At 42.4% G+C, this 230,686-nt stretch carries 192 protein-coding genes, 3 tRNA genes and 1 pseudogene (1 of these 196 cut by a window edge); 89 read left to right on the top strand and 107 right to left on the bottom strand.

Annotation, left to right across the window (positions count from 1 at the left end):
* From FQ608_RS14050 to FQ608_RS14035, 4 genes are all read right to left on the bottom strand, one after another.
* Positions 1 to 221: the 5' portion of a hypothetical protein gene (locus FQ608_RS14050; protein WP_158858867.1), read on the bottom strand. It extends 4 nt beyond the left edge of the window; the window shows 221 of its 225 coding nt (coding positions 1–221); it begins with the start codon at positions 219 to 221; its stop codon lies beyond the left edge, outside the window.
* A 114-nt stretch (positions 222 to 335) separates the two neighbouring features.
* Positions 336 to 1,304 carry a hypothetical protein gene (locus FQ608_RS14045; RefSeq protein ID WP_158858866.1) on the bottom strand — a complete coding sequence of 323 codons (969 nt, stop codon included), beginning with the start codon at positions 1,302 to 1,304 and terminating at the stop codon, positions 336 to 338.
* 2 nt (positions 1,305 to 1,306) lie between these two features.
* Complete coding sequence (locus FQ608_RS14040; protein WP_158858865.1) at positions 1,307 to 2,707, bottom strand: vWA domain-containing protein; 1,401 nt, start codon at positions 2,705 to 2,707, stop codon at positions 1,307 to 1,309.
* A 267-nt stretch (positions 2,708 to 2,974) separates the two neighbouring features.
* Positions 2,975 to 3,397: a DUF6567 family protein gene (locus tag FQ608_RS14035; RefSeq protein WP_158858864.1), complete on the bottom strand. Its 423-nt coding sequence runs from the start codon at positions 3,395 to 3,397 to the stop codon at positions 2,975 to 2,977.
* A 175-nt stretch (positions 3,398 to 3,572) separates the two neighbouring features.
* On the opposite strand from FQ608_RS14035, the gene FQ608_RS14030 reads away from it, so the two are divergent.
* From FQ608_RS14030 to FQ608_RS13995, 8 genes are all read left to right on the top strand, one after another.
* On the top strand, positions 3,573 to 4,076 hold the full coding sequence (locus FQ608_RS14030) for a hypothetical protein (protein ID WP_158858863.1): 504 nt from the start codon (positions 3,573 to 3,575) through the stop codon (positions 4,074 to 4,076).
* Positions 4,077 to 4,080: 4 nt separating this feature from the next.
* Entirely contained in the window at positions 4,081 to 4,449 is a 369-nt protein-coding gene (locus FQ608_RS14025; protein ID WP_158858862.1) for a GerW family sporulation protein, read from the top strand.
* Positions 4,450 to 4,899: 450 nt separating this feature from the next.
* Positions 4,900 to 5,652, top strand: a complete 753-nt coding sequence (locus FQ608_RS14020; protein ID WP_158858861.1) for an outer membrane lipoprotein-sorting protein — start codon at positions 4,900 to 4,902, stop codon at positions 5,650 to 5,652.
* The gene (locus FQ608_RS14015; protein ID WP_158858860.1) at positions 5,652 to 6,878 is read left to right on the top strand and encodes an ABC transporter permease; all 1,227 of its coding nucleotides are present in this window, start codon (positions 5,652 to 5,654) and stop codon (positions 6,876 to 6,878) included. The genes FQ608_RS14020 and FQ608_RS14015 overlap by 1 nt, the downstream gene beginning before the upstream one ends.
* 10 nt (positions 6,879 to 6,888) lie before the next feature.
* Entirely contained in the window at positions 6,889 to 8,106 is a 1,218-nt protein-coding gene (locus tag FQ608_RS14010; protein WP_234364203.1) for an ABC transporter permease, read from the top strand.
* A gap of 11 nt (positions 8,107 to 8,117) precedes the next feature.
* Positions 8,118 to 8,807 carry an ABC transporter ATP-binding protein gene (locus FQ608_RS14005; protein ID WP_158858858.1) on the top strand — a complete coding sequence of 230 codons (690 nt, stop codon included), beginning with the start codon at positions 8,118 to 8,120 and terminating at the stop codon, positions 8,805 to 8,807.
* A 328-nt stretch (positions 8,808 to 9,135) separates the two neighbouring features.
* Positions 9,136 to 10,185, top strand: a complete 1,050-nt coding sequence (locus tag FQ608_RS14000) for a hypothetical protein (protein WP_158858857.1) — start codon at positions 9,136 to 9,138, stop codon at positions 10,183 to 10,185.
* A 166-nt stretch (positions 10,186 to 10,351) separates the two neighbouring features.
* Positions 10,352 to 11,605, top strand: coding sequence for a mandelate racemase/muconate lactonizing enzyme family protein (locus FQ608_RS13995; RefSeq protein WP_158858856.1), 1,254 nt, complete (start codon positions 10,352 to 10,354; stop codon positions 11,603 to 11,605).
* A 3-nt stretch (positions 11,606 to 11,608) separates the two neighbouring features.
* On the opposite strand, the gene FQ608_RS13990 is transcribed toward FQ608_RS13995, so the two are convergent.
* The 7 genes from FQ608_RS13990 to FQ608_RS13955 all read right to left on the bottom strand — a co-directional run bounded on the left by FQ608_RS13990 (position 11,609) and on the right by FQ608_RS13955 (position 18,042).
* Positions 11,609 to 12,709: a DUF6544 family protein gene (locus FQ608_RS13990; RefSeq protein WP_158858855.1), complete on the bottom strand. Its 1,101-nt coding sequence runs from the start codon at positions 12,707 to 12,709 to the stop codon at positions 11,609 to 11,611.
* Positions 12,710 to 12,829: 120 nt separating this feature from the next.
* On the bottom strand, positions 12,830 to 13,615 hold the full coding sequence (locus FQ608_RS13985) for a 2-oxo acid dehydrogenase subunit E2 (RefSeq protein ID WP_158858854.1): 786 nt from the start codon (positions 13,613 to 13,615) through the stop codon (positions 12,830 to 12,832).
* 184 nt (positions 13,616 to 13,799) lie between these two features.
* Positions 13,800 to 15,104 (bottom strand): DUF2254 domain-containing protein, encoded by a 1,305-nt coding sequence (locus FQ608_RS13980; RefSeq protein ID WP_158858853.1) that lies wholly within the window; start codon positions 15,102 to 15,104, stop codon positions 13,800 to 13,802.
* Positions 15,105 to 15,849: 745 nt separating this feature from the next.
* Positions 15,850 to 16,302, bottom strand: coding sequence for a KilA-N domain-containing protein (locus tag FQ608_RS13970; RefSeq protein ID WP_234364202.1), 453 nt, complete (start codon positions 16,300 to 16,302; stop codon positions 15,850 to 15,852).
* 199 nt (positions 16,303 to 16,501) lie between these two features.
* On the bottom strand, positions 16,502 to 17,344 hold the full coding sequence (locus FQ608_RS13965) for a DUF5694 domain-containing protein (protein WP_158858852.1): 843 nt from the start codon (positions 17,342 to 17,344) through the stop codon (positions 16,502 to 16,504).
* Between the two features lie 183 nt (positions 17,345 to 17,527).
* On the bottom strand, positions 17,528 to 17,824 hold the full coding sequence (locus FQ608_RS13960; protein WP_158858851.1) for a type II toxin-antitoxin system RelE/ParE family toxin: 297 nt from the start codon (positions 17,822 to 17,824) through the stop codon (positions 17,528 to 17,530).
* Positions 17,809 to 18,042: a hypothetical protein gene (locus tag FQ608_RS13955; RefSeq protein WP_158858850.1), complete on the bottom strand. Its 234-nt coding sequence runs from the start codon at positions 18,040 to 18,042 to the stop codon at positions 17,809 to 17,811. The genes FQ608_RS13960 and FQ608_RS13955 overlap by 16 nt, the downstream gene beginning before the upstream one ends.
* A gap of 286 nt (positions 18,043 to 18,328) precedes the next feature.
* On the opposite strand from FQ608_RS13955, the gene FQ608_RS13950 reads away from it, so the two are divergent.
* On the top strand, positions 18,329 to 18,766 hold the full coding sequence (locus FQ608_RS13950; RefSeq protein WP_158858849.1) for a hypothetical protein: 438 nt from the start codon (positions 18,329 to 18,331) through the stop codon (positions 18,764 to 18,766).
* Positions 18,767 to 19,014: 248 nt separating this feature from the next.
* Here the strand turns inward: FQ608_RS13950 and FQ608_RS27505 are convergent, their stop codons facing one another.
* The 25 genes from FQ608_RS27505 to FQ608_RS13840 all read right to left on the bottom strand — a co-directional run bounded on the left by FQ608_RS27505 (position 19,015) and on the right by FQ608_RS13840 (position 38,696).
* Positions 19,015 to 19,278 carry a Fic family protein gene (locus FQ608_RS27505; RefSeq protein ID WP_234364209.1) on the bottom strand — a complete coding sequence of 88 codons (264 nt, stop codon included), beginning with the start codon at positions 19,276 to 19,278 and terminating at the stop codon, positions 19,015 to 19,017.
* A gap of 86 nt (positions 19,279 to 19,364) precedes the next feature.
* Positions 19,365 to 19,619, bottom strand: a complete 255-nt coding sequence (locus tag FQ608_RS27500) for a hypothetical protein (protein ID WP_234364201.1) — start codon at positions 19,617 to 19,619, stop codon at positions 19,365 to 19,367.
* Entirely contained in the window at positions 19,612 to 19,833 is a 222-nt protein-coding gene (locus tag FQ608_RS13940; protein WP_158858848.1) for an antitoxin VbhA family protein, read from the bottom strand. The genes FQ608_RS27500 and FQ608_RS13940 overlap by 8 nt, the downstream gene beginning before the upstream one ends.
* 208 nt (positions 19,834 to 20,041) lie before the next feature.
* Positions 20,042 to 21,016 carry an SRPBCC family protein gene (locus tag FQ608_RS13935; protein WP_158858847.1) on the bottom strand — a complete coding sequence of 325 codons (975 nt, stop codon included), beginning with the start codon at positions 21,014 to 21,016 and terminating at the stop codon, positions 20,042 to 20,044.
* A 38-nt stretch (positions 21,017 to 21,054) separates the two neighbouring features.
* Positions 21,055 to 21,309 carry a hypothetical protein gene (locus FQ608_RS13930; RefSeq protein ID WP_158858846.1) on the bottom strand — a complete coding sequence of 85 codons (255 nt, stop codon included), beginning with the start codon at positions 21,307 to 21,309 and terminating at the stop codon, positions 21,055 to 21,057.
* Positions 21,294 to 23,729, bottom strand: a complete 2,436-nt coding sequence (locus tag FQ608_RS13925) for an AAA family ATPase (RefSeq protein ID WP_158858845.1) — start codon at positions 23,727 to 23,729, stop codon at positions 21,294 to 21,296. The genes FQ608_RS13930 and FQ608_RS13925 overlap by 16 nt, the downstream gene beginning before the upstream one ends.
* The gene (locus tag FQ608_RS13920; protein WP_158858844.1) at positions 23,713 to 23,895 is read right to left on the bottom strand and encodes a hypothetical protein; all 183 of its coding nucleotides are present in this window, start codon (positions 23,893 to 23,895) and stop codon (positions 23,713 to 23,715) included. The genes FQ608_RS13925 and FQ608_RS13920 overlap by 17 nt, the downstream gene beginning before the upstream one ends.
* Positions 23,896 to 23,902: 7 nt before the next feature.
* On the bottom strand, positions 23,903 to 24,358 hold the full coding sequence (locus FQ608_RS13915; protein WP_158858843.1) for a hypothetical protein: 456 nt from the start codon (positions 24,356 to 24,358) through the stop codon (positions 23,903 to 23,905).
* Between the two features lie 46 nt (positions 24,359 to 24,404).
* Positions 24,405 to 28,364 (bottom strand): Eco57I restriction-modification methylase domain-containing protein, encoded by a 3,960-nt coding sequence (locus FQ608_RS13910; protein ID WP_158858842.1) that lies wholly within the window; start codon positions 28,362 to 28,364, stop codon positions 24,405 to 24,407.
* Between the two features lie 3 nt (positions 28,365 to 28,367).
* Positions 28,368 to 29,348, bottom strand: a complete 981-nt coding sequence (locus FQ608_RS13905) for a restriction endonuclease subunit M (RefSeq protein WP_158858841.1) — start codon at positions 29,346 to 29,348, stop codon at positions 28,368 to 28,370.
* A complete protein-coding gene (locus FQ608_RS13900; protein ID WP_072885721.1) occupies positions 29,339 to 29,548 on the bottom strand; it encodes a helix-turn-helix domain-containing protein in 210 nt (69 codons plus the stop codon). The genes FQ608_RS13905 and FQ608_RS13900 overlap by 10 nt, the downstream gene beginning before the upstream one ends.
* Positions 29,549 to 30,213: 665 nt before the next feature.
* A complete protein-coding gene (locus tag FQ608_RS13895; protein WP_158858840.1) occupies positions 30,214 to 30,690 on the bottom strand; it encodes a DUF1801 domain-containing protein in 477 nt (158 codons plus the stop codon).
* Positions 30,691 to 30,826: 136 nt separating this feature from the next.
* The gene (locus FQ608_RS13890; RefSeq protein ID WP_234364200.1) at positions 30,827 to 31,039 is read right to left on the bottom strand and encodes a hypothetical protein; all 213 of its coding nucleotides are present in this window, start codon (positions 31,037 to 31,039) and stop codon (positions 30,827 to 30,829) included.
* A gap of 217 nt (positions 31,040 to 31,256) precedes the next feature.
* A complete protein-coding gene (locus FQ608_RS27495) occupies positions 31,257 to 31,469 on the bottom strand; it encodes a DUF6364 family protein (RefSeq protein ID WP_262885503.1) in 213 nt (70 codons plus the stop codon).
* Positions 31,470 to 31,479: 10 nt separating this feature from the next.
* The gene (locus FQ608_RS13885; protein WP_158858839.1) at positions 31,480 to 31,764 is read right to left on the bottom strand and encodes a DUF6958 family protein; all 285 of its coding nucleotides are present in this window, start codon (positions 31,762 to 31,764) and stop codon (positions 31,480 to 31,482) included.
* 548 nt (positions 31,765 to 32,312) lie between these two features.
* Positions 32,313 to 32,486, bottom strand: coding sequence for a hypothetical protein (locus FQ608_RS27240; RefSeq protein WP_199856378.1), 174 nt, complete (start codon positions 32,484 to 32,486; stop codon positions 32,313 to 32,315).
* Positions 32,487 to 32,595: 109 nt separating this feature from the next.
* Entirely contained in the window at positions 32,596 to 33,168 is a 573-nt protein-coding gene (locus tag FQ608_RS13880; protein WP_158858838.1) for a porin family protein, read from the bottom strand.
* Between the two features lie 422 nt (positions 33,169 to 33,590).
* Positions 33,591 to 34,394 (bottom strand): TPM domain-containing protein, encoded by an 804-nt coding sequence (locus FQ608_RS13875; protein WP_158858837.1) that lies wholly within the window; start codon positions 34,392 to 34,394, stop codon positions 33,591 to 33,593.
* 6 nt (positions 34,395 to 34,400) lie between these two features.
* Positions 34,401 to 34,835, bottom strand: coding sequence for a TPM domain-containing protein (locus tag FQ608_RS13870; protein ID WP_158858836.1), 435 nt, complete (start codon positions 34,833 to 34,835; stop codon positions 34,401 to 34,403).
* A gap of 11 nt (positions 34,836 to 34,846) precedes the next feature.
* Positions 34,847 to 35,437, bottom strand: coding sequence for a LemA family protein (locus FQ608_RS13865; protein WP_158858835.1), 591 nt, complete (start codon positions 35,435 to 35,437; stop codon positions 34,847 to 34,849).
* 353 nt (positions 35,438 to 35,790) lie between these two features.
* A complete protein-coding gene (locus tag FQ608_RS13860; protein WP_158858834.1) occupies positions 35,791 to 36,207 on the bottom strand; it encodes a putative toxin-antitoxin system toxin component, PIN family in 417 nt (138 codons plus the stop codon).
* Positions 36,188 to 36,415, bottom strand: a complete 228-nt coding sequence (locus tag FQ608_RS13855; RefSeq protein WP_158858833.1) for a hypothetical protein — start codon at positions 36,413 to 36,415, stop codon at positions 36,188 to 36,190. The genes FQ608_RS13860 and FQ608_RS13855 overlap by 20 nt, the downstream gene beginning before the upstream one ends.
* Before the next feature lie 516 nt (positions 36,416 to 36,931).
* Positions 36,932 to 37,135: a nucleotidyltransferase family protein gene (locus tag FQ608_RS13850; RefSeq protein ID WP_158858832.1), complete on the bottom strand. Its 204-nt coding sequence runs from the start codon at positions 37,133 to 37,135 to the stop codon at positions 36,932 to 36,934.
* Positions 37,136 to 37,354: 219 nt separating this feature from the next.
* On the bottom strand, positions 37,355 to 37,936 hold the full coding sequence (locus FQ608_RS13845; protein ID WP_158858831.1) for a hypothetical protein: 582 nt from the start codon (positions 37,934 to 37,936) through the stop codon (positions 37,355 to 37,357).
* Positions 37,937 to 37,994: 58 nt separating this feature from the next.
* Positions 37,995 to 38,696, bottom strand: a complete 702-nt coding sequence (locus FQ608_RS13840; RefSeq protein ID WP_158858830.1) for an aspartate/glutamate racemase family protein — start codon at positions 38,694 to 38,696, stop codon at positions 37,995 to 37,997.
* Positions 38,697 to 38,869: 173 nt separating this feature from the next.
* Between FQ608_RS13840 and FQ608_RS13835 the strand changes: the two genes are divergently transcribed.
* The 11 genes from FQ608_RS13835 to FQ608_RS13785 all read left to right on the top strand — a co-directional run bounded on the left by FQ608_RS13835 (position 38,870) and on the right by FQ608_RS13785 (position 57,255).
* Positions 38,870 to 39,949: a hypothetical protein gene (locus tag FQ608_RS13835; protein ID WP_158858829.1), complete on the top strand. Its 1,080-nt coding sequence runs from the start codon at positions 38,870 to 38,872 to the stop codon at positions 39,947 to 39,949.
* Positions 39,950 to 40,140: 191 nt separating this feature from the next.
* Entirely contained in the window at positions 40,141 to 40,593 is a 453-nt protein-coding gene (locus FQ608_RS13830) for a (2Fe-2S)-binding protein (protein WP_158858828.1), read from the top strand.
* Between the two features lie 26 nt (positions 40,594 to 40,619).
* On the top strand, positions 40,620 to 42,896 hold the full coding sequence (locus tag FQ608_RS13825; protein WP_158858827.1) for a xanthine dehydrogenase family protein molybdopterin-binding subunit: 2,277 nt from the start codon (positions 40,620 to 40,622) through the stop codon (positions 42,894 to 42,896).
* Between the two features lie 1,025 nt (positions 42,897 to 43,921).
* On the top strand, positions 43,922 to 44,629 hold the full coding sequence (locus FQ608_RS13820; protein WP_158858826.1) for an LOG family protein: 708 nt from the start codon (positions 43,922 to 43,924) through the stop codon (positions 44,627 to 44,629).
* Positions 44,630 to 44,633: 4 nt separating this feature from the next.
* Positions 44,634 to 45,581 carry a lytic transglycosylase domain-containing protein gene (locus FQ608_RS13815; RefSeq protein WP_158858825.1) on the top strand — a complete coding sequence of 316 codons (948 nt, stop codon included), beginning with the start codon at positions 44,634 to 44,636 and terminating at the stop codon, positions 45,579 to 45,581.
* A gap of 201 nt (positions 45,582 to 45,782) precedes the next feature.
* Entirely contained in the window at positions 45,783 to 47,417 is a 1,635-nt protein-coding gene (locus FQ608_RS13810; RefSeq protein WP_234364199.1) for a hypothetical protein, read from the top strand.
* A 124-nt stretch (positions 47,418 to 47,541) separates the two neighbouring features.
* Complete coding sequence (gene uvrA / locus FQ608_RS13805; RefSeq protein WP_158858823.1) at positions 47,542 to 50,388, top strand: excinuclease ABC subunit UvrA; 2,847 nt, start codon at positions 47,542 to 47,544, stop codon at positions 50,386 to 50,388.
* Positions 50,389 to 50,697: 309 nt separating this feature from the next.
* A complete protein-coding gene (locus FQ608_RS13800) occupies positions 50,698 to 52,200 on the top strand; it encodes a hypothetical protein (protein WP_158858822.1) in 1,503 nt (500 codons plus the stop codon).
* Positions 52,201 to 52,300: 100 nt separating this feature from the next.
* Complete coding sequence (locus FQ608_RS13795; RefSeq protein WP_158858821.1) at positions 52,301 to 55,177, top strand: TonB-dependent receptor; 2,877 nt, start codon at positions 52,301 to 52,303, stop codon at positions 55,175 to 55,177.
* A 112-nt stretch (positions 55,178 to 55,289) separates the two neighbouring features.
* A complete protein-coding gene (locus FQ608_RS13790) occupies positions 55,290 to 56,048 on the top strand; it encodes a hypothetical protein (RefSeq protein WP_158858820.1) in 759 nt (252 codons plus the stop codon).
* A 139-nt stretch (positions 56,049 to 56,187) separates the two neighbouring features.
* Positions 56,188 to 57,255, top strand: a complete 1,068-nt coding sequence (locus FQ608_RS13785) for a zinc-binding metallopeptidase family protein (protein ID WP_158858819.1) — start codon at positions 56,188 to 56,190, stop codon at positions 57,253 to 57,255.
* Between the two features lie 14 nt (positions 57,256 to 57,269).
* Here the strand turns inward: FQ608_RS13785 and FQ608_RS13780 are convergent, their stop codons facing one another.
* From FQ608_RS13780 to FQ608_RS13755, 6 genes are read right to left on the bottom strand one after another with little or no spacing between them, the layout of a single operon-like run.
* Positions 57,270 to 57,596: a nucleotide pyrophosphohydrolase gene (locus tag FQ608_RS13780; protein ID WP_158858818.1), complete on the bottom strand. Its 327-nt coding sequence runs from the start codon at positions 57,594 to 57,596 to the stop codon at positions 57,270 to 57,272.
* Between the two features lie 36 nt (positions 57,597 to 57,632).
* Complete coding sequence (locus FQ608_RS13775; protein WP_158858817.1) at positions 57,633 to 59,126, bottom strand: ATP-binding cassette domain-containing protein; 1,494 nt, start codon at positions 59,124 to 59,126, stop codon at positions 57,633 to 57,635.
* Between the two features lie 55 nt (positions 59,127 to 59,181).
* Positions 59,182 to 59,634 carry a D-aminoacyl-tRNA deacylase gene (gene dtd, locus FQ608_RS13770; RefSeq protein WP_158858816.1) on the bottom strand — a complete coding sequence of 151 codons (453 nt, stop codon included), beginning with the start codon at positions 59,632 to 59,634 and terminating at the stop codon, positions 59,182 to 59,184.
* A gap of 9 nt (positions 59,635 to 59,643) precedes the next feature.
* Entirely contained in the window at positions 59,644 to 60,357 is a 714-nt protein-coding gene (locus FQ608_RS13765) for a Rossmann-fold NAD(P)-binding domain-containing protein (RefSeq protein WP_158858815.1), read from the bottom strand.
* Positions 60,354 to 60,779, bottom strand: a complete 426-nt coding sequence (locus tag FQ608_RS13760; RefSeq protein ID WP_158858814.1) for a YkvA family protein — start codon at positions 60,777 to 60,779, stop codon at positions 60,354 to 60,356. Before FQ608_RS13760 ends, FQ608_RS13765 begins: the two co-directional genes overlap by 4 nt.
* Before the next feature lie 10 nt (positions 60,780 to 60,789).
* Positions 60,790 to 61,311 carry a DUF7935 family protein gene (locus FQ608_RS13755; protein ID WP_158858813.1) on the bottom strand — a complete coding sequence of 174 codons (522 nt, stop codon included), beginning with the start codon at positions 61,309 to 61,311 and terminating at the stop codon, positions 60,790 to 60,792.
* A gap of 113 nt (positions 61,312 to 61,424) precedes the next feature.
* On the opposite strand from FQ608_RS13755, the gene FQ608_RS13750 reads away from it, so the two are divergent.
* Positions 61,425 to 61,739, top strand: a complete 315-nt coding sequence (locus FQ608_RS13750) for a HesB/IscA family protein (protein WP_158858812.1) — start codon at positions 61,425 to 61,427, stop codon at positions 61,737 to 61,739.
* A 180-nt stretch (positions 61,740 to 61,919) separates the two neighbouring features.
* On the opposite strand, the gene FQ608_RS13745 is transcribed toward FQ608_RS13750, so the two are convergent.
* The 4 genes from FQ608_RS13745 to FQ608_RS13730 all read right to left on the bottom strand — a co-directional run bounded on the left by FQ608_RS13745 (position 61,920) and on the right by FQ608_RS13730 (position 64,563).
* Positions 61,920 to 62,381, bottom strand: coding sequence for a DUF4268 domain-containing protein (locus tag FQ608_RS13745; RefSeq protein WP_158858811.1), 462 nt, complete (start codon positions 62,379 to 62,381; stop codon positions 61,920 to 61,922).
* Between the two features lie 2 nt (positions 62,382 to 62,383).
* Positions 62,384 to 62,761: a dihydroneopterin aldolase gene (gene folB, locus FQ608_RS13740; protein WP_158858810.1), complete on the bottom strand. Its 378-nt coding sequence runs from the start codon at positions 62,759 to 62,761 to the stop codon at positions 62,384 to 62,386.
* Positions 62,761 to 63,558 (bottom strand): DivIVA domain-containing protein, encoded by a 798-nt coding sequence (locus FQ608_RS13735; protein ID WP_158858809.1) that lies wholly within the window; start codon positions 63,556 to 63,558, stop codon positions 62,761 to 62,763. Before FQ608_RS13735 ends, folB begins: the two co-directional genes overlap by 1 nt.
* 96 nt (positions 63,559 to 63,654) lie before the next feature.
* A complete protein-coding gene (locus tag FQ608_RS13730) occupies positions 63,655 to 64,563 on the bottom strand; it encodes a WD40 repeat domain-containing protein (RefSeq protein WP_158858808.1) in 909 nt (302 codons plus the stop codon).
* 41 nt (positions 64,564 to 64,604) lie between these two features.
* Between FQ608_RS13730 and FQ608_RS13725 the strand changes: the two genes are divergently transcribed.
* Positions 64,605 to 65,234, top strand: a complete 630-nt coding sequence (locus tag FQ608_RS13725) for a 4'-phosphopantetheinyl transferase family protein (protein ID WP_158858807.1) — start codon at positions 64,605 to 64,607, stop codon at positions 65,232 to 65,234.
* Between the two features lie 87 nt (positions 65,235 to 65,321).
* On the top strand, positions 65,322 to 65,918 hold the full coding sequence (locus FQ608_RS13720) for a redoxin domain-containing protein (RefSeq protein ID WP_234364198.1): 597 nt from the start codon (positions 65,322 to 65,324) through the stop codon (positions 65,916 to 65,918).
* 48 nt (positions 65,919 to 65,966) lie between these two features.
* On the opposite strand, the gene FQ608_RS13715 is transcribed toward FQ608_RS13720, so the two are convergent.
* Positions 65,967 to 66,806 carry a transglutaminase-like domain-containing protein gene (locus tag FQ608_RS13715; RefSeq protein WP_158858806.1) on the bottom strand — a complete coding sequence of 280 codons (840 nt, stop codon included), beginning with the start codon at positions 66,804 to 66,806 and terminating at the stop codon, positions 65,967 to 65,969.
* A gap of 18 nt (positions 66,807 to 66,824) precedes the next feature.
* Positions 66,825 to 67,625 (bottom strand): N-acetylmuramoyl-L-alanine amidase family protein, encoded by an 801-nt coding sequence (locus tag FQ608_RS13710; RefSeq protein ID WP_158858805.1) that lies wholly within the window; start codon positions 67,623 to 67,625, stop codon positions 66,825 to 66,827.
* A gap of 64 nt (positions 67,626 to 67,689) precedes the next feature.
* On the opposite strand from FQ608_RS13710, the gene FQ608_RS13705 reads away from it, so the two are divergent.
* On the top strand, positions 67,690 to 70,464 hold the full coding sequence (locus FQ608_RS13705; RefSeq protein WP_394351661.1) for a putative LPS assembly protein LptD: 2,775 nt from the start codon (positions 67,690 to 67,692) through the stop codon (positions 70,462 to 70,464).
* A 30-nt stretch (positions 70,465 to 70,494) separates the two neighbouring features.
* Here the strand turns inward: FQ608_RS13705 and FQ608_RS13700 are convergent, their stop codons facing one another.
* Complete coding sequence (locus FQ608_RS13700; protein ID WP_158858804.1) at positions 70,495 to 71,712, bottom strand: arginine deiminase; 1,218 nt, start codon at positions 71,710 to 71,712, stop codon at positions 70,495 to 70,497.
* A gap of 271 nt (positions 71,713 to 71,983) precedes the next feature.
* Here FQ608_RS13700 and FQ608_RS13695 point away from each other — a divergent pair, with 271 nt between their 5' ends.
* Positions 71,984 to 73,816: a hypothetical protein gene (locus FQ608_RS13695; RefSeq protein WP_158858803.1), complete on the top strand. Its 1,833-nt coding sequence runs from the start codon at positions 71,984 to 71,986 to the stop codon at positions 73,814 to 73,816.
* A complete protein-coding gene (locus FQ608_RS13690) occupies positions 73,813 to 75,735 on the top strand; it encodes a receptor L domain-containing protein (protein ID WP_158858802.1) in 1,923 nt (640 codons plus the stop codon). Before FQ608_RS13695 ends, FQ608_RS13690 begins: the two co-directional genes overlap by 4 nt.
* Positions 75,736 to 75,870: 135 nt before the next feature.
* Here the strand turns inward: FQ608_RS13690 and FQ608_RS13685 are convergent, their stop codons facing one another.
* The 7 genes from FQ608_RS13685 to FQ608_RS28050 all read right to left on the bottom strand — a co-directional run bounded on the left by FQ608_RS13685 (position 75,871) and on the right by FQ608_RS28050 (position 82,824).
* Complete coding sequence (locus FQ608_RS13685) at positions 75,871 to 76,725, bottom strand: prephenate dehydrogenase (protein ID WP_158858801.1); 855 nt, start codon at positions 76,723 to 76,725, stop codon at positions 75,871 to 75,873.
* Positions 76,726 to 76,966: 241 nt separating this feature from the next.
* Complete coding sequence (locus FQ608_RS13680; protein WP_158858800.1) at positions 76,967 to 78,115, bottom strand: pyridoxal phosphate-dependent aminotransferase; 1,149 nt, start codon at positions 78,113 to 78,115, stop codon at positions 76,967 to 76,969.
* Complete coding sequence (locus FQ608_RS13675) at positions 78,112 to 78,951, bottom strand: prephenate dehydratase (protein WP_158858799.1); 840 nt, start codon at positions 78,949 to 78,951, stop codon at positions 78,112 to 78,114. The genes FQ608_RS13680 and FQ608_RS13675 overlap by 4 nt, the downstream gene beginning before the upstream one ends.
* Positions 78,952 to 78,983: 32 nt before the next feature.
* Entirely contained in the window at positions 78,984 to 80,207 is a 1,224-nt protein-coding gene (locus FQ608_RS13670; protein WP_158858798.1) for a 3-phosphoshikimate 1-carboxyvinyltransferase, read from the bottom strand.
* Entirely contained in the window at positions 80,204 to 81,241 is a 1,038-nt protein-coding gene (gene aroB, locus FQ608_RS13665; RefSeq protein WP_158858797.1) for a 3-dehydroquinate synthase, read from the bottom strand. The genes FQ608_RS13670 and aroB overlap by 4 nt, the downstream gene beginning before the upstream one ends.
* Positions 81,242 to 81,278: 37 nt before the next feature.
* Positions 81,279 to 82,385, bottom strand: a complete 1,107-nt coding sequence (locus FQ608_RS13660) for a chorismate mutase (RefSeq protein ID WP_158858796.1) — start codon at positions 82,383 to 82,385, stop codon at positions 81,279 to 81,281.
* A gap of 190 nt (positions 82,386 to 82,575) precedes the next feature.
* Positions 82,576 to 82,824 carry a helix-turn-helix domain-containing protein gene (locus tag FQ608_RS28050; RefSeq protein ID WP_158858795.1) on the bottom strand — a complete coding sequence of 83 codons (249 nt, stop codon included), beginning with the start codon at positions 82,822 to 82,824 and terminating at the stop codon, positions 82,576 to 82,578.
* Between the two features lie 161 nt (positions 82,825 to 82,985).
* Between FQ608_RS28050 and FQ608_RS13650 the strand changes: the two genes are divergently transcribed.
* The 8 genes from FQ608_RS13650 to FQ608_RS13615 all read left to right on the top strand — a co-directional run bounded on the left by FQ608_RS13650 (position 82,986) and on the right by FQ608_RS13615 (position 94,861).
* Positions 82,986 to 83,504, top strand: coding sequence for a hypothetical protein (locus FQ608_RS13650; protein ID WP_199856377.1), 519 nt, complete (start codon positions 82,986 to 82,988; stop codon positions 83,502 to 83,504).
* Positions 83,505 to 83,771: 267 nt separating this feature from the next.
* The gene (locus FQ608_RS13645; protein WP_158858794.1) at positions 83,772 to 84,440 is read left to right on the top strand and encodes a response regulator transcription factor; all 669 of its coding nucleotides are present in this window, start codon (positions 83,772 to 83,774) and stop codon (positions 84,438 to 84,440) included.
* A complete protein-coding gene (locus FQ608_RS13640) occupies positions 84,437 to 85,822 on the top strand; it encodes a sensor histidine kinase (RefSeq protein ID WP_158858793.1) in 1,386 nt (461 codons plus the stop codon). Before FQ608_RS13645 ends, FQ608_RS13640 begins: the two co-directional genes overlap by 4 nt.
* A gap of 130 nt (positions 85,823 to 85,952) precedes the next feature.
* Positions 85,953 to 86,510, top strand: coding sequence for a hypothetical protein (locus FQ608_RS13635; protein WP_158858792.1), 558 nt, complete (start codon positions 85,953 to 85,955; stop codon positions 86,508 to 86,510).
* A 121-nt stretch (positions 86,511 to 86,631) separates the two neighbouring features.
* Positions 86,632 to 89,769, top strand: a complete 3,138-nt coding sequence (locus tag FQ608_RS13630; RefSeq protein ID WP_158858791.1) for an efflux RND transporter permease subunit — start codon at positions 86,632 to 86,634, stop codon at positions 89,767 to 89,769.
* Positions 89,753 to 90,964 (top strand): TolC family protein, encoded by a 1,212-nt coding sequence (locus FQ608_RS13625; protein ID WP_158858790.1) that lies wholly within the window; start codon positions 89,753 to 89,755, stop codon positions 90,962 to 90,964. Before FQ608_RS13630 ends, FQ608_RS13625 begins: the two co-directional genes overlap by 17 nt.
* A gap of 3 nt (positions 90,965 to 90,967) precedes the next feature.
* The gene (locus tag FQ608_RS13620; protein WP_158858789.1) at positions 90,968 to 92,107 is read left to right on the top strand and encodes an efflux RND transporter periplasmic adaptor subunit; all 1,140 of its coding nucleotides are present in this window, start codon (positions 90,968 to 90,970) and stop codon (positions 92,105 to 92,107) included.
* Between the two features lie 261 nt (positions 92,108 to 92,368).
* The gene (locus FQ608_RS13615; protein WP_158858788.1) at positions 92,369 to 94,861 is read left to right on the top strand and encodes a cation-translocating P-type ATPase; all 2,493 of its coding nucleotides are present in this window, start codon (positions 92,369 to 92,371) and stop codon (positions 94,859 to 94,861) included.
* 610 nt (positions 94,862 to 95,471) lie between these two features.
* Here the strand turns inward: FQ608_RS13615 and FQ608_RS13610 are convergent.
* The 3 genes from FQ608_RS13610 to FQ608_RS13600 form a co-directional block, all read right to left on the bottom strand.
* Entirely contained in the window at positions 95,472 to 96,083 is a 612-nt protein-coding gene (locus FQ608_RS13610) for a TIGR04282 family arsenosugar biosynthesis glycosyltransferase (RefSeq protein ID WP_158858787.1), read from the bottom strand.
* Between the two features lie 90 nt (positions 96,084 to 96,173).
* Entirely contained in the window at positions 96,174 to 96,614 is a 441-nt protein-coding gene (locus tag FQ608_RS13605; RefSeq protein ID WP_158858786.1) for a Spy/CpxP family protein refolding chaperone, read from the bottom strand.
* Positions 96,615 to 96,971: 357 nt separating this feature from the next.
* Positions 96,972 to 98,300, bottom strand: coding sequence for an NAD(P)/FAD-dependent oxidoreductase (locus FQ608_RS13600; RefSeq protein WP_158858785.1), 1,329 nt, complete (start codon positions 98,298 to 98,300; stop codon positions 96,972 to 96,974).
* 174 nt (positions 98,301 to 98,474) lie between these two features.
* On the opposite strand from FQ608_RS13600, the gene FQ608_RS13595 reads away from it, so the two are divergent.
* Together FQ608_RS13595 and yjjX are read left to right on the top strand one after the other, a co-directional pair.
* Positions 98,475 to 99,182, top strand: coding sequence for a YebC/PmpR family DNA-binding transcriptional regulator (locus FQ608_RS13595; RefSeq protein ID WP_158858784.1), 708 nt, complete (start codon positions 98,475 to 98,477; stop codon positions 99,180 to 99,182).
* A gap of 31 nt (positions 99,183 to 99,213) precedes the next feature.
* Positions 99,214 to 99,783 carry an inosine/xanthosine triphosphatase gene (gene yjjX, locus FQ608_RS13590; RefSeq protein WP_158858783.1) on the top strand — a complete coding sequence of 190 codons (570 nt, stop codon included), beginning with the start codon at positions 99,214 to 99,216 and terminating at the stop codon, positions 99,781 to 99,783.
* A gap of 292 nt (positions 99,784 to 100,075) precedes the next feature.
* Here the strand turns inward: yjjX and FQ608_RS13585 are convergent, their stop codons facing one another.
* Positions 100,076 to 101,062 (bottom strand): NTPase, encoded by a 987-nt coding sequence (locus FQ608_RS13585; protein WP_158858782.1) that lies wholly within the window; start codon positions 101,060 to 101,062, stop codon positions 100,076 to 100,078.
* Positions 101,063 to 101,137: 75 nt separating this feature from the next.
* On the opposite strand from FQ608_RS13585, the gene FQ608_RS13580 reads away from it, so the two are divergent.
* Positions 101,138 to 102,040, top strand: a complete 903-nt coding sequence (locus tag FQ608_RS13580; RefSeq protein WP_158858781.1) for a M28 family peptidase — start codon at positions 101,138 to 101,140, stop codon at positions 102,038 to 102,040.
* 1 nt (position 102,041) lies between these two features.
* Here FQ608_RS13580 and FQ608_RS13575 read toward each other — a convergent pair whose 3' ends face one another.
* The 3 genes from FQ608_RS13575 to FQ608_RS13565 form a co-directional block, all read right to left on the bottom strand.
* The gene (locus FQ608_RS13575; RefSeq protein ID WP_158858780.1) at positions 102,042 to 103,739 is read right to left on the bottom strand and encodes a capsule assembly Wzi family protein; all 1,698 of its coding nucleotides are present in this window, start codon (positions 103,737 to 103,739) and stop codon (positions 102,042 to 102,044) included.
* A 19-nt stretch (positions 103,740 to 103,758) separates the two neighbouring features.
* Positions 103,759 to 104,412: a hypothetical protein gene (locus tag FQ608_RS13570; RefSeq protein ID WP_158858779.1), complete on the bottom strand. Its 654-nt coding sequence runs from the start codon at positions 104,410 to 104,412 to the stop codon at positions 103,759 to 103,761.
* Positions 104,413 to 104,573: 161 nt separating this feature from the next.
* Positions 104,574 to 107,048, bottom strand: a complete 2,475-nt coding sequence (locus tag FQ608_RS13565; protein WP_158858778.1) for a bifunctional UDP-N-acetylmuramoyl-tripeptide:D-alanyl-D-alanine ligase/alanine racemase — start codon at positions 107,046 to 107,048, stop codon at positions 104,574 to 104,576.
* Between the two features lie 202 nt (positions 107,049 to 107,250).
* Between FQ608_RS13565 and FQ608_RS13560 the strand changes: the two genes are divergently transcribed.
* The 5 genes from FQ608_RS13560 to FQ608_RS13540 all read left to right on the top strand — a co-directional run bounded on the left by FQ608_RS13560 (position 107,251) and on the right by FQ608_RS13540 (position 110,741).
* A complete protein-coding gene (locus FQ608_RS13560) occupies positions 107,251 to 107,598 on the top strand; it encodes a hypothetical protein (protein WP_158858777.1) in 348 nt (115 codons plus the stop codon).
* Positions 107,599 to 107,846: 248 nt separating this feature from the next.
* Positions 107,847 to 108,695 carry a sugar phosphate isomerase/epimerase family protein gene (locus FQ608_RS13555; RefSeq protein WP_234364197.1) on the top strand — a complete coding sequence of 283 codons (849 nt, stop codon included), beginning with the start codon at positions 107,847 to 107,849 and terminating at the stop codon, positions 108,693 to 108,695.
* 145 nt (positions 108,696 to 108,840) lie between these two features.
* On the top strand, positions 108,841 to 109,320 hold the full coding sequence (locus FQ608_RS13550; RefSeq protein ID WP_158858776.1) for a TlpA family protein disulfide reductase: 480 nt from the start codon (positions 108,841 to 108,843) through the stop codon (positions 109,318 to 109,320).
* A gap of 7 nt (positions 109,321 to 109,327) precedes the next feature.
* Complete coding sequence (locus tag FQ608_RS13545) at positions 109,328 to 109,951, top strand: thioredoxin family protein (RefSeq protein ID WP_158858775.1); 624 nt, start codon at positions 109,328 to 109,330, stop codon at positions 109,949 to 109,951.
* Positions 109,952 to 110,168: 217 nt separating this feature from the next.
* The gene (locus tag FQ608_RS13540; RefSeq protein ID WP_158858774.1) at positions 110,169 to 110,741 is read left to right on the top strand and encodes a pyridoxamine 5'-phosphate oxidase family protein; all 573 of its coding nucleotides are present in this window, start codon (positions 110,169 to 110,171) and stop codon (positions 110,739 to 110,741) included.
* Between the two features lie 18 nt (positions 110,742 to 110,759).
* Here the strand turns inward: FQ608_RS13540 and FQ608_RS13535 are convergent, their stop codons facing one another.
* From FQ608_RS13535 to FQ608_RS13510, 6 genes are all read right to left on the bottom strand, one after another.
* Positions 110,760 to 112,094 (bottom strand): neutral/alkaline non-lysosomal ceramidase N-terminal domain-containing protein, encoded by a 1,335-nt coding sequence (locus FQ608_RS13535; protein ID WP_158858773.1) that lies wholly within the window; start codon positions 112,092 to 112,094, stop codon positions 110,760 to 110,762.
* Between the two features lie 29 nt (positions 112,095 to 112,123).
* On the bottom strand, positions 112,124 to 113,293 hold the full coding sequence (locus tag FQ608_RS13530) for an AIR synthase related protein (RefSeq protein WP_158858772.1): 1,170 nt from the start codon (positions 113,291 to 113,293) through the stop codon (positions 112,124 to 112,126).
* Between the two features lie 41 nt (positions 113,294 to 113,334).
* A complete protein-coding gene (locus FQ608_RS13525) occupies positions 113,335 to 115,260 on the bottom strand; it encodes an OmpA family protein (protein WP_158858895.1) in 1,926 nt (641 codons plus the stop codon).
* 44 nt (positions 115,261 to 115,304) lie between these two features.
* Complete coding sequence (locus FQ608_RS13520) at positions 115,305 to 115,793, bottom strand: hypothetical protein (protein WP_158858771.1); 489 nt, start codon at positions 115,791 to 115,793, stop codon at positions 115,305 to 115,307.
* A gap of 175 nt (positions 115,794 to 115,968) precedes the next feature.
* On the bottom strand, positions 115,969 to 116,769 hold the full coding sequence (locus tag FQ608_RS13515; RefSeq protein WP_199856376.1) for a (Fe-S)-binding protein: 801 nt from the start codon (positions 116,767 to 116,769) through the stop codon (positions 115,969 to 115,971).
* An 8-nt stretch (positions 116,770 to 116,777) separates the two neighbouring features.
* Positions 116,778 to 118,115 (bottom strand): 4Fe-4S dicluster domain-containing protein, encoded by a 1,338-nt coding sequence (locus FQ608_RS13510; RefSeq protein ID WP_158858769.1) that lies wholly within the window; start codon positions 118,113 to 118,115, stop codon positions 116,778 to 116,780.
* A gap of 89 nt (positions 118,116 to 118,204) precedes the next feature.
* On the opposite strand from FQ608_RS13510, the gene FQ608_RS13505 reads away from it, so the two are divergent.
* Positions 118,205 to 118,277, top strand: a tRNA-Phe gene (locus FQ608_RS13505).
* 312 nt (positions 118,278 to 118,589) lie between these two features.
* Positions 118,590 to 119,177: a DUF6134 family protein gene (locus FQ608_RS13500; protein ID WP_234364196.1), complete on the top strand. Its 588-nt coding sequence runs from the start codon at positions 118,590 to 118,592 to the stop codon at positions 119,175 to 119,177.
* Positions 119,178 to 119,235: 58 nt separating this feature from the next.
* Here FQ608_RS13500 and FQ608_RS13495 read toward each other — a convergent pair whose 3' ends face one another.
* From FQ608_RS13495 to FQ608_RS27490, 4 genes are all read right to left on the bottom strand, one after another.
* Positions 119,236 to 121,404: a PAS domain-containing protein gene (locus FQ608_RS13495; protein WP_158858768.1), complete on the bottom strand. Its 2,169-nt coding sequence runs from the start codon at positions 121,402 to 121,404 to the stop codon at positions 119,236 to 119,238.
* Positions 121,405 to 121,738: 334 nt separating this feature from the next.
* A complete protein-coding gene (locus tag FQ608_RS13490; RefSeq protein WP_158858767.1) occupies positions 121,739 to 123,418 on the bottom strand; it encodes a RagB/SusD family nutrient uptake outer membrane protein in 1,680 nt (559 codons plus the stop codon).
* A 20-nt stretch (positions 123,419 to 123,438) separates the two neighbouring features.
* Entirely contained in the window at positions 123,439 to 125,667 is a 2,229-nt protein-coding gene (locus tag FQ608_RS13485; protein ID WP_234364195.1) for a SusC/RagA family TonB-linked outer membrane protein, read from the bottom strand.
* A gap of 46 nt (positions 125,668 to 125,713) precedes the next feature.
* A complete protein-coding gene (locus FQ608_RS27490) occupies positions 125,714 to 126,469 on the bottom strand; it encodes a carboxypeptidase-like regulatory domain-containing protein (protein ID WP_234364194.1) in 756 nt (251 codons plus the stop codon).
* A gap of 376 nt (positions 126,470 to 126,845) precedes the next feature.
* Here FQ608_RS27490 and FQ608_RS13480 point away from each other — a divergent pair, with 376 nt between their 5' ends.
* On the top strand, positions 126,846 to 127,277 hold the full coding sequence (locus FQ608_RS13480; protein WP_158858766.1) for a metallophosphoesterase family protein: 432 nt from the start codon (positions 126,846 to 126,848) through the stop codon (positions 127,275 to 127,277).
* Positions 127,278 to 127,389: 112 nt separating this feature from the next.
* On the opposite strand, the gene FQ608_RS13475 is transcribed toward FQ608_RS13480, so the two are convergent.
* The 3 genes from FQ608_RS13475 to FQ608_RS13465 all read right to left on the bottom strand — a co-directional run bounded on the left by FQ608_RS13475 (position 127,390) and on the right by FQ608_RS13465 (position 129,506).
* Positions 127,390 to 127,632 (bottom strand): hypothetical protein, encoded by a 243-nt coding sequence (locus FQ608_RS13475; RefSeq protein ID WP_158858765.1) that lies wholly within the window; start codon positions 127,630 to 127,632, stop codon positions 127,390 to 127,392.
* Positions 127,633 to 127,773: 141 nt separating this feature from the next.
* The gene (locus FQ608_RS13470) at positions 127,774 to 127,950 is read right to left on the bottom strand and encodes a histone H1 (RefSeq protein WP_158858764.1); all 177 of its coding nucleotides are present in this window, start codon (positions 127,948 to 127,950) and stop codon (positions 127,774 to 127,776) included.
* 1,106 nt (positions 127,951 to 129,056) lie between these two features.
* Entirely contained in the window at positions 129,057 to 129,506 is a 450-nt protein-coding gene (locus FQ608_RS13465) for a hypothetical protein (RefSeq protein ID WP_158858763.1), read from the bottom strand.
* 146 nt (positions 129,507 to 129,652) lie between these two features.
* Here FQ608_RS13465 and FQ608_RS13460 point away from each other — a divergent pair, with 146 nt between their 5' ends.
* The 3 genes from FQ608_RS13460 to fdhA all read left to right on the top strand — a co-directional run bounded on the left by FQ608_RS13460 (position 129,653) and on the right by fdhA (position 134,129).
* Positions 129,653 to 130,846: a proline dehydrogenase family protein gene (locus FQ608_RS13460; protein WP_158858762.1), complete on the top strand. Its 1,194-nt coding sequence runs from the start codon at positions 129,653 to 129,655 to the stop codon at positions 130,844 to 130,846.
* A gap of 12 nt (positions 130,847 to 130,858) precedes the next feature.
* Positions 130,859 to 132,580 carry a lysine--tRNA ligase gene (gene lysS / locus FQ608_RS13455; protein ID WP_158858761.1) on the top strand — a complete coding sequence of 574 codons (1,722 nt, stop codon included), beginning with the start codon at positions 130,859 to 130,861 and terminating at the stop codon, positions 132,578 to 132,580.
* A gap of 358 nt (positions 132,581 to 132,938) precedes the next feature.
* Complete coding sequence (gene fdhA / locus FQ608_RS13450) at positions 132,939 to 134,129, top strand: formaldehyde dehydrogenase, glutathione-independent (protein WP_158858760.1); 1,191 nt, start codon at positions 132,939 to 132,941, stop codon at positions 134,127 to 134,129.
* Positions 134,130 to 134,199: 70 nt separating this feature from the next.
* Here the strand turns inward: fdhA and FQ608_RS13445 are convergent, their stop codons facing one another.
* Genes FQ608_RS13445 through FQ608_RS13435 form a run of 3 tightly spaced genes read right to left on the bottom strand, consistent with a single transcriptional unit; the run spans position 134,200 to position 139,472 of the window.
* Positions 134,200 to 135,777, bottom strand: a complete 1,578-nt coding sequence (locus FQ608_RS13445) for a SusD/RagB family nutrient-binding outer membrane lipoprotein (protein WP_158858759.1) — start codon at positions 135,775 to 135,777, stop codon at positions 134,200 to 134,202.
* A gap of 25 nt (positions 135,778 to 135,802) precedes the next feature.
* The gene (locus FQ608_RS13440) at positions 135,803 to 139,249 is read right to left on the bottom strand and encodes a SusC/RagA family TonB-linked outer membrane protein (RefSeq protein WP_158858758.1); all 3,447 of its coding nucleotides are present in this window, start codon (positions 139,247 to 139,249) and stop codon (positions 135,803 to 135,805) included.
* A gap of 25 nt (positions 139,250 to 139,274) precedes the next feature.
* Positions 139,275 to 139,472, bottom strand: a complete 198-nt coding sequence (locus FQ608_RS13435; RefSeq protein ID WP_158858757.1) for a hypothetical protein — start codon at positions 139,470 to 139,472, stop codon at positions 139,275 to 139,277.
* 17 nt (positions 139,473 to 139,489) lie between these two features.
* On the opposite strand from FQ608_RS13435, the pseudogene FQ608_RS28045 reads away from it, so the two are divergent.
* Positions 139,490 to 139,654: pseudogene (locus FQ608_RS28045) on the top strand (RNA polymerase sigma factor); the annotation flags it as partial.
* Between the two features lie 185 nt (positions 139,655 to 139,839).
* On the opposite strand, the gene FQ608_RS13425 reads toward FQ608_RS28045, so the two are convergent.
* The 4 genes from FQ608_RS13425 to FQ608_RS13410 form a co-directional block, all read right to left on the bottom strand.
* Positions 139,840 to 140,469 carry a hypothetical protein gene (locus FQ608_RS13425; protein WP_158858756.1) on the bottom strand — a complete coding sequence of 210 codons (630 nt, stop codon included), beginning with the start codon at positions 140,467 to 140,469 and terminating at the stop codon, positions 139,840 to 139,842.
* Positions 140,470 to 140,550: 81 nt separating this feature from the next.
* A complete protein-coding gene (locus FQ608_RS13420; RefSeq protein ID WP_158858755.1) occupies positions 140,551 to 141,801 on the bottom strand; it encodes a serpin family protein in 1,251 nt (416 codons plus the stop codon).
* A 231-nt stretch (positions 141,802 to 142,032) separates the two neighbouring features.
* Positions 142,033 to 142,407 (bottom strand): nucleotidyltransferase, encoded by a 375-nt coding sequence (locus FQ608_RS13415; protein ID WP_158858754.1) that lies wholly within the window; start codon positions 142,405 to 142,407, stop codon positions 142,033 to 142,035.
* Positions 142,404 to 142,736 (bottom strand): hypothetical protein, encoded by a 333-nt coding sequence (locus FQ608_RS13410; RefSeq protein ID WP_158858753.1) that lies wholly within the window; start codon positions 142,734 to 142,736, stop codon positions 142,404 to 142,406. Before FQ608_RS13410 ends, FQ608_RS13415 begins: the two co-directional genes overlap by 4 nt.
* A 559-nt stretch (positions 142,737 to 143,295) precedes the next feature.
* On the opposite strand from FQ608_RS13410, the gene FQ608_RS13405 reads away from it, so the two are divergent.
* The 12 genes from FQ608_RS13405 (at position 143,296) to FQ608_RS13350 (ending at position 158,942) form a co-directional block, all read left to right on the top strand.
* Positions 143,296 to 143,766 (top strand): antitoxin Xre/MbcA/ParS toxin-binding domain-containing protein, encoded by a 471-nt coding sequence (locus tag FQ608_RS13405; protein WP_158858752.1) that lies wholly within the window; start codon positions 143,296 to 143,298, stop codon positions 143,764 to 143,766.
* A 14-nt stretch (positions 143,767 to 143,780) separates the two neighbouring features.
* Entirely contained in the window at positions 143,781 to 144,239 is a 459-nt protein-coding gene (locus FQ608_RS13400; RefSeq protein ID WP_158858751.1) for an RES family NAD+ phosphorylase, read from the top strand.
* A gap of 117 nt (positions 144,240 to 144,356) precedes the next feature.
* Positions 144,357 to 144,590: a four helix bundle protein gene (locus FQ608_RS13395; protein ID WP_158858750.1), complete on the top strand. Its 234-nt coding sequence runs from the start codon at positions 144,357 to 144,359 to the stop codon at positions 144,588 to 144,590.
* A gap of 197 nt (positions 144,591 to 144,787) precedes the next feature.
* Positions 144,788 to 146,032 carry a mandelate racemase/muconate lactonizing enzyme family protein gene (locus FQ608_RS13390; protein ID WP_158858749.1) on the top strand — a complete coding sequence of 415 codons (1,245 nt, stop codon included), beginning with the start codon at positions 144,788 to 144,790 and terminating at the stop codon, positions 146,030 to 146,032.
* A 607-nt stretch (positions 146,033 to 146,639) separates the two neighbouring features.
* Entirely contained in the window at positions 146,640 to 149,771 is a 3,132-nt protein-coding gene (locus FQ608_RS13385; RefSeq protein WP_158858748.1) for a SusC/RagA family TonB-linked outer membrane protein, read from the top strand.
* Between the two features lie 4 nt (positions 149,772 to 149,775).
* Positions 149,776 to 151,314, top strand: a complete 1,539-nt coding sequence (locus FQ608_RS13380) for a SusD/RagB family nutrient-binding outer membrane lipoprotein (protein ID WP_158858747.1) — start codon at positions 149,776 to 149,778, stop codon at positions 151,312 to 151,314.
* 284 nt (positions 151,315 to 151,598) lie between these two features.
* A complete protein-coding gene (locus FQ608_RS13375) occupies positions 151,599 to 152,648 on the top strand; it encodes a LacI family DNA-binding transcriptional regulator (protein WP_158858746.1) in 1,050 nt (349 codons plus the stop codon).
* 19 nt (positions 152,649 to 152,667) lie between these two features.
* Positions 152,668 to 153,936 carry a galactonate dehydratase gene (gene dgoD, locus FQ608_RS13370; RefSeq protein WP_158858745.1) on the top strand — a complete coding sequence of 423 codons (1,269 nt, stop codon included), beginning with the start codon at positions 152,668 to 152,670 and terminating at the stop codon, positions 153,934 to 153,936.
* A gap of 42 nt (positions 153,937 to 153,978) precedes the next feature.
* Positions 153,979 to 155,331 (top strand): enolase C-terminal domain-like protein, encoded by a 1,353-nt coding sequence (locus FQ608_RS13365; RefSeq protein ID WP_158858744.1) that lies wholly within the window; start codon positions 153,979 to 153,981, stop codon positions 155,329 to 155,331.
* Positions 155,332 to 155,492: 161 nt separating this feature from the next.
* Positions 155,493 to 156,281: a tRNA pseudouridine(38-40) synthase TruA gene (truA, locus tag FQ608_RS13360; protein WP_158858743.1), complete on the top strand. Its 789-nt coding sequence runs from the start codon at positions 155,493 to 155,495 to the stop codon at positions 156,279 to 156,281.
* Positions 156,282 to 156,434: 153 nt separating this feature from the next.
* Complete coding sequence (locus tag FQ608_RS13355; RefSeq protein WP_158858742.1) at positions 156,435 to 157,136, top strand: SIMPL domain-containing protein; 702 nt, start codon at positions 156,435 to 156,437, stop codon at positions 157,134 to 157,136.
* 84 nt (positions 157,137 to 157,220) lie between these two features.
* A complete protein-coding gene (locus FQ608_RS13350; protein ID WP_158858741.1) occupies positions 157,221 to 158,942 on the top strand; it encodes a cellulase family glycosylhydrolase in 1,722 nt (573 codons plus the stop codon).
* An 18-nt stretch (positions 158,943 to 158,960) separates the two neighbouring features.
* On the opposite strand, the gene FQ608_RS13345 is transcribed toward FQ608_RS13350, so the two are convergent.
* From FQ608_RS13345 to FQ608_RS13335, 3 genes are all read right to left on the bottom strand, one after another.
* The gene (locus tag FQ608_RS13345; protein WP_158858740.1) at positions 158,961 to 160,538 is read right to left on the bottom strand and encodes an Rne/Rng family ribonuclease; all 1,578 of its coding nucleotides are present in this window, start codon (positions 160,536 to 160,538) and stop codon (positions 158,961 to 158,963) included.
* 189 nt (positions 160,539 to 160,727) lie between these two features.
* Positions 160,728 to 161,546 carry a tetratricopeptide repeat protein gene (locus tag FQ608_RS13340; RefSeq protein WP_158858739.1) on the bottom strand — a complete coding sequence of 273 codons (819 nt, stop codon included), beginning with the start codon at positions 161,544 to 161,546 and terminating at the stop codon, positions 160,728 to 160,730.
* A 21-nt stretch (positions 161,547 to 161,567) separates the two neighbouring features.
* Positions 161,568 to 161,876, bottom strand: a complete 309-nt coding sequence (locus tag FQ608_RS13335; protein WP_158858738.1) for an HU family DNA-binding protein — start codon at positions 161,874 to 161,876, stop codon at positions 161,568 to 161,570.
* A gap of 161 nt (positions 161,877 to 162,037) precedes the next feature.
* Between FQ608_RS13335 and mutY the strand changes: the two genes are divergently transcribed.
* The 5 genes from mutY (at position 162,038) to FQ608_RS13310 (ending at position 171,436) form a co-directional block, all read left to right on the top strand.
* Complete coding sequence (mutY, locus tag FQ608_RS13330) at positions 162,038 to 163,111, top strand: A/G-specific adenine glycosylase (protein ID WP_158858737.1); 1,074 nt, start codon at positions 162,038 to 162,040, stop codon at positions 163,109 to 163,111.
* A 55-nt stretch (positions 163,112 to 163,166) separates the two neighbouring features.
* Complete coding sequence (locus FQ608_RS13325) at positions 163,167 to 163,622, top strand: single-stranded DNA-binding protein (RefSeq protein WP_158858736.1); 456 nt, start codon at positions 163,167 to 163,169, stop codon at positions 163,620 to 163,622.
* Positions 163,623 to 163,751: 129 nt separating this feature from the next.
* On the top strand, positions 163,752 to 165,095 hold the full coding sequence (gene gldE / locus FQ608_RS13320; protein ID WP_158858735.1) for a gliding motility-associated protein GldE: 1,344 nt from the start codon (positions 163,752 to 163,754) through the stop codon (positions 165,093 to 165,095).
* Between the two features lie 370 nt (positions 165,096 to 165,465).
* Positions 165,466 to 169,956: a glutamate synthase large subunit gene (gltB, locus tag FQ608_RS13315; RefSeq protein WP_158858734.1), complete on the top strand. Its 4,491-nt coding sequence runs from the start codon at positions 165,466 to 165,468 to the stop codon at positions 169,954 to 169,956.
* 1 nt (position 169,957) lies between these two features.
* A complete protein-coding gene (locus FQ608_RS13310) occupies positions 169,958 to 171,436 on the top strand; it encodes a glutamate synthase subunit beta (protein ID WP_158858733.1) in 1,479 nt (492 codons plus the stop codon).
* A gap of 58 nt (positions 171,437 to 171,494) precedes the next feature.
* Here FQ608_RS13310 and FQ608_RS13305 read toward each other — a convergent pair whose 3' ends face one another.
* The 6 genes from FQ608_RS13305 to FQ608_RS13280 form a co-directional block, all read right to left on the bottom strand.
* A complete protein-coding gene (locus tag FQ608_RS13305) occupies positions 171,495 to 173,087 on the bottom strand; it encodes a DUF5060 domain-containing protein (protein WP_158858732.1) in 1,593 nt (530 codons plus the stop codon).
* A 200-nt stretch (positions 173,088 to 173,287) separates the two neighbouring features.
* The gene (locus FQ608_RS13300) at positions 173,288 to 173,743 is read right to left on the bottom strand and encodes an Hsp20/alpha crystallin family protein (RefSeq protein ID WP_158858731.1); all 456 of its coding nucleotides are present in this window, start codon (positions 173,741 to 173,743) and stop codon (positions 173,288 to 173,290) included.
* Between the two features lie 197 nt (positions 173,744 to 173,940).
* A complete protein-coding gene (locus FQ608_RS13295) occupies positions 173,941 to 175,215 on the bottom strand; it encodes a TRAP transporter large permease (RefSeq protein ID WP_158858730.1) in 1,275 nt (424 codons plus the stop codon).
* A complete protein-coding gene (locus tag FQ608_RS13290; RefSeq protein WP_158858729.1) occupies positions 175,216 to 175,683 on the bottom strand; it encodes a TRAP transporter small permease in 468 nt (155 codons plus the stop codon). It abuts the gene before it with no gap.
* Positions 175,680 to 176,669 carry a TRAP transporter substrate-binding protein gene (locus tag FQ608_RS13285; RefSeq protein ID WP_158858728.1) on the bottom strand — a complete coding sequence of 330 codons (990 nt, stop codon included), beginning with the start codon at positions 176,667 to 176,669 and terminating at the stop codon, positions 175,680 to 175,682. The genes FQ608_RS13290 and FQ608_RS13285 overlap by 4 nt, the downstream gene beginning before the upstream one ends.
* A 64-nt stretch (positions 176,670 to 176,733) precedes the next feature.
* A complete protein-coding gene (locus tag FQ608_RS13280; protein WP_158858727.1) occupies positions 176,734 to 182,028 on the bottom strand; it encodes a lamin tail domain-containing protein in 5,295 nt (1,764 codons plus the stop codon).
* Between the two features lie 433 nt (positions 182,029 to 182,461).
* Here FQ608_RS13280 and FQ608_RS13275 point away from each other — a divergent pair, with 433 nt between their 5' ends.
* From FQ608_RS13275 to FQ608_RS13265, 3 genes are all read left to right on the top strand, one after another.
* Positions 182,462 to 183,451, top strand: coding sequence for an aspartate-semialdehyde dehydrogenase (locus FQ608_RS13275; protein ID WP_158858726.1), 990 nt, complete (start codon positions 182,462 to 182,464; stop codon positions 183,449 to 183,451).
* Positions 183,452 to 183,458: 7 nt separating this feature from the next.
* Positions 183,459 to 184,643, top strand: a complete 1,185-nt coding sequence (locus FQ608_RS13270) for a class I SAM-dependent methyltransferase (protein WP_317168926.1) — start codon at positions 183,459 to 183,461, stop codon at positions 184,641 to 184,643.
* Positions 184,644 to 184,756: 113 nt separating this feature from the next.
* Positions 184,757 to 185,977, top strand: a complete 1,221-nt coding sequence (locus tag FQ608_RS13265; protein ID WP_158858724.1) for a DSD1 family PLP-dependent enzyme — start codon at positions 184,757 to 184,759, stop codon at positions 185,975 to 185,977.
* 74 nt (positions 185,978 to 186,051) lie between these two features.
* Here the strand turns inward: FQ608_RS13265 and FQ608_RS13260 are convergent, their stop codons facing one another.
* The 5 genes from FQ608_RS13260 to FQ608_RS13240 all read right to left on the bottom strand — a co-directional run bounded on the left by FQ608_RS13260 (position 186,052) and on the right by FQ608_RS13240 (position 193,522).
* Entirely contained in the window at positions 186,052 to 186,936 is an 885-nt protein-coding gene (locus FQ608_RS13260) for a bestrophin family protein (protein ID WP_158858723.1), read from the bottom strand.
* Positions 186,937 to 187,135: 199 nt separating this feature from the next.
* Positions 187,136 to 187,747, bottom strand: coding sequence for a hypothetical protein (locus tag FQ608_RS13255; protein ID WP_158858722.1), 612 nt, complete (start codon positions 187,745 to 187,747; stop codon positions 187,136 to 187,138).
* Positions 187,748 to 187,964: 217 nt separating this feature from the next.
* Positions 187,965 to 190,007: an alginate lyase family protein gene (locus FQ608_RS13250; RefSeq protein WP_158858721.1), complete on the bottom strand. Its 2,043-nt coding sequence runs from the start codon at positions 190,005 to 190,007 to the stop codon at positions 187,965 to 187,967.
* Positions 190,008 to 190,060: 53 nt separating this feature from the next.
* Positions 190,061 to 191,209: a PDDEXK nuclease domain-containing protein gene (locus FQ608_RS13245; RefSeq protein ID WP_158858720.1), complete on the bottom strand. Its 1,149-nt coding sequence runs from the start codon at positions 191,207 to 191,209 to the stop codon at positions 190,061 to 190,063.
* 99 nt (positions 191,210 to 191,308) lie between these two features.
* Positions 191,309 to 193,522, bottom strand: a complete 2,214-nt coding sequence (locus tag FQ608_RS13240) for a S9 family peptidase (RefSeq protein WP_234364193.1) — start codon at positions 193,520 to 193,522, stop codon at positions 191,309 to 191,311.
* Between the two features lie 168 nt (positions 193,523 to 193,690).
* Between FQ608_RS13240 and FQ608_RS13235 the strand changes: the two genes are divergently transcribed.
* A complete protein-coding gene (locus FQ608_RS13235) occupies positions 193,691 to 195,478 on the top strand; it encodes a DUF885 family protein (protein WP_158858718.1) in 1,788 nt (595 codons plus the stop codon).
* Between the two features lie 150 nt (positions 195,479 to 195,628).
* Here the strand turns inward: FQ608_RS13235 and selD are convergent, their stop codons facing one another.
* Both selD and mnmH read right to left on the bottom strand, forming a co-directional pair.
* Positions 195,629 to 196,663, bottom strand: coding sequence for a selenide, water dikinase SelD (gene selD / locus FQ608_RS13230; RefSeq protein WP_158858717.1), 1,035 nt, complete (start codon positions 196,661 to 196,663; stop codon positions 195,629 to 195,631).
* A gap of 1 nt (position 196,664) precedes the next feature.
* Positions 196,665 to 197,693 (bottom strand): tRNA 2-selenouridine(34) synthase MnmH, encoded by a 1,029-nt coding sequence (gene mnmH, locus FQ608_RS13225; RefSeq protein ID WP_158858716.1) that lies wholly within the window; start codon positions 197,691 to 197,693, stop codon positions 196,665 to 196,667.
* A gap of 220 nt (positions 197,694 to 197,913) precedes the next feature.
* Here mnmH and FQ608_RS13220 point away from each other — a divergent pair, with 220 nt between their 5' ends.
* From FQ608_RS13220 to FQ608_RS13175, 10 genes are all read left to right on the top strand, one after another.
* Positions 197,914 to 202,713, top strand: coding sequence for a RecQ family ATP-dependent DNA helicase (locus tag FQ608_RS13220; protein ID WP_158858715.1), 4,800 nt, complete (start codon positions 197,914 to 197,916; stop codon positions 202,711 to 202,713).
* Between the two features lie 1,357 nt (positions 202,714 to 204,070).
* Entirely contained in the window at positions 204,071 to 204,325 is a 255-nt protein-coding gene (locus FQ608_RS13215; protein ID WP_158858714.1) for a hypothetical protein, read from the top strand.
* A 100-nt stretch (positions 204,326 to 204,425) separates the two neighbouring features.
* Entirely contained in the window at positions 204,426 to 204,620 is a 195-nt protein-coding gene (locus FQ608_RS13210; RefSeq protein ID WP_158858713.1) for a type II toxin-antitoxin system VapB family antitoxin, read from the top strand.
* Positions 204,617 to 205,012, top strand: coding sequence for a type II toxin-antitoxin system VapC family toxin (gene vapC, locus FQ608_RS13205; protein WP_158858712.1), 396 nt, complete (start codon positions 204,617 to 204,619; stop codon positions 205,010 to 205,012). Before FQ608_RS13210 ends, vapC begins: the two co-directional genes overlap by 4 nt.
* Positions 205,013 to 205,946: 934 nt before the next feature.
* Positions 205,947 to 206,303 (top strand): hypothetical protein, encoded by a 357-nt coding sequence (locus FQ608_RS13200; protein WP_158858711.1) that lies wholly within the window; start codon positions 205,947 to 205,949, stop codon positions 206,301 to 206,303.
* Between the two features lie 188 nt (positions 206,304 to 206,491).
* A complete protein-coding gene (locus FQ608_RS13195) occupies positions 206,492 to 206,788 on the top strand; it encodes a hypothetical protein (RefSeq protein ID WP_158858710.1) in 297 nt (98 codons plus the stop codon).
* A 250-nt stretch (positions 206,789 to 207,038) separates the two neighbouring features.
* Positions 207,039 to 207,206, top strand: coding sequence for a hypothetical protein (locus FQ608_RS13190; protein WP_158858709.1), 168 nt, complete (start codon positions 207,039 to 207,041; stop codon positions 207,204 to 207,206).
* Positions 207,196 to 207,561 (top strand): type II toxin-antitoxin system VapC family toxin, encoded by a 366-nt coding sequence (locus tag FQ608_RS13185; protein WP_158858708.1) that lies wholly within the window; start codon positions 207,196 to 207,198, stop codon positions 207,559 to 207,561. Before FQ608_RS13190 ends, FQ608_RS13185 begins: the two co-directional genes overlap by 11 nt.
* Positions 207,562 to 208,590: 1,029 nt before the next feature.
* Positions 208,591 to 208,827, top strand: a complete 237-nt coding sequence (locus tag FQ608_RS13180) for a hypothetical protein (RefSeq protein WP_158858707.1) — start codon at positions 208,591 to 208,593, stop codon at positions 208,825 to 208,827.
* A 93-nt stretch (positions 208,828 to 208,920) separates the two neighbouring features.
* Entirely contained in the window at positions 208,921 to 209,103 is a 183-nt protein-coding gene (locus FQ608_RS13175; RefSeq protein WP_158858706.1) for a hypothetical protein, read from the top strand.
* Positions 209,104 to 209,366: 263 nt separating this feature from the next.
* Here the strand turns inward: FQ608_RS13175 and FQ608_RS13170 are convergent, their stop codons facing one another.
* The 4 genes from FQ608_RS13170 to FQ608_RS13155 all read right to left on the bottom strand — a co-directional run bounded on the left by FQ608_RS13170 (position 209,367) and on the right by FQ608_RS13155 (position 212,656).
* Positions 209,367 to 209,906: an RNA methyltransferase gene (locus tag FQ608_RS13170; RefSeq protein WP_158858705.1), complete on the bottom strand. Its 540-nt coding sequence runs from the start codon at positions 209,904 to 209,906 to the stop codon at positions 209,367 to 209,369.
* 77 nt (positions 209,907 to 209,983) lie between these two features.
* Positions 209,984 to 211,219: a hypothetical protein gene (locus FQ608_RS13165; protein WP_158858704.1), complete on the bottom strand. Its 1,236-nt coding sequence runs from the start codon at positions 211,217 to 211,219 to the stop codon at positions 209,984 to 209,986.
* Positions 211,216 to 212,058, bottom strand: coding sequence for an anti-sigma factor family protein (locus FQ608_RS13160; RefSeq protein ID WP_158858703.1), 843 nt, complete (start codon positions 212,056 to 212,058; stop codon positions 211,216 to 211,218). Before FQ608_RS13160 ends, FQ608_RS13165 begins: the two co-directional genes overlap by 4 nt.
* Complete coding sequence (locus FQ608_RS13155; protein ID WP_158858702.1) at positions 212,048 to 212,656, bottom strand: RNA polymerase sigma factor; 609 nt, start codon at positions 212,654 to 212,656, stop codon at positions 212,048 to 212,050. The genes FQ608_RS13160 and FQ608_RS13155 overlap by 11 nt, the downstream gene beginning before the upstream one ends.
* 158 nt (positions 212,657 to 212,814) lie before the next feature.
* Between FQ608_RS13155 and mutS the strand changes: the two genes are divergently transcribed.
* The 4 genes from mutS to FQ608_RS13135 all read left to right on the top strand — a co-directional run bounded on the left by mutS (position 212,815) and on the right by FQ608_RS13135 (position 216,260).
* Positions 212,815 to 215,415 carry a DNA mismatch repair protein MutS gene (mutS, locus tag FQ608_RS13150; RefSeq protein ID WP_234364192.1) on the top strand — a complete coding sequence of 867 codons (2,601 nt, stop codon included), beginning with the start codon at positions 212,815 to 212,817 and terminating at the stop codon, positions 215,413 to 215,415.
* Positions 215,416 to 215,551: 136 nt separating this feature from the next.
* A tRNA-Gly gene (locus FQ608_RS13145) sits at positions 215,552 to 215,627 on the top strand.
* 89 nt (positions 215,628 to 215,716) lie between these two features.
* Positions 215,717 to 215,800: transfer RNA gene (locus tag FQ608_RS13140), tRNA-Leu, on the top strand.
* A gap of 241 nt (positions 215,801 to 216,041) precedes the next feature.
* On the top strand, positions 216,042 to 216,260 hold the full coding sequence (locus tag FQ608_RS13135) for a ribbon-helix-helix domain-containing protein (RefSeq protein ID WP_199856375.1): 219 nt from the start codon (positions 216,042 to 216,044) through the stop codon (positions 216,258 to 216,260).
* A gap of 446 nt (positions 216,261 to 216,706) precedes the next feature.
* On the opposite strand, the gene FQ608_RS13130 is transcribed toward FQ608_RS13135, so the two are convergent.
* Complete coding sequence (locus FQ608_RS13130) at positions 216,707 to 217,618, bottom strand: pirin family protein (protein WP_158858701.1); 912 nt, start codon at positions 217,616 to 217,618, stop codon at positions 216,707 to 216,709.
* Positions 217,619 to 217,820: 202 nt separating this feature from the next.
* Between FQ608_RS13130 and FQ608_RS13125 the strand changes: the two genes are divergently transcribed.
* Positions 217,821 to 218,849 carry a sugar phosphate isomerase/epimerase family protein gene (locus FQ608_RS13125; protein ID WP_158858700.1) on the top strand — a complete coding sequence of 343 codons (1,029 nt, stop codon included), beginning with the start codon at positions 217,821 to 217,823 and terminating at the stop codon, positions 218,847 to 218,849.
* 126 nt (positions 218,850 to 218,975) lie between these two features.
* On the opposite strand, the gene FQ608_RS13120 is transcribed toward FQ608_RS13125, so the two are convergent.
* On the bottom strand, positions 218,976 to 220,562 hold the full coding sequence (locus tag FQ608_RS13120) for a SusD/RagB family nutrient-binding outer membrane lipoprotein (RefSeq protein ID WP_158858699.1): 1,587 nt from the start codon (positions 220,560 to 220,562) through the stop codon (positions 218,976 to 218,978).
* A gap of 33 nt (positions 220,563 to 220,595) precedes the next feature.
* Complete coding sequence (locus tag FQ608_RS13115; protein ID WP_234364191.1) at positions 220,596 to 224,000, bottom strand: SusC/RagA family TonB-linked outer membrane protein; 3,405 nt, start codon at positions 223,998 to 224,000, stop codon at positions 220,596 to 220,598.
* Positions 224,001 to 224,687: 687 nt separating this feature from the next.
* Here FQ608_RS13115 and FQ608_RS13110 point away from each other — a divergent pair.
* Positions 224,688 to 225,620 carry an RraA family protein gene (locus FQ608_RS13110; protein WP_158858698.1) on the top strand — a complete coding sequence of 311 codons (933 nt, stop codon included), beginning with the start codon at positions 224,688 to 224,690 and terminating at the stop codon, positions 225,618 to 225,620.
* Between the two features lie 261 nt (positions 225,621 to 225,881).
* On the opposite strand, the gene FQ608_RS13105 is transcribed toward FQ608_RS13110, so the two are convergent.
* Positions 225,882 to 227,300: a sulfatase gene (locus FQ608_RS13105; protein ID WP_317168925.1), complete on the bottom strand. Its 1,419-nt coding sequence runs from the start codon at positions 227,298 to 227,300 to the stop codon at positions 225,882 to 225,884.
* A 156-nt stretch (positions 227,301 to 227,456) separates the two neighbouring features.
* Between FQ608_RS13105 and FQ608_RS13100 the strand changes: the two genes are divergently transcribed.
* From FQ608_RS13100 to FQ608_RS13090, 3 genes are all read left to right on the top strand, one after another.
* The gene (locus FQ608_RS13100) at positions 227,457 to 227,810 is read left to right on the top strand and encodes a GNAT family N-acetyltransferase (RefSeq protein WP_234364190.1); all 354 of its coding nucleotides are present in this window, start codon (positions 227,457 to 227,459) and stop codon (positions 227,808 to 227,810) included.
* A gap of 289 nt (positions 227,811 to 228,099) precedes the next feature.
* Positions 228,100 to 229,932, top strand: coding sequence for an ABC transporter ATP-binding protein (locus FQ608_RS13095; protein ID WP_158858697.1), 1,833 nt, complete (start codon positions 228,100 to 228,102; stop codon positions 229,930 to 229,932).
* Between the two features lie 66 nt (positions 229,933 to 229,998).
* Entirely contained in the window at positions 229,999 to 230,553 is a 555-nt protein-coding gene (locus FQ608_RS13090) for an acyl-CoA thioesterase (RefSeq protein WP_158858696.1), read from the top strand.
* Positions 230,554 to 230,686: the final 133 nt, after the last annotated feature.

Raw genomic sequence — 230,686 nt, 5'->3', positions numbered from 1 at the left:
TCTTTGTTTTTATCCTTCTCCTCGTTGTCGACCTTTTCGGTTTTGGGATTAGACTTGCCTTTGTCCTTTTTTATTTTATCATACTCCTCTTCCTTTGGCGGTCGCGATCCGCGGGAATCTCCTGGAGTTTCGCGGGTGGTTCCTTTGTCAACCCCCCCGTTCTTTTTGCCTAGCGAAGCAAGAGGTAGATTATGAGAATAATTATTGATTATGATCACCATGGTAAATTGGTTTAGTTGTACCTAATCAAATTCAAGAATCATTCCAGATTGAAGCATGGAAGTATATTAGGCATTTTGAATAATATTAATTCGCGTAATTAGCTAGTTTGTCAATTAACTGAAAAATGAATAGCTAATTAGCAGTTCCCCATTTTCCTTCCATTTAACCCACCCTTTTCCGACCGGCTCAAAATTATCATTTAATAAGGTTACATACATCCAGTCTTGTCTAACTAACAACGGTTTCATAAAGGAGTAGGACTGTATGACTTTTCCAGCATGATCTAATGGTTTCACATAAATAGTTTGGGTGTTGGAATTTAAAAACTCAACGCTATTTATACTTAAGAAAAAATCTGGCCAGAACGACAGCATTCCGCTCGATTTGCTTACAAAAGCTGTTTGCTTGCTATGACCGTTGACTTCGATTTCAACAAAATCCTCCGTGACGGAAAGTGCTTTAAAATAAAGGACATCATAATCCAATTTTAGATGCTCTGGCACTAAATAAGGTGGCGCAGTTGCAATATCAAACCCGCCATATTCTGATTTTTTAAAGGTAATACTGTCTACAGGCGGATGCTCCATTAGGGCTTTATCCAAATTGGGATTGTTATAGAAATACAATGGGTTGGATTCAGATAAAAACGGTGAGAACATGCCAAGGCCGAATGAGCTATCTTCTAGGGCGGGCAAATCATCATACCGAATCATCGCAGTCCCAATTGCCGGCACTGTTGGCTTTCTCGGCACGTCTTGTGTTTGGTCTTCTTGATTCTTTTCCTTTTGCCGTTCCAGAAATCTAACATGAAAATAACCGTAAAATCCGGCAATGCATAATGCCAAAATAATATTAAGCCGTAGAATGATCTTTCGGTTAGATTTGTTAGAAACAATAAATGATATAATCAGCCCAATTACAGCTGCTATAACTCCGTAACCAAAAACTATAGCACCACCTGCCAACCCCTGATTTTTCCCGGCTTCTATTATTCCGGCGTAGGACATTCCCAGAAAAAAGGATGTAATAAATGACAGTAGGTATAATAGAAAACTATAAGGTTTTAACATTTGATGTGCCATAGCTAAAAGGAGATTATTTTTTCGACGGTTTTTCCTTCCTCGATCGTAACAGAAAGTTTACTTGTATTTCCCTTGTGGTGTCCCAATGTGACAATCGTTACCTCATAAACTCCCGGATTTAAAACAAACTTCCGTGGGTTGCTACTTTCCGACGTATAGGTTCTACTTCCGGCTACCGCTTTGCCAGTGCTTGTTTCACGAAAATTAACGGCTGCGTCTATAAGCTCCCCACTCTTTGTTTCGACCCCAATCAAGGCAATCCCACTTTTAAATTCATGTGAAATTGAGGTTGTTGTAATGGCTTTTACCTCTACATCATTAACTTCTGCATTTATTGAGATACCCTCTAAATTTAAAGCTAAATAAGAGACTTTGTAACTCCCCGCAGCAACTTCCATTTGTTTTGGCCTGGCATAAGTCCTTACGTTAGAGATTACTTTTCCTGTTTCTTTGTCATACATTTTTACCATGGCATCCCAAGGGTCGCCATTATTGGTTGTGGTAACTTCAAGAATACCGCCATCAAAATAAATGTCCTGATGCCCTGCTTCACCTTCTTTCATTTCAATAGAAATGGTGGTTCCCGGAATATCTGAATTCTCCAATGGTCTAATTTCTATATCATATTTCCCTGAAGGTAAATATACCCAAGCAGTATCTCGGTAGGTTCTAGCACCCTTCAACTCCTCTCCTGTTATTGAATTTTGCGGTTTTACCCAAGCGTCTACGGGTTCCCCATTTTTGACCGCATACACGGAAAAGTTCCCGTTTGGTTTATCAACAGTTGCGTTAGTGGCCTCAGTTAATACGTCGCCTAGGCCCGCTGAATCGCCTGCATCATAATAGTTACCATTACCTGCATTTGCTGCACAAATTAACTGTTCTTTCTCTCCCTCTTTTAGCCCGAATCCTACAATATGCAATTTGAAATCGATTCCCTCAGCCTTAGCGTCTGTGACTACTTGACAAATATCCCCATCGCATGACTCTATACCATCGGTGATTAATATGATGGTTGCTTTGGTATTGGTTTCCAGAAGTGAATTAATAGCTAAAATGGCACTTCTTGCCAGTGGAGTTTTTCCTGTCGGATTAAGGCCATTGACAGCATTGGTAATTGTACCTTTTGAGCTATTAGCCAGACCGACCATAAATTCAATATCGTCGCAGTCACCTAGATTGCGGTGCCCGTAAGCAATTAAACCTATGTTTTGATTATTTGGTAACTTACTGACAGTTACACCCAATACTTCCGATGCAATGGCCTTTTTAGTCTTATTTTCCATCTGCCCCCACATCGAACCACTGGCATCGTAAATAAACAAAATCGGAGACGGTTGTTCCTGAGCGCTTAAGTTAAATAAAAGGAACAGTGTTGCGAGTGACGAAAATAGACTTTTCATTTCGGCTTGGTTTATTTATTAATTAATGTTTCAATGACTTCATCGAATGATACCTCTGCAAAAAGCCATTCGACCTGAATGGTTTCAGATAACATGCCTATTCAAACACCGACTAAGATATTTATTGTATTTGCTTTCCAAGCAGCACTTTCAGAAAATTAAAGTGTAGTCAAATTATAAGTTTGGGATAGTTAATATAGGTTAAAAAATTGACAGATCCAAAGCCGAAAAACCAGCATAAACCGACAGCTTTGTTGTCGTTTTTGGCTAATCCAAAAATTCAATTATATCTGCCTGTATGGTCAATATAGGTTGGGTATAGACAAATAGGTTAAGCGCATCAACATCATACCGGACATTGACCAAAGCAAGGTTTCTGCCCTCTACACTTCCATGGTTTGCCTCGAAATTACTCCAGAGGTTATCCATAGCGGTTTTATAGAGTGCTTTATCTCCACTTACACGAGCCACACCCATGACCTGACTATACATGCCCACACCAAAAGAAAACCCCAATATATATCCTGCTTTCGACTCACCGGAAACAGACCTGGCCACGATTTGGTAATTGGCTTCCGACAATTGCACATTGGTCAGGGAAGAGGACATATGCATGCCTGATGAGGCACATCCTGAAAGTAAAATGGTCGATACAACCACTCCCAATAAATTTTGAAACAGCTTTTTCATGACAAATGTTTTTGATGGTTTAATTTCTAATTCTTACAAATATATGTATTTGATAATTAGTTATATATGACTTAAATCATATTTTTTTTATTGTAAAAATCTTTTTATTTTTATAATTTTTACACGACCTTTCGAATCGATAAAAGCAAAAGTCATTATATCAAACACCAAGAAAATGGAAATCATTGGAGGGATATTGTTGCTAATATTAGGGCTGATTATCTGGATCATTTTTAAGCCAATCTATCTAATAGTAGATACCCAAAACAACAAATATACATTCTCTCAGGTTGGAACATTCCACCTTTCTTATTCTCCCGTACAAAGGCCTCGTTTTAAAGTAAAGTTTTTTGGGATAACAATCCCAAATTCAGAAAAATCCGAAAAAAAACCAGTGAGAAAAAAGAACAGAAAGCCTTTCATCAAAAGATCTCTCTCTTCTTGGATATTTCTCATAAAGGGTTTGTTGAAAAGTTTTAGGGTGAAGAAACTTGTGGGTACAGCTGATTTGGATGATGTAGTGCTCAATTCACAGCTTTTTGCCATATATCCATTTGTCAACCAAGGTCCAGTTCAGTTGACCACAAATTTCAACAATACCTATTTCCTAGACCTAATCATCGAAGCAAGACTAAATAAGATGCTATATACATTTATCATATTCTTAACTAAAAAATAAAATCATGGAAGCGAACTTTAGTACTGTTATTGAAAAGCTAACCGAATTCCTCAACCGGGAGGCCAAAACTGAAACCGTAGTAGGTGAACAATTTATTCTGGGAGAATTTACCTGCGTGCCAGTGGTGCGTGTAGGCATGGGCCTCGGAAGTGGAGGAGGCGAAGGTGATTCCTCCAAAAACGGAAAAGGGCATGGCTTAGGAGCCGGTGTTGGAATGGGTATTGAACCTATAGGATTTTTGGTAACTAAGGGATCCGAGATTTCCTTTATCTCCACCCATCAGGAAAAAGGGATTTCAAAGATGTTCGATAAAGTGCCGGATCTCCTTATGTCTTTGATACAAAAGAAGGATTCCGAACAGGCGAAGAATTGAAAATGAATCGGTGATTATTGTGAAAAAGGGCTCAAATTCAACTTGGGCCCTTTCTAGTTTGGTAGTGAATAAATGTAAATTGCGATAAACAGTTCATGCTAACCATGGAAACCATCCAACCTTACCTGCTACCGTATATTATTTCCAACCTTGCGGCCATTATTTTCCTAATATCTTCTATCTAAAAGTGAATCAATCATGACCCCACACCCGGCATGAGGTCATTTATTCCATTCCAAACCAGTACGTGGCTGAACTCGGTCAGCATGGGCTACCCTGCCTTTGGAATAATAAACTATTTAAATTATATTTACTATAGCTAGAAAATTTAAGCAGTTCATTTACTGCAACCTACCAAATACTAACACTTTAATTTTGAATTAACATATACCTTGGCTAAACACAAGGAAATTGGAATTAGCACCATTGTGAATAAATGATCCCCTCATCATGCAAAGGCGTTTTTCATTATTATTGATTTTTGTTCCCCTATTACTCAAAGCCCAAACCACTCCGGATGCCAGTGAAATAATCCGCAAGGCAGAGGACCAGCTCAGGGGCAATTCCAGTGAGGCAAGCATCAGCATGTCGGTCATCCGTCCTGACTACACCAGAAATGTGTCTTTCAAAAGTTGGTCGCTTGGAGACGAATATGGCTTGACGCTCATTACTTCTCCTGCACGTGACCGGGGAATGGCCTTTCTGAAAAGGGGTCGGGAAGTGTGGAACTGGCAACCCAGCATAGATCGATCCATAAAAATGCCCCCGTCCATGATGTTGCAGGGATGGATGGGTTCAGATCTCACAACTGAAGACCTGGTCAGGCAGAATTCCATTTTAAATGATTACGATCACAAGCTCCTAGCAGATGCCAATGTGGATGGGAATCTTTGCTACACCATAGCATTGACGCCTAAAGAACAGGCTGCGGTAGTTTGGGGGAAGCTTATCATGTATATCGGGAAATCGGATTATCTGCAATACAAAACGGAATTTTTCGACGAGGATATGGAACTGGTTAATACCATTACCGGAAAGGTCCCCAAAAAATTCGGCTCACGTACAGTCCTCACACACCTTGAGGTAATTCCTGAGGGGAAACCCGGCCACAAGACCATTTTTAAGTATGATGAGCTGGAATTTGACGTAGAGCTCCGAGAGAGCTTTTTCAGCCTCCAAAACCTCAAAAGACTGCGCCCCTGATGTATCTTTTCAAAATGGCATTTCGGAATATCTGGCGAAACAAGAGGCGCACGCTGATAACGGCTACCTCCATCATGTTTGCAGCCCTGCTCACGATAAGCCTCACTTCCATTGAAACGGGAATGTGGGAGAAAATGCTCAATAGCATGGTGGAGCAAACTACTGGACATATACAATTACAGACCGAGGACTATTTTGACGAACCGGTACTGGACCATGCTTTCAGCCTTTCTAAAGAGACGACTCAAAAGTTACTCGAGGATCCTGCGGTGCTGCAAGTGAATCCCCGTCTTCAAAATTTCGTACTGTCTTCCTTTGAGGAGCGAACCCGCCCTGTTTTGATTACCGGTGTATATCCCCAACGTGAAGCGGCTATGACGGGATTGGATGAAAAAATAATTGCAGGCGAATATTTGACAGATGAGCCTTGCAGTGGCATTTTGGTGGGAGAAGGCATATTTAACCGAATGGGGTTGAATCTAGGGGATTCCTTAGTATTTATTGGCCAGGGTTACAGAGGAGCCTTTGCGGTGGGGATGATGCCCGTAAAAGGCGTTTTAAAGTTTCCACTTTCGGAAATGAACAATCAGTTAGTCTTTACAAATATGGCGGATGCCAGTGAATTGTTTCAAGCTTATGGTCAATACACCGGAGTATTGCTGATGTTGGGATCTATGCGTGGAATGAAGGCAGCCACACCTCGAATCAATCAATTATTGCAAGACTACCAGGGGTTAAGGGCTTATGAATGGCCTGAACTCATGCCTGAGTTGATACAGGCTAAGGAAGTGGACGAGGCGTCTACGCTCCTTACTATGTACATCCTGTACCTAGTGGTTAGTTTTGGTATATTTGGAACCTTGTTGATGCTCCTGAACGAAAGAAAAAGGGAAATGGGGGTCCTGCTTTCTATTGGAATGAAGCGGGCCCACATTATGCTGATGGTATGGATGGAATTTATGCTTATGGCTGTGCTGGGCCTTGTAGTCGCCATGGCATTGTCTTATATCCTGCTTAGCTACCTTACAAACAATCCCATATCTCTTGGCGAAAGTATGCAGGAAGCGTTTGATCAATTTGGCATGGAAGCAGTATTAACAGCTACCCTCAATCCATACATCTTTTTAAGGGAATTAATGACGGTGAGTGTCATAGTAACGCTTTTGTCCTTATATTCCCTATGGAAGATTTTACGAATGAATCCTTTACAGGCAATGAGATCCTAAGTCTATGAAGATGATCATTAAACTGGCTTGGTTGAATATTTGGAGGAATCCAGTCCGAACAGGAGTGGTCATGGCAGCTGTGGTAATAGGTATATGGGCACTTGTGTTCCTGCTGGGGTTTTTCAATGGCATGGTTGATTCCTACATCAATGCAACCATTGAAAGTAGGACTTCCCATTTACAAATCCATCACCCTGAATTTGTGGAAGATCCCGAAGTGATTTTTTATTTAGATCCCGCTGAACTGTTTCGGGAAAAACTTCACGCTGACAACCGGGTGAAAACAACAGCAGAAAGGCTGGTGCTGCAGGGCTTGCTATCATCCGCTTCAGGCAGCCGAGGTGTGATGGTAAAAGGCGTTAAGCCGGAACAAGAAAAAGAAATCTCCGCCCTCGACAGAAAACTGGCAGAAGGTGAATATCTCGATGTGGATAGGCGTAATCCAATATTGGTCAGTAAAGGAATGGGTCGAAGACTTGGCGTCTCCTTGAATCAACATCTGGTGTTGAGCTTTCAAAATGTGGATGGTGAATTTGCAAGCGGACGCTTTCGCGTAGTAGGGTGGTATGACACAGGAAATACGCAGGAGGACGATATGATGGCTTTTGCACGCTACGATGACCTGCTGGCTTTGAGTCTTATGGAGGAGTCTGCTTTTCATGAGATGGCAGTAATATTACATGATATCAAAGATGTACCCGCTTTTCAGTCGGAGTTTTCCGAAGTGTTTGATGACGCTCGTATTCGTTCCTACACTGAAATTTCTCCGGATATGGTCTTATACAATGAACAAATTAAAACCATGTTAAGCATTGTAATAATCGTGGTGATGATTGCCCTACTATTTGGAATAATAAACACCATGCTAATGGCTGTATTAGAAAGACAAAGAGAACTTGGTATGCTATTGGCCATCGGAATGAACCAAAGAAAAATATTCTCCATGATTACCTTAGAATCCATTATTATGTGTGTGATTGCAGCCCCGATTGGAGTCCTAATTGGCTACGGTACCATTGGTTTTTTGGGAAAAGCGGGAATTGATCTGAGAACCTGGTCCGATGGACTGGAGCAATTTGGCATCGGGACGCTGATTTATCCAAATCTTGGATGGGCCACCTATGTTGAAATCGTATTTGCATTAGTCATCACAGCCATTGTAGCAGGCATCTATCCATCGATAAAGGCAATTTCACTCAAACCTGTGGAAGCCATTCGGAAATTATAAATTCACGAGCCATGTCAGAAATAGTCATCAAAACAGCAGGATTGTATAAAATATACAATGAAAACACCATACCTGTGTACGCTTTGCGCGACGTCAGCGTGGAAATAGAAAAAGGTGCTTTTGTGGCTGTGGTAGGGCCGTCAGGCTCAGGAAAAACGACTTTGCTTAATATTGTTGGAGGCCTGGATCAACCTACCCGTGGTAGTGTGACGGTGGATGATAGAGAGCTGGCTGGAATGAGCGAGAATGAACTAATCAATTTCAGAAGAGACCACATCGGATTTGTCTTTCAGGCCTTCAACTTAATCCCGGTACTGACAGCCAGAGAGAATGCCGAGTTTGTAATGCTATTACAAGGTATCCCCGATCCTGAGAGAACCGAAAGGGTGGATAGTCTTCTCGAAGCCGTCGGAATTGCTGACAAAGCCGAAAACAAACCAAGTGAACTTTCCGGTGGACAACAGCAGCGGGTAGCCGTAGCACGAGCCCTAGCCCCGAAACCCGCATTTATTCTAGCAGATGAGCCCACGGCAAATCTTGATACAAAGTCTGCATACAACCTGCTCGACATGATGGAAAAATTGAATAAAGAGGAGCACATCACCTTCGTTTTTTCTACCCATGATCCACGGGTAATGGAAAGAGCCAGAAGAATTATCACCCTCGAAGACGGGGCTGTGGTTAGCGATGTGGTAAAATAATTTCTCTGGATGTCAAGTTCCTGTTTTTCGAACTACGGCAGAGATGGAAGTCGGTAGACGGGAGCCTTCCTGTCCGGTAGGCAGGTTGGCTTAAATTTACTTTCAGACATCTTTTCATTGGTTAACGGTACCTACTGGCAATAAGCTGATATACAAAAAAAAGTAAATAGCTGGGTTAAAACCAAACTCTTATCTTAAAATGTGCTGCAACATAGGTTCGAAAATAGCATTAATAATCCTCCTGAGTCATAGCGGTATTCTACAGACTCATCCTACCTTTTGTCAGACTGACTCCATCAGATACCATGTATCTGGATATTTGAAAAACATGCAAACTGCCGTGTTTCCCGGAGATGATATGTTATTGATGGAAAACCTCATCCACCACCGATTGAACCTTCGAGTAGATGTTGATGATAAGTGGAGTTTTCATGCCGGGCTACGAAACAGGATTTTTGCCGGTAATCTCACCGGCATGAATGAGAATTTTGGCCAACAATTGGACGCTATTTCCGATGATTGGATTCCTTTGTCGGTACTATGGGTGGAGCGCTCCCAATATGCCATTCATTCCACCCTTGATAGGTTTTACACGGAGTGGAATCACAAGAACTGGAATATCCGGGCAGGGCGTCAACGGGTAAACTGGGGGCAAAATATCGCCTTTAATCCTAATGATCTTTTTAATGTTTATAATTTTCTCGATTTTGATTATGAGGAGAGGCCAGGAACTGATGCCATCCGGGTTCAATACTATACGGGCTTTGCATCAGGTCTGGATTTAGTCGTAAAAGGGGGAAAAGACAGGGAAAGCATAGGGCTGGGTGGAAGGTGGTTTTTTAATAGGAATGAATACGATATGCAGTTGATTGGGGGATTGACCAATGGTGATATAGCAATAGGTGGAGGATGGTCGGGGTATTTGAAAGACATTGGCTGGAAAGGTGAACTGACTTGGTTTCATCCGCTCTGGGACCAGGATAAAAAGCAAGCGATCAGTGCCAGTACGGGTATAGACCACAGCTTGGGTAAGGGCTGGTTTATGTACCTGAGTTATTTATTCAACAGTGATGTACCGGAAGGCAACTTATTGCTCCTGGATCCCAACCGAGTACTCACTGCCAGAACAATTTTCCCATTTAAACACAGTTTATTGACACAAATTAGTTATCCTATCACTCCCCTAGTTTCCGCCTCGGGTGCTTTCATTTACTCTATAAACGAAAATCATCCACTGATTCTCAACCCCAGTTTACAGCTAAACCTAGCCGAAAATTGGGACATCGATATTATTGGACAAGTATTCAGGCCTATGGCAAAGGATAGTGAATTATCACCAGTAGGTTTGTGGTTTCTAAGGGTGCGCTGGAGCTATTGAGCTTATCTGCAAAAGAGCCAAATCAGGACCCAATTGCTCACTAACATTTACAGAAAATTACACTATTTTCCCCCAACAAAGATGAAAAGAGTTGACATTTTCCTACCCAAACTTTTGGATAATTTGCTAACTTAGTACCGTACCAAATATTCCCAAGACAATAACCATGGATCGAAGAATCTTTTTGAAGCAAATGGCCAAAACACTGCCCATTGCCACCCTGTTGCCCCATTTCCCGCTATTGGCAGATAACTGGCTGGATCGGGTGAAAATCACGGATGTCAAATGCCTGAGGACACAACTTGGACTTAGGGTAAGCCCGCTGGTGAAAATAGAAACCGACCAAGGGGTAATTGGGATTGGCGAATGCCACCACGACGAAAACGGCTTTGGCGCCAAGGACATTATAGAAAATGCCCTTAAGCCAATCTTATTGGGGCAGGATCCTTTTGATTTGGAAAGGCTACTTTTTAAAATGGGTACCCGCACCTCTTATTATGGCGGAAACCACGGAATCGCTACCCATGCAATTACAGGAGTAGAAATGGCACTTTGGGACATAATCGGCAAAATCACAGGGCAGCCTGTTCACAAAATTTTAGGCGGGGGATCGCATGTCAATCAGGTACGAGCATACCTCAATTCGGGGCCAAAGGATAGGATGAATAAAGATTCCTGCGCTGAATATGCGGAAACCCTGAAATCACAAAAATACACTGCCGTAAAAATCAACGTACACCGAGATCAGAAATGGTTTGAAATAGATAACCGGAGAATCTCAAATGTAGAAGTCGATCAAAATGAACAGGGATATGGCAATATCCGGGAGGCGTTGGGAAATGAAATAGATATTGTAGTACACTGTCATTGGGAGTTTGACTTTGACAGTGCATTAAGGCTGTGCAGGGCCGTAGCCCCTATGCGCCCCTGGTGGATAGAAGACCCCTTGCCGATTGCCTATAATGAGCAGTGGGTAAAGCTGACCGAACAGTCACCTGCTCCTATCCTTTGCGGGGAAAACTTATACACCAGAGATGACTTCAGACCTTTTATCGTCAATCAGGGCGCACATATGATTGAGATAGATGTATCTATGGCTGGCGGATTATTGGAAGCGAAAAAGATTGCGGACTTGGCTGAACTTTATTATATGCCTGTGGCAACGCACAATGTGGCGGGCACTATAGCTACAGTTGCCTCCGCACATTTGGCGGCTTCGGTTCGGGAATTTTTGGGGCATGAAATGTTTCCATTGATGGAAGGGGGAAAAGGACTACACGGCGATCCCGAAATTTTGGGGTACGACCGACCCCTGGTAACCGATGGCCATATTCAACTTTCCGACAAACCCGGCTTCGGCATCGAGTTAAATGAAACCTTACTTAAAAACTATCTCGCTGAAGGGGAAAAGATGTGGTAAAATTTAGACAGTGGCATTAACATTATAGTTAATGTCCTCGATTTCAAGTTTCAACCATGTCCAATCTTCCTTTTCCAATTTCCATGTAGCAGTCATTTTCGAAGGAACATTTATTCCTTCGAAAGTCTTACGCTCATCCACTAAAAGTATCCATTCGTATCGTTGGGCATCCGGTTCGTTACCCTTGTAGCGCATGGCGGAAAACTTTACAAAATCTCCTTCTGAGTTAAAATAAAACGTGCCGCTACCGCTAGTTCCATTATAATCCATAGTGGCCGTTGCTGTGAATTCGTCTATTTCTTGCCAAGTTATGTAGGGACTTAACGCCAAGGATGGAAACCAGACCATTTCTCCCAAATAGCGCTGAATTGATCCTTCATCCAATTTTGGCCCCTTCTCATCTACAATGTTTATAACAGAATTTAGTTTAATAAGCATTTCACCTTTCCCGTCATCGAATTTGTCTCTGCCTTGGAAATTTACCAGTCCGTTCATTTCAACATCTACCGTCCAGATAAAGGAAGGATCATCAATGAAGGTATATTGAATTGCATTTGCATTCAACCATTTATCCTGGTCAGGTTTCCATTTCATTGATGCTTTTTGAGTCACCTTTCCCAAATAAATGTAAGGCTTACCAACAGCTCCAGTTCGGTAAAGCCATTTTTTTACGGACTGGGGCAAAACTTTGAGATCATTTTCAGAAAGGACTCGATTGTCTGTCGTGGTCAATTGGGCAAGCAGGTTTCCTGTTTCCTTCTGGATTAACTCTTGAAAATTGAAATGTCCATGGGCAATAATGGACACCATTAGAATGGCGATATTTGGCAAGGTTCCAAATTTGGCGTCTTTCCAAAATAAAATTATGAGACATTGGGATACTATCACCGCTACATACCCAATAAGCCATGATTGCTTGAAATTTGAGAAATAAAAAATTCCGTAGCTAATAATAAGGGCTGCGGCTATCAACCAAAATACTCCCATTGTCCTGGATATGGGCTGTGTCAGTTCTTTCACCTCCATAAGTCCAACACCTTTTACAAATCCGAGTATATGGATCAGTCCGTGCAGGAAAACTATTGCTCCAAAAACGTATCTCATTTTACCAATATTATTTTAGGACTTACTTATTTCCCAGTAATGATATTGAATAGTTTTATCAGTATTTACAACATCTCTTAAACTCCTAATAACCAAGTATAAATATACGATTTCGAGTCCTTAAAGTCCAATTCCCTTTTCAAGATTTTCTGACAATTTACTGATAAACCTAGCCATATGTGCCCCATCAATTACATCATGGTCCAGTAAGACGGTCATATTTAGAACTTCCCTGATCTCAATTTTATCATTAACCACGAGTGGCTTTTTTACTATTTTACCTATTCCAAAGCAAATAGGATGTATAGATATGGGGATAAACCAACCGTTTGCCGCTCCTATCATCCCAATGGATGTAATTGCGACATTTCCCATTTTTTTAAAAGCAAAATGGGGGTATTTTATCAGATATCGCCAAAAATATCTTCTGGTAAATCCGGGCAAATAATAGTAAAATCGCTCGAGCCTCTTCGACTTACTTTCCAGGACTATGTCCCTATCTGTTAGGGTTTGATCTTTTGCATCATTTATTTGCCGGGTAATTGACGCTATACTGCGCTCACTAGCTTTTTCAATCAGCAAGGGTATTGGGACTTTTTCCCCGTTTAGGTCCTTTTCTACGACAATAGATACGTTTATATCATTAAACACCAAGACCGAGCGTTTTCCTTGGAGGTACCCGGCTGTTTGTTTAAAATCCGCAATCGTGTTACTTATAGCCTTTATCAACCAAGCTGTTACGGAAATCGCAATCTTATTTGCCTTATGCTGTCTTATTTTTTCTCTACTTTCAGACACATCAATTTCTACTAAGGCAGTAATATGGTGCTTTTGAAGTCCTACGGAACAGACATCTATTGTTGCAATTCTTGATTTTGGGAAACTATGTACGCTGAATTCTGTCATTTGCGGCCTATTTAATGGGCGATCCAAATCCGAAATTATAAAGCGAATATACCAGTTTGATAAACACTAATATTAAACCCGATATCCACAAAAACATATCACATTACAGTCTACCTTTTTTCTTATTAATTCAGCCCAACGAAATCGATGGAAAGGTAGATGTGTAGGCCTTGGTGTTTCTTTGCTATAACAATTGTTCCGATCGTGCCTTCAGGTCCTTAAGATCATTTTTTTCACTCATCGTTTCCTTTCCTACACGCAAAACCATTTCAGCATGTTTGATTAATGCTTGTTTGTAGCGTTCCTTTGTTGCAAAGCCATCTATGGTAATCATGGCTTCCATCAACCTGATAATTACGGCGGGACTTCCGCCAGAAAATTGCCTGATTTGGTTAAATGCCGCATCCATCACCCCCTCAAAATCCAACGTATCAACAATCAATCTGAGATTGTCATTTTCATCAAACCGATAGTTTGAGGGAAAATCAATCTGTGCTAAATAGCACATGCAGGTAGTCAGATTATCGATGCATGACATAGCCGTGTATGGATCATTGACTCCGGGAGAGAGGGCGCGTGCCGCTATTTCGACCATCTGATCGATGGAGTACTCAAGGTCCTGTTGGGCGGTCTTGGCTTTCCCAACTACAAACTGACTAGAAATTTTTTCAATTTCCTTTTCTTCCCAGGTAGAGTTTGTAAAAAGCACCCCCATTTTAATCCCCTCCACCAAGTGCGCTCCGGGTCTGAAATATAATTCAAAAAGTGCATCCTTCTTCGTTATAACTTCCATGAGAGCTTCACTATCCACATATTGGAAATAGCCGCTTTTAGGAGATTTTATAGTAATTTGGTTTTTATAACGTGAAATAACAGCAGCAGGATCAATGTTATCGCAATTGTCTTTTTCCTCCCCCATTTTTGCGGGAAACAGCGATTTCACTTGTTTTGAAAGAAAGTCTGCGATATCAGACACTACATTATCCGCCTGAATGCTTATGGCTATTTTGTGGATAAAAACGATCAACAGCAAAATATTAACTATGGCAGCTACAATTGCCACAAGGATCGATATGGAAGGGATGAACGAATAGTCGTCTCCTTCTCTAACAGCATTTAAAACAAGTAAGCAATAGAGATAGGTGGAAATGTAGGCACCCAACACGACCTGATTGAGGCGGACATACATGAAGTTTTTAATAAGCCTGGGCCCAAATTGGGATGAGGCAAGTGTCAAAGCTACCAGGGTGATGGAAAAAACAGTTCCGGCCACACCCATCATGGCTGCGGAAATTGTGGATAATATACTTCGGGCGGAATCCGCACTTTTCACGAAAAAGAACCGGACCAATCCATCTTGCGGAGTTTCAAGGCTGCCGTCTACAGACACAAGCCCAATGGATAGCAGAATTGAAAAGATGATAATGACTACCGGGACAAACCAAAAAGTAGCTTTTAATTCCCTCCAGTTAAACAATAATTTTTCCATTTTTAAATTTATGGTTTTTAAGCCAAATCACGAAATGTATAGCTAACGGCTTGTCGCCATTAAACCCACATTTTCACCGAACTTAGGGTATGCATTCGGCATATTGAAATTATATCACGTTTTTGTTATTCAGCTCTACATTGAAGTTTACTTTCGCACCCAAAGCGTCAAATACTTTCAATATAGTTGCTTTCTTATCTCCTCGGCTTCTATAATTTCTTTTGGCTGTGCTTGCTGAGTTTTCTTCAAATTCCATGTGGTTGCTACAATCAACGTATCCTTTTCATCTGATTTGTCCCAAAATGAAAAAAAGATTCTTAAGTGTCTTAAATACCCAAATGGTCACACATATCATGGTGCTATCATTTGCATGGGTCATAATCCGGTCAGGCAGGGGAATCTCACCCCCACCTTCCCACAGAACTCCCGTAAAAACGGGACAGGCAGTGCTTGAGACTCTCACCTTACACGGCTCCTCATGCCAATAACCACTTAATTGTAATACGTAAATTTAATCAATTAACGGTGGTTCTGTTTCTTTTCCATAAATCCTCCCCTGAACGAAAAGGGTTGTAAATGAAGGCGAAACATGGTATGCTTCCTACCCGCATACCTCGCTCAAATGTCCTTCCGGACATTTGCCGTGCTCCACTCCCATTTACTCACAATGTAATTATTCTCATCGGTGTTCGTAAATGCTGACGCATTTCAGAAGCTTCAACACTACTACGAATGAGTCTGCCCCCTACACCTCTTCCACAACTTGTCCCGATTTTCCATCGGGATTCCCTGAAAGTCCGCTTTCTCTTTCGATTTTACAGAGCGATGTAGAGTTCACCCTTGAGCCAAACTCAAAAGCGATGTCTTTGTGGGCATAAGTACCTCCATATCTGCCAGATTTTGAAAAAATCCCTATTGCGCTTGTTGCTTCAATCCACTTTCTCGGTGTCAGGTTAAAATTGTTAAGTCCTGCTTGTTTTCTAAAGGTGTCGAATTCGACAGGTTTAAAATCGGGGTTATGAAGGGTTTTCCAAAGTCCGATAAACTCAACCGTATTTCTGTTCAGCATCCAGTTTCTAATATGGTCTTCACCTTCTTCACCCCTTACCATATCAGTTAGGCAGATATAATCTTCACTATTCTGCTCAATAATGGAAATTGATTTTTTATCTACTTCAATTTTAGAGGTCTTTGCCATAACAAATCTTTTTTCTAAAAATAACGATATTTTTGATGGATGGACTTTTCCACAATTAACGCTAACGTTTCGCGTATTTAATTAGTTGGCGATTTTAATGCACAAATCTGTCAATAAGTGAAAAGCTGTCTGTAATACACTTCTCTGTCGAAAGGTGACTGACCGCCACTTGATTAAATACGCTGTTGAAGCTAGTTTTTTATTTCAAATAATCAAAAGTATTTAACATTTCATATTTCGGACTTCTACTTATAAAGTCTCTAAAAAATGCTGTATGACTAGCTCCCATTAGAATAAATACACGGTCTGTGGGCTTTATGTCCAATCTGTTCATTTCAGTATACATTCTTAAATTTCTTTGATAATATTTTGCCGCTTCATCTGCCCCTTCAAAATTTCCATCTGTTCCTGCGTGTGTCAACATATCAGCATTCTCTGCAATCATCCAGTCCAAATAAATGTTATTATTCATTATCTTTAATCTTTCAAAAAGAGACAAATCTTCTAAATTTACATTTAATTCTGGATAAAACTTGTCAGGGTCTGTGAAATAAGAGTCATACCAAATTTTGTCAACTGAATTATCTATATGTTCGCCTATATTATATTTATAAGCCATTTGGTGGTCAATTCCATAGATTTTCTTTGTTCCTGATAATCTGCCAATTTCAAATGCCAATAACTCAACTTCGGTCGGATTTTCAAATTTCATTTTAGGATTTTCAAGATATTTAGAATAAAGATTAGCAGTCTCTTCATTAAGCTTTGGCTCACATTCAACTAATATGATTGTAGGCTTAAATTCGGCTATCTTTATAGCAATTTCGTGTGCCTGTCTTTTATTTTCATCATTATGTTCGTCAAATTCAACTGTTGTGGCATCAGGTGTATAACCAAAATGAAAAGTTCCAAAATTTAAAATTTGTATTTTTTCAGAATTGCTAATTGGGAAAGTTTTTTGGTTTAACGTTTCTTTTTTATTTTCTTGCGAACAGGAAATTGCAAAAAAAACAACTATAAAAAAGGAAATTAAATTTTTCATACTCTGTTATTTTAAGTGTCTATGTTTTAAAATTAGCTACAACGGGATTCAGCTTGGAGACGGCGGGCATTCAGGGTCGTTCTCTTCATCACCTCACTTATCTTTCTAATGACACTGATTTTCATAGTTAATCAGAACCGCCCGCTGGATCCAAGGTGATGTTATGAGCTGGCCCGGCACAATTCACCGTAGCTCTAATTTTTCAGGATCTTGTCTTGGATCCCAAACTGTTAGTATATTAATTACTTCTCCGTCTACCTCGTAGAAAATTAAATAATCTCGGACTAATTTCTGACGAACATTTTCAATGTCTGTTGATCGACCCATTTCTGGAAAATTGGCAATCAGCTCTGTGGCGTCCTCAAACAAATCAATTAATTTTTCACTAAAGGATTCAGATTTGTTTCGGTTAGTCCAATACTCTAGAATTTCATCGAATTTTCTTTCGGCTAGAGGAGACCATTTTATTTTTTTGGCCATTTACGCACTTTTTTGAAAACTTCTTCTGAATCAATTCCCTCTCCGTTTTCGATTTGTTTTCTGGCTTCAGCTATTTCAGCTTTTTGTTTTTTATTTGTCACATAAACCGTATCGTCAAAGTCAACATCAAGAAGCCTATAAATTTCATCAATGATATCCTTGTCATCAATTGATTTGATTTTTTCGATAAGTCTATTTTTGTGTTCGTCAGTTACCATATTCTAAGATACTGTAATTTTTGAAATTAGTTCGAGAATCTTCACTTGTACGGGGCTTGCTCATAATCGGGTCAGGCGGGGGAATTGCACCCCCACCTTCCCACAGAACCGTGCGTGAGACTCTCACCTCACACGGCTCTTCATACCAATAACCACTTAAAGGTAATGCACTAATTTGATCAATTAGCGGTGGTCTTGATTCTATTCCATAAATCCTCCCTTGAATGAACAAGGTTGTAAATGAAGGCGAAACATGGTATGCTCCCTCCCCGCACACCTCGCTCAAATGTCCTCCCGGACATTTGACGTGCTCCACTCCCATTACAGAAGCTTCAACACTACTACGAATGAGTCTGCCCCCTGCACCTCTTCCACATTCCCTGAAAGTCCGCTTTCTCTTTCGATTTTACAGAGCGGTGTAGAGTTCACTTGTTCCTTGAAATGGCCTGTACAGCGTTCCTGCCAACTTTACCCCGGATGCGGTGTGGCCAATATATTCCGGACGCCCGCCACACTTATCACAGATACTCACGTAATTACCTGTTTATCACATCATGATTTGCTTTCTCGAGACTTCATCGTTGGTTCATTTTCATTCAGCTCCAAAGTACATACCTACAGGGATCATTGTCCCCGTTTTTCCTTAACCGTTCACCACACCGGAGTTTCCGCCAGATGCAGCGTCTTTGATGGCTGCTCCCTGAGGTCTCAGGACAGGCCCTGAATAATCAGGACAGGCCCGCAAGCCGCGATCGGAGGGCCTCTCTATTGGTTATCCAATAGTCCTCCATCCATTTCAAAATATTCAGCCCCTTGGGGCTGATTCAAGTCACACACGTGATTCAGCTTGGAGACGGCGGGCATTCGGAGACGTTCCCTTCATGCCTACTCCTAACTCCTTAAAGGTACTGATTTCATTTATACTCGGTTCCGTCCGCTGGATCCAAGGTGATGTTATGCATCGTTCGTTTTTCAGCTTTTGGGTTCAATTAATTCAAAAATCAGCTCAGTCAAAGTTGTTAAATCACTCTCAACGGTCCCTTTCATATATCTTTCAAAAACACTTTTATTGTCGGGAGGGTTGAGGTTTAAATTCAATCCTTTTTCTAACGCTATTAATCTTAAAAACTCTCTTTGTGTTCGTCCATTTCCTTCTCTAAATGGATGTAAGTAGTTAACATTGTCTAAAATTTCCGCCAATTTTTCAGCTAATTGTTTTTTGTTGTCTTTTGGGATTTTCTTGAAATCAACTATTAAGCTGTTAATGAATCTAGAGGCATTGTCGAAATGTGTCGTTGGAAAAAATTGCTTACCGTCTTTACTTATCTCAACAATCCTTTTTTACCTGCCCAATCGTAAATGTCTTGAAATAAGTGCTTATGAATTTCAAAAAGACTTTCAATGGTTTTAATTTTTATCGGATTTTCGTAAATCTGTTGCAGTCGTTTTGTGACGGCACCACTTTCAACAAAAAGTAATACGTCGGATTCAGTAATATCTTGGAGATTTCTTAAAATTCCTGTTTTTGGGTCTGTGTAAGTGTAGTCAGGGTCTAAATATTTATAGGAATTAGACATATGCCTTTTCTTTTCCAAATTTCACTAACTCGCTCAATGAAATTTTTCCCATTACATAGTCTCTTATTATTTCAATTCCTTTCGGTGTTGGTTTAAAACCTTCAAACATATTACTTCCTAAGGCATTCGCAGTGCTTTCTAATGTTTTCAAATCTGAAAATTTCACTCCCATTATGGTCAGATTATTTCTGTCAATTTCGATTGTGTTAAACATATAATTTGGTCTTAAACTTCTACGAATTTACAACATTTCTTGCATTTTTTTTTTCGCCTATGTCACTCTTTTCTAGAATGGTGCATAACGTTTCGCAGCTACCCGAAGGGCGGGACTTTTAGCACAAAACTTGATTTGAAAAACTAATGTTTGATTAACCACAAAACTGTCTTTGGAACACGAAACCCCGCCTTTTGGGTAGGTGCTGTTATATGCCGCTTTTCTCTTCATTCTCAGCGTTTTTCTTTATATGTGTCAATACTCGTTGGTGTATTTTGTGAATGATATGGTCACTCCATAATTGCCAATAAAATGTCGGTCGTATATTGTGATAATACCAAGTCGTTCCTTCTAAAAGTGTGTTTCCATTTGGTAATTCTGTCAATTTGAATTGTCCTTGTTTAGAAACAAAATAGTCGTGTAAATGCGGTGCGTCAATGTCCCAAAAACTTAATTCTTTCATTGGTTCAGGTTGCTCAACAACGTCAAATTTTAAAAGATGTGGTTCGTCCCAAACTGTGATTGGTTCTACAAAACTGCCTGTCGTAAAATTGCAGTGTCTAACTGCACCAACTCCTGTTCCTTCAATTTTTGCGTCTATCGGATATGCAATTCCTGTCTTAAAAATAAATTCGGTCGGCTCGTCAAGTTGCGGAAACTCAACAACGTTTTTCCAAACTGTCTGTGGGTCTGCGTTAATTTCTATTGAAGTTACAACTGAAGTCAAGGTTGGCTCATTATCTTTTTCTATGAACGCCATTGTCGGAATGATACCAATTAAAATCAGCATTGTTGTTGGTGCGTTGTCTGGTGTCTTGTTGATTATTGCATAACCAATTAAACTACCAACCCAAGTCAACAAAAGTCCGATTGGTGCTGCCATTGCAATGCATATTACACCTTCAATTGCAAAAACTAAAAGTCCTGCCGTAAAAACTCCAAGTGTCAAAAAACCAATTTGCCACGCTTCTTTTTTTGTTATTTCTTTTTTTAGTCCATATAAAATTGTCGAACCCGCACCAATGAAAAGAGGTGTCAAAATGAACAAGGCAATTCCATATTGTCCAATTCCGTAAATGCCCCAAAGTGTCAAAAGTCCTGAAATGATAACAGTCAGTCCGACCGAAATCCCTTTCCGTTTTTTGTCGTCAGTTGGCAATATTTTTTCTATCTGTTCTTTCATTGTCGTGTCGTCCTAAAGTGGCATATAACGGTTCTCAGCTATACGCAGGCAGGGATTTTAACCACTAAACTTCCTACGAAGAACTGAACTTTAAATTTAGCACTTTCCTGTCCTAAGAAGCACGAAACCCCTGCTTGCGTATAGGTGATGTTATCGCTTCGGTGTTCTTTTTCGTCCTGTTTGTCGGTCAGCGTTGGCAAAGACATACTCTTTTGCAATTTTTGGCGGTGCGTTGGCTGGTGCGAATTGCAAATGTGTATGGCTTTTAGCGTGGGTGTTATTTCTTGCTCCATTCGTATTTTGTTTTGTCACAACCACATCTAATTTTCTTTGCAACTGTGTCATAATTCCTAAGTGATACCATTGGTCTTTTACATTCAATATCTCCACAAATAAATATTCCTTCTAGTTCTTTAATGTCTTTCCAAAATGCTCTTAAATCCCCAATTTTAGGATTGAATGTACTTGCGTGAGATAAGTTATTTAAGATGGGGGATGCAAGAATATTATCTATTAGCGTAAACTTGTCTTTTAACTCTGGACTGCAAATTTTAATTTCTGATTTTATGCGAGTAATTAATTCGTGTGGCATTCTGTGTTCATTTGTGCTGTTATAATTAAATGCCACTTTTGCTTCAATATTAAACGCAATTTCCTTTAAGGAAAACTCTAAATACCTACGGATTGGATTTCCTAAATCATCTATTTTGCTTTCTGCAATACATTTTTCAATCCTCTCTTTAAGGTCATTTGGCTCTTCATCAAAATGAGTTCCCTTATCCTCTGACCATTTAATTTCATTTATAATCCAATTTTTAGTTTTTGCTAACGGGCTTACAAAGTTTGTAAACCAATCTTCCTCGTGAGTAAGCAATATGATTTGATATTTGGAAAACTTTTCAAATATTAATTCTGCAAATTTCTTTCTATGGTTGGAGTCAAAACTTGAAATTACGTCATCTAAAACAATGAACTTATTTTTGGTGTTAAAAGCATCTACAGAAGCTAAAAAGAATGAAATTCCAAAGCAATTCAAATGAGATTCACTAAAGTATTTTTGTGGAGGAAAAACCCAATTTCCGTTGTATTTGTATTTAATCGTTATTCCTATTAATTCGTCTTCTTCTCCAATAGTTTCAATTGCAATGTCCTGAAAAGGTTCGCCAGGATTCATATATTGGTAGTACTCATTTATTTTGCCAGAAAAAGTTGAAATGAAATTTTCAAGTCCTTCTTTTTGCTTTTTTACAAATTCATTATAAATAATCTCTAACGATTTTTGTTGTTTTTCAAGTATTATTTTCTGCTTATCAAATTGCTGAATTTTCAAAAAAGCATCCTTAGAAGCAGAAATATTTGAATAAAGAACTGCTGAATTGTCCTTTTTGAAAATGTCTTGTATTTGCTTGATTCTTATGGTTATTTTTTCTTGAAAGTCAAAATCAGTTAATTCTAATTTGATGGTATCGATTTTAGGTGTTTTATTTCCAGAAGTAACTTTTTCTAAACTTGATTTTTGAAACTCATTTACTTTTTTCTTTAAGTCTTCAAACCCTGTTTTGATGTATTTATAATCTTCCGATTCGATTAGTGTCTCTGAAAAAATGGTATCTAATCTTTTTATGCGTTCAACAGTTATAGATTGGATTAATTGCTTCGCTTTATCAAAAGATGCTTTCTTCTTTGTCGATTCTTCAATTTCTTTTAACCTTTCAGCTATTTCTAAGCGAAGTTCATCAATACTTTTCGGTTGTAAACAAAGCGGGCAACTTTCGTCTTTATGATATTTTTTAGATAAAACTGCATCTCCAGTTTTCAGTAATTCGCCTAAAAATGTTTGCATAATGCTTTCAACATCATTGGCAATTATCTCAAACTCATGATAGTATTTTTCGTATTCTGTATTTATAAATTCTATTTCAGCTTTGAGCGTACTGATAACTGAATTTGACTTTTCTAAAAACGCCAACTCTTTATTCAGTTTATTATTTGTAGCATTTTTTAAGTGAGTTAAAACTTTATCAATGTCCTTTATTTCTTTAACCACAATGCCTGTTTTTAAAGGCTTTATTTTTTCATTGATAACCTCAATTAAGTTTTCTTCTTGGCTAATTGCTGCTCCTAATTTTTCAATTAAAACTCCTTTTTGAGTATTTATTTGAGCTTCAAAATTTTGGTTTTTAATTTCCGTTTTTATCGAATTCCAACTTTTTTTCAGAACCTCTTTTTTCTTTGTTACTTCTCCAAAACCAATAATATCAGATAAATATTTTAGCTTGTCGCTTTTAGTGTTGTCAATAAAATTGGTTAGGTATTGATAGCGTAATAAAAGATTCTCTTCTTTTGATTCCTCTAAGTAATTTTTAAAATCATCACTAACATTTGAAAATTCAGTTATCAATTTATCTCGTTTGTTGAAAAGTGATTTAGAACAATCTAAGGCAGTTTCTTTTACAAACGATACGGCTACTTCCGAAACATCATCAGTTTTAAGAGATGAGTTTCGTAAAGCATCTTTTAAATCAATTTCGCTATTGCTTGATAAATGTTCTACACGATTAGTATAAAACCATTCAATCGCATCAGATATACTGCTTTTTCCTGTTCCATTGTCTCCATATAAAACAATTGACCTACCATTTAGGGGTAATTCTAAAACGTTTTTAGCACCTCTTATTCCTTTGATGGAAATTGTATTAATTTTTGTTTCCATCTCTTAGTTTTTGAAGTTCATTTTTAACATTGGTGTCCGTCAATTTATCCTCTTGATACAGTTTCGACAACATCTTTGCAATGTCTTTATCAACATTTTCGATTTCCTCAATGCCATCAAAAAAATCATCTAATATTTCTTTACCGGATTTTACTTTATCTTCCATAGTGCCATTATTTAAAATATTTCCAGTCAATTTTAAAACTAGATGTTAATGTTTGGTTTTGAATTTCAAATCCCGATTTGTTATTGCAAATAGGGTAAACTCCAAATTGTTCAACAAAATCTAAAATGAAATAACTTTCTAAATCTTCAATTCTGAATTGCCATAAACTTTTAAGCATTTCAAAATTGATGTATGTAAAAAATAAAGGTTCAACTTTTCTGTAATTAACTAAACCAAGATTTTTTGATTTACCATCAAAATGACCCAACAAACGATTTCCAATGCTATTGGTTCTTCTTTCACTCATACCGATATACAAAAGTTTAGACTTTTGAAAAGGATATTGAATTTCAATAGATTGGCTAAAAATGAAGTATAAACCTGCAATTCCATTTAAGGGCTTTATGTTGTTTGATTCAAACAATTTTGGACTATCAAAATATATGGTTACTTCATTTGCCATTCTTCTAAAACGCTTTAAAAATTATTATTCATTATCCCTTAATTTACTAAGCCATTGGTTTTATCATACTTTCAATAAACTCAATTTCTTCATTGGTCAGTTTATACTTTGCATATAATTGCCTGTCAATTTCATTTGTCGATTTAGTCCAGTCTATATCTGAATTTTTAGTGAAATTTTGAAGTGGCACAAATTGATATGTTTTAGATGTGCCGTGTTGGCTTATTTTTGCCAAGCTATGCATAAATCTAGCAAAACTTGTTCGCAAGTAATTTGATAGATTTTTACTTGATATTTTATCTAAGGATAATTCAGCACCAATTACCAAATAAGTTTCCGTGCAAATTGTCCCAGGTTCACCAACAAATGAATTTTGGTTGTCATCATTTAATTCAGTCCCGATATTATTCGACTCTGGAACATAAACTTTCCAAACATCAATCCAGTTTTTATTAGATAAAACTTCTGATTTTTCAACATAGCCAACTGATTTCGCTCTTCCGTAGCAAGTTATGGGATATTTAAGATTCTTTGAACTTGCCCTGAATTTTTCATCTTTTATAAAGTATGTTCTAAATCCGAAAGCTTTTGCAGCAGATACATAAGTTGATAAAGTTTCAAAATTTTTGTTTTTGCTCACTTTTTCGATTATAGAAACACCAATATTATGACGGATTAATATATCTGAATTTTGAGTTTTCAAGCTTCTTTTTTTAATGCTAGGCGTTAAGTCTTCATTATAAGTAAAGACCTTTGTTAAATCCTTTGTGTTGTCATAATCCTTTTCCCATAAGAAATGACAAATACCACCTCTATTGTTAATGTTTTGAAAAAGTAATTCAGGATTAAGAAAATCGTGTAATTCAGAAATATGAATGTCATTCAACATTTCATCTCTAAAATCGTCTAATCCCCTTCCTCCAGCATACCATCTAGTTGGCATAATTAAAGATATGTATTCAGGATTTTGCTTTTTAGCGATTTCCACAAAGAGGTTGTAAATAGGTAAAGCTGTATTACTATTTGCACCCCCTTCTTTTTGTTGATAAGGCGGATTGCCAACGATTACATTAAACTTCATTTTCTTGTTGTTTATTTTAATGGTTTCATCTTCAATCAAAGTGTTTTCTTTGATTAAATCTAAAGATGTATAATTGTGTTCAATTAGATTAATATCTAATTCTAGCAGTTTGTAAACTTTTCTTGTGAATTCATAAGTAAGTTTAGAAGTGGGAATAGAATAAAAATTACTTGCTATATTTTTTCCGAATTTTCTATAAACAGCATATACAAATTCACCCTGTTTAGAAGCAATGTCAATGATTAATGTAGATTCTGAAATAGCATTATTTGGCATTGAATCAAGAATCCTATCGGTAACACTTTCAGGAGTTACTACTTCCCATTCTGAAAGACGACCGAATTTTTTCATTGCATTACTTGCTCTTTCCACTGGAGAAATTGCCGTGTCGTTTGCCAATGAATTAATATTATGAATCTTATAATCCAACTCACTTAATACAAATGGGTTGATATGTTTTTGAAACAATTCAAGTATTATGGTTTCAAGGCTTAAATTTGAAGCTATTCGCAAATTATCAGCATTATCCTTGATATGGTTAATGATTTCTTGTAAGGATTTAACTCTTGAATCTGTCAAAAATGCAAAGAATAAAATTCTTGCATAATACATAGCAAATTGACCTTTGTAATCATTTACAGCTTCATCATCTTTTGCTTTTGATTTAGAATTTTCTTCATTTTCATCCTCCTCATTATCGAAAGTATCATCTACATCAATTTCGTCTCCCTCGCCTTTTGCTGGCGGAATTTCTAATCCTTGACGAGAACCAATTTTATTTTGTTTTTCAATTTCGGCTTTGATTGCTTCAATATCCAACAAAGAATAATCAATTGAAATAGTTGTAGCTTCATCAAATACGCTTCTACTACTCGAATATTTACGAATAGCATCCAAAATATCAGCTGGCTGTATTTGAACAATTTTGTTATTGTTTAACACTACAATTGGAGATATTTCAAGTTCTTTTCGGATTCGTTCCTCTAATTTGCTGTTTCCGTTAGATTCAGTATTTACATTGTAAATCTGTGATTTATGTTCCTGCATTTGGAACATTCTATTAGGGTTAAAGTCAACCAACAAAGTTTGTGGTTTCATATTGAATTTGACCACATCACCATTCGGCTCTTTAAAAATTTTTATGAACTGATTTTGTAAACGAAAAATTGCCTGGTCGTATTCTTGTGGTGAAGCCGTGTCTTTTAGGTAAAGCATAGTATCCCATTCAGGAACAGTACTACCAGTAAGCATTCTATTTACTGTTAAAGTGATTGTTTTTACATTCTCACTTTCACATTTTTTTATTTTGGCTTGCACTGCTTGTGTGTCTTTGAAGTTTTTTTCGTTCTCAACTCCTGAGATATTTATGATTTCGTAATTGCTAAGATGTTTAAATTTGTTGTTCTTGATTAATTCCTCCAATGCGTCACAAGATGCTCTGTAAGGCAAAACACAAACGATATGACGGCACATTTTGCCCTCTTTTATTTTGTCGTAATCTAAGAAACTCAATAAATTGGCATCTTCTTCTGAACCATCAATGACTTTTAGCAAGTCAAGAATTTCCTTTTCGTACTTGAATTTTTTATGTAGTTTATTTTCCTTGTCTATGGTTATTGATTGCGGTCTAAAAAGTTCTGAAAAAGCATAGGTTACACCTTTCTTTTTCATTTCTTCCATTTTTTTTCGGGAAGATTCATTGGGATTAAAAGCAAAACGAATCATTTGAGGAAAACCATAATAGGGGTTATCCCATTCTTTAACTTCGTCTTTATTTATATTTTCTAAATCCCATTGTGCTTGGTCTTCTGCAATATTTGTGAATTGATAGAATGCAATAATATCATCATTGGTGAACTCACTATTCATCAAAATACGATAAGGAGTTCCCGAAAGATGAATGCGAATTTTCGCATTAAAAACTTTATTGGTAATTTCTAAATCGTCTAAAGTATTGTCATTTAGTTTTAATTCACTTTTTATTTCTTTGGCACTTAAATTTTCCTCTTTTAGGACTTTTCCGTACTCGGTTGCTCTTGCTCCAAAATGGGTTTCATCAATAAGCAATAAGTCAATTTGATTTTCAAAAACTTCTTTATGCTTGGTTTTGATTTCTTCACCTTGCAAGTCTTGTAAGGTTAGAAATAAAACGATTTTTTCATTTGCATTCTGCTTTTCGGTAATGATACTGTCACTTGATAAGAGAGCGTTACTATCTAAAAAACAATAGCCATCAAATTTAATATGGCTTTCAACCGTTTTTTTCCATTCTTCTTTTACATCAGCTTTCGCAGAAACCACAACTACCAAATTAGCTCCCATTGCAACTGCACAAGACATTGAGGTAAATGATTTACCAAAACGCATTACTGCATACATCAGCAAGTTGGTTCTGCCTTTATTTATAGCTACACGAAAATTATCTACTGTCTTTTTTTGATTGGGTCGTAGTGGATATTCTTCTATTCTTGTGTATGTATGAGTAATTGGAATATGGCTTTCATCAAAGCGATAATATTGATATTTTGATTCGTTGTTTTGATGTCCGCTTTTTATATCTTCTATAGCTTCTTGCAGGTCTTCCTCAGTTGCGTTTTCAAAAAACTCATTTGAGTAGTATGGGATTCCTTTTAAAGCGTTAGGCTTTAATCGACTTCTTTTTAATTCGTTTTCAAGAAAAAAATGAACTGCATAATCTCTGAAAAAAGTTTCGTCATCAACTTTTGCAACATCTCCAAATTTCTTTTCAAGGTTAGGGAAGTATTTACGCCATTCATTCAATCGCATTTCAATTGGTCGGTAGGTATCGCCAACTTTTAGATAATTCGGTATTGTTTCGGTTGTAAAAGCATAGATTTGGGGTTCTACTCTTCCAATGATTAAGTCATCAAGTATATCTACATTTATATTGTTTGTTTCTGGCATAGTTTACTTTTCTAAAAGAGATATAAATTTTATCGGCTTTTCTATATCCCAATCCATAATGTTGCAATAAATACCATTGTGTGATTTTATATTTTGAGTTTCACAACCTTTGCATTTCTTTATTTCTGTTCTAGTTTCAAAAAAATCTGGAATTTCTATTGTTTCATCTTTACAACTGTTCGGAATAACACCTTTTAGACCGTCCATTTGCCAAATATTCCAAGAAATAATTTGTGCAATATTTTGGATGGTTTTTAGTGTTGGTTCAGTCTCAAATTTATGTGTAAAGTTTTCAATGAATGTTATTAGCAATGCTTCACGAGCCAAAAGCAAACTATCTCCTTGCCATTCAAAACCGTATGTGTTTTTATATGCGGTTTCAACCGCTTTTAACCATTCATTTATTGAGTCCAAATTTTCATTTACTACTCTTAATTTTCTGTCTAAAATCCCGATTCTGTTCTCGATTTTAATAAACTCTCCTGTTGTCGTGTCATATCTGCTAACAAGATACGGTGCTTCTCCGCAAGAAATCTCTAGACGTGTATCACGAACATAGTCTTGCCAAGTTTTGTCTTTTGGAAAAACTATTTTTTCTTTTGTTGTTTCCCAAGATTTAGTTCCATTCTTCAACAAGATTTCTTTATTGAAAACATCATCTTTTCCAAACCAAGAATTGTCAACTAAATTATTTTGTGCGTTACATATCCAAGAAGGCGTAAAAACTTCTGCCATTTCTTTGGAGCGAGATAATTGTAAGATTTTATCCTTGTGAACCCTTGGCATTATTACATTGCCTTTTTCACCAGTAATTAAATCAGGTAAAATTTCAGAGTTGAATTTGTATGAATCTCCTAAGTGTTCGTAATTGTCTGTCGACCAAAAAATATTTTTCTGAGTGGTCTGATCACGCAGTAGTATTCCAAGAACTACAGGGTACTTCTCGATTAATTCATTTTCTAATATGTCGATAACTACTTGCACTTGTATACTTCTTCGTTAGTTTTTAAAAGTTCTTTTACATCAATATTTAGAATGTTCGCTATCTCATAGAGTACTTCAAGTCTTGGTTGTTGTCGATTTTGCACATAACCGTTTACCATATTGTAGCTTTTGCCTAGCTGTTCGGCTAACCAAGTTTGCTTAATTCCTTTTTCTTCAAGTACTTCTTTAATTCTGTTCATTGTTGTCTAAAGATGTCAAGTCACAAATTTAGTTTTTATTTTTTAATATCTCGTTTTTCAAGATAAAAAATGTTTGAATAATTGTCTAGTTGTCCTGTCTGTGCGTTGGCAAAAAATGGCTCTTTTGGTTTTTTGAGCGTTGGCTTTTGTGTCGGGAAAAACCAAATGTGCCATTTGCGGGTCGGCTTTTTACACTGAGCGATAACTCGTTTATATCCGCACTTTGCCGCACTTTAAGTTCGGATTATCTCCTTATTTTGTTGACTTGGTGAACTTTTTTCCTCCTCTTATTTTAAAGAAACCCTATAATAAAATCCAATTGAATCCAAAATATCCACGCTCAGATTCCTTTTTTGAATCTTATTCTCGCCCAATTTCAGTACAGAAGGCCCCTTAGGAATCCGGTGGAAATATAAACAATTTTTGCAAAAAATTCCGGGATACAGTTCGAAAGGTAATTCTCAAGCCAAAGGGTCCCACTTTTATACATTACAATGAAATACTACTCGCTTCATTCAATTTTCTTTGGTTAAACCTAATTAGAAATTGAAGCGCAAATAAACAACCGCTCCACGTTGCAGCACTGTCGAATGACTGACCCTGTATTAATTTTCAAGAGTTCCCGCCCATAATCGTCTGGTAGCTTAAACAATTCAAATCAAAGATCATTTAATAGCTGTTTTTGGCTTTGGCTTTCGTTCCGCTTCATATTTTTCGATCCAGTCTTCTACGGATATTTTTTTCATTAATTCGCCAATTAGTGCATAGGGAATCTCATCAAACTTCTTGAACCGCACACAACTTTTTCCCATATCCAGTTTCTGCTTACTGTGTTTGGGATATTCTGTTACAAACCACTCCAACAATTTGGGATCGGAGTAAATACCCATATGGTAAAAATTTATCGAACCCTTTTGCGAAGCTATTCCCGCAAATGGAAGCGGCTCGCTCGGTTTGCAATGGTAACCGTCAGGATAGACTGAATGCGGTACAATATAACCCAATCCACCATAACTTATGGCAGCTTCAAACCCCTTGGGGAGGTTCTTTACAATAACCTCGTGCAGCCTGTTAAAAGGCTCTGCCCTGTCGGCAGGAAGGTTATTTAGAATTTCATCAACTGTTTTTCCGTTAGCTTTCATATAGTATAGATTTTGACCGTTCAGCCCGCATCATGTTTATCCAAAGTAACAAAATTATTTACCTCGTTTGTTAGCTTCAATCGCAATAAACTCCGGCAAATAATCGGGAGTACACCCTTTTGAGACCATATCGTTTTTATAAAGACCCGTTTTCTCTCCGATGTGAAAGGAGTTTGTTGTCCATTATCAAAATGGCCAGCTGTCTGGGCAGGAACTTTCCGGTAGACCATAGTTCCATAGTCAGGGCATGGTCCTTTTTAATTTCCTTCGCAATTTTCCTCAGATCGCCAAGTTTAGTTTTACCATTGATCTGGCCTAGGATGTTTTCCGCTTTTGAAGAGGGTTTCATATTATATTAATGTACTGTTTACCTTTTCACCGCAATGGCAATACCCGTTGCCCAATTCAAGTCAGCATATCAGAAGCCATTGTAAAGCCACTTTCCTTTGTTGCGTTATGTATATCGTGGTAAAACGTCGGTATGGGCTGGTTGATTTGTTCAGTCATATTGTTATGAAATCTTGTCGGCCATTTTAAAAAACCTTAAACTCATTGACAAAGTTGGCTCAAATAATAAAAGTGGAATATTTCCTGCCAATCTTCTCGCTGTGGTCCCTTTTCTCATCATAATCGTTTGGAATAATACCAGTCAAACTCTCCTCAAGAGGACTTACGGATGATTTTTTCTTTGATTCCCGAGTTAATGAATTGAGATAATTTTCTATAAGCTTGGATAGGCTTACTTGATGGCTCTTAGCATATATCTTAGCGGCCTCAATTAGATCCAGATTACTTTTTAATTCTCAGTTTATGTGGACTTGTCTTTGGTATGCGCTCAATCATCCCACGTGCTTCTAAGTCAAGCTTGACGGTAACTACATACCAAATGACTTTCCCATCAAATGATTTTGTAAGATTATCAACCGCCAAATCCGTTAATTCTTCAAAACTGATTTCATCCTTTTCAGAAATAGTTTGAAGAATAAAATCCTTGATGATTTCGTATCTTCTTTTCAAAATGTTTACTCCCTTCTTTCCCTCGGGGTGTAATGTCAAAATTTTTTCTTCTTCCATTTTTTTGTTTTTTAAAATTGTAGTAGCTGTAAAGCAATCCTACCAACAAAAAGATGCTATATAGTCAAAGTTTTTGACTCCCCTCTAGTCTATTGGAATACACCAATTCATCTGAGGAAAATCACTTGCAAATCCGATAAAAGCCAACCCTAAGGCGCTGTTAATAATCTTTTTATTATCTAGTCTTTCATTTGATTGACAACAATAAATTTGGTTTTCATTTCAACTAATCTAGGAAAAAAAACAATGATTTGACAAATAATATCTAAGTTTATGAAGATAATCCTTTAGTCCTCATACGTCTAAGACCGGAAAGATGGATTCTACAATATGCCGAAAATTATCAAAGTAAAATAAGTCCGCAGGCCAAATTTATTAGTTCGAAAAAACCCACAGCAGTTTCTTTTAACCAGGTGATCCCTACAAAGAAAAAAACCTTCCTGGTTTCACCCGGTTAGTCTGAACTACTAGAATATCAACAAAACCTGGAAGTTTAGCGGATTAACGGGTACTTAAATTTAAAAATATTGGAAATGGATGATATCAAATTATATATCCCGGAAAGTGGAGCCAGCTGCAAGCACCAAAAATCCAACAAGCAACAGGGTATAGCTATGTTCACTTAGTATTTCAACCTGTGCATAGTTACCTATTATTCCCAACAGACCGGCGACAAGACCGATGATCCAGGTTATTTTCTTGGGGGAAGAGGGTGTTTTCATAGCTTACTTTGTGACGGTAAAAGATTGTAGATAATTTGATATAAAGTAAAAAAAAGAGGCCTAGTGAAAGCCTCTTTTTTTTGTTAATCATGTTTTATGTTACCCAAGACTAATGGTTGAAAAGGTAAAATACCCCTGCCTGTAGCCCTCTGTTGTAATAATTTGTATTTCCGTTTTTATTGATGTTACTCAGACCAAGATTGTAGCGAACGTCTACCCCAAAGTTTGTTGCCGGATTTACATAACTTGCGCCTAGACCCAACCCAAGATCAATATTTTCAAAATTGTCCTTCACATCAGTTCGATTATTATTTACGTTCGACTTAGCACTTGCCAAAATACCAAGTTGTGGTCCTGCCTGAAGTCTGAAACCATTGTCAAACATGTACTGTAGCAACACAGGTACATTTACATAGTTAAGGTTCACATTAACGTCTTGTCCAGCTACGTCGTATTTTGCGCCTTGCGCAGAATAAACAAGCTCAGGCTGTAATGCAAATTGACCTGTCAGATGGATGTGCCCAAGGAGACCTAAATTAAAACCTATTTTGGTATCAAAGTTTTCGTTTCCATTAATTGTAAAAGAATTTACGCCCGCTTTGACACCGATGGCTGCATGTTGTGCGTAAGCGGCACCCGAAATAAGAAGCACCGCAAAAAGGGTAGAGATAATGTTTTTCATAAATTTTGTTAAGATGTAACCTGTTATTTGTTTTTATAAGAAAAGTAAAAAACAAAGATCGCCCCTTTTAAATCGATTTGGATTACACAAAAATTTCAAGATTTTACATATATCTCACCTTCCAACATGTGTATGTTGTATGCGTATTTTATGTCCATGAACTGCTTCTATGGCTTTTTTAAACCAAATCCGCCATCATAGCTCTTGTTATACTAGTTCACAGTTTCAATTACCAGCTATAGTTTCTACGATCACATCCTTACATTCGAATAGTCCACTCCTAAATTTCAATCCAATGTTAAATTTTTCAATGGCTTGTAGTTCCAGGTGGCCGTAAAGTTTCCAAATCTTCGACCGCTGCCCTGTTTCCATGATAAGAACCAAGTCGGACCAATTCAGGTCATTTTCTGAAATTTACCCCTTTACCAACTTCCTCCTGCTCCGCCACCGCCGAAGCTGCCGCCACCGAAGCCACCGAAAGATCCGCCGCCACCGCCGCCAAAGCCTCCTCTGCCAGAGGAAAAGTCTCCAAATTTGCCTCTGTTGCCGCCTCCCAGCATGCCGGCAAGCATCATTGTGGTGAGGAGATCTACTCCGCCACGTTTTCCACCCATATGGTTGTTGTTGTCTTTTCGGTTTCTGATCAGGGAAAAAACACCAAGAACCATGATAATAATAAACAGCAGTGGCAACGCTTTACCAGGTCTGTCAGAGGAACTAAGGCCCTCCCCGTCGTACTCTCCTGATGCAAGCTTAAAGATCATGTCTGTGGCTTCATCCAAACCTGCATAATAGTCTTCCGTTCGGAAGTTGGGCACGATAAGCTGATCAACGATCCGCTTGGCCAATGCATCAGGAATCGCCCCTTCCATGCCATACCCCGTTGCAATAAATACCTTGCGGTCTTTCATCGCTGCAAGGATAAGTATGCCATTGTCCCTGTCTTTTCTCCCTATTCCCCATTTGTCACCTAGTTGAAACGCATAGTCGCTGATATCATAAGGCCCTACGGAATTGATCAAAACAATGCTGACTTGGGAAGAAGTACTGTCATTATAAGCTACAAGCTTACTTTCCAGCTGTCTGACTTCTGTATCTGAAAGCGTCTTCGAAAAGTCATTCACCAAGCGGGGTGGGTTGGGTTTTTCGGGAAAATCCCCCTGAGCCCAGCCCGTGAATGACAGTGCCAATAAAAGCAACGAAGTGAAAAGGATTCTATAGATCATGATGACTTATTCAAAGGATATTTCGTTGGGAAGTTCGTTGATATCCCCTTTTTGTTCGTATGGAAAATGTTGTTGAAGTTGCTGCCCGGACATTTCTATTCCCTTTCTAAGACCTTCAGTGAAGGCTCTTGTCTTAAAATGAATAAGCATTTCTTCTTTGATATTTTCCCAGAAGTGATCTGGAACTACGCTGTTGATGCCGACATCTCCAAGAATGGCAAACTTATGTTCTTCCACCGCAAGATAGAAAAGCACCGCATTGCGGTGCTTTGTCTTGTGCATCTTAAGTTTCTCAAATACAACGGCAGCACGGTCAAGCACATCTTCCTTACAGTGGCTTTCGATGTGAACTTGGATTTCTCCCGAAGTTTCCTTTTCCGCATTCTTGATTGCCTCAATGATGATGGCACGGTCTGCGGTACTGAATAATTTTTCGGCCATGATAATTTTCTTTAGAATTCTACAGTTGGTGCTGTTTCGGAACCTGCCGCGGCTTCGAAATAGCCCTTAGTCTCAAATCCATACCAACCGGCGAAGATATTGTTTGGGAAAGTTCTGAGGTTGGAATTGTAACCCTGTACGGATTGGTTGAAGTTTCTTCTTGCTACGGCGATTCTGTTTTCCGTACCTTCGAGTTGCGCCTGTAGTTCCAGAAAGTTTTGATTGGCTTTCAGGTCCGGGTATCGCTCTACTGCTACAAGGAGTCTGCTTAGCGATCCGCTCAATTGGTCCTGTGCCTCTTGGAATCTTGCCATATTTTCAGGAGTAAGGTCATCGGCTTGTAAAGTGATGGATGTGGCTTTTGCGCGGGCTTCGATCACTCCCGTCAGGGTCTCCTGTTCGAAGTCAGCATATCCCTTTACCGTATTGACCAGATTGGGAATCAGGTCAGCTCTTCTTTGGTATTGGGTTTCTACTTCAGCCCATTGACCGTTGATGGTTTCTTCGGTTTGCACGAAGGTATTGTACACGCCTACGGATTTTGTGTAAACAAATATCCCGATCAGGACAATGATACCAATAGGAATTAATGCTTTTTTCATAGTTGGATGTTTTTTAAAAACAATGCAGGTATTTGACGTAAAATTGAGCAGGAGGGTTGTTGGAAACGATTTTTTTCCAAGAAATTTAAATAGATGTAGTGGTACTGGATATTTGTGAATAACACCAATCGGCGGATATTTTGTTCCAGCGGATTGAGATTAACGCAGAAGGGCATTATCGAGAATCAGCGGTATCCCGAAAGTCGGGACAAGTTCCGCGGGAAATTAATCGACTGCGAATTTTCCTGAAGGTGTTAAGTCCTTTAGGTGACAAAAAAACTTTATAATAGTTTAGCGGAATTGTAATTTACGCCTGGCGAGGGAGGCGCAGCATACGGGAGAATTTGATATGTTTACTTTGCGAAGTCATCCCAATATTCTCTTGGTGTTACAATTCTCGTATATTCAAATTCGGTTATCGTAAAGTCAAGCGTATTACCTGTTACCAAATAGTCTGCCGAACTTACTGCCGCCAATTCCAAAAATTTATTGTCGCTTGTGTCAGTTAAAACTTCTACCTTCCTGTTTATCCGATAAAATGATGAGATTTCACGCATCTTGTTCAATACTACTTCTGCCTTCGTTTTGAAGTTGACGAAGTTCGCAAACTTGTCCCTATTCAACACTTCCACATACTCGGCAAAGACTTCTTCCGAGAGACAAACATCAACTTTTTTGGTTAGCACCAGTTCATATAATATCTTCGTCGGAATAGAACTTGAAATTAGAGCCGAGACAATGACATTCGTATCAAGAATCAGTTTTTGCATCCCTTACGGCCCTTATTTCTGCATTTATCTCTTCCATTGTCATTTTGGAAAGACCAACCTGTTTGGCTATTTCATTACAATCTAGTAGCGATTTTCGTGCATACTCACGACTTATCAGTTCCACTAAATCGGTAAATTTAATTTCCTCACTTCCCAAATTATACTTTTTGAAGTCAGATTCACTTACTTTTATCTGTACGGTTCGCATTCTACTCGCTTCATTTAGATTTTAGGTATTTACAAATTCAACAAACACGTTTCACAAACAAATGACATTTTGGTATTTCCTTAACATCCTCATTTTCCACATTGTTCCCTACTCCAAGTTAAGAATGTCGTCGATCATGTCACACAATAACTAAATATCTTTGTTGAAAATCTGATCGGATTGGGTATTTTACCTGGTAATATATTCAGATCTAAATCAAGATCCTTTTGAAAGTACGGCTCAATTTCAAAATTATACCGATCGCAGGATATTTGTTCCCCCTGATTGAGCGGAACTTGTCCCTGTTCTTCGGGGTGAACACAGAAAGAAATCAGCGCTATTCTTTTTCTATATACTATATCACATACCTCTCAATCTTTTCAATACATTCCAAAATGTCTTCAAGAAAAACCAGAGCGTCCCTTTTCTCTTTCTTAGCCATAAATTCTAATTTCCTCGGCCATAATCCCACTTCGAAGTCTTGGTTTTATAGCCTGGTATTCAACTAGGTCCACCTTACTTTCCCAAAAGGTCTTCCAATTCAAATTTAATGCCGACGAATTCCAGTAAGCTAATCTTGTCCTCCAGTTCGACCAAAATATCGATGTCACTTTGGCCAGTTGAATCTCCCGTTGCTAACGATCCGAATATTCCAGCCCGTTTTATTCGGTGTCGAATCAATACAGGAACGATCTTTTCTTTTATTTCCTCTATTTCCATTTTCTCCTATTTAATTGCTAGGAATACTTTTGTACCCACTACTCCAGCTACCCTAAAGCATACGTCTACTCCATACCCACAGCGGATTTGTGTTTTACTTTTGCCAAGTTACCGATTTCGTCGGTGACATATAGCAGTCGGCAATTATTTTTGTAGGAAATTGGAGCAGATCGAGTAATTTCCGATGTTAATATTTTTTGACTGATAATTGATATTGTTTCATACTTGTAAAGACAATACCAGAACAAAAAAAACCAGAATTAAAGCTACCATTCCCGCACATCCGGAGCTGGATTCTTTCTTTGAAGTTACTGTTGGATCAATTCTTTCAATCAACTGAAATATGGATTCATCAATCTCAGGTTCGCCAAACTCAAACTCTTTTTCCTTAAGCTCTTGGTAATCATCTCCAATTGCAAATCCAAGTTTAGCCGATTTATCTCCTCCTTCAAATAATGCATAAACATTGTCGCCCTCGGTATCATTTTCGGATACATATAACAACGCCCGTTTATTTAAGTGCTGTTTAATATTATCGGTATCGGAAATTGTCCAATAACCAAATACCTTGGCTTCATAAGATTGGACCTCTGGATAATGTAGATAATTTACGAAATATTTAAATCTCTCAAAATCCGGATTATTTCGAAAATTGATAACAAATTCGTTTTTATCAGACTTGAAAATGGAAATACCCTTGGTGAATTCAGTATCTGAATATAGGTTTACCAAAGATAGGACGGCTTCTTTTAACTTTTTTTCTTCCGGTCCAATTATGTAAATGTATTTGTTCTTGTCCATATTTGGGAAATTTTTATTATCCTCATATGCTCTCATATTTCTTATATGGTTCAAAAATTCACGTACTCTCCCCCAACGCCACCTCCACTGCCTTCTCGGCATGAATTCGTGTCGTCTGAAAAAGGGGAACTTCTGTGTCGAAAGGTCGAACCAACAGCTCAATCTCCGTACAGCCCAGAATAATGCCCGTCGCTCCCTCAAGGACAAGCCGGTCTATAATGCGCAGAAAGCTTCGTCTGGAACTTTCATGAATGATACCCTTGACCAGTTCCTCATAGATTACTTCGTGTACCAGATCACGTTCATGGGAGGGTGGGATAAGGATATCTATGCCGAAATGATCGCGGTATCGGTCTTTGATAAAAGCTTCTTCCATGGTAAACCGGGTACCCAACAATCCCACCCGCGTCATGGATTTTTTCTGGATCTGCTCGGCTACGGCATCCACGATATGTAAAAAGGGAATTCCAATGCTACGCTCAATTTCCGGAGCGACCTTGTGCATGGTATTGGAACAAAGAATAATTAGCTGGGCCCCGGCCGTTTCGAGTTTTTTGGCCGCCTGCACCATCTTAACGGCGAGAAATTTCCAGTTTCCATCGTGTTGCAGGTTGGCGATATCATCGAAGTCTACGGAATGCAGCAAGCATTTGCTGGAATGCACCCCTCCCAGGATTTCCTTTGTCTTTTGATTTAGGATCTGATAATATAGAGCGGAACTTTCCCATGACATCCCTCCGATTAATCCGATGGTTTTCATACAGTAGTAGGCTGATATGGTTAAAGCTAAACAAAATTTCAACCAGTTCAAAGTCAACACCTATGTTTTCATTTTTATAGAACAAATCTCAAATTTTTCGGTTTTTGTGTCACATTTCCCCCCATTTTTTCGTCTCATGTCCGTAATCCTATTTTTAATAAACGATAAAAACCATGAAATACCACTTGTTTTCTTCCGTCTATAAATTAATGGCCGCATTTCTGTTCGGTCTGACCCTATTATCCTGCGAATCGGATGATCAAGTGCCCGAACCTGATGATTTTGAAATAAAATCCATGGGACTTTCGGGCGTCCGGGTGAATGAATTGAGGCTAATGGGTGATGACCTCTACGCCATCACTGGAGATGGAATCTACAAATCAAACATCACATCATCTGCCCCCATGGAATTAGTGGGGCTAAAAGGTAAAAATATCCTCAGTGCCGCTTTGCTTTCAGATACCGAATTGTTGGCTTCCTTCAGGGATGCCGAGAACAGTGTAGGAGCAGAACCCGAACTGTATCACAGTACGGACGGTGGTGCAACTTGGGAAACCTTGGATAATAATTTTGGAGGAGAAACACCGGAACCCATTTTCCACTTCGAATGGAACTCCTCCCAGCCTGGGGTCTTGCTCGGCACCGGCTATCAGGTTGTTGCCAAATCGACGGACAAAGGAGTTACCTGGGAACCTGTTTGGGGAGATTTTGACATGTTCGCCAACCGCATGCGATCCTTTATCAACCCGGCCAAACCCAACGATATCTGGGCCGGGGGTCAGGGAGGCATCGAAAACGGGTACCTCATCCATCTCCGGGACGAAGAGGAAGTTAACTTCTGGAATGACCTGGTGCCTAATCCCACAACCGTCAAAAAAGTAGCCTTTGACACTAAAACACCCCAGGGAATTTATGTAGGCTGGGAGGGGGAGCTTTCCAGAACTACCAACGAAGGCCAAACATGGGAAACCTTAATCGACCGTCACGAAGAATCCCACTTTTTCTTTGGCATCGGGTTTAGTACAGCAGATCCGAATCTAATTTTTACAGGTAAGTGGGAGAAGACGGACGAGCCGCAGCCACTGGAGCTGTTTTATTCTCTTGATAAGGGTAATACCTGGGAAGTGAAAAATTTTCCTCAGGTCTCCTATGGCGGCATTCATGATCTGTTAGTCAAGACCGAAGCTGGCAAGGAACGGATATTTGTGGGATTGGACAAAGGCGGGGTATATGAAATTGTGATGAACAGATAGTCCTTTTCCCATCAACTTCATTCAGGCCTTCGACATTCTAAACGAAGGCCTGATCACCAAATATTTTGTTTTCCTTATTAAATAAGCTTTTTCTAAGAAGATAATATTTTTTTTTCAAAACTTTTTAAATGTAATAGCCTCACTATCCTAAATTTTTTATATTTAGGCAATACAAAACCACCTACACTTCTATGGCAACATATTCACTTACGATCAATGGAAAGCAACAACAGGTAGAAGCTACTGAAGATATGCCCCTCCTATGGGTGCTACGGGACCTGTTAGACATGAAGGGAACAAAGTTTGGCTGCGGTCAGGCACTTTGCGGAGCCTGTACCGTGTTGTTGGGAGACAGTGCGGTGAGATCTTGTACTTTGCCAATTTCGGCTGTGGGTGAAGATTCTGTCACTACCATAGAAGGGCTATCAGAAAACGGGGATCATCCCCTTCAAAAAGCCTGGATTGAGCATATTGTCCCCCAATGTGGCTATTGCCAGACTGGACAGATCATGAATGCAGCCGCCTTGCTAAATAGCAACCCAAAACCCTCCGAGGAAGAAATCGAACAGGCCATGGCTGGTAACCTGTGTCGTTGCGGCACCTACAACCGCATTAAAGAAGCCATCCTCACCGCAGCTAAGTAATCTTTTCGCTTTAATTCCACACCACCATGATACCTTCATTTCCATTTCTGAAAAGACAATCCGTTGAAAATACAAGCAAAGTTTTTATACCTTCAAGACGGGACTTTCTTAAAATAGGCTCCCTTGCCGGAGGGGGGTTGCTTCTTGGGGTAAGTTTTCAATGTACCTCCAAGGATCAATCTCAAACTTTTTCGCCGAATGTTTATCTTAGTATTACCCCTGACAATACCGTCACTATAATCGCCCATCGATCAGAAATGGGTCAGGGCATCCGTACTTCCCTGCCCATGATCGTAGCTGACGAAATGGGCGCCGATTGGAGTCAGGTCAAGGTTGTTCAGGCAGAAGGAGACGAATCCAAGTACGGCAACCAAAATACAGACGGATCCTTTTCCGTCCGCATGTTTTACGAACCCATGAGAAAAGCAGGAGCAACGGCTAGGCACTTGTTGATTAAAGCCGCAGCCCAAGAATGGGATGTAGATGCGTCTACCTGCACGGCTGAAAACAGTACAATTACCCATTCCGAAAGCGGCAAATCCCTAACTTTTGGCGAGTTGGCCTCTGCAGCCCAGCAGCTTGAACTTCCAGATCAAGATACCTTGGAGCTAAAGGATTTCTCTGCCTATAAATTGGTCGGCAAGGACACGCCAATTATTGACCTAAAGGATTTTGTTACGGGAAAGGCAGTTTTTGGCGCGGATGTTAACCTTCCCGGCATGAAGGTAGCCGTTATCCAACGTACCCCAGTGGTAGGTGCTACGATTACCGAATATAAAGCTGATGCTGCACTCGCTATTCCGGGGGTACAGCAGGTGGTAAAAATAAACGGATCCGGCAATCCTCCCGGTCTAAACAAAGCTTTGGAAGGATTGGCCGTAATTGCGGACCACACTTGGGCAGCCATCAAGGGCAGGGAGGTCCTGGACATCACATGGAATCTAGGCGATAATGCTTCCTATGATTCCAAGTCCCAACTGGAAAGCATGAAGCAAAGCACCCTAGAAGAAGGAATGGTTCGCCGGGAAAAGGGTGATTTTAATCAGGCAAGGCAAGGTGCGGCTCAGGTAATTGATCGAACATATGAGGCACCCTTTTATGCCCACGGCACTATAGAGCCTCCTGCTGCGATCGCCCAGTTCAAAGATGGAAAAATGGAGGTTTGGGCACCTACACAGCATCCACAGTGGGCAAGGGATTCAGTTGCCGAGGCCTGTGGACTGTCGGCAGATGATGTTCGCGTTAATGTCACCTTGCTCGGCGGTGGTTTTGGCCGAAAGTCCAAGCCGGATTATGTCGTGGAAGCGGCACTTCTTGCGAAGGAGACTGGCATTCCGATCAGGGTTCAATGGACTCGGGAGGACGATTTGCATCATGATTTTTTCCATTCCCACAGCCTACAGCGCATACGGGCGACTATAGATTCGAACAAAAACTTGACAGGGTGGAATCACCATACAGTATTTCCGGCAATTGGAGCAACTTCCGATGCCAACGAGCTGCATCCTTCGGATGGAGAACTAGGGTTGGGTTGTATCGACTTTCCTTATGAAGTACCCCATATCCGCATAGAAACCCATGAATCCAAAGCCCATACCCGGATCGGATGGTTGCGATCTGTAAGTAATATCCAGCATGCATTTGCCACTTGTTGCATGATGGATGAGGTTGCGGAGGCCGTCGGAAAGGATCCGGTACAATTTGCGCTTGATATGCTTGCCGATGACAAAAAGTTGGATTTTTCGGGAGAAATCAAAGGTGATTTTGGCAACTACGGGGAAAGCTTGGAAGATTTCCCTTGGGAAACCGCACGGCTAAAAAATGTCATAAACAAAGTAGCACAGGAATCCGGCTGGGGGAAAACGTTACCTGCCGGAAGTGCCATGGGTTTTGCTGTCCACAAAAGCTTCCTGACCTATGTGGCCTGTGTCGTTGAATTAACGAGAGACAGTAGTGGTAAAATTATCATTCCTGTAGTCCACTATGCCGTGGACTGTGGCATAGCTGTGAATACGGACCGGGTGCGGTCGCAGTTTGAAGGGGGAGCCATCTTTGGCACCAGTTTAGCCAATTCCTCCGCCATTACCCTGAAGGAAGGAAAAGTGGAGCAAAACAACTTTGACGGCTACCAATTGGTTCGCATGCCCCAATCGCCCAAAAAGATCAATGTACATATCATAGAGAGCAGCAGAAAACCTACAGGGGTCGGGGAACCTCCCGTACCACCATTGGCACCGGCCTTGGCCAATGCGTATTATAAATTGACCGGCAGTCGGGTGTATGCCTTACCTTTTGAATTATAACTTGATAGTCAACAGATAAAACCCCAGATTGGGTGACCGATATAATAGCCCGTGGTTTCAACCACGGGTCATCCCCCCGTTTTTGCCGCTTGAACGTCAATTCCATCCACCAAATCCCATGCTTGGTTGATACAGGTTGTCTTTTGGATCCGACTATTCTCACCCCCCGGACAAATTCGGACAATCTTGGGATTGATCAGGGATTCATCCTAACGACGGGAAGGCAAAGATTTACAGGTAGGGGGTTTTGGCGGGAAGGGAATGACACTTCAACCATCACCGCTGCCAAAACAAAATCCAATAAATATCTCCCAAACCACGGGTTTCACCCATGGCTATTGAGAAGTTCAACCCCATTTGGGATTGGTACAAATGATATTTGGGAAATTGAAGGTAATCATCCTAACTAAAGATGTATTAATGTTGAGCTAGAAATTGTCCTCTGTTCCAAAAAAATCCGCTCAAATCCGCTTAATCCGCCAAATCAGCGTTCCATTTAGACATAAGGAAGCAATGATTAATACACTCGGGTTTTGGCGGGAAAAGGATGACACCTCAACCATCGCCGCTGCCAAAACGGACTCATAATAATTGTAATCCATTCTACCCACATCTGACCCCTAACGGGGCCAACATCGCAAAAAATCAAATCTTAAAGCATTCAATTCCATTAAATACCACGCTCACCGGAGGCTCCGTTACATTTTCATTTCCACACCATCCCGCAACCTCTAGGATTTCCGAAGTCTAAGCTTCGCCCCGATGTCAATTATATTTCAACCATATTTCGGCCAACAGGCCCTATTTCCACTGTATATCGGCCGTAGCCATATATCCATTGTATTTCGGCCGATAGGACTTATATCCAATATATAACCATCATATTTCTATCCTAGCTAATATCCATTCAGCACTATTTCGGCCGTAGGCCGTATATCCACTATATTTCAACCATATTTCCCTTATCAATATAACATTCAGAGATTAATTTTTCATATTTACGGAGTTTTTTAATTTTAACAGCAATGGAAGAAGACGAGCGGGTAAGGAAAGCATTTATTGAGAAAGATTGGTCAGAAATTAAAAGTGCTGATTCATTGGTACTATTCAAAGTGATATCAGAGTTTGTAGAAGGATTTGAAAAATTGGCAAAGATAGGTCCCTGTGTGTCAATCTTTGGTTCGGCGAGAACCCTGGAGGATAACAGCTACTATAAAATTGCGGAAGAAATTGCAGCCCAACTAGCGAGACATGGGTACGGAGTCATTACAGGAGGGGGACCCGGAATAATGGAAGCTGGCAATAAAGGTGCGCGGTCAGAAAGGGGTAAATCAGTGGGGTTAAATATCCGACTTCCGTTTGAACAGTTCAACAATGTATATGTAGATACAGATACATTGATCAATTTTGATTATTTTTTTGTGCGAAAAGTAATGCTTGTTAAATATGCCCAGGGATTTGTCGTCATGCCGGGAGGATTGGGGACACTAGATGAACTTTTTGAGACCATGACGCTTATTCAAACAAATAAAATCGGAAGATTCCCCGTCGTATTGGTGGGAAAGAAATATTGGTCCGGATTGATGGATTGGATCACGCAAACTGTGTTGGAAGAGCATCGCAACATTAACCCTGAAGACCTTAATATATTTGCTGTGGTCGATGCGGCCTCAGAGGCTGTCGAAGTAATTGATAATTTTTACACTAATTACGTATTGACTCCAAATTTTTAAAAATATGCCAAAAGACCACTCTAAAATCCTATATGCCTTGATTAGCTTTCTATTCCTAGCGATAGTTTATCTCTGGAATAGGGATAGTTATTCACCTCCACCCTTCACGCTGGATCCCGAGGAAAGGGAGCAAGCTTTTATCGGAAAAGCCCAAGAACCAACCCCGCCTAGGGTTAAAATATTTGAAATACCGGAGAAAATTGAATTTGCGGGAGAACCTGTACCCTTGCATCAACCTGATGTCTTGGAGCGGCTTGAAAGGGAAATTTATGTAAACGCCTATTGGGAATCCAATGCACTACTGATGATGAAGCGTGCCGGAAAGTATTTTCCAACTATCGAGAAAATGCTTGAAGAGAACGGAATTCCTGAAGACTTCAAATATATCGCATTGATTGAATCAGGCCTGCTCAATGTCGTCTCGCCTGCAGGTGCAAGAGGTTTTTGGCAATTTATGCCAGGCACCGCCAAAGATTTTGGCTTAGAGGTAAGTAATGATGTGGATGAAAGGTATCATTGGGAGAAAGCAACCTTAGCGGCCTGCAAATACCTCCGCTCGGCGTATGGCAAATTCGGAAACTGGACCTCGGTGGCAGCTAGCTACAACATTGGCATAGCCGGCCTCACACGTAGGATTAATGATCAACAAGTTCCCAACTATTACGATTTATACCTCAACGAAGAAACCAGCCGATATATGTTTCGGGCCCTGGCATTTAAGGAGCTATTTGAACATCCGTTGAAATATGGGTTTGAACTCCAAGCCAGCGATCTGTACGAGTTGCCATTACTTCGCGAGCATGTAGTGGATACCTCTATCCCCAGCTTGGCTACTTGGGCCATACAACGTGGAAGCAACTATAAACAATTAAAACTTAGTAATCCTTGGTTGAGGAGTGATAAACTAGTTGTTGCCCGAGGGAAGAGCTATACAATTCTACTGCCGGTATGACGCCTAAAAATGTGTGGAAAAATGGAGGTATTGTTCAAATATTTTATCAGCCTCGTAGCCGTAGTACGGTTATTTTTTTTAAATATCCGAACATTAAGTATAAATTAGCTGTATATTGATAGAGATAATATACTCAACGGAATTCAATTTTCAGTTTTGCCGATGCTAAAGAAAATTTTGCGCTTATTTTTAATCCTTCTAGTGCTTATAGGTATTGTTTATTTGAGTTTGCCCTCCTTGGTGAACATTTATTTGAATAGAAATGCAGAACGAATTGTCAGTGACATGATCACCCGCACTGGGGAATTCGCTGGCCATGAAGTTCATTTCGGTGACATCTCACTGGATTACGATTTTACGGGAACATTTTTACGGTTGAAGGATGTGGGAATTTCCCCCGGTGAATCCATTAGCGGAAAAGATAAAATAAGATTTCAGCTTACTATTAGCGAAGCCACTCTCACAGGCTTTTTATGGACTGACTTTCTATTTTCAAATACTATCCGGCTGGACACAGCCTATTTGGAAAACATGACGCTTGAGAGTATCACTCCTCCCCTTGATTCCTTAGATCTAGCCCAGGATGGACAACCGAAAAGTGAAGGAAAGGACTACGATTTGATTTCTGTCAAACATATTCGGATGAACCAGCTTTCCTTCGACAACAAGGACAGCTATACAGACTCCATCCGAATGTCCATGAAAGACCTTTTTGTGTTTGCGGATAATTTTGAACTGAGCAAAGAAATGCTGGATGATCCGGATGGGCTTTTTAAAATCGATCAGATTCAAGGCTATATGGCAGAGGCTGCTATACATTTTAACGAATATCGGAATTCGATTACTGCCGAAAATCTGGCTTTTGATACAAAAGATGAAAACTTGTCAGTTGAAAATGTGGTGTTTAAGAATAAGCTTGAAAAATACGAATATATCCGGCAATTCAGCGTGGAAACTAATTGGATGGAAGTTCATCAGGGAAAGCTTGAAGTGAGAGGGATGGATTTTCAGGAATATTTTCAGGCGGGTGTAATTGAAGCTGAGCATGTGCTGGTCAAAGGGCTCGACCTGGAGGTGTTTCGGGATAAACGAATGCCTGATGATACGGAAAGCCGACCAAAAATGATACGCGAAATAATTGACGGACTTCCTACCAGGATCTTGATCGATACCATAACAGTGGAGGAGATGAAAGTGAAATATGAGGAAAGGCCGGACAATGATGCGCCGCGCGCAGGGTCAATTTTTATAGAACAAATAAATGCCACCATTACACGGTTTACAAATTTTGAAGAAAAGTTGGCCGAAAATGACGAATTAAAAATAAAGGCGGAAGGACTTTTTATGGGAACTGGCAAAATTTCACTGGACGCGGCATATTTCATAACCGACCCGGACGGAAAATTTACCCTCAGGGGCAACATAGGGCCAATGGATCTTACCCTCGCCAATCAAATGATAGAACCTGCAACACAAGTTGCACTCAAACAGGGGAAAATTAACGAGGTCTTTTTTAACATTACGGCCAATGATTTTGATGGAACAGGAGAAGTAATAGCCAAGTATGAAAATCTGGAAATTGAGATCCTCGATAAAAACTTCGAACATAATCAGAATGTTTTCAGGAGAATAGGTGCTTTTCTCGCCAATAAGCTGGTAATAAAATCTCAAAACCCGAATAATAGAGGGGAACTAATAAAAGGCCCCGTTTACCAGCAGCGGGATAAGACAAAGTTTATTTTTCATTATTGGTTTCAACTCTTACTGAGCGGACTCAAGTCAACTATCACGGGGGAAACCGAGGAGGAAATGCGGGAAAAAGCGAAAGATAATTAAATCATATTCTTTGTGTCAAACCAATTCAACCATCTGGATGTTTATCTAAGGTTACTGGGGTATTCCCCTATAATTCTCTAATTTTGCGAAATTGCCTTTTCGAAGGGAGAAGAGTAAGCCAATTATGACTGATACGAATCAAAGTGCTCAAGAAATTATAGAGATTTTTGGGGCTAGGGAGCACAATCTCAAAAATATAGATATTACCATACCGAGGAATAAACTTGTTGTCATTACTGGAATCAGTGGTAGTGGCAAAAGTTCTCTCGCCTTTGACACCATATATGCGGAGGGACAACGGCGTTATATGGAGAGCTTCTCGGCCTATGCCAGGTCATTTTTGGGAGGCATGGAGCGGCCTGATGTGGACAAGATCAATGGCCTATCACCAGTAATTTCCATCGAGCAAAAAACGACTTCCAAGAATCCACGGTCAACGGTTGGTACAGTTACCGAAATTTATGATTTTATGCGGCTTCTTTTTGCTAGGGCTGGGGAGGCTTATTCATACCTATCCGGAGAACGGATGGTTAGGCAGACTGAGGACCAGATTATTGAGCAGTTGTTTCAGCAGTTTGCCGGGAAGAAAATTTATCTGTTAGCTCCGGTAGTAAAAGGCAGAAAGGGCCATTACAGGGAACTGTTTGAGCAGGTCCGTAAAATGGGTTACTCAAAGGTTCGAGTAGATGGTGTCGTGATGGATGTTGTACCCAAGATGCAGCTGGATCGGTACAAAATCCACGATATTGAAATCGTTGTAGATAGAATCGTAGCGGAGGAAGGAGACCGGTATCGCATCGTGCAGTCTCTAAAAACTGCCCTTCAATTGGGAAAAGGAATTATCATGCTGCGGGATGAACAGGGAGAGGTGTCCCATTTCTCCAAATACCTGATGGACCCAACTACCGGGCTCAGCTATGACGAACCTGCCCCAAATACCTTTTCCTTCAACAGTCCCTATGGCGCCTGCCCCACTTGTAACGGACTGGGAGTCATCGAAGAAATTACGAAAGAGAACATCATACCGGATCCGAATTTAAGCGTCAGCCGTGGGGGAATTGCTCCTTTGGGTGAATTCCGGGATATTTGGATTTTCAAAAAAATTGATGCGATCCTCAAGCATCATAAAGCCAGCATTTCCACCCCTATCAAAAACCTTAGCAACGAGGTCATTCAAATACTTCTTTTTGGCGATAAGGTAGAGGTGGCCGTTAATTCTGTCAAACACCCCGGTACCCAATGGAATACTACATTTGAAGGGATAATCAACTTTTTACAAAAGCAGCAAGAGGGAGGATCAGACAAAATCCAAAAATGGGTGTCTGATTACACCACATCCCGTACCTGCCCGGATTGCGAGGGATATCGTCTGAAAAAAGAATCACTCCATATCAAGATTGCTGAAACCCATATCGGACAACTGGCCCAAATGGGAATTCAGCAGTTGGCAGAATGGTTTGAGGACATTGAGTCCCGCATGACGGAGAAGCAGCGCCTCATTGGTACAGAAGTATTGAAAGAGATCCGAAAGCGGATAGGATTTTTGCTTGATATAGGATTGAGTTACCTCACCTTGGACAGGCCTTTGCGGACACTTTCTGGAGGAGAAGCCCAGCGGATTCGTTTGGCAACGCAAATAGGCACCCAATTGGTCGGGGTATTGTACATCTTGGATGAACCCAGCATTGGACTCCACCAGCGTGACAACGTCAAGTTGATCAAAGCACTTCAGGAATTGCGGGATTTGGGCAACTCCGTAATTGTGGTCGAGCATGACAAGGACATGATGATGGATTCCGACTTTGTGATAGATATTGGACCAGGTGCCGGAAGACACGGGGGGCAGATCGTCGCCAGTGGTACTCCAGCAGAGATTTTGCAGCTTAACAGCCTAACTGCACAATACCTTAATGGCATAAAGCAGATTGAAATTCCGGCGGAACGCCGAAAGGGAAACGGGAATAAACTCATTTTAAAGGGAGCGTCCGGTCACAACCTAAAAAATGTGACAGCAGAATTCCCCTTGGGAACAATGATATGTGTGACCGGAGTATCCGGTTCGGGCAAGAGTTCGCTGATCCATGAGACATTATATCCCTTGCTCAATCAGTATTTCTATAATTCAAAAAAAGAACCTTTACCCCACAAGAGTATTGTCGGACTTGAGCTTCTGGATAAGGTCATAGAAGTAGACCAATCTCCTATAGGAAGGACGCCCCGTTCCAACCCTGCGACCTATACCGGAGTGTTTACGGACATCCGGGCCTTATTTACGGAACTTCCAGAGGCCAAAATCCGTGGGTATAAACCAGGCCGCTTTTCTTTTAACGTAAAGGGAGGCCGCTGTGAAGACTGCGAAGGTGCGGGAATGAAGCTGATAGAAATGGATTTTCTGCCAGATGTACATATTCCCTGCGAAACCTGCAAAGGAAAACGCTACAATAGGGAAACGCTGGAGGTTCGCTTTAAAGGTAAATCTATCTCGGACGTGCTCGACATGACGGTGGAGCAGGCGGTAGAATACTTCGAAAATCAACCAAAAATACTCAGAAAAATACAGACTCTATTCGAAGTAGGTCTGGGATATATCACCTTGGGGCAACATGCCACCACTCTCTCAGGAGGGGAAGCCCAGCGGGTAAAATTGGCTACAGAACTGTCCAAAAAAGATACGGGGAAGACCTTTTACATCTTGGATGAACCAACAACAGGCCTGCATTTCCAGGATATAGAACATCTATTGGAGGTGTTAAACAAATTGGTGGCAAAAGGGAATACCGTACTGATCATCGAACATAATTTGGACGTGATCAAGGTGGCAGATTATATCCTGGATATTGGACCCGAAGGGGGAGAAAAAGGTGGTGAAATCATCGCCAAAGGCACACCCGAGCAGGTAGCAGCAAGTAAGGCAAGCTATACTGGGAAGTTTTTGAAAATTGAGTTGGATCCAAAAGTAGCTGTAAGCTAAATGTATTTAATTTAGAAAGCGTCTGGTTATTAACTCCAACGCATAGATCCAGTCATGGTTTGATTGGTCATAATTTACATTGCGGTCCTGTTCAATTTTCCGATTAGGTTGTCAGCTTTTGAAATTAGTGTTAACAAGAAATATGGATTTTTAGGACTTAATAACAGTTTTTAAAATTAATGTTAACTAATGATTAATTTTCGAAATTAAATTTTATTATTTGATAATTTCATTTATTGAGGGGTTAGGATTATTTAAGTCAATTTTGCGGAAGTAAAAAAATATGACTTACTAAATCTTACCCGAATTATGAAGAGAATTTTCAAAGCAATGATGTCATTTATGGTGGCCTCAGTCCTACTGGTAGCTTGTAGCGAAGATGAACAACCTAACAATATTGTTTCCATTAGCGGTATACCTGCTACTGCTATTATTCAAGCAGGAGAATCAGTAGGTCCAGTTACAGCATCCATTAGTGCCGCCGACGGACTGGTATCCCTTGTGATCCGAAAAGACGGAACTACATTGGAAACAATAAGTTTCAATGGCGAAACCGCTGCCAGTCATGAGTTTTCATACACCTCTACTGAAGCAGACGCCAACAGCAATATAGTATTCGAATTTATTGCTTCCGACAGCAATGGAGATAGCCAAACAGTAACGCATGTGCTGACAGTAGGTGAGGTTGCTACGACGATTCGAATAGAAGGAAATATCACGGAAGACCAGACTTGGGAAACAGGAAAGACCTATATCCTCGGCGGAAGGATTTCAGTTACGAATAATGCCACTTTGACAATTCAGCCTGGTGTAATTATAAAAGGAGAAGCAGGTTCAGGTGCCAACGCTACTGCTCTTGTAATAGCGAGAGGAGCTAAAATCGATGCCGAAGGCACTGAAACACAACCGATAATTTTCACTTCGGTGGCTGACGAGATCGAGCCCGGTATGATCGCCAGTCCAAATTTAGATCCGGATTTGGATGGCCTTTGGGGAGGTATAATCGTTTTGGGTTATGCTCCAAGTTCATTTGCTGGCGATGTAAGTGAAGTACAAATTGAAGGTATTCCACCATCCGATACCAACGGCCTTTACGGCGGAAGCGATCCGGCGGACGACTCTGGAGTATTGAAGTTCATTTCAATCAGACATGGAGGAGCCAATATAGGAGAAGGTAATGAAATCAATGGACTTACTCTTGGAGGTGTCGGTTCCGCCACTATAATTGAAAATATCGAAGTGATCGCCAATCAGGACGATGGAATTGAGTGGTTTGGTGGTACTGTCAGCGTGAAAAATGCTGTAGTGTGGAATTCTGGTGATGATGCACTTGATACTGATCAAGCTTGGTCGGGAACTATGGACAATTTTATCATCCTTTGCGGTCCCAATACGGACCATGCTTTGGAAATTGACGGACCGGAGGGATCTATGAATGCTGCCCATACACTTACAAATGGAACAGTAAGAGGTAATCCAGCTTCAGAATTGGGCGACTTCAGAGATGGCGCAAGAGGTACTTTCCAAAACATTTACTTTTTTGGCTTTACCAATCCTGACGATACTGAAGGAAGGGGAGACCTCTCGATTAGTGGGGATTTAAGCCTTGCAAACTTCCAAAATGGGATTTTGAATTTTAATAATTTGGAGATCACACTTGCCGAAGAGGTTTCGCTTATGGATGTTTTCCGAAACGGAACTCATGCACACGCAAGTGAAGTAGCACTAGGTGCGAACACGGTAGGAGCTGATAAGACAGCGTTCGCAGGCTGGTCTTGGGCTGCTGTTTCCGGAGAATTGGATGATTTATAATTCTGATTGCTACTAATTCATTTTTCGAAAGAGATGGGGTTGCCCCATCTCTTTCTTTACTTTTTCAACAAATCGCTGTATTTCTAACTTAATTAATTCAATGAAAAAGATAATCTTAAGCTGGCTAATCTTTGGGCTAGCACTGGTGTCAACCAATATAATGGCACAAAATGGGACAATTCGCGGTACCATTTATGACGAAGGAACAGGCGAACCCCTATTTGGGGTGGCAGTTTCCGTTGTCGGTTCACAGATGGGAGCGGTTACAGATTTTGACGGAGATTTCGAACTCCAACTTACACCTGGCATCTACACCCTTGAGGCCTCATTTATCTCTTACAATTCCCTTGTTTTGGAAGGGATTTCCGTTTTGGCGGGAGAGGTTACAGTTATTGATAATCTGAAAATGAGTGAATTTACATCCGACTTGGAGACCGTCATCATTTCTGCGGAGGCCATTCGAACAACCGAAGCAGCGTTGATGAGTGTTAAAAGAAATGCAGCCCAGTTGATGGATGGCATATCCTCCTCGGCTTTTCGGCAAATCGGAGACGGGGATGCAGCATCTGCCATCAAGCGGGTTACAGGCGTTTCAATTGAAGGAGGAAAGTATGTGTACATTCGGGGTCTTGGAGACAGATACACCAAGACCGTACTTAACGGAGTGGATATACCGGGGCTGGATCCAGATCGGAACACCATCCAAATGGATATATTTCCTACTAACATCATTGATAACATCATTGTTTCTAAATCCTTCACCAGCGATCTTTCGGCAGATTTTACAGGGGGAGTAGTGGATATTGAAACCAAAGATTTCCCTGAAGAAAAAACAATGCGGATTTCTTTAAGTGGTGGTTACAACCCTTCTATGCATTTTAACAGTAATTTTTTGCGCGCTGGTACCAGTGCAACAGATTTTCTTGGATTCGATAATGGGTATCGGGAGATTCCAACTAAAGGAATATCAGATATTCCTCAATTTCCTGAAGTAGTAGGAAGTCCTGGCGGCGAAAGGGGCCAAGTTTATCAGCGAATTCTAAGAGGCTTCAATCCCGAGTTTGGAGGAAGAAGGGATCAAAACCTGATGAACGTAGGTTTTGGTTTTTCACTGGGAAACCAGTTGTCCTTGGGAAGCAACAAATTGGGCTATAACTTTGCCCTTACCTACAAGAATGACTCCGAGTACTTTCAGGATGCAGAATACAATCTTTACGCCAAACCAAGAGAAAACAATCAAACCGAATTAGAACCTTTGGAAAGATCCAGGGGAAGTTTTGGCGTAAATAACGTTTTGGTGGGTGGTTTGTTTGGATTGGCTTACAAGACGAATCTGTCCAAGTACAAGTTGAACCTAATACGTTTGCAAAACGGAGAGTCTAAGGTGGGTATATTTGATTTTGAGAATACCAATTTGGGAGCCGTGTTTGAAGCGGATCAATACAACATTGAATACAGCCAACGGTCCTTGACCAACTTAATGTTAAGTGGCTTCCATTTCTTGAAGGGAGGGGATTGGGAAGTAAACTGGAAAGTGTCCCCTACGCTATCTACTATAGAGGATCCGGATGTGCGGGTGTTGCGCTACCGAAGACCTAACCAAACAATTTCCTCTGAGGTGGGATTGCCACAACGTATCTGGAGATCGCTGAACGAACAAAACCTTGTGGGAAAACTAGATCTAACCAACAATCATCAATTGTTTGGAAAGACAGCTAAATTGCGTTTTGGATCCTCCTATGTATACAAGGAACGAGACTTTAATATTCAGGATTTTCAGTTTTCTACCGGAAATACAACCTTTGCGGGAGATCCAAACGAAGTACTTCGAGAAGAAAATCTCTTTTCGGAATCCAATCGAAACGGCGTCAGATATAATCCCTTGTTTATTCCGAACAACCCAAACAGTTTTCAAGCAAACCTGACTAATCTCGGGATATATGTCCACAGCGAGTTTTCTCCGATCAATAAGTTGAAAGCAATCGTCGGGCTGCGGGCAGAGAAATACGATCAATTTTATACTGGATCTAACCAGACCCAGACCATAGTTTTTGCAAACGAAAAAGTTCTGGACGATATGGATTTTTTTCCTACTATCAACCTAATCAATAGTATTAGGGAAAACCAGAATATCCGTTTTTCGGTGTCTAGGACAATTGCACGACCGTCCTTTAAGGAAATGTCTTTTGCAGAAATACTCGATCCGATCACCGGAAGAACCTTTGTCGGTGGATTGTTCACAGAAACTACCCAAGGAGGAACCGAAGTATTGTGGGATGGGCAACTTGAAGCTACCCGGATCAACAACTTTGATTTAAGATGGGAAAAATTTCTTCCTTCAGGGCAGTTGTTTTCTGTAAGTGCTTTCTACAAAACCTTTGATAAGCCGATAGAGATGGTGCAGTTTTTGTCTGATCCAGGAGCATTTCAACCTAGAAATGTTGGGAATGGGACGGTTGCGGGGTTGGAACTTGAACTTAGAAAATCTTTGTCCTTTATTGCGCCTAAACTGGAAAACCTGTTTTTCACTTTTAATGGTACTATTACCGAATCTAATATTCAAATGTCTGCATCCGAATTGAGGTCCCGGCAACTGACGGCCCGAGAGGGTCAAGAGATTTCATCGAAACGTGATATGGCTGGGCAGGCGCCTTACATTATCAATTCAGGCATTGCCTACAATAACTTTGTTTCGGGCTTAGAAGCAGGGATCTTTTACAATGTGCAAGGAGCTACCCTAAATTATATTGGTTTTGGCAACCGTACAGATACCTATACGGTCCCTTTTCATGCTGTTAATCTTAGTATCAATAAGACTTTTGGCATAGCGGAAAGGTTAAAAGCTGGATTAAATGTTCAAAATTTACTAAATCAATCCCGCCAGGAAGTGTTCCGGTCTTTTCAAGCCAAAGATCAGATTTTTTCTAGCCTAAACCCGGGAACATTGATCAATTTTAATTTCTCTTATTCGCTTTAATTAGCGCATACCTCACATAAAAAAATATCCTTTCGAAACAGAAGGGATATTTTTTTTGTTTCTATATTACGAAATTGTTAACTTTAGTTAACATTAGATTAATATAGAAAAGATGCGATGGTTTTTTCTTTTGATGGGGTTGTATTTTGCACCGGGTCTGTTGGCTGCGGGTGATGGGAATGATCATAATCTTTTGAAATTCAAATCACGAAAAACTAACATGCCTCTAGTTCAGACTTGGCTAGCAGAAAGTGATTCGTTTGAAGCTTTATACCGGAAATTAGAAAACGATTTTGATCGCTTTGGCGAATCTGAAAGAATGGTAAGGTCCATCTTCTACCGTTCGCATCAGCAGTTATTTCATCAATACAGGCAATTTACCCTAGATAGAGATGCCTTGACGGATGGGCTGTACGACTGTGTCAGCGGTTCGTTAATTTTGGCTGCGCTTTTAGATCATTTTGGGTTCTCATACGAGGTTATAGAAACATCATATCATGTTTTTTTGCAAGTAGATGTGAAGGAACGCCGCTTGCTTTTAGAAGTGACCGACCCTCACCACGGTTTTATTGCCGATCCAGTTCGAATGGAACAGTATATAAATACCTATATTGAAGAACTTGGAAATCAAGCTTTGTGGGAAGGGGCAGTAAATGAGTTTACGGTTGTATTACCAGCTGTCTACCAGTCGATCAGCCTTCAAAACCTGTTGGGCTTGCAATACTTTAATCAATCTATTCGGTATTTCAATGAGGGCAATCCCATCGCTGCTTATCAGTTTTCAGTTACTGCATTGAAATTCCACGATTCGGAAAGGATCCGGAATTTTAGAGATTTTTTAAAACAAGAACTGATGCTAGCAGCCAACTAAAAACTCCATTAGCTCTCAATTATTTTTTTCCTTTATTAATAACCCATGAGAATTATTTATCGAACAAGGCACGTTGTTTGGTAAATAAAAAATACCTTCAAAAATCCGGAGCCTAAAGCCCCATCCTAATCCCTTTCCCATGCAACTATTCAAATGCGATCATTGCAATCATCCAATATATTTTGACAGTGCATATTGCAACAATTGCGGGTCAACATTGGGTTTTTTCCCGGAGAAGATGGAAATGTTGGCTTTAAAGGTTCCGAATGAAGGGAGCTTTATCAGTCATGCCTACGCCATTTCCCTAAACTTTTGCTCCAATTATTCCCACGATGTCTGCAATTGGTTGATTCCAGCAGATCAAACCAACCCATTTTGTCCTGCCTGTCAGCTTAATGGTATCATTCCCAACCTTTCCAAAGCCGAATATCGGGAGCGATGGAAGGTTATCGAACAGGCTAAACACAGGTTAGTCTATGCCATCCTGAGGTGGGAGCTTCCCCTGATCAGCAAATCCCAGGATTGGGATAAAGGATTGATTTTTAATTTCAAATCTGACGATCATATGCCTCCCGGCAGCCGGGTTTTGACAGGCCATGCCGATGGGGTGATTACGATGAATATTGCGGAAGCCAACGATGTGGAACGGGAAATGGCCAAAAAAGAAATGGAGGAAGTCTATCGTACCGTGTTAGGACATCTCAGGCATGAGGTCGGACACTATTATTGGGAACGCCTTATTATGCAATCAGCTTATCTGGCAGAATTCAGACAACTATTCGGAGATGAGCGGGAAAGCTATCAATCAGCCCTGGAGAATCATTATCAAAACGGTGCTCCCGCTGATTGGAAAAAAAATTTTATTAGCTCCTACGCCACTATGCATCCATGGGAAGATTGGGCGGAAACTTGGGCCCATTACCTCCATATTGTAGATACACTGGAGACTGCCTACAGTTTTGGAACAAAAATATCCCCGAGGATGCAACAGTCTGGAGAGTATCTTAGCAGCGATGTGGATGAAAATGCCTATTACTGTAAAAATTTCAACAAGATAATTGCCATGTGGATGCCTTTGTCTATCGCTCTCAACAGCTTAAACCGAAGTATGGGTTCCAAGGACATTTATCCTTTTGTGATAAATCCTTCCGTTATCAAAAAATTGAGCTTTGTTCATCAAGTTATTCATAGCCATTCCAGTGATTAGCCTGATAAAAAATTTCAACGGAGTTTTTCATTGTTTTTATGTCGGTCCTTGTCCCGAATATTCTTCTTTTCAAAATTCTTCTCCAAGGCATCTGTTAAGTCCACGCCTGTCTGATTGGCCAGACAAATCAATACCCAAAGTACATCCGCCATTTCATCGGCCAGGTCCTTGTCTTTGTCACTTTCTTTGAAAGACTGCTCCCCATATTTACGGGACATGATACGGGCCACTTCGCCGACTTCTTCAGTGAGGATAGCCATATTGGTCAATTCACTGAAATACCGGACACCAGTTGTTTGAATCCATTTGTCCACCTGCTGCTGTGCTTCTGCTATGGTCATTGGTGATTTGTTTATAGTTGAATATATGGGGGCAATTTAGCTTACCCGTTTTCCTTGTACTAAATGAATTTCCTTTTCCACCGCCTTAGGGATATCATCGGCATAATGGCTTACATAAACTAAACCCATGGGTGTGTGGGCACAAACAGAATCCACGATCAGCTTAAAACGTTGACGCTGCTCGTCGTCCATTCCCTGTGCCGCTTCGTCAAGGATCAATAAGGCCGGTCTTTTGATTAACGCACGGGCAAGTAGGCAGAAACGCTGCTCTTCTAGCGATACCTGTGCCAGTCTCAGGGCAGCAATATGGGGTATTTCCAGTGCATTTAGCCATTTTTTGGCAAGTGTTTCCTCTGCCTCTGTAGTTTTACGGAATAAGCCAACGGTATCAAAAAGCCCCGAAAGAACAATTTTAAGACAGGTTTGGTTTTTGGGAAAATACCTTCCCAATTCGGGAGAAACAAATCCCACCGGACGCTTAATATCCCAAATACTTTCCCCCGTGCCTCTCTTTCTGTCGAAAAGCGAAAAGTCATTGGCATAGGCTTGGGGATTTTCTCCCAAAAGCAAACTTACCAAGGTAGATTTTCCAGCTCCGTTATGACCTTTTAGTGCCCATCTCTCTCCCGGTTTTACTTCCCAATTCAGGTTGTCCAAAAGCATCTTTTCTCCATAGGAGATATTCACTCCTATCATTTGAATAAGGTTTCTATAGGGCACTGTAGGATAATTTTTCAGTAAGGATAGCAGTTCCTTGGATATTAGTTGCGACGAAGGGATAGAAGTCCATTCAACCTGTTCTGTTCGGGAGATGGGGAAAAGTTTCCCGTGTTTCAACTGCCCGACATGGGTGATGGAGTTAGGTATTTCTCCTATGGATGTAGTCATAACCACCTGAATTCCTGAATCAATGATGGTTTTCAATATACCGCCAAATTTCATCCGGGTTTCCTGATCCAGGCCCGTAAGGGGACGGTCCATTAGAAATAAAAGCGGGTTTTTCAGCAGGGCGGCAGCAATTGCCAATCGGCGTGTCTCACCATTGGATAGCTTTATCAGTGATTTGTCGGCTAGCGGTCCCAGATCCATGGTTTTCAGGACCCTCTCTACATTCCAGTGCCCCTTTATACCCGCATCCGCCTCCTTTAGGTAGTCGATGACCGTTGCTGCGGCTTCGGAGTCTGCACTGTTGAAGCGCTGTTGATAATAGAAATCCTGTACATTGGACTTATTGCGAAAAGTGTACGTTTGGGAAACAAAGGCAATCAGGTCTCGAAAGCTATTAACTTTCCCTACCTGTCGTTGTTTCTCTTGATAAGCTTCCGCAAAGGTACGTTCTACATTACCTTTAGTGATGGAAGTGCGGCCAAGTAGGGTTTCCAAAAAGGTGGTTTTTTCCAAGCCGGAGGAGGCGATGATCGCCCAGTTTTCTCCAGAAAGCATTTTAAAATCCAAATCCTGAAATATAGTTTGTCCGTTTTTTAGGACAGTCGCATGGGATAGTTTTAAAAAGGCATTGGGTTCACTCATTATTACAAGTTTATTTGGAAGAGGTTATACTCATTGAATCCCATGATCCCCAACTTCATATTTTGTTTTTAGAATCTATAATGATCGTTACCGGACCGTCATTGACAAGGGATACCTGCATGTTTGCGCCAAACTCACCAGTCTGGATGTGTTTGCCCAAGTCTTCACCAAGCTGCTGGATGGTCGCTTCGTATAGGGGGATTGCAACTTCCGGTTTAGCAGCTTTTATGTAAGATGGACGGTTCCCTTTTTTGGTGCTCGCATGTAGCGTAAATTGACTGATAAGCAAGATATCCCCACCTATATCCATTATACTCCTATTCATAATGCCATTTTCATCCGGAAATATCCGAAGTTGTACAATTTTCTTAGAAAGCCACTGTATATCTTCTTGAATATCGGCATCCTCAATTCCGAGAAGAATCAACACTCCTATTCCTATCCTGCCTTTAACCTGTCCGGCAATGCTTACCGAAGATTCACTTACCCGTTGTATAACTGCAATCATGAAAAAATATTAAAGCATTTCCAGGTTCACGATGGTTTGGACATTTTTATCACTGGGACTAAGGGCAGAGCGGAGCATGGCTTTTGCCACCTGATGGTCATATATGGGTTTGTATTTTTTCATAATACCCAAAAAGGTAACGACCTGCATGGCTATTTTGCCTATCTCTTCCCCCAAGCGGGTTTTCCCACGATTTCCTAATAAGACAGAGGGTTGAAAGATCCCCAAATAATCAAAGGGAATCAGCTTGAGATCTTCTTCCACTTCTCCCTTTACTTTATTATAGAATATAGATGAGCGGGGATCGGCTCCCAATGCACTCACGTACAAAAATTTGGTCGCCCCCTGTTGAAGGCTCCAATTCGCAAAGTCCACCACATAATCATGGTCTATCTGGCGAAATTTTTCTTTGGAACCAGCGTCTTTGATGGTAGTTCCCAAGGAACAGAATGCATGGATTTCAACATGCTTACCATCTAACCCCTGGATAAGGGCGTGATAATCTCCTCCACGGTTTTGATCCCGGATTTTCTCTGTCAAATGAAGTAGATGCAGCTTATCAAAATCCACCTTTAGCTGTATCAGCTTGTGGTGCTTCAACGCAAGCTCACGCCTTCCTAGCGAAATGACATAAGAATAGGAGGGTTCCTGGAAAAGCTGATGCAATATTTGCATGCCCACCAACCCAGAAGCACCCGAAACGAAGGCTATTTTTTGGTTCATAGTTGTAAATCAGATTGTTCGCTTTCCCAAAAAAGAAACTGCTCGATATCTGTTTGAAGACTTTTATATATGCCAAGTAACACAGACAAATCGTCTACATATCCCACAAAGGGTATGAAATCCGGAACCAAATCCAGGGGAAGCGCAAAATATAAAAGTCCGAGAACCAACAACCCCAAAGATCGGTTGGATAATCCTTTATATCGGCCCTTAACATGGGCCGTAAGCATCCGGATAAATATGTCCAACTGCTTTCTTACAGCCACTACAGCCGGACTGTCTATAAGCTGATGAACTTTCACCGTAACTTGCTGAAGTAGGCTTTTGAGTTTAACCTGGGATGCGGCTATCTCTTGGGCCTTTTTGTAATATAGGGCCTTCGCCTGATGAAGGACTTGTTGGTACTCTGATTTTAGTTTCATGGTAATGGGATTAAAAATAGACCCTTATTTCTGATTTTACATTTTTTCTGGCTTGGGCCAGGGTGTCATTTTGTTGCTCCATGGAAAGATGGAAGATGCGCTTTGCCAAATCCAAACCTACTGCCTCCTTATTCAGGTCTTGATAGGCACGGTTTATTATCGTAATGACCTGTTCCACGGCATTCCGGATACTTTCCCAAGTTTCGTCCGAGAAGTAGATTTGTTGGGAAAGGTTATGGTTAAACTCTTCCCTTACTTCCGCAATCAGCTGCATGTGAAGTTCAGTTGCGCTCAATCCCCCCTGATTGATTCTCCGCACCAAGGAATTTGGTGTAATTCGTTCCAACAAAAGGCAGAGGCGCTCACCCGCTTGAAGCCGGATTGGCAGAATTACTTCGGTATTTTTGGTTTTCAGTTCCAAGTGCTTTTGACTCCATTCTTTCTTCAAAAATGATACCGTGATGATGTACATCCCATAAATAACTAGGCCCGCCGGTAAAATGATTTTCAGAAGGTCAACAATGTATTCCATAAGTCTGATGAATTTTGGTCCGAATATCTTAAATATACGCTAGGAAAGCTATGTGCTTTCCATTTTTCTAAGTTAAGTTTGAACCATTAAACGAAGAAAAGTATTTTGTTGACATGTTAAATCCCATAACTATTACTTCAAAGGCACTGGAGGAAATAAAAAATATCCTGACCAGCAAAAATATTCCTGAGGGCTATGCGCTGCGTATTGGGGTAAAGGGCGGCGGATGTGGTGGTGTTTCGTACGCATTGGGCTTTGACATGCCTAAGCCTGAGGATCAGGTTTTTCCCTGGGAGGGAATCCAACTGCTGATCGAAAAGAGGCACGTCATGTTTTTGATGGGGATGCAAATTGATTTTTATGAAGGAAACGATGCCCGGGGATTTACCTTTGTAAATACAGCCCTTCCCAAAAGGCATGATGTTTAGGAGGTGGCAGCGTTTTACTTTAATTTTAATTCCGCAAACCTGCCAGGTTTCACCCATGTTATTTGCTACCTAGCTGATTATCAGAAAACCTGCCAGGTTTTCTGATAATCAGCTAGTTACTGGAACGTACCGTTGATTTAGGTTAAAAATAAACTTTAAACTTCCAGCATCGACTATATTTTAAACCAACCCCTCAAAACCGTATTTGACATTGGACCAAAAGCTGTCAAGGGCGATGATACGGGGTTTGAAGAAGGAAATAATGGCCGGCCAGTCGGCTTCGTCCATGACATTCACGCCTTCAAGCCTCATCTCTACTACCGAAACGGTCTTTCCAAATTCGTCCAAACTTAGCAATTTCCACTCCCAAGGCTCTTTCGTTTCCAGCTCCAGCAATTTTTTGAATTGCTCAAACTGGCCAAACAGCAGTTCCTGAATATCCTGATCCGGGTGGGTGATTTCCATGCCAATAGAAGCAAAATCCCGTTCAGCCCGCATCCTGAAAAAAATACTTTTGATACCTGTTTTATAGTTTTGCCAAGAGATGCGCCCGCCCTCGGCTGACGGAACGGGCTTCATATATCCTCCAAATGCCGTCCAAAATTCCTGTTTGGTTTTACTTTCCTGAGCTTTTGAATACATGATTACTGCTGAGAAGCCTCATAATCGTCTGGATAGGTGACCTCTACTACCGAATAATTCACTACCCCTCCCAGGGCTGGATTATGTTTTTTGATGACAATTTGAACCGCTAACAGGTCAGGGTATGTCTTCAAAATATCCTGGATCATCAAATGCGCCAGATGTTCCAGCAATTTAACAGGCTCCTGCATATGGGATTTTGCAATTTGATATACCTTATAGTAGTCCACCGTAGACTTGAGGTCATCATTCAGCATGGCTTGCTGGAAGTCCGTCTCCACATGTATGTCTACTGTGAATCGGTTACCCAATTTTTTTTCTTCTGAAAACACGCCATGATAGGCGTGAAATTCAATCCCTTCCAGTGATACCCTTCCCATTAATCAAACTGGTCAAAAAAGGATCCTGTATTTCTTTCATTAGGCTTATTTGAAGTTTCTTCCTTTTCGATTGGATTCGTTGCTTCAGGTTCCCTGGAATAAGGTGGTTCCGGCTTCTCCTCGATACCACTTTCCTCATTGATTTCAGGAAAAGATTCTGCTTCCTTGCTTAAACTGGAAGAAGGCTGTTCTGCGGATGGCAGACTGGGAGTGCCTTGGTAATTTCCTCTCCTTTGAAGCTCCTTTACCCTTTGAGTGTGGATGGAAAGGTCAATTTTTTGAAATTCATCCTGATTTTGCCTGACATTTTCCAGGGTATCGTTGGCCAAATTTTTAATGTTTTTGAGAATGCTTTCCCGCTGATTGACCAGAAACGAGTAACTGTCTACTAGCGATCTTACTTCGTCTTTCAGGTCCTCGATGATTTCCCGGGATTGATTTTCCGCCTGCTCCAGTAAATTACGGGCCTTGCCCTTGGAATCAGATTCCATCAGATCTGCATTCATCTGAGCTTCCTTGAGTATCAGATCCGCTGTTTTATTGGCATGCTCTATTATACTTGCGCCCGTGTCTTCTGCAGTCTTTAGCGTCTTGAAGAGCGAGTCTTCGATTTCCCGCAATTTCCGTGATTCTTTATCAGCCTGCTCATACTTCATTTGGAGCATGTTTTTTTCCTCCATCACTTTTTCCCATTCCTGGGAGAGGTAGATTAAAAAGGAAGAAACTTCATCTTTGTCGTAGCCCCGGATTTGTTTTTCGAAGGTTTTCTGACGAATGTCTAAAGGGGTAATTTTCATGTGATTATTATTTGTTTTTTAATTGCCACATGGAATCTCGCATGTTTTATAATCATCCCTCTGTTTGGCGCCTGCGTCATGCTCGATTTCATATAGCTAAAATTCTAAATCCCAAATTGATACAGTCCGGTCGTCGCTGCAGGCAATGATGTGTTGCCTGTGGTGACTCCAGATTACTTTGTTAATGGAGGTACCGTGACCTGCGTGCCTACCCTTATCGATTACTTTTAAGAGTTGATAGGTATGGGCATCCCAAATTTTGATGGATTTGTCCATGCTACAAGTTACAAAATATTTGCCATCCTCCCGAAAGGTAAGAAAATTAATGGCATACATGTGCGCCACGATACGTTCTGATTGCTCATAGGTGTGAGCGTCCCAAATACTCAGAGTAGCATCCCTTCCTCCACTGATCAGTACCCTTCCATCTGGAGAATACTCCAAGGCAAACACCGAGTTAGTATGGGCTTCCAGCCGGGTAATAGGGAGAAGGCCATCTGTGTGTAGTATGGTTACCGAGTTATCACTACTGCCAACAGCCACCTGATCCCCCTTCGGATTAAAGGCCAGAACTCGAAGAGACGAATCACTGAGTTTGATGTGCTTTAGAGGTGATCTTTCCCTAATGTCTATTACCAGAAGCACTCCATCCCCGGTAGCAACATAGAGTAGATCTCCTTGTACTTTAATGTCAAAAATGGCACTAGAGGTAAGCTTAAGGGACCACAGTTCCTCTTTGTTGGCGAGGTCTATGACATGTATTCCTTCAAAATTATGGCCTATAAATAAAAGATTGCGAAGAGGGTCGACGGCTAGGGCATATACGGAATTCGGCAAATTGGCCAACAGCTTTCCGTCCTTGGGCTGATCGAGATCCCATTCCACTACCATCCCATCGCCGGCTCCTGTATAAAAATACTGCGGATCACTTCCTTCAGTCAGGGCAAAAATAGAGTGATTGTGTCCAGTGAGGGAATGAAGTTTATTAACTTGAATTTTTGCCATATATTGCAATTAATATAATCACCTCCACCTCCGTCATTCGCATGCAAACAAAATTAGAAAAAATAAGTCCGTTATCAGCTATTGCCGTTAATAATATTCATTTACAACACCATAATGAGTTGGATTTTTTGAGTTTTAGAGAAAAATTGTCCTACTCAAATATAAGCCATCCGCATAAAAAAATAGAGTGGAAGGGAGCAAGGTTAGCGATAAAGGCTGCACTGGAACTGATTCAGCTTCCCTATCCGGGCTTCTACAAAGATTCTCACGGGAAATCCTATCCCATGGATGGTTACGGATATGTTTCGCTCACGCACAGTTATGACATAGCCGCCGCCATATTTCATAAAGAAATGCCAGTTGGCATTGATTTGGAGAAAATTAGGGAAAAGGCAGTACCCCTTGGACCAAAGTATTTAGATCCTTCGGAACAGGAGTTTTTGGATAATGATGTTTTGATGCATACCATCGCTTGGTCTGCAAAGGAAAGTATCTTTAAATGTCAGGGAAGAAAGGGGATAAGTTTGAGGCAAAATATATTGTTGCAACCATTCTCTTCCCAAGATCGGGAAATCAAAGGAAGGATTTATGCAACCGGCAGTTCCGATCACCATTACCTTGTTCGGGTAATTCGGGAAGGGGATATGATTTTGACCTATACCATTTGGTAAAATTGAAAAGATCTTCTCAAATACTGGGAATTTTTAGCTAACTTATTGGCGAATTTGGAGAGTAAAAATACTAGACGAAAGGTTGTAATGGGTAGATCAATTCTGTTTTTCGGTAAACTGATCCTATTGGGGTGGATGGGGCTAGCTGATGCTTTAGGACAGCGCATATCTAACATTGAGCTAACAGATGCGGTAAGCGGTGAAAACTTTTCATGGGAGCAACATCGCTCTGCGAAAGGTGTGGTCTTGATTTTTTCGAGCATTACCTGTCCGTTTTCTAAACTTTATGAAGATAGGATAACTGCTCTCAATGATGAGTTTTCTCCACTAGGAGTAGTATTTGCGCTGGTAAACCCACATGTATTCCTTGGGACTTCAGAAAGTCAGGAAACCATGGCGAGAGTTGCAAAGGAAAGGGGATATGCGATGCCCTATTTAATGGATACGCAGCAATCACTAGCTACCTATTTACAGGTGACAAAAATCCCAGAAGCAGTAGTCATCACCCAAGGTCCGACTGGCTATGCTGTGGTGTACAAAGGAGCAATAGACAATAACCCACAATCCCCCGAAAGTGCCCAGATGAAATACTTGGAAAATGCGCTGACGAATTTGCTTGCACGAAAAAGTCCAAGTCCCGCCTCCACCCGTGCGGTAGGGTGTAATATTCGGCAGCTGCGATAAATTTCTAGTCTATTTCAATGCTGCGTTTTCTAAAAAAAAATAAAGAACTTATCGGTCTAGAATATCCATCAGCTCCTCCACTTCCTGCTTTTTATCCAATTCACCAATCTTGTCAAAGGCATAAATGAGATTTCGAAGAGTTCTTTTCATGATGACTTCATTCTCGCAAGGTTCAAAAAACTCGTCCTTAGGCTCCAGTTTTAAGTGTTCCAGGTAGTTGTGAATATCCTGCCGGGAAAAGATCAACCCTTTGTTAAACGCATTAATATATACGGTTAAGTTGTCTGATTTGTAGGTCAAGACAAACAAATTCGGGAGGTTTACTCCATAAATGGGTAATCCAAGCTTCCTGGCTACCAATAAATAAACGGCACATAGGCTGATCGGATTCCCCCTTTTTGAATCCAGCACATTACTCAACATACTGTTGCCCGGTGAATGAAAATTTTTAGTGTTTGCGGCAAATTTAAGGTCATTAAAAAGCACACTGTTTATGGTTCGGATTTTTTCGTAGGGAGGGGCATCGTTTTTGAAAGATGTCCAGACTTCAAAATAGATCTGATGCATGGTCGCATTAAGCTGATCAAAATCCAAATCAGGATACTGATAGGTATTTATGATCCATAACCCTGTCAACAAGTCCTGCTCTGATGACTGTTTCCATTCAGTAAGTCGCTCCTTGAGAAGAGAAAACTGAAGCTCATGTACCAGATCCTCGATCTCTTTCTGAATATCCGGGTTGAAACTGTTTTCCCAAGTTTGTTCCAAAAAAGGAATAATTTGACTTCCCAAAGAAATGATCCTATCCCTGACATGTTCTTTGACCTCCTTATCGGTGTCATCCAGCAGGGATACCAAGGCTTTCAGTTCGTTTTCATTTATATCCATAAGCGGTAGATTAAATTCCTACAGCGATTCGATTTCTTCTTTATAGGCTTTTACAGCCCTAAACAGCCCAGAAGCAATGTAGGTTTGGCCGTCCTTGCTATTCAAATACCTTTCTTCATTTGCGTTGGATAGGAATCCTACTTCAACCAATACGCTGGGCATGCTTGTGGTCCAAAGAACATAAAAGGGTGCCTGCTTCACTCCCCTGCTGCTACGGTTTACCCGGGTAACAAAATCATTTTCGATTTTTTCCGCGAGGGAGAGGCTATTGGCGAAATAGGCCTTTTGCATGAGATTAAACATCATGTAGGACTCCGGAGATTTAGGGTCAAACCCTTCATAATTTTCCTCATAGTCATCCTCCAATAAGATCACGGCGTTTTCACGTTTTACAATTTCAAAATTGGCATTGAAGTTTTTGTTCCCCATGACAAACGTTTCGGTACCATAAACACCCCCGGTAGTGGTTGCGTTGCAATGTATTGAAATGAAAAGATCAGCTCTGTTGCGATTGGCGATGCTCGCACGTTCTTTCAGCTCAATAAAAGTATCTGACTTTCGGGTATAAATCACTTCTACTTCTGGCATCAATTCCTCGATGTACTGACCCAACTTTAAAGCCAAAGAAAGGGCCACGTCCTTTTCCCGGGAGGTTTTACCTACCGTGCCGGGGTCCTTTCCTCCGTGCCCCGCATCTATGACTACCCGTCTTAATTTAAACTCCGAGGCCCGTTCTCCCGTCGGTAAAAAACCTGTCATGATTAGGGAAAAAGTAAGTAGGGAAATTATAAGAATATTTTTAGCTCTCCTTCGTTTCATAAACTGTTAATAAGATTAACTTTACGCAAAATTTGTAAATTTTTGAAGCAAACAGAAATAATCGGTGCATTATATTAAGCTCGTTTTTCTTTCCATTTCCTTGCTCCTCTTTTTCCATAAGCCCGTTTCCGGCCAAGAGCCGGCAACCAGGCCTTCGGAAAGAGTTCTAATTGCCCCTGATACCTTGATCAACCCGCTGGTTTTTCCGGACACTACCATTATAGCTCTTCCAGATAGTATATTAAACGTAGATGATCTCATTTTAGCCGAAGATAGTGCAAAAGTTCAACAGGTAGGTGATATTGTAACCATTATCAATTATTTTGCCGAAGATAGCATTGTGTCGGATTTTACGGCCAATAAAGTTTTTTTGTACAAAGAAGCTTGGTTTGAATATGGAGAAATCAGACTGGATGCGGATTACATTGTTATCGATTGGGAAAAAAGCGAACTGTTTGCTTCAGGTCTAAAAGACACGACCGGCGTAATCCAGGGAACTCCCATGTTCAAGGAAGGGCAAAGTATATACGAAATCCGCAAAGACATGCGGTATAATTTCAAAACCAGCAAAGCCATCATCACTGATGTGGTTACCCAGCAGGACGAAGGCCTGCTTCGTGGAGAAACAGTAAAAAAGGGAAGGGATGGAAGCATCTACCTGAATAAAGGGTTTTATACCACCTGTGACTTGGTGGAGCCGCATTGGCATATTTCTTCTTCCAAGATCAAATCCATTCGGGGAAAGCAAGTCGTGTCAGGACCGTTTAATTTATATTTCAACGGCATTCCAACTCCGCTAGGGCTACCCTTTGGGATAATTCCAGATACCCCTGAGGAGAAAGTCTCAGGAATCATTTTCCCTTCCTACGGGCAGGAGCAAATAAGGGGGTTTTTCCTTAGGGATTTTGGCTATTATTTCGCCCTCAATGACTATATCCACACCAAAGTAACGGGGGAAGTCTATTCACTGGGGGGCTATGGTGCCAAGACCGCCTCCGTATATAATAAGCGGTATCGGTACAAAGGAGGTTTCAACATCGATTATCAGAAATTTCAAAGTCCGGAGACGGCTGAGGTACCACTCGAATATGACGCATTCTGGCTTCGCTGGAACCATACCCCGGAATCAAGGGGGAATTCACGTTTTTCCGCCTCTGCCAACTTCGGTACCAAGTCCTACAATGACAATGTATTGCAGCAGCAAAATTTTCAGCAAAACATGTCTTCCGACTTTTCTTCTAATATCTCTTACAGCAAAACCTTTACCGGCACACCATTCAGCATGTCAGCCAATCTGCGGCATTCTCAAAATCAGGTCACGGATGAGGTAAATCTACTTCTACCTGATATCGCAATCAACATGAACCGGCAGAATCCCTTTCGCAATATAAAGTTTGAGCCCCTTAAAACGCTAAACATTGCCTGGAACTTCAATGCCCAAAACTCCATCAACAACCGTGTCACCAATGAATTTGGTGTGGACCCAACGTTATTGCAGAGCCAGTTGGAGGAGTTTAACCAGCCTGTAGCTCCGGATATTTTGCCATTTACCTTCGCCAATTTACCCCAACTCCTGCGAGAAGCGGATAACGGCTTCCGGCATACGGTTCCAATTTCTTCCAATTTCACCCTGTTTCGTTTTTTTACCGGTACTGCTTCCATGAATTTCACGGAACTGTGGTACCTGGACCGAATCAATTACTACTACAACCCCCAAGAAGCCCGGCTTGACCGAATCCTAGAACCGGGATTTAACCGGGTGGGGTATTACAATGCGTCTTTTAACATGGCGACCAATATCTATGGGTTTTATACCTTTGGTAAAGGATCCAAGGTAGAAGCTATCCGCCATCATATACAGCCGACCTTTGGATTTAACTCCACTCCGGATTTTTCGGATCCCCGATTTGGATTTTATCAAGAAGTCCAGGTAGACGATACCGGGAGGACACAGCGAATCTCCCGCTATCAAAATTTCATTTACGGAGGAGCACCGCTCGGGGAATCAAAGGCACTAAGTATAAATATTCGGAATGTGTTGGAAGCCAAAGTAAGGTCTGAAAGTGATACTGCGGAAGTTCAGACCAAAAAGGTGCCCCTACTTCAATCATTCAACATTCAAACAAACTATAACTTTGTCGCTGATTCCTTTCAGCTGGCCCCGATTAACTTCACAACTAGGACATCCATGTTTGAAAACAGGGTATCTGTCAACGTTACCGCAAGCTTGGATCCCTATGCCACCGGCACCTACAAGGTACGAGAGCAAGAAACGGTGGCCAGGATAAACGATTTTGCTTTTCGGCGTGGGCAGGGGATTGGCACACTTAGAAATGCCACACTCAATCTTAACGGAAGCATCAATCCAAGTAAAACTGAAAAATCTCCCGGCGAGGTGAGGGATGAACTAACCAATGATTTCCTTGATCAGGGAGGCCAGTTGAATGAATTTGTGGAAAATGAAATTGATCGGATTGCCAATGATCCCAGTCAATACATTGACTGGTCCATTCCGTGGAACATGACCTTCGGATACAACCTAGCCTACAGAAAAGCCCCCAATGGAACCACCAGTGTAACCCAAGCGATCAATATATCCGGAGACTTGAGTCTCTCAGACAAATGGAAAATTAACTTTAACTCCGGGTTTGACGTGGCTGCTAAAAACATTACACAGACCATGATAGGTATAGCCCGGGACCTGCATTGCTGGCAGATGAATGTCAACTGGGTACCGTTTGGGCGATTTACAAGCTATAACATCGATATCCGGGTAAAGTCAAATATTCTGAGGGATTTAAAAGTATCGCGGCGAAGGTCCTTCTTTGACAGCTTTTAGTCAGAGTTAGGTGCGGACTTATTTTTTGTGTTAAACCAAAGACCGCTCTATGGGCATGGTCATGCAGCGTGGTCCGCCTAGCCCTCTTGACAGTTCGGAAGAAGGTATATCCAAGACTTCAACGCCAACATCCCTTAATGCCCGGTTGGTATGTTTGTTTCGGCTATAGGAGATCACCCGTCTCGGCCCTATGGTCAGCACATTAGCCCCGTCAAACCACTGTTCCCGAAGTGCATAATCCGGATTACCATTGCCCGTATGGATAATCTGGAGATGGGAAATTTCTTTTTGAAGAATAGTTGCCAACGAGTCTGACAATATCGTTTTTTTTACATGAACCTGATCATTATCATGTGCTTTAAAGGTATAGACGGCCGTTTGTACTACAGCATCTAACGCATCCGGGTAAGTAAGAATGAGATTTTCATCCAGAATGGTAAAAACGGTATCCAAGTGCATAAAATTTCGCTTTTTGGGCAGCTGCACCATGTAAACCCTTTCAATGGTGCCTTCAGAAATCACCCGCTTGGCCAAATGATAAATGGCTTTCTCATCTGTTCTCTCGGAATGCCCCACGGCAATGGCTTTTTCGGATAAAATGATTACATCCCCCCCTTCTATACTGGGAGGATTGCTGTGGCTCTCCAACGGATAGACCGTATGAATTTGATCACGAAAGATCCCGTGATTTTCAAAGACGCTGCGGACCATATTTGCCTCCCGCTGCCGTTCCTCCATCTTCATGCTCGAAAACATCACCCCCCCTGGAGTGACTGCAGCGGTATCGCGTTGAAAATATAAGTTGGGACTTGGGGGAATCAAATAAGCAAAGTCCATCAACTCTTCCAACTGCAATCCCTCCATTTTCCTTTTGGCCTCATGGACCTTTAGACCTGCGATCAATGCCGTGGCACATTCTGAGGTTGAGAGCTTTTCCATCAGGTCATCTACCAAATGTCCCAGGCGGTATTTTTGTAAAGCTTCTGACAGGAGCTGCCGAAGCAATGTCTTGTTTGTCAGAATTTCCATTAGAAGTTCATGAAACAAATACACTTTAGCCCCGGTAGCTTGTATCAATAGACTACGGAAATAGTCATGCTCCTTTTGCATCTCCTCCAGATACGGCACGTCTTCAAAGAGAAGCAGGTGTTTATTGTAGGGAGTAAGCCGATCTATTTCTTTTCCCGGTCTGTGCATCAATACAGATTTCAGTGTGCCGTACTCAGAGTTTATTCGAAGGTCTGTCATCAATTATAGTTTGATATTTTGCGCAAAAAGTTATTTGTACCCGTAATTTCGTAAAAAGTGGACAATTTTATCATTTAATTTTTAAATTTAGGAGAAGTCATGGCAAATCTAACCTAATGGTTTTTAAAAATTGTGGAATTTGTGATTTGAAATACAAATAGAAATATTTGAATTACATTAAATATTATTTAAAAATATTGTTTAGTTTTGAAAAATCTTTTTTAAAAAAATGGACAAATGGAAATTTAGCCCTTACTTTCAACTTTTTTGCATGATTGTTTTTGGGGCCTGTACTGCGGAATACGAGTTACCTCTGCAGGCAGACGGGAATTTAAGCTTTCAGATAACCGAAAGCTATGTGGGGAATGAGCGTAGCCGAAAACTGGAGACACCTGTCCAAGGTGTCAGCCATGTCGTGTTAACTATTTTGAATGAGGACGGTACGCCAACTGCAGTTGACGGAAAGAGTCTCCCCACTTTGACATTTGGAGAGGAACTGATGATAGAGGATATCAGGCTTCCAGCCGGCTCGTATCAACTTTCCACATTCTATCTTACAGATAGCAGTGGTAATATCCTCTATGCTACACCCTTGGAGGGATCTGATTTTGGTGAATACCTCTCTGAGCCCCTGCCGATTTCCTTTGAAATCAGTACGAATGGAACCGAATCCCTTGGTCTGGAAATAATTTCCACCGCGGCGCAAAAGCCCGAATCCTTTGGATTTGAGGCGGGTATGGCAGGTTTTAGGGAGACATTTTACTTTTTTATGTCTGTAGTTCGGGAGATGGTGGATGAGTATATGGAGTTCCTTCCAGCGGAGTTGACGATCAGTAATGGGCCCTATTCTCAAACTCAATATCTTACCGGTAAGCTAAATCGAATAGTACTGCCTAAAGAGCCTGGGATTTTTGAGTTTCTTGTTGAATATGGACCATACTTTTCTTTTGAACAAAGTTTTTCAACAGATAGCCTCAGTCAATTTTCCACAACCCCGCTAATTATCGAACTTACAAAGAACCCATATGTTGGAGGCCCTTTTAATGGAAGGCTAGAGATATCTACTCAGTCTGAAGTAGATTCCTTTGCTCAATTTGGTTACGAAAGTATTTTCGGTTCATTGATCCTCCGCCAAACTGATCAAGATATCGATGACCCAATCACAGATCTAAGCGGACTAAAAACCGTTAACTATATTAATGGAAGTTTGGTGATTGCAGACAATCCACTTCTCCAGACACTGAATGGATTAGATTCCATTAATGTAATAACCGGAAGTTTGATTATCCAAAATAACATTTCGCTGGAAACCTGTACACCTATTATTGGATTATCTGAATTGAAAGAATTAAAACTGATTGGTAATCCAAGCCTATCAAATTTTGATGGTTTTCAGACCTCCGCCCCTACTGTAAAATCGTTATTCATTGAGCAAATGGAGCATTTTGAATCGTTACAGGATTTAGGGGAGTTTCATACGCTAAGTGAGGTCTCTATCATTGGAAACCCGAATTTGCATCAGCTAAATTTTATATTTCCAGAATCTGTGCGGATAGGGGCTGTAATAGTAGAAGACAACCTCTCCTTAAGGAATTTTGGGGGAATGGACGGTGGTGCTTTTCATCAAATCTCTGCTCTCCTTTTGAAGAATAATCCCAAACTTGCCCATTTAAATGGATTACTCACAGAAGAAGGAAAAGTGAGCAGTACTTTTGCACTCAATGGAAATTCCACCCTGGAATCATTCGCTCCAATCAAGTTCGATACCTATGTCAATACTGTAGAGGTACATGACAACGAATCCTTACTCGATTTGAACCCGATGGAAGGAATTTATATGGTGGCTAAATATATTTCGGTTGTAAATAATCCCCGAATTACGAGCCTAAAAGGTCTTAACCTGATGAGTCTTATCCATTATTCGTATCCTGGTCTAGCCGACCCTCCGTTTTTAATCCGAATTGCCGATAATAAATCCCTTACGGATTTTTGTCCCATGTCTAAGGAAATACGGCGACATGACAGACAGAAATGGGTTCAAATTTCGGGTAACGCCTTTAACCCATCCCATTCTGATCTTTTAAATGGAGTGTGTAAGCAATGAAAAATCTACTGATTTGCACCCGCATATTGCATCTGATTTTTTTGTTAAGTTTCGGTGTACTCATGGTTAATTGTGAGGAGGTTGAATCTCCAAATCCAATAACCCAGCCAACTCCTACTCCTACACCAGATCCGGATCCGGAACCAGATCCTGAAGAACCAGCACTGGAGCTGAAAGTCCCAGCTGTTGTCATCCGGATCAATCGACAGGTTGACGCCAACTTGCGGATAAGTGGGATAAAGGAAGCAGTCATTACCATTCGCAAAGATGATGGAACATTAACTGAGTATGAGATGAAGAGAATCCAAGTAGAAGAACAGGATGGCTATTACCTGACTGAAAAGATTTTTCTCCCTGAGGGCTCCTATGAAGTAGTAGCCTTTTACATCTTGGGAGAAGGGAACGCCGTCATGGAAGCTACGCCTCAAAAGACATCATCCCTAAGCGAAGATCCAGCACTGTCCCTTCCAATCCCTTTTGAAATAGTCCCCATAGCATCCGATGCGGAAGACGAACCCGTATCACAGCTTCCCATGAATGCCATCTCTGTCGAGGGGAAAAGTCCTAAAGATTTCGGCTTTCAGTCATTCAATATGGATGTAAAAAGTCCGGTTTCTTTCTATGTGACATTGGTTTCGGATGCACATTTGATGGATTTTATTTCTGGAACGCTACAAATCACCGCTAATGGAGAAATATTTGATCTCGATTTGATTGAAGGCATCAACCAAACTATGATACTTCCTTATGCGGACGAGTATACAGTCAAAGCATCTGCTTTTCTTTGGTTCGACTTCATCCAAACCTTTACGTTCGAAGAGTTACAGATTTTTAAAGATAATCCTTTATTGATAGAATTGGAGGAAAACCTCTGTATTGGAGGGAAATACGTTGGAAATGTAGTCTTGTCTTCTCAAACAGAGGTCAACAACTGGGTAAGATGGTGCTACGAAGGCATAGAAGGTAATCTTCATATTCAGGGTGGCAATTCCGAAGACCCGGTTGTGGACCTAACGTCACTTAGCGGATTAAAGGCTATTGAGGGACAGATTATTATCACCAATACCAACAAATTAGTAAACCTTGATGGTCTTAAAAATATTGCAAGCGCTGTAGAATCAGTCCAAATTTACAATAATCAGAATTTGGAACAGATTACAGGATTATCAGGAATTATCCCTAATCGTGCCGACATAATTATACAAAACAACCCATCGATGATAAGTTTGGATGGATTGGGTGGATTTACCGAACTTGGGAAATTTCAAGTGTATTCTAACCAATCCCTGAAAAATTTTCGAGGATTGGAAAACCTGAAAGAAGTAGATCAACTTACTATTAGCGCAAACAGCAGCCTCGAATCGTTCAACGGTTTATCCGGATTGCGTAAAATTGGTTCCCTCACAATCAATGACCAAATCCAAATTTCATCTTTCGAAGGATTCGGAGCCGGCGTAGAGCAAATAAATCGGCTTTCGATACACCATATGACTGATGTCAGGAATTTACATGGGTTGCTCGCTCCTTCGGGTAAAATTCTGTCTGAATTTGATTTGTTCGCTACCAGCCTTGTTAATCTAGATGGGTTAGCCTTGGCTGATGAAATGCTCGATATTAAAATCGATTTAAATGGTAGTCTCGATAAATTGACACAATTATCAAATGTCACCAAGGTTAGCAAAAAATTAACCATTAATAGTAACAGCCTGCGTTCCTTGGACGGGCTTCAGAATTTAGTTTTTGTCGGTGATGGGACCTTGCCAACTTTGGAAATTCGAAATAATCAAGATCTCATGGGCTTTTGTGCGCTAAAGAACCTCTTTGAGAATGGTGTTTACCATAAAGTACTAATACAGGGTAATTATTACAATCCAACGATAGAAAAGATAATATCCGGAGAATGTCAAGGTGATTATTGATAAAAATAAAAGTATGCGGAAGACAACTACAATCAAAATTCTTCCGTGAATACCGGAAGAATTTTGATGTGTGTTTTTTGTAGAATTTATTGTCAAAATTTACCTGAAACTTCGCTCACTTAAAGGAGAAATAAATTACCTTTCTTTTTCCAAATCCAGAATATCACGGATCTTATTCGCTTCTACCATCTCCTCGGTAAGGCCCTGATAGTCCTCCGCTGCGATCTTGTCCCTGAATTGCTGCATGTGTGAAATGTAGGAATCCATGGCTTCGAGTAGATTCTTCCTGTTTTCTATAAAAATCGGAGCCCACATAGCGGGCGAGCTTTTTGCCAATCTAACTGTGGATGCAAATCCACTGCCTGCCATATCGAAGATATGTCTTTCGTCTGCCGTCTTATCCAGCACCGTTTTGCCCAGCATAAAGGAGGTAACGTGCGAAAGGTGGGAAACAAAGGCCAAATGCAAGTCATGGTCTTTGGGATCCATGAAGCGAAGCTTCATATTCATCAGTTCAAAAAGCTCATAGGCCATACCTTTAAGGTGCACATCGGTCTTTTCCATCTCACAAATGATCATGACCTTACCGTCAAAAAGATTCAGCTCAGCAGCTTTTGGACCGGAGTTTTCGGTACCTGCAATGGGGTGAACGGCAAGGTAATTCGCCCGCTTGGGGTTATTGGCGACTTTCTCGCAGATCAGTTCCTTTGTCGATCCAAAGTCAAATACCAATGTACGATCACCCGTACTGGCCAGTGTTTCTTCCAAAAGCGAAGTGAGGGTGTCGACGGGCGTTGCCAGTACGACTACATCTGTGTCTGCATCAGGAGTTTCTTTGGCTTCACTGATCATTCCCAGTACCAGTGCCTGTTCCAAATGCTGCGGGTTTTGGTCGTAGCCAGTCAACACTAGGTCAGGCCTGCTCTTTTTCACCACCAAGGCAAATGATCCACCCAGCAACCCGAGTCCGACGATATGTATTTTTTTCATGTGTTTATAATTTAGTTTTTAACGGTCAGATGGAATCTCGCAACTATAATCATCCCACTGTGTGACGATCTCGTCATGCTCGATTTCATGTGTTTATAATTGGTTTTTAATGGTAACATAGCCCGTCCCGATCAGAATCGGGAGAATCTCGCATGTTTGTTATGGTCCCAATGTGTGACGTTTTCGTCATGCTCGATTTAATGGGATATATTGGTTATATATTCAATAGATATTTCATCATTTATTTGACTATCCTTCTTTTTGCTTCCAGAATTCTTTCTTCTGATACACACAGGGAAAAGCGGATATACCCCTCCCCCGCACTGCCGAAAATCATTCCGGGCGTCACGAAGATATGTTTTTCATAAAGGAGACGGTCCACCAGGTCCAAGGCATTGATCCCTTCAGGAACCTTGGTCCATACAAACATCCCGCCGGGCTGTTTTAGAATGGTTAAACCCATTGCTTCCGCCAACTGCCAAACCAATTCCCTCCGTCTTGCATAAACCGCATTGTTTTGATCAAACCATTCCTTGCCTAGCTTCAATGCGGCCACAGCACCTTCCTGAATCCCCAGAAACATCCCCGAATCCATGTTGCTTTTTACCCGGAGGACGGCTTCAAGGTACTCCTTTTTGCCAGCCAGCATACCTACCCGCCAACCGGGAATATTAAAAGTTTTACTCAACGAATTTAACTCCATCGCATTTTCTTTTGCATCTGGCAGGGATAAGATGCTAATCGGGTTCTCATACAAAACAAAGCTGTATGGATTATCATTTACAATCAGGATTTGATGTTTCTTGGCAAAAGCGAGGAGCCGTCCAAACATCTCCAAACTTCCAGCGGCACCTGTAGGCATATGCGGGTAATTTACCCACATCAACTTCACCCGACTCAGGTCCATATGCTCAAGTTCTTCCAGATCTGGCTCCCAGTTCCGCTCTTCAGAAAGCGGGTAGAAGACAGGTTTCGCATTCAAGAGCTTGGTGACCGAGGTATAGGTGGGGTATCCGGGGTTTGGAATTAACACCTCGTCACCTTCATCCAAAAAAGCCATGGAAATGTGCATAATGCCCTCTTTGGATCCCATGAGTGGCAAAATTTCATTTTCTGGGTCAAGATGGACTCCATAGCTGTTGCCATAAAAGTCGGAACATGCAGCTCTTAATGCAGGGCTACCGATATAAGACTGGTACCCATGTGCAGTCGGAATGCTTGCGGATGTTTTGAGCGCCTCGGTAACAGATGGATGGGGAGGCAAATCCGGACTGCCTATGCCCATGTTAATAATTTGGTGTCCAGCCTCCCGCAAAGTCTGCACTTCTTTTAATTTGCTGGAGAAATAATACTCCCTGACTTCCCCAAGCCGCTTGGAAAATCCTTTCATCCCTTTCTGTTTTGATATTCTCCAAAGATCTTTACCACGCCAAAGCTTTCATTGATCAACTCAATTGCCTCCTGGTAGCGGTCATAATCGCCTATAAGTGTATCGATAAAAAATGCGTATTCCCAGGGCTTGTTGATGACAGGTATGGACTGTATTTTGGTAAGGTCCAGATCATGCTCACTCATAAGGGTCAACAACTTGGCTAAGCCGCCTTTCTGGTTGTGGATGGTAATTTTTAAAGACACCTTAGTAGGAATTTCCTTCAGCACCGGTTTTTCCTTTTGGAGAAGGATAAACCGGGTAAAGTTATTCTGCACGGTCTGAATGTTTCCGGCAAGGATTTCCAGTCCATAAAAATCGGCAGCTTTAGGGCTTGCGATAGCACCTACCCCAAGTTTTTGTCCATCTGCGATTACTTTGGCTACATAGGCCGTGTCCACATCATCCACCAGCGTGATGTGGGGGTACTTTGCAAAAAAAACCTTACACTGCAAGATGGCCATTGGGTGGGACCGAACCTCATGAATATCTTCGATCTTTTGTCCTGGCCAAGTAAGCAGATTATGTGATATGGGCAGGTAATATTCGTCAAATACATAAAGACCGTGTCGGTCAATGATGTCATAATTGGGAAGAATAGCCCCAGCAATCGAATTTTCTATGGCCATCACGGCGAAGTCTGCCGTTTCGTTTCCCACGCTTTTTGCTACCTCTTCAAAAGTATGGTATCCGCCAACCGCAATATCTTCCCCAAAATATTGTTGGGCTACCTGATGATGAAAAGATCCCGGGACGCCCTGTATGGCGATGGTCAGTTGTTTTGATTTTACGGTCATTTCTTAATTATAAAGTAGATAATCCGCCTTAATCAAGTTACCTGGAGATCGACCTCTAATAAGGAACAATGTTTCCAGAAGCTGGGGTAAGATTTGTTGACAACTTCAGGATCATCGAAGGTCACTTCCATCCGGGTTAGTAAAGGCATAAAGGCCATCGCCATTCGGTGGTCGTCATAGGTATGTATTTGCACAGCAGGTGGCAAATCTGTTGATGGCCTCACTGTAAAAAACTCGTCTTCACCTTCTACCAGCCCTGCATTGATCTTTGCCAATTCCTGCTGCAGCGCATAGATGCGGTCTGTTTCTTTAATCCGCAGACTTTCCAGTCCGCTAAATTCTACTTTTTGTCCAAGTAAGGCACAGGTGACTGCCACCGTTTGGGCCAAGTCTGGACAATGTGTGAAGTCAATCCGGTCAATTCCCTCAATGGGTTTCTTGGTGAGTTTTACTCCCTGTGTATCGAATTGGCTTTCTACCCCCAATTTATCCATGATTTCCACAATCCGGGAATCTCCCTGCAAGCTGTTTTGTTTAAGACCCTTCAGGTAAAGTTCACCTTCTTCGGCACATGCCAATAAACTAAACCAATAGCTGGCGCCAGACCAGTCGCTTTCGACAGCAAAGGAAGTGGGAACATAAGCTTGATGGGCAATGTGTATGACATTTCCCTCGAAGCTGTAGGAGATTCCGAAAGCCTTCATCAATTCAAGCGTCATTTCAATATAAGTCTGCGATCCTATTTTTCCGGTAAGCTCAAGCGTCAATCCATCAGGAAGCAATGGCCCGTTCATCAGTAAAGCTGAGATATATTGGCTGCTGACATCGCCCCTAATTTGAATTTTATTGGTAAGTTGTTTAGCAAATCCTTTCGTTTTCAGTGGAGGATATTCCTCTTTACCCAAGTATTCAATTTCCGCACCCAATTGTCTCAAAGCATCTACCAGAATTCCTATAGGCCTTTCGCACATGCGGAGAGTACCGGTAAGTATTTTCCTCCTGTTATTCAATGCCGCATAAGCCGTCAAAAAGCGCATGGTGGTTCCCGCATCCAATACATCATAGATGTTAGGGTCTTCTTCAAGAAGACGAATCATGGTCTGGGTATCCCGGGCTTCAGCCAAATTGGAAAGTTTGTTTTCGCCTTGGGTAAGGGCATTAATGATCAAGACCCTGTTGCTTTCGCTTTTGGACGAAGGGAGAGGAATGACTACCTTTCCGAAGCGATTTTTATGTGGTAGCGAGATGGTTTTCATGCGGGCAGCTCATTATAATAGGTCAATGATTGTAATATTTCGTCGCGACCTACAGCTATATTGTATTCGCAATCGCCAATTCTTCGAAGCAGGGAAAAATTCAAAATAGAGCCCTCGTTTTTCTTGTCCTGAAAGCACAGGTCAATGATCGATTCAAAATCTGCGGAGGGAATTTCATTCTTTCCATAAACAGCAAGAATCATGTCCTCGATGACTTTCAGCTCCATGGGAGACATCCTGAGGAATTTGCTGGATAAAAAGGCTTCTGCCAACATCCCTATAGCGATGGCTTCTCCGTGTAGCAAATGCCTCTCTGTATCTAGGTAGAAAGATTCTATGGCATGGCCGATAGTGTGGCCAAAGTTTAGAATTTTGCGCAGGCCATCTTCTTTTGGATCTTTTTCTACCACGTCCTTCTTTATTCCGACTGAGATTTCAATGATTGCTTTCCAGTCTTGTCGCTGCCAATCTTTGGATTTGAGACCTTCGAAATAGTTGGCGTTGGAAATTAATCCGTGTTTGATGATTTCTGCATATCCGGAGCGGAGTTCGGCCTCTGGAAGTGATTTGAGAAACTCATCGCTGATAAGTACAGCCTCCGGTTGATTAAAGATCCCTATATGGTTTTTATAACCCATAAAATCTATACCCAACTTTCCGCCTACACTCGCATCCACTTGGGATAGGAGAGTAGTAGGTATGTTAATGAAACGGATGCCCCGTTTGTAAGTACTTGCGCAAAAACCACCCATATCCCCCGTTACTCCTCCTCCCAAATTGACAATTAGTGCTTTGCGATCGAAGGCCTGTTCTGTCATCCACTGCCAAATCTGGATACAGGTGTCCAGATTTTTGTGGATTTCACCAGCCTCAAAGGTGTAGACGGAATGTTCCGGCAGGGATGACTGAATAATGGGGTAACAATGTTGGATGGTGTGGCTATCCGCAATTACCCCCAGTTTGGAATATTTGCGGGTTTGTAGATAGCGTGCCAAGTCCTGCGCAATTTGGGCAGAGAATATGATTGTTTCCAATACAGGTTTTTTTTATTGAAAGAAAGAGAGCTTAAAATTAGACAGTTTTCTTTACAGAAACCTCTTCTCTCAATTTTTTCTCCTGCCTTTTCACAGATTCCTCATGGATGCAATAAAGCAATTCCTTCATAAATTTTTCGCTGAGGTTTTTTGAAATTCCCTTTTGGGTTCTGGAATCCATTACGGCCTTCCATCGATCCGCTTGGAATACAGTAAGGTTATGCTCACGCTTGTGGTCGCCGATTTGATCAATAATAGCAAATCTCTCAGACAACAAATCCAACAACTGGTCATCGATATGGTCCACCGCATTCCTTAAGTCCTGAAGTCTTTCAGAGGGCTGTTCGGTTTCCATTGGTTTTTTGAAATCGATGCTATCCAGAATATCTCTTAGTTGTTTGGGAGTTACTTGCTGTTTGGCATCACTCCAAGCGTTGTCCGGGTCGTGGTGCGTCTCGATCATCAGTCCGTCAAGTCCGAAATTGATGGCGCGCTGGGCTGTTTCCAAAAGGCCGGTTCGATTACCTACGATATGACTAGGGTCATTGATAACCTGCATGCCTGGCCAGATGCGTTTGAGGTGGATGGGCATGGACCAGTTTGGCTTGTTACGGAATTTCTTGTCATAGGCATCACTGAATCCCCTATGAATTGCGGCTAATTTATTGATGCCCATCGCCTGAAGACGCTCTAGTGCCCCTCTCCAAAGTTCCAAGTCAGGGTTCATGGGATTTTTCACCATGACCGGGATGTCCACCCCTTTCAAAGCTTCGGCGATTTCCTGTACCGCAAATGGGTTTACGGTAGTTCTAGCGCCTATCCACAACACATCTACACCATGCTTAAGAGCTGATTCTACATGGGCAGTATTTCCTACTTCCGTCGTAATAGGGATGTTGAGGTGGTGACGTACGATTTCCATCCACTTCAATCCATCCTCACCGATTCCTTCGAAGCTTCCCGGGCGGGTTCTTGGTTTCCAAATTCCCGCTCTGAAGATATCGGGAACCACATTGGCTGCGATCATGTCAAGGCATACCTGTTCGATTTGCTCTGGGGTCTCGGCACTGCAGGGACCGGCGATGATTAGATGCTTGGCTTTCAGGCCTAAGCCCCAATCTTGAGTTTGTAAGTGATTTTCCATAGTTACATTTAATAAAAAAGCCCGATTCTTTCGAATCGGGCTCCTGTGTGTGTTTATCTTTAGTTTATTTTTTTACCAGACAATACGCAGCTCCGATTCGACCTTGGGGACGAAAGTAAAAGTAAAAGAAGCTAAAATAAGTAGCTGCGAAATTTTTCATGTGCCAAATGTAATTGTCTCGATTTAAAAATCAAACATTTTCAGTGATTTTTTCGGAGATTTTGCTGTATTCGGATGGATTACACCCAAAAAACAGTTTGAAACTCTTCCGAAAGTGCTTTGGATCGGCGAAGCCAACTCGATTAGCCACATCTACAACGCTCAGGTTTCCCATTTTTAGTAAAGACGCTGCCATTTTAAAACGGATCTGATTGATAAAATCTATAATGCTTAATCCAGTTAACTGCTTGAGCTTACGGTATAGCACAGGCCTACTCATACCGATTTCAATGGATAAACATCAAAATTTTCCTCAAGTTGGTGAACAATGATTTCCCGAAGTTTACTGTTGCCTTCCACCACCATAATTTTAGGTAATGCCTGTTTTTGTTTTTTATTTTTTTCAGCCAATTTTTTTGTGGTTGTGATTTGAAAACGTACTTGTATAAAAGTGACCTTAAAGGGAAAGAAATAAGCATTCTCAAAACCAACTACAGGAATACACCCGCTGTGACAGAGCTTGCCAATAAATTACTGAAAATTAAAACCAGCCGATTTGGGGCAATTTATAAAGAGAGCACTTATTTGGTACATTCTGTCAGCAAAAAGAGCGGGGAAGTGGTATTTCTCCAGGCCAACGACAAACAAAAATCAGAACTTAACCAAAATACCCGGGGATCAGCCAGGTATGCTGTCATAGTAATGCGGAATAAAGACAAGGTAGAAGCACGGAGAATCTTTAAAACCCCTCTGCTTTTTTCAATTCATGAAGCCAAAGGTTTGGAATATGACAATATTATCCTGGTTAATTTCGTAACTGATTATCAGAAGAAGTTTAAGGAAATTTGTGCTGGAGTTCGATCTGCTGATATAGAAGGTGATGGTGAAATCAAATTCTCAAGGGGAAAGGACAAGACATATAAGTCTCTGGACAGCTACAAATTTGACCAAGACGCGTAGATGGAAAAAGTGCGTGCTAGGCTGCTGGAAGAACGGAAGATGTACATAGAGCAATTATCGCTAAGTCATGGTTGGTAAAAATGATCGCAACATTAAAAATCAAGGCGTTCAAAAGAATTTTTTAAGTAGGTGTTAAGTTTGTCTTAAGGTAACCTTAAGACAGAATTGGGAGATTTGCATGCAAATCAAAAGTAGATGGAGGGGTGATTTTTAATTGAAAAACATTATATTCAACTGTCGCCATCTTATTTCAACCAATACATACTTATGAGAATCTTAGTAATTGAAGACGAACCTGGGATCTGGGGCTTTCTAAAGCAAGGGCTGGAAGAAGAGGGATATAGCGTCGACGTGGCTGAGGAGGGAAACAAAGGGTTGGATATGGCCCTTGAAGGAGTTTATGACCTGATTTTGGTAGACTGGATGCTTCCCGGTATCAGTGGGGTGGAGGTTACGCGGAATTTCAGAAAGGAATATCCAGATACGCCGGTAATTTTTCTCACCGCCAAAGATACCACACAGGAAGCTGTTTTTGCATTGCAGACCGGAGCAAACGATTTTATCCGGAAACCCTTCCAGTTTGAAGAGTTATTAGCTCGAATTGGGGTGCAATTACGTGCCAAAACTGGGGAGCAAGTCGTTTTTACATTAGGTCCCATCAAGTTGTTCACCGATACCCATCGGGTGGAAAATAACGGGCAGGAGGTATTGCTAACCTTGAAGGAATTTGCGTTGTTGGAATATTTAATCCGCAATAAAGGAAAGGTGTGCCGGCGTACACGCATCATAGAAAGCGTTTGGGACATGCATTTTGATTACGATACCGGAGTAATTGACGTGTTTATCAATTCTATACGTAAAAAATTGGGATTGACAAAAGAAGACAATTCCATTCAGACGATAAGGGGAGTTGGTTATATGGCCAGGGAACTATGAACTTACCTTATAAAATCCGCCTTTCGCTATATCTAACCCTTGCGACCTCCTTGATTGTGTTGATGGCATTCATCTTCATTTATATGGTGGCCAATTGGACATTGCTCGATTCCGTGGATCGGGATTTGGCCCTAGAAACCAAAATACACAAAGACCAAATATCTCTGGTGGAAGGGGAGCTTCGGTTTTTGCATAAAGACGAGTGGGAGGAAGCGGAACATCAGGAAATCCAGTTTCATCCAATTTTCATAGAAATCGTGGATACCGCCGGCAATCAGCTGGACAAATCTCCAAATCTCGGATTTCTACGGTTAAGCTTCAGAGAAGGACATTCTTCCACTGACGTAGGGTTCAATCAAATGCTCAAAGATCAGGAAGTGCGGCAAATGCAGATAGCCTTAACCCATGATTCCAAGGTAGAAGGATATCTGTTGGTGGCGACTTCCTTTGAGCAGTCTAGAAAATTATTATCAAACCTGAAGTCTATCTTGTTTTTACTCTATCCCATAATCTTGGTATCACTCTTTTTGACTATGCGGTATTTGGCAGGCGAAAGCATTAAGCCGGTAGTAAAAACCACGAAATTGACCAATTTGATTTCCCAAAAAAACCTAGATCAGCGGATTCCCCTCTCTGAGAACAATGATGAAATAAAACAGCTGACGGTAGCCATCAATGGCCTGTTGGAAAGATTGGAGCAAGCCATGAAGAGGGAGCAACAGTTTACTTCCGATGCTTCACATGAACTGAGAACACCACTTGCCGTACTGAGGGGAAGCTTTGAGGTGTTAATTCGAAAGCCAAGAACTCCTGAGGAATATATATCGAAAATACAATCCGGTCTGATAGAAATTGATAAGCTAAATGAAATTATCGATCAACTTTTGGACTTGGCAAGGGCAGAATTAGACGTTTGGGATATTCATGAGATCGATCTAGGCAACATTGTTGAAGAAGTTGTAGCCGCTACTAAGATTAATGGAGAAAGAAAAATAAATTATTCAATCCCATCCTCAAACGGCATATACGTGAGGTCCAATGAAAAATCACTTTTTATTATCTTAACCAATCTTATCCAAAATGCCTTAAAATATTCCAAGCCCTCAACTGAGATAGATGTGGTCCTTTTTCAAGAAGAGGCTCACACTATCGTAGAAGTTCGGGACCATGGGACAGGAATAAACGAGGAATCATTGACCAAGATTTTTAACCCGTTTTTTAGGGAAAGCTCCGGAGAAAACCGGAAAATTCCGGGATCAGGCTTGGGGCTGTCCATTGTCAAAAAGCTCTGTAACCAACTTGGGATAGCCATTTTAGTCGCCAGTCAACTTGGAAATGGGACTACAATAACACTTATTTTTCCCTCCCATCCCGAAATTTAAGCAAACCTTAAGGAATCGCTAAGGAAGCTAAAAGACTTCGAGAACTACATTTGGGTCATCAAGATAAAAACTTGATTATGTATAATACGACCATTGATGAAAATTACCTTAGGATTTTCTCTTTATAGCCATGAAAAAATTATTGCTGATTTACTCGATATTCTTTGCGTTGGTTCACCAAGCCTTTGCACAAGACGGTGACAGCCTTTTGCTCACCCTAGAAGATGAGGTTGAAGAACCGACTTCTCTGCTTCCGGATAAATTCATGCTAACCCAACGCATATTCTGGGGCGAAAAAGGCTTGCTGAGGACTACGGGCATCTTTCCTCTTACTGAAAGTAACCGAATCAAGGAACTCAAAATCCGACGCACCGCGCTTGTAACACATCAAATATTGGGAGATGCAACTTTAGCGGGCATGATTGCACAAGGTGTTGTCGGACAGTGTCTTTACAGCGGTGAAGGCCAACTAAAAGACCTGCATGAAGGACTTGCAGGTGCCGTTAATGTCGGATATTTCACAGGAGCTGCCTTGTCTCTTTTTCCCCCACCTCCTTTGATTTCCAGAGAAGTAATAGGACTCAACTCCATTAAGGCCCATAAAATCTTGGCCTCTGTCCATTTGAGGCAAACGTTGCGGATGTCAAAAAAGGAATTGTCGTTGAAGGAATCATTCCAGTTTCTCTAGAAGCTTATAAAGTATAAAGGCCAAGTTTTATGCTTATAAAAACAGATGATCTGATCCAGATAAAATTTCACCTAGCGTTCTATCCGGAAACCTAGGAAAAAAACAGTAAACCTAAAAAAATATGCTGGACAAAATCATTCGTTGGAGCGTTGGAAATAAAATTATAGTCTTCCTTTTTATTTTTGGTCTAATTGGGTTTGGAACCTATTCGTTGACACAAATCCCCATCGGAGCCGTTCCCGATGTAACCAACAATCAGGTGCAGGTCATCACCACCTCGCGAAACCTATCAACCGAAGATGTAGAAAAATACCTGACTTACCCAATTGAACTGGAAATGGTCAACCTGCCCGGAGTAAAAGAAATCCGCTCGGTTTCCAAATTCGGGTTATCGGTGGTCACGATAGTTTTTGAGGATAAAATGGGGACCTATCTTCCCCGTCAGTTGATAGCGGAGAAAATCAAAACAGCGGAGGAAAATATTCCTTCGGGATTTGGTCAGCCCTTTATGGGCCCGATATCCACAGGACTCGGAGAGATATTCCAATACATCATTGATGTCAAACCCGGCTATGAAGACAGGTATAGCTTGACAGACCTAAGGACGATTCAGGATTGGGTAGTCAAGAGACAATTGTCAGGGATTGCCGGCGTTGTAGAGGTGAATACCTGGGGAGGATTTTTGAAGCAATATGAGGTTGCGGTCAGTCCCGAGCGGCTTAAATCCATGAACGTGGACCTTCTCCGGGTTTTCCAGGCACTTGAAGCAAACAACGCCATCGCAGGTGGAGGATATATTGAAAAGACCAATGAATCCTTTTTTATCCGGGCCGAAGGTCAGGTCAAAACCCTGGAGGAGATCGGGCTGATTGTGGTGGATATCCGCGATGGTATGCCCATCTATGTAAGAGATCTGGCGAAAGTAGGATTTGGACACGCCAATCGGTTTGGGGCAATCACGGCAAACGGGCAAGGTGAAAAAGTGCTCGGTCAGGTAATGATGCTCAAAGATGCGGATTCAAAAGCGACCATAGACCGCGTGAAAGCAAAACTCGAACAAATCTCCCCAACACTTCCAGAAGGGATCGTGGTCAACGGTTTTTTGGACAGAAGTGAACTGATCGGCAAGACCACTTTCACTATAGCGGAGAACCTGATTCTGGGCTGTTTGATCGTCGTGTTTGTGGTGGTTTTGCTCTTGGGAAATTTTAGGTCTGGATTGGTAGTATCATCTGTCATTCCGCTGAGCTTATTCTTTGCACTGTCCATGATGTATCTATTGGGGGTGGATGCCAATCTAATGAGTCTTGGAGCGATTGACTTCGGTATCATAATCGATGGTGCGGTCATCATCGTGGAATTCATTGCTTTTCAGCTGACCGCAAAATATGCCATGCTCTTAGGACTTTCTAAATCTGAAATGAAAATCCAAAAAGACAAAATTGCCATAGAAAGCGCTTCCAAAATGATGCATTCGGCTGTTTTTGGTCAGATTATCATAATAATTGTGTTCATTCCTATCCTTTCTCTTTCGGGTGTTGAAGGCAAAATGTTTGGCCCCATGGCCAAAGTATTCAGTTTTGCCCTTTTAGGTACAATGCTTTTGGGATTAACTTATGTACCTGTGGTTTCATCACTCTTTCTCAAAGCCACTGACCCAAAAAAGAGAACAATCAGTAATAGGCTTATTGATTGGATCAACAGCCTTTATCAGCCATCAATCTCCTGGGCACTGGAAAGAAAAAAGACCGTTCTAAGCATTGCCGTGGTTATATTAATTGTCTCTTTTGGAATATTTTCCAAAATGGGGGCAGAATTTATTCCGACGTTGGATGAAGGAGATTTTGTTATCCAACCTGTGCTAAAAACAGGTACCACACTCAGCAATACCATCGAAATTACAACGGAAATTGAGAAAATTCTTCTCGGGTTTCCTGAGGTGGACCAGGTAGTCAGCCGTATCGGTGCCGCAGAAATCCCAACCGATCCCATGTCTATGGAAGAAAGTGACATCATTGTGACCTTAAGACCCCATAAGGAATGGACCACTGCGTCCACCAAAGATGAATTGGCAGATGCGTTCAAAGAATCCCTGTCGGTCATAGCCGGATTGGAGTTTGAGTTTACCCAACCTATTGAAATGAGATTCAATGAGTTGATTACAGGTGTCCGGGCTGATTTGGCCATAAAATTATTTGGGGAAGACCTTACTCTGCTTACCGAGAAAGCCCAAGAAATTGAAGCCGCCATCCGTGGGGTGGAGGGAGCTGCCGATATAATTGTCGAAAAAACAGCGGGATTGCCCCAAATGAAAATCAAGTATGATCGGGAGAAGATTGCCAAATATGGCATCAACATAAGCACCCTGAATGATATCATTACCATGGGCTTTGCAGGAAAGACAGCAGGAACGGTTTTTGAGGGGGAAAAGCAATTTGATCTGGTCACTAGGTTTCCAATTGAATTTAGAAGAGACCTCGACAATATCAGACAGGCATCCGTCAATCTTCCCAATGGCAGTTCCCTGCCATTAAGTGAGTTTGCTGAAATCTATCTTGACAAAGGCCCTGCTAAAATATCCCGTGATGGTACCAGAAGAAGGGTGGTCATCGGCGTCAATGTAAGAAATAGAGATTTACAGTCAGTTGTAAATGATATCCAGGCCATTATTCAATCCAACGTCGAACTTCCCGAAGGTTATTATGTCGATTATGGGGGTCAGTTCGAAAACCTTAATATGGCTAAAGCCAGGTTGATTGTTGCAGTTCCTATAGCATTGGCCCTGATATTCTTGCTCTTGTTCTTTGCCCTTTCCTCGATTAAGGAAGCCCTGATGATCTATACCGCCATTCCATTTTCCGCTGTAGGGGGAATCCTGCTGCTATACGTCCGTGGCATGCCATTCAGTATATCAGCTGGAGTGGGTTTTATCGCCCTGTTCGGGATTGCCGTTCTCAATGGAATCGTACTTATCGAGCATTTCAAGGAATTGCAAAAGGAGCATGTTGGAGACCTTAAATCCTTAATTTTAAGAGGAACCAAAGAAAGACTCCGCCCTGTTTTACTTACGGCAGCGGCAGCGGCAATGGGTTTTTTGCCGATGGCTATTTCAACTTCTGCGGGTGCGGAAGTGCAGCGGCCATTGGCAACGGTAGTTGTGGGAGGCTTAATTTCTGCTACCTTGCTGACAATGATTGTGCTCCCGGTATTATACACGATGTTTCATTCAACAAAAAAAAGCCATGAAGCTCACGAGTAAGACTATTTATTTTCTCCTTTGGTTGTTTTTGGCCTTTCCTTTCAAGACTTTTTCTCAAAAAGCAACGCTGGATCTTGCCGCTGCCATTGACTCAGCCCTACAAAATAACCTGGGCCTTCAATCAGCTTATCAAAAATTAGAAGCCACAAGAGCTATGATTCCAATGGCGTTCAATTTGGATAAGACCCAAGTCTTTTATAGACATGACAAAAATGACATTGCTGAAAACGGCTTTTCAAACAAGGTCTTCGGTATAAGCCAAAGCCTGCAGTTTCCGTCTGTCTATGGGAAACAACGCCAAGTATATGAAGATATCACTATGGTAGAACAGCAACAGTTTTACCTGACGCAAAATCAGATTATTAAAGAAGTATCACAGGCCTTTTACACCATATTGTATCTTCAGAAGCTCGAGGAAAATTATCGGTTTTTAGATAGTCTTTACCAGCAGTTTTCTGTCGCAGCGGATAGAAGGTATGATGTTGGTGAAACCAACTACCTTGAAAAATTAACTGCCCGTAGCAAAATGCGGGAGCTTGCTGTACGGCTGGCACAAACGATAGAAAGCAAAAATCAGACATACGTAAAGTTGGAACAATTGATCCAATCAGGCAGGGAATTTGAGGTTCCAGACCAAGTTCTTAACCCTTTGCCAACAAAGGACTGGGAGAAAGAAACGCATCCCGGCATACAGTATTTTCAGCAATCGATAAATTGGAGAGCGGATATTCTATCTCTAGAAAAGCAAAGGCTTTTGCCGGACCTGCATGGAGAGTTTTTCCGGGGAACAAATACCGGTCCCAATGCAAGAATTTATCCAGGTATCCAAGTTGGTGTGTCTATCCCTCTTTGGTTTGGGGCACAAAAAGCCAAAATAACTTCCTCGAAATATGAACTCGTCCAAACCAGCTTAGCAGCCGAAAACTATGGCTTTCAACTTGCCAATAGAAAAGAGCAACTGGAAATAGAATTGCAAAAATTCCAGGAAGCGATATCATTCTATACTGAGGAAGGTCAGCAACTCAGCAAGCAGCTGATCACCCAAGGCAATCAAGCATTCAAAGGTGGTGAAATCGACTTCTTTCAGTATGTGCTTCTGCTTGAGAATTCCAGAAATATTGAGGTCGATTACCTTGTCAATCTTCAAGGGTATAACATGACCGTGTTGGAAATCAACTACCTGATCAATCCTTAAATTATGAGAAATTATCTCTATATAGCGCTTCTTTTGGCACTTTCATCTCCAATGTATTATGCATGTGGGACGAGTAAAGACCAATCCATCGAAATACCTCATGAGAGGGATCCAAATGAAATCATCATTACCCAAACGCAGTTTGACAAAGCGCAAATGGCTTGGGATTCACTTTCAGCCCATACCTTTTCGGATTTTATCCTAACCAATGGTATCGTCAATATTCCAGCGGAAGGACGCTTTGATGTGAGTTCATATTTTGGGGGAAATATCATCCGGTTTGACCTGCTGGTAGGTCAAAAGATTGAAAAAGGACAAGTTCTCTTTACCTTGGAAAATCCGGAATTTGTGCAGATGCAGCAGGATTACTTGGATGCGATGAGCCAGCTGTCCTACCTCAAATCGGACTATGAACGCCAAAAAACACTCAATGCTGAAAACATCTCTTCGCAAAAGAGTTTTGCGAAAGCAGAATCCGATTATAAAAGTACCATGGCTATCACAGAGAGCCTCCGTAAAAAACTCGAATTGGTCAATATCTCTTCCAACGATCTGGATCCCACCAAGATAACCTCTAGAACGAACATCTATGCACCCATTTCAGGCTACATTGAATCCATAAAAGTCAACCAGGGAACTTACCTAAAACCTTCCGATATCGCACTGACGATTATCAATAAAGATCACCTGCATATCGAGCTAAATGTGTTTGAGCAGGACGCCATTTCCTTGAAAATAGGACAGCAGGTAACCTTTTACCTACCCGATAGCAAAAGTAGGGAGTTTAAGGGAAAGATTTTTCTAATTGGACAATCCATCAATGAGAGGCGCATGCTCAACATTCATGTCCACCTCGATGATGAGAAAGAGGGAAATCTACTCGTACCCGGCATGTTTATCGAAGCAAAAATTGGGGTAAAAAGCAGCAAAAACACAGCTTTACCATTGGCCTCTGTCATCAATTCCAACGAGGTGAATTATGTCCTTGCTTTGACAAAGAAAGAAAATGATCTCTACTACCTCAAAAAGACTAAAGTGGATATAGGATTGCAGGATGATCAGATGGTAGAAATCCTATCGGAAAATGACTTTGATTTTAAAACTACATTCCTTTCAAAAGGCGGTTTTCAATTGATTAAATAATATTTGCTAACACATTCAAAAACATAGTGCAATCCTATATTTACCAATACCTACCTCTCGGCAGGTAAGCTGGATATTAATTGATATTCTGGATGCTATCGATAGTGGTGTGATATTGGGATTATTTAATTAATTGGGGAGCTGCAGCATGTATTAAATGTCCTAAAATAATATCCTCGCTATTTAAAAAAGCGGAATCCCGTTTATCAATTTAACAAAAGAATAAGGTAAATTAGATTCTTTAATTGTTTATCGAGAATTATGGATTATAAAGGGCTCAGTGATCAGGAAGTAAATGCCAACCGAAAGTCTTTTGGACGTAATGAAGTTGAGGAAAATACCCAAAGTCCTATATGGGGTATTTTGCTGGAGGTAATCAAAGAGCCTTTATTTATCATTTTGATAGCTGCATCAGTAATATATTTCAGTCTAGGGGAGACCACCGAAGGGATTATTATGTTGGTGGCAATAGGACTAGTTTCGGGAATATCCATTTTTCAGGAAAACAAAAGCCGGAATGCCGTCAACGCACTTAAAAAGCTCTCCAGTCCCCAAGCAAAGGTTTACAGGAACAATGAAATCATCAAAATCCCGACAGAAGAGGTGGTCGTTGAAGACCTGATTTTGGTTGAAGACGGAGGTATGATTCCCGCAGATGCCAAAATAATTGAGGCGCATGATTTCTCGGTTAATGAAAGTATTCTGACTGGTGAGTCCCTTTCTGTGTCTAAAGATGAGCTTTCCGAATCTCCCTTGATTTTCCAAGGTACGATGGTTGATTCAGGTAATTGTGTAGCCGAAGTCACCGCAATTGGAAAAAACACTGCTCTGGGTAAAATAGGGACAAGTCTAGGAAAGATCGAAGAGACCAAAACCCCCTTACAGCTCCAAATCAAAAGCTTTGTTCGCACTATGGTAATCTTTGGAGCCATTGCTTTTCTGCTCGTTTGGGGAATCAACTACCTCAACTCCCATGATATTCTAAATTCCTTGCTTTTTGGCCTGACCTTAGCCATGTCGGTCCTACCGGAAGAAATCCCGGTAGCTTTCAGCACGTTTATGGCTTTGGGGGCATATCGGCTTTATAAAAATAAAGTGATCACACGGAGTCCTTATACCGTGGAAACCTTAGGCACGGCGTCTGTCATCTGTACGGATAAGACGGGCACCCTGACAGAAAACCGGATGGAACTGAGGGCAATTTATGATTTTTCATCCGACAGTCTCACAGATTTAACAAAGGACGAGGCTTCTTTCAACGCAACCATTGAATATGCCCTTTGGGCTTCGGAGATCCTGCCATTCGACCCGATGGAAAAATCCATCCATGCTTTTTATGAAAAGCTGGCACCGGTCGATGAAAGGAAGTCAGCAAAAATGCTTCATGAATATCCACTAGGTGGGAAGCCTCCCATGATGACACATATTTTTCAACTGGGAAACGGAGAAAAAATCATTGCTGTCAAAGGAAGTGTAGAAGGGGTAATGAAGCCAAGTAGTTTGTCTCAGACAGACACTGAAAAAGTTCTTGCACAAATGGAAGGATTCACGTCAAAAGGGTATAGGGTCTTGGCGGTAGGTAGGGCAGATGCGAGTATTGAGAATTATCCAAAGACACAGGAGGAGTTTGATTTTGAGTTCTTGGGGTTGGTAGCCTTTTACGATCCTCCAAAAAAGAATATCGGTGAGGTACTGAAAACGTTTTACAAGGCTGGCATTGAAGTGAAAATGATCACAGGCGATTATGCCCCAACCGCTACTGCAATAGCCAGCCAAATTGGAATGAAATCGGCAGGGAAAGTATTGACAGGAGATGAAGTGATGACTCTGGATAATGCGGGTCTTCAAGAAAAAGTAAAGGAAACGGACATTTTTGCACGCATGTTTCCGGAAGCAAAGCTCAAAATCGTCGAAGCACTAAAGCAAAACGGGGAAGTAGTGGCCATGACAGGAGATGGTGTTAATGACGGGCCGGCACTTAAGGCAGCACATATCGGCATAGCTATGGGTAAGAGAGGGTCCGAGGTCGCCAAGAGTGCTGCCGCGTTGGTCTTGATGGACGATGACTTAGGTCACATGACTGAGGCGGTGGCTCTGGGAAGAAGAATCTATGAAAACCTCAAAAAGGCCATTCAATACATTATATCCATCCATATACCTATTATTTTGGTCGTATTGCTACCGTTGGTTTTAGGCTGGGAATACACGTTGATTTTCACACCGATCCATGTTATTTTCCTTGAGTTGATCATGGGCCCAACTTGTTCTATTGTGTTTGAAAATGAGCCCATAGAGCCAAATTCCATGAATAATCCACCAAGAAAAATGTCACAGACTTTCTTCTCATGGGCCGAACTTTCTTTGAGCGTTGTACAGGGACTGGCGATTACCGCCGCTAGCTTGGGGTTGGGTTATTACCTTATGGTTACCGGTGAAACCATAGAGACCGTTCGAACCATTATTTTCTCAACGCTGGTTTTTAGCAATGTATTTCTGACACTGGTGAACAGGTCTTTCTATTACTCGGTACTGAATACAATCAAGTATCCCAATAAATTAATCCCACTGATTTTGGGCATTTCGATCCTTTTACTGGCGATGATCCTGGCAATCCCTTCCATTCAATCTGTATTTGATTTTGAAACGGTAAGAATATCGCAAATAGGGATGGCATTGGCCCTGTCGTTTTTAGGGGTGTTTTGGATAGAAATATGGAAGGCTTGGAGGAGGAAAAATCGGCTACTTAAAGATTGAGCTGAATTTTTTGTGGTGAAAAAAATGTAGAAGTCAATAGAAATTATCCGTGAAAATCTGTGCAATCCGCTGAATCAGCGTTCTATTCTTTGAAGTAAAGTAGAACACCGATGACACGGATTAGGCGGATAAAACGGATTTTTTTACCCATTCAGAAGTACGCGTCATCAAAAATAATCTGCGGAAATCAGCGCAATCCCGAAAACTCGGGACAAGTTCTGCGGGACATCTTTTGCAGGTCAAATGGAACACGGATGACACGGATACAACGGATAAAACGGATTTTTTTTCTCATTCAGAAGTACAGGTCAACAAATATAATCTGCGGAAATTAGCGTAATATGCGGGACACCTTTTTGGAAAGTAAATAGAACACCGATGACACGGATTAGGCGGATTTCATTGGGTGTCGATTTAATTGTAGACGTCAATAAAAAAATCTGCAGAGATCCGTTCAATCCGGCAAATCAGCGTTCTAACTTCTGTGTAACCGAGTGACCTCGGTGATTCTATTTTTTCACGCAACGGGCGCATCGATGGTGCGGCATACGCAGCGATATTCAAAAATCTCTATGTGAACTATGTGGTAAAAAAAACCACAAAGGACACCTTACATATTTATTTCCTTCAGCCCTAGCAACGCACTCAACTCCCCCAAATCTTCATACCTGTCTACATCACTTAGTATAGGCAAAAGGTACACACTATTAACAAGTGAAGAGGCAATCTCCATAGTATCGGTAAACACACTTGCAGTACTCCATTGAATACCCTCAAACAATTCCGGAATCGGACTGGTAAGGCCCAGAAGATAGTAGCCGCCGTCTTTAGCTGGCCCGATTACCATGTCAGTAGCGTTTAATCCTTGAAATGCATCCTGCAAGATATTTGACTTTAGTTCGTGACAATCTGTACCAATAATCAAAACTTGCTCATATCCGGCATCAAATACTTCCGCAAAAGCAGCAGCCATCCGCGCCCCCAGGTCTCCACCACATTGTCGGCAAATATGATAATTTGAATTTTCACTATATACCGAGTCAGGTTCCCCCGCAAAAAAAACAAATATATCCGCATCCATGTCCTCTAATTGGCGATGGGTGTAGGCTACTAAAAAACTATATACTTTAAGGGCTTGTGCATCTCCGATACGCTGGGCTAAGCGGGTCTTTACATTACCGGATACCGCAGCCTTTTGAAATACTATTATCGCTTTCTTCATGAATCCCCAAAGGTAAAAAAGTTTCCTATTCAAACCCCTTAAAACAAAAAAGGGAAGGTTTTACCCTTCCCTTAAATCATTCCTTAGTGATTAAATTGGTCTTCCACCACGGCCACTGCGGCCTTGTCCACCTCCCCGGCGGTTTGAAGGTCCCTCTGGTCGGTCTCTACCGCGGTCTCTCAAAGTTCCCTGCCGGTCTTTGGCCTCCTTTTGCATTTCTTCCCATTTTTCCTTTTGCTCAGGGGTCAGTACACCAGCAATTTTTTCTTGGTGGGCGGTACGGGAAGCTTGCATCTCTTTCCTCATCTCTTCCCTTTTTGCCATCCGGTCTCTTGCCTGCTCCAGTTGGATATCATATATTGACTTTTTTTGGGCTTCACTGAGCTCCAGTTTTTCAGCCATCCGATCTGCCATCCTTTCCGCAATTGCTTCAGGTGTTCTTTCCGGTCTTTCGGTTTTCTTATCTTGTTGGGCGTTTGCGGTAAAGATCAAACCCAAACTTAACGTGTAGATAAACAATAGCTTTTTCATGGTGTCTGTTTTTTTAATTGGTTTATTTACAGGTTAGACCAAACGTAATCCGGATAGTTTAATCAGGCTATGAAAGTAAAATGTTAATAAACCTTAAAAGAAAACGGTTGGGTTTTTCAAAACCAGAAACTAACGACTTTTGTGAATTAACCCCCATGGCGTCCTTTGAGTCTGCGGCGTGAAACATTTCTCGCTGCGGCCGCAACGGTGGCGCAGCGTCCGCAGCGACTTTTGTGAATTAACTCCAGTGGCGTCCTTTGCGTTTTCTTTGCGTCCGTGGCGTGAAACCTTTATCCCAACGATCGCAATCCAGATTACAATGCATCATTGGTTTATTCCCAGAGGGAGGTGTTTCACTTATTTTTCTACCACCTCTTTTTTTATAAAATCTTTGCGTTGTCTAGGACGGATAAGGAGACGCAGGCTTGGATCAAATGCCAAATAATTCCAGGCCCAGTCCATGAAAATAAAAAGTTTGTTTTTTACACCCAATATGGCCATCAGGTGAACAAAGAGCCACGTCATCCACGCAAGAACACCTTGAAAGCGAATAAATGGCAAATCCACTACCGCCAGTTTTCTTCCTACAGTTGCCATAGATCCCAAGTCCCGGTAATGAAAGGTTTTCCAAGCCTTTGCCTTATCCAACCCTAAAAGATTGTTGGCTAGGTTTTCAGCCTGTTGTAGCGCCACTTGGGCTACTTGTGGATGTCCACGGGGATACTCTTCCGAAGTAGATATACATAGATCCCCGAGTGCATAGATATTTTCAGATCCCTTCAGTAAGTTATATTCATTTACAAGCAACCGTCCATTGGGGAGCATTTGATCTTCCTGCATACCATGGATTCGATTTGCCTTAATACCCGCTGCCCAAAGTAATGTATGGGTAGCTATGGGTGGAAAGTCTTTGAGTGTAACCTGTTGCCCGTCATAGTCCAGGACTTGAGTGTTCACCATTACTTCTACACCCAATTTTTGCAAATAAGCTTTCGCCTTGGACCTGGCTGGGTCAGACATACTGGAGAGTAGGCTCGGTCCTGCCTCTATCAGCACCACTTTCATGTTGTTGAAGTTTAGCTCGGGATAATCTTTTGGAAAGACATTATTTCGTAGTTCAGCTACGGCTCCCGCAAGCTCTACGCCGGTTGGTCCTCCACCCACGATTACCACGTTCATCATGGTTTTTCGGCGGGACTCTTCTGCTATATTTATTGCGGTTTCATAGTTGGAGATAATTTTGTTGCGGATATACAATGCTTCGGAAACAGATTTCATTGGACTGCTATATCTTTCAATATTGTCTAACCCGAAATAGTTGGTATCCGCTCCCATGGCTAAGACAAGAAAATCGTAATCCAGATATCCAACATGGGTGTAAATTCTGGATGCTTCTTCGTCGATTCGTTCAGCCACCGCCATCCGGAAAATGATGTTTTTCGATTTGTGAAAGACTTTCCGCAATGGGAACGAAATCGCACTGGGTTCAAGTCCCGAAGTGGCTACCTGGTAAAAAAGTGGCTGAAACTGATGGTAATTGTTTTTGTCAAGAAGGATTACCTGAAAGGAGGAATCCCTCAGTTTTCTGGCCAACTTTAGTCCCGCAAATCCAGCACCGATGATTACTATGCGTTTGCCTTGGGGTTTGGGAATGTTCGGAATGGGAGATTGTGTGTAAAAATCCATACAGTATGGTATTGAGTAATAAGATAGCTTACGTTAATATCCGGGCTTTAGCCATATTTCTATTTAATTTCTTCACATTTCGCCGATAAATAAGGGAAATAAGATATGGAAACTATTTTGAGGGCTGCTTATTCAAAAGTTTTATTAATTTTACCGCGTTAATATCGGTAAAATATGGGAAGAGCTTTCGAATTTAGAAAAGAGAGAAAATTCAAACGCTGGAATAAAATGTCCAAGGTATTCACCCGCCTGGGCAAAGAAATCGTAATCGCGGTCAAGTCCGGTGGTCCCGATCCGGATACCAACGCCAAGCTGAGAACAATCATCCAAAACGCCAAGGGTGCTTCCATGCCTAAAGACAGGATAGAAGCAGCGATAACCCGGGCAAGTAACAAAGATGAAAAAGATTACGAAGAAGTTGTGTACGAAGGTTACGGGCCTCATGGAATTGCGGTGATCATCGAGACGGCCACTGACAATATCAATAGAACTGTGGCCAATATACGTCACTATTTCACTAAAGCAGGCGGATCTCTTAGCACCTCCGGTTCCGTGAGTTTTATGTTTGACCATAAGGCGGTATTCCGTTTTGCGGCTGCGGAATTTGATATGGAGGAGTTGGAACTAGAACTTATCGACTATGGATTGCAGGATATAGACGAAAATGAGGGGGAGATTTTTATTTACACCGCTTTTGAAGATTTCGGGAACATGCAAAAGGCACTTGAGGATCGTCATATTGACCTCATCAGTGCTGATTTCCAGCGGTTTCCCATGTCCCTTACAGAGCTGACTCCCGAGCAGGAAGATGAAGTAATGAAAATGATAGACCGAATCGAAGAAGATGACGACGTTAATCAAATATACCATAATATGGCCTAATTCAGGGCATTTCTATTAGCTATCACCACCAATGGCATTTCCAAAGAGAAAAAATTTACACCAACAGACCAGACAGAAATTAGTAATCGTAGGAAGTAAGAATCCGGTCAAAATCCAAAGTGCTGAGGACGCCTTTCAAGCTGTTTTCGAAGGTCAGTTTATTGTGCAGGGATTAGAGGTAGATGCGCAGGTCAGTGCACAGCCTGTCGGGGACGTAGAAACTTATACCGGTGCATACAACCGCGCCTATGCTTCCAAGAATGCCTTTCCAGAAGCTGACTTCTGGGTAGGCATAGAAGGTGGTGTGGACGAAGTAGGGGAGCAAATGGTAGCCTTTGCCTGGGTCGTGGTTTTGAACGGTTCCCAAATCATAGGCAAGGCCAAGACAAGTACTTTTTTCTTGCCGGATGCAATATCCGAACATTTACGAAAAGGCAAAGAACTGGGCGACGCTACAGACAAAATATTTAACAAAGAAAATTCCAAACAAGCAGGAGGTGCAGTAGGTTTACTTACTAAAGGTTTGCTTCCAAGGAAAGAATATTATTATCAAGCTGTGATACTTTCACTCCTTCCATATATGAATGAAGAATTTTATTGATGGGGTTTATTAAAAATAGAAAATACCTATTTGGTTTCATAAATAGTTGATACTAAATTGCAAGTGGTTTAACAATCTTTTTACTGACAGTTATATTGAGCTATATAAACTGATAATTCATTCTGTCGGTTAGATTGATTTATTGACACGAAACCTGCCATACGTTCGTTATCAATAAAATTAAGTTGCTTTTGATCAAAACACGAGAAAGGTAGAAAGGTTGTTTATCACCCATACATTAACCATCACCGACTACCGTGCGGGGCCTGTCTTTCCAGTCAGGCCCTTTTTTTCACCTAACAATCTGCTTCAAAAAAGCAGTCAAGGCTTCTTTCCAATTCGGGGAGGCATCCCACTCTGATCCTATATAAAGTTCATTTCGCACCAAAAATTTGATGTAATATTTGACCACTATCCGATTAACATCTGTATCTGGGGGAATATTTACTCCCATACTTTGCATAATGTCACCTTCCCTTCCTTCGATGCGCATGAGTATAAATTGGATCCTGCTTTGTATTAACTCCTGATTGCTGAGTGTCTCGGTCAGGAATTCAACTTGATGGGTGTATACTTCTCTGAAGACCTCTTCCAGCCCTTGTTTTTCCGCATTTTGCTCCGCTTCACGTTGTTCAGGGGATTTCCCAAATAGATCATGCCGAAAAGTAGTGAGGAATCCCGATTCTCCGGAAGCCCCAGTTAGAACCACACCTAACTTGAAAACGTCGAGATTAAGCGGGGCCTGCTTGAGATAAGAGGTATTGCTACTCTCTGTTCCAGTAGGAGATTGGGGAAACTCAGGAACTTCCAATACCAAATAATTTCCCGTTGGCTGATTTCTACCTAATGAAGCTACATTATCCTTGAATTCTTCCATGGTGGAAGCGGTTGTGGATAGACTTTGACCCATACGAAGGATATTTTTGTCACCGCTGAACGGAAAAACCTGAAGGTGAAAGCTACCGTCCTGCTTACGGGTAACCACCACTATACTTTGAACAATCCTTTTAGTAAAGCTGTCGGCGAACGTCGCCTGTGTGGCTTCCGAAAGGACCACATCCTCCAACTCGTAGTAGGCAATGGGGTCAGCTCCTGATTCAACCAAGGAAAGGTGGATTTCCTCTCCGATATTTTCCCAGGAATACGCAGGTGACGCCGACGGGGAGGCTGAAACCAAAACTACCGATTTACCGTTTAAAAATACCTCCGCAGGACTATCCTGCCCAAAAACATATGAAGGAAAGAGCCAAATAAAAACAGCTGTCGAAAGATATTTCATGTACAAATTCTAAATCCAGTTGCTAAAGTTTCGTATTTTCACGAATATACACAACGATATCGATAATCTACCCATATGAAAACGGTGAGAAAAGCCATTTTATTTCTTTTTTTATTAGCCCCGGGATTTTTAATTGGACAAGTACTCGATAAGGAGCAGCTAATCAAAGATATTACCTACCTGTCTTCACCAAAGTTGGAAGGCAGAGCTACACTGAGTGAAGGAAACAGATTGGCGCAATCTTATATCGCGGAGCGATTTCACGACTTGGAATTAACCAGTCAGTTTCAAGATTTTATTCAATATTTCACCATGAAAGGGGGAAGGCGTACCCAAGACCAACAAAATCCGGCAAACATTATTGGGTTTATTCCTGGCAGCGAAACGGATACTCTTATTCTAGTGATGGCACATTATGATCACCTGGGTACAAAGGGAAAGGATATCTTTTTGGGAGCCGATGACAATGCTTCCGGTACTGCCGCATTGCTGGCTTTTGCTGCTCATTTTAGTCAACATCGACCTAAGCACTCTTACTTGTTTGCTGCATTAGATGCAGAGGAACTTGGCTTGCTCGGATCCAAAGCACTGCTGGCGGATTTTCCTTTTCCACTAGATCTGGTCAAAGTAGTGGTAAACATGGACATGATCAGTCGCAGCGAAACTAACCGCCTCTATGCGGTCGGCAGTCGTCATTACCCCCAGTTAAAAAAATATCTGTTACCCATCAAAGAAAACTCTTCCATAGATCTATACCTAGGTAATGATGGTGGAACCGGTGAAAAAGATTGGTCGAATGCCTCAGACCATGGTCCTTTCCATGCTAAAAGCATACCTTTTATATATTTTGGCGTGGATGACCACGAGGATTATCACAAGCCTACCGACTCGGTTGATCGTATTGACCCGGATTTCTACACCAAGGCGACCGAACTTATCCTTCAAGTACTACTTCAGATCGAACGTGATATTCTCTAAGTCATTTAAATATATAGGTTGCCGAAAGGCGGCCTATGGTATTATTTTTGTCCAAGCCAGGCACAAAGTACTGATCTCCCGTCTGTCGAAGATACCATTTGTAATTTAAGGTCCGCTGGAATTGCGCGGTTGCGGATAATAGTAAGTTACTCACCCTCCATTCTGTAATAAAGCCTGGTATAATGTCTACGTATTTAGTTCTCCAGTCCTTAGACTCTTCAAACGCAAAATAATAAAAGTCATTGTTGTTATTAATATATTCTAGTTGAAACCCAATTTTGTTAAAATTTCTAACCCAAGCCAATTCCGCCGAAATGACATTACTTCCAGGGCCATAGCCAAATCCTAATACTTGTCCCTGGTGTGTGTATCCGTGCCTCACGTGGGGGTGGGTATACCAACTGTTTTTTGCTAAAATATTCTCTCTGATAGTCTGACCGGTTTGAGTAATTTCCAAACCGACCTGCATAAAGGCATCCGTTTTTTTCAGTGGAATAAGGTGGGTTAGCCCAAAGGAAAATGCCCTATTCAGATCAGGATTGATTAGAAAATCATGAAGTGAGCGGCTATTCCCGTTTGAGCCATATTCTCCATAAAACTCAAACCTTCCCTTGGGTGATATCCACCTAAAGTAACCCGCACTAAGTTGGTTCCTTTTGTCTACATCTGGTCGGCTGATGGATTCCGGACCTTTTTGGCTGTTGAAAAGTGGAAGATAATCACCGAATTTAGACATATCCGAATTGTACATTTGGGAGACGCTGCTAAATCCGAGAAATAGACCCGGAACCCATGTTGGCTGATAACTGAGTACAAAGCCGGATATGTATCTCCAATTCTGGCTTTCCTGTTTGGCCACATAGAGAGGCGTCTGGGCGTATGAAATATCAGTTTGGGGAGGGGCAATACCCGAATCTTCCAGCCTTCCCGCTATAAGCTGCGTTTCGAATTTTCCAATTGGCGTATTAATGGGTTCCCGTGTATTTATTGTTGCATGTAGAAAGCCGGGCGCATGGTTACTCATCAGCAGGGATGATCTCCTGGCTGGACCCCACCAGAGATTTTCGGTGGAGATTCCTATCGATAGTTCCCTATGGTTGAATCGAATACTTGACTGGCCGGGCAATATGCGGGTATAGGGAGATGTTCCAAAACGCTCCGGTATATCGCTTGTGTTCAGCCATTCATAATAACGCATCCATGTGATGCCATAGTGTTCAGTTGGAAAACCCTGAAAATCCCTGTTCGCCGCATGGATAAACTCCGGTTGAAGTTGGATTGAAAAAGGGCCGTACTCACCATAAAATCCCATACTTATTAAATGCTGTAAGCCACGGTTTGGAATCATGGATCCGTCATTCAAGCCGAAGGCATAATTGGAATTATATTGGGTACGCCACATGACGGGAAGAATCTGAAATCTGCCTTTGTTCTCTAAAAACCTAAATTTGATTTTAGACAAATCCTCATCCGTGAATGTTCCGTCTAGGTCTATACCATTGTCTTTCTTAAGCGACTGTTGGGGATACAATGGCCTAATCATAAAACTTATCGTTGAATCGGTCTTACCCAACAGCTGTTCCCGACGGAGATAGTCCTCCATTTCCCGTTGATTTAGAGAGAGACTTTGTCCGATGGCATGGAAAAAATTAATCGCCACAAGGGATGACAACACCAACAGCTTAATTGCTCGATTCATGTTTTTTTATTTATAGGCGTTATTTTATAATCAAAGTACTGACTTCGATGTTGGCAATTGACCAACTTTCATCGCATAATGGATTTGGAGTATTCGTCTGCTTTAGTTCATCTCCTAATAAGATGTTTAATTGTCCCCTAGAATGGGAAATTAGCTTGGTAACCCGATACAAGGTAGTCCAACCAGGTAAATCAGCATATTGACATCTACCTGGGAGTTGTGTGGTTTCTGCTGCAGTTTTGGGCTCCAAAAACCTGGGATAATTTTCGGGATAGGATTGGTATAAACAGTAAAGGGTATTGCAGGGGCTATTGGAAAAAGTAGTCCGGATTACTTCAGATCCGTCTAGTTGCATATACCAAAAATCAGGACCTCCCACATCGTCCGAATTGCCATCCCAACTGTCATGAACCAAGATGTCAACACTGACCCGTACCGTATTGTGGGATGGTAAGTTAGGAACGTTAATTGAAACTTCGGCTAAATTATATGGCCCCAATACCGGCCTTCCCTGGAACTCGTCGAGCTGCGCATTGTCTATATTGGTCACATCCATGGCCGAAAAATCATTTTGATAGACCAATACTTCCTCCAATAGCGAGTGTTCACAGGAGGTACAAACTACCCACAAACATATTAAAAAAAATGCCTGACGTAGCGAAAACTTTGACATAACAATTGATTTAACAACCACCATTTTTTGCGTTAAAGGAAAAAGACTGAAATAACTACCCAGTTTTTCCAATGCCCTAATTTCAGGCAAATAAACAAAATATTCGCCAATCTTAACACTTACAAAACAGTTTATTGTCTGAAAGTGAAGGAGCTTCTAGGCTAATCGAGGAAGTATACCCGCTTCACACGATTGCTGATATGAGTCAATAATTCATATGGAATAGTCCCAATTTCTTTCGCCAGTTCTTTCAAGTCAATTCCTTCTCCAAATATTGTAACCTCATCACCCGCTTTTGCAGGTATATCGCCTATGTCCAACATGGTCATATCCATACATACGTTTCCTATGACCGGTACCTTTTTTCCATGAACGAGTCCAAATCCCTTACCATTGCTAAACCTCCTGTCAAACCCATCCGCATAACCGATGGCAATCGTAGCTATTCTTGTCGTTCTATCCCTAGTCCCCATTCTACCATAGCCAACTGTTTCTCCCGCGTTGAGTGTTTTGACCTGTGATATGGTCGTTTTCAAGGTGCCCACCTGCTGCAATTGGCCTTTAGACCCTTCATCAACTGCAATTCCATAGATGCCAATACCTAGCCGCACCATGTCCATAGCATATTCGGGAAAGCGAAGGATACCCGCCGTATTCAAGGCGTGTTTCAAGGGGATATATTCTAAAAAGGATTGCAATATTCCATTCATTTCATCAAACAGAGAAAGCTGCTTAAGGCTAAAATCGTCATGCTGGGATTCGTCAGAGCCAGCAAGGTGAGTAAAGACGCTTTTAATTCGAATTAGCGGGTATCTGGCTAATAGTTCCCTTACTTGTCCAAGGTCCTTTTTTTCAAAGCCCAGTCGGCGCATACCGGTATCCAAATCTAAATGAACAGCAGTTATTTTTCCTTCCAATTGGCTGAAAGTGCCTATGGCCGTTAAAATTTCTGTACTATAAATTACCGGCTCTAACTGAAAAGCCTGCATCTGGCTAAAATTTTCAATTCCGGCATTTAATACCATAATGGGCAGCGTAATCCCGCTGTTGCGAAGTTCAACTCCTTCATCCGGATAGGCGACCGATAAATAGTCAGCTTTTAGCTTTTGTAAATGATTGGCTATCTCAGTCGCACCGCCGCCATATGCAGCCGCTTTTACCATGACCATCACTTTGGTTCCTTTAGGTATTCTTTTCCGATAAAAGAAATAGTTGTGTGTCAGTGCGTTGAGGTTAATTGCCAAAACTGTACCGTGGATCCGCTCTTCCAGTGCTTGGACAATCTTCTCAAAAGCAAATGTTCTTCCTCCTTTGATTAAAATAAGGTCGTTGTCGAAAGTTGTGAGATCGGCTGTCCTTAAAAACTCATCTGTATTTGCAAACCATTTACCCCTTACCTCCAAACTTGTAAGGTGCCTACCGATCTCCATTCCTATGCCATATATTTCATCAATTTTGAAGTGATCCAGGAGGGTTTTTACTTTGTGGTAGCTATTTTTTGAGGAGCCTAGTTGTGGAAGGTCGGATAATATCACCTTTCGCCGTCGTTTTTGCCTCTGCACCTGCATAAACTCCAACGCTACTACCAGTCCTCCCAGATCATTGTTGTAGGTGTCGTCAATCAATGTGCACTGACGGAGACCGGCTTTCACGGTAAGGCGCATGTCTACTGACCTGAGAAGTGGGATGGCATCTTGAATCTGTGTGGGGCTGAGGCCTAGAGTGAGGCAGGCGACGATTACGTGCCTTAGGTTTTCGAGCGAAGCTTCGTCCGAAAAACTGCAGTTAAATGTAAATAAACTTAAATCCGGTCGCAATAAGATTATTTTGGTCTTGTTGGGTTCTTTTCTTACAGCAAGTGTATAATCCGCTCCCTCTGTTTCAGACCAGCTGATAAGCCTTTCTGGCATGAAAGTGGATTGAAAATATGCAGCTACCGCTAATTGATCCTTCCGGTAAATGATATATTGGCAACCGGAAAATAGCAGTGCTTTTTCCTTAAGTTTTTCGTCTTTTCCGGAAAAATTCCCGTCATGTGCTGTCCCGAGATTCGTGAATAATCCGATAGTTGGCCGAATCATTTCTTCGAGATTTCTCATCTCACCGGGTTGAGAAATGCCCGCTTCCAGTACAGCTACCTGATGGTCAACGGCCATGGTAAAGATGGAAAGCGGTACACCAATTTGACTGTTGTAACTTTTTGGGCTTTTTACTACTCGGTAGTGTTGTTCCAAGAGCTGCCCTAACCATTCCTTAACGATCGTTTTTCCGTTACTCCCAGTGATTGCCAAAACGGGTCCTTGGAATTGATTTCTGTTCCAAGCAGCCAAAAATTGTAGCGAACGTAGGGTATCGCAAACTAATAATATCGTCGTGTCTGCATAATTTCGCAGTAGGCCTGTTTCATATCTTCCTTTCTGAACTAAAAAATTCCTCACCCCTCCCTCGTAGGCAGCTTTCAAAAATGAATGTCCATCAGTCTTTTCTCCAGGTAAGGCAACAAAAAGAATTTCTGGCTCAGGATAGATCCTTCTGGAATCAATGCAAATGGAGGAGATATATCCCTGATTACCATCCGAAAGGATGGTGGCTTCAAAGAGTCCAGCCAACTCTGTAAGTTTGATTTTTTTTACCATGGGAAAAGTAAAGTACCGATTAGGTTGTCCACGAAAGATTTGGCTTAAATTTAAGAATTCCAACCACTTTTACCGTGGCTGTTACTGATTTAGTAATAGAAAATTGGTTTGTTGAATTTTTTGTAAACATCTATATTATTGCTATATTTGAAACAAATGTAACACCTTAATGGCGTACTATTTATAAAAAGCTTCACCTGATATGCACACGCCTAATAATCTTTCGAAAATACTGAAAATCGCTGCTTTTGGCGGAATGTTGTTTTGTTGTCTGTTCATTACTGAAGTTACCGCCCAATCTGATAAAGAGAAATCAGATTCAGAACAAGTGAAGTCTCCATACAATTCGTTCACAGAAACTGAAAGAAAGGAAATGTACCATCAGCCGTCTGAGAAGAAATCATCAAAAATGAGTTCCTCCACGGATAAAGTAACTAGGGACAGCAGTGGATACCGTGTTGAGGAGCTGAGCGAGGTAAAGGACGAAGCGACATCAACCCTCTCGTTTAATATTTTCCTTTATGTCCTAGATAGATTCAAAGAAAAATAATCCCACTATTTTTAATCCAGCACAATTCCAATCTTTACTTTTACGTTCGAAATAGCACCATTCACTGATTCAACTGACCTTTTCCTTTTTAATTAATTTGAATTTCTTTTTCTACGAGTTTGTAGACGATTTTTCTGAATTCGGACAAAATGTAAATGAGAAGTCACTATTTGATTCATTTAATGGCTGTATAGCTTTTATAACTGCGTAGAAAGACTTATTTTTAAATTCCCCAATATAAAGCTGTTATGATTGAAACTGTAAAGAACCTAGGTAAAAAAATGATTGCTTTATGCATTACTATGCTATTCCTTGCCGAAGTGCCTGCTCAGGAAATTGCATTGCAATTATATAGCCTGAGAAACCAAATGAAAACCGACGTGGAAAAATACCACGAAATCATTGATCAGTGGGGAATTCGCTATATCGAGGGAGGGGGTACTTACGACATGCCGATGAAAGCTTATAAGGATTTACTTGAGAAGTATGACCTTCAGCTCATAAGTGTCGGAGGCTCCTATGAGGAAATGCGAGATAATCCACAGGCTGTCATTGCTAAAGCCAAAGCATTTGGGGCTAAATATATCGTTACGTTTTGGATTCCACATACCTCTGGGCTTTTTGGGGAAAAGGAAGCCAAGGCCGCAGTTGAAGTCTTAAACAAAGCCGGTAAATTGGTTCAAGATGCAGGTCTCGTCTATTGCTATCATCCGCACGGATATGAATTCAAACCTTACGAAACAGGAACACTCTTTGACTATATGGCGGCCAATGCAACCTATTTTGATTTTCAACTGGATATTTTCTGGGCTCAGATGGGCGGTGTTGACCCGTTGGCATTGCTTAATAAATACCCTGAAAAATTCCCCTTACTCCACTTAAAAGACCGCAAGCCCGGAACACAGGGTACAAGTGATGGTACTGGAGACGTGGAGACCAATGTGGTTTTAGGGACCGGGGATATAGACATCGCAGCCATTATCAGAAAGGCGAAAGAAATCGGTGTGGAATACCTCATCATCGAAGATGAGTCTTCCCGATCAGTAAGCCAAATCCCACAAAGTGTCTTTTATATAAATTCCATTTTAAACGAATAATAAGTTCGTATTTATTTTTTTTCATCAGATTTTTATGGCGTTCCCCCAACATTAGATAGTGGATTTCGTATGAAATTACATGACTATGAGGATATTAGAGTTTAATTAATACACTCAAATTCCCAACTAAACCAACTATTCACAAATGCTTCTTATTTCCCGTGCGTTAATTCTTCTATCGTTTCTGTTTACTGGTGTTTTTGGTACCTATTCACCACCCTTGGAGGTCATTTCTTTCGATACGTTTGAGCAAATGACCCAAAAATCTTCCGATAAAATTAAAATTTATAATTTTTGGGCTACCTGGTGCGCTCCTTGTGTGAAAGAGATGCCGGCGTTTGAAAAAGTTAATTCGGAGGACACAAGTGTCGAGTTATTGTTTATTTCATTGGATGATGGGCGCAGACCGGAAAGGGTGACTGCATTTATTGAAAAAAGAGGTGTGAAATCTCCTGTCTTCCTTTTAGATGACGTGGATTTTAACAGTTGGATTAACAAGGTGAGCGAAAAGTGGTCCGGCGCAATCCCGGCAACTCTTTTTGTAAAACCCAACGGAGAGCGGATTTTTCATGAGGGGGACTTGGATGAAAGCGAATTAAAAGACATTATTAGTCAACTTAAATAACATAACCATGAAAAAGATTCTTCAAAAAACACTCTTTTTTACTGTCATAATCATGCTGTTGACCAACCTTGGAGCATTTGCGCAAGGTGGATTCCAAGTAGGCGATAAAGCAATGGACTTTGATCTGAAAACTGTCGAAGGCACTACCGTCTCCATGGCCAACCACCCGGATGCAAAAGGATTTTTGGTGATCTTTTCCTGCAATACCTGTCCGTATGTGGTAGCCTATGAGGACCGGATGATTGAATTGCACAACACCTATGCCCCCAAAGGTTTCCCGGTGATTGCTATCAATCCCAATGATGCCAAACGAAGTCCCGGCGACAGTTTTGACAATATGAAGAAAAGGGCGAAATCCAAAAACTTCCCCTTTGCCTATGCGTATGATGAAACGCAGGAAATTACAAAAGCTTATGGCGCCACCAATACCCCACAGGTTTATTTGGTAAAGAAAGAGGGCAATGATTTTATTGTCAAATATATAGGAGCGATTGACAATAATTATCAGGATGCTTCCGCTGTGACAAAAAAATACGTTGAAGACGCCATGGAGGCGGTATTGACAGGAGGTAGTGTAGAGGAAGAGCGGACAAAGGCTATTGGATGCACCATTAAATGGAGAAAATCCTAAGCACTCAAAAAAAATAAAAAGCCTTTCCCATACGACGGAAAGGCTTTTTTTAAACCATTTAATACTCTATTTAGATACACTAGTGTGTAACGTTATCTCAAAAAAATCATTTTTTTATGATCTGAATTGGGCTGGATTTTTAAAATTAAGCTAATTTCGATTTTTTCAGGTTAAGTAAATTTACGTATTATTACGGAAAGTATTTGGGTAAAGAAATATGTTGATCACAAAGAATAATGAGTTATCAGAAGTTTTAAAAATTGTTTTAGATGCATTGAAATCGGCAGCAAAGGATACAGGACATCCTTTTCGGTTTATGTCATTGGCCACTATTCACCAACAGGTGCCGGATATTAGGTATGTGGTACTTAGAGCAATGGATGCAGAAGGATGCCTCTACTTCTTCACCGATTACCGGACTCAGAAAATTGGCCATATCCGAGCCAACCCTGATGTAGCCTTGCTTTTCTATGATTCTGAAAAAGGGGTTCAGATAAGGATGCAGGGTACAGCTTTGGTTCACAGAAACAATGCTGTGGCAGAAAAATTCTGGATGACGGTCGAAGGGGAAGCTCAAAAAGCATACAATCCGGTCTTAACTCCCGGGACACTAATTTCCCATCCGGTCGAGGCCTATAATTGGCCTGAAAACATGGGAAACTCTAATTTCTCTGTGGTTCAGATAGTTCCTTCCGAGTTTAATGTCCTGCAATTGGATGGGATGAATCATATTCGGGCAAAATATGTGCGAAATGATGACAAATGGAAAATGGATTGGATCGCTCCTTAAACTAAACGTTAACTTGGTTTACTTGGCTTGGGTAGAAGAAATGATACGTTCCACAAGTTCGCTATGATAGGCACCGTTGAAGGGTCCAAAAAAATTCATATCCCTGACTTCATATAATTTCTCCCCATAATATTTGTCGGGAGTGATGTATCCGATATAGCCCCCGTTAAAACAGGTCACGATAAGGTGTAACCCTTGGGATTGGGCAAGTTTCTCCCATTCTTCATAAAAAACACCAGACAACTCACCGCTGCTGGAGATAAAAAGAAGATTACCCAATTGTTGAATGTCCAAGTGCGCAGGGCTATCACCAAATGCCCAGTCAAAAAGCCATGGCCTTAGGCGTAAGTTGTCACTTATTCGGTAATGGGCAGATCGTAATTTCATTGTTAGTTTCCCGGATCTTAGACTAGTTCTTAGAAGAGTGTCGTGGGAAATTGTATCCGATTTAAGGACAGAATCAAGCCTATACGCATAGTCTTGAATTCTCTTAGGTCCCTCGCCATCACCTACCGGACGGTGGCTTCCCACGGTTCCTGAAGCGAACAAAGAAAAATCAACTGTCTGTTCCTGAAGTTTTGTGAGGTAGAAAGGGTAATCTCCAGAAAGGCCCATATAACGGCCAGGCAACATGGTAGAGTGCGCGCTGAAGGTTAGCAATGACCCCGTTTCTCCCGAGTTTTTTTGGATGCGAAGTTCCCGGATGTAGGGATCGATTGGATCGTTTTCGATTAGGCGGTTGGTGACGAAGTCGGCAGCATACGTCTTTCTATAGGATAAGGTCGCTGTATCCATTGATGACAAAGAACTTTTAAGGCTTAGGACAGTCTCGCTTGCCAACAGATCTACAACTTCTTCATCTAATCCCCCCATTGTAAGCCTGCCAATCAAACCGGGAGAATAACCCCCATAGCCGCTGTGGGTGTGGGTCGTGGTAAAATAGATATGGTTTATGGGCAATTTTTCCCCGATAATCCTATCCCTTATTTTTTGCGCCAAGTACGGATGGACAAATAGGATCTCATAGTTGATAAATGCAATCAGTTGCTCATTGTTACCCAATATTAGGGTTTTTACATAACTACTGTCCAGTACGAATTCATAATCTCCACGGGGTTTGTATGGTATCAGCGGCTTAGGTTCGCCTGGTGTGATGTTTTCTTTTGACCATCCTGCTAAAAAGTATCCATTGTCTGATGACTGCCAAGCTAAATTTTCAAGGGATTCCACCGTTTCATGATAGTAGGCAGTTTCTTCATATGGCGTCCAGTCCACATAGGTGATGGTCGAAAACACAACCACTACAAAAAAAAGTAGCGTGATAATAAGGAAACGTAAAAGTAACTTTAACATGAGCCCGGATTGAATGTGATAAGTTGGTATCAGCCGCCGTACTCAAAGGTTCCGTAATCGCCGGTAATAGTAAGGCGTTTGCCAGTCCCGGCAGTTACTCTTCCTATAATCTGTGCCTCCACTCCGAAGGATTCGGCTATCTGGATCACCGTGTCGGAATGCTTGGGGTCCAGGTAAATCTCCATACGGTGACCCATATTAAATACCTTATACATTTCCTTCCAATCTGTCCCGCTTTGGTCTTGAATAATTGAAAATAATGGAGGAGTTTTGAAAAGGTTATCCTTTACAATATGTACGTCATTTACAAAATGGAGCACTTTGGTTTGCGCTCCGCCGCTGCAATGTACAACACCATGGAGGTGCGGGCGAAGATTTTTCAGCACTTCCACCATAATCGGGGCGTAGGTACGCGTGGGAGAAAGTACAAGCTTACCCATGTCAACCGGCGTGCCCGGAGCAGGGTCGGTGAGGTTATAACTACCGCTATAAGTCAATTCTTCTGGCACTTGCGGGTCAAAACTTTCCGGATACTTGGCTTTGATGGCTTTTCCAAAAATATCATGCCTCGCTGAGGTAAGCCCGTTGCTACCCATACCCCCGTTGTAGGCGGACTCATAGGTCGCCTGTCCGTAAGAAGACAAGCCAACAATGACATCCCCTGGTTGGATAGCGTCATTGGATATTACTTCTGATCTTTTCATACGGGAAGTGACCGTACTGTCTACAATGATCGTTCGTACGAGATCTCCCACATCGGCAGTTTCTCCTCCGGTTAGGACTGCGTGAACACCGTGTTCACGGAGCATTTCCAAAACCTCTTCGGTGCCGTTAATAATGGCCGCAATTACTTCTCCTGGTATTAGATTTTTGTTTCTCCCGATAGTCGATGAGACTAGAATATTATTGATAGCACCTACACAAAGTAGGTCGTCTATATTCATAATAATGGCATCCTGGGCTATTCCTTTCCAAACACTCAAATCACCGGTTTCTTTCCAGTATAAGTAGGCTAGGGAGCTCTTTGTACCTGCACCGTCAGCATGCATGATATTGCAATATTCGGGGTCCCCTCCCAGTATGTCCTCTACAATTTTGCAAAAGGCGTTGGGAAATAGGCCCTTGTCCAAATTTGCAATTGCCTGATGTACATCTTCCTTCGCGGCAGAAACGCCCCTTTGCATATATCTTTCATTCATAAGCTTGCAGCTTTTCTGGTCAAAGTGCAAAGGTAAGCATTTTACTGGGTGATTTCTATTACTTTGAACTCCGTCCTACGGTTGACTTGATGCTCTTCCTCGGTTTGGGCATCTTCAATGATTAGCTGACGCTTTCCGTATCCTCGGGCTTCCATCCGGTCTGCGGCGATACCCTGTGTAATAAGATACTGCACAGCGGATTCAGCTCTTCGTTGGGACAGCAGGTCATTGTATTCGTCACTTGCACGGGCATCTGTGTGTGAACTTAGCTCAATTCTAATCTGTGGATTGTCCTTCAATATTTGAACGAGCTTATCAAGTTCTAGTGCCGCATCCGGCCGAATTTCCGATTTATCCAAATCGTAATAAATGTTTTCCAAAACAATGGCCCGCTCTAAAATTAGTCTTTCCAAAATGATGGTGGTATCCAAGGTCACGTTGGTCACATCCTGAATCAAGTCCTCAGGAGCCGGAGTCTTTCCAATGGTACTGTAGGGGATGCTCTTGGAAAAATACCCGTTTTTAGACGCAATCATGCTGTATGTTTGATCTGGTTGCATCTGAAATCTTAAGCGTCCATTTTGATTTGAAAAATTACCGTCTATCGTTTGGTTGTTTTGATCATAAAGAACTACCCGGGTATCTCGGAGCACTTCTTCGTCACCTCCGTCAGTTTTACCCAATGTAGTGACATTCAGCAAGACGTTGACCACTTTGGGCTTTGGAGTAAAATCCTGGAAGAAATAAATATCATCATCCCCTTTTCCCCCCTCTCTATTGGAAGTGATAAACCCTTCCTTTGGATAGTCGGTAAAGAATATACCGAAATCATCTGCCAGGGAGTTGATGTTTGGCCCCAAATTTCTCACGGTAATGTTTCCGTTTTCCTGTTTAGCCACAAAAATGTCTAATTTACCATATCCGGGGTGCCCGTCCGAAGCAAAGTAAAATTCACCATTTTCCATAGGGCGGGGAAAAAGCTCGTTCCCGCTGGTGTTGATTTCCGGTCCAAGATTTTGGACATTTCCGAAGTCACCGCTAGCGATTTTTGTTGCTTTATAAATGTCTATACCTCCATACCCACCGGGTCTGTTTGACGCAAAATAAAGCGTCTCTCCATCTGGACTGAATGCAGGGGTTGAATTCCAATAGGTGGGTTCTTCGTTGGCCGCCAAATAAATGGGCTGAGTAAACCCTCCACCCCTAAAGTAAGAGGCAAATAAACTAACCTCGGGAAGATCCTTCTTTGTCGCCGCATTTCCGCGAGCATAAATTATAGTATTGCCATCCGGACTGATGGCGATAGCTCCTTGGTTGAGCCCCTGTTCATTGCGAAATTCAGGGATACGTTCTACATTTTGTACATCTACTCTAACCCCTTCCGCTCTGGTGCGAAAGAGTTGTGTATATCCCTGACCAGTTGCCGTGTAGACACCTCCGGCGCCACGGGAACTCGTAAAATAGAGATAGCCTTCGTTGACAATTGGCGAATAATCCAAGCCGGGACTATTCAGCAATTCGTAGTTTTCGAGTTTGTGGTTGGGCCAAAGCGGTTCGATACTTTCCAAGGTATTAATGGCTTTTATTTCTTTATCGGCCTTTGCGATAAGTAAATCATCCATTGTAAAGGCTTTAGATGACTTGAAGGCTTCTTCCGCTTCTTCGTATTTTCCCTGATTTTTTAAACTTAGGCCTTTATAATAATAATTTTCGAAAGTCTCTTCCTCCTGAAGAACCTTTTCGTAGTATGGAGCCGATTTCTCGATGCGGTTCGAGAGCCTATAGCTCTCCGCAACATAAAAATTGGCTTCCTGATTTTCAGGCTCTTTCTCCAATACTTGGGAAAAAGTGGAAATCGCTACCTGATATTCACCGGAACTGAACTGGTTCATTCCTTTTTGCTGAAGACTTGTACATCCCGCAGCGAATACAGTGAGCAATATTAAATAGTAGTAACCGCGCTTCATGTTCACATAAGAGAAATAGCTATTCATTTGGCAGGTATTGAAATCTAGTTGTTAAAGTATCTTTTCAGCCAACTCTCCTTGGCCGGGATTATCCACTTTTCAGCCAAATCACTTTTGGTGTTAATTATTGGGTTAAACACGGGCGTTTCAGGTTGCAATATTCCTTTTGTAATGGACTGCCGTACATCTGCCAGTTTATTTACAGTTACCTTTTCCTCTGAAAGAAATGAGACTTTGCCTGAATCCAACAGGTTTACACCCGTTTTTTCCTCAATGCTCCGAATAATCCTCACCGAGCTGTCTATAGAACATCCACTGGGGCCTAAATCCTTTTCATCTACGCCCAGCAGGATGAATTGGTCATACATGATTTCAAAAGAAGTAGGCATTCCTTGGCCGTGGGTATTCCACCCTTCACAGAATGAGGAAAGATGGGATTGTATCCAGTTTATTTCTGAGGTGTCAAATGGCCTGTCAGACTGGTAAACCCATATTCTGGAATTGGCCGGCATCTCTTTGAAGGGTATATACATAAGTTAATCGTTATGTTTTCCGTGACGGAATAATTGCATTCTTTTTTCTTGTTGATTAAACGGGTAATTCAATCATAATGATACAAAAAATCTAGGCATGTTATGACATAAACACCAATAAACTTACTATTGTTAGAATTTGGACACAATCGAATTAATCTATTATTGGCTAGTTTTAGCTATTCAGTCCCAAGTCATTGGCAATAAGTTCGGCCAGATCCAAGACCTTTACCTCGTTTTCCTTTTCCTTGTTTTTCACCCCATCCGAGATCATGGTGAGGCAAAAAGGACAACCAACTGCAATTGTTTTTGCACCGGTGGCTAAGGCCTCCTCCGTCCGTTCTATATTGATGTCCTTCTTTCCAGCCTCGGGCTCCTTAAACATCTGGGCACCTCCGGCACCACAGCAAAGCCCCTTTGACCGGCAGCGCTTCATTTCAACAAGCTCCATATCCAGGGCCTCAATGATCTCCCGCGGTGCTTCATAGACATTGTTTGCCCTTCCCAGAAAACAGCTGTCATGGAAGGTAATCTTTTTCCCCTTGAACCCCCCTCCTCCCTTGAGAACAACCTGACCGGCATGAATCAACTGCTGTAGAAACTGGCTATGGTGAAGAACCTCATAGTTGCCACCTAGTTCTGGATATTCATTCTTCAAGGTATTGAAACAGTGGGGGCAGGCCGTTACTATTTTCTTTACTTGGTACCCGTTGAGCACCTGAATGTTACTCATTGCCTGCATTTGGAAGAGAAATTCGTTTCCAGCTCTCCGCGCAGGATCTCCCGTACAGGTTTCTTCTTCTCCCAGTACGGCAAAATTTATTTCCAGTTTGTTCAATATTTTGACAAACGCGATAGTAACTGCTTTGTACCGTTCATCGAAAGACCCGGCACAGCCTACCCAGAATAAAATTTCCGGCTGATCTCCTGCCGCCGTTTTTTCGGCCATTGTTGGTATTTGAAAAGTAGTGCTCATGTTGTCTTTTAATCGTTCATTGGTTTTCCCTTAATTTCATCTGCCCACTTGAAGCGGTCTGTTGGCGCAAATTTCCAAGGTGCGAAGCTTGTTTCAATATTCTGAAACATGACGTTCCATTGAGCAGGACTAGCGCTTTCCTCCATCGCCACATAGCGGCGCAATTGCAAGATTATATCCAAGGGGTCAATATTTATGGGACAGGCTTCCACGCAGGCATTGCAGCTGGTGCAGGCATTTATTTCTTCTTTGGTGATGTAATCGCCAAGTAGGGTTTTTCCGTCTTCCAGTCCAGGGCCGCCATTTGCGATACTCTTGCTTACTTCCTCTGCCCGGTCTCGGGTATCCATCATAATTTTTCTCGGAGACAATTTCTTGCCTGTTATGTTTGCGGGGCATTCTGCCGTGCAGCGTCCACATTCTGTACATGCAAAAGCGTTCATGATATTAACCCAGCTGAGGTCATTCACATCCTTTGCTCCAAAGCGACCGACCTCGGCTGGCGGCTCCTCCACTCCTTGAGTGGGTACGCCCAGCATTAATTTTACTTCATTGGTAATTTCTTTCATGTTTTTCATTTCCCCTTTTGGTTTTAAGTTTGAAAACCAAGTGTTGGAGAAAGCTAGAAAAATGTGAAGGTGCTTCGAATAAGTGACGTAGATAGCAAAAGCTAAGATGCCGACAATGTGAAACCACCAGGCAATCCGCTCGGTAATTACCAAAGCTCCGTCTCCAAAGCCATCAAACAACGGCGCTAGTACACTACTAAAGATCAGACCCCCAAGTGGAATATAACCTGCTACACCTCTTTCGGCCAGAAGTTGGTCGGTGGCGTTCATGGTCAATATAGCCAGCATCAAGACAATTTCTATCCATAAGATAAGATTTGCGTCTAAGGCAGGCCAGCCACGTAGTTCAGGCATAGTAAGGCGCGGCACGCGGGTGATATTCCGTCGGATCAGAAATGCAACACAGGACACCAATACCGCAATCGCCAACCATTCGAAAATATTCATGGCCACTGTATAAACACCCCCCAAGGCTGGGGCAAATATGCGGTGACTACCACTAATCCCATCAATGACAAATTCCAGCACTTCAATATTGATCACGATAAAAGCCACATATATGAGTAAATGCAAAATCGCCGGACCTACACGCTTAAACATTTTCTGCTGACCAAAAGCAATTAGTGCCATGGTCTTCCATCGTTGGGAGGGATTGTCTGTTCTGGATTCCGATTTCCCAAGGAGAATGGTATTCCTTAGAAAGGTTATCCTCCTGTACAAAACCACCCCTGACGCAACTAACAGGGTTAAAAAAAGTAGTTGTGGTAAAATACTCATAGTGAACTGCTTATTAAATATAGATTAATTTTTAAATAAAATCATTTGCACTAACCATACAAATACCTACCTTTGCATCACTTTACCGAGGTGATGTAGCTCAGTTGGTAGAGCATCGGACTGAAAATCCGTGAGTCGGTGGTTCGAGCCCACTCATCACCACGAGCCTTGGATTAATCCAAGGCTTTTTTTATTTATGCTGTTTTCAAATGCCTGGTCAGAATTGTAATTTACCTTCTTCATGATGCAAAGTAATAAATAGTGCGCATGCATACTATATTGTGGTGATTTAATTTTGTGCTTCGAAGATAAAGCAATGTATCGTTAAATAGAAGTAATTGAATTTTTTTAAGGGATTATTAGTGGTAATTTTAAAAGCATTCGTTACTTCAAGAATAACCATCTTAACTGTGCCAAAATCTAGACATCAGCGTAGTCCTTGGCTGATTACCTAACCTAAAAATCATACAACTGTTGAAAAAATACATATTTATTGTCTTTTCCTACTTTCTTATTACTTCTCTCCAAGCCCAAGAACGTCACGAATATGAAATAACTATTGCGGGATTTAGTATTGGGGAAATGACAGCCACCAAAACAGAGGAGGGAGATACGACCACCTACCTGCTGACATCTAAAGTGAGCCTTTGGTTGTTTGGACAAATCAATATAGACTATGTGACAGATGTAAAATATGTGGGGAATCGATTTATTCGCTCTACTGTGGCATCCCAGACAAACCGGGGTAATTTTCTTTCACGAATTTGGCTAGAGGATGAATTTTACCAAGTGGATGCTAAGTCATACAAATATGAAATTGAGACTGTAATCCGGGAGAATATTGATTATAGTGCTGTGCGCCTGTTTTTTGAAGAGCCAATTGGCAGGAGGAGGATGATCGCTGAAAATTATGGTGTTTTTGGCAGCATAAAAGCCTTGGGAAGCAGCGAGTATGAGACGTTAGCAAATGAAAACAAAAACAAATACACCTATATTAATGGAAAGCTTGATAGGGCGGTCATGCATAGCCCAATTAAAAATTATATAATAAAAAGAAAGTAAAACTTGCAATGGTATATGATCGAAGAAATCTCTATTCTTCGCTAATCAGACTCCCAAACTAATAGTTTAAAACATATGCCGCGCGTCTCAATTCGTCAATTTGTTGCTTTTTTAAGGGATTTTGAAACACCCCCAGTATACTTGAGTGTTTTTTGGCCATTTCTTCAAGAATCGTGGTTGGATTTGTGCTTAGTAGAGCGATAGAAATTGTGCTAACCCAGGCCGCATCTTGTAAGGACTTCAGCCAGAGCCAAGCATCCGTTTCAAGCAATGTGACATCCAACAAGATCAAAAAGTTTTTCCCGTCATGATCATGTTCCTCTAAATATTCCCAAACAGAATTAAAGTCCCTAAATTGCTTTGGTTTGTCATGAAGTCCATGCTGAATAATCGCATATCGGTTCACAAGCTGACCAAGATCGTCAGCTTCTACAAGGAGCACTTCCAGCGTATTTAACTTTGCTAAAAGATGGTCATCGGTAACCATTTCCAAAGGATGCTTTTTGCTTTCCAATTCTCTGGTCTTCGCAATTATTTTGGAAATTATTGTGTCAAGCTCCATAGCGGATTTTGAAATTGCTTGGACAACTTCCTTTTTACTTTGCAGTAGGTCTCCGGGATGGAATTCAATATCATCATGTTCTAACAGCATCAATAACATCATCATCCGGGACAGTGGAGAGCGTAGGACATGGGATTGTACCCAGGCAATTTCCTTCAAAATGCTATTCTGCTCTTCTATGGAATGGAGGTAAACAGTTTTCTCAGAAATATCCAAAATAAAGCAGACAAAATAGGCGTCTTTTTCAACGGCAATGAATTGAAGATGCATTTCCACAGGATAGCTTGTGCCGTCCTTTCTGCGGTGGGTTTCCTGAAGAATAATTTTATCTTTTGACCCCTGACGTAGTGGTTGAATGATTTTTTCAAAACTGTCGAAAGTGAGGCCGGGAATGATTTCCATCGGGCGGATTTGGGAAAATTCTTCCATTGTATAACCCAAATTGGACTGAGCAGCGGTATTTACCTCCTTGAAATGATACGTTTCCGCATCCAGGATATAAACTTCGTTCAGTGATTTTTCAAAGATTCGACTAAACTGAATGGCTTTATAGGTTGCTAACTTTTTTTGCGTGATGTTTTCGGTAAGCAATATTATCCCCCCGATTGTGCCTGAAGGTTCGTACCATGGATTAATCCTCCACCTACTCCAATGAGAGGATCCGTCTTGACGTACAAACATGTCCTCGTCACTTTCCATAGATTCCCCCAAAATACCTCGTTGATGTATTTTTTTCCAGCGTTCAGGAACCTCCGGAAACACTTCATAGTGGGATTTTCCTATTAGATTTTCCTTTTCAAGCTTTAAATCTTCAATCCACTTTCTAGAACACGTCAAATACCTCATTTGCTTATCGAACATGGCAATTGCAGTCGGAGCTTCTTTGATGAATTGTTGTTGCATTTCAAAAGCAAGTTTGCGGTCAGATATGTCCTGAATCGTGCCGAACAAACGCAAACAAACGCCATCCCTAATTTCGTTTTTTAAAATTACCCGCACCCATTTTCTTTTTCCCGTGTGAGTGATTATCTGATGTTCAACATCATAGTCAAATACTCTTGTAAAGGCTTCATTTACCGCAGATTCAATCTTCAGTCTATCTGTTTCTTTGTAAAATTCTATTGCCTTGGATAAGGTTAGGTTGAAATCCGCCGGAATCTCGTGGATCAGTCTTGTCATTTTTGACCAGGTAATTTCACTTGTTACCGGATTCACTTCAAAAGCCCCGACTTTAGCCATTTGACTGGCCTGTTCAAGTATTTCTTTGGTCTTTCTAAGCTCGATTTCAGTAACTTTTTGCTCAGTAATGTCTCTACTAAAAATTGCCGCCCCAACTACCTTATTATCCGCTAGGATCGGCTGGAGGGTAATCGAAAAATATGAAAAACCATTCGGTACATCAAAGCAATCCTCTACTTTAATAACTTGATTATCAAAAACGTCGTCATATCTTGATTTCCATATATTAACCAAATCCTCAGGGAGACTTTGGAGGACATTCATTCCTGGAGAAAGTAGTACACCGAATGCCACTTTGTAGTCTTCTTTGAAAACCTGATTGGCATATGTAATCTGGTACTCTGTATTGATTGACCAAATACTGTCTGAAGTGCTCTCCAATATGGCTAAGAGATTAACTTCTTCATTGCTCAGGTTTTCTGGCATTTCTTTAGGGATAAATTCTCTTCTGACTAAGCGGGAATGTGCGAAAATACAATGGACCAGCTTCCTGCGCAAATTAGGCCAAATTTTAGAACAATTGGTCCATAATTTCTGATTTAATAGCTAAAAATTCCCGTATTCCTCCAATAGTTCGATCTTAACCTATCGCCATGAGCACAACCCGATCCCCTCGGGTTAGAGCTTAATATTGATTGATTTACTCATTTATAATACGTCGAACATTGGATAAAAAAAAAGTAATGAATTAGAAGGCAACGGATAAAACACTGTAAACAAAAAAATAAGCAGGCACCAGCTGGCACCTGCTTTTATTATTTTACAAATATCCCTCATTCTGGAAAAACTCGTCTTTATTGTTAATTGCATCCAGCTGGGACTGGGGAATCGGGCGGACCATATGGAATGGCCTGATGTTTGGAGCCGCATCCGGGTTATGGGCCTGTACCCGCTCTACTAATTTGCCTGTCCGCTTAAGGTCAAACCACCGCAGCTGCTCTCCTGCAAATTCCCTGGCCCGCTCATCCAGAATTAGATCCAGCGTAATGTCTTCTGGAGCTACTTCCATGGCTGCTTCCTGTCCCGGAAGGGCGGCGCGCCTGCTTACTTCGTTAAAGTGACTGGCTGCTTCACCCATATTGCCCAAATTCATCTCTGCTTCAGCGACGATAAGGTACATCTCCGCCAGGCGAATAACAAAGGCATCCCGCTGTCCCTGCTGTTGGGAAATGGTAGGCCTGGAAGGATCCAAAAACTTACGTAAGGACATGTATCTATCCCTAACCCTTGGCTCATCGTCGGGTCCATAGGTTCTGTTTCTGTCTATGGTAGTATAGGGAAGGGCGTCCCGCTCCGCATTGGTCATGGGATACTTTGTGGCCAAAATTGCCGTATCTCCCTCGCTGAAGGTGACATCTTTAGTAGACCCATCTGTAAGCGGCAAGCTGAAAGTCCCGGGTCGATTGGCGTACCATACCGTCTGAAAGGTCGCGTCAAACCGGCTGTCTACAGATTCATCAAATAAATCCAAAAGGTAAGCGGTAGGCATAAAGCGGGCAAAAGGTCGACCGTTATTTATATCCCGCAGCATTCCCGGCAACTGGTCATAGGTCATTAGAAAAAACAGATGACTGTTATTTCCCCCATCTCTTAACAAGATATCCCCGTCAGGACTTTCCAGTTCTCTGTTCAGCACTTGGTCGGCACTAAAGTTTACCAACCAGACTACCTCTGAGTTTCGGATATTATTGATGTCCCATAGATCAGCATAATTTTCTTCCAAGGCATAGGAATAATTATTAATCACCTGCTTTGCCAAGGTTGATGCTTCTGCATTATTCCCTCTAGTCAGATGCATACGAGCCAAAAAGGCCTCCGCAGCCGGCTTGATAGCCCGTCCATAGTCGATGGAGCTTGGGGGCAAATTATTTACGGCAAAGGTCAAATCCTCAAAGATCTGTGCATAGAACTCCTCCACGGGTGTACGGTTGGCAGTTGTCTGTACTACGGTGACTTCATCCAATGACAGATGAACCCCACCCCAGGTTTCGACGATATGCCACAGATAAAAAGCCCTCAGAAACCTTACTTCTGCTTCCCTTTCCAATTTCAAAGCAGCCGACAACGGTGAATCAGGTATGCGTTTAACTGCCGCGTTGGTTGTATTCAACGCAGAATATAGCCGGGTCCAATAAAAATTCAATGGGCCATTTGCGCCTGATAGATCACTGTTGTATAGCGCCACGGGAGGGTTTTCCATCCCATTGCCGCGGGTAAATATGTCCGTGCCAGTCTCTGTCATGGCAATCCCATTCTCTTTGCCATACCAAAAACGCATGGGCGTATAACAGGAGTTCACCAGGGCTTCAATTCCCTCCAAGGTTACAAAGTAACCATCTGCAGTGAGCCCACTCTGATTGTTTTCTTCAAGAAAATCCGCACAGCCTACAGAAAGGCTAAGCAAGGATAAGAGGAATAATTTATTAAATATCTTTTTCATGTGAAAGCGGGTTTAAAGTCTTACAAATCGATGTTTAGGCCAAATACCATCTGTCTGGTCATAGGGAAACTCAAATTTCCTCCCCGCTCAGGATCATAAGGACCCATGTTGCTCCAAACGAAATAATTTTTAGCCGTGGTATATACCCTTAGCCTGGATACAGAAAGCCGTTGCGCAATCTGAGCTGGTAAATTGTAAGCTAGGGTCACGTCCCTGATTTTAAGAAAAGACCCGTCCTCATACCGTAGCGTACTATAATACCTTGTACTTGCACGACTTGTGCCCGCATTCGGTCTTGGATAGGAATTGGTTGGGTTTTCAGGGGTCCAATAATCAACCATTGGTCCATTTTCCAACCCGTCAATTTTATATGAACCAGCGGCTTCACTAACGATCATCTGACCTACACGGGCAAAAACAAAGACATTCAGTTCAAAATCCTTGTACGAAAATCTGTTATTGACACCAGCACTAAACCGGGGTACATTACTTCCGATGATGGTTCGGTCTTCAGGAGTAATTACTCCATTACCGTCTTGGTCTCTAACTCGGATTTCGCCGGGTAGCTGTTGGTTTTCTGCCGCTAGGCTTTCTTCACCAAGTTGCCAGATTCCCAGTTTTTCATAATCGTAATAGGAAGATATGGGATATCCCACAAACCAACCATTAGCCAAATCCCGATCACCCTCGACAAGCTCCACTATCTCCTCCTTATTGGCTCCAAAGGTAAAATCCGTGAACCAACTTAGTCCCTGCGAACGGTCCACGTTGATGGTGCTCAGCAATAATTCCACCCCTCTGTTCCGAGTACGGCCCACATTATCCCATGAGGAAGTAAAGCCCGAGGTTGTAGGCAAAGCCCGCTGCATCAAAAGGTCCTTGGTATCCTGCTGATACAAGTCCAAGGAGCCGGTAATGCGGTTGTTGGCAAAACCAAAATCAACTCCAAAGTTGGTAGATGCGGTGGTTTCCCAGCCTAGATTGGAGGCTGCAATCAAAGAGGGGTAAAACCCGAAGGCCGGTAATTCAGCAGCACCCCTGTCAAAGGCATAGGTACTTTTGGACAAGCCTCCCAAAGTCTGATACGCCGAAACCGCACTGTTGCCGGAAACCCCGTAGCTCAATCTGAATTTCATTTCCGAAATTGCGTCATTGCTACTAAGAAAACCTTCTTCTTTGGCTATCCAGGAAAGGGCAGCCGATGGAAAAAACCCCCATTTGTTTCCTGGGGCAAGTACGGAAGATCCATCCGTTCTTAATACCCCTGTAAATAGATACCTGTCTTTGTACTTATAGTTTACCCTTCCAAAAAATGAAGCAAGCGAAGTCCTATCATAGTTACTTCCTACACGCACCGCCGTTTGGGTAGCACCAATGTTTTGATATAGCATGGTAGGGGAAAGAAGGTCCCTGCCCTCGGAAAAGCTGGTTTCATTCGTAGTGGCCCAAATACTCTGACCCAATAGAACCTGCAGGTTGTGATCTCCAAAAGTATTCGTATAGGTTGCAAAATTTTCCCAAGTGTTTCTGGATGCAAACCTGTTGTTAAGCCGGGCAATTGAAAGCCCGTTAGGTCCTACTTCTATGGTATTGGTAGCAGAGAAAAGCCCTCTTCTGGACGTTGTATTGTCTACGCCAAGTCTGGAAGTAAAAGATATTTTGTCAGAAATCATCCAATCCAGGCTGACATTTCCGAAAAATCTCCGGTTCATTTCGTTGTCTTGATAATTTCCTGGTACCTGATCGGTCAGCGGATTTAAGGTCGAAGCATCGCCCACAGGAAAGATTAGCACATTGCCTTCAGCATCAAAAGCAGGACCTAATGGGCTCATTTTGTTTGCCTGATTTAGTGGATCTCTCCGGCGATCATGGTCCCTGATGGTGTACATCAGATTGGTAGACAATTTTAATCTGTCGGTAACCTTATAATCAACAGTCATACGTCCACTATAACGGTCCAATTCGTCATTTACAAGCAGTCCCTTTTCATTGAAATACTCCATGGAGAAATAATATGAAAGCTTTTTATCTCCTCCAGAAATACCAATTTGATGGTTCTGTTGACTTCCCATCCCCAGAAGTTCTCTTGCCCAATCTGTATAAACACCGTTTCTGAAGTTTTCTAGTTGGGTGGGGTTGAAAATGTTTGCATCATCATCAGGTCCATTCCATTCTCCGACGGTCCTGCGGGATTCCCTGCGTAGGTCTACCCATTCCGGTCCTGTCATAATATCCGCATAGCCGCCCATTGACTGAATGCCATAATAACTGTTGATCGAAATTTGACTTTTTCCCTCAACACTCCTTTTTGGTAGTGATTAATATTACGCCATTGGCACCCAAAGTACCATATATGGCCGTAGATGCCGCATCTTTAAGTACTTCTATAGACGCAATATCATTGGGGTTTACGTCCATTGTAGATCCGTAGATAATCCCATCCACCAAGATTAACGGTTGATTGCCAGCATTCAGGGAGCGGTTTCCCCGAATATTGAAATTCAATCCTGCACCGGCTTGGCCGCTTGATTTGGTAAGGTCAAGCCCGGGAACCTTTCCTTGCATTACTTCCAAGGCGTTTGTTACTGGTATAGCGGTCAGATCACTTCCTCGTACTGATACCACTGATCCTGTCAGATCGGATTTTTTCACCGTACCGTATCCTATCACCACGACTTCTCCCAAGTCTTGCAGGTTATCAGCCAAGGAAACATCTATGACTGATCTTCCTCCAATGATAATCTCTTGGGCCGAGTACCCGATAAATGAAAAGATCAGAGTTCCATCTCTGTCAGGTACCTCAAGCGAATATTTCCCGTCCACTTCTGTGGTCGTACCTATAGATGTACCCTTGTAAACTATGGTGACACCAGGAATAGGCTCTCCGTCAGCAGTGGAAATTACCGTTCCGCTTACCTGCAATTGTTGGGATAATGCAATCGATTGTACTACTAGAAATAAAATTAACGTAAGCAGAATCTTAAAATTCTGTTGCCATCTGTGGTGTAGCAACTCTTGCAGCCAGAAATCCAATCGTAAGCTATTTAACATATTTAAATGGGTTTATGTGAATAATAGGTTTGGTTAATCGTTTTAATAAATTTATTTTATAATTATTGGATAGAATATAGTAAAACCAAGGATGTTGAGAATTTTAAAATCATGCATTTTCGTGTTCTATTATGTGGTGTTTCCACGGAGAAAAAAGGCGTTTTGCGCAATCGTTTGCATTTTAGAGATTTATTTTCAAAACGCCAAATATTTGGTTAAAAAGTTAACAGCTGAAAAACCAATTAGTCCATAGAGAGAAAGCTGACAGTAGCTTCGCTCAGTCTTTATAAAAATCCCCTGCCTTTCGTCGATTTTGAGTTAACCAGTATCAATTGTAATTATAGTTATTACTTTGAAAAAAAAGATTTCCAAAACAATGAGATTCTACGCTTTTATAATGATACTTGCATCAGCAATACAGTCGTTTTGGTCCCAATCTTCAGCAAGAGATAGCACCTCCACCTTTGTTTTTCTTACAGACGTTCACCTCAAGCCTGAAATGAATGCGCCCATAGGCTTCCAATTGGCGATAGACAAAATAAATGAACTCAACCCTGATTTTATTCTGAGCGGCGGTGACCAAGTTTATGATGTCATGCGAGGCAACCAAGAAAGGGCTGACTCACTTTTTACCCTTTACACCGAAATGAGTAAGGGGTTTGACATGAAAGTGTATAACAGAATGGGAAATCACGATCTGTTCGGCATCTACGAAGAAAGTCCGAAAGATGAAACCCATCCCGACTACAAATATGGCATGTATATAGATCACGGATGGGAAGAAAAAAGAACACAAATGGGGTGGTAAATCCTTGATTACGTTTGCGCTAAAATCTGCTTATCGATGATTTCCAAACGCAATTCTCCTTGCACCTGAACTTTTCAATAAGGCGAAGTGGAAATCTTAGAAAGAATTTCGATTATTTTACCAATCCATCTACGGCATCCATGACAAGAAAATCGTCAGTATTATTCCTGCCATCGCGGTTTCCTTCATCCGAATTGGATGGGAAAGAACCGTTTTTAAGGTGTTCTTGGTAAATGAATGACTCACTATGAAACATCCCTCTACCAGGAAAGTAAAAGATGTGCTCTCCCTTTTTTATTTTCTTCTTGGTCTGTACACAAACCCCATCATGCTTTGCGTCAATAAATTTTCCCATATCGAATATCATTTTTAAAAAAAAGTGGAACGGGCAGTTAACCCGTTTTTCCACTGACTAGTCTTTCTAAAAGAAAATGAAAGACTTGGTGTGATAATTGTAATTTTTGTAATTTTAATTTTAGTGGATTAGTGATTAAGATTAACCGGAGTTTTTCATGTCCTGCACTTCTTTTCTAATGTCCTGTGCAAGGTTTTTAAGGTCCATCAATCCTTTTCTGATACGGGTTCCGGCCGCTTTGTTTTTAGCTTCATAAAACTTCTCAAAATCAGCTTCCATGCCGTCAATAAGTGTCTTAACTTCCTGAAATTTACTCATGTTCTTTAATGTTTTAGGTTAATTTGAATGCTCTTTTGTTTAAAGATAATCATAATTTTTGAACATAAACATATAGTAAAGATTAATTTACTCCTGCTTGTTTAGATTTTTTAGGAAAATAAATATTGACACGATAGCCTCATCAGGTACACAGATGTTTGTTTTTCTCGATGTTACTAAAACCTGGATAAATCCCAAACCATCATTACTCCTCCGTATTACGATAATTATCTGAATTACCTGATATATTTTTCGCATTATATCACGAATAGCCGTATAATTATTTGACGACTTAAAATGAAAAAAGCAGGTGTTAAATTCATTCATACGCTAGAATCAGACCTGTCATTACCGGAATAACACTCTCGAAAAAAAAATTCATCCATAAAAAAAACTTTGCTTTATTTTACTTTTATGCCTATTCAGCCTTCAAAAACTCTCAGCCGAAGATAGACTTTCCAGCAAGTCCTTTACCAACCGATCAGAGGTATTGGCACAAAACGGGATTGTGGCTTTCAACCATCCATTTGCAACTCAGGATAATTTTGAAAAAGGGTGGAAGTGCCGGTAATGCGGCCATCGCAGCCGATGCCTTACTCGGATTTGCTGACCTGGGAATGAACGGTATTTGAGGGGATCTATTGGCCATCGATTGGAATGCTGGGACACACCGTCTTTTATGGCGGTTATCAAGCCATTATGTTCAAAGACGATGTCTATTAAGGAGCCACTGAATATAGAAATGGTGGGTATGCGGTAGGATGCTGTAACCCGAAAAAACAGAAAACATTAAAAAACCCCGGTCAATTGGCCGGGGTTTCCATTTAAATAAGATATACTTTTTTTGGAAGAAACTATCCACTTTTTTTCTTGTCTTCCTTCTTTACTTTCTTATCCGCCCGCTTTTCCAGTAAACTTTTACCTTTCTTTTTGGGATCCTTTTTTTCACCTTTATCTTTGCTCATGGCCTTTTAATTTTGATGAAAATTTACCAGAAATTATTCTCAATTCCTTTTAAATCCAAGTATTTTTTTTGATCAACACCCAAGTTCACCAATTTTCCCGCAAGCATGGTCTTTATCCAGATAGCTCAATTCCCATTAGAGTCAGTTTCCGATTTTCTTTTTTCCTTCCTCTGAAAGCGCACCGAATTTGCGGGTTAGACTCTTAATATAACCAACTTTCCGAAAGCGGAGTGCACTCCAATCATCATCTATGGAAACTTGCCTTATGGGCTCCAACCCATAGCTTCCCATGGCTTCCCAACCTGTATCCCGATTAAAATCACAGGTGTAGTTTTTGGATTTTCCCTTCGGATAAGCGATCCAAAACACCGCATCTCCCATCAGTTTTGGGGCTATTTCATGCACCATTGCATCAAGCTTTTCCCGTAACTGCACGAATCCTATGACAAAATGAATTTCCCCAGTGGCATGCCGTTCTATAGTAGCTTTTCCCTCTAACACAGCCAGTTCGGTATTGAAAGATTCGGGAGCTTGTAATACATGAACAACGGGCTGACCCTTGTAGTTGAGTTTTTTAAATATCCCTTCCATGAATTCGTAAATTTAAATCAATATAAAAAATAATTTGACTTTTCACTAACAAAAAGCAATTCACATGCCTATTAACTCTTACAAATCACCACACAAAACTGAGTCAATGTCTGTTTTTTTATACCTTTGCACCTTGATTGAAATCGATGAATACCAAACCTAGCGTTTCTTTTGAAAATACGGAAGTGGCCTTTGCCCACAAGAGTAATGCTTCGTTGAGGAAAATGTACGGATTATTCACCCTGATGCATTATCCGTTTTGGTTGCATACTGCCATTAACGTGGCAAATTGGGGCTTAAAATGGAAGTTGCCTATCAAAGGAATGGTTAAATATACCGTCTTCGAACAGTTTTGCGGGGGAGAAGACATTCCGGCATGTAGGCCAAAGATTGAAGAGTTAGCTACCTACGGAGTAGGTACTATTTTGGATTACTCGGTAGAGGGGAAAATTGATATAGCGAGCTATGACCGAACTAAGGAAGAAATCTTGAAAACAATCCGGGAAGCAAGCAGAATGGACCATCTTCCATTTGCGGTATTCAAAGTTTCCGGCATTGCCAATATCCATGTTCTGACTAAGGTGCAGGCCGGGCAGGCATTAAGTAAGGAGGAACAGGACGCGCTTGGCCGGGCGGAGAGAAGAATCAAGGAGTTGTTTGCAGAAGCATACCGAGCCCAGGTCCGGATTATGGTAGACGGGGAAGAGAGTTGGTTTCAGGATGTAATCGACGGTTGGGTAAAAGATGCCATGAGGGAGTACAATCAAAAAACGGCCATCGTTTACAATACCTACCAGCTTTACCGACATGACATGCTGCGCAAGTTGAAAGACACACATCACGATGCCGTGGCTAATGGCTACTTTCTCGGAGCCAAACTCGTCAGGGGAGCATATATGGAGAAAGAACGTGATCGGGCCAGCGAAAAGGGATACCCATCTCCCATACAACCCAATAAAGAGGCCACCGACCGTGATTTTAATCAGGCCCTGCAATTTTGCATTAACAATAAGCAACGGGTTTTTCTGGTCTCCGGATCTCATAACGAGCTGAGCAACCACGTGCTTACAGAACTGGTGGACCTTCATGGCATGAAACGCAAGGACGAACGTGTCTATTCCGCACAGCTCTATGGCATGAGCGACGCGATCTCTTTCAATCTAGCCAAGGCAGGCTTCAACGTAGCAAAATACCTGCCTTACGGACCAGTGGCGGAAGTCCTTCCTTACCTTTCCAGGAGGGTAGAGGAAAATTCAGGCATAGCCGGACAAAGCAGTAGGGAGTATCTTCAAATAAAAAAAGAAATCGCAAGGAGAAAATCCTTGCCGAAAAGAGCATAAACAGATTAAGATATGCAATTATTGAGTGAACAAGAAATCGAGCGCCGAAAAGACAGGGAAGCTCTGATCAGCATGGGGATCAATCCCTATCCGGCCATTTCATTTCCGGTAAATGTAACCGCAGCAGACATCCACCAAAATTACGAAAACCGAAAAAACGACTATAAAGGCATTTCAATAGCCGGAAGACTTATGTCCCGACGGATCATGGGTTCCGCCTCTTTTGCGGAAATCCAAGATGCCACTGGACGGCTGCAAATATATGTTCGCAGAGACGATCTATGCCCGGATGAAGACAAGACTTTTTATAATACGGTTTTCAAAAAACTACTAGGTATCGGTGATTATGTCGGGCTGAAAGGATTTATCTTCACTACTCAAACAGGCGAAATCTCCCTCCATGTCACAGAACTGACCATTTTGTCCAAATCCCTAAAGCCACTTCCGGTGGTAAAGCGGGACGATGAGGGAAATGTATATGACGGATTTACCGATCCGGAGCTTCGTTACCGACAGCGATACGTTGATTTGATTGTCAACCCGGAAGTGAAGGATACATTTATCATTCGCTCGAGGGTGATTTCGCAGATGCGCCGCTATTTTGACGATCATGGTTGGCTGGAGGTGGAAACCCCCATTCTGCAACAGGTACACGGAGGAGCGGCAGCTAAGCCTTTTCAAACCCATCACAATGCGCTCGATATTCCCCTCTTTTTGCGCATAGCCAACGAACTCTATTTAAAAAGGCTAATTGTGGGCGGTTTTGACGGTGTCTATGAAATCGGGAAAATGTTCCGAAACGAAGGGATGGACCGTACCCACAATCCTGAATTTACCTCCATGGAAATCTACGTCGCCTACAAAGACTATATTTGGATGATGGAGATGGTGGAGAATTTGTTGGAGAAAATCGCTGAAGCTGTCCTGGGGACTACCCAATCCAAGGTAGGCAACAATGTGATTGAATTTGCCGGACCCTACAGAAGACTGACCATGTTCGAGTCTATTAAGGAATATGCGGGTATAGATGTGAGCCAAATGGATGAGGAAGGCCTTCGCCAAGTCTGTGTCCAACTTGGTATTACTGTAGACGGCAGCATGGGTAAAGGCAAATTAATCGATGAGATATTTGGAGAAAAAGTAGAAGAGCACCTGATACAACCGACCTACATTACTGATTATCCGATAGAGATGACACCTCTGGCGAAAAAGCATCGGGATAAGCCGGGCCTTGTAGAGCGGTTTGAACTCTTTGTCAATGGTAAGGAAATTGCCAACGCCTATACGGAACTGAATGATCCCATTGATCAGCGGGAGCGTTTTGAAGATCAACTTAAACTTGCCGCAAGAGGGGATGACGAGGCCATGGCTATGGATGAGGACTTTCTTCGCTCCCTAGAATACGGCATGCCTCCGACTTCCGGTCTTGGAATAGGAATTGACCGACTATGCATGCTGCTAACCGACAACAGCACCATTCAGGAAGTACTGTTTTTCCCTCAGTTGAAGCCTGAGAAAAAAGTCAACATCGCAACAGATGAGGATTTTATGTCTTTGGGTATTGCCGCGGGGTTGATTCCGGTGTTGCGCGATCTGAATATTCACACGCTGGAACAATTGAAGCACCAGAACGCAAGCAAATTTTTTAACGATATCTGTGGACGAAGAAAGAAGTTGAAATTGGACGTCGCCAATCCTACCAAAGAAGAAGTGGAAAGCTGGATTCAAGACTAATAATTTGTTGAAATAGGTAGTGGATATTTTTTTTTATTGAAAAAAAGGCCTGTCAATCTTTTACTCTCAAAAGTTGGCAGGCCTTTCTAATGTAAAAAAATGACGGATGATACCCGTTAAAGCGAGGTGTTAATTCTAGCTTTTGAAAAGTGCAAAAAGTGCTACTATTTTGTCTGTATTAGTGCTAAAAAAAGTGTTTTTTTCTTAATTTTTGGCTTTTCTCGTTAATTATTGATGGGTGACAAGGAATTTTAAATCAAATTGCCTAATTTGAGTGAATCATCCGTTAAAGGTCTGTTTTAATTAAAGGTCTATTAACATGATGAACCCAATCTGTCAACCAAAAATCATTTAACACATGTGTAAAAACCACGGAGTAGCTTATGTAAGGCCAGGAGAAGTAGAAGTACGGGAAATTGACTATCCCAAACTTGCGCTTGGGGATAGAAAATGTGACCATGGCGTCATCCTAAAAATCGTTTCAACCAATATTTGCGGTAGTGATCAGCACATGGTCCGGGGCAGGACTACTGCACCTGAGGGGCTGATTTTAGGTCATGAAATTACCGGATTGGTCATAGAAGCAGGTAGAGATGTTGAATTTATCCACGTTGGAGATTTGGTTTCCGTTCCTTTTAACATTGCCTGCGGCAGGTGTCGAAATTGCAAGGAAGGAAGAACAGGTATCTGCCTCAACGTCAATCCCGCTCGTCCCGGTGCTGCCTATGGCTATGTAGACATGGGAGGCTGGGTAGGCGGTCAGGCTGAATATGTAATGGTGCCTTATGCAGACTTTAACCTGTTGAAGTTCCCGGATTCAGACCAGGCCATGGAAAAAATCAGAGACCTTACTTTATTATCAGACATCTTTCCTACCGGATTTCACGGTGCAGTCACTGCGGGAGTGGGACCCGGAACCATCGTCTACGTTGCCGGGGCAGGTCCTGTCGGATTAGCCTGTGCGGTTTCCTGTCACCTCTTGGGAGCGGCAGTCGTTATCGTGGGGGATATGATTCCAGAGCGGCTAGAGCAGGCAAGGAGTTTTGGATGCGAGACTATTGATCTTAGAAAAGACACCCCATTGGAGGATGCCATTGCGGAGATAGTAGGCGTACCCGAGGTAGACTGCGCAGTGGACTGCGTAGGCTTTGAAGCAAGAGGTCACGGATCAGACGCAGGCACAGAAATGCCAGCAACGGTACTAAATTCTGTGATGAACGTTACCCGTGCGGGAGGTAGTATTGGAATACCGGGACTTTATGTAACGGGAGATCCAGGCGCAGTCGACGAGGCGGCGAAAAAAGGGAGCCTTAGTATCCGCTTGGGACTGGGCTGGGCCAAATCACACAGTTTCCATACCGGGCAGTGTCCTGTGATGAAATACCATAGGCAGCTTATGAATGCCATCCTTTACGATAAGGTGCAAATTGCCAAGGCGGTAAATGTACAAATCATTTCCCTTCAGCAGTCTGTACAAGGCTATAAAGAGTTTGACGGCGGTGCGGCCACGAAGTTTGTGATCGATCCGCATGGAATGATTCCGAATTGATACGTTCAAAAAGAAGCCATTGTAAAATATACAATGGCTTCTTTCCTTTTGTAGATTAGCTATAATTTTTTTACTGATCCCACCAAACCTTGGTGATAAAATTGTCAGTTCCTTGTCTGGCGACCGCTTCGCTGTAGTTCTCGGCGTTCAATACCGCTTCATCATCAGGGTAGCGTATGCGTCCCGGAAATAATCCACCGGTTTCGTTATCGGGGTAAGAAATGGGTTCTAGCTGAGGATATCCAGACCTTCTCAAGTTAGCATAGGCTTCATAGCCATTCAGAAAAGTAGCAGCCCAATATTGGGTATTAATCTGCTCCAATGCCAATTCAATGTTGCTAGTACCTACAAATGGGTTTTGTTCCAAGTAATCAGCAATTTGTTGATCGGAAATTAACGCGGACTCATCAAATTGGCTTAACATTTTCATAGCAGCAAATACCCCACTTTCATAGTAGGTTTCCGCATTTCCGCTGATCCACCCTCTCGCTGCCGCCTCTGCAAGCATAAACTGCACCTCAGCATAGGTAATAAACATCCTAGGCCCGTCTAGCTTAGCTAATACTTCGCGGTTTACGCCCGAATATTGGTGTTCCTGCCCAGGGCTATTGGGGTCATAACTTGGATGGCTTTCCAGTGTGCCGCGGTCCAATCCATTTGGAAGGCCCTTTTGTAGCGCAGGATCGGTGTTTTTGGTCCTGACATCGGTAGGATCTGTATAGACAGCCACCGTATGGGGTAGCCGTGGATCGTTGTGACTTTTTAGAAAGTCAAAATATGTGGCGCTTATTTTCCCAGGGCTTCGGGTAGAAACGCTTATTATCCAGCTCATTCCATTGGCAAGCTCGGCCATAGTGCCTGTTGCGTCCGTTCCGCTGATATACAAATTCTCATCTATGGATGTAAATACACCACGATCGAATGCTTTTTTTACCCAAGTTTCCGATGTGGAGGGTTCTACCTTCGAAAGCCGAAGACCTAACCTTAACATCATGGAGTTACCGAATTTTCTCCACTGCTCTATGTTGCCGTCGTAAGCAATGTCCGCAGTTCCGAAATTTGGCTGATTTGGGTCCAGCTTATTCACCGCATCTTCCAACTCACTGAGCATATCGTAGTAGATTTCCCTTTGGTCGTCATAGCGCGGCTTATATATCTGCTGGTAATACCCTTTGCTGGATTCGAAATAGGGGATTTCTCCATACATGTCGGTAAGGCGGTGGTAAATAACTGTTCTCCAAATGCGGGCCATCTGATGCAGGTTGTGATATTCCGGCTTTTCTCTAGTAAGTTCAAGGATATCTTCGATCAGTTTGGCAGGTCTGGACTCGCCGGCATTTCCATAAGTGGCATTCCATAGCAGTTCGTTATTTCCTTTGTGATAAACGTATTTGTCGCCGTGATAGTCAAAGATGCCTACGTTGCTTAGTGACGCCATTTGCTGGACAAAGCATGTCGCATAAAACAGACTGTTGGCCTCGTCTCCCCTGGCGGTCCGCAATTGGGCAGTAGTGAATAGGAAGGCTGGGTTGAACCTTTCGGCAGTCACCGCATTTGGGTCTTTATTTAGCTCTTCGAAACCGTGATCGCATCCCCAAATTCCGGAAAGGAACACCAGCAGCGCAAATAATATAGGTGTATTTTTCATGATCGTTCTTTTTGTGTGGGAAGAATTAAAACTTCAGGTTAAGGTTAAAGCCAACACTTCGAGTCAGTGGCAGGGCACTGGACTCCACTCCTTGGCTATTGCCGGGAAAAAGATTGTTTTCTGGATCTATGCCCGGCGCTCGACTCATGAGAATAGAGAGGTTTCTGCCCACCATGGAAATACTGCCACCTTTTAAAAATATAATTCGATCGGATAGGGTGGAGGGAAACTGGTAGGTTAGTGCCACGTTTCTCAATTTTATAAACGAAGCATCGTAGAGATAATCATCCAACGCATCCCTTCTCCTCACCGTAATTGCCCGGTTGTTTACCCGGTCCGCAGTGACGTGCACTTGGTTAGGCTCCCCGCTTTCGGTTACTCCTGGCAGGACCACTCCGTTTGCCCGACCCAGCAAAGATTCTGGTGACATGCCCCGGTGGTCCAGGTCGTAGTTGGTTTGGGAATATATATAACCTCCAAATTTACCGTCAACCAACACATTCAGCGTAAATGCCCGGTACCTAAATTCATTGATGAGACCACCAGTCCATCGGTGTATTCCTGTGCCGAAAGGAACCACATCCAACGGAACAATAGGCAAGCCGGTTCCATCGATAATATCCTGTCCCTGTTCGTCCCGGAGAATGGTGCGGCCCACTATCTGGGAATATTCCATTCCCTCTATATGCTTGACAAAGGCCTTTGTGGTGGTGGCGAGGATCAGCTCATTGGAGGTGTCTGAGATTTTCAGCACCCGGCTTCGGTTAAAGGCCATGTTGGCTGTCACTTCCCATTGAAAATCCTTATGGATTACAGGTTTTCCAGAAAGTAAAAACTCCACCCCTCTATTACGAATACTTCCGACATTTACCGATACACCAGAATATCCGCTTGTGCCGGAGATACTCTCTACGGCGATGTCGTTGGTGGTTAGCTTATCGTAAAACGCCATATCAAAACCCAGACGGTTGTCCAGCATCCTTATATCCAGACCGACTTCAAATTCATCCACATTCAACGGTCGAAGCATGTTGTTGGGGACAGTTTGCTGGTTGATAGTTCCCAGTGGACGGCCATTATAGGCGTATCCGAGCAGGCCATAGGTAAGGTCAAGCCCGTATGGGTCCGTATCTCCACCAACAGAGGCATATGCTACCCGCAATTTGCCAAAACTAATCGACCTCGGCATTTCGATTGCGTCCGAGAAGATAAAGCTTAGCCCCGTAGAGGGATAGAAAAAGTTGTTTGAAGCTGGGTTGAGTGTCGAAAACCAGTCGTTTCGCCCGGTGAGATTAAAGAATAGGTAGTTCTTAAAGTTCAACTCCATGGTGCCAAACACGGAATTGATTTTTTTATCATATACCTGGGTGGTCGTATTTCGGATGGCGGTGTTATTTACTACATGGAGTTGGGGAATGACAAAACCTAATCCGGTAACTGAGGTTGTGAATCGATGTTGAGACATGAGGTTACCCCCGAGATTTACCGCCAAGCTGAAGTTTTCATTCAAGTCCTTGTCGATGCCAATCAATCCCTCAAAATTACGCTCCCAGAAATTCATGGTACGTTGGTCAATTTGACCGTTTTGTCGAAAACCTGTTCCGTCTGGCAAAATGTTGTCTCCTTTGAAGGTATAAAAATCCTGGCCTACGCGTCCCTGTGCATACAGCCAAGGCAACACCTGCCAACGTGCGGTCACGTTGGTGATAAATCGGTCCTTGTTGGTCGTATTGCGCATTCGGTTGCGCACAAAATAGGGATTCGTGGCATTGAGGTCGGTACCGAGCACCATTTCATTAAAATCATCTCTATAACCCGGTGCCAAAGCACTGGTTGGCATGTTGCTATTTACAAAGAGTATAGTACCCGCTGCGGCAGCTTGAGTACCCCGATGCATGTAGCGGTTATTCACCTCTTCATCGATGTAATCCACGTTCGCGGATAGGGTCAGATCCTGAGTTATCTTCTGATTCATACCCAGACTGATATTGTTTCTGTTGATACCTGCGGTGGAAATTACGCCTTGATTCCGCATGTTTGTCACCCCGAGTCGGAAGGATCCGTTATCTCCCCCACCTGAAAAAGAGACACTGTTGGTCGTCGTGTGGCCAACGCTGAAAAAATCATCCAGCACCTGATCCTTCACATAAGAGTATGGACGGGCTTCGCCGTCAAGTTGGACCACCATAGATCCATCGTACGGAGCTCCCCAGTGGTTTTGTCCGTGGTTGGCGGCATCCTGCTGGCTGGCCGGCTTGACTCCTCCATACCCCTGCCCATATTCGTTTTGAAGACGCCATATATAAAAGGGAAGCTCAAAGGTGGTATGATTGGTGATTTCTACCCCCAATCCCCTTTTCCCGGCACCGGACTTAGTGGTTATGACAATCGCACCGTTTTTCGCTCGTGAACCATACAACGCCGCAGCCGTAGCACCTTTAAGAACGGTAATTTCTTCAATATCGTCCGGGTTTATGCTTGAAATATTATCTCCCCAGTCGGGATTAGCACCAGATGGACTTCCGAATTGCGAGTTGTCCATAGGAAGTCCGTTGATGATATAAAGCGGCTGGTTGTCCCCGGAAATTGACGTGTTGCCACGAATGGTAACCCGCGACGAGCCGCCGGGACCTGAGGCTACGCCAGTAACGTTAACACCCGCAACCTTTCCGACCAGCGAGTTGGCAAAGTTGGTTTCCCGGGCGCGGTTGAAATCCTCCCCATCGATACGGGTGACCGAATACCCCAAGGCTTTTACCTCTTTTTTTATACCCAAGGCGGTGACTACCACTTCTTCCAAAGCTTTGTCATCCTCCCTCAATTCCACTACTATTTCTGATGAATTTCCTACCGCAACCTCTTGGGTTGCGTAGCCTATATAGGAAAAAACTAGGATATCGGAGGAACTGAGATCGTCGATTACAAAAGACCCGTCCAAGTCAGTTACCATACCCCTGTTTTTACCCTTAACTAAAATCGACACTCCGATTAAAGGTTCACCGGAAGCACTTACTACCCGGCCTCTCACTGTCGTCCAGGGCACCAATGAACCAATTGCGGCCTTAGCCGACGGACCGTCTTTTTTCACAAACGCCCTTTCTTCTTCTTTTATCAGTTTGACGAGGTTGTTGGACATTTTTCGAAGGGATTTGATTCCCTCTTCGTCGTTTTTATAGATAACCAAATACTGATTGTTTATCAATTTAAAGGTTAGCCTGGTATTTTTCAAAATCTTGGCCATCACGTCTTCCACCGAAGCCTGCTCCTCACGGATATAGTTGACGGTAATACCACTTACTAGCGATTTATCAAATGTAAAATAGACGCCGTATTCGGTGCCTATCTGTTCGATCGCCTCTATTAGGGACATTTCCTTCTTCGGGCTATTCGAAGAGGCTACTGTTTCCGAAGAGACGGCCAACAGCATCATACACAACGCCAATAAAATGTTGCTGTAATTAGTTTTTTTCATAGCGCATCTAGGTTATTTGGTTTTATTATGGGTTAAGTTGAAGTTCCACATAGTGTTCCTTTTCGTTAAATTGGATATTCAGGGAAAGTTCCAAGGCTTGCCGTACAGTCTCCCAGTCGCTGTAGGGAACACCCAAGTAGAGTTCCTTGGCCAAAAGGCTACTGTCAGTACTCACGAACTCTTTACCATATATCTGAGTGAGCTTTACAAGCACTTCCGCCAAAGTTTGACCGTCAGCAGCAAGTATTTCAGCTTCACCACGATCAGGAACTATCCCTTAAGGAGATATCAGAAAAGCTACAAATTGCTCCAAATACGGCTAAAAATCATCTTTTTCGGGCATTAAAAGTAATCCGAACCCATTTTAAGCCTGAATTATTTAGCTTGGTGATTTGCTTCTTTTAATATCTCATATTCGATTTGATAGCAAAAACAGGAAAAAAACTTAGGATTTATTCCTGCTTTCCTAATTCCTAGAATCCCAAGCTTGAAGAAATAGTTATATATAATCCACTGGACAATTATTTGAAATCAGAATAACGAATGCACAATATTAACTCTTGTCGAATATGACTTTTTGGCCATATCTTTTACTTCAAGATTAGTTCTGGAGTTTGAAAATGAAGAGTCGTGTCAGAAAGTTCGAGTTGAAATTTGAATATGTGAGTTGATTGATTTTCTGGACTCTCGTTTAAAAAAAGAGATGGTGCACTGATGAGAAAATCATTTCTACTCCCAGCCAAATACTGTGACAAAGGGATTTTTTGATTTTTTGCACTATATCTAATTCCAGAGATATCAAACAGGCCAATTAGATCTGAGCCTGCAGGATGATAGGCATTAAAGTCTTCGGTGCTTGTAATTTTTAGGTTTGTCAAAATTTGATCAGTCCTTGGCATTTGAGCTGGAGTACACGCAAAGGCGGAATTAACAAACAATCCATTTTTACTTAAATTATTATTTAATACTACTCGCTCAAGGTCTGGTTTCAGGTAGATTACAAGATCTCGACTTGCATTTACAGTGTCTCCAGGAAGATAGGCTGCCCATTGAGTAGATGTCACCCGTTTATCGACTCGTTCTACTGCAAAGCCCACGATTCTTGCATCGTAGCGAACGGGGCCATCAAATTCACAACAGATACAACCTTCTTCACAGGAAGGAAACCCTATTAAAAAAAATGAAAGCAAGATTAGTTTAATTAGATGTGGTTTTCTCATAGTCATCCATTAAAATTTGGTTAGACATTCCAATTCTAATTTTAATCCTGGAAGGCAGGCTGTGTCCCGACTAATTTTGTTTTAAAGCAATGCCGGATTCCCTAATTTCCCCATAAAGAGGATGGCACCACTATGGTTGTCCTGAATAAAGAATACAAAGGGCTTGTCCAAGGCAAATATCCTAGGCTGATTAGGTCCAGCGGAAGTCAGATCCACCTCCACGATCGTTGCCGCAGCGGCTTCGCTTCCCCATTCATCCACTTCAATCAACGCATCATGAATCACCCTACTGATATACATGGATTCCGTTGGATTTGCGAACAGCTGGGTAAAGTTGACTGGACTTGGGTTAAAGGGCTTTTCAAGGCCCATCGCCATTAGGTCTTCTTTCAATTCTTCCATCTTATACCTCATCTTAAACTTGGGCATATGAAGGATTAGATTTGCTTCAAATGCTTGTTCCCGCCAATTTTCAAGATCCTCGAAAGAAAAGTCCTGCAACTTGGTGTCAAGATCGGTACCGGTAATCACCCCCATATTGTAATGTCCCGTGCTGTAGGGAATTTCCAAATACTCCAGTCCTTCAGTAGTGTAATTCCTCATTGGTGCCGATTCATTCATGCTCATCATTTCCACTTCTACTACCTGCTGTGGTGTTACATAAAAAGGCGCCTTATGGGTATTTGCCGAATTAAAGCGGTATTTCCAATCTGCCTTAAAATAAATGGCATTGACCAAATACATTACAGCAGTGGAGGGAATCGCATCTAGCATGTCCTTGATTAGGCCTTCTGTATTATTTTCAATCCAATTGTTAATCACATCCACGGACTGGGGATTAGCCATATCCAAACCTGCTACTTCTGCCTTAAAGCTATTCCGAACGGTTGCTTCAAAATTGGGATTGGCTTCAAATTCCTGCTTGTACCAAATGGCATTGGCAATGGATAACCTTACCTTGGGATCCAGCTCCAACAAAAATTTCGTCAGCGATTCTGCCGCTTCATTAGCCTCTTCCAAACTCATCCCCTCAAATCTCAATACATTGTTAAATTCTTCCAACACTTCGCCTTCGTTGCCGTTCATGGCCATGGAAAGTGCCTGATGAATGCTGTAAGGGCTGTAAAATTGATTAGGATCGTCCTTTTTCTGGAGCTGCTGAAAAAGATCCAAGGCAAATCGGGAACTAGCGAAAACCATTTCCTGCTCATGGGCATGCAAGGCCCTGAGGTTTGGTGTTACCATCTCATCTTCACTGCCGCCCCAGTCACAGGAGCTGAACAAAAACAACGGAAAGAAAAGGGCACAGGCAACGTAAAATCGGATATTCATGATCGTTTGGGTTTGTTATACTGCCAGTACGAAAGAATGGTTCGATATGCTACAATCGAATGGTGATTTTTTTAATTGCGTGACAATATTAAATGCGAGACAGGGCAGGTTTTAAAAACCTGCCCTGTCTGACTTCACTCCAATTTATCCTTTCTGTTTTTAATTTTATTTAAGTATTCCGCATCTGCCAGATCCTTCGTTCTTCCGGATAATGTTTTGTGTATAATTAGATCATTTAGATGAATAATCTTTATTGCTTAATTCAGCTTGCGTAGCTTGCTCTTTGGCAAGCGTAAACTCTACCCCTGTAATATTCGTCATAAACTCTACTTGAAAAGGCCGTTCCATGATGCTAAACAAATTGGGTTTGGCAAAATCCCAAGACTGAATAGGCGCCAGCCCTTCTTCCTCAAATCCCAACCACTCCATGGCATCCACAAGCAATGTCTTATTTGCATTGTCAGGTCTAAGCCAAAGGTCCAGATCACCCGTCACCCTGTTATAACCATAAAAATTAACTGCATACCCTCCTACAAGAATAAAATCCACCCGATGTTCTACCAGTGCTTTCAAAACTTCCAGATGAGCATCAAGAAAAATATTCATGACCTATCCCTTTCAAAATTTATGGACTTGGTTAGTTCAGAAAATTGGGGCCCTGACTTGATGTCATAACTGGTCATAATTAGCAGCTTTAGTTGGCGCATAGTTTCAGATGGTTTCAATGATGCCCAGAAAGTCAGTTGATGATTTTCCATATCCTCATGGGAAGAATACGTCTGGATCGTTCTTTTTATCTTCGTATTGATTTTTGCTCTTGCATTAAAATCATTTCCTCCGAAGTCGGGCAAGATAGTCTCGGAGGTCAATTCTGGATTAATGTTTTCCAATCCGTCATTTCCCAATTCTGAATTTTTTATGGTTTCTGAACTCATGATTAAGTATTGTTTACTTCGATAGCCATCATAACCTGTTTTGTTTCTGTGAAATTTTAATATAAACTTCCATAGATATATTAGTTAGAATGTGCATCAAATATAATCTCTATTGAGACTCCAATTCCTATATGGATATATACAACACCAAGAGGGAGTAAAAATCCCCTTGCTTCTTTTGCTTTATGCAAGTCAAGCTATTTTAACTATTCGTAAAAGCCAGCTACGATTTAGCAACAGGAACTAGACCGGACAGGTTTCAAATATCTGCCTGGTCTGTCATAAACAAACCCAATCCATCCCATTGCCGTACAATTTGTAATTGTTATGATTTCCTAGTTTCCTTTTAACCGTTCAAATGCTACTCCCATGAAAACCCGATTTATTCTCCTCTCCTTGATCACACTTTTGAGTAATACCAAAAACGAAGGTAAATGTGAATTAAACGCAGGATATCAAGGGCAAAGTAGCTTTAGAAAAAATATTGCATTTGCAACAATTTGATATTGTAAATAGGAATATAATTTGTAACTTAGTCTCGAAAACAACCCTTTCTAGTATGGCTGCTAAATATTCTTTCAAAAAAAGAAAATTTGAAAATGGGTTTCAGGAAGTGGATTTACCGGAGCTTCAATACTTCTTCAAAATACCCACTTCCAGGGTAGCAGAGCCCCACCCGTATTTGGATGATGTCATCTCCTTTTCAGAGAGCAAGGTACTTTTTGATTTTTTGGAATATAGCCAGCATGAGATTGCCGAGCTAATGGAGGTAGATCCCAGCACCCTGTTCCGCTGGAAAAAAGAGGACAAACAATTGACAAGATTGCTCACCAAAACCATTATGGATATGGATAAGATCATTGCCAAAGGGATCAGGATATTTGGCACAGAGGCACTATTCTCGGAATGGCTACACACTTCCAATCATGCCTTGGGCAACAAAAAGCCAGCAGATGTCATGCGTAATCCATATGGTCTGCAGTTGGTTGACGAGTCATTGGAGGCCATGTCCTGGGGGACTTTCCTATAAATCAGGCCTCTATCTTGAAAGCGTACAGGCTTATAGAAAATATACCCGGTAGATCCGCATTAGGTTATGGGTTGGGTGGAGGAAGATGGAATCAGTATGGGACTCCAATGATCTATTGTTGCAATGTATCTGCTCTTAATTTTTTGGAAATGCTTAGCATCAAAGGAATGGTGGTAAGCCAATCCAACTGGTCATTGATTACGTTGGAAATACAAGTTGAACTATCCTATCTGGAGCCGAGTGAATTGCCAGCCGAATGGAGAAATAGACCCTACCCAATAAGTACGCAACAGATCGGAACGATGTGGGCCAAGGAAATGGTTTCCCCTGTATTGAAAGTACCTTCCTGTAGGATTCCATTGAGTAAGTTTTCAGAGGAATATAACCTATTGATCAATCCGCTTCACCCTGAATTTCTCCATGCTATTTCATTTGTGAAGCAGGAAGAAGTAGGTTTTGAAGTGAATTATTGATTAGTGAAAAGTGTAAAGCGTAAAGTGAAAAGTGAAAAGTGCCAGATAGCTGATTAAAAAATGTAAGCATCAATGACAAACTATTCACTTTTAACTTTTAACTTAAATGGTAAAGTTATGAATAGCCCACTAAAAAATAAAAGTTATGCATTTGCTATTCGAATTGTAAAGCTATCACAGAGTTTATACACTGAGAAAAAGGAATTTGTTTTGAGTAAGCAGATTCTAAGATGCGGGACCGCTATTGGAGCATTGATTAGAGAGGCGGAATATGCGCAAAGTAAACCTGATTTTGTCCATAAAATGAACATAGCCCTTAAAGAAGCAAACGAAAGTGATTATTCGAATTGAGAATTACGGATTACGAATTATTATGAATTCTCAAAATGGTACTTTGAGCCGAAATCGCCACGTAATTCGTAATTAATTTAGTGCGAATTACTCTCAAAATTATACGTTAATGGGGTGATTGAAAAATAATTCGTAATTTTTAATTCGTAATTCGTAATTTACAATCAACCATAAATCCATCTTAACCTTATCCATCCATGCAACGAAGAAAATTTTTGAAACTGGGAGCGTTGGGATCCGCGGCGGCGTTTGCCGGAATCCATTATCCAGCCAATGCCTTTGACGCCTCCGACATGAAAATCGCCAAAATCCGCTACTATGCCGCTCCCGGATATAACAAACCGCTGTTTAACCAAGCACGGGGAATTGTGGAAATAGAAACCGACTCCGGCCTTATCGGCATTGGGGAAGGGGGAAGCAACGATATGATACGCCAAGTTGCCGAAATGATCATCGGCGAAGACCCCTTCCGCATCGAGCATCTTTGGCAGCATTGCTACCGGGATATGTTCTATCCGCCTGGAAGAGAGAAACTCCATGCCCTGGGTGCCATAGAAATGGCACTGTGGGATTTAAAAGGAAAGGCCCTGGGCGTGCCGGTCTATGATCTACTTGGGGGAAAGACCCGCAATTTTGTGGAATGCTATGCCACGGGTTTTAGAAACTCCACCGCCACCACCATGGAAGGCAGGGCATTGGATTGCTTGGCTGCGGGTCTGCGCTGCTACCGGATCGGGCCTACAGGGGGAAATGGGGAGGAACCTTTTGACTTCTATGTACACAGTAAGAAAACCATCGAAATGTGTGAAAAACTGGATCAGGCGGTAGGTGGTAACGGCAACTGGGCGGTTGACCTCCATACCCGGTTTGACACGCCAGAAGCCATCAAAATCTGTGATGCATTGGAAAAACTGGAGCCTTACTTTGTGGAAGACATCATCCGCTCAGAAAACCCCGAAGCATACCGCACCATCCGGAGCATGACCAAAGTGCCCATCGCAGTGGGTGAACAGTTTGGAGACCGCTGGGATAGCAACGTACTTATCGAAAACCACCTGATCGATTACAGCAGGGTGACCCTGCCTAATACAGGAGGCATTACCGAACTGAAAAAAATCATCGCCATTGGCGAAACCCATTACGTGGGCATCATCCCCCATTTTACCGGGCCATTGTCAACGGCTGCCCTGATTCACGTGCTTGGATCATCCAGTCCAACCCGGTGTATGATCGAACTGGCCGGCGGGATTCCGGAATATCCGCCCTATTTCAATGCTGACTATATTGATTTCAGAGACGGAAAAGTCCACTTAAATCCCAATCCGGGACTGGGTGTGACCTTCGATCCATCCAAAGCGGATTTCCTGTTTGAAATCTCAGAACCAACCAAATTCGCCCATCCTTATTTGTTGGCTCCAGACGGTTCTATCCATAATTGGTAACAGGGAGTAAATAGTCCCCAAATTGATAATTTCAACTCCAGGGAGCTGCTAGGAAAAAACTTTCCTAGCAGCTCCTTTCTTTTTAGCATGAACGGTTCGTTCAGTTAATTCAATCAATTTAAAATACAAAAAGGCTAACCGTTTATCAAAAAATCGGCTTTAGTGGTTCAAAAGTTATTCGCCAATTCATCTCGATTATTCCTATTAGTTTCTACTTAAAATCTAATTTACCGCAAAATGATTTTTGATTTTATTATATTTTAAAACAACTATATTTATATTTAATACAATATATTATATGGTACCTGTGTCATTTCAACGCTATTAAATTTAAATTTTAGATATTTATTGAAATTAAAAAATTGTTTTTTTAATCGATTAAGCATACATTGGTTTGAAATTATTTCTTCTTAATTTAAAATTAAAATCCTATCAGTTCAATAAAGTAATCAAAAATGGTAAATCCCATTAGAGTACAGATAGATTTTATTGCTTAATCGATTAACCTTCAAATAACAAAAAAATCAATTCAAATCAATTTATTACCCAAATTCACATAAAATGCCAATAAAAAATCAGTTAAACCCAATCTTAATCAAAACGTATCATGGAAAAAAAAGTACTTCTCTTTTTCTTGGCCTTGCTATGCGCAGGCATCAGCTTCGGCCAGGAGACTAGCATTACCGGTAACGTCGTCGACAGCAACGGCGAACCCATTCCGGGAGTCAGCATCGTAATCAGTGGTACCTCCCGCGGCACAGTCACTGATCTGGACGGGAATTTTATGCTAAACGCCCTTCCCACAGCAAGCCTCATATTTTCTTACATCGGGTATGAAAACCAAACTGTTCTCCTAAACAACCGCACACAACTGAGTATCATTCTTAGTAGCAGTGACATCGGATTGGATGAGGTCATCGTGACGGCGTTAGGTATCAAGCGGGATGCAAAAACGCTGGGATTTGCCACCACCACCTTGGATGGAGGAATGATCTCAGAAAACCGGACACCCAATTTCGCCGATGCCCTTCAGGGAAAGATAGCGGGGGTAAATATTTCCTCCATGTCCACCGGGCCAGGAGGAACGAGCAAGATCCGAATTAGGGGGCAGTCTTCCTTCAGCGGACAAAACAACCCCCTGATAGTCATCAACGGGGTGCCCATGGACAACTCCAATTATTCCCTAGGAGGCAACTTTGGCAACCGACAAATGAATAACACGGATGGTGGTGATGGGCTATTGAGTATCAACCCCGATGATATAGAAACCCTTACAGTCTTAAAAGGGGCTACCGCGGGAGCTTTATACGGTTCCCGAGCCAAGGACGGGGTAATCATGATAACAACCAAGACCAAAAATTCCGCTCAAGGTCTTGGGGTAGAATATAACTCCAATTTCACAACAGACACTCCCCTTGATTTTACCGATTTCCAATATGAATTTGGCCAGGGCGAAGGAGGTGTGAGACCAACTTCTGCATTTCCCACTTCTGGAGTTTGGAGTTTTGGCGAGCGGTTTCAGCCGGGCATGACCCAGATACTTTTTGACAATGAGGAGTGGCCCTATGAGCCCGTCTTCGATAGAATTAGGCAGTTTTACAATGTCGGCACTAACTGGACAAATACGCTTACTGTTTCCAACAGTGGGGATAACGGTGGCTTTAGCCTGTCATTTGCCAATACCGACAACAAAGCCATTGTGCCTAATTCTGAGCTAAACCGCAAAACCATCAATTTGGGTTTCACACAAAACGTCACCAACAAGCTTGTCGTGGCGGGAAATGCTAACTATTCCCATGAGGAAAACCAAAATCCTCCCCAAGTAAACGCCCAAGATTTTTCTACAGCGACGGTGGTAATGACCCTTGCGAATTCCATGCCTTTCGAAGCACTTCGAAACAACATTACATATCCGGATGGAAGCGAAATTGTGATGTCACGGTTTCTAGTGAGAAATAACCCATATTACTCCACTTCCAGGCGATTTGACAACGTAAAACGTGACCGGTTAATCGGGAATCTCTCGTTGACTTACAACTTTACGCCCTGGCTTTATGCTATGGGGAGATTGTCCATGGACTATTACACAAGGAATAATGATTATAATACACCCAATGGATATGCTCCAATACCTCCAGCCCCAGCTGGTTTTGTCAATGGTGCTTATGCCCAGGACGTCCGGCAGTTTAGGGAGACCAACCATGATTTCCTGATTGGGGCTAATAAGGAATTTGGAGATTTTAAAGTTGATTTGACATTTGGAGGAAATCAACGCTATGTCCGTATGGACTATAATAGCGTTGCCGTAAGGGATTTCATTATTCCAGAGCTGTATACCGTCATGAACGGCAGGGTAAAGGACCCACTTTATAGCCTTTCAGAACGGCAGATCAATTCGCTATACGGCCTGGGGGAAATCTCCTACAAAGAATGGCTTTTCCTAAACGTAACGGCTAGAAATGATTGGTTCTCAACCTTGGCCCCTGCCAACCGAAGCATTATGTACCCCTCCGTTTCTACCAGTTTCGTCTTTTCACAGGCTTTTGACAACCTACCTGACTGGCTTTATTTTGGCAAGCTACGTGCCGCTTATGCTGAGGTGGGGGATGATAACGTGGCACCCTATTCCAATGCCTTGTTTTATGCCGTGGACAATAACCTCTTTCCAAACCCCGATGGATTGCCTTCACCCTTGGGGCGTGTCAATGCCAGTACGGTTCCCAATACCAATCTGAGACCATTGCGGGTTCAGGAAACTGAGATAGGCCTCGAACTGCGGTTGTTTGATGAGAAAATCACGTTTGACTTTGCCTATTACAGGAAAATTACGAACGATCAAATCCTGGCCACCCAGATCTCCGATGCCTCCAGTTTTACCAATCAGCTGGTAAATATTGGACAAAGTATGAATCAAGGGCTGGAAATGTTGGTATCAGGATCTCCGATTAGAACCGAAAAATTCCGATGGGATGCCAGTGTGAACCTTACCTACAATACTTCTGAGGTATTAAAATTGGGGCTTACCGATGCCGACACGATGATTACTGTGAGTGGTGGAGGGGGCAGGATATTGAATCAGGTAGTGGGTAGGCCCATAGGACAGCTGTATACTTTCACTTACCTCAGAGACGATCAGGGTAGACAGGTATTCGATCAAAACAGTGGCAGGCCGCTACGAAATGACAATCCTCAGAATGTAGGATCCGTACTTCCCAGATATTTTGGAGGCATCACCAATACCTTTACCTGGAAGGGACTAAGTCTCTTCACCCTTATTGATTTCAAACTCGGCCACAAGATGTTTGAGGGAAGAAATCAAAACTACCAGCGCCATGGCCTCCACAAGAATACATTAAACGGAAGGGATCAGGGATTCGTGGTCGGGGATGGCGTCAACCCGAATGGGGAAATCAATACTACCCAATCCCTGATACAGCCATTCTATGAAACAACAAATGTGCTGGGAATTAACGAAGACTGGGTTGTAAATGCTGGTTTTTGGAAATTAAGGCAAATCTCACTGAGTTATGACCTCAGCAAACACCTTCCCGAGAGTTTGTTTATCAAACGGCTCAGAATAAGTGGAGTAGCTAATAACGTAGCCATTATCAAAAGATGGACTGAAAACATGGATCCCGAAAACGTATCCGTCACCTCGGACAATGCCAACGGGCTGGATTTCTGGCCCGCATTGCCTCCCACCAGAAGTCTAGGGTTTAATCTCAACGCTAAATTCTAAAACCATGAAAAATCACATTATCTATATCCTCATATTTTGTCTGACTGCGGTTAATTTCAGCTGTGACGAAAATTTTGACGAAATCAATACCAACAAGGTTGACCCCACTACGCTTAGCCCACTGTTTTTGTTAAACCAAGGCATTGTGGATATGCGTTATCGGGATGGATTTGCCACGTTGCAGGATTTGTCCTATAATTTTGGGATCGTACAGCAGATAATCACGCCCTTCGGAAGCTCTCTTGCCGGGGCAAATTACAATCAGCTCAATCTGGGCAACGCCCAACCCATCTGGCAAAACACGTATAGGAATGCCCTGAAAAACATTGTGGACGCCGTAGAAAAGAGCCGGGATGATCCCAACAACGTCAACCTTTTTCATGCGGGAAGAATATGGAAAGCCTATGCTTACATGGTATTGACGGACAATTACGGAGATATTCCCTACTTCCAGGGGGCACGTGGATTCATTGACCAAATCGTCGACCCAGTGTATGACACGCAGGAAGCCATCTACAATGACATTCTAAAAGAATTGGAAGAGGCTACAGCCGGGCTTAATCCTGCAAATCCACGGGTAACCAGCGAAATTCTTTATGGGGGTGATCCGATATTATGGAAAAGGTTTGGCTACTCCCTGATGCTTCGGGCTGCCATGCGGTTGAGTAAGGTGGATCCGGCAAAAGCCCAGAGCTTTGTCACGAAGGCAGTGGCGGGAGGCTTGATCCAGTCCAACGATGAAAATGCCGTCCTCCGAAATACTTCTGTTTTCAACAATTACCTGGGTGTCCATTTGGGAGCGAGGGAAAAGGCCAACTATTACCTGACCGCTCCATTCGTCAACCACCTCAAAAATAACAACGACCCCCGCCTAAGGTCTATTTCCATCCGCCATGTCGGCGCTACCAACGGTCCGAGTCAAACCATTGCACGCATTACCCGCGACCCTGCCCTTCAGGTGGGTATGCCTATGGGGCATGATGATGTTTCCATCAACTCGGTTCTGGCTGCAAATGGAGTCGTGAGCCTATGGGATTTCTCCCAAGCCAATATCTACACCGTGTTGAAAATTGATGCCCCCCAGTTTATTCTCACTTATGCCCAAAATCAATTACTTTTGGCGGAAGCGGCAGTAAGAGGTTGGGTATCTGGAAATGCGGCTGATTACTACGCAGCTGGCATCCGTGCCAATATGGAGCAAATGGCCCTGTATGATGGCGACGCTTCCATACCGACTGCCGATATAGATCAGTACATCGCCTCCCATCCGCTAGTGGCCGGCAGGGAACTTGAGCTGATCAACACCGAATATTGGATAGCGGCTTTCTTAGACGGGTCAGAACTCTTTGCCAACTTTAGAAGAAGCGGTTATCCAATCCTCCAGAAAAACCCCTACACGGGCTCGGAAATCACGGGGGACTTTATCCGCAGCATGCCCTATCCTGATAGCGAGCGGGTAGTAAATTTGGCCAACCTGCAGGAAGCGCTAAGTCGTCAGGGACCCAATAACTTGGATCGGCGCGTGTGGTGGGATAAACCCTGAATTAATAAAGATGGCCATTCTCGAATAATTTCGTAAATATATAACCTTTGCAAGAGAGGTTTTAAATAACAGAAAAACTCACTTGCAGAGGTTATATTAAAAAGTTGTTATGAAAATTATAACTCGAAGGCAACCAGCTATTTTAATGCTATTAGTCGAAAACATTTGGGTCCTCTAAAAGGAATTATATCGGGTTCATTTGGCCCACGGTTAATATTTGTAGCCTAAATCCTTTTAATAGTTGGTATTTCGTGTTAATTTTTCAATTAGCTTATGCGTATCTGATGCCAGACAAAAGAAAAGTTTCCTTGAAGCATATCGCGGAAAAGGCAGGTGTATCTACCGCCTTGGTCTCCTATGTGCTTAACGGGAAGGAAAGAGAAAGCCGAGTGGGCAGTGAAATTTCGCAAAAGATAAAGCTGCTTGCGAAAGAACTTAACTATACACCCAACTACGTGGCAAAAAGTCTACGTAGCGGCAAAACCCATACCATTGGACTTATCATCGCCGATATTGCCAATCCCTTCTTTGCCAACATCGCCAGGGAAGTGGAGGATGAAGCTAAAAAAACCGGCTACACGGTCATTATCGGAAGTTCTGATGAAAATCCCGAAAAATTCAAAGATTTGATCAGTGTGTTTCTTGACCGACAGGTAGATGGATTAATCGTAGTGTCTACTGAAAAATCATTCCAACAAATCAAAATGTTACATCAGCGAAAATATCCCTTTGTCCTTTTGGACAGGTATTTCCCAGAATTACAGACGGACTATGTTTCGATTGACAGCTTTCAGGCATCCTTTTCCGCCACCACGCATTTGTTGCAGAATGGCTACAAAAATATCGGTTTTATTGGCTATAAATCAAAACTCTTTCACATGATCGAAAGAAAGCGGGGAGTCACGGAAGCCTTGGAAAAAGTGGGAATCACGCCACTTAAAAATTGGAGCCAGTCCATTACTTTTGACAAGGTGGAAACAGAGTTAAAGACCGCCATGGAAGCTATGATTTTTTCTCAGACACCCGTCGATGCCATTCTATTTGGGACGTATCGTTTAGCAATTAACGGGTTGAAAATTATCAGAGAATTGGGGATAAAGATCCCAGATCAGTTGGCCATTGTAAGTTATGGACAAGCCGAAAGCTTTGAGCTCTATGAATGCCCGATTACCTATCTGGAGCAGCCTCTTGGGGCATTGGGGAAAAAGGCGGTTAGCTTACTTGTTGACAAAATCAAGGAGCCCAGCCACATTCCCGAGCAAATTCTAATGAAGGCCCGCTTGGTAATCGGAGAATCTTCCCATTCAATTTCTGAGTCTATAAGTAAAGTATAATTAACAAATAAACCCCACCATGAAAAAAAACAGAATCAATAAAGAACCAAAAAAGTCTTCCTCCATCCTGTCACGGAGATCCGCCATACAGTCTGTTTTGGGCTTGGCAGGCACAGGTTTTCTTTTGCCACTTTCCTCCTATGCGGAGCAACCGGCCTACTCACCAACTAAATATGGGGAGGTAAAAATCACCCGCTTGGAGACCTTCTTGGTAAAACCCCGGTGGATTTTCCTTAAAATTCATACAGATGCGGGGGTGGTAGGTCTGGGAGAGCCCTTATTAGAAGGACGGGCTTTGACCATTCAAACCGCCATACAAGAAATCGAACCATACCTGATTGGCAAGGATCCGAGGCAGGTAGTGCATCACTGGCAGGCAATCTACCGCCATGCCTTCTATCGGGGAGGACCTATTCTGACATCAGCCTTAAGCGGTATCGATCAAGCACTGTGGGACATCAAAGGCAAATTATTGGGTGTGCCTGTTTATGAGCTTTTTGGCGGACCCACCCGTGACCGGGTTCGGATATATGGCCGTGCCAGCAATGCGGAGGATATGAAGAAACGAAAGCAGGAAGGGTATTCGGTAATTAAAACAGGGGTGGCGAAAAAGAAACCCGCTGGGATTGTTGAGAACATGGCATTTATCCAACATGCGGCAGATACCTTTGGGTCTTTGCGGGAAGCGGGTGGACCTGAAATGGATATCGGCATTGATTTTCACGGAGCAATTTCCCCCCAGACTGCCAAATTGTTGATCAAAGAACTGGAGCAATACCAGCCCATGTTTATAGAGGAACCCTGTCAGGCCCAAAATGTGGATGTAATGGTGGACATTGCCCGCGGGACCCACCTACCCATAGCAACCGGAGAACGAATTTTTACCAAGTGGGGGTTTCGGGAAATTCTCGAAAAAGGTGCGGCAAGTATCCTTCAACCGGATATTTGCCATGCCGGCGGACTGACGGAATGCCGCCTAATTGCAGGCATGGCAGAAGCCTACTATGCGGCTATTGCCCCTCATAATCCAATGGGACCAATCTCGCTTGCCTGCGGACTCCACTTGGCAGCAAGTATTCCCAATTTCCTTGTTCAGGAACAGGTCTCGCTCGGGGATGGCTATCTCAAAAATCCCTTTAAACTTCAGGCTGATGGCTCAGTGATGATCCCACAGGGCCCCGGGCTGGGTGTGGAACTTGATGAGGATGCCCTTGCGGATAAAATCGGCCACGATTGGAAAAACCCGGAAAGCTACGATTCCTTTGACGGTTCTGTCGTAGATTGGTAACCCAACAGCAATCATTAACATAAACTTCTAAATATAACCTTAATGAATTCATCTAAAGAAAACACCAGAAGAAAACTACTAAAAGGAATTGGCCTGGGATCCATGGCCGGTATGCTTGGCGTCTTTCCGGGACAGCAGGCCATAGCCGCTCAGGAAAAAGAAACTCCCTCCTACCTAAGAGGTTTGCCACCGCTTACAATTACAAACGTCAAAGCCATTGGTACAGCGCCAGCCGGCTCTAATCTCATAGTAGTAAAAGTCGAAACCTCAGAGCCGGGCCTTTATGGTCTGGGTTGTGCGACCTTTACCCAGCGGGCCTTTGCCGTGATTACCGCCATAGAGAAGTATTTGCAGGATTTCTGCGTAGGCAAAGATGTGGATAATATCGAAGATATGTGGCAGGCGGCGTTCGTTAGCTCCTACTGGCGAAATGGCCCTGTGTTAAACAATGCTATAAGCGGGCTGGACCAAGCACTTTGGGACATCAAAGGTAAGCGTGCCAATATGCCAGTCTACCAGCTATTAGGGGGTAAGTGCCGCTTTGCCATTCCCTGCTATACCCACGCAAGTGGCAGCACCCCGGAAGAAGCTGCGGATAATGTGACAAGATTTATGGAAGAAGGATACCGCTACGTCCGAATTCAGCAGGGTGGTTATGGTGGTACAGGGCTTACCGAAAAACCGGATTTCAAGAAGGCCGGATTTGCCCGTGAGTCAGACCAGTATATGGATCAGGGGAAATACATCCGGTCCGTACCCAAGCTATTCGAGACTGTAAGAAAGCAGTGCGGGGAAGAGGTGGAATTATTACATGACATTCATGAGAGACTGGACCCTATCGATGCCATTCGTGTCGTAAAAAGTACCGAGCCGTATCACCCCTTTTTCATCGAGGATCCATTTTCACCTGAACAGATGGAATGGTTCAAGGAACTCCGAAATGCTACGACCGTCCCACTTTCTATGGGAGAACTGTTCAATAACATAAATGAATTCAAAGAACCTATGGTTAATCGCCTCTTTGATTATATCCGCATCCATATATCCCAAATCGGAGGGATTACCCCTGCCATGAAAGTTGCAAGGCTAGGTGAGTTTTATGGTATCAGAACGGCTTGGCACGGACCAGGGGATGTATCGCCTGTAGGACATGCCGCCAATGCACACATAGATTTGGCAGTTTGGAACTTTGGAATTCAGGAAGCTGCACGGATTAACGACCTGTCTCGGGAAATATTCCCGGGATCACCTACCATGAAAGACGGTTACATGGTAGTCAACGAAGCTCCTGGGCTCGGCGTAGAGATTAACGAAGAATTAGCCGCCAAGTACCCTATGCACACCAGGTCCAACTGGACCGTAAGGAAGTTTGACGGAACTATCATTCGTCCTTAAACTTTTCTTAAATGAAGCAAGGCTCTCCATGAATTGAAAAACTTGGAGAGCCATTTTATATATGGGAATACCTTTATCTCACGCTAATTTCTTTCACTGCGAAATGTGACAGCCCTTTTTCCAACAATCTTTCTTTTTGGAATTTTTTCTAGCTTTGCACCATGCAAACAAAGCCATTTACTTACCTCTTCACCATTCAATACCTCGGCCTACGCTACCACGGCTGGCAGCGGCAGAAGGGGGTAAAAACAATACAGGGGACACTGGAGCGAAACTTTCGTCATGTACTCGGACATGAGGACTTCAACATTCTAGGAGCAAGCCGAACGGACAGTGGAGTTTCTTGCCTTAATGGCGCATTTGAGCTCTTTCTCAAAGAAAACCTGGAACTCTCTACTTTTATCCAAGCAGCCAATGAAAATCTGCCAGCTGATATTCGCTTGTTGGATGCCAGACCAGTCTCCGTTAATTTTAACATTATTCAGGACGTGGTTGCTAAACGGTATGGCTATTATTTTGCCCTAGGAGAAAAACCTCATCCCTTTTTATCAGGAGCCTTGGCATATGCAGGAAGGGATCTTGACTTGGAACTGATGAAATCCGGGGCGGCTCTTTTTGAGGGGATTCATGATTTCCGGAGATTTTGTACCCAGGGAAAGCAAACCGATGATTTTATCCGGATGATTTCAAACGCAGAAATATCCTCTCTGGATACCGAACTTGATTTTTGGCCTAAAAAAAATGTTTATGTCTTTAGAATAAACGGGCAGGGGTTTCTGATGCATCAGGTGCGGCGGATGGCGGCGGCGTTGTTTATGCTTGGAAAAGCAGAAATTAGCCTCCCAGATATAGAAAGTGCTTTAATTAGCACTGAATTGCATCCCTTTTGTCCAAGTGCCCCTGCTCAAGGGTTAGTCTTGGAGGGGGTCACATTCAAAAATTTATACTAACCGTAAGAATCAACAATTTAGCTTTTATTACATCTGGTACTTTAAAGTTGAATAAACCATCCCTGAATAAATAGATTTTAGTCAATTGATAAAACCATCAAACCTTGGCCCACATTTTGATATCTGGCATCAAAATTTAAACCGAACACGCTGATGAAAAAGTTAATCCTTTTACCCGTCTTTATACTCTTTCTTACATTTTTCGCAAACGCTCAAGAAAAGCCAAAGATCACCGTCGAAGGCATAAGCGAAATGAAGATTATGCCCGATGAGGCTCTAATTACTATATCCCTTTCAGAAAAGGCATTAACTACCGCAGCGGTCACCAACGAACTGAACAAAAAATCAAAAGCCGTAGCCGATGCTTTAAAAAAGTCGGGGGTTACGGATTACACCTTTACTGCCGACAATTATTATGTCAATATCAACCGGATCTATACCAAAGGCACAGCAAAAGACAGTGGTTATGTTGCTTCCCAAAACCTTCGCCTAGTGGTCAAAAATACCGAAAAGGACCTGATCAAAATTGTTGAGACTGTGCAACAAGCTGCGGACATGGCGTTTCAGTTGTCGTTTAGGGTTTCTGAGGAAAAGCAGAAAAGCTATCAGGAAAATCTCCTCAAAGATGCGCTGACAGATGCTCGAAAAAAAGCATCCATTATTGCAGCCAGTTTTGAGTTGGGGAATTTAAAGCCATACCACATCGACTACAGCTCCAGTCAGCCATTTCAGCCGGTAATGTACCGGGCAGAGGCTATGATGATGAAGTCTGCTGATACCCGTACGGAGCCGACTTTCAATCCGGAAGAACAGACAGTCTCCGATCGGGTGAAAGTGATCTTCACTTTCGAATAATTATATCCAACTCTTTCTCAGGCAATCGCTAACCAGCGACCTAACAAAAATGGGATTAGTCTTTTTAATTCCGTACATTTTGGAGTGAAAAAGCTTTTGTTTCTTCTATTACTCTTATCGGGGGGATTATATGCCCAGCAAACTCCAATCCAACAGCTAAACGAACAGTTGGGGAGCGGGATAAATATGGGAAACATGTTTGAAGGGCCTGAGGAAGGAGCTTGGGGCAATCCTTTTCGGGAAGACTACTTTTCCAAAATTGCTGCTTTGGGGTTTGACCATGTACGGATTCCCATTCGCTGGGATACCCCTTCACGTACGGGACAGTCAGCCCCTTACACAATAAATCCCGCCTTTTTGCAACGTATCCAGGAAGTTGTGGATTTGGCTTTGGAGGAGGAGTTGATGGTCATCATAAATATGCACCATCACGATGCGCTGTTTGTGTCGCCAGGCACTGAAAAGGAGAAGTTTCTGGCGCAATGGCGTCAGATCGCAGCCTTCTTTGAGCCTTATCCTGAAACTCTTCTTTTTGAGGTTCTAAACGAGCCCCATGGCGCGTTGAGTCCTACACTTTGGAATGAATATTTCGCAGAAGCCCTGACGGCCATTAGAGAGACCAATCCTACCCGGGGGGTACTTTTGGGGACAGCAGAATTTGGAGGAGTTAGTGGTATTTCGTACCTCGATCCGCCTGAAGATGTGAATATAATCGTTACTGTTCATTTTTACAGCCCTTTTACCTTTACCCATCAGGGTGCAGAATGGGTGGGAGATCATACAGATGCATGGTTGGGAACCCGCTGGTACGACTTGGAATATGAACGAGAGGCCTTAACGCAGGAATTAGAATCCGTGGTTAATTTTTCCGAACAAAAAAAGATTCCGGTTCATATTGGTGAATTTGGGGCGTATGGCAAAGCAGATATGGAATCACGCGTGCGTTGGACAAATTTTTTGTCCAGATATTTCGAAACCTTAGGCTATAGTTGGGCATACTGGGAGTGGAGTGCAGGCTTTGGGGTTTATGACCCCACAACAGACATCTTCAGGGAACAGTTGGTTAATGCCCTCTTAAATGACCCTTTGGGCGAGCCGCAAAATGCCTATCCGTCCACTATCTATGAGAGTAATTTTTTAACAACTACGGATGGCTGGAATTTAATAAATCAGCAAGGTGCTGCTGGTATGATGGCGACTGAATCAAATGGCCTACGGGTTCAGATCAACCAAGGCGGTTCAGAAAACTGGCACTCTCAACTTAGCAAAGGCGGTTTTGAATTAAAGCATGGGAAACTATACCGTGTTTCCTTTACCGCAAAAGCCCAATCACCTACCATCGTCACCCACTATATGGGTGAGAGTTTCTCTCCATACCAAGCCTATTCTGGCTACCAGGGATTTCAAATTGTTGACATGGAAAAGGAATTTTCCTACGTTTTTCAGATGCAGTCACCAGATGATTCCAACGCACGAATGGTAATGGATTTGGGTCAGGAAGAAACCAATCTATGGTTTAATACTTTTAAAATCGAGGAATTGAATTTTTTGGTGTCTTCCATTCCAGTTGAAACCAGAGAGAAGATTAGCGCGTACCCCAATCCGGTGGAAAGCAGATTAACTTTAACAGGAGTGCTGCGGGGAACAGTTGGAAAGTTACTGTCTCCAAACGGCAAAGTTCTCGTGGAGATAAATTTAGGGCCAGAAACTTCCGTTATAAACATGGAAAATTATCTGGTTGGACTTTATTTCCTTCAGCTGAATACAGCAACTTCGTCACAAATCCTGCGGATTATTAAGAAATAAGGCAAAAAAATAGCGAGTCTATTCAGACTCGCTATTTTCGATTATGTTTATTTCTATAATATCTCCTGCTTCATTCAGGAAGTTGTACTCCGTCACTGGTAGCGAAGAGTCTCTGACCAATTGTACCCATTTGAAATATTTAAAAAACCACTTAACCCTCTTCGAAACAATGCCCTGCGTAAAGTAGGCGTGTAAATAAGGGTGTAAGCCAATTTTTAACTTTGATTCGTTTTGGTGAACAGCTAGATGATCCAGGTCTTTTTCCAGTTTGTCAGCTACCAATATGGAGGCTTGAATTTTTCCGGTGCCGTTACAGGAAGGACAGGTTTCTTTGGTAATGATGTTCATTTCGGGTCTAACCCGCTGTCGGGTGATTTGCATCAGCCCAAACTTCGTAAGGGGCAATACAGTGTTTTTAGACCTGTCAGTTTTCATTTCCTCCTTCATGGCTTCATAGATTACCCGCTTGTTGTCGGCCTTCTTCATATCGATGAAATCGATGACGATGATGCCTCCCATATCTCGGAGTCTTAGTTGCCTGGCAATTTCTTTTACTGCTGCTAAATTAGTTTTTAACGCAGTATTTTCCTGATCACTCTCCTGATTGGACTTGTTCCCACTGTTGACATCCACCACATGGAGCGCTTCTGTGTGCTCGATGATGAGGTATCCACCTTGAGGCAGACTTATAGTCTGGCCAAACAGGCTTTTAATCTGTTTTTCTATACCAAAACTTTCAAAGAGCTTCGCTTTTCCGTTGTAAAGCTTAACAATTTTTTCTTTTTCGGGGGCGATGGTCCGTATGTACGTCCGCATCTGGTCAAAAATCACTTCATCCTCTACCGTGATTGCATCAAATGATTCGTTGAGTAGGTCTCTTATGATAGAGGAAGCCATACTCATTTCTCCTATTACCTTGTCTCTGGTTTTGGCTTTTAACAGTTTATTCATCCCTTCTTCCCAGGACTCCACTAAGTTGCGCAAATCTTTGTCCAACTCGGTGACAGATTGTCCTTCAGCCACGGTCCGGATAATAACACCGAAATTGGCGGGTTTGATGGAGGTGATTAAACGGGAAAGCCTTTTTCTTTCTTCCGCACTTCTGATCTTTTTAGATACATTGACGGTGTCTGAGAAAGGTACCAATACCAGAAATCTTCCGGCTAAGGAGAGCTCACAGGATAGTCGAGGGCCTTTTGTTGAAATGGGCTCCTTCACCACCTGAACCAATATTTGGTTACTTTTGGATAGAACTTGGGAAATCTTTCCCAACTTATCTATTTCAGGTGCTTTTTCAAACCCTTTAAGATTATAACTGGCGAAATTGTTGTTTTTGATCAGCTTTATAAGTTTGCTTAGGCTGTTGATGTTAGGTCCCAAGTCCTGATAATGCAGGAAGGCATCCTTTTCATAACCTACATCAATGAAAGCCGCATTCAGCCCATTGACTATCTTCTTTACCGACCCCAAATAAATATCGCCAACCTTGAATTTATTGTCTTCCTCTTCAACGTGAAGCTCTACAAGGTTTTTGTTTCTTAAAAGGGCTATGCGACTACCGTTTTGAGAAGAATCTATTACTAATTCCGTGCTCAAATCGTGTCTCCTTTGTTTAAAATGTTAAAGAACTTATTCAGTAAAATTCAAAAAAGAAGAAGTCTTACTTCTTCTTGTGTCGGTTTTTTCTTAGTCTTTTTTTACGCTTATGCGTAGCGATCTTATGTCGTTTCCTTTTTTTACCACAAGGCATAGTTTAATTGATTTAAGGTTTAACAATATTTTAATTTACAATCTTTCCAAGTAATTTTCAATTCCGGTCTGTATCTGCGGATCAGTCGTGAGAGGTTTGAGATTCTCAAACTGCTTTTTGGCTTTGTTTTTTTGATTGGATTCAAAATAACTCACCCCTAAGTAAAACTGCCCTTCGATATTCGACGGATAAATCGATACTAATTCTTCAAACCGCTCTACAGCCCGCTTGTACTGACCTGACTGCATGGATAAAACACCCATGTTGAACAGAGCGGACTCGTTTTTGGGATCTTGCTCCAAAATCTCCCGAAGCATTGTTATTCCCTGCATGGGATTGGCTGACGAGACATATGTCATGGCAACCTTGGTTTTCAAATCCAACCGCTCCGGATTTTTTTCAAGCACCTTGTTAAGATACAACCGGGTTTTCGAAGCCAAATTTTGGGTTTTCCCCTCATCCATAGAAAATCCAAACGCCTCATAATAGGCGTTACCTGCAACTTCCCACTTCTCCTCACTGGGAATATTGTCCGCAACAAGCCCATAGAAATAGGCCGCACTGTCCAATTTTCCCTTCTCTGCATATATAGCAGCCGTCGAATCTGCAAATATAGCTAATTTTTCTTTATTTTCCTCCAAATCCATTTCCCCTTTCAGCCTTTCTATCATGGCTTGTGCTTCTGGACTTAAGGAAGAAGAATGTTGTTCGTCAAAACTCAATGAATTACCCAGATCATTTTCCTCCATTACAACCCCATCACTGTCGTTATCCACGACAATTGTAGGTAGCGTGTACAACACCGCTATGAGTATTATTCCTAATGAGAGGAAGATAATCTGGGTTTTTTTCATACTTAAGCCTTTTAACCCCATTTAATCCTGAGGTGCCAATTCTTTTACTTTCTTACTGTTCTTGATCTTGTCAATAAAAGATTTTGATGGCTTAAAAGCCGGGACATAATGTTCGTCAATAACAATTGCAGTGTTCTTGGAAATATTCCTCGCAATTTTTCTGGCTCTTTTCTTATTGATAAAGCTACCAAAACCTCTTACATAAATGTTTTCTCCTTCTGCCATGGAGTCCTTTACAACCTTGAAGAATGCCTCAACGGTCTGAGTAACGTCGTCCTTCTGAATACCGGTCTTCTCCGAAATCTTTGTGATTACCTCTGCTTTAGTCACTGTTTTTAGAATTTATGTGTGCTTTAATTTAGGCTTAATTGCCTATTAACCAACTAATTTTGGGAGTGCAAATTTACGTGTTCCAATTCAATTAAAAAATATATTGGATAAAATTAGTTTGTTTTGTTTCTTAAACGGAGTTTCACCCCAAAGTAAAAGTTTTGAATATCAGCTACTTCACGAATCAACTGCTCCACTGGTACCCGGATAACTGTAGGGAACTACCATGGAGAAACACCAAAGATCCATATATCATTTGGTTGTCTGAAATTATCTTGCAGCAAACCCGGGTGGCCCAAGGTTTGCCTTATTTCTCTCTTTTTCTTGAAAGATTCCCCTCCGTGCAGGATTTGGCCTCAGCTCCAGAAGAGGAAATTCTCCGATGCTGGCAAGGGCTGGGATATTACAGTCGCGCTCGAAATTTACATGCCTGTGCCAAATCTATCGTCCAAGAACATGGAGGGGATTTTCCGCAATCCTACAGAGAGCTACTTTCTTTAAAAGGAGTGGGACCATATACTGCGGCTGCTATCGCGTCATTTGCTTTTGGACAGCAAGTGGCCGTAGTCGACGGAAATGTGTTCCGCGTGTTGGGTAGATACTTTGGGATTGAAGATGATATTGGAAGCAGCGGTGGAAAAAAAGTGTTTGAAAAACTGGCAAACCAGCTTATCCCCGAAGACAACCCCGACATTTATAATCAGGCGATAATGGAGTTTGGTGCGCTGCAATGCGTGCCAAAGAATCCCGATTGTAACTCCTGTCCACTTCAACCCACCTGTTTTGCCTTTTCAAATAGAGCAGTAGAAAAATTCCCAGTCAAGGCAGGGAAGACCAAAACAAGAAAGCGGTTTTTTCAATATTTCCACATTCAATGTGGAAAAGAAGTGGTGATAAATAAGCGAACGGGGAACGATATTTGGATGGGTCTGGTTGACTTTCCGCTGGAAGAGCACACAGAAGGAATGGGACAGGATCCGGATTCAAGTTCCCTCATCGAAGAGCTGAAGACATTAAATCCGAAGGTCAATTTTCCGAACCAAAAACCCTATAAACACATCCTTTCCCATCAGGTGTTGATTGCAGGATTTGTAAATGTCGGTGTAGATCCAATCTATCGTAACGAACTGACTTACTGGGTAGAAAAAAACGGATATTCCCTAGTTGGGGAAGATCAATTGGAAACATACGGAAAACCGAAACTCATTGTGAACTATTTGAATGATCAAAAATAATTTCGTAAATTTAGGAGTAAACTTTTCGTTAACCATTTAAACCAATTTAAATAAAATGGCCGGAGTAAACAAAGTAATTTTAGTAGGGAACTTAGGTAAAGATCCCGAAGTGAAACATCTGGAAAGCGGTAGCGTTGTCGCCAACCTGACCCTTGCCACTACAGAGGCTTACAAGGACAAAAATGGACAGCGGGTAGAAAATACCGAATGGCATGATCTGGAATTATGGGATGGACAAGCTAAAATAGCAGAACAATACCTGAAGAAAGGTAGTCAGATTTATGTAGAAGGTAAAATAAAAACAGACACCTGGCAGGACGAGCAAGGCAACAACAGAAAAAAAGTCCGAATCCGTGTCCTGAGTTTTACCATGTTAGGTTCCCGCAGCAGTGGAGAAAGCGGTGGAATGAACGATTCGGGTAGTAATTACAAGCAAGCTGAAGGAAAGCCGGCAATGGCGAGTTCTTCGGCGCCGAGCATGGATGAAGAAATGGATGATCTACCATTCTAATTTTCCCAAATTGGCTTATTGGTAAAGAAATTGGGACTGAAGTATTTGATTTCTAGGAATAAGGAAAAAATACTTTTGTCCCAATTCCAATAAAAATTATTAATTTTGTAAAAATCTTTGATTTAGTTAATGGACGACCCCTACCCGAGTTTGTTATCATTCGTTGAGTTACAACCGCTTTCAACCAGCTACATCCTTATTAATGGGTTTGTATTTGTTTTACTATTATTGCTTTCAGCCTTGGTTTCTGGATCGGAGGTTGCTTTTTTCTCATTAGATCACCATGACTTGAATGTGCTGGAACAGGAAGAAAGCGAATCATCCAAGGAAGTGATTGCTCTGATTGAAACTCCACAAAAGCTATTGAGCACTATTTTGATCTTGAACAACCTCATCAATATCAGTATAGTTACTTTGTCCACTTTTTTCACTTGGGCGCTTTTTGGGGACAATGCCACAGGTTTCCTCATTTTGGCTATTCAAACCATCGGAGTTACTATTGCCATCGTATTCGTTGGTGAGGTAGTTCCCAAGGTATATGCTAATACCGCCCGGGTAGAATTCTCCAAATTAATGGCCAAGCCTTTAGGGTTTTTCTCCACCCTATTAAGTCCTGTTTCCGCATTTTTAATGACGATAAGCGATGTTATTGAAAAGAGAATTGAGCGGAAAGGGTACTCTCTCTCCGTCAACGAACTTCATCAGGCACTGGAAATTACCGCTGACGAAACCAGTATAGGAGAAAAGGACATCCTTAAAGGGATATTTAACTTTGGGACCCTTACCGTCAAGCAGGTAATGCAGTCCCGAATGGACATTACGGCGGTGGACTCGGAAACGGACTATCACGAATTAATGGATAAAATCAATAAGAGCGGTTATTCGAGGATTCCTGTATATGAGGAAACCATTGACAATATCCTCGGCATTCTTTATATTAAGGACCTTCTGAATTACATCGAAAAAAATGAAGACTTTGAATGGCAAAACCTGATTCGGAAGGGATTTTTTGTCCCTGAAAACAAAAAAGTGGACTCCCTTCTTAAGGACTTTAAAAAGAAACGGGTGCATATGGCGATAGTAGTCGACGAATATGGCGGAACCTCCGGATTAATTACTTTAGAAGACTTAATTGAAGAAATTATTGGAGAGATCAACGACGAGTTTGACGATGATGAAGAGATTATCTATCAAAAAATCGATGATAGCACGTATATCTTTGAGGGTAAAGTGTCCCTTAATGATTTTTGCAAAAAACTGGACTTAGACAATCAGGTTTTTGACGAAGTGAAAGGCGACAGTGAATCTTTGGGTGGCCTGCTTTTGGAAATAAATTCCAATCTCCCAAAAAACGGAACTAAAATCAAATACAAAAATTTTGATTTTCTAATCTTGGCCGTTGATACCCGCAGGATTAAAAAGGTCAAAATCACCCTAGTGCAACCTCTTGACCAGGAAAAACTCCCCAGCTAAGGTACCATTGGGTCAATCGATTCCGCCCACTTTTGTAATTATTGGCGTTAAGAAAATAAAAAATGAAAAAGTTGATTTTTTCACTTATATTTAAAGATACAATTTACAGGCAGCTATTTCTTAATAAATCCTAGGCAAATTCGCATTTTCGGTTATTGTTTGTTCCAAAATTTACAAATTTAACGTGTATTTTTTGAAATTTGGTTAAATTGGCTTTAAGACGGTCAATTCCAGTTATGATAACTTTTTCCGTATTTCACGGTTATTATTTCATTTTTATTTTACCTTTAATGCCTAGATTTTAAAAAAAGAAAAATTTATTGTAAATTATTCAACTCGATTGATAACACATTTATTAAAATAATATATAATGATTCAAGGATTATATCGTTCGGAATTTGAGCACGACTCCTGTGGAATTGGTAGCGTTGTTAACGTGAAGGGCATAAAAAGCCATGAAACGATAAGCGACGCATTGCTTATGCTAAGCAATATGGAGCATAGGGGAGGAAGAGGAAGTGATCCTAAAACTGGAGACGGTGCCGGTATACTAATTCAAATGCCACACCCGTTTCTGAAGGAAGTGACCAACAGATTAGGATTTACTTTGCCTGAGGATGGCAGTTATGGGGTAGGAATGGTTTTCTTTCCCCGGAATAGGCAACTTTACAAAAAGTCAAAAGAACAGCTTAATAAGATCATTAAAGATCTTGACTTTGAGGTCATAGGATATAGAGAAGTACCGACAGATGAGACCGTCCCTGGTTCAGGTGCGTTGGAGGTAATGCCAAACATCGAGCAGGTCTTTGTGAAACATAAGGACGGTCTATTAGGCCTAGAACTAGAGAGAAAACTATATGTTTTGCGCAACTTTGCCACCATGGAAATCAACTCTACCATTCCTGGGGTAAATGATGCCTTTTATTTTGCCAGTTTTAGTAGCAAAACGCTGATATATAAGGGTCAGTTGCGAACCGATCAGGTTTTGCCATTTTACAAAGACCTCCAAAATAACAAACTGACTTCTGCCATTGCCGTAGTCCATTCCCGCTTCTCTACCAACACCTTTCCAAACTGGAGATTGGCGCAACCTTTTAGGTATCTGTCCCACAACGGGGAAATTAACACCATCCGGGGTAACCTCAACAAAATGAGATCAAAGGAAACTTTGATGAAGAGCTCGTTTTTTACCGATAAGGAGTTACAGATGCTTATGCCCATCACCAATGCAAAAAATTCCGATTCTGCAAATTTGGATGCCATGGTAGAACTTCTCACACTCAGTGGACGAAGTCTTCCCCATGTTATGATGATGCTGGTTCCGGAGGCTTGGCAGGATAACGAAACAATGGATCGGGAGAGAAAGGCCTTTTATAAGTTTCATGCTGCCTTAGTTGAACCGTGGGATGGTCCGGCGGCACTGTTATTTACTGACGGCAATTCACTAGGAGCTACCCTGGACAGAAATGGGCTAAGACCGTTGAGATACTTTATCACTTCGGATGACAGATTAATCCTTTCTTCTGAGGCTGGTGCCTTGCCAATCCGGGAGTCCACCATTATAGAAAAAGGCCGGGTAAGCCCCGGACGTATGATATTGGCCGACTTGGACAAGGGAGAGGTGTCCTTCGATGAGGAAGTGAAGCGGGAAGTATGTGACAATAAGCCTTACGAAGGTTGGATTAGAAAACAACGTCTTAAGCTCAGACTGATCCCAGCACCAAAATCACTCTCTTTCCCCTATACGGTAGCGGAGATCAAAAAACGACAAACCGTCTTTGGTTATACCCAAGAGGATTTAAAGGTAATCCTTGCACCGATGGGGGACACCGGCTACGAACCAATAGGATCGATGGGTGCAGATACACCTTTGGCCGTTTTGTCAAAACAAAGTCAACATATCTCCAACTACTTCAAGCAGCTATTTGCGCAAGTTTCCAATCCCCCTATCGACCCAATAAGGGAAAGGTTGGTGATGTCTCTGTTTACTAGGATTGGGGAAAGCCACAATATCCTGGAAGAAAGTCCGAAACACACCAAACAGATACATATTTCCCAGCCGGTACTTCTAAATGAAGACCTTGAGAAACTAAGACATTTAGAATCCAAAGGATATCATTCCCATACACTCCAAGCGCATTTTATTGCAGACCATCAGCCAGGCAGAATGTTGGAAGCACTCGATAAAATCTGTCAGGAGGCCGAGGAAGCCATCGGTCAAGGAAAAAATATTCTGATTATTTCCGACAGAGACAGTCATGAGGGCACAGCTCCCATACCTTCTCTGCTTGCAGTCGGAGCCGTACACCACCATTTAGTTAATCAAAAAATCAGGACCAGGGCGGGTATTGTCGTCGAAGCAGGAGATATTCGGGAGACACATCATTTTGCAACGGTAATTGGATACGGTGCAAGTGCTATCAACCCTTACTTAGCCCTTGAAACACTTCTCCATCTCAACGAGGAAGAGATGCTGACTGCAGCTATCCCCCAAAAGAAACTGTTTGAAAATTACAAGGCGGCGATTGGTAAAGGATTGCTCAAAGTACTTTCAAAAATGGGAATTAGTACGCTACAGTCTTACCAAGGTGCGCAAATTTTTGAGGCAGTTGGCTTGGGCCCAGAGGTAATCCAAAGATGCTTCAAAGGTACGATCAGCAGGATTAGCGGAATATCCTTTGACGAATTGGCCGAAGAGGTATTGCTGAGACATCATGCAGCGTACCATACTGAAAGCCCCATTCTAGAGGCGGGAGGAGTCTATCAGTGGAAAAGAAGGGGAGAAAAACACCTCTTCAATCCAGAAACGATTCATTTGCTTCAGAAGTCTACCCAGAACAATGATTTTCGGCTTTATAAAAAGTTTGCCGAAAAAATCAACGATCAAACCAAAGATGCCCTCACACTAAGGGGGTTGTTTGAATTCAAAAAGAGAATTTCTATTCCTTTGGATGAGGTAGAACCGTCTGAAAAGATTATGAAGCGCTTTGCCACAGGTGCCATGTCCTTTGGATCTATATCCCATGAGGCCCATTCTACCTTGGCTATTGCCATGAACCGCATCGGTGCCAAAAGCAACAGCGGGGAAGGTGGGGAGGATGAAGTCCGTTTCGAAAGAAAGGAAAATGGTGATTGGGAAAGATCGGCAATCAAGCAGGTAGCGTCAGGCCGATTCGGCGTCACCAGCAACTACTTGACTAATGCGGAAGAACTCCAAATCAAAATGGCCCAAGGTGCAAAACCTGGCGAAGGCGGTCAGCTTCCAGGTCACAAAGTTGACGATTGGATAGGCAGAGTTCGGCACTCTACACCGGGTGTAGGGTTGATTTCCCCTCCACCACACCACGATATTTACTCCATTGAAGACTTGGCTCAGCTGATTTATGACCTGAAAAACGCCAACCGTAAGGCGAGAATCAACGTTAAGTTGGTTTCCCAAGCCGGAGTCGGAACGGTTGCGGCGGGAGTAGCCAAAGCACAATCGGACGTTATTCTGATCTCAGGAGCAGATGGAGGTACCGGTGCTTCTCCTTTGAGTTCTATCCGCCATGCAGGATTGCCTTGGGAACTTGGACTTTCCGAGGCCCATCAGACCTTGGTTAAAAACAACCTACGTAGCCGGGTAACTCTACAGACCGACGGCCAACTGCGAACTGGTAGGGACCTAGCCATTGCCACCTTATTGGGGGCCGAGGAGTGGGGTATTTCTACTGGAGCACTGGTTGTGGAAGGATGTATCATGATGCGTAAGTGCCACTTAAATACATGTCCTGTCGGTGTGGCAACACAGAATCCTGAACTTAGGAAATTATTTACAGGCAAGCCGGAGCACGTGGTCAATTTCTTCCGCTTTTTAGCAGAAGATCTACGCGAAATCATGGCTTCACTTGGCTTCCGTACCGTGGATGAAATGGTCGGCCAAAGCGATGTCCTAAAAGCGACCGGATACCTGAACCATTGGAAATGGGATAAATTAGACCTTAGTCCAATCTTCCATAAAGTAGAAGTTCCAGACCATGTTGGCATCTACAAACAAATCGATCAGGATTTCAAATTGAAACGGGTTCTGGATAGAAAGCTCATTAAAGAGGCCATGCCGGCTTTGGAGCAGGCAAATCCGGTAACTGGTAAATTTGAGATCAAAAACGTAGACCGTACCGTAGGTGCTATGCTTTCCAATGAGGTGTCCAAAATATTTGGAAGTGTAGGCTTACCCGAGAATACAATACAATACAAATTCTCCGGTTCCGCAGGTCAGACATTTGGCGGCTTTCTTGCCAAAGGCATTTCGTTTGAATTGGAAGGAGAAGCAAACGACTACTTCGGAAAAGGACTATCCGGAGGTAAATTAATTATTTACCCCAGCCGAAACTCCAGTTTCAAAGCAGAGGAAAACATCATTATCGGCAATGTGGCCTTTTATGGAGCTACATCCGGATGTGCCTTTATCAAAGGAAAAGCAGGAGAACGATTTTGTGTCCGTAACTCAGGTGTGAATGCCGTAGTAGAAGGAATCGGTGATCATGGTTGCGAGTATATGACCGGAGGTATGGTCGTTATCCTAGGTGAAATAGGCAGAAACTTTGCGGCAGGAATGAGCGGAGGTTTAGCCTATATATATCAAGATAACCTAGAAAACGTCAATCAGGAAATGGTGGATATTGACCCATTGAATGAAGACGATTTTGCCTCGATAAAAAAATCCCTAAAGGACCATTTATCCAACACCTCCAGCAATGTTGCGGAAAAGATGTTGGAAAATTGGGACGAAGCCAAAGAAAGGTTTATAAAGGTCATTCCTAGGGACTATAAGGAGGTTTTAAGAAAAAGAGCATTGGAAAATACAAAAACATTAGTGTAAGATGGCGGATAAAGAAGGCTTCTTAAAATATAATAGGGAACTACCCCAATCCAGAAATCCGGAAGATCGTATTAACGATTTTAAGGAGATATATCAACCCCTGGATCCAAAAGTATTGAACCATCAGGCTGCCAGGTGTATGGATTGTGGGATTCCATTTTGTCATAATGGCTGTCCTTTAGGGAATGTCATACCAGATTTCAACGACGCCGTATACCACAAAGATTGGGAACTTGCATTCCAGATTTTGCGGGGCACAAACAATTTCCCGGAGTTTACCGGAAGGATTTGTCCTGCTCCCTGTGAGGCAAGTTGTGTCTTGGGAATCAATAAAGATCCGGTAGCGATAGAGTTGATCGAAAAAAGTATTGCTGAAAAGGCTTACGAATTGGATCTAGCCAAGCCACATATTCCAGAAGATAGAACAGGCAAAAAAGTAGCAGTCATCGGTTCCGGACCCGCGGGATTGGCGGCGGCAGATCAGCTTAATCAAGCAGGTCATGAGGTGACGCTTTTTGAAAAAGACAAGGAAGTTGGTGGACTACTCCGATATGGCATACCGGATTTCAAATTGGAAAAGTGGGTTATAGACCGACGGGTGAACATCATGGTGGAAGAGGGTGTCATCCTGAAGACGGATACTGAAGTAGGTGTCGGCATTCAAGCTGATGAAATCCTTGAAAATTTTGACGCAGTTGTTATCTCCACAGGCGCCCAACATCCGCGCGATTTGAAAATCCCTGGAAGGGAGGCAAAAGGGGTCTATTTTGCGATGGATTTTCTTGGAAAGCAAAATCAGGTTATTTCTGGGGAAATCTCGGAAAACCCAATTAATGCAAACGGGAAACATGTACTCGTCATAGGTGGTGGTGATACAGGCAGTGACTGTATCGGCACCTCGAATAGGCACGGTGCAGCCTCCATTACCCAATTGGAATTGCTACCCAAGCCCCCTCAGCGAAGACCCACTTTAAATCCATGGCCAGAGTGGCCAATGACGCTGAGAACGTCGAGTTCCCACGAGGAAGGGGCTGACCGTTTGTGGTCTGTACTTACCAAGGAATTCACCCAAAATGAGGCCGGCCAGGTAACAGGTCTTAAGATCGTAGAGATCGAATGGAAAGAGGAAAATGGCAGGATGCAGTTTTTTGAGATCGAAGGCAGTGAAAAAGTTCTTCCCTGCGATTTAGCCTTTTTGGCTATCGGGTATTTAGGTCCACAGAATGCACTCCTCGAGGCATTTGAAGTTGAAATGATGGAAAATGGTCTGCCCAAATCTAAGGATTACAAGAGCAGCGTTCCGGAAATTTTCCTTGCGGGCGATATGAGGCGCGGTCAGTCCCTGGTTGTATGGGCAATCTCTGAGGGTAGAGAATGTGCCGTAGAAGTGGATAAATACCTAAATAATGGAATTTCCACCCTCCCTCGGAAGGATCAGTCCTTCTATTCATATGAAACTGAAGCGGGTGTTTCACCTTAATTTTAATAGAAAACAAAAAATAAAAAAGGCTGTCGAATTTGACAGCCTTTTTTATTGCCTAACGGACAAATTTTAGTGCCGTATATGGATCGCTGGTTATAAATCTAAATTCCCCTGCATTGATGGGTTTCTCTTCTTTAATTTCCATACCCCAAGTATCCAAAACTTGAAGATTGTACGTCCCGTCACCCGGAAGGTCCATAACAATTTCCTGATCAGCCTCTGGTGCAAATATTAGGTAGATCTCTCCCGGATTGGATAAAAGGTATTGGTTTTTCATCAGTTCTTTTGGATTTTCTCCGGGGATAAGCTTAGGTTCCATTTCACGTATTGGCAGCTCTTCCATGATGCTTTTGAAAAAAGCAATCCGATCCGGACTCTCTCCCATAAGCGTCCCTCCTTTAGCCCACCAACGCACTTCGGTTTCATCATCTGAATCGTTCTTGAAGGTGTCTCCATGGGTGGGATACCCCCCACTCAAACCTGCCATCCAGAAATATGCGGACATTTCTTCTCCCGTTAGATTACCCCAACCGCTTTCAACATCCCCCTCATACCTCATTTCATCAAAAAGAAGGGGCTTTTGGTACATTTCCCTCCACCGCTCTGCATTGTAAAATTCATAGGTTTGGGTGCTAACGTGTGTGATCCAAGATTCCGTATGGTCATAAAAATGGTCTTCGGAACTGTACCAATTGTGAATACCCCTAAACCGCTGATGGGGATCTTCCTGCTGAAGTAATGTCCCTATTCCTTTCCAATCAATTGACTCCTTAATGGACGGTACATCCCATTCATTGGCCAAGGACCACCACACGTTCCGGTAAGCTGAAAGCCGGGCCATGACATACCGGACGTATTTTTCGTTCATCTCTGCACCCATTTCTGCATAGCCCCACCGATCATAAGGATGGAATAGGATGACATCGGCCTGAATGCCCATATCCATCAACTGCTTGACACGTTTATCAAAATTTTGGAAAAATGCAACATTTGGTTTGGTAAAATCATTGGTGACACTATCCCTTGCAAAAGGATATGCCCAAGGTTCGGTTTTATTTCCGTAGACATAATCCTTGGGAAAAATACACATCCGGATTTTGTTAAATGGAGAATCACGCAAGGTTTCCAGCGTTTTTTCCTGAATACTTTGCTTTACACTTGTCCACTGATAGGCTGTAGTGCCGATACCATAATAAGGACTACTGTCTGCATACTGCAAATAATAAGTGTTTATTATTTTTAACGGACCATGATTTTCACCGGAAGGTGCAATGCAGGAAATTTTGCCCGTTTTTCCGGCAAGATTTGCAGAATTACTAACTGTAATGTAAGACCATACTCCCTCCTCTGCCGGTGAAAATCTTACCCGAAATATTCCTTCTCCATCATAAAAGCCTGGAACCTGAATTGTATTTCCATTCTCCCCCTCAAAAACAGCATGTAGTTCAACCTCCATATAGGGATTACCAGCCACAGGACCCCTTAATTCAAGTTCGAAGATATCCCACCGTTCCACTTTTTCGTAGGAATCAGCCGACTGGCAGGATGCTATTAAAAACATCCCCACCGTGAAATAGGCGGTGATTTTGGTAAATAATGCATCAGTAAGCTTTATTAAAAAAGGAAGGGTATTCGCTTGGGATCTCATAAGCAATGAAGTTGTCCACCAAAGGTTAAATCCAAACTAGCTGGAAAATTAATAGAAGGCTATAATTTAATAAAATTGTGTGACAATTTCCTAGTTAAATTTTTTGATGTCCTGCCTGCGATGATATTTAAACGTAAAAATCAAAAAAGGGGATAACTCCGTATCCCCTTTTTTTAATACTACTTAATGTTATTTATAACTTACTTGATTTCAATTTGCTTTGCCTGCTTGTTTTCTTGTTCTTTTTTCGGAAGAACAACATTCAGGATACCATCTTTATACTCCGCGGAGATATCCTCTACCTTTATCATGTCCTCAGGAAGGTAAAAAGACCTTCTGAATGACTGGTAGCTAAATTCCCTTCGGGTTACCTTTTCCTCCTGAACATGCTCTTCCTTGCGTTCAGAGGAGATTGTCAGCTGTTCGTGATCATAACTGATTTTGAAATCCTCTTTTGAAAAACCGGGTGCAGCTACTTGCAGTTGGAAGGACTTCTCATCTTCTTTGATATTTACGGCAGGCAACGTACTTTTCATATTTCCAAATCCTGCTGTCCTGTCTATGGTTGACGGAAAGTCAAATAACTGGTCAAACCAGGTATTAAAGGTGGGAATCTGCTTTTTTTTGTCGTTGTTTTCTACTTTTAAGAGTGTCATGGCTACAAAGAGTTTTAAGGTTAAACATATTGTCAAAGACACTAAATTCAAATGATATGCCAATTGAGAAAAACACTACCTAAACAATTAACCACCAGGACAATACGTCATATATATGGATTCATTAAAGACAAATCGACATATTAAATATTGGATTAATTCCAGTCTGTCTTTGCGAAAGGTAGATTGCCATCAGGTCAATCATAAAAAAGACTGGGTAACCAGAGTGAAACTTCAGGGACAAAGGTTACCAACATCAAAATGAATAGGCTTACCAACAGAAAAGGAAGTCCAGCCCTTGCGATTTTTTCCAAGGAAATATTTCCAATACTGGATGCTACAAATAAACAAACGCCTACCGGCGGTGTGGTCAGTCCTATAACCAAATTAAATACCATGATTATTGCAAATTGAACAGGATCCACCCCCACATGCACAGCTACACCCAGGAGTACCGGAAACAAAATTAACAAAGCTGCAATTGTCTCCATAAATGCCCCCACAAAAAGCAACAGGAGGTTGATCATCAGGAGTATCAGAATTTTATTTTCTGTCAAATTTAATAGGCTGTCAGCAATCAGTTGAGGAAGTTCCTCAACAGTCATAATCCAGGCAAAAAGATTGGCAAAACCCACCAATACCATCAGCGAGGCGGTTGTTTTGGCAGAATTTAAAATGATAGCAGGAATGGCTTTGAATGAAAGCTCTTTATACACCCATAGGCCAATACCCATGGCATAAACGACCGCCACTATCGATGCCTCTGTTGGTGTGAAAACTCCCCCGATGATCCCAAATAATATGAGCAGTGTCATCATGATCGCCCAAAAGGCCTGAAAAAAACTTTTTGCGATTTGGCTAAGTGACGCTCGTGTACTTTTGGGATATTGCCTCTTCACAGATATTATATACGTGACCAGCATAAAACCTACACCCAACAATACTCCAGGCACAATACCTGCGATAAAAAGTTTTCCCACTGATAACCCTGTCAAAGTCGCAGCGATGATCATGGGAAGGCTGGGAGGAATGATTGGTCCAATGGTGGAAGAAGATGCAGTAACTGCGCACGAAAATGCTGTGTCATAACCTTCCTTTTTCATTGCGGGAATCATCACAGACCCTATGCTTGCGGTATCTGCTATAGCGGTCCCGGATATTCCCCCAAACAATAAAGATGCACCAACATTTGCCAGTCCCAAACCTCCACGTATATGGCCCAGCAAGGCATTGCAGAATTTAATGATCCGGTTGGTGATACCGCTGGCATTCATCAGGTTCCCTGCAAGGATAAATCCAGGAATGGAAAGCAATACAAAAACATCAATCCCCGCATACATTTTCTGTGGAATCACCATCAAGGGCAAATCACTAAACAGAATGTATATAAAGGCCGAAATACCCAGGGAAAAGGCTATAGGAAATCCTAAAATCAACAAAATAAGGAAAACAATAAAAAGTACTGCAGTCATCTAGGCGGTTTTTATACGTTCGAGAAGTTGAAGGATACTGTAAATACTGACAAATAATCCCATACAGGACATGGAAACATACATAATTGACATGTTGAGTTGCATGGCGGGTGATATTTGTAAACTTACGATCTGAGCAAGCGGGATGCTGACTACGAACATGGTCAGCATAAGGATAATGACAAATATCAAAATGATGATTTCAAGTCTTTTTCTGGCAGGAGGACTTAATTTGTCCAGCAGTGTATTTACGCTGACATACCCTCTATCTTGAACGGCAAGCCCCGCCCCGAGACTGACCATATAAATAAAACAAAACCTGGCCATCTCTTCCGTCCAGTTGGGAGACCATGGTAACGCATATCTGGCTAAGATTTGCAAGACCACGACGGCTATCATCAGGATAAAACTACTTACTACTAAAAAGGAAAGCACCTTGTCTAAATATGGAAAATGGTTTCTAATCATTTTACGGCTTGAATTCGTTGTAAAAGATCAATTTGTTCTTCTGAAAAAGCTTCCATCACCGCTCTCGTGGCTTCGGTTCGAAAAGCCTCTTTATCCACCTCAATAAATTCCATTCCCCTGTCCACCAAAAACTGATAGTCGGCTTCCTCTTGCTCCAAAAACAGTTCATGCTCGTATTCGTGCATAATCTGGGCAGATTCATCGATAACTTTTTGTAAGTCCGGTGGAAGCCGTTCATACTTTTTGTTACTCATCACCACATAGGCCCAGCTTTTTACATGCTCCGTAAGCATACAGTACTTTTGAACTTCATATAGTCCGCCGTCTTTGATAAGAGCAAAGGGATTTTCCTGGCCATGAATGGTGGATTGTTGCAAAGCGGTAAAGACTTCGGAGAAGGCCATCGGTGTTGGCTTGGCTCCGAGAGCACTCCAAGTCTGCACATATAATGACACAGACGGAACCCGAAGAATCATTCCGTTCAACTCACTGGGATGGGTAATGGCGCGGTTTGCAGTCAAATTTCTGGCACCCCGCTCAAACCAAGCTATGGGACGAAACCCGGAAATTTCCAGAATATGTTGTTCGATTTCCTTTCCCAATGGACCGCCAGCCACCTTTTTGAGGTGATCTGAGTCACGGATGGCAAAAGGCGTAGCACAAAGAATGGCATTTGGAAGGCTCCAACTCTGAAGGGATTCCCCGGTGATCATGATATCGGCACTTCCTACCAAAATACCGGTAAGCACATCCATTTCCTTGCCCAACTGCTCATTCGGATATACCTTGACTTCGATTCGCCCGTTGGAGCGGGCCTCCACCTCTTCAGCAAACTTCTCCGCTGCCTTGTGCCACCCATGCTGTCGGTTTGCCAGATGCCCAAAACGAAGAATATGCTCAGGTTTAGCCTCTTTGTCCGTACCACAGGATACCACCAATAAGGTGACGCATAAAAAAGGAAGTAGAAATAGCCTATGTAGGTTCATAGTGGGTTGATTGCCGGATATCATGCCGAAAGTACAAAAAAATAGGAAAGATTAGGCTCCACTGTTAAAATTTAGTCCCGACGACAACGGTTTTTTTAATTTGCTCCACCCGTCCGTCCGGGTGAAACATCTCCACCCAAACAATATAATAGCCGGCACCTACCCGCCTTCCCTTTTGGTCAGTTCCATCCCAGGTATAGAAGCCCTCTTGTCCCCAAACTTCATTTTGGCAAAGCTCCTGAATCAACAACCCATTGGGGCTGAAGATGCGAAGGGTTGCCAGAAAGCCGGGTTGATCCAAGGTATAGGAAATAGTGGTAAAGGGTTTTTCGCCGACTGCATCTGGGATAAAAACCTGAGGGGAGATATGAATGCCCTTTTCCAGGTTACCCGGATCATAAACCTGCGAATTTCTATAGCCCGGCGTGGCATAGCCTTCAGTAGCCGCGGCGGAGTGCCAATTTTTGGGGTCATTAGCGGGCGCATCCAGTGCATACCGCTCCAAGGAAACTCCCCGAAACTCCCGTAAAAACGAATGATGAAACCGCTCGTGGTAGTCAAACTGTTCGATAAGATCTTCTTCTGGATTTAATAAAACTACCGATCCGCTACTGATAGGGTAACTGGGTAAAGGTAACTGGTAAAAGGTTTCCGCTTTGCCTTTCGGAAAATGGCTCGCTAAAATTGTCGCATCAGTTGTCAGTACTTGAAAACTAAATGGATCAAGAATTAAATCCTGGGAGCTGATAACCCTTCTGTTGGCAATTTCTCCATTGGCAATATTGGCCAGCTTCCAGTTTTTCATGTTGATATATTGATTCGAGGAGTTATAAATTTCCACAAATTTCGGCGCTCCGGTTTTTGGATTAAACAAAATCTCGTTTAGTGCCACGTCTCCCGATTTCGCCACCCCCGGAATTTTGAACGTGTAGAAATTAGCTGCCAGATCGAGCGAATTTCCCGAACAATCCCTCCAGTTTGATACCGTGACAGTATACGCCTGATTAGATTCGAATTCTTCGGAGAACTGGAGTGAAATACGATAGGGGTTTTCCTCATCGAGCCTTACGCCGGACACTTCCAGTTGGGGATTTATTTGGAAAATGGATTGGAGATTTTGGGGTGTGACTGGTTTAGAAAAGGTCATATACAATTCGGTGGAATCATATACTTCGGCCTTTAGTAATCGGGGAGCTATACGGTCGGGAGTACCATCAAATACAGAATTTATCCGGCCGGGAGTGCCCCGTTCTGATGCTAGGGAGGGACGGATATTCGCTGGAGTCTCGCAGGGGTAGAAGGGATTCACTATTTCCAGGCTAAACCCTCCCTGAGCGATACTGCTACTACCAAAGGTTCCGTTATCATATTTCACACGGTCTATCAAGTTTCCCTTTGGATCTGCCAACCACATTTCATCCCCGGCATTAAGCATAGTAGGCCACTGGGACAAACCAATTACACGGCCATATTTCGAGAATTCGGCTATTTGATTTTGAGGACAAAGAATGATAAATTCTCCTGGAGCCAGAGTTGATCTTGCAAGTGTGGTGTACGTTCTGGAATTGCCAAACCGCAGTCCACTTAGTTGAATTTCATAATCGGAAGCATTATACAATTCCACATATTCGGCATTTGGTAAGAGTCCGCCTGCCCTCGGGGCAGGCATTATTTCGTTGATTATCAGTTGCCGAAACGATGGAGCCTGCGGGGGTGAAAATTCAAACTTATACCGAATCTCATTAACGGAATTCCGGTTTAAATCCTCTATCTGCTCAATCACAAGGGTAAGGGAATCCACCTCAGAAAAAGCTTCATCAAAAACCAGCACTACGAGATGTTTTTCCTCCCCAAATACAACCTCAGAGGGAGATTGACCGCTTATCTGATAAAAGCCTGGAACTACTGCCAATACCGGATCTAGCATCTCATCAAATTGCAAGACAAATTCATTTGCGCTCAAAGCCTCCACTGACTGTAGTTTTGGCGGCGTATTGTCCCAACGGAGCGTTCGAAGGCTTCCCGGTAACCAAGCTCCATTTCGGCCCATTCGTGGCGGAATGCGAAGCTGTAGGTTTCGGTCATTTGGGAGTTCCCTGTCAAGGACTAACTGAAATTGGTTTCGTTGGCTGGGATTGACCAATACCTCTGTTTCAAACGTTTCGTCAACCCATTCAAACTCCCCGAAAAAAGGATTCTGTTCCGACAAGGGGACCTCTTGGATTATTCTGATCAATTGGGCTTGTTCCACCCAAATATCGGAGATATAGTCGGAATAAACGGTGTGGTAGACTAGGTTTTGACCCGCTTTTTCAGATAAAGTCTGGACCTCGCTTACCTCTAAGCTAAGTGAATCTCCCTCGACTAATAGGTGGTCTAATTGGAGTTGAACTTCGTAGCCGCTTGACAGTAACTCAACTTCCTTTGCCGATTTATTATTTATCTGGTATCTATCTCCAAAGATACTTGTCACCGGATCTAAATAATCTGTAAAACCTATCACCAAACTGGATTCGTGGATGATTTTAATAAATGAAATTCTAACATTTCCGTGGTCCCAATTTAGCGTCAAATCCTTGGCTATATTCCCTGATATATCTTCCAACGTTGGAATCAGAATTTCTAACCAGCCTGCATTCCAAGGGAGTGATGATGTTAATAATAATTGATCATCCCCCTTGAGTACCACATTGGTCATCCATTGACCGTTTATCCGGATTGAATCCGGGACTGCAATCGGTTTGTTTGACTGAAGCACTAGTTCATAAGGGGATAGCAAGAATAGTGAATCGAGAATAGGCTGGGTAGTATCATAGAAAAAACTTCCGTTCAGGGTTCGGGTCATGGCTTGGCCAAATAAATCCCGGAGTTCCTTTATGCTAACTTGATAGGAAGTTTGTTGCTTCCAGCTATCTTTAAAGAATAACTCAAGAATATTTGAGGTTGGTTGATAGATCCGATCCGGAACTCCAACTCCTTGGTTCACCAAGAAATTTTGAGGGATATTAACCCATTTTTCATCCAATCCTTTATTAAAAATCAGCCTCAGGGAAGTACTATCCAACACCTGAATTTCACTGATCGCAATAGCCCTTGTATCCCAAGTAAAGGATCTTTTATGCGTACTTAGATATTTCCCCTCCTCGGAAACCATACCTGTCACTTGCACCTCTATTGGTAGATTTGTAGGAAATTGTTGCTCATAAAACAATTGAAAGGTGGTGGGATCGTCGGGTTCGGGAAGTACCACGTTTGGAGTTCCGAGGTTCCGGTTAAGGAAATAATTGCGCCTAAGACGGGCACTGTCAGCGTTAACCGGCTGATCAAACTTGACAAACAGGGAGGTCGGGGAGGCAAAATAAACCGAGTCCAACCCGTCTTCCCAATAAAAAGGAAAAACAGTCCTTGGCTGCACATTTCCAAAGGTATCCGCAACTCCTTCAACTATCAATACATAGGAACTATCAAGCTGTAAAGGTCGGTTCAGAATCAACGTTAATTGATATTCACTAGATTGGATTACCTGGGTAATTTCTCCCTGAAAGGACTCAATTTCAAAAGAGGAAGATTTGTCCACGGAATTTGGCCTCAAGGCTTCGTCATAATATAGCCGAACTTCATTGGGCGCAAGTCCACCCACATGTAGTAGCTTAGGCGGATCCGTGTCGTAAACGAAGATATACTCACTTGATTTCGGATTTTGGCCATAGCAGTCTGTGAAACTTCCCAAACTTAAAACATGTCTCTTTCCGGATATAAGTTGATTTGCCAGGTTTAGCCAAATTGTATTTTGGGAAGCAGAATCAATGTGGGTGACGTGACCGTCAATTGTCATATCATCAAGAATCAATACTGTTTCAGGAAGCAATTTGGAAAAGGAAATTTCCAGCTTGTTGTCGCTAATTGGAATGAGACGGATAATGTCAAAAGGACGATCGTCAGGTTCCAAGGAATATAGTGAGTTTTGGCTGCCTGGGGTTCCACCCGTAGCCGATTCGCTAGCCTTCCAGTTGAAGGAATCACTACAGGATTGCTGGGGATTGATTCGTTCCAGAGACCAACCGCCTTGTGATTTCTGGGCATGCTGATACCAAGAGGTATCATAACTGAGACTATCTATTACATTTCCAAAAGGATCCGCAAGAATTATCTCCCCCGAGGAATTGGGTAGGGCACGGAATGGAGCTACTGAAGCGGCTGTTCCAAAACTGCTAAAGGTTTCCTTCTTCGAAGCCGCCGCTAGCAGCAAGAGGGAGGTTGGTGGAATAACGGCGTCTTCTATTATCCCTCCATTATATGTGAAATCCTTTACACGAATGGGCTTGTCCATCCGGTTATATAATTCTATATATTCATCATTTGCAGCTGTTGGCAAAGCTGATTGGGGAGGGCTCAGAGACTTGGGATTTGGATCTGCCATAAACTCATTGATGATAACCGCCCCAACCGGAGTGGGAAAATTGATTTCAAATGAGTAAGCTGCATTCTCCAATGTTAACTCTTTATTGGCTACCTGTACCCGTTCCAACTCCAGCTGATATGTATTGGAATAGAGATAATCTTCAAAAGATAGGGATAGTCTTTCTTCCGACAATTGGACAGATGTCGGAGCTCCATAACCATTGGAAAGTATTAATCCTCCTGTCGGTTCTTGAATGGGCTGGTTGAAGATTACTTCTAAGGAATATTCATCTACCTGCTGAATACCCGTGATTGCCAATGGCAATTCTTCCTCAGGTGAAGTTTCGGGTATGTCGACATCATCTGCATCTTCCGCTCCATGAAAAACCCAGTCATCCATATAAAACCTCGCCGCACTGCCGCCCCCTTCCCCATAATTCACTTCTAAATGGATAATAATACCTTCCTGCTCCATAAAACCCTCAGGAATAAATAATTCAAATTCCCGGTATTCGGTATCCGCGTTTGGAAAACTAGCCGAGTCACCAATGGGGAATTTCTCCGACGAATTTTGCTGGGGAGGAAAACTAAAGGAATAGGCAAGGTTCACAGGCCTATTGCCGCTTCCGTTACGTTCTGTTCTGGCCCAAAAGGAAATTCTATTGCTTTTCAGTCCAATAGTGGATGTTTTTATATAAATTTGCGCATCGAAACTGCCTATGGTCTGAACTCCCAAGGCGGTGGAGGCGTTAATGCCTTTTCCCTGGGCACGGAAAACCCGCGATGTACCTGAGCGTACTTCGTTGGCTGACCAACCGGGTAAAAATTCTTCAGGATAATCCGTTATTACAAAATTGCTTTCAAAATCCTGAAGCGCCAACGTTTCGGTTTTAGGCAAAAGTTTAAAACCTAGTATGGAAAAAGCAAAAAAACCCCATACAAAAAACAAGGCTTTCATGAGGTTAATTTAAGAATAAATATAAGTAAAAACCATACTTGGTAAAAAAAAGAGACCACAAAGGACTCAAAGAAGGCACAAAGAGCACAGAGTTTTTTAAAAAAATCTCCGTGTCCTCTGCGTTACCTCCCAGTTCTATGTGGTTCTATTCGAAAATTGACTTTGGGGGAAACATTATCTAGAGGTTAATTTAAGTGAAATGCATGAATTATAGACCACTAAGGACACAAGAGCACAGAGTTTTTCAGAAAATTCTCAGTGTCCTTCGTGTTACCTTCGTGTCCTCTGTGGTTCCCTTTAAGAAATGACCACGAAGGACGCAAAGTAGGCACAAAGCGCACAAAGTGTTTTTAAATAATTCTCTGTGTTACCTCCGTGTCCTCTGTGGTTCTTTTCAAAAAATTAACATAAACAATTATAAAAATATAAACACATGAAACTAGCCGTAGTCGGAGCCACTGGATTGGTGGGCTCAGAAATCCTAGAAGTGCTGGAAGAGCACAATTTCCCATTTAGCGAATTGCTACTGGTCGCCAGTGAGCGGTCCGCAGGAAAGAAAATCACCTATAAAGGTAAGGAATTTACGGTCATTGGATTAAGTCAGGCAGTAGCGGAAAAACCGGACATTGCCATCTTTTCTGCCGGAGGGGGAACCTCATTGGAGTGGGCTCCGAAGTTTGCGGAGGTAGGGACAATTGTGATTGACAATTCCTCCGCCTGGAGAATGGATCCTTCCAAAAAGTTGGTCGTGCCGGAAATCAACGGCAAATCGCTACGCATCGATGACCGAATCATCGCAAATCCAAACTGCTCTACCATACAGATGGTGCTCGCATTAGCTCCCTTGAGGGAAAAATATGGCATCAAGCGTATCGTAGTTTCCACCTACCAGTCTGTTACCGGCACAGGCAAGGCAGCCGTAGACCAAATGATGGCGGAACGTGCCGGAGAAAAGGCAGAGATGGTCTATCCGTATAAAATCGATTTGAATGTATTGCCGCATATTGATGTATTCCAGGACAACGGATACACCAAGGAAGAAATGAAAATGATCAACGAAACGAAGAAGATTTTTGAAGATCAGTCTATAGAGGTAACTGCGACCACTGTACGAATTCCCGTTATGGGAGGGCATTCAGAGTCAATTAATGTTGAGTTCAAAAAGGATTTTGACCTTACTGAAGTCCGTGAATTGCTTTCAAAAACTCCGGGAGTTATCGTTCAGGATGATCCATCCAAGAACCTTTACCCCATGCCTATGAACGCGCATAAAAAAGACGAGGTATTTGTGGGACGTCTAAGAAGAGACGAAAGCCAGCCGAACACCCTTAACATGTGGGTCGTTGCCGATAACCTGCGAAAAGGAGCAGCTACCAACGCCGTGCAGATTGCCTCCTATTTGATGGAACATAGCTTGGTCTAAGTTGAATTTGTCTGAAATCTATACGGAAGAATTATTTCAATTTGTGCAGGATCACCTGAATGGAGATCCTGCACAATTGCTTTTAACCCATCAGGGAAAAACGAATTTTGACATAAAGGCAGCAATCCAACAAATCCAAGCACGTCAAAAGATTCAAAAAAAACTGCCCACGTGGGTTTCCCACCGGAAAGTCATCTTTCCGTCCGGCATTTCTCTTGAGCAAAGTTCATCAGAAGAAACAGCGAAATTTAAAGCAGGACTCGTGGGCGGTGAGAAAATGATCGATCTGACTGGGGGTGCGGGCATAGACAGTTTTTTTTTCTCAGAAAAATTCCAGACAGCCATCTATTGCGAACGGAACCCCGAATTAGCTGCCATCACAGGTTATAATTTTAATCTCCTAGCACCCGGCAGGTTTCAGATACATGTGGGTGATTCCATTGAATATCTTCAGCAGGTTTCAAAGCCTGTCGATTTGATTTATGTTGACCCAGCCAGAAGAGGAAACCACAATCAAAAACTCTATAAGCTATCCGATTGCGAACCGGACATTATTGGCACTTGGAACTTGATAACTTCCAAAGCTTCCGAAATCCTCGTCAAAGCCTCTCCCATGTTGGATATCAAACAGGCATTGATGGAATTGCCATATATTCAGCAAGTATGGGTGGTTTCTGTTAAGAATGAGGTGAAGGAAGTGCTTCTTTCTTGGAAGGAAAAAGGAAAAAGTTCCTGTCCCCAGATACACTGTGTGAACCTCCATCCCAGTGGGGATTCCAACTTTAGTTTTACATACGAAGAAGAAGCCATGGCTTCCAGTGATTCAGGAGAACTAGGTGCTATATTAATCGAACCCTATGCTGCTATCCTAAAGGCTGGTGCATTCAAGGCATTTGCAAAACGCTTTTCCCTAACTAAGCTTCATCCCAACAGCCATCTATATACGGCAAAGGAAGTGCAATCGGGCATTCCCGCGCGGGTATTTGAAATAGAACAGGAAGTATTGCAGCCAAAAAAAGAATTGAAGAAACTAATCCCTGATGGAAAAGTCAATGTACTTACCCGTAATTATGCCTTATCGGCTGAGGATTTAAAACAAAAATACCGCTTGCAGGACGGTGGAGAAAAGTTTTTGATCGGGACAAAAGTAGGTGAGGTGTATCGGCTGTTTCTATGTCAGTTGAAAAAATAGTTATTTAGGCCATTCTTTTATGGAAATTAAACCGCCAATTGGCTATAGTTGAGTGATTCTTTGGATTATTTTTTTAAATTTAGAATCGATAACAACCACTTAACTCCTCCCCGATGTCATCTACATTCAACCGCCGCAAATTTCTACAAACTTCTGCTGTCGCCGGTGCGGCCATGCTCTGGTCTCCCAAGCTTCATGCTTCCCAACTTCCCGATGCGCTGTCAGCCGAAATTGGCAAATCAAAATGGGATTTGGATAGTCCGGCTTTGTTGTTGGATTTGGACAAGCTGGAATTTAATTTAAAAGCGGTTTCCGCTCCCTTGGCTGGCACAAGAGTGGGGGTGCGACCCCATGTGAAGACCCATAAATGTCCAGCGATCGCGAAGATGCAGATTGATGCAGGAGCGGTGGGGGTATGTGCGGCCAAACTTTCCGAATCGGAGGTTATGTTGGAGAACGGCATTTCCAACGTGCTTATGACGGGGGTAAACGTGACCAAACCCAAGATCATCAAAGCCATGGAGATAAGGAAAAAATATCCCGGCTTTATACAGGCAGTGGACAACCCACAAAATGCCCAAGACCTACAGGATGCGGCCAAAGCCGCCGGTATCATTGCCGATGTGGTGGTGGATATAGATGTGATCAAGCGTTCGGGTGTTCCCGCAGGTGAGCCTGCCCTTGCATTAGCACAGCTCGTAGATAAGCTTCCCAATCTTCGTTTTAGGGGAATTTTGGCCTATGACGGCGGAGTGCAGCATGTCAAAGGTTTCAAAGCAAGGAAAACGAGGGCCTTTAAAACGTTTGAACCCGTCGTCGAGAGCTACGAACTGATAAAAAGCTCCGGATTAAATCTGGAGATTTTCAGTGGGGGTGGAACAGGCACCTATGACATGATGCACGAAATCCCGGGATTTACGGATGGTCAGGTGGGTAGTTATGTCTTTATGGACTGTCAATACCTGGAAATCGGAGGAGCAAAAAATGAGGATCGGTTCGACGATTTTGAGGCATCGTTGACCGTGTTAACTACCATCATCAATGCAAATTACCCCAATCGGCTGGTTACGGACTCGGGAGCTAAATCCTTTACATTAAATAAGCCCACCGGATGGGTAGTCGGCGAACCCGATTTTTTGTACAATGCCGGTTCGGATGAGTACGGGACCATTAGCTTTGAAAATGCCAATAAAACCTACCGCGTGGGGGATAAGTTGGAGGTAATTGTACCGCATTGTGATCCTGTCGTAAACCTCTATGATTTTATGTATGGAATTCGAAACGAGAAGGTGGAAAGTATCCTGCCGATTTTGGCTAGGGGAAAGTCTCAATAAAGGGTATTGTTAGATTTCTATAGAATTTTAAGTACTGGACAAATGTCCATTGAAGAAATCGAAAGCCGCAGTCTCTAGGCTTTTAATATATCCTGGACATTTCGCTGGATATTTTCGGCTATCTTTTGCATTGGTAGGTCGTTCGCATCGTGCCCAAAAGGATCTTCAATCTCTTCTGCTATAAGCTCCAAACTTGCCATTACATAAAAAATAAAAGTGGTTACTGGTATCGTGATATACCCCAGAGAAAATGCAAAACCAAAAGGCAGGGTTATTACATACAAAAATATAAACTTTTTTATAAAAGAGCTGTAGCTGAAAGGAATAGGCGTGTTCTTTATCCGTTCACATCCACCACAAATATCCGCAAAGGAATTCATTTCGTCTTTAAGGACGATAAGTTGGTCTCCGGATATTGTCTTATTCAGATAAAGGTGATTTATCTTAAAAATCAAACTTTCGGTAATCTTCATCGGAACATGGTGGTGACCCTCCAATACAGGTAATTCTGGGTGTGGATGCTCATCCAACTGAAGTTTGGTGCTTTCTTTTTGGAGGTGTTTTTGGAGGGAAAAAGCATATAATGGAATTGCTTGTCTAAAGAAAGTTCGGGACCCTTTATCTTCGTCCGGAAGAAATACCGATATTTTTATGGCAAGATTCCGGCTTACGTTGACGAGGCCTCCCCATAGTTTTCTTCCTTCCCACCAGCGGTCATAGGCAGTATTGGTCCGGAACACCAGCAACATGGAAATGGCAAAACCCAACAAAGTATGCATGACCGTTATATTGCTGGCATTGCTGTTTTTGGATAGCTTTAAGTACTCTGTTTCCAGATACACCACTCCACCGGAATAGACGCACATCACCAAAAGTGTCGGAATTAATTTGCGAAATGTGTCAGCTTTCGGTAGTCGGAATATTCCTAAAAGCCAATCCTTGGGATTATAATAAGTCATTGTAAAGGAGAATTCTTAATTTAAAATGCTGCGAAGATAGCATCTTTTATTGAAGGATATTTCTTCAAATTTCAAAAATTGTGACTGAAGCGGATTGGTCTATAAAAAGTGGAGGGTGTCCCCAGCAACGTAAAGGAAGTAGGTTGCAACTTGAATGGAGCAACCTTCTTATCAACATTCGGCAAACAAGGAATCTCTCTCAATTACGCCATTTTCCTCCACCTACGTAAAACCCAACAGCTATACCCAAATAGCTGTTGCCTGATTCACCTATGACGGCACCTTGGGAATTAACAATTTTAGAGGTCGGCACAATATAATAATCCAAAGAAAGGCGAAATTTGCCACTTTCAAAGCCCGCCCGAAGAAAAGGGGCCAATGCATTTCTAGCATCGAACGCCCCCACAAAGTCTTCATCTTCAAAATCCGACTCCCACGCCAAGGACGCAAAACTCATATAACCTAATCCTCCACCTAAAAACGGAGCGAAGTTGTTTCCGGGTGTGTTGAAATAATAATCGGCAGTAAAAGCAACGGATGCGTTGGCCGAAACCTTTCCAGTGATTTCATCTGTTAAATTGTAATACTCCAAATCACGGACCATGGCAGCTGTACCCAATCTTAAACCAATATTTAGATTATCCTCAATATTGTACTTCGGTTCTAGATAGAATAGAAGACCACCCCCACCGGACCCCGGTACCGTATAGCCCAGGTCCATTCCGACCCTAAACATACCCTCTTCTTGGGCAAATAACATGTTGGCAAATGCAAAAACGCCAACTAGGAGAATAATTAGTTTTTTTGTCATGGCAAAAGGTTTTTGTGAGGTGTAAAAATAATAAGAAAATTAACCATTCAAAGCCTGATTATCAGCAAGTAAATCTCAATATATCATGTACAAATACAGGACGGTTCGCAGTTTTTAGAGCTGTTTGTCGCTCTACATCCAGCACATGGGAAAAATGACAAATATTAACCTAAACTACTTATCTGAGAAATTTCTATGCTGTAATATATATCTTTTACTACTCCATTTTTACCTTTACTTCCGAGCTATTCAAAAAAGGAATTTCCAAGATCCATTTTTCCCCATTCATCACAACCGAAATTGTTACCCCTTCCTCATTTTCAGCTAAAATTTCCGTAGTTGCGTTTGGAATTTCATGGGAAGCAGGTAGGATTAACCACGCAATCGTTGCCGTTCCCTCAATCTCGGCGCGGTAAATGCTGGCCACATTTGACCCAAAAACATTGTACTCCGGACTATACCAGCCTTGAATCTCAGGACTTTCCTGGCCTTTGACGAATTGAATGTCAAAGGCAGTTGACCCTATTGGTAAGATTGCCAAATTTCCGGCAGTGTTCATTGTCTTTACAATTTGTCCTTCTTTAACTACCTCATTATCCGGGTGCCAGTGCCAAAGTGCCTCGATGGTTCTTGGCCTGTCTGTGATAACTTTATCCACAACCACCCAAAATTCTCCCCGCACATACATTAGTGACCTCAAATGAGACGCATTTCCCTCCAATCCTTTAAATGAATCAAATCGGTCGGATGCGTAGTCATATTCAGAGGTAACTAGAAAGTGCTTATCATCCACCGGCTCTTGTGCATGGGTTGGGCCATCGTCCTGACCTTTTCCATCGATCATAATCAGGTTATGCCCCTGACTACCCTTAGCGTAGGGTCTGAATTTTTCGGCCACTTCGCCCGTGTAGGCAAACCTTCCCGCATCCACCAAGAAATCCCTTTCAAAAGCGGAAATGGAAAGATGCAGTTTATCATTGTGCTGATGTCCACTACCCCAAGGGCCAATGTCAAAAAAGGACCAGTGTGCCTGGGCATCAAATCCACTTCTGGAAATCATCTGCCCTGCCCATGGCATAAAGTAGGAAGGCCCATCCTCAGGTTTGGTACCGGAAGCCCCGTTGGTGGCTATATATTCCCAATCGGGTCGGTTATAGATTTCCGCTCCCTTTAGAATAAGGTCACGGTCACTACCCCGATCACCGTCATTATTCAGGATTCTAAAGCCATCCGGCCGCACGGCATGGGCAATATAGCGGTACATATCCTCAATCGTTTGGGTGAAAAAATCGGGTAGGTCCTTTCCCGCCCGGTCACAAATATTTTTGAAGAGTTCAAAATTAGCCAGTGATACATTGTGGTAGTGAGACGTGAGCTCTGTCTGAATCCCGTCCGGATAGACCTGGTCTTTCATACTCTCAACCATCGCTCCGACCGAATAATCAAGCCATGCGTCCGATTGTTTGTACTCCGGGAAATTCGCCGCCACCGTTGCAAGGGCGGATATCTCCATAGTCAACCAATTATTACCTCCATGGAAATTCCGGTTATAGTGCGCATGATCAGCCAAACTACTCAACATCAATAACCGGGCTGCCGGGGTCAAATAGTTACTGTTAATCAACCCATAAAATACCCGGGACCACACCTTCGTCCTTGCAGCTACTTCCAACCCCCTCCAAATGGATTCACTACCCTTAACAGCGGGGTAAGGCATACTTTTAATAATAAAGTCCCTGAGCAATTCATCAATATATTGGGCATATTTGGGATTTCCGGTTTCGAGATAAACGTTTAGCAGTGTTCCTACCTGCGAATGACGGTTGGAAAGCCAGGCCCATTCCCGGTCATTATTGGGGCCTTTATAGTACCAGTCTCTATGGCCATCCGGCAAAACTGGAACCTGTCCCCGCACGTTTTGGATTTCATAGACGTTAGCTAGAATCGTATCCGCACTAGCTACGCTTCTGTTTGATATGGCAGGTTGCTCCCTTCTTAATTCGGGCACTTGATTACCGTTTTTATAGTAAGCCAGCAATTCTTTTGATGCGGTACTTAAATCTCCGTTCTGATGGGCTTCCTTTACCTTTTCCAACCCCGGATAATCCAGATCAAACTGCTCAAACATGGTCTTGATGGTTTCAGGATAATTTTCCACCATATCCTCGACGGTACGTATCTCCAGCCAGGCTTTCTGGGCGACAGTGTTTGCTAAAAAGGATCCAATTAAAAGCAAGGTTAAGAGTAGGCGTATTTTCATTTTAGAGGTGTTTTGGGTCTTGTTTTAGATTTTAATGGTAAGTTTAATGAGGTTTATCGCTCAATTTCTTTGTTTAATAATTCAGCTAACTGGTGAAGTTTTTCTACCAGTAATTTTTTGTCAATCAGTTTTGTTTGGTATTCTGCAATTATAGCTGGACTTGTATTTCTTGCTAATGCATATTCTACTACCTCTGTGTCCTTTCCTTTACAGAGCAATATTCCGATACTTGCATTTTCGTTTGGACGCTTCACATCTCTATCCAATGCTTCCAGATAAAAGTTCAGCTTTCCTAAAAACTCTGGTTCAAATTCTTGAATTTTCAATTCAAACAAAACAAGGCATTGTAAATCTCTATGGTAAAACAATAAGTCGGTATAATAATCCCGATTTCCAACCTGCAAACGATATTGATGTCCCATATAGGTAAACCCTTTACCCACCTCCAAAATAAATTTCTGAAGGTTTAGTGTAATTGCTTTTTCAAAATCTTTTTCTGAATGTCCGTCAGGTAAGGTGAGAAACTCAAAGATGTAGGGATCTCTAAAAATGTTTTGGGGTAATTTTGTCGAAACCGAAGACACAATTTTGTCTGAAAGTAAGGTTCGTTCAAATGTTGATGTGTTTAACTGACGTTCAAGTTCTCGTACGGTAAGCCTTTGACTAATTGCCAAAAATATATAGAATGTTTTTTCTTCTGTCGTTTTGGTTTTATTCAGAATATGTAAATGTGAAGACCATTGAATTTTTGTCAACACTGTTGACAAAAATTCAAGTACCTGATTATCTGTGTGTTGTATTTGTGTCAACGCTGTTGACACTTTTTTAAATTTATTTACTTTTTTGCTCTCGGTCTGCGATACTGAATTTATTCTGTTTTCAACTATCTGTAATTGTGTCATCACTGATGACACAATTACGGGATCTGAATAGGTCTCATAAAATTGCTTCATTCTATACAATCCCCTTCGGTTAAAACCTGTCAGTTCAGGCTGCTTTGAAGCGATAAAGTCAGCTAATTCCTGTACCGTCTTATCTCCCCAATTACCTGTGTTAACTTTCTCTGAAACTACCTTTCCTACATTAAAATAAAGTAACACCAATTCTTTATTGGCTTTGGCATAGACACGATTTTTTGCCTCCTTGATTAGAAGAAAAATCTGGTTAAAATCGGCATCGGTATTTTCTAGAGATTTACCCATCAAATTAAAGATACAAAGATTTTAATTTTAGATTATAATGACTTCGTCGCTCATAAAACAGCAAAATCAGTTCATCTGTATGTTGTAAATCTACGATTCTCAATCCACTTCACAAGCAACACAAGCCCCCTTATTCCAATCCGGGGGCTCAACACCAAGCAGGTGCTTGACAAAAAAGTCCCTTCGTTTGCGTTCGCCATAGGTTCCGCCTGAACTGTGACCCATGCCCGGCACCATCAAAAACTCAAACACTTTCTCATGCTTGATTAATTGGTCAACCAATTGGTAGGTGGAGGACGGATCCACATTGTCATCCACTTCGCCGACCATCAGCAGCAAGTCACCGGTTAGATTACCCGCATGGACTACGTTGGAGCTTTTTTCGTAGTGATCTCCTGACGGAAAACCCATCCATTGCTCATTCCACCAGATTTTGTCCATCCGGTTGTCGTGACACCCGCAGGATGAAACGGCTACCTTGTAAAACTCCGGATGGAAAAGCAATGCGCCTGTGGCACTTTGGCCTCCGGCAGAGGTACCAAATATGCCTACCCGGTCCAGATCCATGTATGGATTCGCTTTGGCTGCTGCCTTCATCCATGCTATACGGTCTGGAAAGCCAGCGTCTCCGATATTTTTCCAAGCCATATCGTGAAAAGCCTTGGAGCGGTTGGAGGTGCCCATACCGTCCATTTGCACCACAACAAAACCGAGTTCCGCCAATTCGTTCAAGCTGTTGTAGTTGGGGGAAAAGGATTTGGGGACAAAGGAAGAGTGCGGGCCGGCGTAAATGTATTCGATGACCGGATATTTTTTCTTTGGGTCAAAGTTGGTCGGGGTAATGATAAGTCCCCAAATATCCGTATTTCCATTCCGGCCCTTCGCTGTAAAAATTTGCGGTGCTTTCCAGCCTGCCGATAACAGGCGATCTATGGATGCCTTTTCCAATTCCATAATGACACTTCCGTCCTTTCCGCTTTTCAGTAGGGTCGTTGGGGATTGGTCTTGTCGGGAAAAATGATCGATAAAATAGGCCCCATCCTTGGAAAGGGTAATGTCATGATTGGCGTTCTCCTTGGTAAGCTGTGCAAATCCCTCGCCATCCAATCCCACCCGGAACAGGTGGAGGTGATAGGGGTCTTCCTTGGCGTTTTTCCCACTCCCAGTAAAATAAATAACTCCTGCTTCCTCATCTACCTGAAGAACCTGCCGAACCACCCATTCTCCTTGTGTCAGTTGGCGGACAACCTTGCCAGTACTGGCATCAATGAGGTAAAGGTGTCTCCAACCATCCCGTTCGGAGGACCATATTATTTGATTTTTGTCTTCCAAATCTTTGCGGTAATATTTCCCGCTGTAATCGATAAAAGTATTGCTTCGTTCATCTATTACCTCACGCACCTTGCCTGTGGATGCTTCCATTTCAAATACTGTATACCGCTGATGACTCCGTTGGTTATACTCCCAAGTGATGGATTGGCTATTTTTTGACCAATTTAACCGATTCAATGAAAATTGGTCAGGCATCAAATTCAGGTCTGCCTTCCAAGATTTTTTGCTTTCTAGGTCAATAATCACCGGTTGCCGGATGGGTAAGGCATCGCCTGGCTTTACGTAATCCCGTTCCATGACCTTTGGCTGCAACTGATCTTCCGGGGAGGAGGCAATTAGGGTTAATTTTCGGACTGCGGCAGGCCGCATCATAAACACCGCCAATTTTTCCCCATCCGGTGCCCATTTAAGATTTGTCGTATAATATTCACCCAAATTCCCATCCTTTGTGAGCTGTTCCCATTTGCCAGTTGCCAAGTCCTTGACAAATACATTATAATCCCGAATAAAAGCTTCTTTTTTCTTGTCCGGAGACTGCACAGGCGGCCCCTCTAATTCGCTATCCCGGGTACCCCAATAGCGAGATGAACCGTTGTCCTGGTTTTCCTTTTTCTTAAGCTTTTCGGAGTCTTCCTCCCATTCCCATTTTTCTCCCTTATAGGTAAAGCTAATCAGGCCATCCTTTATTTCAATTTGCGATAGCTGAAGCTCGGTTGGGGAAACATCCTCTTTCAACTCTTCTGAAATGGCTTTGGCCAATTTAACTTGGTCAAGAAGTGGTGACTTATTAGTGGTTTCCGGATCCACTTTTAAATAGTGAATTCCCTGTTCATCTCTGAAGGCATAGGTAAAAACATTTGCTTCCTGCCATTTGATCTGTGAGGGGGATTGGTATACCTTATCTTTCCATGCAGCTTTCAGCGAATCCGCCCGCTTGTAATCGGCTAGTAGCCCTTGTGAACAAACAGGATTTACGAGCATCGATATTAGGATAATGCTCAGGTAAATTTTGCAATGTAGTTTCATGGGAATGTGTAGGATGCTTCTGAAATAAAAGGTGGGACAGAAAAAGGTTTTCGATACCACAGCTGAATTTTTGGATTTATTTTATCATATTAACTGCTGAATATGCAACTTTAAATCAATATAATGGAACATCCTGCCAAAGAATTAAGCTTGATCTGTGAAAAAAAGAACCGACATATAAAATCTTTTAGCACCAAACTGTTTTTAGGGACGTTCGCCATCATTTCTTTTAATCTTTGCTTTTCGGTGAAAACCTTGGCCCAAGAATCCCTATATGAACTGATTGAAACCTACAACGCTGACCTGAATGCGCTAAACCGTAAATACAACGTAAGGGAAACCAAGGAGTACTATGAACGTATGGATGCATTCCGTCAAGACTGGCTGAATCAGTTGTCCAATATGGATTTTGGTTCCTTGGGAAAGGATGGACAAATTGATTTCATTCTTTTAAAGAATAAAATTGAAAAGGATAAACATTTCATGGCTGTGAGTTATGAAATGTTTCAATCCCTTGCTTTTGTAGCCGATGAGTTGGGTCCTTTGGAAAAATTCTATCAGGACAGACGATTAGGCCTACAACCGGATGCGCCTAAGTTCGCCAGCAGTTTCCATCAGATCGCCGAACAGATACAAGCCAAAACCGCCAACTTAAAAAACACGCCAACCTTTAACAGTTGGCAGTGGGCCGAACAAGCAAGCGAAATCATAGTGTCACACCTCGAAGCGGTAAAAGAGTCCTCTGATTTTTACTTCGACTATGATCCGGATTTTACCTGGTGGATGAGAAAGCCGGTGGATTTTCTGGTTGGCGAATTGGAAAGTTACGCAGCAGGACTCAAAGATCATTATACCAATACCTTGGTCAAGGACGACGGAAGTGGGATCATAGGTAAACCGATTGGAAGAGCTGACCTTATCAAAGAACTGGAATATGAACTAATTCCTTACAGCCCCGAGGAGTTAATTGCAGAAGCGGAAAGGCAGTTTGCCTGGTGTGACCGGGAGATGCTGCTTGCATCGGAAGCACTTGGCTATGGCAACCGGTGGAGGGAAGCTTTGGAACATGTCAAAAACACCTATGTACCGCCGGGACAATGGCCTGAAGATATCCACTTTCTGGCAGAGGAGGCAATAGCCTTTGTAGAAGAACGGGATTTGGTAACGGTCCCTCCGCTTGCCAAGGAAACTTGGCGTATGCGTATGATGTCTGCCGAGGCCCAACGGGTAAATCCGTTTTTTCTGGGAGGTGAATTAATTCAGATATCTTACCCTACCTCCACCATGACGCATCCAGAAAAGATGATGAGCATGCGTGGCAACAATCCCCACTTTTCCCGGGCAACTGTGCAGCACGAGCTTATTCCCGGGCACCATCTGCAAGGATTTATGACCCAACGGCACAAACCCTACCGGAGAGCATTCTCTACCCCTTTTTGGATTGAAGGCTGGGCGCTTTATTGGGAGATGAATCTGTGGGACAAAGAATTTCCACTATCCCCGGAAGATAAGATCGGGATGTTGTTTTGGCGCATGCACCGTTGCGCACGGATAATTTTTAGTCTGAATTATCATTTGGAAAAGATGACTCCGCAGGAATGCATCGACTTTCTGGTAGATCGTGTCGGACATGAGCGGGCTAATGCGGAGGCCGAGGTACGCCGCTCTTTTGAAGGCCGCTATGGTCCGCTTTATCAGATCGCTTATATGATTGGGGGATTGCAGTTTTATGCGTTAAAGCAGGAATTGGCCGAGAAACCCGGGTTTTCAGAAAAAGAATTTCACGATACTATCCTGAAAAACAACTCTATTCCGGTGGAGATTATCCGCTTGATTTTCTTGGATGAAAACCTTGATAAAGCATATACCACGCAGTGGAAGTTTTTGGAAAAGCTTCAGTTGAGTGAATAGAAATGGCCCTAGTGTCAAGAATATCATCACGTTTTTTTCCATGCAGATTGCGCAGATTTGCGCTGAAATATTCTGCGTATATCTGCGCAATCTGCGGGAAACATTTTAGCAACTCACGGTTGACTTGGCTCTAGCTTTATGCGTGCACAATCAATGTACCTCGATAAGATATTCTCCCTGAGAAGTAATTTCTCCAAAGGATTGTATCAAATAACCTTGATCGCTCATTTTCTTTTCAAATTCTCCCGCCGCCTTCGGATCTACGGTCATCAGCAATCCCCCACTTGTCTGCGGATCTGCCAAAATATATTTATCGGTTTCTGAACTGAGTTTTATTCCATGACCATAGCTATCCCAATTTCTGAGCGTTCCACCGGGGATACAACCCAGTTCGATATAATCTTTAACAAAATCAAAGGTGGGGACCGCCGCAAGATGAACTCTAGCAGACAACCCACTACCCCGGCAAACTTCAGTTAAGTGGCCACCCAGTCCAAATCCAGTAACATCCGTCATGGCATGTACTTCCTTCCAATTGGAAGCAACAGCTCCGATTTCATTTAGTTTGAGCATGGTTGACTTGGCAAGATTGAGATCTTCCTCTTTGGCCAATCCCTTTTTTTGAGCTGTGGTTACCATACCTATTCCCAGTGGTTTGGTCAAATAAAGCAGATCTCCGATTTGAGCTTGATTGTTCCGTTTGATTTGAGTGATAGGTATTTTACCCGTTACTGCCAACCCAAAAATCGGTTCTGGAGCATCTATACTGTGTCCTCCGGCTAAGGGAATCCCGGCCCGATGGCAAACAGACCTCCCACCTTCCAAAACCCTTCCCGCCACTTCGGGGGAAAGCTTCGCTATGGGCCATCCCAGTATGGCAATGGCCATGATGGGCGTGGCGCCCATCGCATAGATATCACTTAACGCATTGGTAGCTGCAATCGCTCCAAAGTCATAGGGATCATCTACTATGGGCATAAAAAAATCCGTCGTACTAACTATTCCCGTTATACCGTCCAGATCCACAACCGCTGCATCATCGCTTTCCTCATTGCCTACTAGCAGCGATGGGAAATGCTTTCCTCCTTCACTTCCAAAGCTTAAAATTTCGGATAGAACGGCAGGGCTGATTTTGCATCCACAACCTGCGCCGTGACTGTATTGGGTAAGTTTGATAGGTTCCATATTATATTTTATTTGCGGGATTGACGATTTGAAGGAGCTGGTTTGCCATTTCATAGGGGTCTGATGTATCAAAAGCAACCTCATGTTGGATCATGGGTGATTTTTTCCGGATTCCTTTCGTGTACGCTTTATCATAATATTCCAAGATGATATAAACGGCATCAGGTAGATTTCCTTCTTGAATAAATTCAGTGGCCTCAACGGCCTTACTCCTACCTAGTCTTTCTGCGATCTGATTGGTGGCTATAATCAATTTTTCGGGAGGAATTTTCCCATAGTCTTCCACCAAAGCTTTAACCCTTGCCTCCATGGGCAAATGAATTAAGATATGGGGTGATTGTTGCTTTTGCCAGTAGAGCTGTTCGATCAGTTTTACTTTTCCTATTGTAAAGGATTCATCTTCTATCCATATCCGTTCCGCAGGATCTAATATTCGGAAGCTTTCAAATAGGTCATTTTGAAACTGTTCCGTTGTAGGTTGTCCGGTGCTGAGTTGGTTGCCAAAACTGGATCCGTTGTGATTGGCCAGTCCCTCCAGATCAATGACTTGCTCACCCATCTCCCTAAGCGCATGTAGAACAGCCGTCTTCCGGGATCCCGTGGCACCAGTCAATACCTGAAGCCGCAAGGGCTGATTGAAGTAATCCAATACTGCCTTCCGATAGGCCTTATATCCTCCGGCAAGTGTAGTCACCTGGAACCCATATGTTTCCATTAGCCAAGCGACACTTTTTGACCGCATACCCCCTCTCCAGCAGTGGATAAGAAGATGCTTGGAGTCAAGTTTTTCCGCTGTTTCAATAAAACCGACCATTTTTGGACCCACTATTTCCAGGCCCAATTTGATGGCTTCTTGCTTGCTTTGCTGTTTGTAGGCCGTTCCTACCCTTGCACGTTCCTCATTGTCAAAAAGTGGCAAATTAATGACATTAGCCATATGTCCGGAGTCAAATTCTCCAGGAGATCGGGTATCCAAAACAGGGAAGGATGTTCGTAATGCCAGGAAATCTTCTATTGTTGCTACATCCATAAAGGGACCCTAAAGATAACGGAAAAAAGGCGAAAGTTCTGACACCAGCGCATTTAATCCAAAACTCCGAATTAACTTTATCCTTTCAGGAAAATGAAAGGCCTTCGTTTGACAACGAAAGGCAAAAAAAGATTCATAGGAGGTAGGAAAGCCTCATACTTTCTGTAATTTGGTCAAAAGAATTTAACTACGCTTTTCCTCAGTCAACTAACGGTCTTTGGTGAACCCATATATTTGTTTAGATACAGAAGTCAATCCCCAGCAAAAAAGAGTGCTGGATATCGGTGCGGTGGCGGAAGACGGCAGTACTTTTCATGCCAATAATCCGGCCGGATTGATTTCATTTATAGGCAAAAGACGTTTTCTCTGCGGACACAATATTATTCATCACGACCTTCTTTATCTTAAATCAACGTTTGCCCAAGCGGGTGGTCTGGAGCGGTTTAAAGTAATAGATACCTTATACCTTTCACCCCTCCTTTTTCCCAATCGCCCATACCATGCCCTGCTTAAGGACGATAAACTCTTGACGGACAGTGTCAATAATCCTTTAAATGATGCCCAGAAAGCAAAAGATCTTTTTCAAGATGAATGCACGGCTTTTCAGCATATGTCCGACAGGGTAAAGCAAATTTATTACCTGCTGCTGAAAAATCAAGCAGAGTTTAAAGGTTTCTTTTCGTACATGGGGTATTCCCATACCGGTAATTCAGCGGAAGAACTTATTTACGAGCTTTTCAAAAATGAAATCTGCGCTTCAGCTCCCCTAACCAAACTTATCAAAGAAAGCCCCCGGGAAATGGCCTATTGCCTAGCGCTAATACAGGGAGGGGATGTCCGTTCGGTGACTCCACCTTGGGTACTGAGGACTTTTCCGGAGGTAGACCGTGTAATTTCCTTGTTGCGAAATAGGCCTTGTCTTACCGGATGTTCCTATTGTGATAAGGCACTTGATATTCAACTGGGATTAAAAAAATTCTTTGGCTTTGACGCCTTTCGGAAATTCGGAGATGAACCCTTGCAGGAGTCAGCGGTACAAGCTGCGGTGATGCAAAAGTCCGTATTAGCGGTATTCCCCACCGGGGGAGGGAAGTCCATTACCTTTCAGGTGCCCGCCCTGATGAGCGGGGAAAGTGAGCGTGGATTGACGGTAGTCATTTCTCCATTACAATCCCTGATGAAAGACCAAGTGGATAACCTGGAGGCCAGTGGAATTACGTCGGCCGTCACCATTAATGGACTCCTTGATCCCATCGATCGGGCTAAATCCTTTGAGCGGGTGGAAGACGGCTCTGCGGCCTTGCTCTATATTTCCCCGGAATCCCTACGATCCAAAAGTATAGAACGGCTATTTCTTGGCCGCAAGATCAGCCGATTCGTTATCGATGAGGCCCATTGCTTTTCTTCATGGGGTCAGGACTTTCGGGTCGACTACCTGTATATAGGAGATTTCATAAAAGAGCTGCAGGAGAAAAAGCAATTGAGTGAGGGTATCCCTGTTTCCTGTTTTACGGCAACGGCAAAGCAAAAGGTAATCGAGGATATTCAACACTATTTCAAGGAAAAGTTGGGTATACGTTTCAGCATATTCCGTTCTGGCGTCTCCCGTACCAATCTTAATTATAAAGTTTTTGAACGCCGGGAAGAGGAGGATAAATATGCGGCATTACGGGATTTGATCTCCTCAAAAGCCTGCCCTACTATTGTATATGTCTCCCGAACCAGAAAAGCCTACGAACTTTCCCAGCGCTTGAATACGGACGGTTTTCAGGCATTGCCGTATCACGGCAAAATGGATAAGAAGGAAAAGGCTGAAAATCAAAATGCCTTTATCTCGGGAGTAATTCCCATTATGGTGGCCACCTCCGCTTTTGGAATGGGAGTGGACAAAAAGGATGTTGGCCTTGTCGTGCACTATGAAATATCAGATTCCCTGGAAAACTATGTGCAGGAGGCTGGGCGTGCGGGAAGGGATGAGGCCATCGAAGCGTCCTGCTATGTGCTTTTTGATGAGGAAGATCTGAGTAAGCATTTTATCATGCTAAACCAGACCAAACTGAGCATCAAAGAGATTCAGCAGGTATGGAAGGCCATCAAGGAGGTAACGCATTTTCGCAGTACCGCCTCCAATTCGGCTCTGGAAATTGCCCGGAAGGCGGGGTGGGATGACAGCATTGTAGATATAGAAACCCGTGTGACAACAGCTATCGCTGCCTTGGAAGATGCCGGCTACCTCAAAAGAGGCCAAAACATGCCCCGGATTTTTGCCAACAGCATCCTATCAAAAAACGCACAAGAGGCCATTGATAAAATCCAAACTTCCCCACGGTTTGATGATAAACAGAAGGTAGCGGGAACTCGGATTATTAAGAAACTCTTTTCAAGTAAAAGTAAAAAGGCAGCGAGTGATGAAGCGGCAGAATCACGGGTGGATTATATCTCAGACCATTTGGGGATTGTCAGAGAGGAAGTGATCAATATCATCAATCTCCTGCGTGAGGAGGATATCCTGGCCGATGCCAAAGACCTTACCGCATTTATCAAGCAGGGCGAAACAGCCAACCGGTCTGTGGCTTTGGTTGAGCTTTACAGTAAGCTGGAAAAATTCCTCCTCACACAAATCCAAGAAGAACCGAAAGTCTACTCGCTCAAAGCACTTAATGAAGATGCGGCCCTCTCATTAGGAGAGGAGGTATCTACCCAATTGGTCAAAACGCTGATCAACTATTGGAGTATCAAACACTGGGCAAAAAGCCAACCAAGCCGACTTTCCAAAAACCACCTCAAGATCAAATTGACTGTGGATAAGGAGCAGCTCAAAGAAAAACTCGAAAAGCGGCACGTGCTGTCCAAATTTATCATTGAGCACCTTTACCAAAAAAGCAGGCAACAGGGAGAAAATGAAGCCAAAAGCGAGGTATTAGTAGAATTCTCCGTTCACGAACTGAAAGACGCTTATCAGACCCATTCCGCTCTGTTTATTTTGGATATCAGCATCGCTGATATTGAAGACACCTTGTATTATCTTTCCAAAATCGAAGCCATAAAGATTGAGGGCGGATTTTTGGTGGTCTATAACCGGTTGACGATCGAACGGCTGGAAACCGACAACAAGCGGCGGTATAAAGCGGAGGACTATGAGAAACTCCGTGAGTTTTACGAAAACAAAGTGCAGCAGATTCATATAGTTGGGGAATATGCCAAGCGGATGATCCAGGATTATCAGGGAGCTTTAGAGTTTGTGGATGATTATTTCCAGTTAAATTATCCCTCTTTTCTCCGAAAGTATTTCAATGCAAGCCGACAGAAGGAAATCAGGCAAAACATCACGCCAAAAAAATTCAAGCAGCTTTTTGGGGAACTATCGCCGGCGCAGCTAGCCATCATCAAAGACAACAAAGCTCAACATATTGTAGTTGCTGCGGGACCGGGCAGTGGCAAAACACGGGTACTTGTGCACAAACTTGCTTCCCTTTTGCTAATGGAAGATGTAAAACATGAGCAGTTGTTGATGTTGACCTTTTCCAGGGCGGCAGCGACGGAATTCAAGAAGCGGTTAATCGACCTGATTGGCAATGTAGCACTTTGGGTGGATATCAAAACCTTCCATTCCTACTGCTTTGATATTCTGGGTAGGGTGGGAAATCTTGAAGGATCTACGGATATCGTGCGGCAGGCTACCGAAAAAATCAAAGTGGGGGAAGTGGAAGTCCGGGAAGTAACCCGCACCGTCTTGGTAATTGACGAGGCCCAAGACATGAATGCGGAGGAATTTGCGCTGATAGAAGCGATGATGGGGCAGAACGAAGAAATAAGGGTCATCGCCGTGGGTGACGACGACCAGAATATTTTTGAGTTTCGGGGTTCCAGTGCTGCTTTTTTGGAGCAATTTATCACCAAGCAAAAAGCTGTCAAATATGAACTGGTGGAAAACTACCGGAGTAGATCCAATTTGGTGGCTTTTACCAATCAGTGGGTGTCCACCCTACCAAACCGCCTTAAATCCGCACCCATCCTAGCCAAGGAGCGGGCAAACGGAAAGCTGTCCATCACTACCTATATGGAGCAATCGTTGATTTCCCCCGTGGTCGAGGATGTGTTAAGTAGTAGTCTTAGCGGTACAGTGGCCGTACTTACCCGCACCAACGAAGAGGCAATGCAGATTGCTGGGCTTTTGATCAAAGGGGGGTTACCAGCCAAGCTGATACAGTCCAATGATGGGTTTAGCTTATTTAATTTGTATGAGGTTCGGTACTTTTTGGGGCAATTGAATTTGCCTGAAGATGTGTTTACCATTCCGGCGGAGAATTGGAAGCAAGCGAAGGACCGGCTAGGAATACATTTTGAGCGAAGCACGAAGTTGGAGATTTGTCGGCAACTGATTGCGGATTTTGAGCAGATCTACCCCAAGACCCGGTATCGGTCTGATTTGGATACTTTTATCCGGGAGTCAAAGTTGGAGGACTTTTTCCCGCAAAGGGCCGAGACGGTGTTTGTTTCTACTATCCATAAGGCCAAAGGCAAAGAGTTCGATAATGTCTTTATTATCCTGGAAAGGACCCCGAACTTAACACCTGAATTCCGCCGCATGCTCTATGTGGCCATGACCCGAGCCAAGCAAAATTTAAGCATTCATCTGAACGGTCAGTTTTTGGTCGGGTTCTCGGTCAAAAATTTGGTTTACCAGCATAACAATAAGTTTACCTTTCCTCCCCAGCTTTTGGCGAGGCAACTTACTTTTAAAGATGTTTGGTTGGGTTACTTTTTGCGAAGGCAGTCGTGGATTATGCAGTTGCGAAGTGGGGATACGCTTACTGTGAAGGAAGGGGAATGCTTCAATGAACGGGGACAGTCCGTGCTGAAGTTTTCGAAAAGCTTTGCAAGGGAACTGGAGGAAATGGTCGAGAAGCCCTATAAGCTCTCCAGCGTAACCGTGAACTATCTAGTCTATTGGACCGATGAGGAGCAAAGTTGGGAGGGGCTGATTATTTTGCCTGAATTGATGTTTGAGCGGATTTAGTGGATCTATTCAACCTATTATTGTCGCAAATTGGGGAAATGGGAAGTAATTCATGGGAGCAATTACGTTGGTTAGATTCCTCTGAACTTAGACGCACATCTGCACGCAGGATTTACAAATAAAGAGATTCAGAACTCGATGACCTAGAAATGGACAATCTGTTACCTTTAACAGATTTATTCAGTGCCGTAGGCACGACCGATATAGTAACCGTCGGTTTCAACCGACGGAAGAAGGAGGCCCAGATCCCCAAAGTCCCGTAGGGACGACCGATATATTCACCAACTTTAAAACGGTCGTCCCTACGGGACTTTCACCATTCATTCCGTACCCAATCCATGGGGTGAAACCCATGGTTACTATGTCGGTCGCTCCGATGGAGCTTTTTTTTAAACGCCTCAAAGCAGTCTTCGAAAAACATCAAATAAGAGCAACATGAAATCTATCCTGCCGGAGGAAGTCAAGCCTGACTGTGGTCAAACAGGCATGGCGAAAACGTCACTTTATATGATGCCTGTCAATCACCTACTTTGTTGGTAGAAAAGTGCGAGATCAGCTCTAATTAGACACACTACGATTATCATTTAATCAACGATTCTATTGATAAATTAAATTTAATGTAATTTTTTAAAATTTTTGTTATTTTATTTGCAACATAAAGGTTCATCTATTACCTTTGACATATCAAACAACGACAAATGGTCTGAATGTTTGATCAGATACTGTAGGATGATGAAACTGGCAGACATGCCCTCCGGTCTCGGGGGTGGGGACATCAGAACAAAGTAAATATCGAGCTCGTGTTTTACCTAACTGCCCCGTGGAGGTTCGACTCCTTCTCCTACAGCAGGTTATTTTGGGTTTATTGTTAATTGACTAAAGCTATGAGATTTTGTTTCATAGCTTTTTTCTTTTTTATGGGGTTTGAGTAGATCAGCGCCACAACTCGGAGGGGTGAGCGGAGCCGAACCCCCGCTCCGTAATTGCGCCACCCCAGCCCTCTCTCCTGTAACCGCTACGCTATCACAGGATTTTCAACTGAAAGGGAGGGAGCTAGATTACGTCAAGTAAGAAAATTCATCTCAGTCGATGGGATTTGAAGTCCCCCTTCAGGGGGATTTAGGGGGCAGTCGTGAAGACGATTACGCTTCGAAACGGCCCCACTCCCTTCCACTGAGAGGTAAGAAGACCGACCTTGTGACGCAACTTTATAAAATCGAAGCGAAAAGAATACGAGCGTACTTCTTTTCTAGAATATTACTTTTTCCCCCAGGTTGTATCGTTCAACCATTCTAGGGAGGATGTCACTTTAACCACGCCTCTTGGGTGCTGGATTTATCAGTTTGAACAGTTTACTGTGCTTTACCCCTGTGGAGAGACGGAATCGGTTGGAAAGGCTCTCAGAAATCCAATAGTCTGTCTTATTGTGTTGCCTCAAACATATACTTATCCTGCAAGGTCTGAAGGTCTGGCACTGATTCATTATTGGGATGAAAATCCTGAAAACGAACCTCTTCCCGCAGGAACGTATTGCTCCTCTATCAAAGAGGAGGGATTGATTGACGGTGTTCCCGTGAAAGTGGATACTAAGGTTTCTTTTGAAGTGAGGTAATGAGTTTCTTATTTCAAAGCAGGTTGTACATAGCTATTTTCCGCCAAAAGTTGAGGCAGTAAACCGATTAATGTGTACTTTTATCTAAACGATACACATTATGAGAACTAATATAGAAATTGATGAAAAATTGATTGAGGAGGCCATGAGGATTTCAGGGTTGAAAACAAAAAAAGCCGCTGTGGAAGCCGGGCTGAAATTAATCATCACATTAAAACACCAAGAGAAGATTAAAAGCCTAAGGGGCAAGTTAAAATGGACGGGTAATCTTGAACAAATGCGCCTAGACCAATGATCTTGGTAGATTCATCTGTCTGGATAGATTTTTTTAATGGGGTGGATAGTCCTCCGGCAGAAAAACTAAATCAACTTTTAGGCAATGAGATGATAGTCACCGGAGATCTGATTATTGTGGAAGTGCTGCAAGGGTTTCAAAGTGATTCGGATTTTCATCAAGCAAGGAAAGTTTTGGAAGAACTTCCGCTTTTTAATCTCTGCAATAAAGATCTTTCAATCATTGCCGCCGAAAACTATAGGGCGTTAAGAAAAAAGGGAATAACTGTCAGAAAGAATATAGATGTCATTATAGGTACTTTTTGTGTAGAAAACCGTATCCATTTATTACACCACGACAGGGACTTCGATCCAATGGAAGCTTATCTGGGATTGCAGGTAATTAGTTGCTAACCAAATAACTCTTTTATATTTCTGCAATTTTACCAAGTCTCTGATTCTTTCTCAAAGTCATCTACTGAAGAAAACTTCCCCGCTTTAATTTGAAGGACGGCTTCGTCAATGGAGTTTATATAGTCCTTTAAATCCATCGGGGAGTACTTAGATTTCGTGTCCTTTAATAACGCATACAAGGCCTCAAGTTTATCTTGATCATTAATTGAATCAATGGTTTGATGTAGCCTTAATTTTAATTCCGCTATGCTCGTTTCTTTTTTTAAGTAAATATAATAGGATTTATCTCCAAAATCAATCTGATCAAAGCAACCGAAACACGTGATGGGGAATTGCCACTATCATTCACGTAACCACTTCTTACTGCAGGATATGAGAATTCTAGCTACGTAACTACCCCAGCCCTCCGTTGAAAGTGAGGGAGCTAGATCCCGTGAAATATCAAAATTTATCTAAATAAACAGGATCTAACGTCCCCCTTCAGTGGTACATCCCGTTTAGCGTAGCGGTTCGGGAGGGGATTTAGGGGGCAGCCGGGAGGACGGTTCCTCTCCGTAACTGCCTCACCCCTCCCTCTCCTTTAGGAGAGGGCGATCAATAACGACCGGCAAATTGTTTATTCTAATTATCGGAATTTAAAGTCCCCCCTTAAGTGGCACATTCAGAGTAGCGCAGTGGTTCGGGACTGGATATAGTGGGCGGTTGGGCGAGCGATTTAACGTACAATTAAAAGATATATATGGCTTGGAATTTTCCAAACACCGCTTTTTCCCTTCCTTTTGTAGCACTTTTCCAATTAACTACGTCTATGAATAAAAGATGTATAAAATTCTAATAACTAGATGGTTGGTATTAATTTAGTTGGTATTATGACGCTTATAATTTGTTAAAGTTTCTAATTACATAATTGGGGGTTTATTTAAATAGGGTATCTATGAAGCGTATTGTGATTTTTAGAACCAAATGGATGGTTTTTATGTGGACTGTTTTACTACTGCCAATGCTCTGGGGATGTCAGGATGATGCACTCCCGGAGGGCGAGATCCGCTTAAGCCAAATTCCTGATAACCCTGACTATACGTCTCTTCCCTTGATAGGCACCACATGGAAACTTATCGGGTTTGTGGATGAACACCGGAAAAGGGTAAAATTAGCGGAACCTGAAGGAGAAAGCTCCTTTTTGTTTACATTTAAAGAAAACGGTGATTTAAGTGGGCTAACTTCCACGAATACGGCGTTTGGGAAGTTTTTTTTGGATAATGATAACCTCCTAAAAATTTTCTCAATTTAATCACCTTACCAAGATTAATGAACTTTTTGATGGTAGATATTATATCGAATCCATGAACAAAGTTTTTTCTTTTAATCTATCTCCCAAGGGGTTGGCCCTCTACTACGATTCACAAATGTTCATGCTATTCAAACCACAATAAGCATTCGGTGAAATTGCTTTCAGGCATTACTTTAATCTCCAATACTATGAAAAAAATATTTACTTTATTGACCCTATGCCTTATTTGTCTTTCGGCTGTGGCACAGATCAGCACCGATGAGTCTCCCGTTAGCTTTAGCTTGCCTGTAGATGTATTCAAAGGTCGGATGGCAGACATAAAGACAATGCCAAGACTGGATATGGAGGAGATAAAAGTGGCTGACGAACATGATTATCGAGACGGCATTCCGCCAAGGTTTGGCTATATCCAACCAACGAGCTCGGTCTTTTCCGGTTTTCGATGCAATAGGTTAACCCAATCGTATCTTTTTGAGTATATTTGACTATGCAAATAGAAAGAACAAATAGCGAGATTGTTATCAAGGTTCCGTCAGAAACTGATCTAGAGGGACTTCAACGCATCCTAGATTATATCAAGTTTCGGGAGATCGCTTCAAAAAGTACAGTCACCCAAAAAAAAAATCGAGACGTGAATTAAATGAAAGTGGTCTATACTTCGACTTGTCAAAAAACGCAGTCTGTTTCTATTAAAATAAAAATCCTAGTAAACTCGGTTAACCTAATTTGTAAATTATGACACTTATAATCAATAAAAGTAATTCCAAAGAAGTCTCTGAAATCCTATCTAAAAAACTGAAAAACGGGAAAAAGGAGGGTAATTTAAAGAAGCATTTTGGTAAGCTGAAAAGAAATATTGATGGAATGAGCTACCAGACAACTATGAGGGAAAATGAGGATTGACTTTATTGCTGACACAAATATTTTAATTTACGTGCACGAGGGCAATAAATTGATTGAACCTTTTCTCAAATATAACTTCGGCATTTCATTCATTACTGAGATAGAGTTGTTGGGATTTGGGGGACTTACAAATGTTGAAGAAGATAAGCTAAGGCAACTTGTCAAAGATTGCCACGAGTTGGGATGGAACAACGATTTGAAAGAACAAGCGATTTTACTTAGAAAAAAATATGTTGTAAAATTACCTGATGCTATCATAGCCGCCACAGCAATTGTCCATGAACTTCCCCTCGTGACAGCGGACAAAGGATTAGTTAAGATTGAAGAATTGGATTTAATTTTTTTAGATGTTTAGGTTTTAACCTAGATTCATTTTGAATAGCATCGGAACTTTTAGACGCAACCTCCACAATTCAACTGGAGACAACAGGTCCGCTTTGCTACGTGCATTTTTGGTGATAGAAAAATCTATTCAACACGCTATCAGAACTCGATATAAATTGGCCGCAGTTGATGTTTGGCTACTTCTCCTGAATAGTTTGCTAACAGATAGGTGAGCAAATTTGAACCCCCGTCATTGCCCCATCCCCAGCCTTCCCTCCTGTAACCGCTACGCTATCACAAGATTTTCAACTGAAAGGGAGGGAGCTTGATTCGGTCAAATAACATAATTTATCTAGATTAACGGGATTTAAAGTCCCCCTTCAGTGGTACATCCCGTTTAGCGTAGCGGTTCGGGAGGGGATTTAGGGGGCAGCCGGGAGGACGGTTCCTCTCCGTAACTGCCTCACCCCTCCCTCTCCTTTAGGAGAGGGCGATCAATAACGACCGGCAAATTGTTTATTCTAATTATCGGAATTTAAAGTCCCCCCTTAAGTGGCACATTCAGAGTAGCGCAGTGGTTCGGGACTGGATATAGTGGGCGGTTGGGCGAGCGATTTAACGTACAATTAAAAGATATATATGGCTTGGAATTTTCCAAACACCGCTTTTTCCCTTCCTTTTGTAGCACTTTTCCAATTAACTACGTCTATGAATAAAAGATGTATAAAATTCTAATAACTAGATGGTTGGTATTAATTTAGTTGGTATTATGACGCTTATAATTTGTTAAAGTTTCTAATTACATAATTGGGGGTTTATTTAAATAGGGTATCTATGAAGCGTATTGTGATTTTTAGAACCAAATGGATGGTATTTTAGGAAAGTCACGTATGCCGGAAGGTTTCCTGACGATGATTATTTTATGGAATCAGTAAATAAAATAGTTCATTTCCACATTTCACCCAAGGGGTTGGAGCTTCACCATGATGCCCGAAGGTACATGTTGTTTGAACCTCTGGATCAACTTGTATTTTAAGCCCAAATATTTTGCCAATTACTTATGAAAAAATTATGTACTTCATTAAGCCCATCCATTTTTATCCTACTTGCGACCTGCTTTGGATGTGTGGAAGAAGAACCTACCGGAGTGAATGCGCTCGAGTTTAGGCTGGTGGCAGTCGATGGAGATGGGCGTGAGAAAAGTGTGTTTGAAGCAGGAGAAAGAATAGGAATTACGTTGAATTTTATAAACCATTCTGGGGAGGATGTCACTTTAACCACGCCTCTTGGGTGCTAATTTTATCAGTTTGAACAGTTTATTGTCCTTTACCCCTGTGGAGAGACGGAATCGGTTGAAAAGGCTCTCAGAAATCCAATAGCCTGTGTAGGGTTGCCTCAAACATATACTTATCCTGCAAGGTTTGAAGGTCTCGCACTGATTCATTATTGGGATGAAAATCCTGAAAACGACCCTCTTCCCGTAGGAACATATTGCTCCTCTATCAAAGGGGAGGGATTCATTGACGGTGTTCCCGTGAAGGTGGATTCAAAGGTTTCTTTTGAAGTGAGGTAAAGCTTGACAGACTCGGGTTTTGGCGAAAATGGAATGACACCCCAACCTTCCCCGCTGCCAAAACACAATCGAACGAATCATCCATAATGTCCTAGGGCTCCACTGCGCTACACCTTAGGCTACCGATTGCGCCCACGTTGGGGCTTAAAGTCTGTTTCGTCACTTAAACATAAACCTATTGAAATGAAATATTTCGACCGTAGGCCATATATCTTCCATATTTCATTTCAATAATATCCATGAATATCCAATATCCACCAATTTCAATTTTCAAAAATATCCATCTTCCCCCCAAAATCCCATAAAACAATCCCAATAGATACAGAAATATTAAACGAATGCTTCGTCCCCAACTGCGGAATTTCAACAATATGATCCACCTCAGAAATAACTTCTTCGGCCACACCAAAAACCTCATTTCCAAAAACTAGCGCATAGGTTTCCTCTGGTGAAGGCTGAAACTTGTTTAATGAAATGCTGTTGGAAGTTTGCTCCAGGGCTATTGTCTTGATTCCATTTGCCTTTAATGATTTAACAAGATCCGCAGTATTTGGTACGTGTTCCCAATCCACCGACTCCGTAGCCCCAAGTGCTGTCTTTTGGATCTCCCGATGGGGTGGGGTTCCGGTGATGCCACAGAGGTAGATCTTTTGTATGCGGAAGGCATCACCTGTTCTAAATGCAGAGCCTACATTGTTTAGGCTACGGACATTATCCAAAACTAAGATCAGGGGTGATTTATCGGTGGATTTAAACTCATCTACCGAAAGGCGGTTGAGTTCATCCATTGTCAGTTTTTTCATGGGTAAGCACGGTTTCAGGGCACAAAGGTAAGGGAAAATGGAACGACATTGTCCCTTACCTTACGAAACGCGCTGTTTTAGCTTGCAACTCCGACTTTGAAACGTTGAAGAGCTTCCGTTTTAGATAGCTTACCCTCATCGTAATCAAATAAATCAGCCATGCCAATACTGACATTCACCCAATCCGGCACGTCACAGCCAGTACAGTTACTGAGGCGTATATTAAACACCAGTCGCTCCTTCCTGTCCATGCTTTTGACGGTTCGGCCATAGGTAAGAATATGTTCCTTCATTCCTTCCAAAAAATCAGGATATAGCGCGGTAAGCTTTTCGGGGTCACTTTCTTCGTTTAGTTCCTCAGATTTATCCGAAGGAAGTATAAAATTATACAGATTCTTTTCAGTACGTGTCAACATATTGAGGTGATAGATCACCCCGAATTCGGGAATCTTATCGTAATAGGCATAGCCAGTATAGTAAAATGTTTCAGACAGGTCAGGCCGGTAGAGTCTGTCCAAGATATTTGCCAACAACTCCAAATCCTGATCCAAACCTTCTGCAAACGATTCCGAAAATAGTATCCTTCCAACCACTTCCTCCCTGCTTAGATCTCCGGCCTTAAAGGCTGTTAGATCGCTCTTTTTGATTTCCGCGGAAAACCGTTGTTTTCGCATAACCATGGGGGATGATGGCCTGCTTTGCAGAAACCTGCCCTGCGAAACAAAGGGGGAGCGTTCTTCAACAATCTTTATCCGATCCTCGGGCTGAAGCTGTCCGATCAAATCCGCATATTCCAGCAGGAAAATGGTTACCTGCTCTTTTAATTGATCAGTCTGAACTTGGCTGAGACTGTCCCTATCAATTTCCTTTGGAGCATCCGCCGTTTCAGTCAGGGATTTTCCAATTCTTATCCTTCCGGACTGAGAAGAAGGTTCAAAGCCCCGGATTTGGGATGCCCCAGCTCCCTGTTCAAAGGTTTTTCCAACCTTAATCCTTCCTTGAGAAGAAGGTTCAACTCCGCGGATTTGGGCTGTCCCGGCTCCCCGATACACATTGGGAGCTAATACAGTAACGGAATGCTGTGCGGGTAGGGTTATCATAACCCCATATCCTTCCAGATACTGGGCGGTTTGGCGGTCTTCTCTCCGTGCGAGTAGGAGCTCCTGTTTTGTCTCAACCAAAGTACCCAATGCCGCGGCAGCTACTTTTAGGTCCCGGTCCATTTTTTCCACATCCACTTGCTGTGCAAGCAGGGAAGACCCCCATATTGTAACGGCCAGAAAAAGGGTCGGAAATATAAATTTTATGTTCATGGGTTTGAGGGGATAGTTAATTGTATTTCAGCGAGCAGGTATTCGAGAATTTCGCTTACTTCCTGCTCCAACTGATAGTTTTTTATCTGTAATCCGTTTAGCCTTTCTTGCAGGTAAAGGAGATCTTCTTCCCGTAACTGTTGCAAGCCATTGGCATAATCTTCCAACAGGAGATTCATATAGTTCTTCTGGGCAATGGCCACCTCTCCCCAATACGTAGCAAGCAAGTTGGCGTTTTCATACTGTACGGACGCAAAATAAGTGTCCATCCTTGTTTCTAATTTTTTAGTGATTTGATCAATCAGTCGACTTTCAACCAAGACTTGGGAAGGAACCATTTTTTCCTCCATTTCCTGCTGCCATTGTTGCTGTTGCTCGGTAATCCCTTTCTCCTGCGTGTGAAGTGAAGTCTGAATTAATTTCACTATTTCTTCCCGGTCAAGTTTTTGGCTCTGACCTTCCGAAGGTGTCGGTCCTTCATTCTCAGAAAATGCGATGGCAAATCCCGAAGCTCCGATTTGAAGATTCGCATTGGTAAATTTTCCCAATAGCATGAGGAATCCCAGTAATATCGTCACAGCAGCGGCATTCCTCACAAAGCCCGAGAACATTGGTTTTTGAACTTGTATAGGCCTTGATGCGGATGAAATCAGTATCTGTCGTTCTACCGATTTATCAGTAAGATTTCCAAGAAACTTCCGGGTTTGATCCAGCTCCTCCAACTTAATTCTCTCCTCGGGATGGGCGGAAAGATAGTCATCTACCTGGTGCTTTTCATCAGGGTTTAATTCCCCATACAGGTAGTCCATTAACGTGGATTTATCAGGTTTATAGCTCATGTCTTTTTTGATTTTGCGGTGAAAAGGAAGATTCTTTCATATACTGACGAAGGTGGTTAAGCGCGTAATAAAGCCTAGACTTGGCAGTATTTTCCGATATTTCTAACGCTTCGGCAATCTCACGGAATTTTAATCCCTCGTATTCTTTTAAGATAAGCACTTCACGCTGCTCGCTGGATAGTTGCAGAAGTGCCTTCTGCACGGCAGCCGCCAATTCATTTTGTATCACTTGTTCCTCAGGATCATAGGCACTACTACGGATGGAAACTATTTCACTTTCCTGCTTTGCTGTGACATGGCCATTTAACTGAGTTCCACTATGCTTACTATTTTGCCGCTGCTGCATCCGGCAGAAATTCACAAGCAGGGTGTACAGCCAGGATTTGAATTTGGAAGTATCCCGCAACCCCCCCAGCTTTTGGTACATGGCAATAAAGGTCTGCTGCGAAACGTCCATGGCCTGATCGTGATCACCCAGGTATTTCAACGAATAGTTGTACACCCGCTTGTACCAGTGCTGAACCAATCGGCCCTGCGCCCGGGAATCTCCGGAGCATGCCTGATGAATCAACAGCTGTTCTTCGGAGAGTTCATTCATTCGTTTGCCATTTACTTTATGGAACCTAGTGATTTTTGTTCTTAGGATGAAAAAGGTTGCCAAAAAGTTTTACCAACCCCCATATTTTTTTGTTGCATTTTTGTTTCCGGTTGGGAAAAGCTAAATTCAGGGTTTATTTGTTAAAACTACCGGAATTAATGGCAAAACCAGCAATCAAAGAAACTCCCCTGATGAAGCAGTACAATGCCATCAAAGCCAAGCACCCCGGTGCCTTGCTGCTTTTTCGGGTGGGGGATTTTTATGAAACTTTCGGCGAAGATGCCATACGGGCCAGCAAGATTCTGGATATCGTGCTGACCAAAAGGGCTAATGGCTCTGCTTCACACATTGAATTAGCCGGTTTTCCACATCATTCCCTGGACACCTACCTGCCCAAACTTATCCGTGCCGGCAACCGGGTAGCCATCTGTGACCAACTGGAAGATCCCAAGGAAGTAAAGGGCATTGTCAAGCGGGGAGTGACCGAACTGGTAACCCCGGGCCTTTCGTTTAATGACAATGTGCTCGACAAACGGCATAATAATTACCTGGCCTCCGTCCAATTTGGTGGGGACAGGATGGGTATTGCCTTTTTGGATCTGTCTACCGGGGAGTTTATGGCCGCTGAGGGGGATGCCTCCTATTTGGCCAAGCTCTTGCAAAGTTTTAGCCCTTCCGAAGTTATCTATTCCAAATCCCATAAATCCAGTGCGCCTGACTTGTTAAAAAATGAATACACAACCTTTCACTGCGAGGATTGGGTATTTCAATATGATTATGCTTACGAAAGGCTCGTTCAACATTTTGGCACTGCCAATCTAAAAGGCTTTGGGATTGAAAATCTTCCGCAGGGAATAGTGGCTGCCGGCGCGATCCTGTATTATTTGGAAGAAACGGAGCACAAGGAGGTTAAACATATTGCCGCTATCTCTCGGATTGCTGAGGAAAAATACGTTTGGCTTGACAAATTCACCATCCGCAACCTGGAACTTATCCATGCCCAACAAGAAGGCGGGGTTCCCTTAATTCAGATTTTGGACCATACCCATACGCCTATGGGTAGTCGCATGATGAAAAAATGGCTGGTACTGCCATTAAAGGAAAAAGAGCCCATTGAGGAACGTCAGAAAATTGTCAGTTTTTTCCATAAGGAACCAGAGCTACGGGAAGAAATAATTTCCCAGTTGAAGCATATTGGGGATTTGGAGCGGTTGATTTCCAAGGTGGCGGTTGGGCGGATCAACCCACGGGAAATGAACCAACTCCGTCGGGCACTTAAATATACGCTACCGATCAAATCCCTGCTAAAGGGGCAAAAAAACCCGGCTCTAAAGAAGCTTGCAGACCAGATAAATCCCTGCGACTTTTTGTTGGAAAAAATTGAGCGGGAACTCATGGAAGATGCACCCATGCTGACCCATCAGGGAGGGGTGATTAAAGATGGTGTTGATCCGGATTTGGATGAGTATCGGGGTCTTGCGAATACCGGGAAAGATTACCTGCTCCAAATCCAACACCGGGAGGTGCAAAAGACGGGTATTAGTTCGCTCAAAGTCGCATTTAACAAGGTCTTTGGCTACTACTTGGAAGTAAGTAATACCCACAAAGACAAAGTTCCTACTGAATGGATCCGCAAACAGACCCTTGTAAATGCCGAGCGGTACATCACCGAAGAACTAAAAATTTACGAAGAAAAAATCCTCCATGCTGAGGAGCGACTCATTGCCCTGGAGCAAAAATACTTCAACCTGCTGGTGCAGGATGCCGCTGATTATGTAACCAGCATTCAACAGAATGCCCGGGTTTTGGGGACAATGGATACGCTGTTGTCCTTTGCCCATGTAGCCGCTACCAATAATTACTGCCAACCCAAAATTGCGGATACCGATTCCCTCGAAATCAAAGACGGCCGACATCCGGTGATCGAAAAGCAACTTCCCATCGGGGAGGAATATGTTCCAAACGATATCTTTTTGGACAACAGTTCCCAGCAGATCATCATCATCACCGGACCCAATATGGCCGGAAAATCCGCATTGCTGCGGCAGACGGCACTTATAGTATTGATGGCCCAGATGGGAAGTTTTGTTCCTGCCTCCTATGCCCGCTTGGGAATTATCGATAAAGTGTTTACCCGGGTAGGAGCTTCTGACAATCTCTCTAAAGGGGAATCCACCTTTATGGTGGAAATGACTGAGACTGCCAGTATTTTGAACAACCTCTCTGACAGGAGTTTAGTCTTAATGGACGAGATTGGGCGTGGTACCTCCACCTATGACGGTATATCAATCGCTTGGTCCATCGTGGAGTACCTCCACAACCAACCCAAATGCCGGGCTAAAACGCTCTTTGCCACGCATTACCATGAACTAAACCAGTTGGCTGAGGATTTCCCCAAGGTCAAAAATTTCAATGTCTCCGTAAAGGAAATGGGCAATAAGGTGATTTTTATGCGCAAGTTGGAAAAAGGGGGGAGCGAACATAGTTTTGGAATACATGTTGCCCAGATGGCCGGCATGCCGAACCCGGTGGTGCTGCGTGCGGCAGATATCATGAAACACCTGGAAAAAGACAAAAACATGAACAAGCAGCGGGATAACATGAAGGATATCCCGAAGAATAATTATCAGTTGAGTCTTTTTGAGCTGGATCCAAAGTTCAAGCAGGCCCAGGAGATGTTGGAAAAGATAGATATCAATACCATCTCCCCGGTGGAAGCGCTAATCAAGCTAAATGAGATCAAAAAAACGCTGGAATAGCGGGGAAAGTTAGTTGCTTATAATCAGGGTGATACTTCAAGGCAGGCTGATCGGATTAAAATATTTGTTATGGAATATTGCCTTTTACAAAAAAGGGGGTAAATTTGCATTCATATTTGACATAAGGTCAATACAGGCGAAAGTAGCTCAGCTGGTAGAGCACGACCTTGCCAAGGTCGGGGTCGCGAGTTCGAATCTCGTCTTTCGCTCCAATAAAGCCCTACTTCTAGGGCTTTATTCTTTAGGGGCCTATTGCAAATAGCCCTAAAGAGGATGTGGGTATCGCTAGTCGATAGCACATGCCGGGATGGTGGAATAGGTAGACACGCAAGACTTAAAATCTTGTGGCCGTAAGGCCGTGCGGGTTCGATTCCCGCTCCTGGTACAGTTTAAAGCCGCTTTTTGAGCGGTTTTTTCTTTTTTGAGCAGTACTTGACCGCACAATGGCCGCAAAAAAAATCTGCAGTTTTTCCTCTAATTTCAATAATGGACTCATTGATTCATTCATATCCAATCATCACGCCGACTGCCTTCTCAAATACATAAGGTGCTAGATCAATGTTCAACCTATATCGATTGCTAAAGGCTACACCATTGCAGAAAAATTAAATTTTCAAATTCTGAATTTGCCGCAAGATGATTGGATTAAATCCCAGATTAAAAACGGTGGCTTCACTAATGAAAGTGAATATATTCGCGATCTTGTAGATCAGAACCGTAATGCAGAATTTCTGACGACCAAAGCTGCTATCGAATACGGATTTAGAAGTGGGGTCAGTGAAATGGACATACCCGAAATTATGAAAGAGATGGAAGATATGATGCGCAAGGATGGCCGATTATAGATTGTCTAATGCCGCAAACATTGACCTTGCCCGTATCTATGAATTTGATATTGAGACTTTTGGCTACAACCAAGCTCAGATAGGAATAAATTATCCCTTAAAAAGATAAAATCATCACCGGAATCCACCCATACGGTATCTAATTCGAAAGTGAGTTTTTCAGAAAATGGGTTTTCTTGGTTTGAGTTTTTATTGCAGGAGAATAAACAAAGAGATAAAGCAAGCAAAAGAAAAAAACGTTGCATATAAAAAGGAGTTGATTTATACCTGATATATATAACCGAATCTATTAAAATGGCCAAATTATTCCTTCTTAATTTTACATATACGAAATTTCATTTTTAGCATAAATAAAATACGACATTCCTTTTCCTAACCATACACTTTTGGGGAAAATGATTCTAAAGTTAGTTCAGTGAAATGTGAAAATTAATTATTAAAACCTACTAAGATAGAGCTCCCGGAGGGGGATCTTTTCTTTTAAACTTTTCATCCGGCAATGGAATAAATACCTCTTGATCATCCGGCGGCAAGGCAATCCTACCTTGCTTCCAATCTTCCTTGGCCTGCTCAATGCGCTCCTTCCTACTGCTTACAAAATTCCACCAAATAAACCGTTCTCCCACAGGTTCCCCACCCAACAACATAACCGTAGTAGCCTCACGGGCTATAACTGCAGCTTCTTCGTTTTTGCGAAAAACGATAAGTTGGTTTGTGGTATAAAAATGGCCTTTATGCTCCAAACTACCTTTGGCAATATAGATTCCCCGCTCTTCATATCCATTTGGGATTTCCAGAATATGGCCTGCTTGGAGCTCCACGTGCAGATAAAACAGGGGTGAATGGATCGGCACATTGCTCTTCAGTCCGTAGGCCTCTCCTGCAATTTGCCGCATCCAAACCCCCTTTTCCTCAAATACAGGCAAGCGGTCCTTTTCGTAGTTGAAGAAAGAAGGATCAGCTTCCTCATCTTTTTCCGGAAGGGCAACCCAAGTCTGAATCATTTCGAGTTGACCCCCTGCGAGGATTGCGGGATCCTCAAATCGTTCGCTATGGGCAATGCCTCTCCCTGCCGTCATCCAGTTAACTTCCCCCGGCTCAATCACCTGTTGCACGCCCAGACTGTCCCGGTGGGTAACTTTCCCCTTAAACAAATAGCTGACGGTAGACAGTCCGATATGTGGATGGGGCAACACGTCCATATCCGGACCCTTGTCGGCTGTCAGGCCAATCGGTCCTGCATGATCCATAAAAATAAAGGGCCCCACCATACGCCTCATCCGAAAGGGCAAGATACGGTTGACCATCAGTCCGGGACCGATGGAAGCTTTTCGGGCATCGATGACAATTTCTGGCATACTATGTTACACTTTATTTGCGATTGTAATTTTGAAGTTAATAAATTGGAGTTAGAAAGTGAATTTCCTAAAATGAATTTTTATAAGGATGTTTCTGTAAAGCGCACTTTCCAAGATTTCTGACCTTCTAACATATTAAAAATATCTCTTATTTTTAACATCCATTTATTATCTTTCCTTTCTAAACTCAAAATAATACTACATGAATAACCGAAGAGATTTTCTATCTAAAGCTACCTTGGGCATAGCAGGATTGGCACTCGCACCTACCTGGCTGCAAGGAGCACCAGCCCTGATACGGTCTTATAACAAACCAGACTCAAAAATCAATGGGGTACAGATTGGCTGCATTACGTATTCCTTCCGTTCACTACCGGACCAAAGTGCCGAAGCCACTCTTGGTTATGTGACTGAATCCGGCATCAGTGCCATTGAGTTGATGGGTGGCCCCGCTGAAACCTTTGCCGGGCTACCGGAATCTTCCATCAACCGTTCCCGAATGTTTCAACTGGGAGGCAAGCAGCGTCGGGGCGAAACCCTGAATGCGGACGAAACCAAGGAATTGGAAGAGTTGCAAAAAGAGTCGGAAGCTTATGGCAAAACGATTTCCGAATGGAGATCCAATGTAGACTTCAAGAAGTTTGAGCAACTGCGAAAGATGTATAAAGATGCTGGAGTAAGCATTTATGCCTTCAAACCAAGTGCCTTCGGTAAGAATAACTCGGATGCTGAAATCGCCTATGGCATGAAAGCCGCACGGGCATTGGGTGCTTCGCATGTGACCCTAGAGCATCCGGCAGATGATGCGCACACCTTAAGATTGGGTACCTTGGGGGAACAACATAGGATGTCAATAGCCTATCACGGGCACGAACAGCAGACTTTCACCTTCTGGGACACGGCCCTTGCACAAAGCCCGAAAAATGCGCTCAACTTTGACGCCGGACACTATATAGCTGCAGGTCACACAGACATAATGGAGTTGGTGGAAAAGCAAAACAAGCGGATATTAAGCATGCACATTAAGGATAGACAAACCCCGGCAAATGGCAAAGGAAACCTCCCTTGGGGTTCTGGTGATACTCCGCTTCCTGAACTGCTAACGCTAATGCGGAAAAAAAAATACAAGTTTCCTGCCTCCATCGAACTCGAACATCAAATCCCCGATGGGTCGGATGCCGTCAAGGAGGTACAGCAATGTCTGGAATTTTGCAGGAAGGCTTTGGTATAAGATAAAGACTAGGTAAGCGATAGATAATCTCTGCTTTAATATCATGGCGATGTTGAGATAAGAAAAAGTAAGGGGGTGCTTTCCAGTAAAGCACCCCCTTTTTTCTATTCAATTTCAAAAAGATGATTAATCTACATCCCAGAAAAGCTTTGCTCTGAGATTGTCATTAGGCAACACTCGCGCATAGTTTTCGGTATTGTAGGTCTGCTCCGAATCAGGATAGATCCAGCGGTTTGGTGGCACATCCTGCTGGTTGGAATCGTCCACCCAGAAAGGAAGATTTAACACATCAACACGTCTAAATTCCGCCCAGTTTTCATTTGCCTGAACCACGTTAAAATGCAACCACCTTTCTCTGGCGATCAGCCTGAGTTTTTCAGTACTGGAAGTAGCTTGATCCCAAGAAACCACAGGCTTTGCAATATAGCTATCTACGTCAGCCGTAGTAACTACCGCTGCGGCGGGTGCGGTATTGTCATTAGAAATACTTCTCAAGTACAGATAGTAATCTACCGATTCCCGTATGGCAGTTTCATAATGCGTTTGTGCCTGACCGTCATTTCCAGCCTTTAGGAAGTATTCTGCAAGCATCAAATGCACTTGGGAGGAATTCATGAGAATTCCTGGGAAATACTGGTTACGGCTAAGGGTAGATCGGTTATATATGGAAAGCGTATTCGATCCTACTAATTCAGTCTGAACAGAAGGGTTTAGCAGTGGGTCCAATCCAAAGTATGCACCATCCTCTTGGCCTTCACCCGGCTGGAATAGATAGGTAAGCCTGGGGTCATCATTATCCCGCATATGATCTACGATAAATTTGCCAGCCACATTTCCATTCCAATCTTCCAGTCCTGACCGGAATCCATTAGGATCCCTGAGAGTATTTAACGTGTGAATCTGCATCATAATGTTGTCATCATTGTCCGCAACGATTGGATAATTTGAAGGGTTTGCTAAGATAGCGGCGATTTCAGTATTCGCTCTCGCCGAGAAACTAGGAACGCCACTTACCCTTGTAAGCATCCTTATCCGAAGGGAGTTGATATATTTCAACCAAAGGTCAACATCTCCTCTATTTACTAGATCTTGCGTTCTGAATGAGGCCAGAATACCCGGAATTACTTCCAATGTCCTCAATTCATCCGCAAACCCAGCCAAATCATCCAACATTTTGGTATAAATATCAGCAGCGTTGTCATACTCGGGGTAGGATACAGTATAGTCACCCCCATTGGTGCTTAACATACCCGCTTTAGACCAAGGAATATCTCCGTGAAGGTCCACAATTTTCTGGGTATGATCGTAAAGGTAGGTGGTGCCGGCGATCATAAAGATCCGATTGTCTACCTTTGCTTCTGCGCTTAATCCCGCATAAATCTTTTCCATTTCCCGGTATTGAGCCAGAAATGAATAGAAGTTATCCCAACGGTTATTGATGGCAGCTGAACCTGGAACATATTGATTTTCACCATTTATCCAACCTGTTGCCTGGTTAAATCGATTCAACGTAATCCGAAGGTTGACAAAATAGTTCGTATAATCGGGAAGTACATACCCCCTATTCGCCAACATAAAGCCTGTAAACTGTCTTTCCACTGATGAAGACGAAAGCTTAGAGGGATCGGCGTAGTTATCCTCAAATTCCGAAAGTTGGCATCCTGCAAATGAACTTGACAGGAGTAGCGCCAGTATTATATGTTTAATTTTCATGATTTTTCTTTTTTATTAATGAAGATTCACCAATTAGAATCTGGCCCTGACCATAAAACCTACGGAACGGGTAGCAGGGTTTGTTCCTGCATTGGTCAAGGTCTGTTCCCACCTTGATCCACCCGTCAACACCTCAGGATCCAAATCCTTAATGTTTCGGTAGAAAAAGAACAGGTTTCTTCCGAATGTAGAAACTTGTATTGACGATGCTCCCAATTTTTGGGCAATCGACGATGGGATCATATATGCCAAAGAAAGTTCACGCATTTTGAAGTAGGTGTTTTCCTGGATATACAACTCATACCTGGCCTGACTGTATTGAGGACCTCCCCAGTTATAGGTACGCTGGAAGTAATATGCTTGGGAGATTACGTTTGTATTTTGCGTTCCTTCTGCGGTGACGCCATCCATCAGCATGCCGTCATGGTAAACTGTCTCTCCGTTAGGACCCTGAGCTGCGCTAGTTTGAACACCTTTACCGTCTGCATCTTGATAGTAGGAAAGTCCACCTCTTGAAGCGTCCATGTTTTGTAAGCTAGCCTCTGTCAATCCTCTACTCGTCATCCAATTGACACCAGTTGGCATCACGTGGCCACCAATCTGAAAATCCGCCATCATATCCAAAGAAAAGTTCTTATATTGGAAGTTGTTGAAGATACCACCAACGGCCTTAGGCATGGCGTTGCCAGCCAAGATCCAATTATTTGGATCAATTTTGTACATCCCGTTTGGCTGAACAATTTTTTGTCCGCTGGCGTTTGTTTCTATCGGCCGGGCAAAGAAATCACCCATAGGTCTACCCACAACAGCGCGCAACTGGGCTGCATTGCCATCGTAATCCGCACGCAGGAGTTCGGTGGCATTGTTCGCCAACTGTTCTACCACGTTCTTGTTTCTGGCGAAATTGATTCCCGCATCCCATGAAAATCCACTTCTTTGGAAAACCTGCCCGTTTAGCGCAATTTCTATTCCTTTGTTGCGTAAGGTACCTACATTAGCTAGAACAGATCCTGCTCCGGCTGTCCACGGAAGCGTTAAAGGCAATATTTGATCCCTGATTTGAGCATTGTAATAAGAAATCTCTAAATTCAAGCGGCCATTAAAAAAGCGGCTTTCCAAGCCAAATTCATATTCATTCTTCTGCTCGGGAATAATCCCGTCATTCCCAAAGCCTCCGGGTATCGTCGTAAATAATACAGGTGATCCTCCCGGCTGCTGCTCCCCCAATGTATTTTGTGAGTATGCTATGTTTGCTCTATAGATATCGGGATAGTTACCCACTATGCCCCAAGAACCTCTTAGCTTTGCAAAATTGATAAATCTAGGCAATTCAACTGCATCAGACAGAATAAAACTAGTGTTTACCGAAGGATAGTAAAAGGTATTGTTGTTTGGGCTCATGGTAGAGGTTCTGTCTCTTCGGACAGTGCCTTCAACATACCAAATTCCTTTGTAGTCAAAATTAATAGTTCCCAAAGTTGCATCAATTACCCTAGTCCTTCTAGCGGAATTATTATTTGGGATATTTACTGAAGCTACTAAATCAAATAAATTTTCAATATTTAAACCGCCAGCCGTGCCGCGGGAAATTGATGAAAATGTTTCTTTGTTTGCTGTGTAGCCGGCCATCGCAGATAAGGTGATATCTTCTGTAAGGCTTTTTCTGTAGGTCAACAGCAAGTCACCATACATGATGTTGAAAGTCTCATTTTGCATGCTAAACCCGCCGGAAGGGCCAAACACCAACGGACGCTCTGAAGTTGAACTTGTTTCACTGTTTCTATACGTAAAATCTGTAGAAACCCTTGCCCGCAATGACAATTCATCTGTGATTTCAATATGATTTGTCAAACTGGAAATAACTCGGTTGCTAATCTCAGAGGCACGTTGTTCATTTACCCGCCACGCATAGTCACCGATGGCGTCCATAAAGCCGTTTCGTACGATGTTTTCATCCATTGTAAGACTTTGACCATTTCCTGTTACATACCGATATCCTCTGCTTGTCTTATATTTATCCAAATACCAGGCTCCGTTGTCAAAACGGGTCATCATTCCACCAAAATTATTGATCAACCTATCAACCGAAACTGGTCGGTTTGCGGTGTTTTGATTGATATAATTAATCATCAAATCTGTCCGTACCTTTTTGGAAACCCTAAAGGTGGAATTTAGATTCATCACATTTTTGCTGTTTTTAGAGTTGAGGCTCAGGCCTTCATTGTCCTGACGGGTAAGTGAAACCCTATAGTCAGCTAAATCTGTGGAATTGGCAATAGCCACGTTAACTTGAGAATTGATGGGGCTATTAAACAAGGCATCGTAATTGTTCGTTTGCGCCACGTAAGGCCTCATCTGACCATCCCATGCCATTGCCGGCTGCCCATCGAAAGGTGCTCCGAAATTGACATTCGTCGCAGGAAGACCCCTAGATCCATCATCATAAATGAAAAAGCCGTCTTCATTTACGCCGTTTCTTGCAAAAGTAAGTCCCGACTGTACCGGCGCACCAGGGCCCCTTACATTTTGATAGCGGGGCAGGTAGGCAATTTGATCCATGGAATAGTTGGCATTGAAATCTACGCTAAAGCCCTTCTTATCTGAACTTCCCGTTTTGGTAGTTATCAACACAACGCCGTTTACTGCTTCTGATCCATATAATGCTGCTGCAGACGCACCCTTTAGGATGGAAATATTGTCAATATCTTCCGGGTTGATGTCCAAAAGACCGTTACCCCGCAGACGCTGATCACCCCAATAGTCGTTGTTATTTACTTCTTCATTTCGAATAGGTACACCATCCAAGATTATTAAAGGCTGATTCCTTCCCGTAATGGAGTTGATTCCCCTCACAGTTATGTTTACCGCCGAGGTAGCTCCACCGGCGGCAGATTGAATACGTACACCCGGCGCTTTACCATATAAAGCGGTTGCCAAATTTGGCGTACCTACTTTGATCAACTCATCAGAGCGAATTGTTGTCGTAGCATAACCCAAGGATTTTTGCTCACGGGCAACGCCAAAAGATGTTACGACAAACTCATCCAAAGCACCTATATCCTCTACCATCGTCAAGTTGATGGTGGATCTGTTACCTATGGCAACCGTCTGCGCCTTAAATCCGATAAAGGAGAATACCAAGGTGCCATTTTCCGGGGCAACTATAGAATAGGCACCATTTACATCTGTAACTGTCCCTGTTGAAGTTCCCCGTACAGTAATAGTAACCCCGGGAAGCGGCATCTCGTTTTCGTCGATGATCACACCGTTTATAGTAATATCCGCATCATTTTCCAAAAATGCTTCAACGCTGTTGTTTGCGGGGGAAATTGCGGCAAAACTAGCGGCCGTTACCGACAGCAAAAACCCTTGAAGTAAAAGGAACAAGGTCCCTTTTCTTAAAAGGCCATTCATTAGTAGTGTTTTTTCATTTTTCATTTTTTTGATAGATAAATTGTTTCAACCGCTAATGCGATTGGTTTAGGTTTGATTTGAATGGATAATTTTAAAGAGATTCAATTAAACCCCTTTCTTTTAGATCTTTTCCCATAGGCAGTACATACATTTTGTGAAACAGACTTTTTACACAATTCTTGTTTTGAACTGTAACTTTACAAAAAAATTTATTAATTATTGGCTTTTGGTTAATTTATTTAATCGAAGTTTTAACAATTTGGCTTTGAAACCAAAAGTCCTTTGTCGTTAGCCTACATTAACATTACTTTTTTTAATAAATAAGTTATTATACAAATTTATTTACTGGATAATGTTCAATTAAAAAATTAAATTCGTCATATTTTTTGGAATCCTATAACAATTTGATTGATTTTATTGTAAAATATCTATGGGAAATAATGGACAGAATTTAAATGAATATCTCGAGCCGGAAAAATAACCGTTTACTAATTTGAATTTGGTATTTTTTACAGAAAAATTTTATTTAGTAACCGTTTATACAGCTTAAATTTTTAATTTAATATTTGAGTTCGTCTATCCATCCCATTAACATGAAATTGATGTCTAATAATACCAAAGTTCCTTCACTATAAAATCAATTAAGCCCTGCACCTTTTAGGGATATTCCTTATATTCCCAACTAACTTTAATTAAACCCAAGAAAAACATATGAAAACTCGCATCTTACTATTAATCTTCCTATTTCCCCTCAGCCTTCATTTGCAGGCACAACAAATTGGTTCCACACCCGAACAAATCACCGCCTTAACCTCCCAATGGAAAGGAGATCGTTTTGAAGACGGAAGGCCAAAGGTACCCGACATTATGCTCGAACGTCTTGAAACGGCGACACTCGAGCAAGTTTGGGGCTATCTACTCAGAAAAGGATACAGAAACCAAGTCGAGAAAGACTGGGTAATTCTGAAACCGGGGAGGACCATGGTAGGAAGGGCCTTAACTGCCCAGTTTATGCCCTCCCGCCCTGATTTAGATAGTTTGGTAAGGGCGGTGGGAAAGGCAGAAGGACGCTCTCAGCGGGGAGGTATTAATATTTGGCCCATTGACATCCTGACTAAAGGCGATATCTATGTGGCTGACGGTTACGGAAAAGTAAAGGACGGCACTCTAATTGGTTCTAGCTTGGGAAATGCGATTTATGGTAAGACCGGAAAAGGTGTTGTATTTTATGGCTCTATACGGGATATGCAGGAGCTCAGGGATACTGATGGGTTCAACGCTTGGATTAAAGGACATGACCCATCCTTTATAAAAGACATGACACCTACATCGATCAATGCGCCAATTCGAATAGGTGAGGTTACTGTCTTTCCTGGTGATATTGTCTTTGCCAATGATTACGGGACGGCCTTTATACCTGCCCATCTTGTCGAAGACTTGGTAGTCACCTCCGAACTCGTAGGACTGCGGGATGAGTTTGAGCGGGTCCTGTTGCAAGAAGGCAAATACCCCTCCGGAGAGGTCCACGGGCAATGGAATGAGACCATAAAAAATGAATTCCGTGCATGGGTGAAAACGTATCCCCGTCAATTAGCTGTAAGCAATGAGCAAATTGAGGAATACCTGGAAAAATCAAACCAGTAATCCTTTTTGTTAACAGCAAAGATTTAATTCTACACAAAAAATCCGTTTTATCCGCAATATCCGTGTTCTATTTTACTTTGTAGCGAATGGAACGCGGATTTGACGGATTTCTGCGGATTATTTTTATCGGCATCGAGGTTTAATTCAATACAAAAAAATCCGTTTTATCCGTGTTCTATTTTACTTTGCAGCGAATGGAACGCTGATTTAGCGGATTGGCATCGATGGAATGTAGTATTGAACATGAGCCTTTCAGTTATATTATTCTGCCATCCTTCCCGGCTCACGCCGGTTTTTACCTGGGCTTTTTGTCAGATCGTCTCCTAAATCTTCCCTGGCAGCGGTAGCAATTTCCAGCAGTTCCGCTTCCACTTCTGGATAATACCCACGCATATTATACCGCTCCCCCGGATCTCTGCGGAGATCGTAAAGCCCCCCTTCAAAGTAGTGGTTTTCATAGGCAACTCCGGGTTGTCCGTCCTTGCCTGGGCTAAAACCCTCATAGGTGCGTCCTGGATGTGGGAAGACAAGTTTCCAATTACTCTTTCGGACAGCTTCCAAACTGTTTCCGCGGTAATAATACAGAAAAGACTCCCTGGGATGCTGGCTGAAATCCCCCTGGAGCAAAGCACTTATATCGACTCCGTCAATTTGCTTGGCGGGAGGGGTGGCCCCTGTTAGCGCAGCAATAGTAGGGAGCAGGTCAATGGAGGAGGCCAAATTATTACAAACTGTTCCCTCCGGTATCTGACCCTTCCAACTCATTAGCGCAGGCACCCGTTGCCCTCCTTCAAAGGAAGTACCCTTGCCTTCACGAAGCCCGCCGGTACTGCCTGCATGATTTCCATAATTAAGCCAAGGGCCATTGTCTGATGTCACTATGACCAATGTGTTTTCTTCTAGGTTTAGCTCCTTCAATTTGTTCCGTATTTCACCAATACTCCAATCCAACTCCATAATTACATCCCCATAAAGACCCTGTTCAGATTTACCTTCAAATTTGTCAGAGACAAACAAGGGCACATGAGGCATGGGATGTGCGAGATAAAGGAAAAATGAATTGCCTTTGTTTCTGTCTATAAAATCCAAACTTTTTTTTGTGAAAACGGTGGTAAACTGGCGTTGGTCCGGGTTTAACTCGACAACTGTCTCATTTTCTATCATCGGGAGCTCGGGATAGAAGTTTTTGCTGGTTGGATGGTTGGGCCACATGTCGTTGGAATAGGGAATACCATAAAACTCATCGAAGCCCTGCTTTCGTGGTAAAAACTCCGGTAAGTGGCCCAAGTGCCACTTGCCATAAGCCGCAGTAGCATAGCCTCTTGCATGCAAAATATCGGCAATGGTTTCTTCGTCCGGGTGAAGACCGATTTTGGCGGTATGGTTCAGAGCTCCTGAAAGCCCCACCCTATTGGGGTAAGCCCCAGTCATAACCCCTGCCCTGGAGGCAGTGCAAACGGCCTGTGGAGCATAATATTGGGAGAAGAACATGCCTTCCCGGGCCATTTGATCCATGTTGGGTGTCTGATACCCGACCGCACCGGTTATTCCCAAGTCTCCATACCCCATGTCATCGATATACACCAACACCACATTTGGGGGTTGACTTTGAGCGGAAATCTGTGCGCATACAGAAAGAAAAAGTAATAGTGTCAAATAAAAGGATCGGGTCATTTTCATTGCTTAAATCTATTTTGAGTTACTGAATAACGAATTATGCGAACAAACTAAATCACTACTTTACCATCAAGATTAAAGTGAAACAAATTTCTCATCTACTGATCTTAGGAAATTTTCAACCCAATAAACTTAAATTTGCTCTCAAATAATAGCATTTTGGAAAATAAACCAATAGTAATTACAGAGGTTGGACTGAAGGAGGTTTTGGAAATCCGCAGAGAGGTCATGTGGCCGGATAAGCCGATTTCCTTTGTTAGCGTTTCAGGGGATGAAGAGGCCACTCACCTCGGGGTTATAGTAAACGGTGTGGTGGTATCCGTTATATCTCTTTTTATCCAAAACCGGGAAGCCCAATTCCGAAAGTTTGCCACTCTTATCCCCTATCAGCGCAAAGGCCACGGCACTACTTTGCTACAGTATGTGTTTGATTATTTGAAATCAAAGCAAATTAAACGTGTGACCTGCAATGCCCGAGTAGAAAAGCCGATTTCTATGCCTCATTTGGGATGAACCGCACACCTGATACCTTTCAGAAAGAACAAGTAGATTTTGTAATTATGGAAAAAATCCTCAAAACCTAACCATTCAAGATATGAGACTGAGGGAAATAGAGACTTAGAGACTGCGGGACTTAGAGACAGAGGGACTTTGACTCGTCGATCAACCTATAAACCCATCGACCTATCGACTAACCTACAGACCAAGGGACGGAGAGACTGCGGGACTTAGAGACAATTCCATCAACTTATCAACCTATCGACTTATCAACTCATCAACCTATAGACCAATCAACCAACAAGTGCCCCGACCAAAACCATCCATTCAACCGAATCCCATAAATTTCAGCCTTAGTTTAGCTTCGCTGAAGTTTGTCCCAGCCTTCTTTCAGGAGATACGAAAAGTAAATCCCAGACTGTTTTACGTCAATATTTTCTCCCGGCTGATCAACGCCATATTGCCAGTCCTCATGCTTTGGGTGGGAAAATTGATCATCGACGAGGTAGTGTTGCAGCTCGCAACCGAAACGAAAGACTTTGATCAGTTATGGCTTCTAGTGGGCGCTGAGTTTGGACTGGCTGTACTTTCAGACCTATTGAGCAGAGGTATTAGTCTTAGTGACGGCCTTTTGGGGGATCAGTATTCAATAAACTCTTCTGTCAAAATTATCAAAAAAACCGCCGTACTAAATCTCGATCAGCTTGAGGATTCTGAATTCTACGACAAATTGGAACGTGCTAGACAACAAACAACCGGTAGGATTGGCCTGATGTCCAATATACTCACTCAAGCTGAGGACATTATTGTGATTCTCTCCCTGTTGGCAGGAGTGGTGGTATTTGAACCATGGCTGATTATTTTACTCGTAATTTCAATCATCCCAACTGTGATAAATGAGATAAAATTTAGCGGTACCAGCTATTCCCTGGCCCGAAGCTGGACCCAGGAGCGGCGGGAGTTGGACTACCTGCGGTATGCCGGTGCCAGTGATATGACCGCTAAGGAGGTTAAGCTTTTTGGCCTTTCCGACTATTTGGCGACCAGATTCCAGAACCTATCTGAAAAGTATTTTGCCCAAAGCAAAAGGCTGGCCATACAGCGAGCCTCCTGGGGTTCCTTTTTCAACCTTTTGGGAACCAGTGCTTATTATGGAGCTTATCTGCTTATTATATTCCGCACAGTCACCGGCCTGTTTTCTTTGGGAGATTTGACGTTCTTGGCTGGTTCTTTCAATCGGTTGCGCTCCAAGCTGCAGGGATTCTTTATCCGGTTTACGGCAATAACAGAAAGTGCCCTGTATCTACAGGATTATTTTGAATTTCTGGACTTGGCACCGGGTGAAGTGGACGATTCGGAAAAGCTGCCCCTACCTAGGGAAATAAAAAAGGGATTTGAGTTTGTAGATGTTGGGTTCAAATACCCCAAGTCAGAAAGCTGGGTGGTCAGGCATGTGAATTTTGAGTTGAGAGCTGGGGAAAAACTGGCATTTGTCGGTGAGAATGGAGCAGGGAAGACCACCCTTATCAAATTATTGCTTCAATTTTATGCCCCAACAGAAGGTTACATTCTGTTGGACGGAGTTCCAATTCACCGCTACGACCAAGCGGCTTATCAACAGTTTTTTGGCGTAATCTTTCAGGATTTTGTGAAGTTTGAACTTACCCTTCGGGAAAACATCGCCATGGGTGAAATCAAAGAAATTGGCAATCAGCCCCGAATCGAAGGCGCTGCGGAAAAAAGTCTGGCCAATCAGGTAATAGATAGCCTACCAATGGGATACGATCAGCCTTTGGGAAAGCGCTTTAAAAGGGGTAAAGATTTGTCAGGAGGGCAATGGCAAAAGGTGGCCATTGCCCGGGCTTATATGAAAGATGCCAAGGTGTTGATCCTTGACGAACCTACTTCTGCCTTGGATGCCCGGGCAGAAACCGAAGCATTTAACCGGTTTATTCAATTGACGGCAGGCAAGACGGCGGTGATTATTTCCCACCGGTTTAGTACAGTCCGGATTGCGGACCGTATTATGGTCTTGAAAAACGGTACTGTACTGGAAACGGGTACCCACGAAGAATTAATGGCCAATGACCGGCTTTACGCTGAATTGTTTAATCTACAGGCTGCCGGATACCAATAGACATTTTTCGTAAGCTAAAGAAGAAATGCATCGAAGATTCAAAAATATATCCCAACTTTGAATTCTATGGAAAAATTAGAAGCAAGACCCTCCAGCTTTTCCAGGGTCACCATTACGGAATTAATGATCCCTTCCTATGCCAATTTTGGAGGCAAAATACATGGCGGGATCTTACTGTCCCTGATGGACAAGGTAGCCTATGCCACAGCCAGCAAACACAGCGGTGCCTATTGTGTTACCGTTTCGGTGGATACCGTGGATTTTCTACAGCCTGTAGGTGTAGGTGAACTGGTATCCCTGATGGGATCGGTCAACTACGTAGGAAACAGCTCCATGATCATCGGCATCAAGGTAATCTCCGAGAATGTAAAGACAGCAACTGTCACGCATACCAATACGTCGTATTTTACAATGGTCGCCAAGGGCGATGACGACAGGCCGACTACGGTGCCACCGCTGATGTTGGAAACGAAAACTGATATAAGGCGCTTTGTGGAGGCGATTTATCGAAAGAAGTTCAAAATGGAACATGCCGCCTACCAAAAGGAAATCAAGAAAAACCGGGATCCCGAAGAGATCAAGCGGTTACTTGCCGGGGAACGCTGTGAGGTGGGTGTATAAGAGTTGATTTAGTAGCTCCTTATAGCCACGAATGGCACGAATATTTTTTTGGCTAGACTTGTTCAAGCTGCGTTCGTAGCGCTATCGTTGCGGTCGCTGCGAGAAAGGTTTCACGCCACGGACGCAAAGAAAA

Source organism: Lunatibacter salilacus, assembly GCF_009797935.1.
Taxonomy (GTDB): domain Bacteria; phylum Bacteroidota; class Bacteroidia; order Cytophagales; family Cyclobacteriaceae; genus Lunatibacter; species Lunatibacter salilacus.
This window is presented reverse-complemented; position numbering and strand designations above follow the sequence as displayed.

Excerpts from the sequence above, each read along its gene's own strand:
- FQ608_RS14045 (WP_158858866.1), bottom strand. The coding sequence starts at position 1,304 with ATGGCACATCAAATGTTAAAACCTTATAGTTTTCTATTATACCTACTG.
- FQ608_RS14040 (WP_158858865.1), bottom strand. The coding sequence starts at position 2,707 with ATGAAAAGTCTATTTTCGTCACTCGCAACACTGTTCCTTTTATTTAAC.
- FQ608_RS14035 (WP_158858864.1), bottom strand. The coding sequence starts at position 3,397 with ATGAAAAAGCTGTTTCAAAATTTATTGGGAGTGGTTGTATCGACCATT.
- FQ608_RS14030 (WP_158858863.1), top strand. The coding sequence starts at position 3,573 with ATGGAAATCATTGGAGGGATATTGTTGCTAATATTAGGGCTGATTATC.
- FQ608_RS14025 (WP_158858862.1), top strand. The coding sequence starts at position 4,081 with ATGGAAGCGAACTTTAGTACTGTTATTGAAAAGCTAACCGAATTCCTC.
- FQ608_RS14020 (WP_158858861.1), top strand. The coding sequence starts at position 4,900 with ATGCAAAGGCGTTTTTCATTATTATTGATTTTTGTTCCCCTATTACTC.
- FQ608_RS14015 (WP_158858860.1), top strand. The coding sequence starts at position 5,652 with ATGTATCTTTTCAAAATGGCATTTCGGAATATCTGGCGAAACAAGAGG.
- FQ608_RS14010 (WP_234364203.1), top strand. The coding sequence starts at position 6,889 with ATGATCATTAAACTGGCTTGGTTGAATATTTGGAGGAATCCAGTCCGA.
- FQ608_RS14005 (WP_158858858.1), top strand. The coding sequence starts at position 8,118 with ATGTCAGAAATAGTCATCAAAACAGCAGGATTGTATAAAATATACAAT.
- FQ608_RS14000 (WP_158858857.1), top strand. The coding sequence starts at position 9,136 with ATGCAAACTGCCGTGTTTCCCGGAGATGATATGTTATTGATGGAAAAC.
- FQ608_RS13995 (WP_158858856.1), top strand. The coding sequence starts at position 10,352 with ATGGATCGAAGAATCTTTTTGAAGCAAATGGCCAAAACACTGCCCATT.
- FQ608_RS13990 (WP_158858855.1), bottom strand. The coding sequence starts at position 12,709 with ATGAGATACGTTTTTGGAGCAATAGTTTTCCTGCACGGACTGATCCAT.
- FQ608_RS13985 (WP_158858854.1), bottom strand. The coding sequence starts at position 13,615 with ATGACAGAATTCAGCGTACATAGTTTCCCAAAATCAAGAATTGCAACA.
- FQ608_RS13980 (WP_158858853.1), bottom strand. The coding sequence starts at position 15,104 with ATGGAAAAATTATTGTTTAACTGGAGGGAATTAAAAGCTACTTTTTGG.
- FQ608_RS13970 (WP_234364202.1), bottom strand. The coding sequence starts at position 16,302 with ATGGCAAAGACCTCTAAAATTGAAGTAGATAAAAAATCAATTTCCATT.
- FQ608_RS13965 (WP_158858852.1), bottom strand. The coding sequence starts at position 17,344 with ATGAAAAATTTAATTTCCTTTTTTATAGTTGTTTTTTTTGCAATTTCC.
- FQ608_RS13960 (WP_158858851.1), bottom strand. The coding sequence starts at position 17,824 with ATGGCCAAAAAAATAAAATGGTCTCCTCTAGCCGAAAGAAAATTCGAT.
- FQ608_RS13955 (WP_158858850.1), bottom strand. The coding sequence starts at position 18,042 with ATGGTAACTGACGAACACAAAAATAGACTTATCGAAAAAATCAAATCA.
- FQ608_RS13950 (WP_158858849.1), top strand. The coding sequence starts at position 18,329 with ATGTCCTCCCGGACATTTGACGTGCTCCACTCCCATTACAGAAGCTTC.
- FQ608_RS27500 (WP_234364201.1), bottom strand. The coding sequence starts at position 19,619 with ATGTCTAATTCCTATAAATATTTAGACCCTGACTACACTTACACAGAC.
- FQ608_RS13940 (WP_158858848.1), bottom strand. The coding sequence starts at position 19,833 with ATGTTTAACACAATCGAAATTGACAGAAATAATCTGACCATAATGGGA.
- FQ608_RS13935 (WP_158858847.1), bottom strand. The coding sequence starts at position 21,016 with ATGAAAGAACAGATAGAAAAAATATTGCCAACTGACGACAAAAAACGG.
- FQ608_RS13930 (WP_158858846.1), bottom strand. The coding sequence starts at position 21,309 with ATGGAGCAAGAAATAACACCCACGCTAAAAGCCATACACATTTGCAAT.
- FQ608_RS13925 (WP_158858845.1), bottom strand. The coding sequence starts at position 23,729 with ATGGAAACAAAAATTAATACAATTTCCATCAAAGGAATAAGAGGTGCT.
- FQ608_RS13920 (WP_158858844.1), bottom strand. The coding sequence starts at position 23,895 with ATGGAAGATAAAGTAAAATCCGGTAAAGAAATATTAGATGATTTTTTT.
- FQ608_RS13915 (WP_158858843.1), bottom strand. The coding sequence starts at position 24,358 with ATGGCAAATGAAGTAACCATATATTTTGATAGTCCAAAATTGTTTGAA.
- FQ608_RS13910 (WP_158858842.1), bottom strand. The coding sequence starts at position 28,364 with ATGCCAGAAACAAACAATATAAATGTAGATATACTTGATGACTTAATC.
- FQ608_RS13900 (WP_072885721.1), bottom strand. The coding sequence starts at position 29,548 with ATGAACAGAATTAAAGAAGTACTTGAAGAAAAAGGAATTAAGCAAACT.
- FQ608_RS13895 (WP_158858840.1), bottom strand. The coding sequence starts at position 30,690 with ATGAAAGCTAACGGAAAAACAGTTGATGAAATTCTAAATAACCTTCCT.
- FQ608_RS13890 (WP_234364200.1), bottom strand. The coding sequence starts at position 31,039 with ATGAAACCCTCTTCAAAAGCGGAAAACATCCTAGGCCAGATCAATGGT.
- FQ608_RS13885 (WP_158858839.1), bottom strand. The coding sequence starts at position 31,764 with ATGGAAGAAGAAAAAATTTTGACATTACACCCCGAGGGAAAGAAGGGA.
- FQ608_RS27240 (WP_199856378.1), bottom strand. The coding sequence starts at position 32,486 with ATGAAAACACCCTCTTCCCCCAAGAAAATAACCTGGATCATCGGTCTT.
- FQ608_RS13880 (WP_158858838.1), bottom strand. The coding sequence starts at position 33,168 with ATGAAAAACATTATCTCTACCCTTTTTGCGGTGCTTCTTATTTCGGGT.
- FQ608_RS13875 (WP_158858837.1), bottom strand. The coding sequence starts at position 34,394 with ATGATCTATAGAATCCTTTTCACTTCGTTGCTTTTATTGGCACTGTCA.
- FQ608_RS13870 (WP_158858836.1), bottom strand. The coding sequence starts at position 34,835 with ATGGCCGAAAAATTATTCAGTACCGCAGACCGTGCCATCATCATTGAG.
- FQ608_RS13865 (WP_158858835.1), bottom strand. The coding sequence starts at position 35,437 with ATGAAAAAAGCATTAATTCCTATTGGTATCATTGTCCTGATCGGGATA.
- FQ608_RS13860 (WP_158858834.1), bottom strand. The coding sequence starts at position 36,207 with ATGCAAAAACTGATTCTTGATACGAATGTCATTGTCTCGGCTCTAATT.
- FQ608_RS13855 (WP_158858833.1), bottom strand. The coding sequence starts at position 36,415 with ATGCGAACCGTACAGATAAAAGTAAGTGAATCTGACTTCAAAAAGTAT.
- FQ608_RS13850 (WP_158858832.1), bottom strand. The coding sequence starts at position 37,135 with ATGGAAATAGAGGAAATAAAAGAAAAGATCGTTCCTGTATTGATTCGA.
- FQ608_RS13845 (WP_158858831.1), bottom strand. The coding sequence starts at position 37,936 with ATGGACAAGAACAAATACATTTACATAATTGGACCGGAAGAAAAAAAG.
- FQ608_RS13840 (WP_158858830.1), bottom strand. The coding sequence starts at position 38,696 with ATGAAAACCATCGGATTAATCGGAGGGATGTCATGGGAAAGTTCCGCT.
- FQ608_RS13835 (WP_158858829.1), top strand. The coding sequence starts at position 38,870 with ATGAAATACCACTTGTTTTCTTCCGTCTATAAATTAATGGCCGCATTT.
- FQ608_RS13830 (WP_158858828.1), top strand. The coding sequence starts at position 40,141 with ATGGCAACATATTCACTTACGATCAATGGAAAGCAACAACAGGTAGAA.
- FQ608_RS13825 (WP_158858827.1), top strand. The coding sequence starts at position 40,620 with ATGATACCTTCATTTCCATTTCTGAAAAGACAATCCGTTGAAAATACA.
- FQ608_RS13820 (WP_158858826.1), top strand. The coding sequence starts at position 43,922 with ATGGAAGAAGACGAGCGGGTAAGGAAAGCATTTATTGAGAAAGATTGG.
- FQ608_RS13815 (WP_158858825.1), top strand. The coding sequence starts at position 44,634 with ATGCCAAAAGACCACTCTAAAATCCTATATGCCTTGATTAGCTTTCTA.
- uvrA (WP_158858823.1), top strand. The coding sequence starts at position 47,542 with ATGACTGATACGAATCAAAGTGCTCAAGAAATTATAGAGATTTTTGGG.
- FQ608_RS13800 (WP_158858822.1), top strand. The coding sequence starts at position 50,698 with ATGAAGAGAATTTTCAAAGCAATGATGTCATTTATGGTGGCCTCAGTC.
- FQ608_RS13795 (WP_158858821.1), top strand. The coding sequence starts at position 52,301 with ATGAAAAAGATAATCTTAAGCTGGCTAATCTTTGGGCTAGCACTGGTG.
- FQ608_RS13790 (WP_158858820.1), top strand. The coding sequence starts at position 55,290 with ATGCGATGGTTTTTTCTTTTGATGGGGTTGTATTTTGCACCGGGTCTG.
- FQ608_RS13785 (WP_158858819.1), top strand. The coding sequence starts at position 56,188 with ATGCAACTATTCAAATGCGATCATTGCAATCATCCAATATATTTTGAC.
- FQ608_RS13780 (WP_158858818.1), bottom strand. The coding sequence starts at position 57,596 with ATGACCATAGCAGAAGCACAGCAGCAGGTGGACAAATGGATTCAAACA.
- FQ608_RS13775 (WP_158858817.1), bottom strand. The coding sequence starts at position 59,126 with ATGAGTGAACCCAATGCCTTTTTAAAACTATCCCATGCGACTGTCCTA.
- dtd (WP_158858816.1), bottom strand. The coding sequence starts at position 59,634 with ATGATTGCAGTTATACAACGGGTAAGTGAATCTTCGGTAAGCATTGCC.
- FQ608_RS13765 (WP_158858815.1), bottom strand. The coding sequence starts at position 60,357 with ATGAACCAAAAAATAGCCTTCGTTTCGGGTGCTTCTGGGTTGGTGGGC.
- FQ608_RS13760 (WP_158858814.1), bottom strand. The coding sequence starts at position 60,779 with ATGAAACTAAAATCAGAGTACCAACAAGTCCTTCATCAGGCGAAGGCC.
- FQ608_RS13755 (WP_158858813.1), bottom strand. The coding sequence starts at position 61,311 with ATGGAATACATTGTTGACCTTCTGAAAATCATTTTACCGGCGGGCCTA.
- FQ608_RS13750 (WP_158858812.1), top strand. The coding sequence starts at position 61,425 with ATGTTAAATCCCATAACTATTACTTCAAAGGCACTGGAGGAAATAAAA.
- FQ608_RS13745 (WP_158858811.1), bottom strand. The coding sequence starts at position 62,381 with ATGTATTCAAAAGCTCAGGAAAGTAAAACCAAACAGGAATTTTGGACG.
- folB (WP_158858810.1), bottom strand. The coding sequence starts at position 62,761 with ATGGGAAGGGTATCACTGGAAGGGATTGAATTTCACGCCTATCATGGC.
- FQ608_RS13735 (WP_158858809.1), bottom strand. The coding sequence starts at position 63,558 with ATGAAAATTACCCCTTTAGACATTCGTCAGAAAACCTTCGAAAAACAA.
- FQ608_RS13730 (WP_158858808.1), bottom strand. The coding sequence starts at position 64,563 with ATGGCAAAAATTCAAGTTAATAAACTTCATTCCCTCACTGGACACAAT.
- FQ608_RS13725 (WP_158858807.1), top strand. The coding sequence starts at position 64,605 with ATGCAAACAAAATTAGAAAAAATAAGTCCGTTATCAGCTATTGCCGTT.
- FQ608_RS13720 (WP_234364198.1), top strand. The coding sequence starts at position 65,322 with ATGGGTAGATCAATTCTGTTTTTCGGTAAACTGATCCTATTGGGGTGG.
- FQ608_RS13715 (WP_158858806.1), bottom strand. The coding sequence starts at position 66,806 with ATGGATATAAATGAAAACGAACTGAAAGCCTTGGTATCCCTGCTGGAT.
- FQ608_RS13710 (WP_158858805.1), bottom strand. The coding sequence starts at position 67,625 with ATGAAACGAAGGAGAGCTAAAAATATTCTTATAATTTCCCTACTTACT.
- FQ608_RS13700 (WP_158858804.1), bottom strand. The coding sequence starts at position 71,712 with ATGACAGACCTTCGAATAAACTCTGAGTACGGCACACTGAAATCTGTA.
- FQ608_RS13695 (WP_158858803.1), top strand. The coding sequence starts at position 71,984 with ATGATTGTTTTTGGGGCCTGTACTGCGGAATACGAGTTACCTCTGCAG.
- FQ608_RS13690 (WP_158858802.1), top strand. The coding sequence starts at position 73,813 with ATGAAAAATCTACTGATTTGCACCCGCATATTGCATCTGATTTTTTTG.
- FQ608_RS13685 (WP_158858801.1), bottom strand. The coding sequence starts at position 76,725 with ATGAAAAAAATACATATCGTCGGACTCGGGTTGCTGGGTGGATCATTT.
- FQ608_RS13680 (WP_158858800.1), bottom strand. The coding sequence starts at position 78,115 with ATGAAAGGATTTTCCAAGCGGCTTGGGGAAGTCAGGGAGTATTATTTC.
- FQ608_RS13675 (WP_158858799.1), bottom strand. The coding sequence starts at position 78,951 with ATGACCGTAAAATCAAAACAACTGACCATCGCCATACAGGGCGTCCCG.
- FQ608_RS13670 (WP_158858798.1), bottom strand. The coding sequence starts at position 80,207 with ATGAAAACCATCTCGCTACCACATAAAAATCGCTTCGGAAAGGTAGTC.
- FQ608_RS13660 (WP_158858796.1), bottom strand. The coding sequence starts at position 82,385 with ATGGAAAATCACTTACAAACTCAAGATTGGGGCTTAGGCCTGAAAGCC.
- FQ608_RS28050 (WP_158858795.1), bottom strand. The coding sequence starts at position 82,824 with ATGAGTAGGCCTGTGCTATACCGTAAGCTCAAGCAGTTAACTGGATTA.
- FQ608_RS13645 (WP_158858794.1), top strand. The coding sequence starts at position 83,772 with ATGAGAATCTTAGTAATTGAAGACGAACCTGGGATCTGGGGCTTTCTA.
- FQ608_RS13640 (WP_158858793.1), top strand. The coding sequence starts at position 84,437 with ATGAACTTACCTTATAAAATCCGCCTTTCGCTATATCTAACCCTTGCG.
- FQ608_RS13635 (WP_158858792.1), top strand. The coding sequence starts at position 85,953 with ATGAAAAAATTATTGCTGATTTACTCGATATTCTTTGCGTTGGTTCAC.
- FQ608_RS13630 (WP_158858791.1), top strand. The coding sequence starts at position 86,632 with ATGCTGGACAAAATCATTCGTTGGAGCGTTGGAAATAAAATTATAGTC.
- FQ608_RS13625 (WP_158858790.1), top strand. The coding sequence starts at position 89,753 with ATGAAGCTCACGAGTAAGACTATTTATTTTCTCCTTTGGTTGTTTTTG.
- FQ608_RS13620 (WP_158858789.1), top strand. The coding sequence starts at position 90,968 with ATGAGAAATTATCTCTATATAGCGCTTCTTTTGGCACTTTCATCTCCA.
- FQ608_RS13615 (WP_158858788.1), top strand. The coding sequence starts at position 92,369 with ATGGATTATAAAGGGCTCAGTGATCAGGAAGTAAATGCCAACCGAAAG.
- FQ608_RS13610 (WP_158858787.1), bottom strand. The coding sequence starts at position 96,083 with ATGAAGAAAGCGATAATAGTATTTCAAAAGGCTGCGGTATCCGGTAAT.
- FQ608_RS13605 (WP_158858786.1), bottom strand. The coding sequence starts at position 96,614 with ATGAAAAAGCTATTGTTTATCTACACGTTAAGTTTGGGTTTGATCTTT.
- FQ608_RS13600 (WP_158858785.1), bottom strand. The coding sequence starts at position 98,300 with ATGGATTTTTACACACAATCTCCCATTCCGAACATTCCCAAACCCCAA.
- FQ608_RS13595 (WP_158858784.1), top strand. The coding sequence starts at position 98,475 with ATGGGAAGAGCTTTCGAATTTAGAAAAGAGAGAAAATTCAAACGCTGG.
- yjjX (WP_158858783.1), top strand. The coding sequence starts at position 99,214 with ATGGCATTTCCAAAGAGAAAAAATTTACACCAACAGACCAGACAGAAA.
- FQ608_RS13585 (WP_158858782.1), bottom strand. The coding sequence starts at position 101,062 with ATGAAATATCTTTCGACAGCTGTTTTTATTTGGCTCTTTCCTTCATAT.
- FQ608_RS13580 (WP_158858781.1), top strand. The coding sequence starts at position 101,138 with ATGAAAACGGTGAGAAAAGCCATTTTATTTCTTTTTTTATTAGCCCCG.
- FQ608_RS13575 (WP_158858780.1), bottom strand. The coding sequence starts at position 103,739 with ATGAATCGAGCAATTAAGCTGTTGGTGTTGTCATCCCTTGTGGCGATT.
- FQ608_RS13570 (WP_158858779.1), bottom strand. The coding sequence starts at position 104,412 with ATGTCAAAGTTTTCGCTACGTCAGGCATTTTTTTTAATATGTTTGTGG.
- FQ608_RS13565 (WP_158858778.1), bottom strand. The coding sequence starts at position 107,048 with ATGGTAAAAAAAATCAAACTTACAGAGTTGGCTGGACTCTTTGAAGCC.
- FQ608_RS13560 (WP_158858777.1), top strand. The coding sequence starts at position 107,251 with ATGCACACGCCTAATAATCTTTCGAAAATACTGAAAATCGCTGCTTTT.
- FQ608_RS13555 (WP_234364197.1), top strand. The coding sequence starts at position 107,847 with ATGATTGAAACTGTAAAGAACCTAGGTAAAAAAATGATTGCTTTATGC.
- FQ608_RS13550 (WP_158858776.1), top strand. The coding sequence starts at position 108,841 with ATGCTTCTTATTTCCCGTGCGTTAATTCTTCTATCGTTTCTGTTTACT.
- FQ608_RS13545 (WP_158858775.1), top strand. The coding sequence starts at position 109,328 with ATGAAAAAGATTCTTCAAAAAACACTCTTTTTTACTGTCATAATCATG.
- FQ608_RS13540 (WP_158858774.1), top strand. The coding sequence starts at position 110,169 with ATGTTGATCACAAAGAATAATGAGTTATCAGAAGTTTTAAAAATTGTT.
- FQ608_RS13535 (WP_158858773.1), bottom strand. The coding sequence starts at position 112,094 with ATGTTAAAGTTACTTTTACGTTTCCTTATTATCACGCTACTTTTTTTT.
- FQ608_RS13530 (WP_158858772.1), bottom strand. The coding sequence starts at position 113,293 with ATGAATGAAAGATATATGCAAAGGGGCGTTTCTGCCGCGAAGGAAGAT.
- FQ608_RS13525 (WP_158858895.1), bottom strand. The coding sequence starts at position 115,260 with ATGAAGCGCGGTTACTACTATTTAATATTGCTCACTGTATTCGCTGCG.
- FQ608_RS13520 (WP_158858771.1), bottom strand. The coding sequence starts at position 115,793 with ATGTATATACCCTTCAAAGAGATGCCGGCCAATTCCAGAATATGGGTT.
- FQ608_RS13515 (WP_199856376.1), bottom strand. The coding sequence starts at position 116,769 with ATGAGCACTACTTTTCAAATACCAACAATGGCCGAAAAAACGGCGGCA.
- FQ608_RS13510 (WP_158858769.1), bottom strand. The coding sequence starts at position 118,115 with ATGAGTATTTTACCACAACTACTTTTTTTAACCCTGTTAGTTGCGTCA.
- FQ608_RS13495 (WP_158858768.1), bottom strand. The coding sequence starts at position 121,404 with ATGCCAGAAAACCTGAGCAATGAAGAAGTTAATCTCTTAGCCATATTG.
- FQ608_RS13490 (WP_158858767.1), bottom strand. The coding sequence starts at position 123,418 with ATGAAAAAGATATTTAATAAATTATTCCTCTTATCCTTGCTTAGCCTT.
- FQ608_RS13485 (WP_234364195.1), bottom strand. The coding sequence starts at position 125,667 with ATGGGCGGCTATGCGGATATTATGACAGGACCGGAATGGGTAGACCTA.
- FQ608_RS27490 (WP_234364194.1), bottom strand. The coding sequence starts at position 126,469 with ATGTTAAATAGCTTACGATTGGATTTCTGGCTGCAAGAGTTGCTACAC.
- FQ608_RS13480 (WP_158858766.1), top strand. The coding sequence starts at position 126,846 with ATGAGATTCTACGCTTTTATAATGATACTTGCATCAGCAATACAGTCG.
- FQ608_RS13475 (WP_158858765.1), bottom strand. The coding sequence starts at position 127,632 with ATGGGAAAATTTATTGACGCAAAGCATGATGGGGTTTGTGTACAGACC.
- FQ608_RS13470 (WP_158858764.1), bottom strand. The coding sequence starts at position 127,950 with ATGAGTAAATTTCAGGAAGTTAAGACACTTATTGACGGCATGGAAGCT.
- FQ608_RS13465 (WP_158858763.1), bottom strand. The coding sequence starts at position 129,506 with ATGGAAGGGATATTTAAAAAACTCAACTACAAGGGTCAGCCCGTTGTT.
- FQ608_RS13460 (WP_158858762.1), top strand. The coding sequence starts at position 129,653 with ATGAATACCAAACCTAGCGTTTCTTTTGAAAATACGGAAGTGGCCTTT.
- lysS (WP_158858761.1), top strand. The coding sequence starts at position 130,859 with ATGCAATTATTGAGTGAACAAGAAATCGAGCGCCGAAAAGACAGGGAA.
- fdhA (WP_158858760.1), top strand. The coding sequence starts at position 132,939 with ATGTGTAAAAACCACGGAGTAGCTTATGTAAGGCCAGGAGAAGTAGAA.
- FQ608_RS13445 (WP_158858759.1), bottom strand. The coding sequence starts at position 135,777 with ATGAAAAATACACCTATATTATTTGCGCTGCTGGTGTTCCTTTCCGGA.
- FQ608_RS13440 (WP_158858758.1), bottom strand. The coding sequence starts at position 139,249 with ATGAAAAAAACTAATTACAGCAACATTTTATTGGCGTTGTGTATGATG.
- FQ608_RS13425 (WP_158858756.1), bottom strand. The coding sequence starts at position 140,469 with ATGAGAAAACCACATCTAATTAAACTAATCTTGCTTTCATTTTTTTTA.
- FQ608_RS13420 (WP_158858755.1), bottom strand. The coding sequence starts at position 141,801 with ATGAATATCCGATTTTACGTTGCCTGTGCCCTTTTCTTTCCGTTGTTT.
- FQ608_RS13415 (WP_158858754.1), bottom strand. The coding sequence starts at position 142,407 with ATGAATATTTTTCTTGATGCTCATCTGGAAGTTTTGAAAGCACTGGTA.
- FQ608_RS13410 (WP_158858753.1), bottom strand. The coding sequence starts at position 142,736 with ATGAGTTCAGAAACCATAAAAAATTCAGAATTGGGAAATGACGGATTG.
- FQ608_RS13405 (WP_158858752.1), top strand. The coding sequence starts at position 143,296 with ATGGCTGCTAAATATTCTTTCAAAAAAAGAAAATTTGAAAATGGGTTT.
- FQ608_RS13395 (WP_158858750.1), top strand. The coding sequence starts at position 144,357 with ATGAATAGCCCACTAAAAAATAAAAGTTATGCATTTGCTATTCGAATT.
- FQ608_RS13390 (WP_158858749.1), top strand. The coding sequence starts at position 144,788 with ATGCAACGAAGAAAATTTTTGAAACTGGGAGCGTTGGGATCCGCGGCG.
- FQ608_RS13385 (WP_158858748.1), top strand. The coding sequence starts at position 146,640 with ATGGAAAAAAAAGTACTTCTCTTTTTCTTGGCCTTGCTATGCGCAGGC.
- FQ608_RS13380 (WP_158858747.1), top strand. The coding sequence starts at position 149,776 with ATGAAAAATCACATTATCTATATCCTCATATTTTGTCTGACTGCGGTT.
- FQ608_RS13375 (WP_158858746.1), top strand. The coding sequence starts at position 151,599 with ATGCCAGACAAAAGAAAAGTTTCCTTGAAGCATATCGCGGAAAAGGCA.
- dgoD (WP_158858745.1), top strand. The coding sequence starts at position 152,668 with ATGAAAAAAAACAGAATCAATAAAGAACCAAAAAAGTCTTCCTCCATC.
- FQ608_RS13365 (WP_158858744.1), top strand. The coding sequence starts at position 153,979 with ATGAATTCATCTAAAGAAAACACCAGAAGAAAACTACTAAAAGGAATT.
- truA (WP_158858743.1), top strand. The coding sequence starts at position 155,493 with ATGCAAACAAAGCCATTTACTTACCTCTTCACCATTCAATACCTCGGC.
- FQ608_RS13355 (WP_158858742.1), top strand. The coding sequence starts at position 156,435 with ATGAAAAAGTTAATCCTTTTACCCGTCTTTATACTCTTTCTTACATTT.
- FQ608_RS13340 (WP_158858739.1), bottom strand. The coding sequence starts at position 161,546 with ATGAAAAAAACCCAGATTATCTTCCTCTCATTAGGAATAATACTCATA.
- FQ608_RS13325 (WP_158858736.1), top strand. The coding sequence starts at position 163,167 with ATGGCCGGAGTAAACAAAGTAATTTTAGTAGGGAACTTAGGTAAAGAT.
- gldE (WP_158858735.1), top strand. The coding sequence starts at position 163,752 with ATGGACGACCCCTACCCGAGTTTGTTATCATTCGTTGAGTTACAACCG.
- gltB (WP_158858734.1), top strand. The coding sequence starts at position 165,466 with ATGATTCAAGGATTATATCGTTCGGAATTTGAGCACGACTCCTGTGGA.
- FQ608_RS13310 (WP_158858733.1), top strand. The coding sequence starts at position 169,958 with ATGGCGGATAAAGAAGGCTTCTTAAAATATAATAGGGAACTACCCCAA.
- FQ608_RS13305 (WP_158858732.1), bottom strand. The coding sequence starts at position 173,087 with ATGAGATCCCAAGCGAATACCCTTCCTTTTTTAATAAAGCTTACTGAT.
- FQ608_RS13300 (WP_158858731.1), bottom strand. The coding sequence starts at position 173,743 with ATGACACTCTTAAAAGTAGAAAACAACGACAAAAAAAAGCAGATTCCC.
- FQ608_RS13295 (WP_158858730.1), bottom strand. The coding sequence starts at position 175,215 with ATGACTGCAGTACTTTTTATTGTTTTCCTTATTTTGTTGATTTTAGGA.
- FQ608_RS13290 (WP_158858729.1), bottom strand. The coding sequence starts at position 175,683 with ATGATTAGAAACCATTTTCCATATTTAGACAAGGTGCTTTCCTTTTTA.
- FQ608_RS13285 (WP_158858728.1), bottom strand. The coding sequence starts at position 176,669 with ATGAACCTACATAGGCTATTTCTACTTCCTTTTTTATGCGTCACCTTA.
- FQ608_RS13280 (WP_158858727.1), bottom strand. The coding sequence starts at position 182,028 with ATGAAAGCCTTGTTTTTTGTATGGGGTTTTTTTGCTTTTTCCATACTA.
- FQ608_RS13275 (WP_158858726.1), top strand. The coding sequence starts at position 182,462 with ATGAAACTAGCCGTAGTCGGAGCCACTGGATTGGTGGGCTCAGAAATC.
- FQ608_RS13265 (WP_158858724.1), top strand. The coding sequence starts at position 184,757 with ATGTCATCTACATTCAACCGCCGCAAATTTCTACAAACTTCTGCTGTC.
- FQ608_RS13260 (WP_158858723.1), bottom strand. The coding sequence starts at position 186,936 with ATGACTTATTATAATCCCAAGGATTGGCTTTTAGGAATATTCCGACTA.
- FQ608_RS13255 (WP_158858722.1), bottom strand. The coding sequence starts at position 187,747 with ATGACAAAAAAACTAATTATTCTCCTAGTTGGCGTTTTTGCATTTGCC.
- FQ608_RS13250 (WP_158858721.1), bottom strand. The coding sequence starts at position 190,007 with ATGAAAATACGCCTACTCTTAACCTTGCTTTTAATTGGATCCTTTTTA.
- FQ608_RS13245 (WP_158858720.1), bottom strand. The coding sequence starts at position 191,209 with ATGGGTAAATCTCTAGAAAATACCGATGCCGATTTTAACCAGATTTTT.
- FQ608_RS13240 (WP_234364193.1), bottom strand. The coding sequence starts at position 193,522 with ATGCTCGTAAATCCTGTTTGTTCACAAGGGCTACTAGCCGATTACAAG.
- FQ608_RS13235 (WP_158858718.1), top strand. The coding sequence starts at position 193,691 with ATGGAACATCCTGCCAAAGAATTAAGCTTGATCTGTGAAAAAAAGAAC.
- selD (WP_158858717.1), bottom strand. The coding sequence starts at position 196,663 with ATGGAACCTATCAAACTTACCCAATACAGTCACGGCGCAGGTTGTGGA.
- mnmH (WP_158858716.1), bottom strand. The coding sequence starts at position 197,693 with ATGGATGTAGCAACAATAGAAGATTTCCTGGCATTACGAACATCCTTC.
- FQ608_RS13210 (WP_158858713.1), top strand. The coding sequence starts at position 204,426 with ATGAGAACTAATATAGAAATTGATGAAAAATTGATTGAGGAGGCCATG.
- vapC (WP_158858712.1), top strand. The coding sequence starts at position 204,617 with ATGATCTTGGTAGATTCATCTGTCTGGATAGATTTTTTTAATGGGGTG.
- FQ608_RS13200 (WP_158858711.1), top strand. The coding sequence starts at position 205,947 with ATGAAGCGTATTGTGATTTTTAGAACCAAATGGATGGTTTTTATGTGG.
- FQ608_RS13195 (WP_158858710.1), top strand. The coding sequence starts at position 206,492 with ATGAAAAAAATATTTACTTTATTGACCCTATGCCTTATTTGTCTTTCG.
- FQ608_RS13190 (WP_158858709.1), top strand. The coding sequence starts at position 207,039 with ATGACACTTATAATCAATAAAAGTAATTCCAAAGAAGTCTCTGAAATC.
- FQ608_RS13185 (WP_158858708.1), top strand. The coding sequence starts at position 207,196 with ATGAGGATTGACTTTATTGCTGACACAAATATTTTAATTTACGTGCAC.
- FQ608_RS13180 (WP_158858707.1), top strand. The coding sequence starts at position 208,591 with ATGAAAAAATTATGTACTTCATTAAGCCCATCCATTTTTATCCTACTT.
- FQ608_RS13170 (WP_158858705.1), bottom strand. The coding sequence starts at position 209,906 with ATGAAAAAACTGACAATGGATGAACTCAACCGCCTTTCGGTAGATGAG.
- FQ608_RS13165 (WP_158858704.1), bottom strand. The coding sequence starts at position 211,219 with ATGAACATAAAATTTATATTTCCGACCCTTTTTCTGGCCGTTACAATA.
- FQ608_RS13160 (WP_158858703.1), bottom strand. The coding sequence starts at position 212,058 with ATGAGCTATAAACCTGATAAATCCACGTTAATGGACTACCTGTATGGG.
- FQ608_RS13155 (WP_158858702.1), bottom strand. The coding sequence starts at position 212,656 with ATGAATGAACTCTCCGAAGAACAGCTGTTGATTCATCAGGCATGCTCC.
- mutS (WP_234364192.1), top strand. The coding sequence starts at position 212,815 with ATGGCAAAACCAGCAATCAAAGAAACTCCCCTGATGAAGCAGTACAAT.
- FQ608_RS13130 (WP_158858701.1), bottom strand. The coding sequence starts at position 217,618 with ATGCCAGAAATTGTCATCGATGCCCGAAAAGCTTCCATCGGTCCCGGA.
- FQ608_RS13125 (WP_158858700.1), top strand. The coding sequence starts at position 217,821 with ATGAATAACCGAAGAGATTTTCTATCTAAAGCTACCTTGGGCATAGCA.
- FQ608_RS13120 (WP_158858699.1), bottom strand. The coding sequence starts at position 220,562 with ATGAAAATTAAACATATAATACTGGCGCTACTCCTGTCAAGTTCATTT.
- FQ608_RS13115 (WP_234364191.1), bottom strand. The coding sequence starts at position 224,000 with ATGAAAAATGAAAAAACACTACTAATGAATGGCCTTTTAAGAAAAGGG.
- FQ608_RS13110 (WP_158858698.1), top strand. The coding sequence starts at position 224,688 with ATGAAAACTCGCATCTTACTATTAATCTTCCTATTTCCCCTCAGCCTT.
- FQ608_RS13105 (WP_317168925.1), bottom strand. The coding sequence starts at position 227,300 with ATGAAAATGACCCGATCCTTTTATTTGACACTATTACTTTTTCTTTCT.
- FQ608_RS13090 (WP_158858696.1), top strand. The coding sequence starts at position 229,999 with ATGGAAAAATTAGAAGCAAGACCCTCCAGCTTTTCCAGGGTCACCATT.